The 224,132-nt window shown below is 64.4% G+C and carries 229 protein-coding genes and 1 pseudogene (2 of these 230 only partly in view); 128 read left to right on the top strand and 102 right to left on the bottom strand.

Annotated elements, in window-relative coordinates; genetic code table 11:
• Together AB0H22_RS16285 and AB0H22_RS16280 are read left to right on the top strand one after the other, a co-directional pair.
• A protein-coding gene (locus AB0H22_RS16285) for a cyclopropane mycolic acid synthase family methyltransferase (protein ID WP_180748020.1) crosses the window boundary here: on the top strand, positions 1-345 show its end. Its footprint begins 549 nt before the window's first position; 345 of the gene's 894 nt are visible here — the last part of the coding sequence; its start codon lies beyond the left edge, outside the window; the stop codon is at positions 343-345.
• A 22-nt stretch (positions 346-367) separates the two neighbouring features.
• Positions 368-1,000, top strand: a complete 633-nt coding sequence (locus AB0H22_RS16280; protein WP_358147243.1) for a heme-binding protein — start codon at positions 368-370, stop codon at positions 998-1,000.
• A 93-nt stretch (positions 1,001-1,093) separates the two neighbouring features.
• Here AB0H22_RS16280 and AB0H22_RS16275 read toward each other — a convergent pair whose 3' ends face one another.
• Complete coding sequence (locus AB0H22_RS16275) at positions 1,094-1,870, bottom strand: energy-coupling factor transporter transmembrane protein EcfT (protein WP_358147241.1); 777 nt, start codon at positions 1,868-1,870, stop codon at positions 1,094-1,096.
• Positions 1,867-3,831, bottom strand: coding sequence for an ATP-binding cassette domain-containing protein (locus AB0H22_RS16270; RefSeq protein WP_358147239.1), 1,965 nt, complete (start codon positions 3,829-3,831; stop codon positions 1,867-1,869). Before AB0H22_RS16270 ends, AB0H22_RS16275 begins: the two co-directional genes overlap by 4 nt.
• 74 nt (positions 3,832-3,905) lie before the next feature.
• Between AB0H22_RS16270 and cobA the strand changes: the two genes are divergently transcribed.
• Positions 3,906-5,108: a uroporphyrinogen-III C-methyltransferase gene (cobA, locus tag AB0H22_RS16265; protein WP_180748016.1), complete on the top strand. Its 1,203-nt coding sequence runs from the start codon at positions 3,906-3,908 to the stop codon at positions 5,106-5,108.
• Positions 5,109-5,145: 37 nt separating this feature from the next.
• Complete coding sequence (locus AB0H22_RS16260; RefSeq protein WP_180748015.1) at positions 5,146-6,663, top strand: MFS transporter; 1,518 nt, start codon at positions 5,146-5,148, stop codon at positions 6,661-6,663.
• Here the strand turns inward: AB0H22_RS16260 and AB0H22_RS16255 are convergent.
• A complete protein-coding gene (locus tag AB0H22_RS16255) occupies positions 6,660-7,019 on the bottom strand; it encodes a hypothetical protein (protein WP_180748014.1) in 360 nt (119 codons plus the stop codon). The genes AB0H22_RS16260 and AB0H22_RS16255 overlap by 4 nt on opposite strands.
• 52 nt (positions 7,020-7,071) lie before the next feature.
• Between AB0H22_RS16255 and AB0H22_RS16250 the strand changes: the two genes are divergently transcribed.
• On the top strand, positions 7,072-8,814 hold the full coding sequence (locus AB0H22_RS16250) for a proline--tRNA ligase (RefSeq protein ID WP_358147237.1): 1,743 nt from the start codon (positions 7,072-7,074) through the stop codon (positions 8,812-8,814).
• A 12-nt stretch (positions 8,815-8,826) separates the two neighbouring features.
• Complete coding sequence (locus AB0H22_RS16245) at positions 8,827-9,315, top strand: SRPBCC family protein (RefSeq protein ID WP_358147498.1); 489 nt, start codon at positions 8,827-8,829, stop codon at positions 9,313-9,315.
• Here AB0H22_RS16245 and AB0H22_RS16240 read toward each other — a convergent pair.
• Both AB0H22_RS16240 and AB0H22_RS16235 read right to left on the bottom strand, forming a co-directional pair.
• On the bottom strand, positions 9,312-9,782 hold the full coding sequence (locus AB0H22_RS16240) for a ferritin-like domain-containing protein (protein ID WP_180748012.1): 471 nt from the start codon (positions 9,780-9,782) through the stop codon (positions 9,312-9,314). The two genes, AB0H22_RS16245 and AB0H22_RS16240, sit on opposite strands and share 4 nt — an antisense overlap.
• Positions 9,779-10,249 (bottom strand): hypothetical protein, encoded by a 471-nt coding sequence (locus tag AB0H22_RS16235; RefSeq protein ID WP_180748011.1) that lies wholly within the window; start codon positions 10,247-10,249, stop codon positions 9,779-9,781. Before AB0H22_RS16235 ends, AB0H22_RS16240 begins: the two co-directional genes overlap by 4 nt.
• Before the next feature lie 140 nt (positions 10,250-10,389).
• On the opposite strand from AB0H22_RS16235, the gene rimP reads away from it, so the two are divergent.
• The 10 genes from rimP to AB0H22_RS16185 all read left to right on the top strand — a co-directional run bounded on the left by rimP (position 10,390) and on the right by AB0H22_RS16185 (position 20,062).
• Positions 10,390-10,917, top strand: a complete 528-nt coding sequence (gene rimP, locus AB0H22_RS16230) for a ribosome maturation factor RimP (protein ID WP_180748010.1) — start codon at positions 10,390-10,392, stop codon at positions 10,915-10,917.
• Positions 10,914-11,909 carry a transcription termination factor NusA gene (gene nusA / locus AB0H22_RS16225; RefSeq protein ID WP_180748009.1) on the top strand — a complete coding sequence of 332 codons (996 nt, stop codon included), beginning with the start codon at positions 10,914-10,916 and terminating at the stop codon, positions 11,907-11,909. Before rimP ends, nusA begins: the two co-directional genes overlap by 4 nt.
• A gap of 80 nt (positions 11,910-11,989) precedes the next feature.
• Entirely contained in the window at positions 11,990-12,418 is a 429-nt protein-coding gene (locus AB0H22_RS16220; protein WP_358147233.1) for an Rrf2 family transcriptional regulator, read from the top strand.
• A complete protein-coding gene (locus AB0H22_RS16215) occupies positions 12,419-13,609 on the top strand; it encodes a globin domain-containing protein (RefSeq protein WP_180748007.1) in 1,191 nt (396 codons plus the stop codon).
• Positions 13,610-13,653: 44 nt separating this feature from the next.
• On the top strand, positions 13,654-14,034 hold the full coding sequence (locus tag AB0H22_RS16210) for a hypothetical protein (RefSeq protein ID WP_180749626.1): 381 nt from the start codon (positions 13,654-13,656) through the stop codon (positions 14,032-14,034).
• A gap of 98 nt (positions 14,035-14,132) precedes the next feature.
• Positions 14,133-14,438, top strand: coding sequence for a YlxR family protein (locus AB0H22_RS16205; RefSeq protein WP_180749625.1), 306 nt, complete (start codon positions 14,133-14,135; stop codon positions 14,436-14,438).
• 88 nt (positions 14,439-14,526) lie between these two features.
• A complete protein-coding gene (gene infB, locus AB0H22_RS16200; protein WP_180748006.1) occupies positions 14,527-17,280 on the top strand; it encodes a translation initiation factor IF-2 in 2,754 nt (917 codons plus the stop codon).
• Positions 17,281-17,282: 2 nt separating this feature from the next.
• On the top strand, positions 17,283-17,759 hold the full coding sequence (rbfA, locus tag AB0H22_RS16195; RefSeq protein ID WP_180748005.1) for a 30S ribosome-binding factor RbfA: 477 nt from the start codon (positions 17,283-17,285) through the stop codon (positions 17,757-17,759).
• Entirely contained in the window at positions 17,740-18,735 is a 996-nt protein-coding gene (locus AB0H22_RS16190; protein ID WP_180748004.1) for a bifunctional oligoribonuclease/PAP phosphatase NrnA, read from the top strand. Before rbfA ends, AB0H22_RS16190 begins: the two co-directional genes overlap by 20 nt.
• The gene (locus AB0H22_RS16185) at positions 18,728-20,062 is read left to right on the top strand and encodes an MATE family efflux transporter (protein ID WP_358147230.1); all 1,335 of its coding nucleotides are present in this window, start codon (positions 18,728-18,730) and stop codon (positions 20,060-20,062) included. The genes AB0H22_RS16190 and AB0H22_RS16185 overlap by 8 nt, the downstream gene beginning before the upstream one ends.
• Here the strand turns inward: AB0H22_RS16185 and AB0H22_RS16180 are convergent, their stop codons facing one another.
• Positions 20,063-20,440, bottom strand: coding sequence for a hypothetical protein (locus AB0H22_RS16180; RefSeq protein WP_358147228.1), 378 nt, complete (start codon positions 20,438-20,440; stop codon positions 20,063-20,065). It lies immediately after the preceding gene.
• A 121-nt stretch (positions 20,441-20,561) separates the two neighbouring features.
• Here AB0H22_RS16180 and AB0H22_RS16175 point away from each other — a divergent pair, with 121 nt between their 5' ends.
• A complete protein-coding gene (locus AB0H22_RS16175) occupies positions 20,562-20,783 on the top strand; it encodes a hypothetical protein (protein ID WP_358147227.1) in 222 nt (73 codons plus the stop codon).
• 84 nt (positions 20,784-20,867) lie between these two features.
• Complete coding sequence (locus AB0H22_RS16170; RefSeq protein ID WP_180748001.1) at positions 20,868-21,476, top strand: GNAT family N-acetyltransferase; 609 nt, start codon at positions 20,868-20,870, stop codon at positions 21,474-21,476.
• A gap of 12 nt (positions 21,477-21,488) precedes the next feature.
• Here the strand turns inward: AB0H22_RS16170 and AB0H22_RS16165 are convergent, their stop codons facing one another.
• The 3 genes from AB0H22_RS16165 to AB0H22_RS16155 are packed head-to-tail and all read right to left on the bottom strand — an operon-like array spanning position 21,489 to position 24,594.
• Positions 21,489-22,247 (bottom strand): enoyl-CoA hydratase, encoded by a 759-nt coding sequence (locus tag AB0H22_RS16165; RefSeq protein WP_180748000.1) that lies wholly within the window; start codon positions 22,245-22,247, stop codon positions 21,489-21,491.
• Positions 22,244-23,356, bottom strand: coding sequence for an acyl-CoA dehydrogenase family protein (locus AB0H22_RS16160; RefSeq protein ID WP_358147224.1), 1,113 nt, complete (start codon positions 23,354-23,356; stop codon positions 22,244-22,246). The genes AB0H22_RS16165 and AB0H22_RS16160 overlap by 4 nt, the downstream gene beginning before the upstream one ends.
• Positions 23,353-24,594, bottom strand: coding sequence for an acyl-CoA dehydrogenase family protein (locus AB0H22_RS16155; protein WP_180747998.1), 1,242 nt, complete (start codon positions 24,592-24,594; stop codon positions 23,353-23,355). Before AB0H22_RS16155 ends, AB0H22_RS16160 begins: the two co-directional genes overlap by 4 nt.
• An 81-nt stretch (positions 24,595-24,675) precedes the next feature.
• On the opposite strand from AB0H22_RS16155, the gene AB0H22_RS16150 reads away from it, so the two are divergent.
• Positions 24,676-24,951, top strand: coding sequence for a DUF2277 domain-containing protein (locus AB0H22_RS16150; RefSeq protein ID WP_180747997.1), 276 nt, complete (start codon positions 24,676-24,678; stop codon positions 24,949-24,951).
• Here AB0H22_RS16150 and AB0H22_RS16145 read toward each other — a convergent pair.
• Positions 24,948-25,556 (bottom strand): DUF3558 family protein, encoded by a 609-nt coding sequence (locus AB0H22_RS16145; RefSeq protein ID WP_358147222.1) that lies wholly within the window; start codon positions 25,554-25,556, stop codon positions 24,948-24,950. The two genes, AB0H22_RS16150 and AB0H22_RS16145, sit on opposite strands and share 4 nt — an antisense overlap.
• A gap of 119 nt (positions 25,557-25,675) precedes the next feature.
• On the opposite strand from AB0H22_RS16145, the gene AB0H22_RS16140 reads away from it, so the two are divergent.
• The 4 genes from AB0H22_RS16140 to truB are packed head-to-tail and all read left to right on the top strand — an operon-like array spanning position 25,676 to position 28,691.
• Positions 25,676-26,152 carry a carboxymuconolactone decarboxylase family protein gene (locus tag AB0H22_RS16140; protein WP_358147220.1) on the top strand — a complete coding sequence of 159 codons (477 nt, stop codon included), beginning with the start codon at positions 25,676-25,678 and terminating at the stop codon, positions 26,150-26,152.
• 13 nt (positions 26,153-26,165) lie between these two features.
• On the top strand, positions 26,166-27,119 hold the full coding sequence (locus AB0H22_RS16135; protein WP_180747994.1) for a metallophosphoesterase: 954 nt from the start codon (positions 26,166-26,168) through the stop codon (positions 27,117-27,119).
• A 37-nt stretch (positions 27,120-27,156) separates the two neighbouring features.
• Positions 27,157-27,798, top strand: coding sequence for a 4'-phosphopantetheinyl transferase (locus AB0H22_RS16130; RefSeq protein ID WP_358147495.1), 642 nt, complete (start codon positions 27,157-27,159; stop codon positions 27,796-27,798).
• Entirely contained in the window at positions 27,795-28,691 is an 897-nt protein-coding gene (gene truB / locus AB0H22_RS16125; protein WP_358147219.1) for a tRNA pseudouridine(55) synthase TruB, read from the top strand. Before AB0H22_RS16130 ends, truB begins: the two co-directional genes overlap by 4 nt.
• Positions 28,692-28,694: 3 nt before the next feature.
• Here the strand turns inward: truB and AB0H22_RS16120 are convergent, their stop codons facing one another.
• The 6 genes from AB0H22_RS16120 to AB0H22_RS16095 all read right to left on the bottom strand — a co-directional run bounded on the left by AB0H22_RS16120 (position 28,695) and on the right by AB0H22_RS16095 (position 32,773).
• A complete protein-coding gene (locus AB0H22_RS16120; RefSeq protein WP_358147218.1) occupies positions 28,695-29,429 on the bottom strand; it encodes a hypothetical protein in 735 nt (244 codons plus the stop codon).
• Positions 29,426-30,739 carry a polymorphic toxin type 37 domain-containing protein gene (locus AB0H22_RS16115; protein ID WP_358147217.1) on the bottom strand — a complete coding sequence of 438 codons (1,314 nt, stop codon included), beginning with the start codon at positions 30,737-30,739 and terminating at the stop codon, positions 29,426-29,428. The genes AB0H22_RS16120 and AB0H22_RS16115 overlap by 4 nt, the downstream gene beginning before the upstream one ends.
• Position 30,740: 1 nt before the next feature.
• Positions 30,741-31,052 carry a WXG100 family type VII secretion target gene (locus tag AB0H22_RS16110; RefSeq protein ID WP_180747991.1) on the bottom strand — a complete coding sequence of 104 codons (312 nt, stop codon included), beginning with the start codon at positions 31,050-31,052 and terminating at the stop codon, positions 30,741-30,743.
• A 3-nt stretch (positions 31,053-31,055) separates the two neighbouring features.
• Entirely contained in the window at positions 31,056-31,373 is a 318-nt protein-coding gene (locus AB0H22_RS16105) for a WXG100 family type VII secretion target (RefSeq protein WP_180747990.1), read from the bottom strand.
• A gap of 109 nt (positions 31,374-31,482) precedes the next feature.
• A complete protein-coding gene (locus tag AB0H22_RS16100) occupies positions 31,483-32,049 on the bottom strand; it encodes a DUF4262 domain-containing protein (RefSeq protein WP_180747989.1) in 567 nt (188 codons plus the stop codon).
• Between the two features lies 1 nt (position 32,050).
• Positions 32,051-32,773 carry a metal-dependent transcriptional regulator gene (locus AB0H22_RS16095; protein ID WP_358147216.1) on the bottom strand — a complete coding sequence of 241 codons (723 nt, stop codon included), beginning with the start codon at positions 32,771-32,773 and terminating at the stop codon, positions 32,051-32,053.
• A 93-nt stretch (positions 32,774-32,866) separates the two neighbouring features.
• Here AB0H22_RS16095 and AB0H22_RS16090 point away from each other — a divergent pair, with 93 nt between their 5' ends.
• From AB0H22_RS16090 to AB0H22_RS16050, 9 genes are all read left to right on the top strand, one after another.
• The gene (locus AB0H22_RS16090) at positions 32,867-33,829 is read left to right on the top strand and encodes a bifunctional riboflavin kinase/FAD synthetase (RefSeq protein WP_180747987.1); all 963 of its coding nucleotides are present in this window, start codon (positions 32,867-32,869) and stop codon (positions 33,827-33,829) included.
• Positions 33,830-33,922: 93 nt separating this feature from the next.
• Positions 33,923-34,192, top strand: a complete 270-nt coding sequence (gene rpsO, locus AB0H22_RS16085) for a 30S ribosomal protein S15 (RefSeq protein ID WP_078287840.1) — start codon at positions 33,923-33,925, stop codon at positions 34,190-34,192.
• A 68-nt stretch (positions 34,193-34,260) separates the two neighbouring features.
• Entirely contained in the window at positions 34,261-34,719 is a 459-nt protein-coding gene (locus AB0H22_RS16080; protein WP_180747986.1) for a hypothetical protein, read from the top strand.
• A gap of 296 nt (positions 34,720-35,015) precedes the next feature.
• The gene (locus AB0H22_RS16075) at positions 35,016-37,283 is read left to right on the top strand and encodes a polyribonucleotide nucleotidyltransferase (protein ID WP_180747985.1); all 2,268 of its coding nucleotides are present in this window, start codon (positions 35,016-35,018) and stop codon (positions 37,281-37,283) included.
• Positions 37,267-38,580, top strand: a complete 1,314-nt coding sequence (locus tag AB0H22_RS16070; RefSeq protein ID WP_180747984.1) for a pitrilysin family protein — start codon at positions 37,267-37,269, stop codon at positions 38,578-38,580. The genes AB0H22_RS16075 and AB0H22_RS16070 overlap by 17 nt, the downstream gene beginning before the upstream one ends.
• 31 nt (positions 38,581-38,611) lie before the next feature.
• Positions 38,612-39,406 (top strand): DUF2182 domain-containing protein, encoded by a 795-nt coding sequence (locus AB0H22_RS16065; RefSeq protein ID WP_358147215.1) that lies wholly within the window; start codon positions 38,612-38,614, stop codon positions 39,404-39,406.
• A gap of 21 nt (positions 39,407-39,427) precedes the next feature.
• Positions 39,428-40,240: an SDR family oxidoreductase gene (locus tag AB0H22_RS16060; protein ID WP_358147214.1), complete on the top strand. Its 813-nt coding sequence runs from the start codon at positions 39,428-39,430 to the stop codon at positions 40,238-40,240.
• A gap of 130 nt (positions 40,241-40,370) precedes the next feature.
• On the top strand, positions 40,371-41,891 hold the full coding sequence (locus AB0H22_RS16055) for an NAD(P)/FAD-dependent oxidoreductase (RefSeq protein WP_358147213.1): 1,521 nt from the start codon (positions 40,371-40,373) through the stop codon (positions 41,889-41,891).
• A complete protein-coding gene (locus tag AB0H22_RS16050) occupies positions 41,888-42,913 on the top strand; it encodes a hypothetical protein (RefSeq protein WP_358147212.1) in 1,026 nt (341 codons plus the stop codon). Before AB0H22_RS16055 ends, AB0H22_RS16050 begins: the two co-directional genes overlap by 4 nt.
• 19 nt (positions 42,914-42,932) lie before the next feature.
• Here AB0H22_RS16050 and ald read toward each other — a convergent pair whose 3' ends face one another.
• Positions 42,933-44,048, bottom strand: coding sequence for an alanine dehydrogenase (gene ald / locus AB0H22_RS16045; RefSeq protein WP_358147211.1), 1,116 nt, complete (start codon positions 44,046-44,048; stop codon positions 42,933-42,935).
• Between the two features lie 103 nt (positions 44,049-44,151).
• Between ald and AB0H22_RS16040 the strand changes: the two genes are divergently transcribed.
• Entirely contained in the window at positions 44,152-44,667 is a 516-nt protein-coding gene (locus AB0H22_RS16040) for an Lrp/AsnC family transcriptional regulator (protein ID WP_180747978.1), read from the top strand.
• Positions 44,668-44,677: 10 nt separating this feature from the next.
• Here AB0H22_RS16040 and AB0H22_RS16035 read toward each other — a convergent pair whose 3' ends face one another.
• Positions 44,678-46,927, bottom strand: a complete 2,250-nt coding sequence (locus AB0H22_RS16035; protein WP_180747977.1) for a bifunctional SulP family inorganic anion transporter/carbonic anhydrase — start codon at positions 46,925-46,927, stop codon at positions 44,678-44,680.
• A gap of 122 nt (positions 46,928-47,049) precedes the next feature.
• On the bottom strand, positions 47,050-47,331 hold the full coding sequence (locus tag AB0H22_RS16030) for a hypothetical protein (protein ID WP_180749622.1): 282 nt from the start codon (positions 47,329-47,331) through the stop codon (positions 47,050-47,052).
• Between the two features lie 488 nt (positions 47,332-47,819).
• Here AB0H22_RS16030 and dapB point away from each other — a divergent pair, with 488 nt between their 5' ends.
• The 9 genes from dapB (at position 47,820) to AB0H22_RS15985 (ending at position 54,781) form a co-directional block, all read left to right on the top strand.
• Positions 47,820-48,548, top strand: coding sequence for a 4-hydroxy-tetrahydrodipicolinate reductase (gene dapB / locus AB0H22_RS16025; RefSeq protein WP_358147492.1), 729 nt, complete (start codon positions 47,820-47,822; stop codon positions 48,546-48,548).
• Positions 48,548-49,012, top strand: a complete 465-nt coding sequence (locus AB0H22_RS16020; protein WP_358147210.1) for a hypothetical protein — start codon at positions 48,548-48,550, stop codon at positions 49,010-49,012. Before dapB ends, AB0H22_RS16020 begins: the two co-directional genes overlap by 1 nt.
• Complete coding sequence (locus tag AB0H22_RS16015) at positions 49,009-49,461, top strand: flavodoxin (protein ID WP_358147209.1); 453 nt, start codon at positions 49,009-49,011, stop codon at positions 49,459-49,461. Before AB0H22_RS16020 ends, AB0H22_RS16015 begins: the two co-directional genes overlap by 4 nt.
• A 10-nt stretch (positions 49,462-49,471) precedes the next feature.
• The gene (locus AB0H22_RS16010; protein ID WP_180747974.1) at positions 49,472-49,933 is read left to right on the top strand and encodes a hypothetical protein; all 462 of its coding nucleotides are present in this window, start codon (positions 49,472-49,474) and stop codon (positions 49,931-49,933) included.
• A gap of 232 nt (positions 49,934-50,165) precedes the next feature.
• The gene (locus AB0H22_RS16005; protein WP_358147208.1) at positions 50,166-51,461 is read left to right on the top strand and encodes an acyltransferase; all 1,296 of its coding nucleotides are present in this window, start codon (positions 50,166-50,168) and stop codon (positions 51,459-51,461) included.
• A gap of 113 nt (positions 51,462-51,574) precedes the next feature.
• The gene (locus AB0H22_RS16000; protein WP_358147207.1) at positions 51,575-52,375 is read left to right on the top strand and encodes a thymidylate synthase; all 801 of its coding nucleotides are present in this window, start codon (positions 51,575-51,577) and stop codon (positions 52,373-52,375) included.
• Complete coding sequence (locus AB0H22_RS15995; RefSeq protein ID WP_180747972.1) at positions 52,372-52,863, top strand: dihydrofolate reductase; 492 nt, start codon at positions 52,372-52,374, stop codon at positions 52,861-52,863. Before AB0H22_RS16000 ends, AB0H22_RS15995 begins: the two co-directional genes overlap by 4 nt.
• A 53-nt stretch (positions 52,864-52,916) precedes the next feature.
• Positions 52,917-53,561 carry a DsbA family protein gene (locus AB0H22_RS15990; RefSeq protein ID WP_358147490.1) on the top strand — a complete coding sequence of 215 codons (645 nt, stop codon included), beginning with the start codon at positions 52,917-52,919 and terminating at the stop codon, positions 53,559-53,561.
• The gene (locus AB0H22_RS15985; protein ID WP_358147206.1) at positions 53,558-54,781 is read left to right on the top strand and encodes a crosslink repair DNA glycosylase YcaQ family protein; all 1,224 of its coding nucleotides are present in this window, start codon (positions 53,558-53,560) and stop codon (positions 54,779-54,781) included. The genes AB0H22_RS15990 and AB0H22_RS15985 overlap by 4 nt, the downstream gene beginning before the upstream one ends.
• Here the strand turns inward: AB0H22_RS15985 and AB0H22_RS15980 are convergent.
• The gene (locus tag AB0H22_RS15980) at positions 54,744-55,286 is read right to left on the bottom strand and encodes a YceI family protein (RefSeq protein ID WP_358147205.1); all 543 of its coding nucleotides are present in this window, start codon (positions 55,284-55,286) and stop codon (positions 54,744-54,746) included. The genes AB0H22_RS15985 and AB0H22_RS15980 overlap by 38 nt on opposite strands.
• A 123-nt stretch (positions 55,287-55,409) precedes the next feature.
• Between AB0H22_RS15980 and thyX the strand changes: the two genes are divergently transcribed.
• The 3 genes from thyX to AB0H22_RS15965 all read left to right on the top strand — a co-directional run bounded on the left by thyX (position 55,410) and on the right by AB0H22_RS15965 (position 58,799).
• Positions 55,410-56,162 (top strand): FAD-dependent thymidylate synthase, encoded by a 753-nt coding sequence (gene thyX / locus AB0H22_RS15975; protein ID WP_358147204.1) that lies wholly within the window; start codon positions 55,410-55,412, stop codon positions 56,160-56,162.
• 69 nt (positions 56,163-56,231) lie between these two features.
• The gene (dapA, locus tag AB0H22_RS15970) at positions 56,232-57,107 is read left to right on the top strand and encodes a 4-hydroxy-tetrahydrodipicolinate synthase (protein ID WP_358147488.1); all 876 of its coding nucleotides are present in this window, start codon (positions 56,232-56,234) and stop codon (positions 57,105-57,107) included.
• Positions 57,108-58,799 (top strand): ribonuclease J, encoded by a 1,692-nt coding sequence (locus AB0H22_RS15965; RefSeq protein WP_358147203.1) that lies wholly within the window; start codon positions 57,108-57,110, stop codon positions 58,797-58,799.
• A 10-nt stretch (positions 58,800-58,809) separates the two neighbouring features.
• On the opposite strand, the gene AB0H22_RS15960 is transcribed toward AB0H22_RS15965, so the two are convergent.
• From AB0H22_RS15960 to AB0H22_RS15950, 3 genes are read right to left on the bottom strand one after another with little or no spacing between them, the layout of a single operon-like run.
• On the bottom strand, positions 58,810-59,685 hold the full coding sequence (locus AB0H22_RS15960) for an SAM-dependent methyltransferase (RefSeq protein ID WP_358147202.1): 876 nt from the start codon (positions 59,683-59,685) through the stop codon (positions 58,810-58,812).
• Between the two features lie 2 nt (positions 59,686-59,687).
• Positions 59,688-60,506 carry a mycofactocin-coupled SDR family oxidoreductase gene (locus tag AB0H22_RS15955; RefSeq protein ID WP_358147201.1) on the bottom strand — a complete coding sequence of 273 codons (819 nt, stop codon included), beginning with the start codon at positions 60,504-60,506 and terminating at the stop codon, positions 59,688-59,690.
• Position 60,507: 1 nt separating this feature from the next.
• Entirely contained in the window at positions 60,508-60,819 is a 312-nt protein-coding gene (locus AB0H22_RS15950; RefSeq protein ID WP_180747966.1) for a putative quinol monooxygenase, read from the bottom strand.
• A 115-nt stretch (positions 60,820-60,934) separates the two neighbouring features.
• On the opposite strand from AB0H22_RS15950, the gene AB0H22_RS15945 reads away from it, so the two are divergent.
• Positions 60,935-61,516: a hypothetical protein gene (locus AB0H22_RS15945; RefSeq protein ID WP_180747965.1), complete on the top strand. Its 582-nt coding sequence runs from the start codon at positions 60,935-60,937 to the stop codon at positions 61,514-61,516.
• Here the strand turns inward: AB0H22_RS15945 and AB0H22_RS15940 are convergent.
• Together AB0H22_RS15940 and AB0H22_RS15935 are read right to left on the bottom strand one after the other, a co-directional pair.
• Positions 61,476-62,042 (bottom strand): TetR/AcrR family transcriptional regulator, encoded by a 567-nt coding sequence (locus AB0H22_RS15940; RefSeq protein WP_358147200.1) that lies wholly within the window; start codon positions 62,040-62,042, stop codon positions 61,476-61,478. The genes AB0H22_RS15945 and AB0H22_RS15940 overlap by 41 nt on opposite strands.
• Before the next feature lie 52 nt (positions 62,043-62,094).
• Positions 62,095-63,468, bottom strand: a complete 1,374-nt coding sequence (locus AB0H22_RS15935; RefSeq protein ID WP_358147199.1) for an oxygenase MpaB family protein — start codon at positions 63,466-63,468, stop codon at positions 62,095-62,097.
• A 147-nt stretch (positions 63,469-63,615) separates the two neighbouring features.
• Between AB0H22_RS15935 and AB0H22_RS15930 the strand changes: the two genes are divergently transcribed.
• The 8 genes from AB0H22_RS15930 to folE all read left to right on the top strand — a co-directional run bounded on the left by AB0H22_RS15930 (position 63,616) and on the right by folE (position 73,649).
• A complete protein-coding gene (locus tag AB0H22_RS15930) occupies positions 63,616-64,158 on the top strand; it encodes a hypothetical protein (protein ID WP_180747962.1) in 543 nt (180 codons plus the stop codon).
• 128 nt (positions 64,159-64,286) lie between these two features.
• Positions 64,287-66,788 (top strand): DNA translocase FtsK, encoded by a 2,502-nt coding sequence (locus AB0H22_RS15925; protein WP_180747961.1) that lies wholly within the window; start codon positions 64,287-64,289, stop codon positions 66,786-66,788.
• 573 nt (positions 66,789-67,361) lie between these two features.
• A complete protein-coding gene (locus AB0H22_RS15920; RefSeq protein ID WP_358147198.1) occupies positions 67,362-68,801 on the top strand; it encodes a cytochrome P450 in 1,440 nt (479 codons plus the stop codon).
• Positions 68,791-69,801 (top strand): polyprenyl synthetase family protein, encoded by a 1,011-nt coding sequence (locus AB0H22_RS15915; protein WP_358147197.1) that lies wholly within the window; start codon positions 68,791-68,793, stop codon positions 69,799-69,801. The genes AB0H22_RS15920 and AB0H22_RS15915 overlap by 11 nt, the downstream gene beginning before the upstream one ends.
• Before the next feature lie 37 nt (positions 69,802-69,838).
• A complete protein-coding gene (locus AB0H22_RS15910; RefSeq protein ID WP_358147196.1) occupies positions 69,839-70,792 on the top strand; it encodes a prenyltransferase in 954 nt (317 codons plus the stop codon).
• A 17-nt stretch (positions 70,793-70,809) separates the two neighbouring features.
• Entirely contained in the window at positions 70,810-72,024 is a 1,215-nt protein-coding gene (locus tag AB0H22_RS15905; protein ID WP_358147195.1) for a cytochrome P450, read from the top strand.
• Positions 72,017-73,054: an isopentenyl-diphosphate Delta-isomerase gene (gene idi / locus AB0H22_RS15900; protein WP_358147194.1), complete on the top strand. Its 1,038-nt coding sequence runs from the start codon at positions 72,017-72,019 to the stop codon at positions 73,052-73,054. Before AB0H22_RS15905 ends, idi begins: the two co-directional genes overlap by 8 nt.
• A 22-nt stretch (positions 73,055-73,076) precedes the next feature.
• Entirely contained in the window at positions 73,077-73,649 is a 573-nt protein-coding gene (gene folE / locus AB0H22_RS15895; protein WP_180747957.1) for a GTP cyclohydrolase I, read from the top strand.
• A gap of 4 nt (positions 73,650-73,653) precedes the next feature.
• Here the strand turns inward: folE and AB0H22_RS15890 are convergent, their stop codons facing one another.
• Complete coding sequence (locus AB0H22_RS15890) at positions 73,654-74,304, bottom strand: carboxymuconolactone decarboxylase family protein (RefSeq protein WP_358147193.1); 651 nt, start codon at positions 74,302-74,304, stop codon at positions 73,654-73,656.
• 40 nt (positions 74,305-74,344) lie between these two features.
• Entirely contained in the window at positions 74,345-74,890 is a 546-nt protein-coding gene (locus tag AB0H22_RS15885; protein WP_358147192.1) for an amino-acid N-acetyltransferase, read from the bottom strand.
• 42 nt (positions 74,891-74,932) lie between these two features.
• On the opposite strand from AB0H22_RS15885, the gene pgsA reads away from it, so the two are divergent.
• Positions 74,933-75,532: a CDP-diacylglycerol--glycerol-3-phosphate 3-phosphatidyltransferase gene (gene pgsA / locus AB0H22_RS15880; protein WP_358147191.1), complete on the top strand. Its 600-nt coding sequence runs from the start codon at positions 74,933-74,935 to the stop codon at positions 75,530-75,532.
• 800 nt (positions 75,533-76,332) lie between these two features.
• Here the strand turns inward: pgsA and AB0H22_RS15875 are convergent.
• Complete coding sequence (locus AB0H22_RS15875; protein WP_358147190.1) at positions 76,333-76,755, bottom strand: hypothetical protein; 423 nt, start codon at positions 76,753-76,755, stop codon at positions 76,333-76,335.
• Between the two features lie 946 nt (positions 76,756-77,701).
• Here AB0H22_RS15875 and AB0H22_RS15870 point away from each other — a divergent pair.
• The 4 genes from AB0H22_RS15870 to AB0H22_RS15855 all read left to right on the top strand — a co-directional run bounded on the left by AB0H22_RS15870 (position 77,702) and on the right by AB0H22_RS15855 (position 80,188).
• Complete coding sequence (locus AB0H22_RS15870) at positions 77,702-78,052, top strand: helix-turn-helix transcriptional regulator (RefSeq protein WP_180747950.1); 351 nt, start codon at positions 77,702-77,704, stop codon at positions 78,050-78,052.
• A 123-nt stretch (positions 78,053-78,175) separates the two neighbouring features.
• Positions 78,176-78,982 (top strand): phage shock protein PspA, encoded by an 807-nt coding sequence (gene pspA, locus AB0H22_RS15865; protein WP_180747949.1) that lies wholly within the window; start codon positions 78,176-78,178, stop codon positions 78,980-78,982.
• A 108-nt stretch (positions 78,983-79,090) separates the two neighbouring features.
• Positions 79,091-79,918, top strand: coding sequence for a hypothetical protein (locus AB0H22_RS15860; protein ID WP_180747948.1), 828 nt, complete (start codon positions 79,091-79,093; stop codon positions 79,916-79,918).
• Between the two features lie 102 nt (positions 79,919-80,020).
• Positions 80,021-80,188, top strand: coding sequence for a hypothetical protein (locus tag AB0H22_RS15855; protein WP_180747718.1), 168 nt, complete (start codon positions 80,021-80,023; stop codon positions 80,186-80,188).
• A gap of 3 nt (positions 80,189-80,191) precedes the next feature.
• On the opposite strand, the gene AB0H22_RS15850 is transcribed toward AB0H22_RS15855, so the two are convergent.
• Both AB0H22_RS15850 and AB0H22_RS15845 read right to left on the bottom strand, forming a co-directional pair.
• Positions 80,192-80,626, bottom strand: coding sequence for a limonene-1,2-epoxide hydrolase family protein (locus AB0H22_RS15850; RefSeq protein ID WP_180747947.1), 435 nt, complete (start codon positions 80,624-80,626; stop codon positions 80,192-80,194).
• Between the two features lies 1 nt (position 80,627).
• Positions 80,628-81,071 (bottom strand): limonene-1,2-epoxide hydrolase family protein, encoded by a 444-nt coding sequence (locus AB0H22_RS15845; protein ID WP_180747946.1) that lies wholly within the window; start codon positions 81,069-81,071, stop codon positions 80,628-80,630.
• 41 nt (positions 81,072-81,112) lie between these two features.
• Between AB0H22_RS15845 and AB0H22_RS15840 the strand changes: the two genes are divergently transcribed.
• Positions 81,113-82,270, top strand: coding sequence for a nucleotide disphospho-sugar-binding domain-containing protein (locus tag AB0H22_RS15840; RefSeq protein ID WP_180747945.1), 1,158 nt, complete (start codon positions 81,113-81,115; stop codon positions 82,268-82,270).
• 4 nt (positions 82,271-82,274) lie between these two features.
• Positions 82,275-82,469 (top strand): DUF3046 domain-containing protein, encoded by a 195-nt coding sequence (locus tag AB0H22_RS15835; protein WP_180747944.1) that lies wholly within the window; start codon positions 82,275-82,277, stop codon positions 82,467-82,469.
• Positions 82,470-82,471: 2 nt separating this feature from the next.
• Here the strand turns inward: AB0H22_RS15835 and AB0H22_RS15830 are convergent, their stop codons facing one another.
• A complete protein-coding gene (locus tag AB0H22_RS15830) occupies positions 82,472-82,870 on the bottom strand; it encodes a hypothetical protein (protein WP_358147189.1) in 399 nt (132 codons plus the stop codon).
• 316 nt (positions 82,871-83,186) lie between these two features.
• Between AB0H22_RS15830 and recA the strand changes: the two genes are divergently transcribed.
• Together recA and recX are read left to right on the top strand one after the other, a co-directional pair.
• Positions 83,187-84,227: a recombinase RecA gene (recA, locus tag AB0H22_RS15825; RefSeq protein ID WP_180747942.1), complete on the top strand. Its 1,041-nt coding sequence runs from the start codon at positions 83,187-83,189 to the stop codon at positions 84,225-84,227.
• Entirely contained in the window at positions 84,193-84,807 is a 615-nt protein-coding gene (recX, locus tag AB0H22_RS15820; protein WP_180747941.1) for a recombination regulator RecX, read from the top strand. Before recA ends, recX begins: the two co-directional genes overlap by 35 nt.
• A 12-nt stretch (positions 84,808-84,819) precedes the next feature.
• Here the strand turns inward: recX and AB0H22_RS15815 are convergent, their stop codons facing one another.
• Both AB0H22_RS15815 and AB0H22_RS15810 read right to left on the bottom strand, forming a co-directional pair.
• The gene (locus tag AB0H22_RS15815) at positions 84,820-85,203 is read right to left on the bottom strand and encodes a hypothetical protein (RefSeq protein WP_180747940.1); all 384 of its coding nucleotides are present in this window, start codon (positions 85,201-85,203) and stop codon (positions 84,820-84,822) included.
• A 94-nt stretch (positions 85,204-85,297) separates the two neighbouring features.
• Complete coding sequence (locus AB0H22_RS15810) at positions 85,298-85,816, bottom strand: CGNR zinc finger domain-containing protein (RefSeq protein WP_358147188.1); 519 nt, start codon at positions 85,814-85,816, stop codon at positions 85,298-85,300.
• A 145-nt stretch (positions 85,817-85,961) separates the two neighbouring features.
• On the opposite strand from AB0H22_RS15810, the gene AB0H22_RS15805 reads away from it, so the two are divergent.
• The 3 genes from AB0H22_RS15805 to AB0H22_RS15795 are packed head-to-tail and all read left to right on the top strand — an operon-like array spanning position 85,962 to position 87,789.
• Positions 85,962-86,423, top strand: a complete 462-nt coding sequence (locus tag AB0H22_RS15805; protein ID WP_358147187.1) for a VOC family protein — start codon at positions 85,962-85,964, stop codon at positions 86,421-86,423.
• A gap of 1 nt (position 86,424) precedes the next feature.
• Entirely contained in the window at positions 86,425-87,312 is an 888-nt protein-coding gene (locus tag AB0H22_RS15800; RefSeq protein ID WP_358147484.1) for a pyridoxamine 5'-phosphate oxidase family protein, read from the top strand.
• 27 nt (positions 87,313-87,339) lie between these two features.
• The gene (locus AB0H22_RS15795; protein WP_180747937.1) at positions 87,340-87,789 is read left to right on the top strand and encodes a nuclear transport factor 2 family protein; all 450 of its coding nucleotides are present in this window, start codon (positions 87,340-87,342) and stop codon (positions 87,787-87,789) included.
• Here the strand turns inward: AB0H22_RS15795 and AB0H22_RS15790 are convergent, their stop codons facing one another.
• Genes AB0H22_RS15790 through AB0H22_RS15775 form a run of 4 tightly spaced genes read right to left on the bottom strand, consistent with a single transcriptional unit; the run spans position 87,790 to position 91,122 of the window.
• On the bottom strand, positions 87,790-88,731 hold the full coding sequence (locus AB0H22_RS15790) for an amino acid ABC transporter permease (RefSeq protein ID WP_358147186.1): 942 nt from the start codon (positions 88,729-88,731) through the stop codon (positions 87,790-87,792).
• Positions 88,728-89,411 carry an amino acid ABC transporter permease gene (locus AB0H22_RS15785; protein ID WP_180747936.1) on the bottom strand — a complete coding sequence of 228 codons (684 nt, stop codon included), beginning with the start codon at positions 89,409-89,411 and terminating at the stop codon, positions 88,728-88,730. The genes AB0H22_RS15790 and AB0H22_RS15785 overlap by 4 nt, the downstream gene beginning before the upstream one ends.
• Positions 89,408-90,394, bottom strand: coding sequence for a glutamate ABC transporter substrate-binding protein (locus tag AB0H22_RS15780; RefSeq protein ID WP_180747935.1), 987 nt, complete (start codon positions 90,392-90,394; stop codon positions 89,408-89,410). The genes AB0H22_RS15785 and AB0H22_RS15780 overlap by 4 nt, the downstream gene beginning before the upstream one ends.
• Positions 90,394-91,122, bottom strand: a complete 729-nt coding sequence (locus tag AB0H22_RS15775) for an amino acid ABC transporter ATP-binding protein (RefSeq protein ID WP_358147185.1) — start codon at positions 91,120-91,122, stop codon at positions 90,394-90,396. The genes AB0H22_RS15780 and AB0H22_RS15775 overlap by 1 nt, the downstream gene beginning before the upstream one ends.
• Before the next feature lie 182 nt (positions 91,123-91,304).
• Here AB0H22_RS15775 and AB0H22_RS15770 point away from each other — a divergent pair, with 182 nt between their 5' ends.
• From AB0H22_RS15770 to AB0H22_RS15760, 3 genes are all read left to right on the top strand, one after another.
• A complete protein-coding gene (locus AB0H22_RS15770) occupies positions 91,305-91,775 on the top strand; it encodes a hypothetical protein (protein WP_358147184.1) in 471 nt (156 codons plus the stop codon).
• A 121-nt stretch (positions 91,776-91,896) separates the two neighbouring features.
• Entirely contained in the window at positions 91,897-93,426 is a 1,530-nt protein-coding gene (miaB, locus tag AB0H22_RS15765) for a tRNA (N6-isopentenyl adenosine(37)-C2)-methylthiotransferase MiaB (protein ID WP_358147183.1), read from the top strand.
• Positions 93,414-94,034 (top strand): hypothetical protein, encoded by a 621-nt coding sequence (locus AB0H22_RS15760; RefSeq protein WP_180747930.1) that lies wholly within the window; start codon positions 93,414-93,416, stop codon positions 94,032-94,034. Before miaB ends, AB0H22_RS15760 begins: the two co-directional genes overlap by 13 nt.
• Here AB0H22_RS15760 and AB0H22_RS15755 read toward each other — a convergent pair.
• The gene (locus tag AB0H22_RS15755) at positions 94,031-95,293 is read right to left on the bottom strand and encodes a DUF349 domain-containing protein (RefSeq protein ID WP_358147182.1); all 1,263 of its coding nucleotides are present in this window, start codon (positions 95,291-95,293) and stop codon (positions 94,031-94,033) included. The two genes, AB0H22_RS15760 and AB0H22_RS15755, sit on opposite strands and share 4 nt — an antisense overlap.
• 218 nt (positions 95,294-95,511) lie before the next feature.
• Between AB0H22_RS15755 and AB0H22_RS15750 the strand changes: the two genes are divergently transcribed.
• Genes AB0H22_RS15750 through hflX form a run of 5 tightly spaced genes read left to right on the top strand, consistent with a single transcriptional unit; the run spans position 95,512 to position 99,621 of the window.
• Positions 95,512-95,649 carry a hypothetical protein gene (locus AB0H22_RS15750; RefSeq protein WP_358147181.1) on the top strand — a complete coding sequence of 46 codons (138 nt, stop codon included), beginning with the start codon at positions 95,512-95,514 and terminating at the stop codon, positions 95,647-95,649.
• A 4-nt stretch (positions 95,650-95,653) separates the two neighbouring features.
• Positions 95,654-96,340, top strand: coding sequence for a hypothetical protein (locus AB0H22_RS15745; protein ID WP_180747927.1), 687 nt, complete (start codon positions 95,654-95,656; stop codon positions 96,338-96,340).
• A complete protein-coding gene (miaA, locus tag AB0H22_RS15740; protein WP_358147180.1) occupies positions 96,337-97,269 on the top strand; it encodes a tRNA (adenosine(37)-N6)-dimethylallyltransferase MiaA in 933 nt (310 codons plus the stop codon). Before AB0H22_RS15745 ends, miaA begins: the two co-directional genes overlap by 4 nt.
• Complete coding sequence (gene dapF / locus AB0H22_RS15735) at positions 97,266-98,162, top strand: diaminopimelate epimerase (protein WP_180747925.1); 897 nt, start codon at positions 97,266-97,268, stop codon at positions 98,160-98,162. The genes miaA and dapF overlap by 4 nt, the downstream gene beginning before the upstream one ends.
• A gap of 46 nt (positions 98,163-98,208) precedes the next feature.
• Positions 98,209-99,621: a GTPase HflX gene (gene hflX, locus AB0H22_RS15730; protein WP_180747924.1), complete on the top strand. Its 1,413-nt coding sequence runs from the start codon at positions 98,209-98,211 to the stop codon at positions 99,619-99,621.
• On the opposite strand, the gene AB0H22_RS15725 is transcribed toward hflX, so the two are convergent.
• Positions 99,618-101,975: a molybdopterin guanine dinucleotide-containing S/N-oxide reductase gene (locus tag AB0H22_RS15725; protein ID WP_358147179.1), complete on the bottom strand. Its 2,358-nt coding sequence runs from the start codon at positions 101,973-101,975 to the stop codon at positions 99,618-99,620. The two genes, hflX and AB0H22_RS15725, sit on opposite strands and share 4 nt — an antisense overlap.
• A gap of 110 nt (positions 101,976-102,085) precedes the next feature.
• Between AB0H22_RS15725 and AB0H22_RS15720 the strand changes: the two genes are divergently transcribed.
• The gene (locus tag AB0H22_RS15720; protein WP_180747922.1) at positions 102,086-103,240 is read left to right on the top strand and encodes an acyl-CoA dehydrogenase family protein; all 1,155 of its coding nucleotides are present in this window, start codon (positions 102,086-102,088) and stop codon (positions 103,238-103,240) included.
• 6 nt (positions 103,241-103,246) lie between these two features.
• Positions 103,247-103,795, top strand: a complete 549-nt coding sequence (locus AB0H22_RS15715; RefSeq protein WP_358147178.1) for an N-acetyltransferase family protein — start codon at positions 103,247-103,249, stop codon at positions 103,793-103,795.
• On the opposite strand, the gene lexA is transcribed toward AB0H22_RS15715, so the two are convergent.
• On the bottom strand, positions 103,792-104,466 hold the full coding sequence (gene lexA / locus AB0H22_RS15710) for a transcriptional repressor LexA (RefSeq protein ID WP_180747920.1): 675 nt from the start codon (positions 104,464-104,466) through the stop codon (positions 103,792-103,794). The two genes, AB0H22_RS15715 and lexA, sit on opposite strands and share 4 nt — an antisense overlap.
• Before the next feature lie 229 nt (positions 104,467-104,695).
• On the opposite strand from lexA, the gene AB0H22_RS15705 reads away from it, so the two are divergent.
• Both AB0H22_RS15705 and nrdR read left to right on the top strand, forming a co-directional pair.
• Positions 104,696-105,184, top strand: a complete 489-nt coding sequence (locus AB0H22_RS15705) for a LysM peptidoglycan-binding domain-containing protein (RefSeq protein ID WP_358147177.1) — start codon at positions 104,696-104,698, stop codon at positions 105,182-105,184.
• Positions 105,185-105,314: 130 nt separating this feature from the next.
• A complete protein-coding gene (gene nrdR / locus AB0H22_RS15700) occupies positions 105,315-105,779 on the top strand; it encodes a transcriptional regulator NrdR (protein WP_180747918.1) in 465 nt (154 codons plus the stop codon).
• A 26-nt stretch (positions 105,780-105,805) separates the two neighbouring features.
• Here nrdR and AB0H22_RS15695 read toward each other — a convergent pair whose 3' ends face one another.
• The 4 genes from AB0H22_RS15695 to sthA form a co-directional block, all read right to left on the bottom strand.
• The gene (locus tag AB0H22_RS15695) at positions 105,806-106,489 is read right to left on the bottom strand and encodes a PhzF family phenazine biosynthesis isomerase (protein ID WP_180747917.1); all 684 of its coding nucleotides are present in this window, start codon (positions 106,487-106,489) and stop codon (positions 105,806-105,808) included.
• Between the two features lie 86 nt (positions 106,490-106,575).
• Positions 106,576-107,649, bottom strand: a complete 1,074-nt coding sequence (locus tag AB0H22_RS15690) for an alpha/beta hydrolase (RefSeq protein WP_180747916.1) — start codon at positions 107,647-107,649, stop codon at positions 106,576-106,578.
• 54 nt (positions 107,650-107,703) lie between these two features.
• Positions 107,704-108,729: a PAC2 family protein gene (locus tag AB0H22_RS15685; RefSeq protein ID WP_180747915.1), complete on the bottom strand. Its 1,026-nt coding sequence runs from the start codon at positions 108,727-108,729 to the stop codon at positions 107,704-107,706.
• 139 nt (positions 108,730-108,868) lie between these two features.
• A complete protein-coding gene (gene sthA, locus AB0H22_RS15680; RefSeq protein WP_180747914.1) occupies positions 108,869-110,287 on the bottom strand; it encodes a Si-specific NAD(P)(+) transhydrogenase in 1,419 nt (472 codons plus the stop codon).
• A 122-nt stretch (positions 110,288-110,409) separates the two neighbouring features.
• Between sthA and AB0H22_RS15675 the strand changes: the two genes are divergently transcribed.
• Positions 110,410-111,153 (top strand): hypothetical protein, encoded by a 744-nt coding sequence (locus AB0H22_RS15675; RefSeq protein WP_180747913.1) that lies wholly within the window; start codon positions 110,410-110,412, stop codon positions 111,151-111,153.
• Between the two features lie 86 nt (positions 111,154-111,239).
• Here the strand turns inward: AB0H22_RS15675 and AB0H22_RS15670 are convergent, their stop codons facing one another.
• Positions 111,240-112,349: an alanine/ornithine racemase family PLP-dependent enzyme gene (locus tag AB0H22_RS15670; protein WP_180747912.1), complete on the bottom strand. Its 1,110-nt coding sequence runs from the start codon at positions 112,347-112,349 to the stop codon at positions 111,240-111,242.
• A complete protein-coding gene (locus AB0H22_RS15665; RefSeq protein ID WP_180747911.1) occupies positions 112,346-113,521 on the bottom strand; it encodes a DUF1611 domain-containing protein in 1,176 nt (391 codons plus the stop codon). The genes AB0H22_RS15670 and AB0H22_RS15665 overlap by 4 nt, the downstream gene beginning before the upstream one ends.
• 373 nt (positions 113,522-113,894) lie before the next feature.
• Here AB0H22_RS15665 and AB0H22_RS15660 point away from each other — a divergent pair, with 373 nt between their 5' ends.
• Positions 113,895-114,932 (top strand): DUF4192 domain-containing protein, encoded by a 1,038-nt coding sequence (locus tag AB0H22_RS15660; protein WP_358147176.1) that lies wholly within the window; start codon positions 113,895-113,897, stop codon positions 114,930-114,932.
• A 16-nt stretch (positions 114,933-114,948) separates the two neighbouring features.
• Here AB0H22_RS15660 and AB0H22_RS15655 read toward each other — a convergent pair whose 3' ends face one another.
• The 3 genes from AB0H22_RS15655 to AB0H22_RS15645 form a co-directional block, all read right to left on the bottom strand.
• Positions 114,949-115,635: a metal-dependent transcriptional regulator gene (locus tag AB0H22_RS15655; RefSeq protein WP_180747909.1), complete on the bottom strand. Its 687-nt coding sequence runs from the start codon at positions 115,633-115,635 to the stop codon at positions 114,949-114,951.
• Positions 115,636-115,769: 134 nt separating this feature from the next.
• Positions 115,770-116,741 (bottom strand): sigma-70 family RNA polymerase sigma factor, encoded by a 972-nt coding sequence (locus tag AB0H22_RS15650; RefSeq protein WP_180747908.1) that lies wholly within the window; start codon positions 116,739-116,741, stop codon positions 115,770-115,772.
• 147 nt (positions 116,742-116,888) lie between these two features.
• On the bottom strand, positions 116,889-117,281 hold the full coding sequence (locus tag AB0H22_RS15645) for a DUF3099 domain-containing protein (protein WP_358147175.1): 393 nt from the start codon (positions 117,279-117,281) through the stop codon (positions 116,889-116,891).
• 25 nt (positions 117,282-117,306) lie between these two features.
• Here AB0H22_RS15645 and AB0H22_RS15640 point away from each other — a divergent pair, with 25 nt between their 5' ends.
• The gene (locus tag AB0H22_RS15640; protein ID WP_180747906.1) at positions 117,307-117,543 is read left to right on the top strand and encodes a DUF3039 domain-containing protein; all 237 of its coding nucleotides are present in this window, start codon (positions 117,307-117,309) and stop codon (positions 117,541-117,543) included.
• Here AB0H22_RS15640 and AB0H22_RS15635 read toward each other — a convergent pair.
• Entirely contained in the window at positions 117,540-118,502 is a 963-nt protein-coding gene (locus tag AB0H22_RS15635; RefSeq protein WP_180747905.1) for a YihY/virulence factor BrkB family protein, read from the bottom strand. The two genes, AB0H22_RS15640 and AB0H22_RS15635, sit on opposite strands and share 4 nt — an antisense overlap.
• Before the next feature lie 62 nt (positions 118,503-118,564).
• Positions 118,565-118,759: a hypothetical protein gene (locus tag AB0H22_RS15630; RefSeq protein ID WP_180747904.1), complete on the bottom strand. Its 195-nt coding sequence runs from the start codon at positions 118,757-118,759 to the stop codon at positions 118,565-118,567.
• 162 nt (positions 118,760-118,921) lie between these two features.
• Between AB0H22_RS15630 and AB0H22_RS15625 the strand changes: the two genes are divergently transcribed.
• The 4 genes from AB0H22_RS15625 to AB0H22_RS15610 all read left to right on the top strand — a co-directional run bounded on the left by AB0H22_RS15625 (position 118,922) and on the right by AB0H22_RS15610 (position 120,921).
• Positions 118,922-119,299 carry a DUF952 domain-containing protein gene (locus AB0H22_RS15625; RefSeq protein WP_180747903.1) on the top strand — a complete coding sequence of 126 codons (378 nt, stop codon included), beginning with the start codon at positions 118,922-118,924 and terminating at the stop codon, positions 119,297-119,299.
• Between the two features lie 62 nt (positions 119,300-119,361).
• Positions 119,362-120,258, top strand: coding sequence for a DUF692 family multinuclear iron-containing protein (locus AB0H22_RS15620; RefSeq protein WP_180747902.1), 897 nt, complete (start codon positions 119,362-119,364; stop codon positions 120,256-120,258).
• Positions 120,251-120,679, top strand: coding sequence for a hypothetical protein (locus tag AB0H22_RS15615; protein ID WP_180747901.1), 429 nt, complete (start codon positions 120,251-120,253; stop codon positions 120,677-120,679). The genes AB0H22_RS15620 and AB0H22_RS15615 overlap by 8 nt, the downstream gene beginning before the upstream one ends.
• Positions 120,676-120,921, top strand: a complete 246-nt coding sequence (locus tag AB0H22_RS15610) for a hypothetical protein (RefSeq protein ID WP_180747900.1) — start codon at positions 120,676-120,678, stop codon at positions 120,919-120,921. Before AB0H22_RS15615 ends, AB0H22_RS15610 begins: the two co-directional genes overlap by 4 nt.
• Here AB0H22_RS15610 and AB0H22_RS15605 read toward each other — a convergent pair.
• The 3 genes from AB0H22_RS15605 to AB0H22_RS15595 are packed head-to-tail and all read right to left on the bottom strand — an operon-like array spanning position 120,918 to position 122,772.
• Positions 120,918-121,610: a sterol desaturase family protein gene (locus AB0H22_RS15605; RefSeq protein ID WP_180747899.1), complete on the bottom strand. Its 693-nt coding sequence runs from the start codon at positions 121,608-121,610 to the stop codon at positions 120,918-120,920. The genes AB0H22_RS15610 and AB0H22_RS15605 overlap by 4 nt on opposite strands.
• Positions 121,607-122,335: a GntR family transcriptional regulator gene (locus AB0H22_RS15600; RefSeq protein WP_358147174.1), complete on the bottom strand. Its 729-nt coding sequence runs from the start codon at positions 122,333-122,335 to the stop codon at positions 121,607-121,609. Before AB0H22_RS15600 ends, AB0H22_RS15605 begins: the two co-directional genes overlap by 4 nt.
• Before the next feature lie 50 nt (positions 122,336-122,385).
• A complete protein-coding gene (locus tag AB0H22_RS15595; protein ID WP_358147173.1) occupies positions 122,386-122,772 on the bottom strand; it encodes a RidA family protein in 387 nt (128 codons plus the stop codon).
• A gap of 55 nt (positions 122,773-122,827) precedes the next feature.
• On the opposite strand from AB0H22_RS15595, the gene AB0H22_RS15590 reads away from it, so the two are divergent.
• Positions 122,828-123,658 carry an LLM class F420-dependent oxidoreductase gene (locus AB0H22_RS15590; protein ID WP_358147172.1) on the top strand — a complete coding sequence of 277 codons (831 nt, stop codon included), beginning with the start codon at positions 122,828-122,830 and terminating at the stop codon, positions 123,656-123,658.
• Here the strand turns inward: AB0H22_RS15590 and AB0H22_RS15585 are convergent.
• From AB0H22_RS15585 to ppgK, 9 genes are all read right to left on the bottom strand, one after another.
• A complete protein-coding gene (locus AB0H22_RS15585) occupies positions 123,647-124,303 on the bottom strand; it encodes a hypothetical protein (protein ID WP_358147482.1) in 657 nt (218 codons plus the stop codon). The two genes, AB0H22_RS15590 and AB0H22_RS15585, sit on opposite strands and share 12 nt — an antisense overlap.
• A 48-nt stretch (positions 124,304-124,351) precedes the next feature.
• Positions 124,352-125,728, bottom strand: a complete 1,377-nt coding sequence (locus AB0H22_RS15580; RefSeq protein WP_358147171.1) for an FAD-containing oxidoreductase — start codon at positions 125,726-125,728, stop codon at positions 124,352-124,354.
• Positions 125,725-126,207: a DUF4126 domain-containing protein gene (locus AB0H22_RS15575; protein WP_180747894.1), complete on the bottom strand. Its 483-nt coding sequence runs from the start codon at positions 126,205-126,207 to the stop codon at positions 125,725-125,727. Before AB0H22_RS15575 ends, AB0H22_RS15580 begins: the two co-directional genes overlap by 4 nt.
• Positions 126,208-126,271: 64 nt before the next feature.
• Positions 126,272-126,826: a methylated-DNA--[protein]-cysteine S-methyltransferase gene (locus AB0H22_RS15570; protein WP_358147170.1), complete on the bottom strand. Its 555-nt coding sequence runs from the start codon at positions 126,824-126,826 to the stop codon at positions 126,272-126,274.
• Between the two features lie 48 nt (positions 126,827-126,874).
• Positions 126,875-127,084 (bottom strand): hypothetical protein, encoded by a 210-nt coding sequence (locus AB0H22_RS15565; RefSeq protein ID WP_180747892.1) that lies wholly within the window; start codon positions 127,082-127,084, stop codon positions 126,875-126,877.
• A gap of 20 nt (positions 127,085-127,104) precedes the next feature.
• Positions 127,105-128,043, bottom strand: coding sequence for a hypothetical protein (locus tag AB0H22_RS15560; RefSeq protein WP_180747891.1), 939 nt, complete (start codon positions 128,041-128,043; stop codon positions 127,105-127,107).
• A 133-nt stretch (positions 128,044-128,176) separates the two neighbouring features.
• Entirely contained in the window at positions 128,177-129,142 is a 966-nt protein-coding gene (locus AB0H22_RS15555; protein ID WP_180747890.1) for a sulfite exporter TauE/SafE family protein, read from the bottom strand.
• A 199-nt stretch (positions 129,143-129,341) separates the two neighbouring features.
• Positions 129,342-130,823: an RNA polymerase sigma factor gene (locus tag AB0H22_RS15550; protein ID WP_255485550.1), complete on the bottom strand. Its 1,482-nt coding sequence runs from the start codon at positions 130,821-130,823 to the stop codon at positions 129,342-129,344.
• 52 nt (positions 130,824-130,875) lie between these two features.
• Positions 130,876-131,679 carry a polyphosphate--glucose phosphotransferase gene (gene ppgK / locus AB0H22_RS15545; RefSeq protein ID WP_358147169.1) on the bottom strand — a complete coding sequence of 268 codons (804 nt, stop codon included), beginning with the start codon at positions 131,677-131,679 and terminating at the stop codon, positions 130,876-130,878.
• A 125-nt stretch (positions 131,680-131,804) separates the two neighbouring features.
• Between ppgK and AB0H22_RS15540 the strand changes: the two genes are divergently transcribed.
• Entirely contained in the window at positions 131,805-132,644 is an 840-nt protein-coding gene (locus AB0H22_RS15540) for an inositol monophosphatase family protein (RefSeq protein ID WP_358147168.1), read from the top strand.
• Here AB0H22_RS15540 and cei read toward each other — a convergent pair.
• The gene (gene cei / locus AB0H22_RS15535; protein WP_358147167.1) at positions 132,641-133,288 is read right to left on the bottom strand and encodes an envelope integrity protein Cei; all 648 of its coding nucleotides are present in this window, start codon (positions 133,286-133,288) and stop codon (positions 132,641-132,643) included. The genes AB0H22_RS15540 and cei overlap by 4 nt on opposite strands.
• Before the next feature lie 202 nt (positions 133,289-133,490).
• Between cei and AB0H22_RS15530 the strand changes: the two genes are divergently transcribed.
• A complete protein-coding gene (locus AB0H22_RS15530) occupies positions 133,491-133,793 on the top strand; it encodes a DUF4193 domain-containing protein (protein ID WP_043077966.1) in 303 nt (100 codons plus the stop codon).
• 34 nt (positions 133,794-133,827) lie between these two features.
• Here AB0H22_RS15530 and AB0H22_RS15525 read toward each other — a convergent pair whose 3' ends face one another.
• A complete protein-coding gene (locus AB0H22_RS15525; protein WP_180747885.1) occupies positions 133,828-134,340 on the bottom strand; it encodes a DUF3093 domain-containing protein in 513 nt (170 codons plus the stop codon).
• Between AB0H22_RS15525 and dut the strand changes: the two genes are divergently transcribed.
• Positions 134,333-134,803, top strand: coding sequence for a dUTP diphosphatase (gene dut / locus AB0H22_RS15520; RefSeq protein ID WP_180747884.1), 471 nt, complete (start codon positions 134,333-134,335; stop codon positions 134,801-134,803). The two genes, AB0H22_RS15525 and dut, sit on opposite strands and share 8 nt — an antisense overlap.
• The gene (locus AB0H22_RS15515) at positions 134,803-135,549 is read left to right on the top strand and encodes a DUF3710 domain-containing protein (RefSeq protein WP_180747883.1); all 747 of its coding nucleotides are present in this window, start codon (positions 134,803-134,805) and stop codon (positions 135,547-135,549) included. The genes dut and AB0H22_RS15515 overlap by 1 nt, the downstream gene beginning before the upstream one ends.
• 35 nt (positions 135,550-135,584) lie before the next feature.
• Here the strand turns inward: AB0H22_RS15515 and AB0H22_RS15510 are convergent, their stop codons facing one another.
• A complete protein-coding gene (locus AB0H22_RS15510; RefSeq protein ID WP_180749611.1) occupies positions 135,585-135,989 on the bottom strand; it encodes a nitroreductase family deazaflavin-dependent oxidoreductase in 405 nt (134 codons plus the stop codon).
• A gap of 74 nt (positions 135,990-136,063) precedes the next feature.
• Entirely contained in the window at positions 136,064-136,909 is an 846-nt protein-coding gene (locus AB0H22_RS15505) for an NAD(P)H-binding protein (RefSeq protein ID WP_358147166.1), read from the bottom strand.
• Between the two features lie 135 nt (positions 136,910-137,044).
• On the opposite strand from AB0H22_RS15505, the gene sigI reads away from it, so the two are divergent.
• Complete coding sequence (gene sigI / locus AB0H22_RS15500) at positions 137,045-137,926, top strand: RNA polymerase sigma factor SigI (protein WP_358147165.1); 882 nt, start codon at positions 137,045-137,047, stop codon at positions 137,924-137,926.
• A gap of 1 nt (position 137,927) precedes the next feature.
• Here the strand turns inward: sigI and AB0H22_RS15495 are convergent, their stop codons facing one another.
• Positions 137,928-138,590 carry an alpha/beta hydrolase gene (locus AB0H22_RS15495; protein WP_180749610.1) on the bottom strand — a complete coding sequence of 221 codons (663 nt, stop codon included), beginning with the start codon at positions 138,588-138,590 and terminating at the stop codon, positions 137,928-137,930.
• A gap of 189 nt (positions 138,591-138,779) precedes the next feature.
• Between AB0H22_RS15495 and AB0H22_RS15490 the strand changes: the two genes are divergently transcribed.
• Both AB0H22_RS15490 and AB0H22_RS15485 read left to right on the top strand, forming a co-directional pair.
• Positions 138,780-139,151, top strand: a complete 372-nt coding sequence (locus AB0H22_RS15490) for an OB-fold nucleic acid binding domain-containing protein (RefSeq protein ID WP_180747880.1) — start codon at positions 138,780-138,782, stop codon at positions 139,149-139,151.
• Positions 139,152-139,925, top strand: a complete 774-nt coding sequence (locus tag AB0H22_RS15485; protein ID WP_358147164.1) for a DUF3159 domain-containing protein — start codon at positions 139,152-139,154, stop codon at positions 139,923-139,925.
• Here AB0H22_RS15485 and AB0H22_RS15480 read toward each other — a convergent pair.
• Positions 139,914-140,573 carry a TrkA family potassium uptake protein gene (locus AB0H22_RS15480; RefSeq protein WP_180747879.1) on the bottom strand — a complete coding sequence of 220 codons (660 nt, stop codon included), beginning with the start codon at positions 140,571-140,573 and terminating at the stop codon, positions 139,914-139,916. The genes AB0H22_RS15485 and AB0H22_RS15480 overlap by 12 nt on opposite strands.
• Complete coding sequence (locus tag AB0H22_RS15475) at positions 140,570-141,259, bottom strand: TrkA family potassium uptake protein (RefSeq protein ID WP_180747878.1); 690 nt, start codon at positions 141,257-141,259, stop codon at positions 140,570-140,572. Before AB0H22_RS15475 ends, AB0H22_RS15480 begins: the two co-directional genes overlap by 4 nt.
• Positions 141,260-141,391: 132 nt before the next feature.
• Between AB0H22_RS15475 and AB0H22_RS15470 the strand changes: the two genes are divergently transcribed.
• The 4 genes from AB0H22_RS15470 to dxs all read left to right on the top strand — a co-directional run bounded on the left by AB0H22_RS15470 (position 141,392) and on the right by dxs (position 147,921).
• Positions 141,392-143,386 (top strand): APC family permease, encoded by a 1,995-nt coding sequence (locus AB0H22_RS15470; RefSeq protein WP_180747877.1) that lies wholly within the window; start codon positions 141,392-141,394, stop codon positions 143,384-143,386.
• An 11-nt stretch (positions 143,387-143,397) separates the two neighbouring features.
• Positions 143,398-144,564, top strand: a complete 1,167-nt coding sequence (locus AB0H22_RS15465; RefSeq protein ID WP_180747876.1) for a TRAM domain-containing protein — start codon at positions 143,398-143,400, stop codon at positions 144,562-144,564.
• 120 nt (positions 144,565-144,684) lie between these two features.
• Positions 144,685-145,983 (top strand): Na+/H+ antiporter NhaA, encoded by a 1,299-nt coding sequence (gene nhaA / locus AB0H22_RS15460; protein WP_180747875.1) that lies wholly within the window; start codon positions 144,685-144,687, stop codon positions 145,981-145,983.
• Positions 145,984-146,004: 21 nt separating this feature from the next.
• Positions 146,005-147,921: a 1-deoxy-D-xylulose-5-phosphate synthase gene (gene dxs, locus AB0H22_RS15455; RefSeq protein ID WP_180747874.1), complete on the top strand. Its 1,917-nt coding sequence runs from the start codon at positions 146,005-146,007 to the stop codon at positions 147,919-147,921.
• Here the strand turns inward: dxs and AB0H22_RS15450 are convergent.
• The 3 genes from AB0H22_RS15450 to AB0H22_RS15440 all read right to left on the bottom strand — a co-directional run bounded on the left by AB0H22_RS15450 (position 147,918) and on the right by AB0H22_RS15440 (position 150,484).
• Positions 147,918-148,577, bottom strand: a complete 660-nt coding sequence (locus AB0H22_RS15450) for a CatA-like O-acetyltransferase (protein ID WP_180747873.1) — start codon at positions 148,575-148,577, stop codon at positions 147,918-147,920. The two genes, dxs and AB0H22_RS15450, sit on opposite strands and share 4 nt — an antisense overlap.
• A gap of 68 nt (positions 148,578-148,645) precedes the next feature.
• The gene (locus AB0H22_RS15445; RefSeq protein ID WP_180749609.1) at positions 148,646-149,848 is read right to left on the bottom strand and encodes a ribonuclease D; all 1,203 of its coding nucleotides are present in this window, start codon (positions 149,846-149,848) and stop codon (positions 148,646-148,648) included.
• Between the two features lie 54 nt (positions 149,849-149,902).
• Positions 149,903-150,484: a DUF3000 domain-containing protein gene (locus tag AB0H22_RS15440; RefSeq protein WP_180747872.1), complete on the bottom strand. Its 582-nt coding sequence runs from the start codon at positions 150,482-150,484 to the stop codon at positions 149,903-149,905.
• A 79-nt stretch (positions 150,485-150,563) separates the two neighbouring features.
• On the opposite strand from AB0H22_RS15440, the gene hemE reads away from it, so the two are divergent.
• From hemE to hemQ, 3 genes are read left to right on the top strand one after another with little or no spacing between them, the layout of a single operon-like run.
• Positions 150,564-151,658 carry a uroporphyrinogen decarboxylase gene (gene hemE / locus AB0H22_RS15435; protein ID WP_358147163.1) on the top strand — a complete coding sequence of 365 codons (1,095 nt, stop codon included), beginning with the start codon at positions 150,564-150,566 and terminating at the stop codon, positions 151,656-151,658.
• Between the two features lie 7 nt (positions 151,659-151,665).
• Positions 151,666-153,054 (top strand): protoporphyrinogen oxidase, encoded by a 1,389-nt coding sequence (locus AB0H22_RS15430; protein WP_358147162.1) that lies wholly within the window; start codon positions 151,666-151,668, stop codon positions 153,052-153,054.
• Positions 153,047-153,742 (top strand): hydrogen peroxide-dependent heme synthase, encoded by a 696-nt coding sequence (gene hemQ, locus AB0H22_RS15425; protein WP_180747869.1) that lies wholly within the window; start codon positions 153,047-153,049, stop codon positions 153,740-153,742. The genes AB0H22_RS15430 and hemQ overlap by 8 nt, the downstream gene beginning before the upstream one ends.
• Positions 153,743-153,810: 68 nt before the next feature.
• On the opposite strand, the gene msrB is transcribed toward hemQ, so the two are convergent.
• The 4 genes from msrB to AB0H22_RS15405 all read right to left on the bottom strand — a co-directional run bounded on the left by msrB (position 153,811) and on the right by AB0H22_RS15405 (position 158,005).
• Complete coding sequence (gene msrB, locus AB0H22_RS15420; protein ID WP_219602511.1) at positions 153,811-154,224, bottom strand: peptide-methionine (R)-S-oxide reductase MsrB; 414 nt, start codon at positions 154,222-154,224, stop codon at positions 153,811-153,813.
• Positions 154,157-155,533, bottom strand: a complete 1,377-nt coding sequence (locus AB0H22_RS15415; RefSeq protein WP_180747868.1) for a glycosyltransferase family 87 protein — start codon at positions 155,531-155,533, stop codon at positions 154,157-154,159. The genes msrB and AB0H22_RS15415 overlap by 68 nt, the downstream gene beginning before the upstream one ends.
• 46 nt (positions 155,534-155,579) lie before the next feature.
• Entirely contained in the window at positions 155,580-157,121 is a 1,542-nt protein-coding gene (locus AB0H22_RS15410; protein ID WP_358147161.1) for an alpha/beta fold hydrolase, read from the bottom strand.
• 92 nt (positions 157,122-157,213) lie between these two features.
• Complete coding sequence (locus AB0H22_RS15405; RefSeq protein WP_358147160.1) at positions 157,214-158,005, bottom strand: pyrimidine reductase family protein; 792 nt, start codon at positions 158,003-158,005, stop codon at positions 157,214-157,216.
• Positions 158,006-158,011: 6 nt separating this feature from the next.
• Here AB0H22_RS15405 and zapE point away from each other — a divergent pair, with 6 nt between their 5' ends.
• Positions 158,012-159,085: a cell division protein ZapE gene (zapE, locus tag AB0H22_RS15400; protein WP_358147478.1), complete on the top strand. Its 1,074-nt coding sequence runs from the start codon at positions 158,012-158,014 to the stop codon at positions 159,083-159,085.
• Here zapE and AB0H22_RS15395 read toward each other — a convergent pair.
• On the bottom strand, positions 159,078-159,605 hold the full coding sequence (locus tag AB0H22_RS15395; protein ID WP_358147159.1) for a GNAT family N-acetyltransferase: 528 nt from the start codon (positions 159,603-159,605) through the stop codon (positions 159,078-159,080). The genes zapE and AB0H22_RS15395 overlap by 8 nt on opposite strands.
• Positions 159,606-159,679: 74 nt before the next feature.
• Between AB0H22_RS15395 and AB0H22_RS15390 the strand changes: the two genes are divergently transcribed.
• The gene (locus AB0H22_RS15390; RefSeq protein ID WP_358147158.1) at positions 159,680-160,435 is read left to right on the top strand and encodes an FkbM family methyltransferase; all 756 of its coding nucleotides are present in this window, start codon (positions 159,680-159,682) and stop codon (positions 160,433-160,435) included.
• Between the two features lie 28 nt (positions 160,436-160,463).
• On the opposite strand, the gene AB0H22_RS15385 is transcribed toward AB0H22_RS15390, so the two are convergent.
• On the bottom strand, positions 160,464-160,964 hold the full coding sequence (locus AB0H22_RS15385; RefSeq protein WP_358147476.1) for a DUF1942 domain-containing protein: 501 nt from the start codon (positions 160,962-160,964) through the stop codon (positions 160,464-160,466).
• A 131-nt stretch (positions 160,965-161,095) separates the two neighbouring features.
• On the opposite strand from AB0H22_RS15385, the gene AB0H22_RS15380 reads away from it, so the two are divergent.
• Together AB0H22_RS15380 and AB0H22_RS15375 are read left to right on the top strand one after the other, a co-directional pair.
• A complete protein-coding gene (locus tag AB0H22_RS15380) occupies positions 161,096-162,118 on the top strand; it encodes an SDR family NAD(P)-dependent oxidoreductase (RefSeq protein WP_358147157.1) in 1,023 nt (340 codons plus the stop codon).
• A complete protein-coding gene (locus tag AB0H22_RS15375; RefSeq protein WP_358147156.1) occupies positions 162,100-162,534 on the top strand; it encodes an SRPBCC family protein in 435 nt (144 codons plus the stop codon). Before AB0H22_RS15380 ends, AB0H22_RS15375 begins: the two co-directional genes overlap by 19 nt.
• Here AB0H22_RS15375 and AB0H22_RS15370 read toward each other — a convergent pair.
• Positions 162,531-163,904, bottom strand: coding sequence for an AarF/UbiB family protein (locus tag AB0H22_RS15370; RefSeq protein ID WP_180747860.1), 1,374 nt, complete (start codon positions 163,902-163,904; stop codon positions 162,531-162,533). The genes AB0H22_RS15375 and AB0H22_RS15370 overlap by 4 nt on opposite strands.
• 12 nt (positions 163,905-163,916) lie before the next feature.
• On the bottom strand, positions 163,917-164,636 hold the full coding sequence (locus tag AB0H22_RS15365) for a TetR/AcrR family transcriptional regulator (protein WP_180749606.1): 720 nt from the start codon (positions 164,634-164,636) through the stop codon (positions 163,917-163,919).
• Between the two features lie 181 nt (positions 164,637-164,817).
• On the opposite strand from AB0H22_RS15365, the gene AB0H22_RS15360 reads away from it, so the two are divergent.
• Positions 164,818-165,729 (top strand): metal-dependent hydrolase, encoded by a 912-nt coding sequence (locus AB0H22_RS15360; RefSeq protein ID WP_180747859.1) that lies wholly within the window; start codon positions 164,818-164,820, stop codon positions 165,727-165,729.
• Complete coding sequence (locus AB0H22_RS15355; protein ID WP_180747858.1) at positions 165,726-166,046, top strand: 2Fe-2S iron-sulfur cluster binding domain-containing protein; 321 nt, start codon at positions 165,726-165,728, stop codon at positions 166,044-166,046. The genes AB0H22_RS15360 and AB0H22_RS15355 overlap by 4 nt, the downstream gene beginning before the upstream one ends.
• Here the strand turns inward: AB0H22_RS15355 and AB0H22_RS15350 are convergent.
• Positions 165,985-166,773, bottom strand: a complete 789-nt coding sequence (locus AB0H22_RS15350; protein WP_358147155.1) for a ferritin-like domain-containing protein — start codon at positions 166,771-166,773, stop codon at positions 165,985-165,987. The genes AB0H22_RS15355 and AB0H22_RS15350 overlap by 62 nt on opposite strands.
• Positions 166,774-166,877: 104 nt before the next feature.
• Here AB0H22_RS15350 and AB0H22_RS15345 point away from each other — a divergent pair, with 104 nt between their 5' ends.
• On the top strand, positions 166,878-168,620 hold the full coding sequence (locus AB0H22_RS15345) for an amidohydrolase family protein (protein ID WP_180747856.1): 1,743 nt from the start codon (positions 166,878-166,880) through the stop codon (positions 168,618-168,620).
• Here AB0H22_RS15345 and AB0H22_RS15340 read toward each other — a convergent pair.
• The 7 genes from AB0H22_RS15340 to AB0H22_RS15310 form a co-directional block, all read right to left on the bottom strand.
• Positions 168,617-169,117, bottom strand: a complete 501-nt coding sequence (locus AB0H22_RS15340; protein WP_180747855.1) for a nuclear transport factor 2 family protein — start codon at positions 169,115-169,117, stop codon at positions 168,617-168,619. The two genes, AB0H22_RS15345 and AB0H22_RS15340, sit on opposite strands and share 4 nt — an antisense overlap.
• Positions 169,118-169,207: 90 nt before the next feature.
• Entirely contained in the window at positions 169,208-172,753 is a 3,546-nt protein-coding gene (car, locus tag AB0H22_RS15335) for a carboxylic acid reductase (protein ID WP_358147154.1), read from the bottom strand.
• A gap of 42 nt (positions 172,754-172,795) precedes the next feature.
• Complete coding sequence (gene car / locus AB0H22_RS15330) at positions 172,796-176,362, bottom strand: carboxylic acid reductase (protein WP_358147153.1); 3,567 nt, start codon at positions 176,360-176,362, stop codon at positions 172,796-172,798.
• A gap of 405 nt (positions 176,363-176,767) precedes the next feature.
• A complete protein-coding gene (locus AB0H22_RS15325) occupies positions 176,768-177,358 on the bottom strand; it encodes a methyltransferase domain-containing protein (protein WP_180749605.1) in 591 nt (196 codons plus the stop codon).
• Positions 177,359-177,414: 56 nt separating this feature from the next.
• Entirely contained in the window at positions 177,415-179,475 is a 2,061-nt protein-coding gene (locus AB0H22_RS15320) for a hypothetical protein (protein ID WP_358147152.1), read from the bottom strand.
• 130 nt (positions 179,476-179,605) lie between these two features.
• The gene (locus AB0H22_RS15315) at positions 179,606-180,175 is read right to left on the bottom strand and encodes a GNAT family N-acetyltransferase (RefSeq protein WP_358147151.1); all 570 of its coding nucleotides are present in this window, start codon (positions 180,173-180,175) and stop codon (positions 179,606-179,608) included.
• 56 nt (positions 180,176-180,231) lie between these two features.
• Positions 180,232-181,737, bottom strand: a complete 1,506-nt coding sequence (locus tag AB0H22_RS15310; RefSeq protein WP_358147150.1) for an MFS transporter — start codon at positions 181,735-181,737, stop codon at positions 180,232-180,234.
• A 104-nt stretch (positions 181,738-181,841) separates the two neighbouring features.
• Here AB0H22_RS15310 and AB0H22_RS15305 point away from each other — a divergent pair, with 104 nt between their 5' ends.
• Positions 181,842-182,510 (top strand): TetR/AcrR family transcriptional regulator, encoded by a 669-nt coding sequence (locus AB0H22_RS15305; protein WP_180747849.1) that lies wholly within the window; start codon positions 181,842-181,844, stop codon positions 182,508-182,510.
• Here the strand turns inward: AB0H22_RS15305 and AB0H22_RS15300 are convergent.
• The 5 genes and pseudogenes from AB0H22_RS15300 to AB0H22_RS15280 form a co-directional block, all read right to left on the bottom strand.
• Positions 182,505-182,859, bottom strand: a pseudogene (locus tag AB0H22_RS15300) (hypothetical protein). The gene AB0H22_RS15305 and the pseudogene AB0H22_RS15300 overlap by 6 nt on opposite strands.
• Before the next feature lie 55 nt (positions 182,860-182,914).
• Positions 182,915-183,307, bottom strand: coding sequence for a hypothetical protein (locus tag AB0H22_RS15295; protein ID WP_358147149.1), 393 nt, complete (start codon positions 183,305-183,307; stop codon positions 182,915-182,917).
• Between the two features lie 14 nt (positions 183,308-183,321).
• Complete coding sequence (locus AB0H22_RS15290; protein WP_358147148.1) at positions 183,322-184,419, bottom strand: M48 family metallopeptidase; 1,098 nt, start codon at positions 184,417-184,419, stop codon at positions 183,322-183,324.
• Between the two features lie 173 nt (positions 184,420-184,592).
• Complete coding sequence (locus AB0H22_RS15285) at positions 184,593-185,102, bottom strand: SMI1/KNR4 family protein (protein ID WP_358147147.1); 510 nt, start codon at positions 185,100-185,102, stop codon at positions 184,593-184,595.
• Between the two features lie 191 nt (positions 185,103-185,293).
• Entirely contained in the window at positions 185,294-185,923 is a 630-nt protein-coding gene (locus AB0H22_RS15280) for a TetR/AcrR family transcriptional regulator (RefSeq protein WP_180747844.1), read from the bottom strand.
• Positions 185,924-186,178: 255 nt separating this feature from the next.
• Between AB0H22_RS15280 and AB0H22_RS15275 the strand changes: the two genes are divergently transcribed.
• The 10 genes from AB0H22_RS15275 (at position 186,179) to AB0H22_RS15230 (ending at position 206,498) form a co-directional block, all read left to right on the top strand.
• On the top strand, positions 186,179-186,994 hold the full coding sequence (locus tag AB0H22_RS15275) for a class II aldolase/adducin family protein (protein WP_180747843.1): 816 nt from the start codon (positions 186,179-186,181) through the stop codon (positions 186,992-186,994).
• A complete protein-coding gene (locus AB0H22_RS15270) occupies positions 186,991-187,989 on the top strand; it encodes a membrane dipeptidase (protein WP_358147146.1) in 999 nt (332 codons plus the stop codon). Before AB0H22_RS15275 ends, AB0H22_RS15270 begins: the two co-directional genes overlap by 4 nt.
• A 37-nt stretch (positions 187,990-188,026) precedes the next feature.
• Positions 188,027-188,416, top strand: coding sequence for a Rid family detoxifying hydrolase (locus tag AB0H22_RS15265; protein ID WP_358147145.1), 390 nt, complete (start codon positions 188,027-188,029; stop codon positions 188,414-188,416).
• A 2-nt stretch (positions 188,417-188,418) separates the two neighbouring features.
• Positions 188,419-189,291 (top strand): MBL fold metallo-hydrolase, encoded by an 873-nt coding sequence (locus AB0H22_RS15260; RefSeq protein WP_358147144.1) that lies wholly within the window; start codon positions 188,419-188,421, stop codon positions 189,289-189,291.
• On the top strand, positions 189,288-190,316 hold the full coding sequence (locus AB0H22_RS15255; protein ID WP_180747839.1) for a 2-dehydropantoate 2-reductase: 1,029 nt from the start codon (positions 189,288-189,290) through the stop codon (positions 190,314-190,316). Before AB0H22_RS15260 ends, AB0H22_RS15255 begins: the two co-directional genes overlap by 4 nt.
• A 124-nt stretch (positions 190,317-190,440) precedes the next feature.
• Positions 190,441-191,343, top strand: coding sequence for an SDR family NAD(P)-dependent oxidoreductase (locus AB0H22_RS15250; protein ID WP_180747838.1), 903 nt, complete (start codon positions 190,441-190,443; stop codon positions 191,341-191,343).
• A gap of 40 nt (positions 191,344-191,383) precedes the next feature.
• The gene (locus AB0H22_RS15245; RefSeq protein ID WP_358147143.1) at positions 191,384-192,916 is read left to right on the top strand and encodes a DHA2 family efflux MFS transporter permease subunit; all 1,533 of its coding nucleotides are present in this window, start codon (positions 191,384-191,386) and stop codon (positions 192,914-192,916) included.
• A gap of 174 nt (positions 192,917-193,090) precedes the next feature.
• Positions 193,091-194,029 carry a methionyl-tRNA formyltransferase gene (locus AB0H22_RS15240; protein WP_180747836.1) on the top strand — a complete coding sequence of 313 codons (939 nt, stop codon included), beginning with the start codon at positions 193,091-193,093 and terminating at the stop codon, positions 194,027-194,029.
• Positions 194,030-194,108: 79 nt separating this feature from the next.
• Positions 194,109-194,318, top strand: coding sequence for an MbtH family protein (locus AB0H22_RS15235; RefSeq protein WP_180747835.1), 210 nt, complete (start codon positions 194,109-194,111; stop codon positions 194,316-194,318).
• Between the two features lie 102 nt (positions 194,319-194,420).
• Positions 194,421-206,498 carry an amino acid adenylation domain-containing protein gene (locus AB0H22_RS15230; RefSeq protein ID WP_358147142.1) on the top strand — a complete coding sequence of 4,026 codons (12,078 nt, stop codon included), beginning with the start codon at positions 194,421-194,423 and terminating at the stop codon, positions 206,496-206,498.
• Here AB0H22_RS15230 and AB0H22_RS15225 read toward each other — a convergent pair.
• From AB0H22_RS15225 to dctA, 5 genes are read right to left on the bottom strand one after another with little or no spacing between them, the layout of a single operon-like run.
• Positions 206,495-207,448: an alpha/beta fold hydrolase gene (locus tag AB0H22_RS15225; protein WP_180747833.1), complete on the bottom strand. Its 954-nt coding sequence runs from the start codon at positions 207,446-207,448 to the stop codon at positions 206,495-206,497. The two genes, AB0H22_RS15230 and AB0H22_RS15225, sit on opposite strands and share 4 nt — an antisense overlap.
• A gap of 20 nt (positions 207,449-207,468) precedes the next feature.
• Positions 207,469-207,819 (bottom strand): barstar family protein, encoded by a 351-nt coding sequence (locus tag AB0H22_RS15220; RefSeq protein ID WP_358147141.1) that lies wholly within the window; start codon positions 207,817-207,819, stop codon positions 207,469-207,471.
• Positions 207,816-208,832 (bottom strand): allantoicase, encoded by a 1,017-nt coding sequence (gene alc, locus AB0H22_RS15215; protein ID WP_180747832.1) that lies wholly within the window; start codon positions 208,830-208,832, stop codon positions 207,816-207,818. Before alc ends, AB0H22_RS15220 begins: the two co-directional genes overlap by 4 nt.
• Entirely contained in the window at positions 208,829-210,118 is a 1,290-nt protein-coding gene (locus AB0H22_RS15210) for an aldolase/citrate lyase family protein (RefSeq protein WP_358147140.1), read from the bottom strand. The genes alc and AB0H22_RS15210 overlap by 4 nt, the downstream gene beginning before the upstream one ends.
• A 25-nt stretch (positions 210,119-210,143) precedes the next feature.
• Positions 210,144-211,505, bottom strand: coding sequence for a C4-dicarboxylate transporter DctA (gene dctA / locus AB0H22_RS15205; protein ID WP_358147139.1), 1,362 nt, complete (start codon positions 211,503-211,505; stop codon positions 210,144-210,146).
• A gap of 93 nt (positions 211,506-211,598) precedes the next feature.
• Between dctA and AB0H22_RS15200 the strand changes: the two genes are divergently transcribed.
• Positions 211,599-212,174, top strand: a complete 576-nt coding sequence (locus AB0H22_RS15200) for an NTP transferase domain-containing protein (protein ID WP_180747829.1) — start codon at positions 211,599-211,601, stop codon at positions 212,172-212,174.
• Here AB0H22_RS15200 and AB0H22_RS15195 read toward each other — a convergent pair.
• A complete protein-coding gene (locus AB0H22_RS15195; RefSeq protein WP_358147138.1) occupies positions 212,162-213,682 on the bottom strand; it encodes an NCS1 family nucleobase:cation symporter-1 in 1,521 nt (506 codons plus the stop codon). The genes AB0H22_RS15200 and AB0H22_RS15195 overlap by 13 nt on opposite strands.
• Before the next feature lie 186 nt (positions 213,683-213,868).
• Here AB0H22_RS15195 and puuE point away from each other — a divergent pair, with 186 nt between their 5' ends.
• Complete coding sequence (gene puuE / locus AB0H22_RS15190; RefSeq protein WP_180749603.1) at positions 213,869-214,795, top strand: allantoinase PuuE; 927 nt, start codon at positions 213,869-213,871, stop codon at positions 214,793-214,795.
• Here puuE and AB0H22_RS15185 read toward each other — a convergent pair.
• Entirely contained in the window at positions 214,750-215,490 is a 741-nt protein-coding gene (locus tag AB0H22_RS15185) for an aspartate/glutamate racemase family protein (RefSeq protein ID WP_358147137.1), read from the bottom strand. The two genes, puuE and AB0H22_RS15185, sit on opposite strands and share 46 nt — an antisense overlap.
• 156 nt (positions 215,491-215,646) lie before the next feature.
• Here AB0H22_RS15185 and AB0H22_RS15180 point away from each other — a divergent pair, with 156 nt between their 5' ends.
• The 5 genes from AB0H22_RS15180 (at position 215,647) to pucL (ending at position 220,204) form a co-directional block, all read left to right on the top strand.
• Positions 215,647-216,366, top strand: coding sequence for a GntR family transcriptional regulator (locus tag AB0H22_RS15180; protein WP_180747826.1), 720 nt, complete (start codon positions 215,647-215,649; stop codon positions 216,364-216,366).
• Positions 216,367-216,479: 113 nt separating this feature from the next.
• A complete protein-coding gene (locus AB0H22_RS15175) occupies positions 216,480-218,432 on the top strand; it encodes a solute carrier family 23 protein (RefSeq protein ID WP_358147136.1) in 1,953 nt (650 codons plus the stop codon).
• On the top strand, positions 218,419-218,961 hold the full coding sequence (gene uraD, locus AB0H22_RS15170) for a 2-oxo-4-hydroxy-4-carboxy-5-ureidoimidazoline decarboxylase (protein WP_358147135.1): 543 nt from the start codon (positions 218,419-218,421) through the stop codon (positions 218,959-218,961). The genes AB0H22_RS15175 and uraD overlap by 14 nt, the downstream gene beginning before the upstream one ends.
• Positions 218,958-219,281, top strand: coding sequence for a hydroxyisourate hydrolase (gene uraH / locus AB0H22_RS15165; protein ID WP_180747823.1), 324 nt, complete (start codon positions 218,958-218,960; stop codon positions 219,279-219,281). Before uraD ends, uraH begins: the two co-directional genes overlap by 4 nt.
• A gap of 14 nt (positions 219,282-219,295) precedes the next feature.
• Positions 219,296-220,204: a factor-independent urate hydroxylase gene (pucL, locus tag AB0H22_RS15160; protein WP_358147134.1), complete on the top strand. Its 909-nt coding sequence runs from the start codon at positions 219,296-219,298 to the stop codon at positions 220,202-220,204.
• Here the strand turns inward: pucL and AB0H22_RS15155 are convergent.
• Entirely contained in the window at positions 220,201-221,610 is a 1,410-nt protein-coding gene (locus AB0H22_RS15155; RefSeq protein ID WP_358147133.1) for an amidohydrolase family protein, read from the bottom strand. The two genes, pucL and AB0H22_RS15155, sit on opposite strands and share 4 nt — an antisense overlap.
• 62 nt (positions 221,611-221,672) lie before the next feature.
• Here AB0H22_RS15155 and AB0H22_RS15150 point away from each other — a divergent pair, with 62 nt between their 5' ends.
• The 3 genes in view from AB0H22_RS15150 to AB0H22_RS15140 are tightly spaced (each overlapping or abutting the next) and all read left to right on the top strand, a layout consistent with a single transcriptional unit that may run on beyond the window.
• Entirely contained in the window at positions 221,673-223,043 is a 1,371-nt protein-coding gene (locus AB0H22_RS15150; RefSeq protein ID WP_358147132.1) for an 8-oxoguanine deaminase, read from the top strand.
• The gene (locus AB0H22_RS15145; protein ID WP_358147131.1) at positions 223,043-223,855 is read left to right on the top strand and encodes an FAD binding domain-containing protein; all 813 of its coding nucleotides are present in this window, start codon (positions 223,043-223,045) and stop codon (positions 223,853-223,855) included. Before AB0H22_RS15150 ends, AB0H22_RS15145 begins: the two co-directional genes overlap by 1 nt.
• Positions 223,852-224,132, top strand: the beginning of a protein-coding gene (locus AB0H22_RS15140; protein ID WP_358147130.1) for a molybdopterin cofactor-binding domain-containing protein. 2,428 nt of this gene lie beyond the right edge of the window; the window shows 281 of its 2,709 coding nt (coding positions 1-281); the start codon lies at positions 223,852-223,854; its stop codon lies off the right edge, out of view. The genes AB0H22_RS15145 and AB0H22_RS15140 overlap by 4 nt, the downstream gene beginning before the upstream one ends.

The following is a 224,132-nucleotide window of genomic DNA, read 5'->3' as shown; positions in this document are numbered from 1 at the left end:
CTGCCGCTGACCTTCGAGCTGGCACGCTTCATCAAGTTCATGCTCACCGACATCTTTCCCGGCGGCCGATTGCCATCCATCCAAATGGTCCGCGAACACGCCGAACAAGCCCACTTCACCTGCACCCGAGTCCAACAACTGCAGCTCCACTACGCCAAAACCCTCGACATCTGGGCAGCCGCACTCGAGGAACACAAAGACCAAGCCATCGCCATCCAGGACAACGAGGTGTACGAGCGCTACATGAAATACCTCACCGGATGCGCAAACTACTTCCGCATCGGCTACATCGACGTCGCACAATTCACCCTCGAGAAGCTGCACCTTCCCTACTTCAAGAAGTAACGGACACCGGAATGAGGAGAAAATGAGTGTCTTCACGACGGTGCCCGCCCTGGGTGCCGAACTGCTCAAGGCGGCAGGAAACACTATCGGGATTCGCGCGGGCACTGAAGAGCCCCAGTACGAGACGCAGCCGCTGACCACTGCGGTGCAGATCAGAAAGTATGGCCGCCGAATCGCAGCAGAGACAGAGGTCCGGGCTAATAACAACCAAGCCCGCAGCGAAGGCTTTCGCCGCCTGGCCGGCTACATATTCGGTAAGAACCACCGGCAGGCCAAAATTGCCATGACCGCGCCAGTAGAGCAACAAAATCAGACCATCGCGATGACGGCCCCTGTTGCCCAATTATCAAGCGCTACAGGTAGTTCAGTGATCCGGTTCTACATGCCGTCAAACTGGTCGATGGCGAGTCTGCCCACCCCCAGCGATAACCGCATCCGGCTCAGTGAGGTGCCCGCCGAAACACTCGCCGTACTGCGATTCAGTGGGGACCGATCAGCCACAACGATCGACAGACGTATCCATGAACTGCTGAATATATTGCGCAACAAAGAGATACAGACCGTGGGGGATCCTCAAGCCTGGTTCTATGACCCGCCGTGGACATTTCCATGTGCTCGACGCAACGAAGTCGCAGTCCCGATCCATACGACGTGAGCCATGGGCGCATTCACGGCGATCGGCACTACTGCGGAGGCGTCAGGCTGAGGAGGACTGCGTGGCGTGAAATAAGCTAATTCGAGTCCTATTTCAGCGCAGCACAAGCGTGAGCGTGAAGACCGCGGCGAGCACTGTCACCGCAAGGATGTCGCGCCATCCAGGCCGCGACGGGTGCGCGGAGATACGACCGGCGCCGCCGCGAGCGGTGATCGCATCACCCATCTCGGTGGCGCGGCGCAGTGAGACGACCATCGCTGCGGTGCACAGATCGACGACTTCGGCACGGCGCGAGAGCTTCTCGGGCTGCGGTGGCTGGAGACGGCGGGCGGCGGCCAGCAGGCGGAATTCGTCGGACAGCATCGGGAACATTCGGAACGCCAGGGATATGGTGACCGCCCAGTCGTCGACGGGTAGCCGCAGGATGCGCAGCGGTCGGCACAGGAGCGCCACCGCGGGCGCGATATCGGCGACTTGGGTGGTCCATGAGACCACCGCGCCGAGGCCGATCAGGACCAGTCCCAGCGAGGTGACGCGCAGAAAATCCAGGAAGCCGCCCACCCCAAGGGTGACTGGTCCGAGCGCAAGTTCCGGGGCGCCGCCGTTGACGATCGTGAACAGGCTGCCCGCTACGACGAGTGCCCAAACCCAGCGCGGCACGGAAGGGACACACCTGGGGGAGATCCCGGCGAGCGCCGCGGTGACCAGGATGAGCAGGGCGATGAGCCCGATCGCGGTCCACGACGGGGTGATGGTCAGCAGCACCGATATGGCCAGCACGGCAATGAGTTTCGTACCGGCCCAGAGCGCATGGACGGGTGACGGACCGGGGACGGGTCGCATCAGCATCAAAGGACGACGTTGACTCATTCGGTAACCACCAGCGTGCCCCGCTCCAGTCGTATGGTGCGGGGGCAGAGCGGGGACAGGCTGTCGGTGTCGTGAGATATCACGACGACGCTCTGGCCGCGGGTGCGGATGCCGGCCAGGAGCTCGATCAAATCGGACTGCGCATCGGCATCCAGGCCCGCGAGGGGTTCGTCGAGAATCAGCAGTCGCGGAGAGCGAGCGAGCAGCCCGGCCAGGGCAACTCGCCGCAGTTGTCCTCCGCTGAGCCGGTCGATCAGCACGCCGGAGATCTCAGGGTCCAGGCTGACCGAGGCAAGTGCCCGGTGGACGCTGGCGATATCGGTAACCGAGAATCCCGCCAACGCGGCCACCGCCGCACCGGCATGGCCACGCAGCAGCTGCAATCGCGCCGCCTGGAAGCACAATGCGACCGCACCTACCTGCGCAGCGGTGGGCTTTCCGTCGAGTAGGCATTGGCCGGCCGAGGGGTCCAGCAGGCCGGCCATGATCCAGGCGAGCGTGGACTTGCCGGAACCGTTGCCGCCGCAGAGCAGCACGCCGTCACCGGAGTTGATGCGCAATGAGACATCCCGCAGTACAGGTGTGGACCAGGGGGTGCCCGCGGCATAGTCAAAGGACACGTTCTGTACATCGAGAATCGTTCCGCCGCCAGATGATTCGGCAGGGGAGACATCCGGCCAGGGCCCGCGCAAGGCGGCGGCGCCCCCGCCAAGGGCCACCACGCGGTCGGCGGCGGCCGCTTCTTCCGGATAGTGCGTGATGTGCACGAGCCCCAGGCGGTGGTGTGCGGTAAGCCCGTCGAGGACGCTGATCAGGGTCTGGCGACCATCTTGGTCGACCATGGTGGTTACCTCATCGGCGACCAGCAGTGCGGGCTCGCGGGCGAGCGCCGAGGCCACCGCAAGCCGCTGCAGCTCCCCGCCCGAGAGCCCCGCTGTATCGCGATCGCCCATGCCGCCCAAACCAACTTCGTCGAGCAGGCTTTCGGTATCGATCTGCCGGTCATGCGGCAATCCCCAGACGATGTCGTCGGCGATGCGCAGTCCCAGCACCTGACTTTCTGGATGCTGCAGCACGAGGGCCGTACCACCCACGCGGCCCAGTCCGACTCCCGTCGCGCGCTCGACGGTGCCCGTGGTGGGCGCGACACCCGCCAGGATGCGCATCAGGGTCGACTTGCCGGAGCCGTTGGCGCCGGTCACCGCGATGTGCTCACCGACGTCGACCCGCATGGTCACCGGAGCCAGCGCGTCACGGTCGGCTCCCGGGTATCGATAGGCGGCCTGGGTCAGGACCACAGGCAACGGACCAGGGGGAGCGTCATCGTGCGCTGCGGGCAGTATCCCGACCGACGACAGATCGGTAACCTCCTCGAGCCGCCGCAGGACCGGAGTAAGCACTCGCCATCCGAATGAGGTGCCGAAGATCACGATGAGCCACACCGAGACGCCAAAGAACCACGGCCAGTGCACGAGCCAGCCCTGCACGGCGCGGTTCAGCCCCGCCGCGCCGTCGCCGAGCACCGGCACTCCTTGCAGCAGCGTCGCGAACCCGCCGACATTGGCTGCGACGGCGCCCAGAACCACCTCGCGCAGCGCGGCGAGGGCCGCGAAGATACCGACACAGAAGGTGGAGACCACCACGCCCCACACCGCCGCGACCGCGAACATCGTTGCCGCGCCACGACTCCGGCGTTTCACCTGGCCGGCAATCGCGCCCATATACACGCAGGTCAAGGCCGATACCAGGCCGCCGAAGCCCGCGATCAGAAAGCTGATGAGGCCGGCGGCGACGGAGGCCGCCAATGCCACGCGTAGCCGGTGTCGGTAGCAGAGCACTCCCATCGGCACCGAGCCCAGCCAGGCGAAGACCACCGCGCCGGGCAGCACGATGGACACCACGGCGATCGCACCCATCAGGGCAGCGGTCATCGCGGCCTGGGCCAACTCCGCTGGTTGCATGCGATTCGGTTGCACTGGGCCGATTAGAGCACGGCTGCAGTGCCTGTCGATTGATCCCCACGTAAACTCGCGCGGTGACTCATGACGCCTACCTCGTCGGCCTCCGTCTTGCGGGACGCAAGGTCGTAGTTGTCGGCGCCGGATCCGTCGCGCAGCGGCGTCTCGGCTTGCTGGTGGCCAGCGGTGCCGATGTCCACGTGATCGCTCCCAGTGCGACCCCGGCGGTCGAAGGCATGGCCTCGATCACCCTCAATCTCAGGCCATACGAGGACGGCGACCTCGACGGGGCCTGGTACGCCATCGCTTGCACCGATGACCCGGCCGTCAACGCCGCGGTGGTGTCGGAATCCGAGCGACGCCGTATCTTCTGCGTCCGGGCCGATTCCGCCCGGGAGGGCACCGCCGTCACTCCTGCCTCCTTTAACCACGACGGCATCGCGGTCGGTGTCTTGACCGGTGGTCAGCACAAACGGTCGGCGGCGCTACGTTCGGCCATCCACGAGGCACTGCAACGCGGGCTTATCGCTGAGGATGTGACCACCGAGAAACCTGCCGGTGTGGCACTCGTCGGTGGAGGGCCGGGTGATCCTGACCTCATTACGGTGCGTGGGCGCCGGCTGCTCGCGCAGGCCGATGTGGTTGTCGCCGACCGGCTCGCCCCCGCCGAGTTGCTTGCTGATCTCGGCCCCCATGTCGAGGTCATCGACGCCGCGAAGATCCCGTACGGCCGCGCGATGGCCCAGCAGGAAATCAACCGGGTGCTGATTGAGCGGGCGCAGGCCGGAAAGTTTGTCGTTCGTCTCAAGGGCGGTGACCCCTTCGTCTTCGCGCGCGGTTACGAGGAGGTGCTGGCCTGCATCGACGCTGGCGTCGCGGTAACCGTTGTACCCGGTGTTACCAGTGCAATCGCCGTTCCTGCGGCGGCAGGGGTGCCCGTCACCCACCGCGCCGTGAACCACGAGTTCGTGGTCGTCAGCGGTCATGTCGCACCGGGGCATCCGGAATCGTTAGTCAATTGGGATGCGCTTGCTGCTCTCAAGGGAACCATCGTGTTGCTGATGGCCGTTGAGCGCATCGAGCAGTTCGCGAAGGTGCTCATTGAGGGTGGCCGACCTGCGGATACTCCGGTACTGGTGGTGCAACACGGCACCACCGACGAGCAACGCGTGTTACGCGCGGACCTTGCCAGTGCGCCAGAGCGTATTCGCTCTCAGGGCATTAGGCCGCCGGCAATAATCGTCATCGGCCCCGTTGCTGCTTACGGCGCCTCTTTGTGACCTAAGCGCACGTTAAGAGGACGGTAAGGTGTCCTCCATGCCTGCCCTCAGCGTCGAGCAGCTCACTCAAAAGGCGCGAGAACTCCTGCCTTCCCGGCACTATCTGTACGCCGTCATCGCGATCGCCGGTATGCAGTTTCTGGCCACCATGGACGGCACCATCGCGGTTGTCACGCTGCCGAAGATTCAGGCCGAGCTGCACCTCAATGACGCCACCCGAAGCTGGGTCATCACGGCGTACATGCTGTCTTTCGGTGGGTTGATGTTGCTCGGCGGACGCCTCGGTGACACCTTCGGCCGTAAGCGCGTGTTCATCGGCGGCATTGCGCTGTTCACCCTCGCCTCCATTGGGGTGGGTATCGCACAAGAGGACATCGGGTTGGCCGTCTTCCGTCTCATCCAGGGTGTGGGCGCCGCCATCGCATCTCCCACAGCGCTGGCATTGGTCGCGACCACCTTCCCCAAGGGGCCGCTGCGCACCGCCGCCGTCGCGGTGTTCGGCGCCATGACGGGGGTGGGCTCCATCGCCGGACTGATCGTCGGCGGCGCGCTGGCGGAGGTGTCCTGGCGTCTGGCCTTCCTTATCAATGTGCCCGCCGGTGCGCTGATGATCTACCTCGCCGTGCGATCACTGACCGAGACCGAACGCGAGCCGATGAAGCTGGACGTCACGGGATCGGTGCTGGCCACCCTCGGCTGTACCGCCGCGGTGTTCGGCTTCACCCAGGGACCCGACCGCGGATGGGATTCGGCCTACACGATCGTGGCGCTGGTCGTCGCGGCTGTGCTCCTGATCGCATTCCTGGTCGTCGAACGCACCGCGGAGAACCCGGTGCTGCCGCTTAGCCTGTTCAAGGACCGCAATCGGGTTGCCACCTTCGCGGCGATCTTCCTGGCCGGCGGCGTGCTCTTCACCCTGACCATCACCATCGGCCTGTACATGCAGGATCTGATGAAATACAGCCCGCTGCGAACCGGAGTCTCCGCCATTCCGTTCGTCGTCGGCATGGGGATCGGCCTGGCCCTGTCTTCACAACTCGTCACGCGAGTGGCGCCTCGGGTGCTGATTTTGTGCGGCGGTGTCGTGGTGTTCGCGGCAATGCTGTACGGCTCGACGGTTGACCGGGCCATCGATTACTTCCCGGATTTTGCGACGCTTATCTTCGTCGGTGGACTCGGTATCGGCACCATCGTGGTGCCGGTGATCCTCTCGGCCATCACCGGAGTGGATGTCGACCGTATCGGGCCGCTGTCTGCCATCGCCCTCATGCTGCAAAATCTGGGTGGCCCAATAGTTCTGGTGATCATCCAGGCGATCATCACCTCGCGGACGCTGTACCTGGGCGGCGTCACGGGGCCGGTGCAGAACATGAACCAAGCGCAGTTGCACGCCCTCGATCACGGCTATACCTACGGCCTGTTGTGGATTGCCGGAACGGCCGTCCTGGTGGGAGTGGCAGCGTTGTTCATCAGCTACAGCGCCGGCGATGTCGCGCATGCACAGAAGGCGCAGACCGCGCACGATCAGGGTCTAGACGAAGAACAACCGGCCTAACAGTCTTGCGGGGTGTCGTCTCCGGCGCGGAACAGTAGTCCGTTGGTGATGGGTACGCCGTCATTCACCGTGATGTGGCACGACATTCGGAACACACTCGGAGCCCCGACCGCGGTCACGCGCAGCACGGGCGGCGTGCCATTCAGCGTGGCAGTGCGCTCCCAGTAGTACCCGGCGAAGGTGTGTCCGGACTCTTCCCGGAGCCGGCCACCATCCTGATATTGGACGGTGAAGTCAGAGTTGCCGATTCCGATTGCCGACAACGAATACTTCACGGTGGCCGGGGAGGCGTCGGCAGGCGCCGCGATTCCCAGGCCGAACATCGCCACCGCCGGAATGATCGCCCACGCACGCATGCGTTCGATGCTAGCCGGAGGCCTCGACGGCGCGCCGATATGCTGTGCAACCGTGATTACCCGACTTTCCGAGCTATTCGTACGCACGCTGCGCGACGACCCGGCCGACGCAGAGGTTCCCAGCCATAAGCTGCTCATCCGCGCGGGCTATGTGCGCCCCATTGCGCCGGGTGTGTACAGCTGGCTACCGCTCGGCCTTCGGGTCCTCCGCAAGATCGAGAACATCGTCCGCGAAGAGATGAATGCCATTGGCGGCCAGGAGATCCTGCTGCCCGCTCTGCTTCCGCGCGCGCCGTATGAGACCACGAACCGATGGACCGAGTACGGCGATTCGCTGTTCCGGCTCAAGGATCGGCGCGGTAACGACATGATGCTCGGCCCCACGCACGAGGAGCTCTTCGCGCTCACCGTGAAGGGGGAGTACAGCTCCTACAAGGATTTCCCGGTCATCCTCTACCAGGTCCAGACGAAGTACCGGGACGAGGCGCGTCCGCGCGCGGGCATTCTGCGTGGCCGCGAATTCGTCATGAAGGACTCGTACTCGTTCGATACCTCCGATGACGGGCTCAAGGCGGCCTATCACGCGCACCGTGAGGCGTACCAACGGATCTTCGGCCGGCTGGGCCTGGACTATGTGATTGTGGCCGCCACCTCGGGAGCCATGGGCGGTAGTGCATCCGAGGAGTTCCTCGCCGAAAGCCCCACTGGCGAAGACACTTTCGTGCGGTGCGTGGAATCTGGATACGCCGCCAACGTCGAGGCGGTCGTCACACCGGCACCGCCGGCTCAGCCCATCGAGGGCCTTCCGGAAGCGGTCGTGCACGAGACCGGCGACACCCCGACCATTGCGACGCTGGTCGACTGGGCCAACTCGGTCGATCTCGGCAGGTCTGTCACCGCCGCCGACACTCTGAAGAACATTCTGCTGAAGGTGCGTCAGCCAGGTGGCGAGTGGGAGTTGCTCGCCGTTGGCGTACCCGGGGATCGTGAGGTTGACGACAAGCGCCTCGGCGCCGCGCTGGAGCCCGCCGAGTACGAGATGCTCGGTGACGCCGACTTCGCCAAGCATCCGTTCCTGGTGCGCGGCTACATCGGACCGAAGGGATTGATCGCCAACGGGGTTCGCTACCTCGTGGATCCGAGGATCGTGGAGGGCACCAGTTGGATCACCGGTGCCGATGAACCCGGCAAGCACGTGGTCAACCTCGTCGCCGGGCGCGACTTCACCCCCGACGGCACCATCGAGGCCGCCGAGGTGCGCGACGGCGACCCATCACCCGATGGCGTCGGCCGGCTGGTGTCGGCACGCGGGATCGAGATAGGCCACATTTTCCAGTTGGGCCGCAAGTACACCGATGCGTTCACCGTCGACGTGCTCGGCGAGAACGGCAAACCGGTGCGGCTCACCCAGGGCTCCTACGGTGTCGGCGTCTCGCGGCTAGTAGCCGTCGTCGCCGAGCAGCAGCACGACGAGCTCGGGCTGCGCTGGCCCGCCGCGGTATCGCCGTTCGATGTGCACGTCGTCATCGCCAACAAGGACGCCGCAGCACGTGCGGGTGCCGAGGAGCTGGCCGCGGACCTGGACCGGTTGGGTCACGAGGTGCTCCTCGACGATCGGACCGCCTCACCGGGGGTCAAGTTCAAGGACGCCGAGCTGCTCGGAGTGCCCTGGATCGTGGTGATCGGCCGCGGTTGGGCCGACGGAACCGTCGAGCTGCGAAATCGGCTCACGGGGGAGGTGCAAGCCATCGCGGCGACCGATGCCGTGGCGTCCATCACACAGGCGATTCGGTAGAGCGATAGGGTAATCGACATGCCGTCTTTTAAGCTCGCCCCGCTAGTTGAAAGCGACTTCAACTCAAGCGATTTCGTGTATACCTTCTCTGCGCCGCTGGCTAAGGATGCGGCGACGGTGTGGGCTGAACTCAATGGTGAAAGTCCGCTGCACTGGTGCAAGGCCATCAAGAAGATCAGCTGGACCTCACCGGAGCCGCGCGGTGTCGGTTCGACCCGGACGGCGCAGCTGGTCGTCCCCGGGACGACGTTGTACGAGCGGTTCATCCTCTGGGAGGAGAGCCCCGAGCGGTACCGCAACGCCTTCACCGTCGAGACGACGACGTTCCCCGGGACCAAGCGGTTCGGCGAGTACTACGAGGTGGTGGGCACCGCGACCGGATCGCTGTTCACCTGGAGCTTCTTCATCGACCCATCGCTCGGTCTCACTCAGTACCTCAGGCCGGTCATCCGGCGTGGGCTGGCCGGATTGATGACCGACACCCAGAAGCACTTCGCCTAGGTTTCTGACCCTCCCGGGAATGGGACACTCGCCGGCGTGATGTCGGCGGTAACCCGCCACCGTGCCGCGCGAATTGCGCTCTCGGTCAGCATCCGCGCCGCGAATCCGCGGTCATCGCCGTTGCTGGCCTGTTCAGCGACGGCCCGCCAGGAGGTCGCGGTGTCGGTCTCGACCTGCAAGGCCAACTTGGTGGCGCCGGCCGGGGTGTTCACCGGGAACGGGATTTTGTAGCCGGCGGCGGCCACGGGTGCAGCGACCGCACGACCGTGCAGCTTGGCGATGCACTCCTCGCGACACTGGCGGTGTTCGATGATGGATTCGGTTACCAGCCAATTGTTATCGGGCAGTGAATGCGCCGAGACCAGGCCGTAGGCGTAGATGGCCGCGTGCTCGTTGGCAAGGGCATTGGCCAGCGCGGTGTCCTCGGCCGACGTGGCCGGCTGCGGAGTGGGTTCGGTCGAAGTCATGGCAGATCAACCTCTGCGGCCGAGGCGCAGGCGGCACTGATCGACGCGAGCAGCCCGGCGCGGTACCCGCTGTATTTGGTTGCCAGGTCCAGCGCGGCGCGCGACGAGTCCTTGAGTTGGGCCTTGAGCTGATCGACCTGTGGCGGCGGGGCCGATGACGTGGTCGTGCTGCTGGAAGCCCTGGTGGTTGTGGTCGCGCCGGGGATGCGGTCGAGTTCCTTGGACAGCGCGGCGCCGTGCGCGCGGCGGATCGCCGCGACGGCCGTCAGTGCGGGCGCGAGCTCAGCGTTAACGGCGGCCGCTGAGGTTGCCGAGGCCGTGTCGCGCTGCGCGAGGTCGATCTGGGTCAGCAGGCCGTCCACCTCGGGTTTGGTATCCGGTGTCTGCTGGCACGCGGCGGCCAGCACGGTGACGCCCAGTGCGGCGCCTCCGATCAACACGTCGCGGCGCGACAGGCTTCTGGGCATCCGCCCATCCTGCCAGTGCACGCGGTTGCGGCATGACAGCCCTCGCCGGGCGTAAGGTGGAGTGCTGGTCAGGATGATCGTCCGACTAATGTGAGCAAGCCGAACGCCCGATAACTCAAGATGAGGAGCCGCAAAACGCCATGGGGCTGCCATCCGATGACCAGGTGATCGAGCTGCTTGCTGCCGAGTTCACCCGGTCCGGCGTCGAGATCGAAAGTGTCTCCGTCGATGAAGAAACCGTTCCCGCCCGCATCACGGTGGTGGTCGACTCGGATTCTCCGGTGGACCTGGACGCCGTCGCCGCACTGAGCCGCACCGCATCGGCATTGTTGGACGAGATGGACACCGGCTCGGAGGTTTACGAGCTGCAGGTCACCACGCCGGGTGTCGACCGACCGCTGACCACTCCTGCCCACTTCCGACGTGCACACACGAGGCTGGCGGAGATTCGCCTTACCGATGGTGAGGATCTGCTGGGGCGCATCGGCGTGACGAACGAGGACGGGGTGCAGGTGGTGCTGCGTAAACCCGTCAAGGGCACCGGCTGGACCGTGCGTGATCTTGCGTTCTCCGATATCGAGAGCGCGGTAGTGCAGGTGGAGTTCAAAACGCCCAACCCGCAAGAACTCAAACTGGCCGGGGCAGCCGAAACTGGAGGTGGCGCATGAACATCGATCCCGCAGCAGTAAGCCTGATGGCCGCCGATAAGGGCATCACGGTCGACGAGGCGATTGACATCATCAAGACGGCGCTGCTGACCGCCTACCGGCATACCGACGGTCATGAGCCCAACGCGCGTATCGAACTCGACCGCAAGACGGGTGTGGTTCGCGTGATGGCCCGTGAGACCGACGAAGACGGCAACCTCATCACCGAGTGGGACGCCACGCCTGAGGGATTCGGCCGTATCGCGGCCACCACCGCGCGGCAGGTGTTCCAGCAAGGTGTGCGCGACGCGGAGAACGAGCACAAGTTCGGCGAATTCTCCACGCGTGAGGGCGAGATCGTCAGTGGCGTGATCCAGCGCGACGCTCGAGCTAACGCCCGTGGGCTTGTCGTGGTTCGGATGGGCAGTGAGACGAAGGGATCCGAAGGGGTCATCCCGTCGGCCGAGCAGGTGCCGGGGGAGGAATATCACCACGGAGACCGGTTGCGCTGCTATGTCGTTGGCGTATCCCGGGGTGCGCGCGAGCCGTTGATCACCCTGTCGCGTACGCACCCGAATCTGGTGCGCAAGCTGTTTTCACTTGAAGTACCGGAGATCAACGACGGCTCGGTAGAGATCATCGCGGTCGCCCGTGAGGCGGGGCACCGATCCAAGATTGCGGTGGCGTCAAAGGTTCCCGGACTCAACGCCAAGGGCGCCTGTATCGGTCCCATGGGTCAGCGCGTGCGCAATGTGATGAGCGAGCTGGCCGCCGAAAAGATCGACATCATCGATTACGACCCAGACCCCTCGCGGTTCGTCGCCAATGCGCTCTCGCCGGCGAAGGTGGTATCGGTATCGGTCATCGATGAGGTGGGCAAGGCCGCCCGCGTCATCGTCCCCGACTTTCAATTGTCCCTGGCGATAGGCAAAGAAGGGCAGAACGCCCGGCTTGCCGCGCGACTCACCGGATGGCGTATCGACATCAGGAGTGACGCAGACCCCGAAAGTTAGCACCGATTAACGCGGGGTAAGCCACAGATACTGACCAAAGTCCCTATCGGCACATAACTTGTATCTCATATACAAGTTATGTGCAGCTGACGCGATTCACCGATCTGGGCTTGCGCATCGTCATGCGCCTGGCCGTCGAGGGGCCGGGCGCTCAGGCACGCACTGATGACCTGGCCACACAGCTGTGTGTGTCGTATGCCCATTCCACCAAAGTCGTTGCCCGACTTGTGGCATTGGGGACCGTCGAGTCCGCACGCGGACGGCACGGGGGAATCTGCATCACACCCGTCGGGCTGCAGCAGCGAGTAGGCGAGCTGGCGCGACAGCTGGAGGGTGGGGGCGAGGTCGTCGACTGCGACGGGGCCAACCCCTGTCCGCTGCGGCAGGGCTGTCGGCTGCGTGCCGCGCTGCGTACGGCGCAGGAATCGTTCTACATGAGCCTGGATCAGTGGACGGTCGCTGAAATCGCCCGTCCGGCAGTGCATCCGAAAATAGAAAGGAACAGTTAAGTGATATCAGCAGAGTCGCTAGCCGTGATTCGTCAAACCCTCCCCGCGGTGGCGGGTGCGATCAACGAGATCACACCCCTCTTCTACTCGAAGATGTTCGCCGCACACCCGGAGCTGCTCCGCGATCTGTTCAACCGTGGAAACCAGGCGGCGGGGGAGCAGCCGAAGGCGCTCGCCGCGTCGATTGCGTCATTCGCCGTTGCGGTGCTGGAAGGCAATGCCGGCCAATATGATTCAGTGCTCGATCGCATCGCCCATAAGCACGTCTCACTGGGGATCGTCGCCGCGCAGTATCCGATTGTGTATGAGCATCTGTTCGCCGCGATTGCGGAGGTGCTGGGGGATGCGGTGACCGAGGAGGTCGCCGTCGCATGGACCGAGTTTTACTGGGCGATGGCCGACCAGTTGATAGCCCGCGAGAAGGCGTTGTACGACGCCGCGGGGGTGGCGCCGGGTGACGTGTGGCTGCAGGCCGCCGTGGTGCGCCGTCGGCTGGAATCGGCAGATGTGGCCACATTCGAATTACGTGGGTTATCGGCCGGATTACCCAGTTTCCTACCCGGACAGTACATATCGATCCAGGTGGCGTTGCCGGATGGAGCGCGGCAGATCCGGCAGTACAGTTTGTCGCGTGGCGCCCACCCGGGTGACTGGCGTATTGCTGTCAAGCGGATCAACGCGGGTGACACCCCGGCCGGTGAGGTGTCGAACTTCATCTACGACAACGTCTTCGAGGGTCAGCAGCTGCGGGTCTCGGTACCGATGGGCGAGTTCACGCTCGACGATTCGACGGACCCGTTGGTTCTGGTGTCGGCGGGTATCGGATGTACGCCGATCATGGGGATGCTGCAAGAGCTGGTCGCTACGCAGTCGTCGCGGGAGGTGGTGGTTCTGCACGCGGATCAGTCGGCGGCGGCGCACGCCTACCGACACGAGCTGGCAGATCTCGTCGGCCGACTGCCCGCCGGGCGGCTGCACACGTGGTACGAACGGGCGCATGTGGATTATCCGGCGGACGGTGTTGGGCGTATGAACTTGGATCGGCTTCCCCTCGACCAGTCCTCCACGGTGTTCGTGTGCGGTCCGCGGCTGTTCATGTCGGCCATCAACGAGGATCTGGTGTCCCTGGGTATCCCGCAGGAGCGCATTAACCACGAGCTGTTCGGACCGTTGGCCGAAGCAGTGGCGTGACACACGCGGGGGCAGCGGTGGCCCTGGCCGCATTCTGGCTGGGCATGGTGGTGGCGATCTCCTTTATGGAGGCGCCGCTGAAGTTCCGTGCGCCGGGAATGACGATTCAGCTGGGGCTCGCGATAGGCCGCCCGGTGTTTCGGGCTTTGAACACGGTCGAGTGTCTGCTCGCGGCGGCGCTGATCGCGCTTCTGGTCATCGGGCGACCCTCGATCGTGTCGGAGGTGGCCGTTGCTGGTGCCTGTGCATGTCTGGCGGTTCAGCTTCTGGTGGTGCGGCCGGTGATCGTCAAGAGGTCTGATGCGATACGGGCGGGCGATGATTATCAGGGCCGCACCCGTGGACATCTGTGGTACGTGGGGCTGGAGTGCCTGAAGGTGTTGGCGTTGATTTGTGTGGTCACGACCATGTTGACCGTGGTCTGAGGGGCTTCTCTGGCCATCCCCGCTGATGTGGTGTGGGGCGATTCTTAAATCAGGTGCTGCGGACGGTAGACTAAACCGTGATCCAGCGCGAGACTTCGGTGTTCGCGCATTCCCGCACCGGTCAGCCGGTGCGGACATGCGTGGGATGCCGGAAGCGAGAGCTGGCCGTAGATCTGCTTCGTGTGGTTGCTGTGTGTGCTTCGGATGGTCGAGACGTTGTCGTCGACATCCAGCGCAGACTGCCCGGCCGCGGTGCGTGGTTGCACCCGTCGGCACAGTGTTATCACCTTGCGGTAAAGCGGCGAGCATTCGTGCGAGCGCTCCGGATCGCCGGAAACCCGGATACGAACGCGGTCTTCGAACATGTTGAGCAATACCAAGAGATTGGCAACGACAAACAATGAGCACACCGTGAAGCGTCGATGATGATCGTCCATCACAGCTAACACGAGGCACGGCGCCTGAAGCCGCTGCCTCGCAGACAGGAGAGCAGTGGCAGGCAAGGCCCGGGTACACGAGTTAGCTAAAGAACTCGGTGTGACCAGTAAAGAAGTTCTCGCCCGACTGAGTGATCAGGGCGAATTCGTTAAGTCCGCATCCTCGACGGTGGAAGCCCCCGTCGCGCGGCGTCTTCGTGAGGCATTCGGTGGTGGCGATAAGCCCGCCGCCGCCGGATCCAATGGTGCGGCCGCAGAGACTGCGGCACCCGCCAAGACGTCCACTCCCAAGCCCGCGGCCCCCAAGCCCGCGCCGAAGAAGGTTGCTGAGCCCGTTGTTGAGGCTCCCGCGCCGGAGACACCCCCGGCGCCTCCGGCTGCCCCAAGCCCCAAGCCGGAAGTCCCATCCCGGCCCGAAGCAGAAGCCGAAGCCCCCGCTCCGGCCGCCCCGCGGCCCGGCGGCGCGACGCCCGGGCCCAAGCCTGGCGCTCCGCGGGTGCCGCGCGTCGGCAACAACCCGTTCTCCTCGGTACAGCCGACCGAGCGGCCGATCCCACGTCCACAGGCACCCCGCCCGGGCGCCCCGCGTCCCGGTGGCGCGTCCCCGAGCAACATGCCGCCCCGTCCGTCTCCCGGATCGATGGGCCCGCGCCCGCCGCGTCCCGCTGGTCCGGGTGGCGGTCGTCCCGGTGGTCCCGGAGGTGGTCGTCCCGGTGGTCCGGGTGGCGGTCGTCCCGGTGGTCCCGGTGGTGGCGGCGGTAACTACCGCGGCGGTGGTGCCAGTACCGGCGCACCGGCCGGTGGTCCTCCGGGTGCCGCAGGTGCCGGTGGCTTCCGCGGTCGCCCCGGTGGCGGCGGTGGCGGCGGTGGCCGTCCCGGTCAGCGCGGTGGTGCGGCAGGTGCGTTCGGTCGTCCCGGCGGTGCCCCGAAGCGGGGTCGTAAGTCGAAGCGGGCGAAACGCGCCGAGTACGAGAACATGCAGGCGCCGGTTGTCGGTGGCGTTCGGTTGCCGCACGGCAACGGTGAGACCATCCGGCTTGCCCGCGGTGCCTCGCTGAGCGATTTCGCCGAGAAGATCGACGCCAACCCGGCATCGCTGGTGCAGGCCCTGTTCAACCTCGGCGAGATGGTGACCGCCACCCAGTCTGTGGGTGACGAGACCCTGGAGCTGCTGGGCGGCGAGATGAACTACGTCGTGCAGGTCGTTTCGCCTGAGGACGAGGATCGCGAGCTGCTGGAATCCTTCGACCTCACCTACGGCGAGGACGAAGGCGGCGAAGAGGATCTGCAGACCAGGCCGCCGGTGGTGACCGTCATGGGTCACGTCGACCACGGTAAGACCCGCCTGCTGGACACCATCCGTAAGGCCAACGTCCGCGAGGGCGAGGCAGGTGGCATCACCCAGCACATCGGTGCCTACCAGGTGACCGTCGAGCACGACGGCAACGAGCGTCCCATCACCTTCATCGACACCCCCGGCCACGAGGCGTTCACCGCCATGCGTGCCCGCGGTGCCAAGGCCACCGATATCGCGATCGTGGTGGTGGCTGCCGATGACGGTGTGATGCCGCAGACGGTCGAGGCCATCAACCATGCCCAGGCGGCCGATGTGCCGATTGTGGTGGCGGTCAACAAGATCGATAAGGAAGGCGCCGATCCGACGAAGGTCCGCAGCCAGCTCACCGAATACGGACTGGTGGCAGAGGACTTCGGTGGCGAGACGATGTTCGTCGACATCTCGGCCCGAGCCGGCACCAATATCGAGCAGCTGCTCGAGGCCGTGCTGCTGACCGCCGATGCCGCCTTGGATCTGCGGGCCAACCCGAATATGGAAGCCCAGGGTGTGGCGATCGAAGCCCATCTGGACCGTGGTCGTGGCCCAGTGGCCACCGTCCTGATCACCCGCGGCACGCTGCGGGTTGGTGACTCGGTGGTTGCCGGCGATGCGTACGGTCGCGTGCGGCGCATGGTCGACGAGCATGGCGACGATGTCGAAGAGGCGCTGCCCTCGCGTCCTGTCCAGGTCATCGGTTTCACCTCGGTGCCCGGCGCAGGCGACAACCTGCTCGTTGTTGATGAGGACCGCATCGCCCGGCAGATCGCGGATCGGCGCAGCGCGCGCAAGCGCAACGCACTGGCCGCACGCAGCCGCAAGCGGATCAGCCTGGACGATCTGGACGCCGCGCTGAAGGAAACCAGTCAGCTGAACCTGATCCTCAAGGGCGACAACGCCGGTACGGTCGAGGCTCTGGAAGAGGCACTGCTCGGTATTGCCATCGACGACGAGGTGCAGCTGCGCGTCATCGACCGCGGTGTCGGTGGTGTCACCGAGACCAACGTCAACCTGGCCTCGGCCTCGGATGCCATCATCATCGGCTTCAATGTGCGGGCCGAGGGCAAGGCGACCGAGCTGGCCAACCGCGAGGGTGTGGACATCCGCTACTACTCGGTGATCTACCAGGCCATCGACGAGATCGAGAGCGCGCTCAAGGGCATGCTCAAGCCGGTCTACGAAGAGGTGGAGCTCGGCCGTGCCGAGATCCGTGCCATCTTCCGCTCGTCGAAGGTCGGCAATATCGCCGGTTGCCTCGTGCAGTCGGGCATCCTCCGGCGTAACGCCAAGGCTCGGCTGTTGCGTGACAACGTCGTGGTGGCCGAGACAGTCACCATCTCTTCGCTCAAGCGTGAGAAGGATGACGTCACCGAGGTTCGTGACGGTTACGAGTGCGGTCTCACCTTGACGTACAACGACATCAAGGAAGGCGACGTCATCGAGGCGTACGAGCTCCGTGAAAAGGAACGCGTCTAGATATGGCTGATCCCGCCCGCGCACGCAGGCTGGCCAAGCGGATTGGGGCCATCGTCGCCTCGGCGATCGAGTACGAGATCAAAGACCCGAGGCTGACGATGGTCACGGTCACCGATACCCGGGTGACCAACGATCTGCACGATGCGACCGTGTACTACACCGTGATCGGGCAGACTCTCTCCGACGAGCCGGATTATCCCGGCGCGGCGGCGGCGCTAGAGAAAGCGAAGGGTGTGCTCCGAACGAAGGTTGGTGCCGGTACGGGGGTGCGCTTCACGCCCACCCTGGCATTCGTCCTCGACACGTTGACGGATTCGGCCCGGCATATGGAGGAGCTGTTGGAGCGCGCGCGTGTGGCTGACGCCGCACTCGCCGAGGTCCGGCAGGGAGCTCTACATGCCGGTGATGCCGATCCTTACAAGGCATCCTCGGACGAGGACCCCGCATCTGACGAGGACGATGAGCGCCGTCCCGATTGAGACGGGTGCGGTGGGGGCACGCGTAGACGCAGAGGGCGCGGTGGCGCTCCTGATTAAGGCCAAGACGGTCGTGATCATCTGCCATGTGCACCCCGACGCCGACACGGTGGGCAGCGGGCTGGCACTCGGACAGGTGCTGGTGGCCAAGGGGGTTGACGTCCAGGTGAGTTTCGGGGCACCGGCGGCCCCTCCGGAGTCACTCGGCACCCTGCCGGGCGCAGAACTTTTGGTGCCCCCGCATGAGTTGTGCACGGATCCAGATCTGGTGGTCACGGTCGACTGCCCGAGCGTGCGGCGGCTGGGACGACTGGGCGAGCTGGTCGACGGGACCGCACCGGTGCTGGTTATCGACCACCACGCGTCCAATGAGCTCTTCGGTACGGCGAATTATCTTGATATCAAGGCCGATTCGACGACGATGATGGTGGCCCGGCTGCTCGACGCCTGGGGGGTGGGCATCACCCCCGAGATTGCGCATTGCCTGTACGCCGGTCTGGTCACCGACAGCGGGTCTTTCCGCTGGGCCACCGCGGAAGGCCACCGGCTGGCGGCCCGGCTGCTGGACTTGGGTGCCGACGGCGTGAACATCACCCGCACGCTCATGGATTCGCATCCGTTCGTGTGGCTGCCTATCTTGTCGCGTGTGCTGGGCACCGCCCAGCTGATTCCTGAGGCTGTTCGGGGTGCGGGACTGGTCTATGCCGTTGTCACCCATGACGTCTGGTCCTCCGCGCGGGCCGAGGAGGTCGAGTCGATCGTCGACATCGTGCGCGCCACCACCGAGGCCGAGGTGGCGGTGGTGTTCAAGGAGATCGAGCCCGAGCATTGGTCGGTGTCGATGCGTGCCAAGTCCGCGGTGGATCTGTCGGCAGTAGCGGCAACCTTCGGCGGCGGCGGACACCGGCTGGCCGCCGGGTTCTCGGCCACCGGTCCCATCGACGAGTTAGTGGCGGCGCTGGTTCGCGCCCTTGACTGATGTGGGCGATGCTGCCGCGCCGTCTGGGCTAAGGCGCCGAATCGTTGCTTTGGCGTTGCCCGCGCTGGGAGTTTTGGCGGCCGAACCGCTGTACTTACTTTTCGATATCGCCATGGTGGGCCGCCTGGGTGCGGTGCCCTTGGCGGGTTTGGTCGTTGGGGGACTGGTGCTTTCGCTGGTCGGCACGCAGCTGACCTTCCTTTCGTACGGCACCACGGCCCGTGCGGCACGACTGTTCGGCTCCGGTGATCGTGCCGGGGCGGTGCATGAGGGCGTGCAGGCAACCTGGCTGGCGCTGCTGATCGGAGCCGCCCTGACGCTCATCGTGAACGCGGTGGCCGCACCGGTGGTGCGGGCCATCGCCGCGGCACCCGATGTGGCTGCTCAAGGACTGACGTGGTTGCGTATCGCCATCTTTGCGGCACCGGCCATCCTGGTGTCACTGGCCGGGAACGGCTGGATGCGCGGTGTGCAGAACACGGTCCGGCCGTTGCGGTACGTGATTGTCGGCTTTGCGGTTTCGGCCGTGCTGTGTCCGGTGCTGGTTTATGGGTTACTCGGGATGCCTCGCATGGAATTGGCGGGGTCGGCGGTGGCCAACCTGGTGGGGCAGTGGCTGGCCGCGATCCTCTTCCTACGTGCCCTGTACTCCGAACGCGTTCGGCTGCGCATGGACCCGCCCGTGCTGCGCGCGCAGCTGGTGCTGGCCCGCGATCTGTTGGTGCGCAGTCTGGCCTTTCAGGCCTGCTTCATCAGCGCCGCGGCGGTGGCCGCACGATTTGGTGCGGCGGCGCTGGCGGCGCATCAGGTGGTCCTGCAGGTGTGGAGTCTCCTTGCGCTGGTACTCGATTCACTCGCCATCGCGGCGCAGACTCTCGTCGGCTCCGCGCTGGGAGCGGGCCGGGTAGCGGAGGCCAAGTCGGTGGCTTGGCGGGTGACGGCCTTCTCGCTGGGGTTCGCGGTGGTGTTGGCAGCACTTTTTGCTGTCGGTGCGCCTGTACTTCCGGGTCTGTTCACTTCCGATGTGACGGTGCTGCACGAGATGTACGTGCCGTGGTGGTTCCTGGTGTGCCAGTTGCCGATTTCCGGTCTCGTTTTCGCTCTCGACGGTGTGCTGTTGGGGGCCGCAGACGCCCGGTTCATGCGCAACGCCACCATGGTCAGCGCCTTGTGCGGATTCTTGCCACTGGTGTGGTTGTCGCTCGTCTTCGGGTGGGGTCTTACCGGAATTTGGTCCGGGCTCACCCTTTTCCTGATACTGCGGCTGGTGTTGGTCGGCTGGCGCGCGCTGTCGGGCCGCTGGGCCGTTCTGGGGCCCGGCCACTGATCAGTGCGCCGCCGGCGGGTACTGGGGATGCTGCGGCTGCGGGTAGGGATATCCAGCGGTTGACGGCGGGTATCCCGCTGGCGGGTAGCCCTGGTAGGCCGGGGGTTGCGCGGCCAAGCGACGAATCTGCTTGATCTGCCCCATGTTTCCGAATATCGCGATCCAGTTCATGACGAGGATGGACAGAAAGCTCCACCACCCGGCCGCCAGATTGTGGATCTGCGCGTCGCTGTATGCGGTCTCGCATTGCTCCAGCGTCCCGGTGATCGTGTAGGACCGGGTACTGAACATGATCAGCATCCCGGTGTGCTTGGTCAGCCGGACCTGAAAGTACCTGGGTGGCGGCGCCGCGGCAGGGTACTGCTGTGGATAAGACATGATTCCTCCCCTGATCGTGTGACGCCATCCGATGATATCGGGGTTTGCTCAACAGTCGGCTATGTGATCCAGGTCACGTGCGGAGTACTCTGGGAAACGCTGGATGAGGAGGTGTTTCGAAATGAACCTTGATCGATTTGCCGTGTGGACCGGCTACTTCCTTGGGCTGATGTCGGTCACGATCACCGCGTTGGGGCTGGCGGCATTGGCGGCCGGACGTCACGGATGGGGAATGGCCGCGGCGATCGCCTTACTGGTCACCGCGGGCCTCGGATTCGCAGTGGTAGGCGGCACAGTGCATCACGACCACAAGATCCATAAGGAGACGCCGCACTTGATGTAGGGGTAGGGCTGCTGTCTCAGAAACGCTTCGTAGAATACGGCTTGCCTAAGTTGGGCCTATTGATCGAACGGAGCCTCTTGGCAGATGAACACCCCTACCGGTTACCGCATCGCTAGAGAGAACACCGATGTGGCAGTCGAGGTCATCGAGGCCGGGGCGCCACCGCTGCCGTCGTTCGACGGCACCCGGTATGCGATGCGTGTGGTCGACCCCGCAGGATCAGACCCGGACATGCTCAGCGAGTGGTTCGCGCGCCCGCATCTGTTGGAAACCTGGGAGCAACGATGGTCGGCTGCACGCTGGCATGAGGACGCTTCTTATCGACTGGCCGGCCATTACTCCTTGCCCTGCATCCTGTCGGTTGACGGGGCCGAGATCGGCTACGTCGAGATGTACCGCGCCGCGCGCGACGAGATCTCCCGGATCTACCCGTCGCATCCGCACGACACCGGCTTCCACATAGCCACGGCGGCCGCCGAGTATCTGGGCCGCGGCGTCATCTCCGAGTGGATCCGATTGCTGCCGTTCGCCGTGTTCGCCGCCGATCCCGATTGCCGACGGATGATGGCCGAACCGGCGGCCGGTAATCCGCCGATCCACAAGGTGCTCGCCCGCCTTGAGTGGACTGCCTTGGGCGAGTTCGATATCCGGCCGGACCGTCGGATCGCGTTGTACCGCTTCGACCGTCCTTAGGTCTGCCAGGGTCTAAGCGTTTTGGCTGCGCCCGCGTTCCATGATGGCGGCGCGTCGCGCCTCCACACCCTCGGCGATGGAGTTCTGGGCGATCCACCGGTGGGCGTCATCGAGGGCCACCTGCAGGCCGTTGCCGATGACCTCGGACTCGATGCGACGGTAAGAGGCTAGGAGCTCGCGTACCGCGGACTGGTTGTTCCCGGCGATCGTCGCGGCGAGCCTCTTAGCGGCAGGCAGCAGCTCCTCGTGCGCAACCACCTCGGTGACCAGACCGGCGCGCAGCGCATCCTCGGCCGACAGGTAGTCGCCGGTAAGGCTCATGCGCCGTGCCAGCCCGCGCCCCACCGAGAGCGGCAGCAGTGTGGTCAGCCCCCAGGTGGGCAGGATACCCACGCGCGCATGGGTATCGGCAAAACGTGCCTTCTCCGAGGCGATCAGGATGTCGCAGGCCAACGCCAGCTCCAGGCCGCCGGTGACGGCGGCGCCGTTGATGGCGCCAATGACGGGCTTGGACAGCTCGGGCCACCACGGGTCCAAGGTGTCGGCACGGTCACCGCTGCCCAGCTCCTTGAGGTCGACGCCCGCGCAGAACACCGGGTCGGCGGCGGTCAGGATCATCACGTCGACATCGTCGTCGACATCGGCGGCGGTGACGGCTTTTACGATCTCCTCGCCCAGTGCCTTGCTGAGCGCGTTGCGGGCCTGTGGGCGGTTCAGCGTGATGGTGCAGATCCGGTCTTCGGTCTGCGTCAACAGAATTTGTTCGGTCATGCGTCGATAACCTCCTTGGCGATACGTTCGGCGTGGACGGCACGGCCCCCGAAGAGTGCCGAATTGCTGACGGCCCGTTTGTAATACAGGTGGGCTGGATGCTCCCAGGTGAATCCGATGCCACCGTGGCTCTGGATGGCCTTCGCGGTCACCTCGACGGTACCCGCGGACGCTACCTGCTGAGCGATGCTGGTGGCCAGCGCGGGATCGTCAAGGCTCGGGTCGTCATGTGACCAGGCCGCGTGGTAGGCGGCGCCGCGCACGTTCCCGGCCGCCGCGGCCATGTCGGCAAGGCGGTGCTTGACGGCTTGGAACGACCCGATGGTTCTCCCGAACTGGATACGAGACTTGGCGTATTCGGTTGTCACATCCAGCATGTAGGCGGCGATACCGGCCTGTTCGGCCGCCAGTACGGTGGCTGCGACGTCGAGTGCCTTACCGACTGTGTCAGCGCCCTGGCCCTGTTCGCCGATCAAGCGCGCGGGAGCGGAGTCGAAGTGGATATTGGCCTGACGACGGGTCAGGTCCAGGGTGGCCAGTGCATGCCGGTCGACACCCAATGCGTTCCCGTCGACCGCGAAAAGGCTTGGACCGGAGTCGGTATCGGCCAGCACCAGGATCACGTCGGCAGTGGCGCCATCCGGCACATGCTCGGTGTCGCCCGTGAGCTTCCACCCGTCCGCATCGGATTCCGCGGATACCGTGATCGCGTCGGCCAACCGCGTGCGGCCACCCGCGAGAGTGATCGTCTTGTCGCCGGAAGCCAGCGCGGGCACCAACTCGACGAGGGCGTTGTCGTCGCCGCTGGCCGCCAACGCGGTGGCGCCCAGGGCCGCGCTGGATATCCACGGCAAGCAGGCCAGTGCGCGTCCCAGTTCCTCTGCCACGATGGATAATTCGATAACGCCCAGACCGCCCCCGCCGTATTCTTCGGGCAGGCTCAGGCCGACCACACCCAGCTCGGAGCCCAGCGCACGCCAGGCGTCCAGGTCGACGGTGCCGGCATCGACGATCTCGCGTACGTGCTCGGGTGTCCAGACACGTTCGCACCAGCTGCGAACCAGTCCGCGTAGATCGCCATGTTCTTCGGTGAACTCGAATTCATTCATCCTCGAGGCACGTCCTTCCAGGCCTTGTCGGTATCGACCCGGATATCGCCGGGCAATCCGAGGACGCGCTCTCCGATGATGTTGCGCATCACGTCGGAGGTGCCGCCCTCGATGGTGTTGGCCTTGGACCGCAGGAAGGCCCACATGGTGTCGGCACGGCGGTCGTCTTCGACGACGCGTCGCATGTCGTACGAGGCGTAGAGAGTCGCCTCAATGCCCAGCAGTTCGACGCAGAAGTCGTAGATCTGCTGATTGAGCTCTGCGCCCATCAGCTTGCCGATCGATCCCTCCGGACCCATGGGCCTGTCGCCCTGGGCGGCGATGCGCATCTGGGTGCCGTAGCGGTTTCCCTCCGAGCGCACGAACAGATTCGTCAGCTTGGCCCGCAGCTCGGGGGTGTGCAGGTCGGGGCGCTGCTTCCACAGATTCAGGGCGTTGCCGATCGATCCGCCGCCGCGGCCGTGGTCGAATGCGCCGCCCAGCGCGCTGCGCTCGTTCATGAGGGTCGTCATCGATACCCGCCAGCCGTCGCCCTCATTGCCCAGGCGGTGTGCGTCCGGGATCCGGACATCGGTGAGGTACACCTCGTTGAACTCGGCGTCACCGGTCATCTGGCGCAGCGGACGGACCTCGACGCCGGGATCGGTCATATCGACCACGAAATAGGTCAGGCCGCGGTGCTTGGGCACCTCGGGATTACTTCGGGCCACCAGGAGTGCCCAGCGTGCCTGGTGGGCACCCGAGGTCCATACCTTCTGGCCGTTGATGACCCAGTCGTCGCCGTCGCGCACCGCGCGGGTGGCCAGGCCCGCCAGATCGGAACCGGCGCCCGGCTCGCTGAACAGCTGACACCACAGCTCTTCACCGGTGAACAGCGGGCGCAGAATCCGTTGGGTCAGTTCGGGCTGTCCGTGTGCGAGCACCGTGGGTGCCGCCATGCCGTAACCAATTACGTTGATGAACAGGGGGTCTGGCATGCCTGCCGCGCGCAGGATGGTGTCGGAGACGGCCTGGAGGGAGGGTGGGGCGTCGAGTCCGCCCAGGCCGACCGGGAACTGGACCCAGGCCAGGCCCGCGTCATAGACGGCGCCCAGCAGTTCGGTGACCGATGTGGAGGCAGGGGGATGTTTGGCGAGAACCTCGTGCGCGGCGGCGGCGATCCGGTCGCGTTGCGATGAACTGCTTGCGTGAAGAGCGTTGGATCCCGCGCTAGACGGCTCCGATGACGTCACTGGCATGAATTACGTATACACGCGTAGGTGAACTAACCGGTGGGTGGGGCACAGTCGGATCGGCATCGTCAGGCCTATCGTCGAAGCATGTGCAGGAACATCACCGAACTACGCGGGCTGGAACCTGCGGCGACCGACCAGGAGATCGAGGCGGCGGCGCGGCAATACATCCGCAAGATCAGCGGTATTCAGAAGACCTCCGATGTCAACCGGGAAGCGTTCGAGCATGCGGTGGCGGAGGTGACGGCCACGACGATGCGACTGTTGGGCCTATTGCCTGCGCGCCGTCAGCCACCTAGGACGGTGCCCCCGCTGCGGCGTCCCGAGGTGCTGGCGCGGTTGGCGGAGCGCGGCCAGAGCTAGAACTTGTAAGAGGGCGCGAGAATGTTGGCGACCCGGCGGTTTTCCACGAGGCAGCCGGGGCCGTCGGGGGAGTACTTCGCTGATGCGTAGTACAGAGACTGCTGGACCACGCCATAACTCGTCTTGAAGGTGATCATGCAAGACACCCACCACTGGTTGTTCCAGTCGGTCGGCTTCATGATGTTGTACTCCGCCGCGCGGTGACCCTGAATCGTCGTCTCCACGGCGTCCGCGGGCAGCGAGTCGTCATACGTGCGCCACACGATCGCCTCTACGGCAATTTGGTAGTTGTTGCGCGAGTCGTACCGGCAGCGCAGCCCCTCTTCGGGGGAGGGCGGTGTCTGGTCCAGCGCGGCCGCAGCGATGACCGAGCCGGGGATCTCGTAGCAGGGGTCAAAGGGGCGCGGGTCGGTGGTGGCGACAACTGGCCATTTGATCGTCGTCGTGGCGCCGTTCGTCATGGGCGCGGTGGAGAACCGCAGCTGAACCGGTGCGCTGGTGGCGTGTTCCGCCGGTTCGGTGTGCCACACGACGAGGCCGCTCAGTAGCAGCGCCATGATGGCGGTGCCCAATCCAACTCGGGTCAGGCCTACCCGTAGGGCCATGCGAAGTCACCTCAATCTGGTCGGCCGCGGTGGCCGAAGTCTAGCCGTGCCCGTCGTCACCTCATTACGGAACTTTCAAAACACTAGAACACGTTCTAGTCCGGGAGTATCGTGACGCTATGGCACGAATTGGGAATTATGCGGACGATGATGTCGCCGGCTGGCTGATGGCTTCACCCGAAATGACGCCCGGCTTCGCAGGGTTTTCGGATGCCGTCTACAACCGCAGCCGGCTTCCCATCGGGGTTCGAGAGCTCGCACGCATGGCGGTGGCCTTCGCGAACGAATGCACGGTTTGTCAGAACACTCGCTTCGTCCAGAGCGGGGAGCTGGACGCCGACTTCTACGCGGACGCCGACCAGTGGCGCACCTCGCCGCGGTATAGCGAGGCCGAACGGCTGGCCGCCGAGTTCGCACATCGCTTCGCCACCGATCACACCGGGCTGCGCGAGGACGACGAGTTCTGGGAGCGGGCACGTCAACACTTCGATGACGGGCTGCTGACCGACCTTGCGCTGTCCTGTGCGTTCTGGCTTGGAAGCGGGCGCGCGCTGCGGGTTCTCGATGTTGGTCAGAGTTGCACGCTAACCCTGTAGGTACATTGGCCGGATGACGCAGGAACGGGAGCCCACTTTGTGGGCGATCAGCGACCTGCATGTCGGGCAGTCGGCCAACAAGTCCGTTCTCGAAGAACTGCATCCGGCCTCACCGGAGGACTGGTTGATCGTCGCCGGGGATGTGGCAGAGAAGACTGACGACATCCGCGCGGCGTTGGATCTGTTGCGCCGCCGGTTCGCCAAGGTCATCTGGGTGCCGGGGAACCACGAGCTGTGGACCACGGCGCGCGACCCGATGCAGATCTTCGGGCAATCCCGCTACGACTACCTGGTCAACATGTGCGACGAGATGGGCATCGTCACACCCGAGCATCCGTATCCGGTGTGGGTAGAGCAGGGTGGACCGGCGACTATCGTGCCGATGTTCGTGTTGTACGACTACACATTTCTGCCGGAGGGGGCCAATTCCAAGGCCGAGGGTCTGAAGATAGCCCGGGACCGCAATGTGGTGGCCACCGACGAGTTCCTGCTCTCCAGTGAGCCTTTCGCGACGCGTGATGCCTGGTGCCGGGATCGGTTGCGGTACACAAGGAAGCGGCTGGAAGATCTGGACTGGATGACTCCGACCGTCCTGGTGAATCACTTTCCGCTGGTGCGTGAACCCTGCGACGCATTGTTCTATCCGGAATTCTCGCTGTGGTGCGGGTCCACCGCGACCGCCGACTGGCACACCCGCTACAACGCGGTGTGTTCGGTGTACGGACATCTACACATTCCGCGGACCACCTGGTACGACGAGGTGCGGTTCGAGGAGGTGTCGGTTGGTTACCCACGGGAATGGGCGCAGCGCAAACCGTATTCGTGGTTACGGCAGATCCTGCCCGATCCGCACTATCCGCCCGGCTACCTCAACGAATTCGGGGGCCATTTCGAGATCACCGAGCAGATGAGAGTGACGGCCAAGCGATTCCGTGAACGGCTTGCCAAGGAGCGTGCCAGTGACTGATGAGCGTCTTGCGCGAAGAGACAGCAGTACTGATCAGTTGATTGCGTCGGTGGTTCCCGATGTGCTGTCCTCGGCGGAGCTGTACGACGACCCACCCGGTTTGGTGCCGCTGCCCGAAGAGGAGCCGCTGATCGCCAAATCGGTGGCCAAGCGTCGCAACGAGTTCATCACCGTGCGGTACTGCGCGCGGCAGGCCCTGGCCGTCTTGGGGGTCCCCGAAGCTCCGATTCTCAAGGGTGACAAGGGGCAACCGCTCTGGCCCAGTGGGGTCGTGGGCAGCATGACGCACACCGAGGGATTCCGCGGTGCCGTGGTGGGACGCGTGGGGGAGGTGCGGTCGGTGGGTATCGACGCCGAACCGCACGATGTGCTTCCGAAAGGGGTGCTCAAGTCAATCGCCCTGCCGGTCGAGCGTGACGAGCTCGCCGCGTTGCCCGATGGCACGCACTGGGACCGGTTGTTGTTCTGCGCCAAGGAAACCACGTACAAGGCCTGGTTCCCGCTGACCGCACGCTGGCTTGGCTTCGAAGACGCGCACATTACGCTGGACCCGGATGGGACCTTCACATCGCGAATCCTGGTGGACGGCACGGCCAACGACGGCAGCGTGCTGTCGACGTTCGATGGGCGATGGATCATCGACAAGGGCCTGATTTTGACCGCGATCGTGGTGCCGTGACGGATCCGTTGAGCCGCGCGGGGCTGGTGATCGTGGATAAGCCCGCCGGGATGACGAGCCATGACGTGGTATCGCGCTGCCGCAGGCTGTTTTCCACTCGCAAGGTGGGGCATGCAGGCACCCTCGATCCGATGGCGACGGGGGTGCTGGTGATCGGCATCGAACGTGCCACCAAGATCATGGGACTGCTGACGTTGACCACCAAGTCGTATGCGGCAACGATTCGGTTCGGGCAGAACACCAGCACCGATGATGCCGAAGGTGAGGTGTTGCAGACTATTTCGGCCTCACAGGTGACCGATGCGGATATCGAGACGGCAGTGGCGGCGTTGCGTGGGGACATCGAGCAGGTGCCATCCTCGGTGAGTGCAATCAAGGTCGACGGACAGCGCGCGTACAAGTTGGCGCGGGAAGGGCAGACCGTCGAGTTGGCGGCGCGGCCCGTGCGTGTCTCGCGGTTCGACGTGTTGGCGGCGCGGAGACCGGGGGATGGGTTTGTCGATGTGGACGTGGCGGTGGACTGCTCCTCCGGGACATATATTCGAGCGTTGGCTCGCGATGCGGGGGCCACGCTGGGCGTGGGCGGGCATCTGACGGCGTTGCGGCGCACTAGAGTTGGTGATTTCAGGCTGGATCGGGCGCGCACACTCGACGAGTTGGCCGAGGGCGCGACGTTGACGCTGGATCTCGATAGCGCCTGTCTTGAGGGGTTCCCCCGACGCGATCTGGATGCGGCAGAGGTCGATTCGGTGCGCAATGGGCGGCCGTTGTCGGCCGCCGGTATCGGAGGCACCTACGCTGCGGTGGATTCCGAAAATCGGGTCATTGCGTTATTGGCGGACAAGGGTTCTCGCACGACATCGGTTGTGGTGCTGCGCCCGGCCAATCTGTAGCGACTACCCGAAGATCTCGTTGTGCCAGTAACGTTTGGGGTCGCTATACCAGGGGTCGAGGCGACTCGTGAAAAGAACTCGTAGCTCTTTTATGTCGATGTTGTATCTGCGATATAGGGCAACGAATTCGGCGGGGTCCCATTCCTCGCCTATGTCCGGGTTAACGGCGATGCGCAGTGTGGAACCCTGCCCTCGATAGGACTCAACACCAGGTATTCTGTTGAGCCACTGAAAGAATGCCTCTTCGTCGCCGTGGGAGTAGAAAGTGACGTCTCGTGCGGCGAGGTCTACCTTGCTATCGCTGGAACCGTCAGTGTTAGGCCAGACGTTTGTATGACTGTCGTAGGCTTCTCGAGCATCCCACTTGTGACTTTTGTCTTCCCAGGGGTCGATTTCTGCGCTTGACTGCAACTCATTGTCTGTCGGCCTCTGGCCGAAAACTTCGTTGTACCACCACCGATCTGGGTCACTGAACCAAGCTCCGAACCGCCCAGTGTTCAAGACCCGTAGTTCCCTCGGCTCAATGTCGTACCGACGAAAGAGCGCGACGAACTCACGTAAGTCGTCCTCATCGATGGAGTCAAGGCTTACGGTGATCACTTCCGTCCGCCCATGGCCTCCGGCGTACGACTGGACAGCGGCGATGCTGTCTAATCGGCCGAAGAATACAGCTTCGTCATTTTGGGAGCCGTAGCTAATGCCTGTCGCCTCGAGGGCTACCGTTTGTCCGTCGGTCATGGTTTTCCTCCGCTAGCTTCTGGCTCTGGTAGTGGCGGCCGAACATTGTCGTACGTGCCATCGGGATGTTGTACGTCCCAGTGCGGCCCACCGTGAGCGAGTCCTGGGCGCGGGCCGGTGGGAACCCAGACGTTTCCGTTGGCATCCTCCCAGCCGAAACCTTTGCCTCTAGGGTTCGGATTCGGTACCCACTTGGGGCCATCTTTCGGTGGTACGAAATCCCGTGGCAATGATCCCGCCGGATAGTCACCCGGATAGCCCGGCGCCTTGGCTCCGTTCTTGTCAAATGCGTCGTTGGGCGGCTTGCGGTTCGAGTAGACCGTCGTTTCGCCAGTAATCGTTGCGATCGATAATCCTATGATCGCGCCCAGACCCGCAGCGGTGATTGATCCCGCGCCAAAGGTGATGCCGCCCAATGTCGTAAGGAATGGGCGGATGCATGCCGCGAGCGCTGATGCACAGGCGTCTACCGCTGTGGCCGCGATCTCCGCGCCTCCTGCGGTAGCACGCCCGCGAGTGATGACGGCGATGGCGGCGATGGCGGCTATTCCAACACCGAGAGTGCTGGCGATTGCGAACTGCATATCTGATCGCAGCTGATTGAGCGCCGCGTAGTGGGCGGTCGTCGAGGTCGCGAGATCGCTTGCGGCCAGCTTGATTCTGCCCGCACTTGTGGAGAGCGTCGTGAGATGCTCGCTGAGGTTCGGGATATCTGGGGCATGAAAATTGCTCAATGCGTTAGCCGAGAGCCTGAGGTCGGATTCGCCCCTTGAGATCACGTCATTGTCGGCAAACGTCTTCCACGCCTTGGCCGCACGATCGAGCTTGTCTGTATCGCCGTCCGGGATCTCGCCGCCCGCTACCTGAGCAACGACCTTCTTATACAGGTCGGGCACATCCGACTCAAGACCTGGGCCATTGTGTTTTGACGATGCCACACCGACGACAACATCTGCCCCATAAGGTAATTCCGACGGGATTGTCCGAGGGCAGGCCGGGCCCGTTCCCTTGTTGGGATCGCGATTCGCTCGCCAGTCGGCGATTGCCCAGTTGTAGCCAGCCGCAATGAGAATGTCTCCCAAGCGTTGTAGCGCCCTGGCGTAATCAGTAGTCACCATCACGAGAGCGCCCGCACGTTCGTCGTAGCCGCTCGACCAAGCCATGACGGCCTGATAGCCGCCCGCCATTCCGCTGGTTTCCAGAGTCAGGACACGGGAAAGCGGCTTGAACGCGGCCTGGACGTCGGTCGAGAGCCTGTAGCAGGTTTCCGCGGCGGCGTAGTACGCGGCTGATTCAACAACGACGGCCACGTCATCCCCTCGTCATCCGAAGATTGGCTTCCTGGGCCTCCGAGTAGGCGCCGTGTGCTGTTCTAGCGGCCTCTTCCATCTGGTTCAGTCCTTCGACGAGCTCGCGTGCCGCATCTATCCACTGCTGATGCGCTTCCGTGTACGCAGCGGCGGCGGCGCCTGTCCACTGCCCGCTCTGCACCAGCTTCTGGACACGTGCTTCTAGCTGATCGAGATTCTCGGTGACGAACTCCTTGAATCCGCGAGCGCGCACGGTGACCTGATCAATGTGATCCAGATCGAACGAGAACTCTGACTCGATGTGAGCGGGCACAGCTCAGCCCCTCTGTGTTGAGTCGATCGACGATGCCGTCGAGACTTCCTGGGCCTGGAATGCCGCCGCGTTAGAGTCCAACGTAGAGGCGATATCAGCGAGTGCGTCCCACACTTTCGTTGCACCGTCTTGCATTTCGTCCCATCCGGACCGGTAGGAGTCGGCTGCGGTGCCCTTCCAGACACCGAACAACGCCTGAACCTCGCGATCCAGCGAAGTTGAACCCGATCTCATTTGGTCTGCAAGGCCGGCGGCGAACTTGCTGAGTGCACTGACTTCGTCGATTACCACCTGCAGCGGCGCGTCACCGGCTGATGTCATTACCTCGCCCCTCCCGGGATTCGACGTGATCTTTTGTAGATCTGACGCGGCTAGTCGTGATTCGGTTCCATCTTTTTGAAGATTGTTCAAACCCGCCCGAAACCGCAGCTCAGTCGCGGACCCACCGGCTCGGAGGATGAAGCTCTCTGGGCATCCACATCAGCGGCTGTCGGTCCGCAAAGTGCGGATCGAGTTCGGGATTCCCGGGGAAGCGCCCATCACCGTCGGGCCACAGAATCTGCAGATATCGCACATGGTTGGTCCGGTTGAACCACAGCCCGAACCCGAATTCGTTGTGATACCAACTCGGATCGACGGGGGACAGCTTCACCTGGTAGTCGTCGACGGCCGGCAGTGCGAGCACGTCACCAAACGTTTCGCCCACCTGCAGCCGGCGTCCGTCCTGTACCTGTTCGGCAACCGCATTCAAAGCGCGCTGCATCATCGCAACGTCGTTGACTCCGTAGATCGCCAGCTCGGGCGATCGCATGGTGTGCCACATCCCGACGGTGTATGCGAACGGTGGGCTCTCCTCCGACGAGGTCGGACCGATTCCCAGCGCGCTCCAGCCGTATTCGGTGACGCTGCCGATGATGCCGCGGTCGCTCTCGTTGTAATCACCGCGATCGCCGTAGTCGACGCACAGCAGGCACTCACACGTCGCGTTGCCGGCCATTTCAGTCGAGTACAACCCAAATTGATTGCGCTGCAGGGTTTCCCAACTCAAGCTTCTTTTCCCCGCGGCCACTGCCGTCGCCCTTGATCGATACCGAGATGGTTCCGGCGAAGTCACGCCGCTCGTCCACCGTCACCCGAGCGTCCAGTGCCACGCCTACAGTGTCGAAGTAGCGCAGCATCTCCGGATCGGCATCAGAGATTCGCGCCACCACACCGGCATCGCCGTTAGCGCAGTCAGACAGCTGGCGCGCCGGGGGGGTGGGCACCTGCCCGTCCGGCCCGGGAATGGGGTCGCCGTGCGGATCGCGTTGCGGATGACCAAGCTTCGCGTCAATCTTGGCCAGCAGAAGGTCGGAGACCGCATGCTCAAGCACCTCGGCCTCGTCGTGCACCTCGTCCCACCCGTATCCGAGTTCGTTGACCAGATACGTCTCCAGTAGTCGGTGCCGACGCACCATGAGCACGGCCGCTTTGCGGCCCTGGTTCGTCAACGTCACCGCGCCGTACTTTTCGTGATCAACCAGACCTTGATCGGCCAGCTTGCGGATCGACTCGGAGGCGGTGCTCGCCGACACGCCCATCGCCTCGGCCAACATTTTGGTGCTCACCTTTTCGCGTGACCACTCCTGCGCGGTCCAGATCACCTTGAGGTAGTCCTGGGCAACCGTCGTCAGGTCGGCATCGGAGGATCCGGCGGGCCGGTCGGATCGAGAGGGGCTCACGAAGCTCAGCCTAGTCAGCCTTGGATGAGCCGCCGGCGCGAAGACCGAAAGCCTGATCGGCCCTCTCATATCTTCCGAAGTAGGCTTCATGTCGTGCAACGCTGGCGCGGGCAAGACGAAATCCCGTCCGACTGGGGTCGGTGCGTGTTGACGATCGGCGTATTCGACGGTGTGCACCGAGGTCACGCCGAACTCATCGGGCGCGCGGTGAAGGCCGCACGCGAGCTCAACCTCAAGAGCGTCCTCATGACGTTCGACCCCCACCCCATGGAAGTGGTGCTTCCCGGCACCCATCCGGCACAGCTCACGACCCTTACCCGGCGCGCGGAGCTGGCCGAGGAATTGGGCGTTGACGTCTTCCTCGTGGTGCCCTTCACCCCCGAATTCATGAAGCTCTCACCCGATCGCTACGTGCATGAACTGCTGGTCGAGCGACTGCACGTTGCCGAGGTCGTGGTCGGGGACAACTTCACCTTCGGCAAGAAGGCGACCGGGAACGTCGCCATGCTCAAAAAGGCGGGGGATCGGTTCGGCTTCGCTGTCGACGCTGTGAAACTGCTCAGTGAACACGCCGTCACCTTCTCCTCGACGTACATCAGGTCCTGCGTCGACGCCGGTGACATGGTCGCTGCCACCGAGGCACTCGGACGTCCACACAGGGTCGAGGGTGTCGTGGTCCGTGGTGACGGCCGCGGCCGGGAACTGGGCTTTCCGACCGCCAACGTGGCGCCGCCGATGTTCGCCGCCATCCCGGCGGACGGGGTGTACGCGGCCTGGTTCACGCTGCTCGGACACGGTCCCACCATGGGCACCGTCGTTCCCGGTGAGCGGTATCAGGCAGCCGTCTCGGTGGGCAGCAACCCGACGTTCTCCGGCAAGGCACGTACCGTCGAGGCGTTCATCATGGACACCGCCGCGGACCTGTACGGCCAGCATGTGGCGGTCGATTTCGTGGCGCGGGTTCGCAGCATGGAGAAGTTCAACTCGGTGGATGAACTCGTGGACGAAATGGGCCGCGATGCCGAGAAGGCACGCACGATTTTGGCCCGGGGCTAGCCCGCCGGTACACTTCAACATCGGTGTGAGCTGCAGTTCGCGGTGGCCCGCCAGAAACATTCGACGCGAACCCCAGTGATGGAGAAGCTTGCCGTGGCATTGACTACCGAGCAGAAGAAAGAAATTCTCACCCAGTACGGGGTGCACGAGACCGACACCGGTTCTCCCGAGGCCCAGGTTGCGATGCTGACCAAGCGCATCGTCGATCTGACTGAACACCTCAAGACTCACAAGCACGACCACCACAGCCGTCGTGGTCTGCTGCTGCTGGTCGGCCGCCGTCGCCGCCTGCTCAAGTACATCGCGAAGGTCGATGTCGCGCGCTACCGCTCGCTGATCGAGCGCCTGGGTCTGCGCCGCTGACTTTGGTTTCTCCTCGACGATGCGGCAGCCCCGGATTCACGGCTGCCGCATCCATCGTTCTGGTTGTCGTGGGTGTTGGGCTGGTGTCGGCGTGTTCGGCAGCAGCCGCCACCGACGACCTGGTTGTCGGTGACTGTGTCAACCTCAGTGGTACTGACCAGCAGGCCAAGATCGTCAAAAAACCGTGCGGCAGTCCCCAGTCCAATTTTAAGGTCTTCGCCAAGACCGCAACGGATACGGACTGTCCCCGGGACGCCGACTCGTCCTATTACGCCAAGCGCGGATTCGGTCGTAAGAGTCAAGCCCTATGCCTGGACATCGACTGGGTGGTCGGCAGCTGTATGAACGTCCCCGACAAATGGGACGGCGATCCCGTACGCGTCGACTGCAACGACCGCAACGCGCAGAACAAGAAGCGTGCCACCCAGGTCCTGCAGGGAGTCTCGACGGCGGATGATTGCATGACCGCGCTCGGCTACCCGTACATCGACCGCAATTTCACCGTGTGTGTGGAGGAACTGCCCTGATCACGCTGCATGGCCGCAAACGCCGCAGGTGATAGGGTGTCGGGGTTGTCATGCTGGTCCCACCGGGTAACGGGCGGTCTTCGGTAGTGGCAGCCGGAACTCTGCGTTTCGCGGCTCGCGCTCCTCGCGCAAGCGGCTCCTCGCCAGCCCCGGCCGCTTCGATCGAATGGCCGTGGCCGATCACCTTCCGGGTCCACCTCGCGCTGGTACGTCCGCGCGCTGACCGCGTGATGGCACATATGCCCAATGCAGCACTTGCTGCTAACTGAGAACGTATGAGAGGTATTCCAGAACCCATGTCTGTTACAGAAATTGATGAAGGCGTCTTCGAGTCCACCGCGACCATCGACAACGGGAGCTTCGGCACCCGCACCATCCGGTTCGAGACCGGACGCCTAGCCCAGCAGGCCGCCGGCGCCGTCGTCGCCTACCTGGACGACGAGACCATGCTCCTGTCGGCGACGACTGCCAGCAAGAGCCCCAAGGACCACTTCGACTTCTTCCCACTGACGATTGACGTCGAGGAGCGGATGTACGCCGCGGGCCGCATCCCCGGCTCGTTCTTCCGCCGTGAGGGACGTCCCTCCACCGACGCCATCCTGACCTGTCGTCTGATCGACCGGCCGCTGCGTCCGACCTTCATCAGCGGGCTGCGCAACGAGATCCAGGTGGTGGTGACGGTGCTGAGCCTGAACCCCGCCGACCTGTATGACGTGCTGGCCATCAACGCCGCATCGGCATCCACCCAGATCTCCGGGCTGCCGTTCTCCGGCCCCGTCGGTGGCGTCCGGGTCGCCCTCATCGACGGCCAGTGGGTCGCGTTCCCCACCGTCGAGCAGCTGGAGACGGCCGTGTTCGACATGGTGGTCGCGGGCCGGAAGGCGGGCGACGATGTCGCCATCATGATGGTCGAGGCCGAGGCCGCCGATAACGTCATCGCTCTTATCGAGGGTGGCGCCGGTGCACCGACCGAAAGCGTTGTCGCCGAGGGCCTTGAGGCCGCCAAGCCGTTCATCGCCGCGCTGTGCACCGCACAGCAGGAGCTGGCCGAGAAGGCCGCCAAGCCCGTCGCCGAGTACCCCCTGTTCCCGGACTACCAGGACGACGTTTTCGCTGCCGTCGCCGCGGTGGCCACCGAGCCACTGTCACAGGCACTGTCCATCGCGGGCAAGGCTGAGCGCGACGAGAAGACCGACGAGATCAAGGTCGAGGTTCTCGGCCGTCTGCAGGAGGGCTTCGACGGCCGCGAGAAGGAGATCGGCGCGGCGTTCCGTTCGCTGACCAAGAAGCTGGTCCGCCAGCGCATCCTGACCGACCACTTCCGCATCGACGGCCGCGGTCTCACCGATATCCGCGCCCTGTCAGCCGAGGTCGCCGTGATCCCGCGGGCCCACGGCAGCGCACTGTTCGAGCGCGGCGAGACCCAGATCATGGGCGTCACCACCCTCGATATGGTCAAGATGGCTCAGCAGATCGACTCGCTGGGGCCGGAGAAGTCCAAGCGCTACATGCACCACTACAACTTTCCGCCGTTCTCCACCGGTGAGACCGGGCGCGTCGGCTCGCCGAAGCGCCGCGAGATCGGGCACGGTGCGCTCGCCGAGCGTGCGTTGATGCCGGTGCTGCCGAGCGTCGAGGAGTTCCCGTACGCCATCCGCCAGGTATCGGAGGCGCTGAGCTCCAACGGATCGACCTCGATGGGGTCTGTCTGCGCATCGACGCTGTCGCTGCTGAACGCCGGTGTGCCGCTGAAGGCCCCGGTCGCCGGCATCGCGATGGGTCTGGTGTCCGATGACATCGAGCTCGCCGACGGCACCACCGAGCGTCGCTTCGTCGCGCTCACCGACATCCTGGGCGCCGAGGATGCCTTCGGCGATATGGACTTCAAGGTCGCCGGTACCAAGGACTTCGTCACCGCGCTGCAGCTCGACACCAAGCTTGACGGCATCCCGTCGAAGGTGCTGGCGGCCGCACTGGCGCAGGCCAAGGACGCGCGAAGCACGATCCTCGAGGTGATGGCCGAGGCCATCGACGCGCCCGACGAGATGAGCCCGTACGCACCGCGTGTCACCGCCATCAAGGTGCCGGTCGACAAGATCGGTGAGGTGATCGGGCCCAAGGGCAAGATGATCAACTCGATCACCGAGCAGACCGGTGCCAGCATCTCCATCGAGGATGACGGCACGGTGTTCGTCGGCGCCACCGACGGCCCGTCGGCGCAGGCCGCGATCGACATGATCAACGCGATCGCCAACCCGCAGCTGCCCAAGATCGGCGAGCGGTTCCTCGGAACCGTCGTCAAGACAACCGATTTCGGCGCGTTCGTGTCGCTGTTGCCGGGCCGCGACGGACTGGTGCACATCAGCAAGCTCGGCAGGGGCAAGCGGATCGCCAAGGTCGAGGACGTGGTCAAGGTCGGCGACAAGATCCAGGTCGAGATCGCCGATATCGACAACCGCGGCAAGATCTCGCTGGTCCCGGTCGGCGAAGACGAAGCTCCTGCAGCCGAGGCTTCCGCGCCCGCTCCGGCGGAGGCCGTTCCGGCTGATGCCGTCACCCAGTAAGTTCCCCAGCGCGGTACGCCGCACGGTTCTTCCCGGCGGTCTCCGAGTCGTCACCGAGGCAATGCCCTCGGTGCGCTCGGCGTCCGTGGGGGTGTGGGTCGATGTCGGGTCCCGTGACGAGGGGCGCAGCGTTGCCGGTGCGGCACACTTTCTCGAACACCTGCTGTTCAAGTCGACGCCGACCCGGTCCGCGGTCGATATCGCGCAGTCGATCGATGCCGTAGGGGGCGAGCTCAACGCGTTCACCGCGCGTGAACAGACCTGCTACTACGCACATGTGCTGGACTCCGATCTGGAACTGGCCATCGATCTGGTGGCCGATGTGGTGCTGCGTGGACGCTGTGCGAGCGAAGATGTCGAGGTCGAGCGCGATGTCGTGCTCGAGGAAATCGCGATGCGCGACGATGACCCCGAGGACCTGCTGGGGGAGGCGTTCCTCGGAGCGCTGTTCGGCGATCATCCGGTCGGCCGCAGCGTGCTGGGGAGTTCGGACTCGATATCGGCGATGACGCGGGCACAGTTGCGTTCGTTCCATGTGCGGCGGTATCGGCCCGAACGCATGGTGCTGGCCGTGGCCGGGAACATCGACCACGATCGCGTGGTGCGGTTGGCGCGCAAGTACTTCAAGTCGCATCTGAACCCATCGGTCGCGACGGTGGCGCCACGAACAGGGAACGGTCGGGTCGTGGCCAAGCCGGGGCTCGTCTTGGTGCCCCGCGACGGTGAGCAGGTGCATCTGTCGCTAGGCGTGCGCACGCCGGGACGTGGCTGGAAGCACCGCTGGGCGCTGTCTGTGCTCAACAGTGCACTTGGTGGCGGTCTCAGTTCCCGTCTGTTCCAAGAGATTCGCGAGCAACGCGGGCTGGTTTACGCGGTCTACTCGTCGGTGGATACCTTCTCCGATACCGGTGCATTGTCGGTGTATGCTGGCTGCTCGCCGGAGCGTCTCGACGAGGTGGCCAAGGTGACCTCACAGGTGTTGAAGTCGGTGGTCGAGGGTGGATTCACCGCAGCGGAGATCGACCGGGCCAAGGGCGCGTTATCCGGTGGACTTGTTCTGGGGCTTGAGGATTCGGCATCGCGCATGAATCGGATGGGCCGCAGTGAGCTCAACAACGGCAAGCACCGCACGATTTCGGCGACCCTGGACAAGATCGACGCGGTGACCGCCGACGAGGTCAATGTCATCGCACGTCAGCTGCTCGGCAGTCCTGCCGGGGCGGCCGTCGTCGGACCGTATCGATCCAAGCGGACGCTGCCGCGGGCGCTACGGGCGATGATTGAATCCGCACGCTAGGCGTGCCGGGTGTCGGTATCATCTCCAGCTGATGGTTGCCAAGGCGATCCAGCGGGTTAGGGCACTAACAGCTGGCCGATACGCACAGCTTGCAACTGCGGTAATTCTGTTGTCGTGGTTGGGTTTTACCTTCCTGCCTCAGCACGGTTCCCAAGCTCATACCGCACCGCCCGTTGCAGGCCACATGCACGGTATGAACCACGAGACCATGGCACCGATGGCTCCTATGGCTCCTATGCCCGCCGCCCACCATCCCGCGCTGTGGGCAGCCTTCGCCGCTTGGATAGTCATGACGATCGCGATGATGGGGCCGGCCACCCTGCCTGCCGTGCAGTTCGTGGAGCAGCATGCCCCGCGCGGCCGTCGCGGTGGGGCAGTAGCGCTTTATGCGGCGGTCTGGCTTGCCGTGTGGGCTGCGGTCGGCATCGTCATCACCCTCGCTCAATCCGCGGCGACCGGCGCCGCGCCCTGGTGGCTGTTTGCAGGCGCACTGTTGGCGACTGCGCTCTGGCAGCTCACCCCGCTGAAGTGTCAGGCTCTCGGCGACTGCCATAGGTCAAGCCCGCTGCCGCCCTCCGGTTGGCCAGCGGCCAAGGGGGTCATGAGGTTCGGAGGGTTGAGTGGCTGGGCCTGCGCCAGGTCGTGCTGGGCCGTGATGCTGGCGACGGCCGTGGCCCCCGCAGCACATGTTTTGTTGATGGTGCCGCTGACGGCCGCCGTCACCTGGGAGCGGTTCACCGGTCATCCCCGCCGGACCACACGCATTCTCGCGGTCCTCTTCGCCGCGGCGGCCGCTGCTGCTGCCGCGTTCGCAGCGCTCCAATAACGCCGCGCTAGGGTCCCGGGTATGGATATCAACGGCAGCGTCGCCATCGTCACCGGAGCCGGCTCGGGTATTGGGCAAGCACTGGCCTGGGCGCTCGCCGATGCCGGGGCACGGGTTGTCGCCTCCGATATCGACGCGGACGCCGCCGCGGGCACCGCGTCGGCGCGGGCGGGCCAGATCATTGGCCGGCGCGCTGATGCCAGCTCCATCGCCGATATCGAAAACCTCATCGCCGTGGCGGAGAAGGAATTCGGCTCGGTCGATCTCTACATCGCCAACGCCGGCATCGGCGGTGGCCTCGGGCTGGAAATTGGCGAAGCGGCATGGGATCTCACGATCGATGTGAACCTGCGGGCACATATCCGGGCGGCCACTCTGCTGGTGCCGAAGTGGGTGGAACGGGGCCGCGGATACTTCCTCGCGGTCGCATCGGCGGCCGGGTTGCTCACCCAGATCGGCTCGCCGGCCTATTCGGTGACCAAACACGCCGCCGTCGGGTTCGCCGAATGGCTCGCGATTACTTATGGCGACAAGGGAATCGGCGTGAGTTGTCTGTGCCCGATGGGAGTTAAGACCGCTCTGCTGGACGGCCTCACCGAATCCGAGGACCCCGCCACGAAGGTCGCCGGTACCTCGATCACCGCCGCCGGCGAGGTACTGGAGCCGGCTGCCGTCGCGGCGATAACCCTGGACGCCATCCGGGAAGGGAATTTCCTGGTTCTGCCGCACCCGCAAGTGCTCGATATGTACCGGCAGAAGGGCGCCGACTACGACCGGTGGATCGCCGGTATGCGTAGGTATCAGGGAATTCTGGAAGCTCAGATTCTGAGCTGAGAATGTGATGTAAATCACATATCCATAACCCATGTGACTAAAGCTCCTCTTGTCGTATCGCCACTCCTTCCTGCTAGCGTTGACGTAACCGAGTAATTCGTCAACAAGCACAAAGGGTGGTACCGCGCAGATGGCAGCTGATGGTCCTGTTGACGTCGTGGTCGTGGGAGCAGGCACGGCCGGTCTGGGTATAGCCGCCAAACTGCGCCAGACCGGGGTGGAGAACCTGCTGATTCTTGAGCAGGCGCAGGAGATCGGCGGCTACTGGCAGGCCGGCAGCTACGCGGCCACCATCGGCGATGAGTTAGCAGTGCAGCAGTCCTACTCGTTCTCGCCAAGTTCCTCTTCGCGCGCGGTCTGGGCGACACGTAAGGGCGTTCTCCAGTACCACCGGGATCTGGTCGCACGGCATGATTTAGAACCCGTGCTGAGGTTGCGGCACCGGGTGACTGGTCTTACCTTCGAGCCGGCCAGCGCCACGTGGCGGATCACCGTGGCGGGGAAAAAGTCCGTTGTCGCACGAAAGGTGGTCCTGGCGGTTGGCGCCGGAAAGACGCCGTTGCCACCAGAACTCGATGGAATCGATCAGTTCGACGGGCCGGTGCTGAGCACCGCGGACTGGGATGCGAGCTTCGACTTCTCGGGCCGCAACGTGGCGGTGATTGCGGCAGGTGCCAGCACCGTGCACGTGGTACCGGAACTGGTCAAGCAGGCCGCGCGGGTGCGGGTTTTCCAGCGCACGCCCGACTGGGTGTTACCGCGCTGGGGCGGTGAATCCCCGAGCCTCGCCGGGCGGCTGTTGTCCCACGCCTCGGGAACTATCGCGGGCCGGGTGACGGCCCGCTACCAGGAGATCTTGAGCCGGGGTCTGGTGCGGCGCGGTGTGGGTACTCGCCTCGTCGAGGCGGTGGCGGAGGGTCATCTCAACCGCAACGTGAAAGATGCCTGGTTGCGCCGCAACCTCCTTCCGGCCTACCGCGCGGGCAGTCGCCGCATCCTGTTCTCGGACGAGTTCTATCCGGCACTGCAACAGGACAATTGCAAGCTCGTGCCATGGCCTGTCACCGGGGTGAGCGCCATCGGCGTTCGATCGGCGGATGCCATGACGCACAGGGCGGACTGTCTGGTTTTCGCCCTCGATGCTCCCGAGGTGATGCTTGAGCCGCCGTTCCCCATCCGCGGTGCGGGTGGCCGCACGCTAGACGCGCACTGGGGTGCTGAACCGTCCGCATATCACGGGGTGAATGTTCCTGGCTTCCCCAACCTTTTTCTACTCGCCGGTCCTGGTTCGGGCTCCAACGCACTTGCGGGCCTGTCGCATACCGAGGCTCAAATCGACTATGTAGCAGCATCGTTGGCGCTGGTTGATTCACTGGCCTTCGTCTCGGTGGAGGTGCGTCCGGAGGCTCTGGAACGCGAGCGGGCGTGGTCGGCCCAGCGATTCGGCAAGAGCCCCTGGCGCGACGGTGCATTCCGCTGGTACCGCCAGATCGAGACGACGGCCAGTGAGCTGTTCCCTGGCACGGCAAGCGAATTCCGGCGGCGGCTCGAAGACTTCGACACCGCCGATTACCGGATTCTCACCCAGCAGGAACTCAGTGGCATCTCTAGCTCGACTGCTCACTCAACGAAGATAGGGGTAGCTCAATGACGACCGTACTGGCGGACGACCCGACCCGGGAGAACACCAAGAACATCACAAAGAACGACGAGTTCTTCGTGAACGTTCTCGGCAAGGTCAAGGCCAGGCAATGGACCCTGGCCGATTTCGACTGGGACAAGCCAGGTGCGGACACGATCAACCCCGAGCAGTTCGACGATCTGAAGCGGTTTATGTCCGATCTGGTGTGGATAGAGCATATCGGCGGCCGGATGATGGGCACGTTGGGTGTGACGGCGCCGAACGACACCTTGCGTGAGATCTATAGCTACTTTCATGCCGAGGAGCAGCGGCATGCCAATGCCGAAATAGCGTTGATGCACCGGTGGGGCATGCTGGAAGAGGGCGAGATCCCTCCGCAGTCAGCAGATATCAAGGCCCTGCTGCAAGCAATGCACGGGTTTGACGCTATCGGTGACCGGCGTCTGCCCTTCATGTACATGGCGACGGCCATCCCGTTCTTCGAGGTGGGGCTGGACGGTGCGGTGCTCAAGTTCCTCTCCGGCGAGATCGAGGACCCGCTGTTTCACGAGGTTTTCGCCAAGATCAACTCCGACGAATCACGCCATTTGGCAGTGGGTTTCGCGGTCATCGACATGTTGGGCACCCGCAAATTCTCCAAAATGCTGGTCGAGGATGTGGCGCCGCTACTCAAGCCGGTCACCATCGTCCGCGCTATCGGGCTGGCCAACCCTCACATCATCCGGTTCGCGGGCTTTCTGACCCGAGTGGGTGACGCCATGCGGAACATGGGCATCGACACGATACTTATCCAGCGTGCGTTCGACCGCTATGCGGAATCCGGCGGCAGGAACAGCAGTAGCGCCCGCCGGTTGCCGGCCTTCCGGTTGCTGCGTTCACCCATCGTCAACAGCACCTACTTCAGCGATTTCGACCATCCGCTGCACAAGGTCGGCCGGGCGGTGAACAAGTTCAACGACAAAGTGCCTTATCGGAAGAACGTCAAGATGCCCACGTGGACACAAGATCTCACACCCGATACCGAGGTGTAGCCGGTACAGGACTGCCGCGTTACGTGAGCAGGCCCGCGGGATCGGTGAAGGGCAGCTCGAGATCCTCGGCGACGTGCGCGTTCAGCAGCGCACCTTCATGTGTCGAGAGCCCCTTGGCCAGTGCGGTGTCTTCGCGGCAAGCCCGGCGCCAGCCCTTGTCCGCCAGTGCCAACACATACGGCATGGTGGCGTTGGTCAAGGCGAAGGTGGACGTGCGCGGCACCGCACCCGGCATATTGGCCACGCAGTAGAAGACGCTGTCATGCACGGTATAGGTCGGCTCGTCGTGCGTGGTCGGGCGGGAGTCGGTGAAGCAGCCACCCTGGTCGATCGCGATATCCACCAGCACTGAGCCCGGCTTCATCTGGGCTACAAGCGAATTCGATATCAACTTGGGGGCCTTGGCCCCGGGGATGAGCACCGCGCCGATCACCAGGTCGGCCCGCTTGACGGCCCCCTCCAGCTCCAGGGAGGAGGAGTAGCGGGTCCGGACGCGTCCGCCGAATTCCGCGTCAAGCTCGCGCAGCTTGTTGAGATTTACGTCGAAAACCGTGACATGAGCGCCCATTCCGGCGGCGACACGGGCGGCGTTGTATCCGGCAACCCCACCGCCGATCACCACGACGTCGGCCGGGCCGACGCCGGGAACGCCGCCCATCACCAGACCGCGCCCGCCTGCTGGAGTCATCAGGTGGTAGGCGCCAACCTGTGCAGAAAGCCGCCCGGCCACCTCGCTCATCGGTGCGAGCAAGGGGAGTGCGCCGTCGGATGTCTGCACCGTCTCGTAGGCGATCGACGTGGTTCCCGACTTCAGCAGCGCCTCCGAGCAGGGCAGCGAGGCGGCCAGGTGCAGGTACGTGAAGAGGGTCTGCCCGCGGCGCATGTGGGCATACTCGGGCTCGATCGGTTCCTTGACCTTGAGCAGGAGATCTGCCTCGGCCCACACCTTTTCGGCGCCGTTGATGACCTGGGCGCCGGCCGCCTTGAAGTCGATATCGGATATCGAGGAGCCTTCGCCGGCCCCCGACTGGATGATCACCTCATGTCCGCGGCGGGTCAGCTCGGCAACTCCGGCCGGGGTGGTGGCCACGCGGTACTCGTTGTTCTTGATCTCGGTAGGGATGCCTACGCGCATGATGATGTCTCCTGTTCGGGGATCGCCCCATTTCTCACCTCAAGTGTGAAGAAGCGTCGAGAAACATGCAATATTCCTGACGAAGATTCGGTACATTGCAAATATGGTCGCAAAATCACCGGAATCGCAGCTTGACACGGTCCCCACACCGAATGATGTTCGGCGCGTGGAGCTCGATGACGTCGACCGCCGCATCCTGCTGGAACTGCATGACGACGCACGTATACCCAACAGCGCGTTAGCCGAGGCGGTGGGGATTGCGGCGTCCACGTGTCATGGACGGGTTCGACGTCTCCAGGAAACCGGGGTGATCCGTGGATTCTTCACCGACGTCGATCCGGCGGCCATTGGTCGGCCGCTGCAGGCGATGATCTCGGTCAGCCTGCAAGCCAACGCCCGGGGCAGGATCCGTACGTTCATCCGGGACATCCGTCAGCTGCCGCAGGTCATCGACGTGTACTTCCTGGCCGGCGCCGACGACTACATCTTGCACGTGGCGGCCCGCGACACCGAGGACCTGAGGTCCTTCGTCGTTGAGAAACTCAACGCACAGCCCGATGTCGCGGGCACGCAGACGTCGTTGATCTTCGAGCATCTACGTGGGGGAGCGCCCCTGTAGATGCCGGGGATCAGCTCGTGGCCGGCGCTGGGTCCTCCACAACGTCGTTCGTGGCGCCGTCCTGGCCCACGATCCCGTTCTCGTCGACCTCGTACACGTGTGCTTCCGCGATGTTGAAGAACGTGCCGACTACACGTACCCGGCCCGCCACGACGGCTCCGGCCAGAATCGGGTGGTGGACAAGCCTTTCCACCTGAATTGCCACGTTCACGATGCCGAGCTGGTCGACCTCGTTGAACCCGCATGCCTCAGCGCTGGCCCGGGCCGGATGGTGTTCCTGGTAGGCGATGAGGCTGTCCCGGCCGTAATCGAGCCACCGGCCCACCGGGGTGGTGGGCGCGTCTGTGGACTCCGACAGCAGCGCCTTCATGGCCCCGCATGACGAATGTCCGCACACCACAATTGAGCTCACGCCCAGCTGGTTGATCGCGAAATCGAGCGAGGCATCTACCGAACCGTCGGCGGGATCGGTGGGCACCAGGTTTCCGACATTGCGCACCGTGAACAGGTCGCCCGGACCGCTGGCGGTGATGACATTCGGCAGGATGCGCGAGTCTGCGCAGGTGAGGAACAGCGCGTCCGGATTCTGGCTGTCGACGAGCTCGGCGACGTGCGGACGCAACGCGTTCGAGCCTCGCGCGTTGTACTCGTTGATGCCATCGATGATCGACGCACCCGCTCCGTCGTTATCGCTGCGGCGCCACGACCGCCACGGCACCAAACCGACAGCGCGAGAAACGAAATGGCGCTGCGGCCGAGTGGTATGCGCGTGGTGCAGCTTGGCGTGTGAGGACTCGACGATCATCACGGTGCCGCCACCCGCCTCGTGGGCGCGCTTCCAGTCGGAGATGGCCTCCGAGATGGCGTGATCGACATAATCGGCGTTGATGGCCAGCGTGACATGGGCACCCGGCGGGACGGTGCTGAGTGTCTTGGTCAGTCGCGGCATCGACAGGAAGCTCAGGGTTCCGTCCAGCTCGACGTGCCACTGGCGTGAGCCCTCGGTGCCGAACGGCCTGGCCTCCATATGCGCCCGCATGACCCGGGCCACCAGGATGCCGATGGCCACCAGCAGGCCGATGCCCACGCCCTCCAACAGGTTGAGGAAGACGACACAGACCATGGTGATGGCGTACACCGCCAAATCGCCTGTGCGCCAGGCGAGCTTCATGTGTGCCAACTTGACCAGCTGGATACCGATGACGATCAGCAGACCCGCCAAAGCGGCCTTGGGGATGAGCTGCACCAGATTGCTGAACAGTGAGGCGAACAGCAAGACCCAGACGCCGTGCATGATCGCCGATGTCCGAGTCTTTGCACCCGCGGCCACGTTGGTGGAGCTGCGGACGATCACACCGGTGATGGGCAGACCGCCGAGAAAGCCGGACGCCACGTTCGCACTGCCCTGACCGATCATCTCGCGATCGAAGTTGGTGCGGGGACCGGTGTGCAGTTTGTCGACGGCGACCGCGGACAGCAGCGACTCGACGCTCGCGATCAGGGCGATGGTCACCACGCCCAGGATCACCGCACCCCATTCGCCGTTGGCCGGTCCGACCAGCGTGGGCAGGCTCAGCGCGTCAAAGAAGTTACCTGACAAGCTGATTCGCTCGGCTGGCGAGTTGGTGACGTATGCGAGCGCGGTGGCACCGACGATCGCCACCAGCGCACCGGGGATCATCCGGATCTTGGGCGGCAGTTTGGGCCACAGCAGCAAGATGGCGATAACCATCACGCCAATGATCACGTCGGGCAGGTGATGGTTGAGGACGCCCTGTGGCAGCGCCTTGAGGTTCAGCCACGCGGAGCTCTGCGATGTGCCGCCCATCAGAACGTGGATCTGCTGCAGTGCGATCGTGACGCCGATACCGGCGAGCATCGCGTGCACCACCACCGGCGCGATGGCAAGGGCGGCCCGGGCCATCTTGCTCAACCCGAACAGGATCTGGAGAACTCCCGCAGCCATGGTGATGAGGCAGGTCATCTGCCAGCCGAATTCATTGATGAGCTCGGCCACCACCACGGTGAGGCCGGCGGCGGGGCCGCTGACCTGAAGGGGTGATCCGCCGATGGCGCCGGCGACGATGCCACCGACCACGGCCGCGATGAGGCCCGCCATGAGCGGGGCACCGGAGGCGATCGCGATACCGAGGGAAAGCGGTAGCGCGACGAGGAATACGACGAGGGAGGCCGGGAGGTCGTGCCGCAGGTTCTGCAGGAACGACGCTTTCGAGGCCTGCTCGGTGGCAGGAGTCGCCATGTTAGTAAGCCCTATCGGGATTAAGGGTCGCAGCAGCCGCAGCTCTATGCGCGTGCGCGACTAGTGGATAGATATGGATGATGAGACGCGTATGACGGCGTCTTTGCCGTCACGGTGACGGCTCAGCGTCGATCTATCCCGAGGGTGATAAGGCGTTGTCGTCCTAAGTTGTCGGGCGCACGAGAAAACAGTGAGCCTCGCGCGGCCAGTAGTGCCAGCAGAGCGGCACCCAAAAGGGCGGACATGTAAAGGGCCACGGGCAATCGCAGCGACAACGCGCTGGGCTGCTGCCGGATTCGTGTGGCGGCCGCGCTCACCGAGCTCTTGGCGTGCTCGTGAATCTCCTCGGGCGACAGGCTCGACGCTGGCGAAGCACCAACAACGGCCGCTCGCCACCCGAACATCTGCCCGTGCGTGGCCGGTCCGAGGAAGCACAGGGCCGCTAGGAGGACGATTGCAACGCCCCCCATACGCGTCAATCGCTTGCGGCCCGACATGGGTTTTAGAGTACCAGTGGATGCGTGATCTTGATCGTATCGCAGCTAGAGATACGTTTCTGAGAGGAACCTGAGAGCATCGCGTAATGCCGGCAAATGGTTGCCAGAATCGTGAGAGCGGTCACAGCCGATTGCTCGACGGGGCGTTGTCACACGCGCTGGTGCACTCAGAAATAGCCTCAACCAGGAGTTGATGCAATCTACTGGCAAATTGAGCGTATGACAGGAATTTCGTAGCTCACGTGATCGCCGGGGGATCTGTCCGGTGAACATCCTGTGTGCCCGGCGGCGAGCGACGCGCACGATTGCGTCTGCGAGGTGTCGCTCGTAGTCGGGCACCACGGAGGGCGTCTGCTGAGTGTGTCCGCCGACGATAAGGTGACCGCGTGACCACCATCGCGACCGGAGTGCTCGGAGCCCAGGGAAAGGTCGGCCAGGCCATGTGTCAGGCCGTCGATGCCGCCGTCGATCTTGACCTGGTGGCCGCTGTTGACAAGGACGACTCGCTGGAAGCGCTCACGGCGGCCGGCGTCGTCATCGACTTCACCCATCCCGATGTCGTCATGAACAATCTGAAGTTCTTGATAGGCAACGGTATCCACGCTGTCGTCGGCACCACCGGCTTTACCGACGAGCGTCTGGACCAGGTGCGGGTCTGGCTTGCCGAAAGCCCGGGAACGGGTGTGTTGATCGCCCCGAACTTCGCGATCGGTGCCGTGCTGTCGATGAAGTTCGCCCAGCAGGCCGCCCGATTCTTCGAATCGGTCGAGGTCATCGAGCTGCACCACCCCAACAAGGCGGACGCCCCATCGGGAACAGCGACCCGCACCGCGCGTTTGATCGCCGAGGCGCGTAAGGGATTGCCGCCGAGCCCCGACGCCACCAGCACCGGGATCGAGGGAGCGCGCGGTGCCGATGTCGACGGAGTGCGGGTGCACGCGGTCCGTGTCGCAGGACTTGTCGCGCACCAGGAAGTGCTGTTCGGGACGACCGGCGAGACGTTGACCATCCGGCACGACAGCATCGACCGGTCGTCCTTCGCGCCGGGTGTGCTGCTGGCCGTGCGCAACATCGCGGCACGGCCGGGCCTGACGATTGGCATCGAGCCCCTGCTGGAGCTGTAATGTCCGCCGCCGCCCGGGTCAAGATCCTCATCGCGTTCATGTGCGCGGCGATGGTGGCGTACTTCCTGATCCTGGGCCGGATGGGTGTCGCCCTCGTCGAAACCGGGAAGCCTGCGGCGATCGGCATGGGGATCGGGGTGCTGATCCTTCCGTTCATCGGGTTGTGGGCCATGGTCGCCACTTTGCGTGCGGGCTTCGCCCATCAGCGACTCGCGGGGCTGGCAGCAGAGCGGGGCCGCGAACTGGATGTCAGCGCATTGCGCAGGACACCGTCCGGACGCGTCAACCGGGAGGACGCCGACGCACTCTTCGCGACCGTGAAGGCCGAGGTCGAGGCCGAACCCGACGACTGGGTGGGGTGGTATCGGCTGGCCCGCGCCTATGACTATGCCGGGGATCGCGGTCGCGCCCGCGAGACGATGCACACCGCCGTGCTGATGCAGCAGGAGGCGGCAACCCCATGAGCCGCCTGCTGGTGGTGCACCACACTCCGTCACCGGCCACCCGTGAACTGCTGGAAGCGGTGCTGGCAGGGGCCAAGGACCCCGATATCTCGGGGGTCGAGGTGGTGGCCCGTCCCGCTCTGGCCGCGACGATCCCCGACATGCTCGAGGCCGACGGGTACCTATTCGGAACTACCGCGAATTTCGGATACATGTCCGGCGCGCTCAAACACTTCTTCGACACCGTCTACTACCCGAGCCTGGATCACGTCGCCGCACGTCCCTATGGCCTGTGGGTGCACGGCAACAATGACACGGTGGGCGCGGCGTCCGCGGTGGACAAGATCGTGACCGGGCTGGCGCTGGAGAAGGCGGCAGACGTGCTTGAGGTTGTCGGGCCGATCGATGCATCCGTGCGCGAGCGGGCCTATAACCTTGGCGGCACGCTCGCCGCGATCTTGATGCAATAAGGAGACTGGCATGCCCGGACTTGCCGAACTTGCCCTGGGGGCAGCACCTATCGCCGGTGGCGCACTGCTGGGAGCTGTAGCAGGCAATCTCAAACCCCCGGACTTCCGCGCGATGATCGCCAAGGACTTCGACTTGTTGGACCGCATCCCCGCGGAACAGACCGAACGTCGCGCGGCATTCCAGCGCAGCATCGACCAACGCATCGATGATCTGATCGCCACTAGCGACCGAAGCCGCTCGCTACGGGAGGCGGCGCTGTCGTATGGCGGGGGCTGGCGGGACATCCTGGTGTTCGTCGGAGCCGTTCTGTTCACCGTGATCTGGTGGAACGTCGAGCACACGCGGACGAACTGGCTGGTCATGTTCCTGGTGATGCTGGCCTTGGCGCTGGTCGCCGGGTTCTACGCGACGCGCACGATGCTGCGCAGTATGCAAAGCCTTGCGGGCCGGGCGCGGCGCCATACCGAATAGCGGTGGGGTGCCGAAATGGCGGAGTTCATATGACTCGCTCCGCCATTGTGCAGGTAATTAGGAACTTCGCAATAAATAAATTCGAATCGGTCATGTGCACCGTAGTCTGTCATATTCGACTTACGTTATTACGTATTTTTAATCATGGGTCGACCCGGGGCGACTCGTCACCTATCTATATTGTAGAAAAGGTGATGAGTTAGCTATTCAGCTCTGGGAGGGGAATTCCGATATGGCGGAATCTGCAGGTAACGCCACGCTAGGCGCGACCGAAACAGTCGGTATTCAGCGGATGCTCTCGGCGGCCGAATCGGAATTGAACCATCTGCGGAGGTACACCACCATTTGGTATGTCGCGTGGCTGCAGGGTGACCTGGACATCGCAGCATTGAGCGCGGCCGCGACGCTCTTGCAGCAGAAGCACCCCTACCTTGCGGCACGGGTCGAACCCGTCGGCCGCCGTTTCCGGGTCACCACCGAACCGGTGCGCGACACCGTCGTGTCGCTGCGGACGGAGCCCCTCGAAGATATCGCGACGCTGCCGGTGCTCTCGCTCGACGACGGGACCTTTGCGATCCTGGTCCACCCGCAGGAAGCCGGCAGTGCTGTCGCAGTCGGTGTGGACCACTCGGTCGCGGATGCGCGCCTCAGTTATGTCTACTTCTACGAACTGTGGGAGCTCTACACCTGGATCGTGAGCACAGGAGAGATTCCTCAGCCGCAGTCTCAGCGTTTTCCCGTGGCTCCGGAGACCGCGATGGCGAGCCGGGGTCTTCAACAGACTCCTCTCCCCGAGAAGCCGTGGTTCGCGCCGACCTACTGGGGTGGCAAGCAGCAGCACGAGATATCCACCTCCCCAGGAACGGTCTTGGGGTGGAAGCAACGCTTTGACCCCGAAGTGTCCGCCAGATTGCGGGCGGCGGCCCGGCAACGGCACGCCACCGTGAATAGCCTGGTCACGGGTGTTATCGCGCTGGCAGAACGTGCTTTGATCCCCGTCGACTCCGGCGAGCCGGTGAACCTGGGATTCGAGTCGCTTGTGGACTATCGCCAGCACCTGACACCGCCTGCCGAACTCGGAGAGATCGCCAACGGAATCATGATCGCCCGGAGCCAGGTAATGGTCCGTGCACATGATGACCCCGTGCAGGTCGGCTCCGAGGTGACACGTCAGATCATCGAGGACATCAGCAGCGGGTTTCTCCTGCAATGCGTTCACCACATCGCTGACACGTTCCTGACCGGTCGTTTCGGACCGTTTATCCGGATCACCAACCCTGGAATTCTGCCCACCCCGCCCCTGCCTGCAGGCCTGATCATGGAGGACTTCGACGTCCAACTGGCAACACCCCCGGTCGCGATCGCGGCAGGCTCGCCCTTGCCGCACGCCACCCGATACGAGGTCTATTCCATCGGCGACGAATTCACCATCGTCTGCAAATTCCCCGCCGCATCCCTGACCGCCGAACAGGCTGGTGCATTGCGCGCGGACATTGTCGCCGGGATCGAAGCGCTCGCGAATCCGTAGAACGGCACGGCGTCATCCCACGGTGAATATCGCGGCAAGGGATGGCGTAAGAGAGCGGCACGCGCCGGATTGCTATCGACGTGATCGTCGTAGGGGCCACGTAAGCTGACCGAGTGTCCATACCCACCCCTTACGAGGATCTGCTGCGCCTCGTGCTCGATCAGGGCACACCGAAGTCGGATCGCACCGGCACCGGCACCCGCAGCATCTTCGGCCACCAGCTGCGTTACCGCCTGGAGGACGGCTTCCCGTTGATCACCACCAAGAAGGTGCACCTGAAGTCGGTGATCTATGAGCTGTTGTGGTTCCTGCGTGGCGACTCCAATGTCCGCTGGCTGCAAGAGCACGGAGTCACCATCTGGGACGAGTGGGCATCGGAGACCGGGGAGCTGGGTCCGGTGTACGGGGTGCAGTGGCGCTCCTGGCCCACCCCGTCGGGTGAGCACATCGACCAGATCAGCTCCGCGCTGGAAGTGTTGCGCACCAACCCCGATTCGCGACGCAACATCGTCTCGGCCTGGAACGTCGGCGAGATCCCGCAGATGGCGCTGCCGCCATGCCACGCCTTCTTCCAGTTCTACGTCGCCGACGGCAAGCTGAGCTGCCAGCTGTATCAACGCAGCGCCGACCTGTTCCTCGGAGTTCCGTTCAATATCGCCAGCTACGCGCTGCTCACGCACATGATGGCCGCGCAGGCCGGGCTCGGAGTGGGCGACTTCGTGTGGACGGGTGGTGACTGTCATATCTATGACAACCATGTCGAGCAGGTCACCGAACAGCTCCGCCGCGATCCCTATCCGTACCCCAGATTGGTTTTGGCGCAGCGTAATTCGATATTCGATTACGAGTACGACGACATTTCCGTCGAGGACTACCAGCATCACCCGGCCATCAAGGCGCCTGTCGCGGTATGACCGGAACCATCGGACTGATCTGGGCGCAGTCGCGCGACGGCATCATCGGTGCGGACGGTGCTATACCGTGGCGGCTACCGGAAGATCAGGCGCATTTCAAGCGAATCACCATGGGGCACACCGTCATCATGGGGCGCAAGACGTGGGAGTCGTTGCCGGCGAGCGTTCGGCCATTGCCGGGTAGGCCCAATATCGTGCTGACCAGGGATGCGTTGTTCGAACCGGACGATGCTTTGGCAGTGGGATGTGTGGACGCCGCGATGGCCGCTTCCGATGAGGCGCCTTGGGTCATCGGTGGCGGGGAGATCTATCGGCTGTTCCTGCCTCTCGCGCAGCGATGCGAGGTGACGGTGGTGGACGTCGACGTATCGGGCGATGCTCTCGCGCCGGAGCTCGATGAGAGCTGGGTTGTTGAGGAAAACGACTGGAAAACAAGCGAATCCGGGGTCCGGTATCAGTTCCTGAGCTACCGGAAGGTCGACGTGTGAGTCCCCCGCGAGCGGGAGGGGCCCCCAGTGTGCTGCTCCCGCTGGCCATCCTGATGGCCACCGCGGTGCTGGCTCTCGCCGGTTGCACCCGCACTGTTGATGGAGCCGCGTCGGCGCCCGCCGAAGCCGCAGGCTGGGGGAGCAGCCAGGGTGCCGCCGTGACGGTGGGTGGCGCCGGTGATGTCGCCGCCGGTATCACCGTGTTCGTCGATTTCCAATGTCCGTTCTGCCAGCGATTCGAGGCCGAATACGGCGAGGACATCACGAAATACGTGACCGAAGGTCGGTTGCGGGTGACCTACCGGCCGGTGAGCTTCCTGGATCCGATCTCGGCCAGCGGCGACTACTCGTCACGCGCTGCGGCTTCGCTATTCCTGATCGACAAGTCGGGTGCCTCCGATGCGGTGATCCTGGGCTTCATCGGTGAGATGTTTCGTAGGCAGCCGGCCGAAGGCATTGGGAACCTCACTAATCTGCAGATCAGTGAGATAGCCGCCGGGGCCGGGGTGACGGGCGATGTGCTGCGCGAGATTTCGTCTCTTCAGATCGCCGATGCCGATCACCGACGGACTGCCGGCAACGAGCAGCAGCTGACCGACCAGGGGCTGGGAGGTGTCCCCGGCGTCGTCGATGGCTCGGGGGAGATCGTCGACCCGTCCGATCCAGACTGGTTGGCGCGTCTTGTGGGAGCCCGGTGAGCCGGTCGACGTTGAACGTCGGGCAGGCGCGGCGCATTGCAATTGCGGCCCAGGGCTTCACCGACACACCAGCGACATCGATCACGCGCGCGCATCTACGCAGGCTCATCGCCAGAATTCAGGTTCTGCAACTGGATTCGGTATCGGTTGCGGTGCGCGCACACTATGCGCCGGTGTTCAGCAGGCTCGGACCCTACGACCGCGCGCTTCTGGACGACGCTGCCTGGAGTCACAGCGCCCGAACGCCGCGGCTGCTCATCGAGTACTGGGCGCACGAGGCAGCACTGATGTCCATCCAGGACTGGCCGCTGATGCGGTGGCGGATGCGCGAATACCGGCACGGGCGGTGGGCGCGAAAGTTCGTCGAGGAAAATCCACAGCTCGTCGACGATGTGCTCGCAGCCGTCGCCGAACTCGGGCCATGTACCGCCGGACAGATCGAGGCATACCTGGAGAGGGAAGCGCCGGGCCGCAAAGGCCCGTGGTGGGATCGCAGCGAGACCAAGTGGATCGCCGAAGCCCTGTTTTCCTCCGGCGAGCTGACCACCGACAAGCGGGTCGGCTTCTCGCGGCATTACCAGCTGGCGCACAAGGTGATTCCCGCCGAGATCTACCAACGTGAGGTCTCCGATGAGGAGGCGGTGCTGGAGTTGGCGCGCCGCGCGGCGCGCGCGCTGGGCATCGCTACCGAGGCCGATATCCGCGACTACTTCCGGCTGTCGGCCGGGCAGATCAAACCAGCGCTGGCCGCGCTCGCCGACGCGGGGGAAGTCGAGAAGGTGGCGGTCGACGGGTGGAGTGCCCCGGCGTATCTGGCTGCTGGGCAGACGATTCCGCGTGTCGACCGTGGTACCGCGTTGCTGTGCCCCTTCGATCCGCTGATCTTCTTTCGTCCCAGGGTCGAGCGGCTCTTCGACTTCCACTATCGCATCGAGATCTATACGCCGGCGCCCAAGCGGCAGTACGGGTACTACGTCTGGCCGTTTCTGCTCGACGGGCATCTCGTCGGCAGGGTCGACCTCAAGGCCGATCGCACAACCGGGACGCTCAATGTAGTGGGAGCGTTCGCCGAGGCGGGGCAGGATCCGTCACGCATCGCCGCGCCCCTGGCCGAGCAGCTGGGCGCGATGGCCTCCTGGCTGGACCTCGACGCTGTCGCGGTGGGGAAGCGCGGCGATCTGATCAAGCCCCTTGGTGGCGTCCTTCGAACGACACGGTGACCAGGTCGGCGACCTTCAGCGATCCCATCGCCATCGAAAACGGCTTGACCTGATACGCCCGCTGAGACACTTCCGTCGTGAGGCTCAGGTGCTGGTCGTCACCGCTATCGACGACAACAAGATCGAGATCGACAATCTGCGTCACTCCGTGAATTGTCAGGGGACCATGCAGTCGGTAGCCCGCGTCGCTCTGCGTGATCCTCTCGGCATGGAACTCGATGGTGGGAAATCGCTTGGCGTTCAGCGTCTTCAACGCATTGGATCGCACGATGATTTTCTCGGGTGCAGTGAGCGGTGTCAGTCCGCCCTCGCCGCTTGCGACCCGCAGTGACTCCACATCGACCACGAGACTGGCGGATGATGGCAGGTCGTCGGAGTCGTCGATCGAGACGGTCCAGGACTCCATGACGATCGTCAGCCGGTGGCCCATGCGGGCGGCCCGCCCGGTGACACCGGTCTGCAGGGTCAGCGTGCCGTTCTGGGGTCCAAGCGTCCAGGAGCTCACGGGTCGATCGTATGTGTGACCGCTTGTGCCGCCGACACGCCGCGTGGCGGTTGGTTCGTATCGCACGTTGCCGCCGCAAGACGGCGTGTCGGCGAGGACTCACGCGGAAAGTAGGGTGTGCGCGTGGCTGAGATCGTGCCGCTGCGTGTGCAGCTGATAGCGAAGACCGACTTCATCGCACCTCCAGACATCGACTGGAGCACCGATGCCGACGGTGGATCCGCGCTGGTCGAATTCGCCGGCCGGGCCTGCTACCAGAGCTGGGCCAAGCCCAACCCACGCACGGCCACTAACGAGAGCTACCTGCGTCACGTCATCGAAGTGGGACACCTGTCGGTGCTCGAACACGCCTCGGTCACCTTCTACATCACGGGCATTTCACGCTCCTGCACACACGAGCTGATTCGACACCGCCACTTCTCGTACTCGCAGCTCTCGCAGCGGTTCGTCCCCGAGGCCGACTCCAACGTGGTGCTGCCGCCTGCCGTCGAAGAGGACCCGGAGCTGGTGGAGCTGCTGCGCAAGGCCACCGATGCCAGCCGCAGTGCTTACGTCGAGCTGCTGGAGAAGCTGGAATCCAAGCTCGCCGACGTCCCCAATGCCGTCCTGCGGCGCAAGCAGGCGCGGCAGGCGGCCCGATCGGTACTGCCCAATGCCACCGAGACCCGGATTGTCGTCACCGGGAACTACCGGGCCTGGCGGCATTTCATCGCGATGCGGGCCAGCGAGCATGCCGACGTGGAGATTCGGCGCCTGGCGATCGCCTGTCTGCGCCAGCTCGCCGACCTGGCGCCGTCCATATTCGGTGACTTCGATATCGCAACACTGGCCGACGGCACAGAGGTCGCGATCTCCCCGCTGGTCTACGAGGGATAAGACACAGAGGGCACGGCATATTCGCTTGGTCGGGGCGGGTATTCTCATGCCGTGACAGCAGGTGAAACAGTGGCGCGGCTCGGCACCGTGCTCACCGCGATGGTGACCCCGTTCGATGCCGATGGCGCCCTAGACGTCGATACCGCGGTCCGGTTGGCCGCGCACCTAGTCGACGCCGGATGCGATGGCCTCGTGCTCTCCGGCACCACCGGGGAGTCGCCCGTTACCTCCGATGCCGAGAAGCTGACCCTGTTGCGCGAGGTAGTGGCCGCTGTCGGCGACCGTGCCCGCGTCATTGCCGGGTCGGGGACGTACGACACCGCGCACACCATCAAGCTGTCCCGGGAGTGCGAGGCTGCCGGAGCGGACGGCCTGCTGGTTGTCACCCCGTATTACTCGCGGCCCTCACAGGCAGGGCTGCTGGCGCATTTCACCGCCGTTGCCGATGCGGTGAACGTGCCCGTCATCCTGTACGACATCCCGCCGCGTTCGGTCATCCCGATCGATTTCGGCACCATCCGCGAACTGGCGGCCCACCCGAACATCGTGGCCGTCAAGGATGCCAAGGGTGACCTGCACGGTGGCGCCCAGATCATCGCCGGCACCGACGTTGTCTACTACTCGGGCGACGACCCGCTGAACTTGCCGTGGCTGTCGGTGGGGGCGGTCGGATTCGTCAGCGTTATCTCGCACTTTGTGGCCGGGCCGCTGCGGGAGATGCTGGCGGCGTACAACGCCGGGGATGTGGAGACTGCCCGCAAGCTCAATGCCCAGGTGGCGCCCCTGACCGAGGCATGTAGACGACTGGGTGCCGTGGGGGCCGTGAAGGCCGGACTTCGGTTGCAGGGCATCGAGGTTGGCGATCCCCGCCTACCGAACGTGCCACCGAGCGCGGAACAGATCGAAGGATTGGCAGCGGATATGCGCGCTGCCGGGGTGCTGTAAGTGCCGTTAACCCCATCCGAGGATCTGCGCGCGCCCAAACCGCTCGCCGATGGCGCGTTGCGTGTGACGGCACTCGGCGGTATCAGCGAAATCGGCCGCAACATGACGGTTTTCGAGCTGCGCGGACGTCTACTCATCATCGACTGCGGAGTGCTTTTTCCGGGCCATGACGAGCCCGGCGTCGACCTCATCCTGCCCGATATTCGCCTTATTGAAGATCGACTCGACGATGTCGAGGCGCTGGTCCTGACGCACGCGCACGAGGATCACATCGGTGCGATCCCGTTCCTGCTCAAGATGCGCCCCGATATCCCAGTGGTGGGTTCGGCGTTCACGTTGGCGCTGGTGGAGGCCAAGTGCCGGGAGCACCGCATCACCCCACGGTTCGTGAAGGTCGCCGAGGGGGAAAGGTCCACCCACGGCGCTTTTGAATGCGAGTACTTCGCGGTCAATCACTCCATTCCCGACGCCCTCGCCATCGCCGTGCACACGGAAGCCGGGACGATCCTGCACACCGGTGACATCAAGCTCGATCCGCTGCCGCCGGACCGCCGTCCGACCGACTTGCCCGGACTGTCCGGGCTGGGGGATCGGGGCGTCGATCTGTTCCTCGTCGACTCCACCAACTCCGAGATTCCGGGGGTGGGCCCGTCGGAGAGCGAGATCGCCCCGACGCTCAACCGGCTCATCGAGACCGCCCGTGGCCGAGTGATCATTGCGTGTTTTGCCAGCAATGTGGCGCGGGTGCAACAGATCGTCGATGCCTCGGTGGCGCACGGCCGCCGTGTCGCACTTGTGGGCCGATCGATGGTGCGCAATATGGGCATCGCACGCGATCTGGGCTTCCTCGATATCGACGATCGCAATCTCATCAACGTAGAGGTTGCGAACGAGCTTGCACCGCAACGAGTCGTGATGGTCACCACCGGTACGCAGGGCGAACCGATGGCAGCGCTGTCGCGTATGGCGCGTGGCGACCACCGTCAGATCACACTGACCACCGACGATTTGGTCATCCTGTCCTCCTCGTTGGTGCCTGGCAACGAGGAGGCGGTTTACGGCGTCATCGACTCCCTCGCGAAGGTGGGCACTCGGGTGGTGACGAATACCCATGCACGGGTCCATGTTTCGGGCCACGCCTACGCCGGTGAGCTGCTCTACCTATACAACGCGGTGCGGCCGCGCAATGTCATGCCGGTGCACGGCACCTGGCGGCACCTGCGCGCCAATGCGGCGCTCGCAGTCAAGACCGGTGTCGACGATGACCGGATCGTTTTGGCGGAGAACGGCGTGAGCGTGGACCTGCACAACGAGCGCGCTCGTATTTCGGGGCGGGTTCCGGTGGGCAAGATGTTTGTCCAGGGCCTCGTTGACGGCGATGTCTCCGATGTGACCGTGGGTGAGCGTCTGGTCCTGGGTGGAGGAGGTTTCATCGCGGTCACCGTCGCGGTGCGCAGCGACGGACGCACCGTTGGTCGGCCACAGCTGTTCTCGCGCGGCTTCTCCGATGACGCCAAGGCGCTTGACCCGGTGACTGAACTGGTCATCGCGGAATTGAATTCTCTTGCTGGGCAAGCTGTCACCGATACCGGCCGCATCGCGCAGGCCGTGCGGCGAGTGGTGGGCAAGTGGGTTGGTGAGGTCTATCGGCGTCAGCCGATGATCGTGCCGACCGTGCTCACCGTGGACTGATCCCGGCGAGCTAGTTCTTTTCGGCGAGCACGGTCCGTTCGAGTTCGGTGGTCGACAGCCGCCGTCCGGCGGGCGTCAGATAGCGGTCCCGGTATTCGGGGCCGCTGACATCCTCGACCACTCGCCAGCCGTACTCGGCAAGCAGCGGTGCCACCGAAGTGGGTGATAGGCCGAACATCCATACCTGGCTGCGTACCCGAAACCGTTTGTACAGCATCGTGTTTCCATATAAATTCGAACCGTCGATGAAGTCGCGCTGAACGTAGGTAAGCGCGAGGCGGCTGCCGGGCGCTGCCGTGCTCAAGAAGGCGAACGTCGCGCGGACCGCGGGCTCGGAGAGGTACTGCGTCACGCCCTCCCAGATGAAGAAGGTGCGCGCCGTGATGTCATGCCCGGCCCGTTGCAGCGCGTCGGCCAGATCGTCCTGCTGAAAATCGACAGGGATCAGGTGAACCGACGGTGGTACCGCGCCCACCGCCTTCTCGATGGCGCGCCGCTTGACCGCCGTGTTCACCGGCTGGTCAACCTCGAACACCGGGACCGGAGAGGTTCGGGCCAGCCGGCACCCGCGGGTGTCCAACCCAGCGCCTAAATTGACCACCGAATCGAATGTGCCTGCGGAAGAAGCGAGTTGGTCATCGATATAGCGCTTACGGCACACGAAGATCGACCAGGCGCCCTGGCCGCTGCGCTCGGCCAGACGCACCAGAAGATTCCGCAGCGGTGTCCATGCCATGGCACGGACGAACCGCCGGAGCCCGCCGGGCAGGATCGGGGCCGCCAGGTCGTCGTCGAGAATCCGGCCGCCCCGTGGTTCATGCTGCTCGATCGCCGCGATGGCCATCGGACCGAAGGCGGTCTGCGCGGCGGGATTTGATCGTGTCACGCCTAACGCCTGTTGGTGAAGCCGGCGTCGATGGGGAGCGCGACGCCGGTGACGTACCGGGCATCCTCGGAGACCAGCCATGCCACCGCGTTGGCCATATCCTCGGCCTCCATAAGCACCACGGGTAGTGCGTGTCCGGTATCGGACATTCCTTCGGGTGCGCCGTTGGTGAACAGCGCCTCCGTCACCGGGTTCACCAGCATTGGTGTCGCGACACCCCCGGGGTGAATCGTGTTAACCCGAATATTATGTGGCGCAAGCATATTGGCATAGGACCGCATGAGGCCCACTAGTGCGTGCTTGGCGGCCGTATAGGCGAGTCCGCCGGGGGAGTTCATCACCATCCCGGTGAGTCCCGCGACCGAGCTTGTCAACACAATCGAGCCCCCGACGCCGCGCGCCACCAACGATGGCCGGGCCACCTCGATGGTGTGATACACCCCGGTGAGGTTGACGTCGAGAACATCGGTCCAGCCGGCTTCGCCGCTCTCGGGAGTCAGCGTGGCAATGCTGGCATTGGCGACCACAATGTCGACCGGGCCAAGCGCCTCGACGCCGGCGTCATAGGCCGCTTGTAGGGCATCCCTATCGCGGACGTCTGCCCGATGTGCCGTGATGCTACGGCCCAGCGCGTCAACCTCTTTGACCGTCAGATCAAGGTCCTCGGGTGTAGCCATCGCGTACTCCACCGACGCGATCTGCGAGCAGATGTCGACCGCGATGATGCTGGCTCCCTCGGAGGCCAGCTTGATCGCGTGTGCGCGGCCCTGGCCACGTGCCGCGCCGGTGATGAACGCGACCTTGCCGTCGAGTTTTCCCATATCAGTGCGTCAGATCTCCCTTGGCGGGATCGCCCGCTGGAAGAGGTTCGGCGATAACAATTTCCGGTGGCTGGGCCAATAGTGGGCCCACTTTGCCGAACATCGCGGTGACCGCGGGTGCCTTGCCGTGCGCTGCCAGTGCCTCGTTGCTCGCCCAGGATTCGACGAAGACGAACCGATCATGGGCCTCGTGCAGGGTGTACAGATCGCAGCCTGGCTCGTCGTGGACCAAGGGGATCGTTTCGAGGAGCGCGGCGCGAACCTCGTCGCGCTTGTCTGGCTGGGGATACAGGAACGCCACCACAGTGGGCATGGAACACCTCTCGTCGTTGGGAGTGGATCGATTTCCACCGTACCGAAGCTGGCTGGCAGCCACCGCTCGATAGGCTTTCCAATAATCAGCAGTCGCCGGGAGACGCGAGGGAACATTGACCGATCCAGAGCCGTCGCCGGGATTGCCGATCCGGACCGAGGTCGTCGTCACCGAGGAGCGACTGCAGACCCTTGCCAAGGGTGCATTCCGGACGGTCTTGCGGTCTAGGGGCGTATGGATTCTCCTCGTTCTGAGCGTTGTGTACGTCGCCTATTTCTTCGCCTTCGTGGGCACGACCGCAGGTGTCGTCATCTTGGTCGTAGTGGCGGCGGCAGTGGTGCTTGTCGCCGCGGTGCTTCGCTCACGTACCCGGCGGTCGATGCAGGCGATACCGGCCGGTACGGTGCAGCGCGCGGAGTTCAGATCGGCCGATTTCACCTACTGGACGCTGCGTGCGACGACGAATGCGCTGCTTGGGCAATCGTTTCTGACGGCTCGGTTCATGAGCGTGCGCGACTATGCCGAGATTCAGAATGTCGTGGCGAACGACGCTGTCGTGGGGATCATCTTTTCCGCGCGACCGGCTACGCGCGAGATCTTCCCCCGTGCGTTGTTTCCCGATGAGGCCCTCGCCTTGATATCCCGATACGCCAAGGTCACCGGGAAGTGGCAGTCTCCGTCGGCACCGACGAATTGAGCCAGACGGAGTACTCGTCGAGAGCGGCGTTGAGCCGCGTGCGGTCAACCTGGGTGCCGATCTCTTGGGCGCCGACCAGGATGCTGAAACCGATGCGCGCCAGGGTGTCGGCACGGTTCGGGCCAAACCCCGCCGTGATGTAGTGCTTCGTGAGGTGCTTGTGCCGAACCTGGTCGACACGATGCTGTGCCGCCGCGACATACCGGTCGGCCGTGGCCCACACCCGAATGGCCTTCTCAACCTCGTGGTCGGCATCGCGAGCCGCTTGTTCCAGGACTTCCAGGCGTTCCTGTGGATCGGCGACTTCATCCACGCGCTTGCGTTGCGCGGCGGTGACCTCGTTCTCCCAATGGTCGATGACGGCCTTATAGAACTCTGCCCCGCTGCCGAAGTGGTGATACAGCGAGCCGGTTGTCACACCGATCCTTCGGCACACGGCGGTGGTGGTGAGCGCCGGTTTACCGCCCAAGGCCAGCAGTTCGAAGGCGGCCCGGAAATAGTCGTCACGCGAGACCTTCTCGGCCATGCACTAACCATAGGTGAATCTATGGAAGAGATGAAGACCCAGATTGGCGCGCCTAGCCGCTGACATGCGGCGCGTGCGGCACCGGGCATCCTGCCGGTGTCGCCGCTGTCGCGTCATGGTGGGTATAGGACGCGTCGTGCATCCCGCCGAACTTGGCCAGTGCCTGGTTCAGCACGGTGGCAGACCACCAGAGCAGCTCGCCATTGCGTTGCCGGGCACGCTGTTTGGCGCCGGGCAGCTTGTCTAGGACGCGCCGGAACTGCACGTTGGCGTGCACAGCGATACCCGTTAACGCAGTCCACGGCTGTAGTCGGGCGTCACGCAGGGGAGTGGCGCGCACCAGCGCTCGCACCAGGTCCTCGCCGCCGTAGTACGCGGCGATACCGAGAACGGGAGTGAAGACCAGTCGACCGACGCGTCCGGTAAATCCCTTGTCCACGAAGCCGAATGCTGCGTTCATCATGATGTCGGTCCACTCCGAGGGTCCACCGGCGTAGGCGACCATGTAGTCCATGGTTTCCATGCCCTCGGCCACCGACTTCGGAATGAGCTCGTCGGCCACGCCGAAGACATAGGCGATGTAGGCCCAATACATCACGGCTGCCTCGAGATCAGCCGTCGTGCGCGTGCGCCCATGCTGGTGGTCGATGAGCGGCGGAATGAGCCCGAAGGTCATCGCCGCACCCATCATCATCGAATTGGAGATCGGGTTGCCGTGATGAGCGAACTGCTCGTTACCCCAGGACCGCCGCAGTCCGGCGCGCACCTGTGAGTGCATCAAACGCACCCGCACGGTGTCCTTGAAGGGCTCCGAAAAGCGTTCCAGGGCACCGCGATAGGTCATCTTCCGGAACCATGCGGTGGTTTCTAGGTTGCGCCGCAGTGTGTCGTTGACGAATCTTCCTGTCGCACCGGTGGCGTAGGCGACCTCATCGCCCACGAAGGTGCCGAAGGTGTCCCCGAATCCCATGCCGAACTTCGCGGCGAGCGACGAGTCGTTCCACAGTTGGCGCCCCTGCTCCCAGAGATTCGGGTCGTACCAGTCGGGCGGGTTGTCGAGCTGCTCGAACAGCGCCACGAACTCCGCCGGCGGATTCTCGACCGATTCGATGCCATGGTCGAGGGCTTGGTTGAGCATCGCGCGCCCCTGGCGCGCGGGCATCTTGCGGATGCGGTCCACCACGGCGTCCATGAGTTCATCGCCCTGCCACAGGTGATCGACGAGCAGCCGGGTCCGCGGTGTCTCCGGTGGGATCTCGTGGAACTCCATCCACGGTTTCAGGATGTCCTCGCGTGATTGCGTCCACATGGCGTCGTAGCGCAACCGTGGCGGCGCCGGCCGCAGCTTGTTGCCGGGCCGCCAGTAGCAGTCGTAGGGGTGCGTTTCGACAGGTGATGCGGTTGATAGGGCGCCGTTGCCACTCATGGGAGAAGGCTAGCGAGCATCCGGCCATGTTGGCAACAGTCATTGTCAAGTGTCTCGTCGGATTTCCTTCGGCGAGCCAAAAGGTCTGGTTACAATCAGTCTCGCTATTTTGCTGACTCGGTAACCACAAATATGGGGAGGGTTGGAGTGCGGTTTCTAACTCGATTGGCCGGCGTCGCCACGCTGACACTGGGAATGGTCCTGGGGTCGCTGGCCTCCGCGGCTGCGGATCCAGATATCTCCGGGGATCCGAATCCGTATCCCGACGTCAACAACATCACCAAGTTCAAACAGGCCGACTTCGAGCCATTTCTGCGCGATGACACCGATGGCGCCTGGTTCTCGACGCCACGAGGGTTGACCTGTGCGATCTGGATCGACGGCAGCTTTGGCTGCAATGGTTCGTTCCCCGGGGCACCTCCCGGTGCGAACCAGGTGGCCTGGTTTCCTGGCGATTGGCGCGCGCATTTCGACACCACCAACGAACCACTGTTCGCCCCAGGGACGCGTCCGCCGGTGCTTACACCGGGCAACTACCTCAACTATCGTGCCGTGAAATGCGCGGTGACCAAGGACGCCGGCGTCTACTGCTTCCGGGGCCATTCGGCCAGCAGTTACAACGGCGACCAGTTCTACATCGCGGCGAATCAGTCCTGGCTGGGTGAGACGAAGCCGCGTCCCGACCGCTAAGCCGCGTTTCGAAGGTCACGAGACCGTCTCAGGGCGGCCTCGCGTAGGTGACAAAACATTTGCCTACATGCGCTTTTATCCGTGTTGTAGATGGTGCAGATGTGGCTATTGCGACTAGGCTGTCGGCCATGGCGAGTAAGACTGTCAGCCGTTCACGTGGCCGGAACACCAAATCGGGAACCCGGTCGCGTAACACTGCGCCCACCCGTCGTCCGGCCCCGCGCCGCCGTAACCAGCGTCGTAACCAGCACTGGTCGGCGCCGCTGGTGGCAGTGGGTCGTGGCGCCCGCGCAGGCTGGCACGCCTGCGCGCAAGGAGTGGGAACCCTTTTTCGGTCGGTAGGCCGGGCTCGCGACATCGAGCACGGCCATCGGCGCGACGGTGTTGCGTTGGCATTGCTGGGTCTGGCGTTCGTGGTGGGTGCCAGCTCGTGGTTCCACGCGGCCAAACCAGTTGGCGGCTGGATCGACAGTGTCTTCCGTGCCGTCGTCGGTTCCGGTGTGGTGTTGGTTCCGGTGATCACTCTCGTCATCGCCGTGTTCTTGATGCGCACCGAGCCGAATCCCGAGGAGCGTCCGCGTCTGCTCCTGGGCTTCGCGATGGTCGCCTTGCCGATCCTCGGCCTGTGGCATCTGTTCGCCGGTTCACCCGATGGCCCCGAGGGACGTTCGATCGCGGGCGGTTTCGTCGGCTTTGTGATCGGTGGACCGCTTGCACAAGGCCTCACCGCATGGATCGCCGCACCGCTACTCCTGATGGCGATCGTCTTCGGGGTGCTGCTCCTGACCGGCACCACCATTCGCGATATCCCCGACACGCTGCGGAACATGTTCTCGCCCCGGGAGTATGACGAATGGGACGAGGACTGGGACGAGGACGACGAGAACGCGGACGACGCCGTGGAGCCGGAAGACGATTACGAGGCGACACGTGAATTCACGCGCGGGGCAACGCCGATGGAGAACTACCCCCTCCAGGAAGACAGCGTGGACGTTGCCGCGGCGCCCGCATCCGTTCCGTCCGCACCCAAGCCCGTGCCGGTGGTCAAATCGACCAAGAAGACCAAGCCGAAACCGCAGATGCCCGTTGTTGATCGGGTGATCGAGGGTCCCTACATGCTGCCCTCGCTGGATCTGCTCATCGCAGGAGACCCGCCGAAGGAGAGCAGCGCGGCCAATGACGACATGATCGCCGCGATCACCGGGGTGCTGGAGCAGTTCAAGGTCGACGCCGCGGTCACCGGTTTCAACCGCGGTCCTACCGTCACCCGTTACGAGGTCGAGCTCGGCCCCGGCGTCAAGGTGGAGAAAATCACCGCGCTGCAACGCAATATCGCCTACGCGGTGGCCACCGACAGCGTGCGCCTGCTGGCCCCGATCCCTGGTAAATCCGCGGTGGGTATCGAGGTGCCGAATACCGACCGCGAGATGGTGCGCCTGGCCGACGTGCTGACCGCGCCCGAGACCCGCCGGGATCACCATCCGCTGTTGATCGGTCTGGGCAAGGACATTGAGGGCGACTTCATTTCGGCCAACCTGGCCAAGATGCCGCACTTGCTGGTCGCCGGTTCCACCGGTTCGGGTAAATCCAGTTTCGTCAACTCGATGCTCGTCTCTCTGCTGGCACGCGCCACCCCGGAGGAGGTCAGGATGATCCTGATCGACCCGAAGATGGTGGAATTGACGCCCTACGAAGGCATTCCGCACCTGATCACGCCGATCATCACCTCGCCTAAGAAGGCGGCGGCCGCCCTGACGTGGCTGGTGGAGGAGATGGAACAGCGCTACCAGGATATGCAGGCCAGCAAGGTCCGGCACATCAACGACTTCAACGCGAAGGTGCGCTCCGGCGAGATCACCACACCGTTGGGCAGCCAGCGTGAGTACCGTCCGTACCCATTCATTCTCGCCGTCGTAGACGAGCTCGCCGACCTGATGATGACCGCCCCCCGCGATGTCGAGGAAGCCATCGTGCGCATCACGCAGAAGGCGCGCGCGGCCGGTATCCACCTGGTGCTGGCCACTCAGCGTCCGTCGGTGGATGTCGTCACCGGCCTCATCAAGACGAATGTGCCGTCACGCCTTGCCTTTGCGACGTCATCGCTCACCGACAGCCGCGTCATCCTGGACCAGCCCGGCGCCGAAAAGCTCATCGGTATGGGCGACGCGCTGTTCCTGCCGATGGGGGCGGGGCGGCCCATCCGCATGCAGGGTGCGTTCATCACCGACGAAGAGATCAGCGCGGTGGTGTCCGCCGCCAAGGAGCAGGCCGAACCCGACTACAACGAGGGCGTCACCAAGGCCAAGGTCGGTGGCGGACCAGGCAAAGAGGACGTCGACCCCGATATCGGCGACGATATGGATGCCTTGCTGCAGGCCGTCGAGCTGGTTGTATCGAGCCAGTTCGGCTCCACCTCGATGCTGCAGCGCAAGCTGCGCGTGGGCTTCGCCAAGGCCGGCCGTCTCATCGATCTAATGGAAAACCGCGGAATCGTGGGCCCCAGCGAGGGATCCAAGGCCCGCGAGGTGCTCGCAAAACCCGACGAACTCGCGGCGGTGCTCGCCTCCATTCGAGGCGGCGGGGGATCCGACGAGGACGAAGACGACGGCGGCGTCCCCGAAGACTTCTGAGCCACTGGGTGTATTTCCTGGTGTCGATTATGCGAGCCGGGGTCCGTCGACGATGATCTCCTTCGTTGCTGTAGCAACGAAGGAGATCTTGGTGAGTACTTCCCTGAGCGTGCGCAGTGGGCTCCTGTGGAACGGGAAGCCCGTTGGGGTTTCATTACTCAGGACTGGATACGGGCGTTAGCCAGATTTACTTCGGCCGACTCGCTCGCAGTAACTATTTCGCTGGGCTGTCGACAATTTCTGGCCAATGAGCCACCCCGGTCACTCGAAGGGAAACGGAACTAATCGGCCGGCGACTCCGTGATGGGAAGTCTGCCATTTGTGCAGGTAAATAGGCATGAGTAAAGATTTGTACTATTGCGCTGCCGAGTTAATGAGACGATCACTGCGCTTGTAGTCTTGATGAATACTCTTGTCAAGACTAAGGCGAAGTGACGATTGACACAGCGTTCAGCAAATAACCTTCCCTTGGATATCCGCCGGTGTTGTGACAGTGTTCCTCCCCAAGCGGCGTGTGACTTAGGTCGCACGGATGTACAGATGTGGTTCTCGCCATAGTGGAAGGCTGCTTGCATGAGGCTCTCGAGATCGCGTACGGATAAACCTTCAGCTAATGCTGCCGATGGCGGATCGTCGGGTAGTTCTCTCGCGCCGCTGGCTCCCGGAACCCCATTGTTGGGGAGCATCCTTGCGTTCCGTCGGGACATTCTCGAAGCGACCCGGATCGGGTGGGAACGCCATGGAGGAGTGGTCCGCTACCGTCTGGGCCCCTTGCAGGTCTATTGCGTCTCGGACTACCAACTTGCCGCCGAAGCGCTTGCCAACACGGCCGTGTACGGCAAGCTCGGCAACACCAGCCCATTGCGTCTGGTGCTCGGGCAGGGGTTGCTGACGACCGCCGACCATGATCACTGGAAACGCAATCGACGGATGATGCAGCCCCTTTACTCGCGGCCCAGTATCGCGGGGATGTACTCGACGATGGTTGAGTGCGCGGAGGCCATGCTTGCCGATCTGGCGGAGGTCTCCCGGAGCGGCGCTGTCGTGGACATCCATCCGGTCATCATCCGGGCGACCCTGGATATTGTGTCGCGCTGCATGTTTGGCATGAAGGCGGCCGATGCGGAAATCGTCGTCACACCGGAATCGGTCGAGGAGATCCTGACGTACGCATTCAACCGGCAGCAGAATCCTTTCAGTCCCCCGTTGGTTGTGCCCACTCCGGCCAACCGGCGGTTTCGGGCGCTTATGGGTTCTTTCGACGATTTCGTGTACGGGCTGATTCGGTCGCGGCGGGAATGCCCTGGCACTGGAGGGGACCTACTTGACATGCTCCTCAGTGCGCAGGATGCGGAAACCGGTGAGGGGCTCAGCGACACCGAAATCCGGGACGAGGTGATCACGACCTTCGCCGCGGGCCACGAAACGATGGCACAAACCCTCACCTGGGCGCTATACCTGCTCTCGCAGAACGACAGTGCGCGCGAAGTGCTGGAGGCGGAAGTGGATAGCGTGCTGGGTGGCCGTCTACCCACGCTGGATGACCTGGCGCACCTGCCCTACGCACAGCAGGTAGTGAGCGAGGCGTTGCGGCTCTATCCTTCTGCGCCAATCCTGCCGAGGTTGGTCAGTGAAGACACCGTGCTCGGGGGCTATCGGATACCTAAGGGTGCGCGGCTGCTTATCAGCGTCTTCAACATCGGGCGTGATCCCGAGCAGTGGCGCGACCCTGGGCAGTTCGACCCTGCTCGTTTCATTGGAGACAAACCGGCTGGGGTTCATCACCGTGCGTACGCGCCGTTTGGCGGTGGCCCGCATGTCTGTATTGGCAAGCATTTCGCATTGATGGAAGGCCAGCTGGTGCTGGCTGCGCTGATTCAGAACTACCGATTCGAGCATGACCCCGGGCACCGAGTGGAGATGTTATCGAAGATAACGCTCCGCCCCAAACATGGTATGCGCCTGGCGATATCCCCGAGAAGGTCGTTGAAGGGGGTCATCCGTGTCGGTTAGCGGCGGCGTCTTGGTGGGCGGGATTGATCTGGGTGATCCGGTGCTTACGCAGATTGCGCGGCAAGGGCTCCAGGATGTTGAGCAGCGGTTCGCCATTGAGCTAGCCGATTACGACGAGCGCGTCCTGGACGCGGTGTCGCATCTCTCGCGGGCCGGCGGGAAGCGTTTCCGCTCGCTGTTCACGCTATTGGCGGCGCAGTTCGGGCCCCGTGCCGACGATCCTCAGGTGGTGCTCGCGGCGGCGATGATCGAGATCGCTCATTTGGCAACGCTCTATCACGATGATGTGATGGATGGTGCGCTGGTGCGCCGCGGGGTGCGTTCCGCGAATGTGATGTGGGACAACAAAATCGCCGTTCTCGCGGGCGACTATCTGATTGGCCGTGTACTGCGGATCGCGGCCGCATTGGGGGAGCAGGCGATGGACATCATCGGTGTGACCTTCACGGAGCTGGTGGCCGGGCAGATGCAGGAGACGATGGGGGCTTCTGCGGAGACCGATCCAGAGGCTCATTACTGGATCACCATTCGGCGCAAGACAAGCGTGCTCATTGCGGCGGCAGGTCAGTTGGGGGCGCAGCTTGCAGGTGCTCGTAAGGAACATGTCGACTGTCTGTACCGATTTGGCGATCTGCTCGGAACGATGTTTCAGATCTCCGACGACATCATCGACGTCTCTTCTGATTTCGAGCAGTCAGGGAAAGCCATCGGTACTGACTTACGGGAGGGGATTGTCACCCTGCCCATGCTCTATGCCATGCGCGATGACGGCCCTGCCGGCCGCCGGCTGCGTGAGTTACTCCACGGGCCGATCGACGACCCGCGTCTCGTCGACGAGGCACTGTCTCTTATCAACGAGGCGCAAGGAGTGAAACTCGCTGCACAAAAGCTTGTTGAACTGGGCGGCCAGGCGCAGAGCGACCTGTTGCAGCTTCCGGAAAATCCTGCACGCCAGGCATTTTCGAATCTCATTCAGCATATGGCGACTCGTGTTGCATAGCCGTACCGGATGCCCACCCCAGGAAAGTGATCGCATAATGGTTCAACTCGTCCACGAAGAGACGCCAACATCATGGCGGATACGTATGCGGTACTCCGTGCACATCCGTCGTCCAGAGTTCCTCTCCAGCACCGTGGCAACCATTCTGGTTGCCGGGTTTCTCAGCGCACATTCGTGGACGGACCTAGTGTCCCTGCCATTCTTGGCCGCTGCGGTGCTGGTCATTCAGGGCGAACAGATATGCAATATGGTGAACTGCCTGGCCGACCGTGAGCAAGATCTCGCGCACAAGTCGCGGCAGGCCACTGCGGTGTTCGGTTTAGGTGAAACGCGCGTACGGCGTGAGATCAACGCCACCATTGTGCTCTGCGTGGTGCTCGGGATGTACCTGATGTTCACCACCCGGCACTGGGATCTGGTTGGTATTGGCCTGGTGGCATTGTTCTTTGGAACCCAGTACTCGTTGCCGCCACTACGGCTGAAAGGCCGGGGGATCTGGCAGATTCCCGTGCTGAACATCACTCTCACGATCGTGCCTGGGCTGATCGTCATTCGCTCATTGCCGTATCCGATTGAATGGTTCACGCTCGTGGCGATTTTCGGAATGGGTCTGACTCTCAACGGCGTGATGGTGGCCAAAACAGCCGAGGACATCCCCGAGGACGAGCAGTTTGGTGTGCTCACTTCGGTTCGCGCTCTTGGTCTTACACGTGCGTTCGTGCTGGGAACCGTTCTGGTGGGGCTTGGCGCCGGACTGGTCACGTGGGCAGTGCTCGAGCTTGGCGGATTCTCGTGGGCGCTGCTGCCGTATGGACTCGGTGTTGGTATCGCATTGGCGGTCAACGCCAGCATCTTGCGCCGCGTGATCGGCAAGCCCGTCGCCGACGGTGTCGACGTGGTGCGCTCATACACGAAGTATCTGCCTTACTACGCGCCAATCCTGGCCTGGTCGACCGTGGTACCCGCCGTCTACGTCCTCATCAGCAGATAGTTACGCAGGAGAACGCCATGCTTTCAGCACCTTCGGTGCCTTTTCTCGATCTCTTGAGTCGGGACTTCGATCTCGCCTCGGATGAGGTTGATCGGGCCCGCGAGCAGTATTGGTTCGCGCAGAGTCCACAGGGCCCGGTCGTTCTGCGCTATGAAGAGTGCGCGGAGCTTCTCAAAGATCCCCGCCTGGGTCTAGACGGTCGCCGGTTCCTGCGTATGAACGGGGTCACGTCAGGTCCGATGTACGACTGGTGGATCACTACGGTGCGCAACACCCCACAGGAAGACCACCTGCGCCTACGGTCCGTGGCCGCTCCGGGCCTGAGCCCCAAGCGAGTTGAGGCGCTGCGCCTAGCGTTGCGGACATTGGCACAGAACCTGGCTCAAGATATGCCGGCCGACGAAATCGTCGAGTTCGCGGAGCGATTCGGATCCCCCTATGCAAGCGGGGCAATCGCGCGCTTGCTGGGTGTTCCGGATGGCGATCATGAGATGTTCCGATTGGTGTCGAAGGACGCCGGTCTGGTGTTCGTATGGAGTGACCTGCCTGCGGTGTTGCCGATCATTGATCAGGGTATCGAGCAGCTCAAGAAGTACGTCCACGGTCTCTTTGAGTTTCGGCTGCGAGAGCCTGGCGAGGATTTCGTATCTTTCCTTGCCGCAGAGGTTTCCGGAACGGCCCTGCTGAGCAGGGCAGAAGCAGAGGGGCTTGTCCTGGATATCGCTTGGGCCAGTCAGGAATCGGTGGCTCGTCAGCTGGGCCGGGCGCTGATCGCATTTCACCGCCACCCGCGGCAGTGGGAGTTGGTTCATCGAAACCCGGAGCTGATAGGCCAGGCGGTCGACGAGGTATTGCGTTTCGCGCCGCAGATCCGTGCGATCTTCCGCTTCGCCACCGAGCGGATCGACTACCGTGACCTCACCCTCGAGCCGGGCCAGTTCGTGATGTTCTGCCCGCCGAGCGCAACCCGAGATCCGAGAGCGTATGACGGTGCGGGCACTTTCGACATTCTCGCCAAACACCAGAAGCGCCAACTGATTTTCGGCGGGGGGATCTTCCGCTGCCTCGGTTCTGGCTTGGCCCGAATCGAATTGGAAGAAGCATTGCTGGCATTGATACAACGATTCACCTGCCCAGTTCTGCCCGACCCGGCCACGTGGCGTGCGGCTCTGCCGATGGTCAACGTGCGCGACGCATTGCCGATTCGATGGGAACGGCGCAGCCATGACTGACGACGTGGTTCTCCTGGATGAGACCGGGCGCGTGTGCGGCATCGCACCCAAGGCCACCGTGCATGACGACAACACTCCACTGCACCTTGCCTTTTCCTGCTACCTGTTCGATCCGTCATATCGGTTCGTGCTCCTTACTCAGCGTGCCTGGAGTAAGCCGACCTGGCCGGGTATCTGGTCGAATAGCTGCTGCGGACATCCACCTCCGGGCGCGGATGTTTCCGAAGCGATCATCGAACGCGTGCATTACGAGCTTGGTGTCCAGATGTCACCACCGCAACTGGTGCTGCCAGACTTTCGTTATCGGGCGGCCATGGAGAACGGTGTCGTTGAGAACGAAGTCTGCCCGGTCTATGTGGGAACGATCGCTGAGGTCCCGATTCCGAACCCGGACGAGGTGGCGGGTTACCGGTGGCTACCGTGGACGCAGTTGTGCGATGAAGTGCTCACCGATACCCGTTCGGTGTCGCCATGGTGCAAGTTGCAGGTCGCGAAGCTTGTGCAGATGCGCGAATTGCATTCGAGTTCAAGGGAGTTCGGGTTGTTCCCGACCAGCGGCCGGACAGCGACACGGACAGTGACGGTGAGACACAATTTCGAGACCGCGCATCGGCTGCCCATCCTTGGTGGAAAGTGCGTCAACCTGCACGGGCATTCATGGTGGACCGAGATCACGGTGGCCGGGGCATTGAACGAGCAAGGGATCCTCGTCGACTTCGGGATACTCAAGGCACGGCTGCGAGACTGGATCGACGCCAATCTCGATCACGGCGCGATGCTCGGACACGCGGATTCGCTTGTGCCGGCTCTAGAGGCAGAGCGATCGAAGCTTTTCCGATTCGGCCTCGATGCACCTTCCCACGGTTTGGAGTGGCCCACGGTGGAGAACGTTTCCGAACTGCTGGCCCGGGTCACCGCCGGATTCATTGCCGAGGCCGGTTGGCCCAATGTCACAGTGCACCGCGTCAAGGTGACCGAAACGCATGTCAATGCAGCGGAATTGACCGAATGGCCGTCGTTGAGCGCATGAATAGAGGAAGGAGCACACTTCGATGATCGATGTGGAGAAGGTGAAATCCGCTGTTACCGATCTACTGCTGGCAACCGGAGTCGGTGACGACGAGCACACGGAGGACACTCCGGGGCGCGTGGCCAGGGCGTGGGCGGAATCGCTTGCCGGATACGACGAGGACCCCGCCGTCCACCTGCGCCGGCGCTTTCCGGCGCCGAGCGATCCCGGTCTGGTGATCGTGGCTGGGATACGGCTCGTGTCCACGTGCGCACATCATCTGCTGCCCATCACCGGGGTTGCGACGGTTGCCTACCGGCCCGGTACAGGTAGCGAGGTTGTCGGCCTCTCGAAGCTGGCCCGGGTGGTGCACGGTTATGCGCGGCGCCTACAGGTGCAGGAGCGTATCGGATACCAGGTGACAACCGCGGTGCAAGAAGAACTTTCACCGGTGGGTGCCGCCTGTTTCATCACCGCAGCCCATGGCTGCATGGAGGTTCGAGGAGTCAAGGAGGCAGGCAGCGTGACAACAACGCACGCGATGGCGGGCCAGTGGGTGCCCGGCCATCCGGACGTTGCGGCAGTGCTCGCAGAGCACGCACAGATAAGGCGCTGAGCTACTACTCGTCCCGTCGTAGCGCGATGGCGTCGCCGACGTCGAACGACGTGAATCCCTCGGGCGCGGCGATCTCCACTATCGGTTCGTCGCGGTCATCCCACTCCAAACGCAACGCGGTGCTCATCACCGCATGCATCTCGTACATGGCGGTGATGTAGGTGAGCTCCAGGATCTCCTCATCAGAGAGATGGGCCTGCAGCGCGGCGAACACCCCGTCGGGTACGCGGCCGCCGTCCAGCACCAGGCAGTCGGTGTAGGCAAGGACGGCCCGCTGTACCGGTGTGAAACAGTCGGCCGTGCCCCAGGACGGGATGGCGGCGATCATCTCCTCGGTCATGCCAACGATGCGGCACGACTTGCAGTGCTGGGAGAAGACGAACTGGCTGCGGCGAGCCCAACCGGCCCGAGTCTGGCCGAGTTCACGCAGTACCGGGTCCAGTGTGCGATCGGGACTGCGGTAGAACGCGAAACCCTGGACCGCGTGTTTCAGAGCATCGGGCACGAGAGCGAAAACCGACCACCAGTCACCCGGTGTGCCCGTGGTTGTTCCCGGTTCGGTGACGGGGTCGCGGTCGCCGAAGATCTGGTCATACATGCGATGTACGAGTTGATCGTTGGTGTCGGCACGGGAAACTTGGCGCAGTCTTGGCATGCCTCGATCATGGACGACACCTGCCCTCTTGTGAGGGGAATCAAAGGTGGACGAGCATCCGGGTGTTACCCAGGGTGTTCGGCTTCACGTAGCTCAGGTCGAGGAACTCGGCCACGCCGGTGTCGTAGGAGCGGCACATTTCCTCGTACACCTCGGCTGTCACCGGGGTGCCGTCGATCTCGCTGAACCCGTGCTTGGTGAAGAAGTCGACCTCGAATGTCAGCACGAACACCCTTTGGAGTTCGAGCTCCCTGGCCACCTCGAGCAGGCGGCTGACAAGCACATGCCCGACACCGGCCCCCTTGAGCCGGGGGTGCACCGCGATGGTGCGTACCTCGCCGAGGTCGGACCACAGCACGTGCAAGGCGCCACAGCCCACGATCTCCTCGTCGACCTCGGCAACCCAGAACTCCTGGACGGCCTCGTAGAGCGTCACCAGGTTCTTCTCCAGCAGGATGCGCCCGGCGTAGACGTCGACGAGCGCCTTGACGGCGGGTACATCGGAGGTACGGGCACGACGAACGGTCACCGCAGGGGCGGTGTGCCCCGGATTCCCTGAGATGCCGGATGTACCTTCAGCGCTCATGCGTGAACAGTAGCCAGCTCTAGAACAGATAGGGTGATTGACGTGCCGATGCCACCGGAAACCCAGCCTGATTCCGAGGCATCTGCTGCGCCCGTGCCGCTGCTGAACATTGCCAACATCCTGACGATGCTGCGCATCGTGCTGGTGCCGGTGTTCATCGTCGTCCTTTTCACCGCGGGAGGACACCAAACTTCCTGGCGCATTGCCGCTTTCGGGGTGTTCGCGGTGGCCATCGCCACGGACCGATATGACGGAGTGCTGGCCCGCCGCTACGGCCTGGTTACCCCATTCGGCCAGCTTGCAGACCCGATCGCCGATAAGGCGCTCATCGGTGCGGCGCTGGTGGGCCTGAGCGTGCTCGGAGATCTCGCGTGGTGGGTTACCGCGGTCATCCTGGTGCGCGAGGTCGGGATCACGGTGCTGCGCTTCTCGGTGCTGCGCCACGGCGTAATCCCCGCAAACCGCGGCGGCAAGCTCAAGACGATGGTGCAGTCGTTGGCGATTGCCGGCTATCTGTTGCCGTTGACCGGGTACTGGCATACCGCCGCCGTGGTGCTGATGGGTCTGGCGGTGGCGCTCACCCTCATCACCGGCATGGACTATTTGGTGCAAGCGCTGCGTCCGCGGGTGAAACCCGCCTGAGCTCAGCGGTATGCGCCGATGTCGTGCTCCTTGAGGCGTGCGGTCTTGCTGCGACGGGTCAGGAGCGTGAGCAGCGTTCGGGTCAAAGGCGTCTGGGTCAGCCGCGCCAGTACGCGACGCATGACCAATTCCGTGCGGTTCTCGGGTGTGAAGAAAGAAACGTTGCTTGAGTCCAAAGCGTTGGTAGGCGTCGATGAATGGCCGCAGGGTGCGTTCCCACTCGACAAACGCCGTGTTCAGGTCGGTGGGGTAGCGGTCAAGCATGGTTCCCAGCAGGTCCGGTCCGGCCAGCGCCGATGACACCCCGAGCCCGGAATACATCGTTTCGCACCAAGCCTCGTCACCGACAAGCACCACGCGATCGTTGTGCCAGCGGTCCATGTGGACCTGCTGCACGGAGTCGAAGAGGTACTGATCGGCGGCGTCAAATGCATCAAGCACTTCCGTGAGTAACCGGCCGTAGGGGCGCGATCCGAACACCTTGCGCAGCCGTACTGCCGGAGGTTCGGTGAACTCCGCATCGACGTCATCGGTCAGATACGAGAGCTGCGCTGTCGGCATGCGGTCGCGCATGGGATAGACGATGAGCGAGCGCCCCGATTCGACCAACCACGCGCCATCATCGGTCGCCAAATCGGTGAGCTTCTGCGGCATCTCGAATGTCGCGACAATGTGGTTGAGGGGCCGGAGATACTTCCGCCCACGGCATCGACGAGATCCAACGGATCGTCATCGACAGCAGCAGCTGCTATCGAGTCAACGACTTCGCGTCTTCGGCGTGAGAATCAGCGGGCGCTTTGTCACGCGCCGGCCGAGGTGTGCACGTTGAGTGGGACACCGGTTTCCCGCTCGGACACCTCCCAGAGCTTGGCGATGGCCCGCGACATCTCGAACCGGCGCAGGATCGGCTTGCTGATCGGTGCTCCGTTGTTCGCAAACAGCGGACCGTAGAACTGGCCGCCTTTGGCCGTCGGGTCGGTGGCGGCGCGCAGCTGTGACAGCGCCCCATTGTCCGGCGACATGCCGGTATGCCGAGCCAGAGCGAGGAAGAACCGCTGGGAGGCGCCGCCCCGGTTCTCGATGGATGCCACCACGTGCTCGACGTCGTCGAGCATCCGGGCACCGGCGTCTGTCAGCGCGACGATGTGCCGGCGACGGTCGGTGGCTGAGCGTCGGCGCTCGACATAGGGGGCGTCTCGTCTGCTGCGCTGGGCTGACCGCATTGCATCCGCCAGCAGTGCTGCTCGAGATCGGATGGGTCCAGGCCGATTTCCAGAGCGGTTGTCGTAAAGCCCAGGCGCGCCAACGGGTTTGTGGTTTACCCAGCCTGAGTGCCGGCGAGCAGAACGTGTGCGGGGTTCGGAAATGTTGTGCGGCAGCCATAAGGCTTGGATCGGGACCATCGGCGGGTCGGTCAGTGTCCGGACCGCGACGCGGCCGCGAAGGGCCGGACCCGCCGGTGCGGGGACTAGCGCGACGTAGTCGTTTCCGGCGACCGCGGTTACTGGCGGGGTGCCCTGTATTTGGTTCACAGTCAGGGTTGGCCGATACCCACTCTGCGACGAGCTGCTATGACGAAGCCAGCGAGCACCCCGAGGCGCGTCGACTCCCGCTTCTCAGACCTAGACTGAGCCTGCTCAGTGAACATGTTCAGAACACTATTGCCGGCGACTAGCTCGGGGAAACTGGCTTCCAAACGCGCGCGGTCCTGGAGCGGAATCCAATCTGGCGTCACCCCACACGATCAGTGTCGGCAGGAAGCTGAAGCAGCATCTGCCACATGGCGCTGCACGTACAGCGTCGTCCTTCCGTGAAGCTAAAACGGCTGTGTCGAAATCCAAGCGATAGCGTCGTCGAAATCGGCAAGCCACAGCCGGTCCAGCTCAAGCCTGCTTTCATACGACAGGGCGCAGCTATCTGGTTGCTGACCAGAACCCACCCGTGTAGTGCTTCTTACCCGCTGCTGTATGAACGCGCCGCACCGGCCCGCCCCGGATCACCCTCACGACGTCCCCCGATCGAATATCGGTATCGATCACCTCCCCGTGACCTTCATGACTATCGGCATCGGGAACCTCCGGCTGCGGGACAGCGTTGAGTAGGTCAGACTCAACTACTACGCAGTACGGACGCGGACGGTCCAGGACGCTGCCGGAAAAGGAGACAGACATGGCGCTGTTGCTTCGAGACGCCATCGGCGACACCCTGCGGCGTGCTCGCTCCGGGCAGGGCAAGACGTTGCGTGAAGTGTCCGACACGGCACGCGTCAGCTTGGGATACCTGTCCGAGGTGGAACGCGGCCGCAAGGAAGCCTCCAGCGAGCTGCTGGCCGCGATCTGCGGTGCGCTCGAGCTCCCGCTTTCGGAGGTGTTATCCGAGGTCAGCGTCAGACTGGCGCGTCGTGAGGCCCCCGATGCAGCTCCGCAGGCCGCGTCGGCGTCAACGGCCGGCTCACTCAGCGGGATCGATGTCGTAACCAAGGTCGTCATCCCGCAGGTTCGCGCAATGGCGGCCGCCTAACTACTGTGGCGATCGCGTTGTTTTGCGCCCGGTAGGGGGTGTGGGGATCGACGTGCAACAGATAAGTTGGACCCCACGCACCACCTAGACATCGACGATTGCGACAGAAGGCGGATCGATCCCATGGCTAACCCGTTCGTCAAGGCGTGGAAGTACCTGATGGCGCTGTTCAACGCGAAGATCGACGAGAACGCAGACCCGAAGGTGCAGATTCAGCAGGCCATCGAGGAGGCCCAGCGGAATCATCAAGCGCTCTCACAGCAGGCCGCCTCGGTCATCGGGAATCAGCGTCAGCTGGAGATGCGACTCAACCGTCAGCTCGCCGATGTTGAGAAGCTCCAGGTCAACGTTCGTCAGGCCCTCAACCTCGCCGATCAAGCCACCGGTGGGGGTGATGGCACGAAGGCCACCGAATACAACAACGCCGCCGAGGCTTTCGCCGCCCAGCTGGTCACCGCCGAGCAGAGCGTCGAGGACCTCAAGTCGCTGCACGACCAGGCGCTCGCCGCCGCAGCCCAGGCCAAGAAGGCTGTCGAGCAGAACGCGATGATGCTGCAGCAGCGCATCGCCGAGCGCACCAAGCTGCTGAGCCAGCTGGAGCAGGCGAAGATGCAGGAGCAGGTGTCCGCCTCGCTGCGCTCGATGAGCGAGCTGGCCGCCCCCGGTAACACCCCGAGCCTGGACGAGGTACGCGAGAAAATCGAGCGCCGTTATGCCAATGCTCTGGGCTCGGCGGAGCTGGCGCAGGGCTCGGTACAGGGCCGCATGATCGAGGTGCAGCAGGCCAGTGTGCAGATGGCCGGGCATTCGCGTCTGGAGCAGATCCGCGCTTCCATGAAGGGTGAGGCGCTGCCCACCGGCGACTCGGCCATCTCGGCGCCCGCGGCGGCCGAGACGGCCAAACCGGCCAATCCGCTGGGCCAGCAGTAACTTCCTGTCTTCCCAAATCCGCCGAGTGAGCGCCCGCGCCCACTCGGCGGATTTGTTGTGCTGACATGCACACTCGGCGGCGGCGAAATTTTCGGGCACAATGTGAACATGACGCCCCAGCCACCCCTCCGCGCCGCGGTGCAAGGAAGCTGGGAGCAGCTGATGCGCCGGGTGTTGAACAATGTCAACGATCTCGGTGAGGAGCTTGCCGCCCGCTTGCGGGCGATGTCCGATAAGCGCGAGAAGCTGTTGCGAAAGCGGCTGCGAGCCAAGCGCTGGAGTATCCGCTGGGCGCTGGCCTGCGCGGCCCTGGTACTCGTCACCACAGTGCTTGCGACCACTGGCGCGCCGTTCTGGATGCTGATCATTCCGGGTCTGCTTGCCGCCGGCTGCGCGATTCCGGCGACCTATTTGTTTGTGCGGTACCGCTTCCTCAAGGCCGAGCCGCTGCCACCGCCCCGTCCCGGTGTGGAGCGGCGACTGCCGCCGCCCGGATCGGCGGCGCGTCCGCCCATGGCCGCGTTGGATGCTGCCGAACGCGGGCTGTTCTCCCTCCTCGGAGTAGTGGAGCGCGGCAACATGATTCCGGACAGTGAAGGACGTCAGGTTCTTTCGGCCGCCAATGAGGCAGCCTTCGTGATGGCCGCGACCGCCAAGGAAGTCGTGTCCATGGAGCGAGCCGCCGTCGAGGCCCCGCATACCCGGGAGTTCCTGCAGCCCACCATCAACGCGTTCACCGCGCAGCTCGATACCGGTGTGCGGCAATACAACGAGTTGGTTACCGCGGCAGCGCAGTTGGTATCGGCCGGCAACGGTGGTGCGGTGGTGGCATCGCCGATGTCACGTGGCCCGCTCTTCGATGACCTGGTATCGGCCACCGACCGTCTCACCGGCTGGGCGGGTGCACTCGACGAGCTCGGCCAGCTGTCAGGGTAATCCCCGATCTTTCCCTGATCTTCGGGTTCCGGGGTTCCTCAGGCGCTGATCCCCCTGCCAGGCTTGCTCTATCGCAGCAAGTCGAGAGAACGGTGGGTACCTGTGTTGTGGAAGATCATTGGCGTGCTGCTGGTCGTGTGGCTGGCATTCCTCGTGGTGGGCGCCATCTTCAAACTCTTGGTCCCGATGCTGGTGGTCGGCGTGCTGATCCTTGGCGGTGTGATGCTGTACCGCGCGGTGATGGATACCGACAAAACTCCGCTGCCGTGATAGTCAGAGCTTCGGGCGCAGCGCAGGGATCGCGATCCCGAGGATGCCCCGCACCAGACCCTTGGTGATGTTCAGGACGTCGCCGTAGTCACGCCACAGGACGATCCTGCCGTCGTCGGAGACCTCGAAGACCCCGCAGACCCAGAACCCGATATGCAGCGGGCCCGCGATGATCACATCGGTCCGTTCCGTCATCACGGTGTTGCCCTCGGCGGCGATTCGATGGATCTTCACGTCGAACCCGGCCCACGGGCTGTTCATCAGCCCCATGAACCGCATGACCGCACGTCGTCCACGCACCGCGGGCAGCCCGACGTTCTCCCAGCTCACGTTCTCGTCGAGGGATTCGTCGATGGCAGCCAGATCACCCAACCGCAGGGCATCCCATAAGCCTTCGACGACGGTGGTGGCGTCGCGTATCGCGAGTGTTTCCGTCATCTCAGAACCTCGGTCGCAGTGCGGGGAACGGGATGGCGATCAGACCTCGCACCGTCGCCTTAAACATGTCGAACATGTCGAAGTAGTCGCGCCACAGCGTGATGGTGCCCTCATCGGAGACCTCGAAGACCCCACACACCCAGAACTGCAGGCGCAGCGGGCCGATGACGATGGCGTCATGGCGCTCGTTCATCACGGTGTTCCCGTTGGTGGTGGTGCGGTGTATCTGCACCTCGAACCCGAACCCCGGGCGTTTGAGCGGCTCGAAGATCTTCAGCGCTGCGCGGCTACCGTGGATTGTCGGCAGGCCAACATTCTGGTAGACGAGGCGTTCGTCCAGGACTTTCTCGGCGAACTCGGTGTCGCCGTTCTGGGCGGCCTCCAGGAAGCGGGTGACGGTTTCGGCCGGGGTCAGGGTGAGGCGCTCCAGCGTGGTGTCGGTCATGCGTTTCAACGTAGCCCGAATCGCTGTGGCAGGGTAGGGCCGTGCGTGTCGCCGTGGTCGCCGGTCCCGATCCCGGGCATGCCTTTCCTGCTATCGCGTTATGCCTGAAATTCGCCGCCGCCGGGGACGATCCGGTGCTGTTGACGGGGACGCGCTGGCTCGATCAAGCCCGTGCCGTTGGGCTGGAGTCGGTGGAACTTCTGGGGCTGCAGCCTCGGGTTGCCGATGACGACGGAGACGCGGGCGCCAAGATTCATCAGCGTGCAGCCCATATGGCGCAGGCCAATCTCGATCAGTTGAGGGAACTGGCGCCGGATCTGATTGTTTCCGATGTCATCACCGCCTGTGGCGGCATGGCCGCCGAGTTGCTCGGTGTGCCGTGGGTGGAGCTGAATCCGCACCCGCTGTATTTGCCGTCAAAAGGATTGCCGCCATTGGGAAGTGGACTGGCTCCCGGTGTTGGGCTACGCGGCAGGCTGCGCGATGGGCTGATGCGCCGGCTGACACAGAGGTCTATCGACCAGGGACTGCGACAGCGCTCGCAGGTTCGGGTGGAGATCGGATTGCCGGCCCATGACCCCGGGCCCGTTCGACGGTTGATCGCGACTGTGCCCGCACTTGAGGTGTCGCGTCCCGACTGGCCGGGTGAGGCGGTGCTAGTGGGGCCGCTGCACTGGGAGCCCACGGACGTTGTGCTGCAACCGCCTGCGGGTTCGGGTCCGGTGGTTGTGATCGCGCCGTCGACGGCCTTCACCGGCGCCGAGGGGATGACCGAGCTGGCATTGCGGGCCTTGGAATCGGCAGGTGCACGAGTGGTCGTCTCTGCGCTGGATCCATCTTCATCGGGGTTGCCGTCGTGGGCGGTTGCGGGGCTGGCACGTCAGGACCTGCTGCTGTCCGGGGCCGATCTGGCCATTTGCGGTGGGGGACATGGTTTTCTGAGCAAGGCGCTGCTGGCTGGGGTGCCGGTGGTGGTGGTTCCCGGTGGTGGCGACCAGTGGGAATTGGCGAATCGTGTTGTGCGGCAAGGAAGCGCCGAGCTGGTGCGGCCGCTGAACCGGGATTCTTTGGCTGCGGCCGTCGGTCGCGTATTGGGGGAGCGGCGGTACACCGAAGCTGCCCGCCGGGCTGCCGCAGGCGCCGTCGATGTCGAAGATCCGGTACGGGTGTGCCAGGACGTAGTGGCGGCCCTAAGGTGACGGTGTGCGTCTGACGGAGTTTCATGAGCTGGTCACTGGGCGTTTCGGTGCGATCTACGGCTCATCCGTGCTGGTTGACCATGTGTTGACCGCGATGGGCGGGCGCACCGCGGCACAGGCTGTCGAAGCCGGGATGGAGCCGCGGGATATATGGCGGGCTTTGTGCGCAGATTTCGACGTCCCTCGAGATCAATGGTGAAGCTACGCGCAAGCAGCACGCGCAGCTTGTAGCGACTGGCGCGCTCCAGAGAGCGTGCCGGAGATCCACGTACCTGATCGTTGCTCGTCGGGGTCCTGTGCGTCATTCTTGCCAAGTTCGGACGCAAGCCGGAACGCCCAGTTGCGCATGTCGAATGCCGCAGGGCTGGCCAACGACATCAACGGCATTGCGGCGGTTTGGATCTGGTTCTCTATACCGAACGGTGTGTATCCGTACGGCTGGACTTGGTTATAGGCCACTTCGAGCTGATTGGCTGCCGTGACGATCGTGCCGCAGTCCGGGTTTGGTGCGGCAGCGGCAAGTGCAATGGTCAGACAGGCCAGGCAGGTAACGATGGCCGTGATCGCGAGCGGAAGACCCCACGAAATTCGTTGCCGCATGATTCTCACTGTATTGAGCTGGGGAAGCTGGGTTGCTGAAATCAAGAATTAACCACTACAAGTGCCGTGAAAGAAGTAGCGAACCAGCTGCTATTCGGGTCGCTGCGACCTCCGTGTTTCCGTGTTAAGGCGCGACACGCCGGTCCGGCGCGCCTCCTTGAATCGAACAGGTGTTCGGCTTACGGTAGTCATGTTCGAGCACGACGGTTACGGGTCTCCCGAGCAGGTCAGGTGACTTGTCAGACCTGTGTCCTAGCGTCTGCCTCAACTGATCGGAACGCCGATCTTCGAACACCGATACGAAACGGAGAACACCATGGCGCAGGCACCGGATCGCGAGAAGGCTCTCGAGCTCGCGCTCGCACAGATCGAGAAGAGTCACGGCAAGGGTTCGGTGATGCGCCTCGGCGACGAGGTACGCGTCCCCATCTCCGTCATCCCGACCGGGTCCATCGCCCTAGACGTGGCGCTGGGTATCGGCGGCCTGCCGCGCGGTCGTGTCATCGAGATCTACGGACCGGAATCTTCGGGTAAGACCACCGTGGCGCTGCATGCGGTGGCCAACGCGCAAGCCGCCGGCGGTGTTGCGGCGTTTATCGATGCCGAGCATGCGCTCGACCCGGATTACGCCAAGAAGCTGGGTGTCGATACCGACTCGCTGCTGGTATCCCAGCCCGATACCGGTGAGCAGGCACTGGAGATCGCCGACATGCTGATCCGCTCGGGTGCCATCGACATCATCGTCATCGACTCGGTGGCCGCCCTGGTGCCACGCGCCGAGATCGAGGGCGAGATGGGTGACAGCCACGTCGGTCTGCAGGCCCGCCTGATGAGCCAGGCGCTGCGCAAGATCACCGGTGCGCTGAGCAACTCGGGCACCACCGCCATCTTCATCAACCAGCTGCGTGAGAAGATCGGCGTAATGTTCGGCTCACCCGAAACCACTACGGGTGGTAAGGCTTTGAAGTTCTATTCCTCGATCCGTCTGGACGTACGCCGGATCGAGACGCTCAAGGACGGTACTGATGCAGTGGGTAACCGGACTCGCTGCAAGGTTGTCAAGAACAAGATGGCGCCGCCGTTCAAGCAGGCTGAGTTCGACATCCTCTACGGCAAGGGCATCTCCAAGGAGGGGTCGATCATCGATATGGGCGTGGAGCATGGCTTCGTCCGTAAGTCCGGCTCCTGGTTCACCTATGAGGGTGAGCAGTTGGGCCAGGGCAAGGAAAACGCCCGCAACTTCCTGTTGGAGAACGCCGATGTCGCCAACGAGATCGAGAAGAAGGTCAAGGAGAAGCTCGGTATCGGAGCGGTGCTGACCGATGACGAAGTCGTCCCGGCCCCAGTCGATTTCTGATTCGGCTTCCGCATCGGGTTCTCAGGAATCCCTAGACGAACTGCGAGCCCGGGTCGCGTCGGTACCCGAAGCCCCGACGCATGAACCGGTTGACTCGCGGGACGAGCAGGCGTGGTCATATTGTCTTCGCCTGTTGACAAGTCGGGCGCGTGCCCGCGCCGAGCTGACCGAAAGGCTGGCCCGGCGCGGGTACCCCGATGACATATCCGAGCGGGTCATGGATCGGCTGGCCACCGCCGGGCTCATCAACGACGCCGATTTTGCAACACAGTGGGTGCAGTCTCGGCATACCTACGCCGGAAAAGGCAAGCGCGCCTTAGCGGCAGAGCTTCGTACCAAGGGCGTATCGGCCGAGAATGCGGCCGCCGCGCTCGCGCACATCGACGGAGACGCCGAACGCTCGCGCGCAGCGCAGCTTGTCGCCAAGAAACTCCGATCCGAGAGTCTCGACGACGGTGGGATCAAGGCTGCGCGGCGATTGGTTGCCATGCTTGCGCGTCGCGGATACGGCCAGTCCATGGCCTATGACGTCGTGAAGAACGCCCTTGCCACCGAGCAGGACCGTCGCGACGTCGGGTGACCGCCGCTCGCCCTAGAGACCGAACGGGCGTGCCGGGGGGTTGGGCGGCGGCGCGTCCTCGTCCGTGGCATTGGACCGCATCATCATCGAGGCTTCGGCAGATGGTGACTGAACGCCCGGCAGGCACGGCACCTGACGCGAGATCGTTTTGAACGGCCCGATCTCGGTGTCCTCATTGAGCATGGGGAGCGGACCGCAATTACCCTTGAAGTGTGCGTCCATGGTGAAGGGCGTCGGATTCACGCAGGTCAGGTTCATTCCCACGGGTGTCGCAACCTGCAGACAATCGAAGCTCAACGGCGCTCCGTAGGCCACCGGTGCACCCGTGAGTGCTGCCCCCGCGCACGCCGCTCCGAAAACGGCCGACACGCCGATGGTCAATACGATGTTTCGCATGGGAACAATGGTAACGGAGTGGTACCTGTTACATAATACTTCGATTGTGATAGTTGAGTAAGAATCTAACGTGTGATGCAGCTGTGAAGGATGATCATGCGTTCTTGGCGTAGTGCCGGGCGGCCTTTGCCCTGTTTCCGCAAGTCGCCATGGAATGCCAGCGTCGAGCCCCGTTCTTGGATGTGTCATAGAAGAACAGCACGCATTGCGGGTGGGCGCACTGTTTGATCCGATCGGGAGACTCGGCGAGCAGGATCAGCAGGTCATCGACGGCCAGCCAAGCGGGTAGCCAGTGTGGCTCGGGAACCTCGGCCGTGTCGACCGGCCCGCCGACGGTCAGCGAGCGACGGATCGCGCCCCGGGACAGCACGGCATTGATGTCGTCGATCTGGGAATCCTTCACCGCCCGGTAGATGGCGTCACGCGCAGTGAGCAGGGCTTCTCGGGTCGTCTCGTTGGCGGTGCAGCGATCGTGAAGATTATTGGTATGCAACCAGATTCGTAAGCCGTCGAGATCGGTGAGCAGATCCTGCGCTCCATCGCCGCTCATCCACCGGGTGTTCAGTAGATCCAGTGCGAGCGGTTCGCCGAGATGGGGACGTGGATCGGACATGGCCTGAGGTTAGCCGCCTCCTCTTGGGGAGAGTGTGTGCCACAAAGTCTAACTGATAAAACCAGATAGACGGTTGACAATGCTTCCGGCTGACGATTACCTTCTAACTGGTAATAATAATTTGTCAGTTAGGAAGGGTTTGTTCATGAGCACTGCCATCGCACCCCGGGTGGTCACCGGTCACATCGGGTTGAACGTCAGCGACCTGGAGAGGTCCGTCGCGTTCTATCGTCAGGCATTCGGATTCGACCAGCTCGTTCTGCGTGCAGACGGCACACAGCGATTCGCGTTCCTCGGATCCGACGGCATCCCGGTGCTGACGCTTTGGGAACAGAGCCGTGGGGAATTCTCGGCGGCCACGCCAGGCTTGCACCATTTGTCGTTCCAGGTGGATTCGGTGCAGCAGGTGCAGGAGGTGGAGGCGGTGCTGAAGGAACTATCGACGGTGTTCATCCACGACGGTGTCGTCGCCCATCAGGAAGGTGCATCCTCTGGGGGGATCTTCTTCACCGACCCCGATGGGATTCGCCTTGAGGTGTTCGCGGCCGCGAGTATCGAGCAGCATGCGGCGCCGTCCGGCGAAGCACCGACATGTGGCTTCTTCTGAGATGACCTATCACGCCGGCGAGCTCGCCGTTCAACGGCGAATGGGGCAGTCCGACAGTGCTATTCGAGTCGGCCGGATCATCTCGACGGAAATACCGGAGGTTGCGGCGGCCTTTCTGGCCGCCCAACCGATGGTGTTCGTGTCGGCACGGGATGGCGACGACCGGATGTGGGCGAGTCAGATCGTCGGGCCACCCGGCTTCGCGCACGCCACCGATACCCGGACCATCGCAATCGACAGCGTGCCGGTTTTCGGTGATCCACTGGCCGAGGCGCTGCGGTCGGAGCGAAAGATCGGCATGATCGCGTTGCAGCCGCAGCGTCGGCGCCGGATGCGCGTCAACGGTACGGCGCGGCCAGCGGGCGCGGGGCTCATTGTCACCACCGATCAGGTGTATTCGAACTGCCCCAAGTACATCGCGCGTCGTGACATCTCAGGCATCGGCCCCGGACTGCCCGGGGAACCGCGCCGCGCAACCTCCCTGAACGATGAACAACAGCGCACCATCTCGACAGCGGACACCTTCATCATCGGCACCGCCGATGGAGAAGGCAACGCCGACGCATCCCACCGCGGCGGCAACCCCGGTTTCCTGCAGGTGCTCTCGCCGAACGAGTTACGTTGGCCCGATTACCTGGGGAACTCGATGTTCATGACGCTCGGGAACCTGCACGTCGATCCGCGGTGTGGGCTGCTGATCCCGAACTGGCACACCGGATCGGCAGTGCAGCTCACCGGAACTGCGCGCTTGAACTGGGACGAGGGCACCTTCGCTCCCGGCGCGCAATGCTCCGTCGACTTCACCATCGACGAGGTTGTCGAGACGATCAATGCCAGCCCCCTACGGTGGGGGGAGGCTGAACCATCGCCCGCCAATCCGCCGCTCTGACAACGAAATATGACAAGGAGATATGGCATGCGCCCACCACTTCCGCCCTTCGATATCGATTCCGCCCGCGAGAAGGTCCGCGCCGCCGAGAATGCCTGGAACACACGCGACGCCGAGCATGTCGCCGCCGCCTACACCGAGGATTCGTTGTGGCGCAACCGCGATGAGTTCATCACCGGGCGCGTCGAGATCGTCGCCTTCCTGACCCGCAAATGGTCCAAGGAGAACGGGTACGCGTTACGTAAGGAGCTGTGGGGATTCCGAGAGAATCGGATGGCCGTGCGCTTCCAGTACGAGTGGCACGACGAGGCCGGGCAGTGGTGGCGCAGTTATGGCAATGAGTTGTGGGAGTTCACCCCCGAAGGGTTGATGTCACGCCGTGAGGCCAGCATCAACGACACTCCGATCGCCGAAGCAGAACGTCGCATCTTCGGTCCGCGTCCGGCAGGTGACGAATCACCGTTGCCGATCCAGTGACTACTCGCCGTAGTCCTGACGTAGATCTTTGTGCGCGAGATCCACGCCGCGGGTCTCCAGTAGATCCTTGGTGACCAACCCCGGTTCGGGCTGTGCGTGCGGAACCTCCAAGAGACTCTTCTTCTTTCGCCCCTCGCGCAGCTGACGCTCGATATTGGTGGCCAGCGAGGACAATGCGAAGTTGATGACGATCATGATGACCGCGACCACCACCAGCGCGGGCAGATAGTTCCCATAGTAGGACGCCGAGCGGATGCCCGAACGCACCACCTCGATGTAGCCGAAGGCATATCCCAGCGCGGAGTCCTTCAACGCGATGACCATCTGCGAGATGAGCGCGGGCAGCATGGCGGCGATGGACTGGGGGAGCAGGATGAGCCGCATCATCTGTGACTTGCGCAGGCCCAGCGCGACCGCAGCCTCGGACTGCCCACTCGGTAGTGACTGGATGCCCGAGCGCAGGATTTCGGCGATGACCGAGCCGTTGTACAACGTCAGGCCCGTCACCACCGCCGTAAACGCCAGGTACTCGGAGGGGAAGACGGCCTGCTGCCCGTACAGGTAGTAGGAGAAAATCATCAGGATCAGCACCGGGATAGCGCGGAAGAACTCCACCAACGCACCCGAAACCCAGCGCACCACACGGTGATCAGATAGGCGTCCGATACCGAGCACCGCACCGAGCACCAAGGCGAAGACAATGGACAGCGCGGCGGCGGAGACCGTCCCGAGCAGCCCCGGCAGGATGTACGTCGTCCACGTATCCAGATGCAGGAAGGGCGACCACTTTTCGGCGGTCAACTGCTCGTTGGCGTTAAGGGTCCAGATCACCCATGCCGCAATCGCTATCACCAGCGCGGTGAAGACCACGGTGATGACACGGTTGAGAGCCCGGGCCTTGGGGCCGGGCGCGTCGTACATGACGGTGGCGCTGTCGCTCATCGCTTCACCGCCAGTCGCTGTGCAAAGTATCCGAAGGTCAGCCCGATCGTCAGCGTGATCACCATGTACCCGGCGGCGATGATGAGAAAGATCCAGACGATCTGATCGGCGAATAGCTCGATCTCCGATCGCATCAGCAGGGCCGCCTCGGCGACACCGATCGCGGAGGCGATCGAGGTGTTCTTCACCAACGCGATCAGCACGCTACCCATGGGCGCCAGCACCGACCGTATTGCTTGCGGTAGCACGATCAGCCCGAGCACCTTGATGAACGACAGTCCCAGCGACCGGGCGGCCTCGGCTTGACCCAGCGGGACGGTGTTGAAACCAGAGCGCAGCGTTTCGCAGACGAAAGTCGCTGTGTACAGGACGAACCCGAGGACCGACAGCCAGAAATTGTTGTTCTTGATGAAGGTCGAATTCTCTGGGGCCAATGCGATGCCGAGATTCTGGTAGAGGCCCACCGAGCAGAAGATGATGATGAGCGTCAGCGGGGTATTGCGGATGATGTTGACGTACCAGGTTCCGAAGCTTCGCATGATCGGCACCGGCGATACCCGGAGCCCCGCCAGGACGGTGCCCCAGATGAGCGCGCCGACGGCGGAGAAGAACGACAATTTTATGGTGGTCCAGAACGCAGGCCACAGCTGCGACCCCATGTTGGCCCACAGCGCGTTCATGCGGCCTCACAAGCCTTGTCGGCGGCGGGCTTGACACCGGTGATCTTCTCGATCGCGGCCGGGGAGGGATCGGGCCGCAGACCGTAAGTGCCGCTCTCGGCGCGCTTCTCCCAATCATCGATCGTGCTGTCGCCGAGTGCGTCCCGTAGATCGGCGTCCCAGGCTCCGCTGGCGATCATCTTGTCGAGCGCCCGGTCGATGGCCTCGATGGCGGCAGTATCGCCCTTGGCGAGACCGATCCCGTAGACCTCTCTGGAGAACGGGTCGCCGTTCTTCTTCTGCTTCTTGGGTTTCCCGATACATAACGGCTGGCTCAGCTCGTAGTTCATCTGAATCAGCTTGAACTCGCCCTCGTAGCGTTTGGCGTAGCCGGCCAGGATGGTCTCGTCGGTGGTGAGGGCGTCGACCTTGCCTCGTCGCAGTGCCTCCACGCAGGAGGAGTACGAGTCGAACTCCTGCAGCTGGGTGCCCGCCAGCAGGTTCTTGACGTTCTGCGCGGGCGTTGAGCCGGATACCGAACAGAGCTTCTTGCCCCGGTTCAGATCATCCAGTTTGGTCAGCGAGTCATCCTCCTTGCGTACCAGGAGCCCTTGGTAGGTAATGAGATACGGGCCGGCGAACGACACCTTCTGGGCTCGGCTGTAGTTGACCGAGTAGCTCCCGGCGATCATGTCTACAGTGCCGTTGTCGATGAGCTGTTCGCGCTGTGCCGAGGGCGTCTCGTACCAGCGGATGGTTGGGTGTTTGACACCGAACTCGTCGGCGATGGCGTTGACGACGTACTCGGAAACCTTGACGTCGAATCCGCTCATCTTCTTGTCGGGGTGTTGCAGGCCTACCCCGGGCTGATCGAATTTGGTGCCGAGGATGACGGTGCCGCCGCGGATCGATTCGAGCAGCTGCCGGGGCTCATTGCTGCCGCAGGAGCTGATCAGGGTGGCAACCAAGGCCACAGCCGCCACCAGTGCGGTGTGCCGCCGCATCAGTGTCCGAGGATCTTGCTGAGGAAGTCCTTGGCGCGGTCGGACTGCGGATTGGTGAAGAAGCTCTCCGGGTCCGAGTCCTCGACGATGGCGCCGTCGGCCATGAAGATGATGCGATCCGCGGCCTTGCGGGCGAAGCCCATCTCATGGGTGACCACCAGCATCGTCATACCCTCTTTGGCCAGCGCCACCATGACATCGAGAACCTCGTTGACCATCTCAGGGTCCAGCGCCGAGGTGGGCTCGTCGAAGAGCATGACCTTCGGGCCCATCGCCAGGGACCGGGCGATGGCCACGCGCTGCTGCTGCCCACCGGACAGTTGCGCCGGGTACTTATCCTTCTGGCTCGCGATGCCGACGCGCTCAAGTAGTTCCATCGCGTGCTTGCGGGCGGATTCCTTGTTCTTTTTGCGCACCTTTAGCGGCGCAAGCGTCACGTTGTCGAGAATTGTCTTGTGCGAGAAAAGGTTGAACGACTGGAACACCATGCCGACCTCTGCTCGCAGGTTGGCGAGCGCACGTCCCTCCTCGGGAAGCACATCGCCGTCGATCCGGATGGTGCCGGTGTCGATGGGTTCGAGACGGTTGATAGTCCGGCACAGCGTCGACTTACCCGAACCGGATGGCCCGAGAATGACGACGACCTGACCGCGTGGGATTTCGAGGGTGATGTTCTTGAGGACGTGCAGCTCGCCGAAATGCTTGTCGACATGCTCAAGAGAGATCATTGGGGCACTTGTTGCGGAGGCGTTTTCCCCGCTCGTTGATGTGTCGGTGCTCACCGGCATGGTCAGACCATACGGGTTCCTCACAGTTTTGCAGGGTGGAACGAATGGGTAGGCGAATTCGACGGCGGGCGACCCGGTGCACCGTGTGATCGGCCTCAGCAAACATCTGCGATACTGAGTCCATGTGGACGCGACGACGGCCTTCCTTTGAAGGCCCGCGAATCAGGGCGTTCGCAACGGTCCTGGCATCCGTTCTGTTCATCGCTTCTTTTCCAGTCGCGGTGGTAGATGGGGCAACTTCCTGGGGCTGGATTATGGCGAGTCTTGGGCTGGTTTTCGGGTTGTGCTTGCTGCCCAGCTCGCTAATGCGCTTAGTCACGCCATCGGGGCAGGTGACTGTCGATGGGGGGCGGCATCTCAGAGGCAGCGAGATCCTCGATCGGCCGCGGCCCAGGCGAGATATCTCGTTCGCGATCGTTATCGGGCTGATCGGGGTCATCGTCGTCGTGACTGTTCGCGGAGCATTCGCGGAGCCCGAGCTCCCAGAGTCGTGGGTGTTGGCCGGCTGGTGGATATGGATGGGTGTGAACGCCGTCTGCAGCATCGACGATTGGTGGCAGGGCTGGCATGTGCCAGAGCGCACCGCGCGATGAAGGCACGGTGGCGCGTTTTGTCTCTACGGGATCCAGCAGTACCCCTGCGACGCTGATGGTGGTCGAGACGTCACCAATCGGCGACGGAATCCATCTGACGGCGGGCACGTACCATAAGCCGGTGACCAGTACTGCGACTTCCGAGCGCTCGGCGGTCCGGACGTACCAGGTCCGCACCTACGGCTGCCAGATGAATGTGCACGACTCCGAGCGGGTGTCGGGTCTGCTGGATGCGGCCGGATACGCGAAAGCCCCCGAGGGCACCGACGCCGATATCGTCATCTTCAACACCTGCGCCGTGCGCGAGAACGCGGACAACAAGCTGTACGGAAACATCAGTCACCTCGCGCCGCGCAAGGCCGCCAACCCGAACATGCAGATCGCCGTTGGCGGATGCCTCGCGCAAAAGGACCGCGAGGGCATGCTGAAAAAGGCGCCGTGGGTCGACGTCGTCTTCGGCACCCATAACATCGGGTCGTTGCCGACCCTGCTGGAGCGTGCGCGCCACAACAAAGAGGCCCAGGTCGAGATCGTCGAGGCCCTCGAACATTTTCCGTCGGCACTGCCCGCGACCCGCGAGTCGGCCTATGCCGCCTGGGTGTCGATATCGGTGGGCTGCAACAACACCTGCACCTTCTGCATCGTTCCGTCTTTGCGCGGCAAGGAGATCGACCGCCGTCCCGGCGATATCCTCGCCGAGGTGCAGACGCTGGTGGACCAGGGTGTGCTGGAAGTGACGCTGCTCGGCCAAAACGTCAACGCATATGGCATCAATTTCGCCGATCCTGAAATTCCCCGCGACCGTGGAGCTTTCGCCGACCTGCTGCGCGCCTGCGGTCGCATCGAGGGTCTCGAGCGGGTGCGGTTCACCTCGCCACACCCGGCCGAATTCACCAACGACGTCATCGAGGCGATGGCGCAGACCCCGAACGTGTGCCCACAGCTGCACATGCCGCTGCAATCGGGTTCGGACCGCATCCTCAAGGCGATGCGCCGTTCCTATCGGTCGGAGCGCTTCCTGTCGATCATCGACACCGTGCGGGCGGCGATGCCGGACGCCGCCATCACCACCGACATCATCGTCGGCTTCCCGGGCGAAACCGAAGAGGATTTCGAGCAGACACTTGAGGTCGTGCGTCGCGCCCGGTTCTCCAGCGCCTTCACATTTCAGTACTCGATCCGCCCGGGCACCCCGGCGGCCGAATTCCCCGATCAGCTGCCGAAAGCCGTTGTGCAGGAACGGTACGAGCGGCTCATCGAGCTGCAAGAGTCCATCACCCTGGAAGAGAATCAACGGCAGATCGGCCGCGAGGTCGAACTGCTGATCGCCACCGGTGAGGGCCGCAAGAATGGTGCGACCGCCCGGATGAGTGGTCGCGCCCGCGACGGTCGTCTGGTGCACTTCCGGCCGCAGGGGCAGCTCAACGGCGACCTGCGTCCCGGAGATATCGTCACCGTCGAGGTCACCGGGGCGGCGCCGCATCACCTGATCGCCGATGGGGGACTGCTGAGCCACCGGCGCACCCAGGCGGGCGATGCGCACGAATCCGGAAAGAAGCCGGGCACACCAGGAACCGGCGGAGAGACGAGCTTGGGGATGCCGGCAATCGGTGCGCCACCAAAGATTGAGGTTGCAGGGTGCGGGCTGTGAACGACGGTGCTGAACGTAATGAGTCCGGACCCGATAAAGACGACGCCGAATTCGAGGAGTTCCGCCAGGAGATCGACGCGGCGGAGCGGAAAGTCGCGGGCGAGATCGATCCGGGTGCTCGCGCGCTGGTGGTGGCCGTCCTGGTCTTTGTGCTGCTGCTGACCTTCGTGCTGCCGCATACCGGTCACGCCAGGGGATTCGACGTCCTCGTCAACGGCGCGATCGCCGATCAGGAATCCGTGCGGGTGCCATCCCGGATCTTCGTGTGGCTCGCGATGGTCTTCGGCGTCGGCTTTTCGATGCTGGCGTTGTTGACCCGCCGATGGGTGCTGTCCTGGATTGCACTGGCGGGCTCATTCGTTGCCAGCGTGATTGGCATGCTGGCGATTTGGACGCGTCAGACCGCCGGGGCCGGACATCCGGGTCCGGGTATCGGTTTGGTGGTCGCGTGGATTTCGGTCATCCTGTTGACCTTCCACTGGGCGCGTGTGGTGTGGTCACGCACCGCGGTGCAGCTGGCAGCCGAGCAGCAGCGGCGCGAGGCCGCGCAGCGCGATAAGCGCACCTTCCTCGACGACGCCTTCGGGGACGACGAGGAACCGAACTAGCGCGACCGGCTCTTGACGGCGGCAACGGCCGCGTCGGCCCATTCCTGCCACTGCTTGGCGCTGGCCCGAGCCTTTTCGGCATCCTTGGTCTTACCGGCGGCCTCCGCCTTGGTGGCCTGCTCCTCGAACTGCCGTGCGCGGTCCCGGAACTGCTCGGCGCGCGCCTCCGCCTCGGGATCGCCCCAGCCGGTTTCGCCGGCCTCGCGCACCTTCTTCTCCACCGCGCGCATCCGTCTTTCCAGATCGGTCTGCTGCTCGCGCGGCACCTTTCCGATGGCATCCCACTTATCGCCGATGGTGCGCAACGCCGTCCGAGCGGCGTCCACATCGGCGTCCACATCGATCTTCTCCGCCGCCACCAGCAGTGCACGCTTGGCGTCCGCGTTGGCCACGAATTCGGCATCGCGGGAAGCGGATTCGGCGTTGCGGGCCGAGAAGAATTTGTCCTGGGCGGCTTTGAAGCGGTGCCACAGGGTGTCGTCGGTCTCCCTAGGCGCCCGTCCGGCGGCCTTCCAGTCATTGAGCAGACTCCGGAATGTCGCCGCGGTGGCACCCCAGTCGGTGGAGTCCGAGAGTGCTTCGGCTCGCTTGCAGAGCTCTTCCTTCTTCTCCCGAGCCCCGGCACGGTCGCGGTCCATTTCGGCGAAGTGCCCGCCGCGCCTGCGGTTGAACGTCTCGCGTGCCGCCGAGTACCGCTTCCACAGTGCATCGTCGGTCTTGCGGTCGACGCCGTGGATGGATTTCCACTCGTCGAGAATGGCTCGAATCCGATCGCCGGCCGTCTTCCACTGCGTGGAGTTGTTGGCGAGCTCCTCGGCTTCGGCGGCGAGCTCCTCCTTGCGGGAAACGCTCGCCGAGCGGGCCTCATCGCGTTGCGCGCGCATCGCTGCGGCCTGCGTGTCCGCGGACTCGAGGAGTGCTGACAGCCGCGCCGAGAGCGCGTCCACATCGCCTAGGACGGCGGCGGTCGGCAGCGTCGCCGCGAGGTGCTCGGCAGCGGTCTTGATTTTGCGTGCATCGCCCGAACCGGAGCCGAGCCGCAGCTCCAGCAGCTGGATCTCCGTCTCCAGGTCTTCGAATCGACGGCCGAAATGCGTATATGCGGCGTCGGCGTCTCCGGCCTGCCACGATCCGATCTGACGCTCGCCGGCGCTCGTGATCAGCCAGACGGAGCCGTCGTCATCCACGCGGCCGAACTTGTGCGGATCAACATGGTGGGCTGCTGGAGCGGGCGCCGATGCCGCGGGACGCCGCGGCATCGGATGAGGTTTCGGCCCGGGCCGGGGGACGGGTGCAGCTCCGGGCTGGGGGGCGGGAGCAACACTGTCGTGCTGTGATGACTGATCCGGCATCGAAACCTCTTCCTACAATTGTTGCCGCGCAACACGGCGCCCGTAAGCTCACTACACCGTTCATTCAAACAGGTGTCATCGCCACACGGCGAACATATGCCAGATGATTCCGCGAGGAGGTCGCGATGTCCGAGGCGGATATCGCGTCGGCCTTCGCCGTTGGAGCCGCGGCCTGTGTCGCATTCGGCGATGTCGTTCACCAGCGCACCGCGCATGCCGTCCCCACGGGAAATGGCGTAGCCCCGATCCCGAAGGCCACGTAGCGTCGTGAATCTGTCGATAGCGATCTGCCCGTCAACCCCGCTGCTCGTGCCCGAGCTCGGCGGGGAGGCCGCCGAGGAAACAGCCGACCTGCGTGCGGCGGCAATCGCGGCAGCACGAAGCTTGCCCACCCAATGGATCGCCATCGGGGTGGGGGACGGCCGGTACGGCGGCGATATGTCGGGCACATTCGCCGGATACGGGGTTGACGTGCGCGTTTCACTCACGGCCCCGGTCATTGGGCTGGCCGCGAGGCCCGCCGAACTGCCGCTACCGGTGCTGGTCGCGGGATGGCTGCGCGAACGCGTCGCGGCTGTCGAGGTCGAGGTGCGACTTGTCGGTGTCTCTGACGGGGACGGCATCGCTTTCGGTCGGGCATTGCGTACCGAGATCGAGACTTTCGAGGCCAAGGCGCTCGGCGTTCTGATCATCGCCGACGGTGCCAACACCCTCACAGACAAGGCGCCCGGGGGCTACCGGCCCGAGGCCGAAGGGGCGCAGCGGGCCCTTGCCGATGCACTCGCGCACGGGGACGCGGCCGCGTTGACCTGCCTGCCGGACGTCATCACCGGGGGCGCCGCATACCAGGTGCTTGCCGGGTTGGTGGGCTCAGATCTCGTCCAGGCCCAGTGCCTGTACCGAGGCTCTCCGTACGGGGTCGGGTACTTCGCGGGCACGTGGCGGGTGTCGTGACGCGACCCATCGCCGTCATCGGCCCCACCGCCACCGGCAAGTCGGCGCTCGCATTGGATCTTGCCGAGCGCCTGGGCGGGGAGATAGTCAACGCCGACGCGATGCAGCTGTATCGGGGTATGGATATCGGTACGGCCAAGGTGCCGACCGCGGAACGCGGGGGCATTCCACACCACATGCTCGATGTGCTCGAGGTGACCGAGACCGCCACGGTCGCGACCTACCAGCAGCAGGCTTCCGCCGTCGTCGAGGACATCCAGGCGCGAGGTCATGTGCCGGTGATAGTCGGTGGATCGATGATGTACATCCAAGCACTGCTTGATGATTGGACGTTCCCCGCGACGGATCCGCAGGTGCGGATGCGCTGGGAGCAGCGGCTGGCGGAGATTGGAGTGGCCGCGCTGCACGCCGAACTCGCCGTGCGTGACCCGGCGGCCGCCGCCATCATCTTGCCGACCGACGGACGTCGCACGGTGCGTGCGCTGGAGGTCATCGAGCTCACCGGCCAGCCGTTCGCGGCGTCTGCGCCGACCATCGGCACCCCACGGTGGGACACCGTGATCGTCGGATTGGATTGGAAGACCGAGGAACTCGATGAACGGATTGCGCTACGGACGGATCTGATGTTCGAGCAAGGGTTTGTCGCGGAGGTCGAGCATCTGCTGGGTGTCGGGCTGCGTGACGGCGTGACCGCATCACGGGCCATCGGGTATGCCCAGGTGATTGCCGCGCTGGATGCCGGGGGAGCGCCCGATGACCTGGCGCAGGCGCGTGAGCTGACGTTCATCGGCACCCGACGCTATGTACGCCGGCAGCGATCATGGTTTGGTCGCGATCATCGCATCATGTGGCTGACCGGTGGCTTGGCAGACGCGGCAGGACTCTGCGGCGAAATCGAGTCGCGCTGGCGCCTATCCTCGAATACGTGAAGTTCACCAAGGGGCACGGCACCCAGAACGACTTCGTGGTGTTGCCGGACGTGCACATCAAGCGGGATCTGTCGGTGCCCGCGGTCCAGGCGTTGTGCGATCGGCAACGAGGTCTCGGGGCCGATGGCGTGCTGCGGGTGACCACGGTGGGCGCTGCCATCGAGGGTGCGGTTCTTACGGAGAAACCCCCAGGTGTGAGCAGCGAAGACTGGTTCATGGACTACCGCAACGCGGACGGTTCGATCGCCGAGATGTGCGGTAACGGCGTCCGGGTGTTCGCGCATTACCTGCGGTCGATGGGACTGGAACACCGCGACGAGTTCGTGGTCGCATCGCTGGCCGGACCGCGGCCGGTGCGGATCAATTCCTGGAGCCAGCTCGCGGCCGACATCACCGTCGATATGGGGCCGGTGAAGGAGTTTGGCGCGGGCGAGGCGACCGTCGGCGGCCGGCGGTTCTCCGGTCTGGCCATCGATGTGGGTAACCCGCACCTGGCCTGCGTAGACGCGGATCTGACCGCCGAAGCGCTACGCATGCTCGATGTGGGTGCTCCGGTCACGTTTGACGAAGCGCTGTTCCCCGACGGGGTCAATGTCGAAGTGCTGACGGCCCCCGTGAACGGCCCAGGCGCCCCCGCAGGCGCGGTGCAGATGCGGGTTCATGAACGCGGTGTCGGCGAGACGCGTTCCTGCGGAACGGGAACTGTGGCGGCCGCTTATGCGGCGCTGCGCAATCTGGGGCACGAGACCGGCGAGATCGTCGTCAACATCCCCGGTGGACAGGTTCAGGTGACGATCACGGGGGAGTCGAGTTTTCTGCGCGGGCCCTCGATGTTGCTCGCCGATGGTGAGATTTCCGACGAGTGGTGGGGTGGCATTGGTTCCTGCGGATAATTCGGATGCGATAGCGGGCCGGCGAGTGGAATCATCGGGACCTGCTATGTCATCGAGAACATTTCAGACGCCCACCGACGGTGAACTCGCTCTTGAAGAACGAGCCGCGCTCAAACGTGTGGCGGGGCTCTCGACCGAACTCGTCGACGTCACCGAGGTCGAGTATCGGCAGCTGCGGCTGGAACGGGTTGTGCTCGTTGGCGTCTGGACCGACGGGACCTCCCACGAGGCCGAGGTCAGCATGGCCGAACTCGCCGCGCTCGCCGAAACGGCCGGATCCGAGGTGCTCGAAGGGTTGATTCAGCGTCGTCAAAAACCCGATCCGGCAACGTATATCGGTTCCGGCAAGGCGATCGAATTGCGTGAGATCGTGCTCGCCACCGGCGCTGACACCGTGATCTGTGACGGCGAGCTGAGCCCGGCGCAGCTGGTGGCGCTGGAAAAGGCGGTGAAGGTCAAGGTCATCGACCGCACCGCCTTGATCCTGGACATCTTCGCCCAGCACGCCACCAGCCGAGAGGGCAAGGCACAGGTGGCCCTGGCTCAGATGGAGTACATGATGCCGCGGCTGCGCGGCTGGGGTGAATCCATGTCTCGCCAGGCCGGTGGGCGTGCCGGCGGTGCCGGAGGCGGTGTGGGTACCCGTGGCCCCGGTGAGACGAAGATCGAAACCGATCGACGCCGTATCCGCGAACGCATGTCCAAGCTGCGGCGCGAAATCCGCGAGATGAAGACCGTCCGCGACACCAAACGCAGCCGCCGGCTCGAAAGCGATGCCCCGTCGGTCGCGATCGTCGGATACACGAACGCCGGTAAGTCGAGTCTGTTGAACGTGATCACCGGGGCCGGAGTGCTGGTCCAAGACGCGCTGTTCGCGACGCTGGAGCCAACGACGCGGCGCGGGACCTTCGATGACGGACGCGAATTCGTCATCACCGACACCGTGGGTTTCGTCCGGCACCTGCCCACCCAATTGGTAGAGGCGTTCCGGTCCACCCTGGAAGAGGTGGCCGACGCGGACCTGCTGGTGCATGTGGTGGATGGCTCCGACCTGGCGCCGCTGGCGCAGGTCGAGGCGGTACGCGCGGTGATTAGCGAAGTGGTCGCCGGTCACTTGGGCGATACCGGATCGGCGTCCCCGGAACTCATGGTGATCAACAAGATCGACGCGGCGGGCGATCTGGCCTTGGCGCAGCTGCGCCGGGCGTTACCCAACGCGTTGTTCGTATCGGCGCATACGGGCGACGGCATTGCGAAGCTGCGTGCGGCTATCGCCGAAGCGGTGCCACGCGGAGATGTGCCCGTCGACGTGGTCATCCCTTACGACCGTGGCGATCTGGTGTCCCGGATCCATGCCGACGGTCAGGTGCAATCCACCGAACATCTGGCCGATGGCACGCGTGTGATCGCCCGGGTGCCGCACGCCCTGGCCGCTGTCCTTGCCGAACTGGGAGGCTAGTCGCTCACCGGTGCGATAGTCGGGCCGGTTGAGTCGCGTGAGACGAACGTCGGCGGCTGGTGGGCCCGGACCGGAGGCGGCGTTCCCTCGAATCGCTCGATCTGCACCAGCACATGCTGACCGGTACATCCCTGCGCCAAGGACGAGGTTCCCGAGTCGTCGGTGAGGACATTCGGATTGCCGTGCGCGCAGGGCGAATCCGGGTCGGACGGATCCACGGGGTCGAACCATGCCCCGGTCGACAACTGAACCACCTGACGTCGCAGCCCCTCGTCGAGAACCGCTCCGGCCAGGCAGGCGCCACGGTCGTTGAACACCCGCACCACCTCGCCGCTGGCGATACCGCGTTCGGCGGCGTCATCGGGGTGAATGCGGATGGGTTCGCGACCCTGGACCTTCGACCCCTGGCTGGTGCCGCCGAAGTCGAGCTGGCTGTGTAGCCGGGTACGTGGCTGGTTGGCGATCAGGTGCAGCGGAAAGCGTTCGGCGCGTTTCCCGTTCAGCCACTCGGTGGGTTCGTACCACTGGGGGTATCCGCCGCAGTCGGCGTACCCGAACCCATCGATGGTTTCCGAGAAGATTTCGATGCGTCCACTCGGTGTGTGTAGTGGGTGTACGTCGGGGCTCTCCCGGAAGTCCGATAGCAGCGTCAGCCCCTCATCGGTGGGTAACTGCAGGTATCCCTGCGCCCAGAAGTCATCGAAGGACGGCACCGAGAAGTTCAGGGTGCCGGCCCATTCGGCGTAGAGGTGGCGCAGCCATTCGTCGGCTGTCCGGCCCTCGGTGAACTCCTCGGCAAACCCAAGGCGGTCGGCGAGCTCCGAAAAGGTGGTGTAGTCGTCGCGCGAGTTTGCATATGGCGGCGCAACGGCTTTCATCGCCACTAGCAGCGGGTCATTGCGGCTTCCCGAGAAGTCATCGCGTTCCAGGGCCGTCGTGGACGGCACCACGATATCGGCATGCTTGGCCATCGCCGTCCACACCGGATCGTGCACCACGACGGTGTCGACACGGGCCAGCGCGCGGCGCAGCCGCGGCAGGTTCTGGTGATGGTGGAACGGGTTTCCGCCCGCCCAGTAGACGCATTTGATATCCGGCAGGGTGAGCGTCTGGCCGTTGTAGGCCAGCGTCTGGCCGGGGCGCAGCAGCAGCTCGCTGATCGCCGCGACGGGGATGAACGTCGAGACGGGGTTGGGCCCCTGTGGGAGGGTCGGCAGGCCGCAGCTGAGCGGAGCCAGGCCAGACTCGTTCATCGAGCCGTAGCCGTGGCCGAAACCGCCGCCGGGAATCCCGATCTGGCCGAGCATCGCGGCCAGGGTGACACCCATCCACGGAGCCTGCTCGCCGTGCCGTACCCGTTGCAGCGACCAGCTGACCGTCACCAGGGTGCGCCCCGCCGCCATCCGGCGCGCCAGGATCCGCAGCTCGTCGGCATCGAGCCCGCTGATGGGCGCCGCCCATTCCGGGCTCTTCTGCACGCCATCGTCGGTGCCCAGTAGATAGCGTTCGAATCGCTCGTAACCGGTGCAGTAGGTGCTCAGGAACGCCCGATCGGCCAGATTCTCGGTAGCCAACACGTGGGCCAGGGCGAGCATGACCGCGACGTCCGTCCCGGGAATCGGTGCATGCCATGCGCATTCGCCGTCGATATCGTCGCGCAACGGACTGAACGAGACGATGTGCCCACCGCGGGCGCGGAACCTGTTGAGCGCATCGCGCGCCGGGTGGGCGGTGGTGCCGCCATGATTGACGCTCGTGTTCTTGAGGGCGATTCCGCCGAATGACACCAGCAGATCGGTGTTCTCGACGATGACGTCCCATGACGTCGACCTCTTGAACAGCCCGTCGTGGGTGCCGATGACGTGCGGCATGATGACGCCAGTTGCCCCCAGACTGTACGAATGGCGCGAAAAGGTGTACCCGCCAAGTAGTTTCAGGAAGCGATGCACCTGGCTCTGCGCATGGTGGAAGCGTCCGGCGCTGGCCCAGCCGTAAGAGCCGCCGTAGATGGCCTCATTGCCGTGGGTATCGACAATGCGCCGCAGTTCATCGGCCAGCAGTTCGGTGAGCTCCCCCCAGGACACTTCCACGTACTCGTCAGAGCCGCGGGCCGCGCTGGGGCCGGGCCCGTCCCGTAGCCAGCCGCGGCGCACGGACGGCGCGGTTACTCGGGCCTGATGTCGGATCGAACCGGGAATGTTCTGCAGCAGCGGTGACGGATCCAGGTCGGTGGCGATGGGAACAACACCGACGACCTCTCCATCGCGGACCTGAGGTGTGAAAGCACCCCAGTGCGTGTGTGAAAGTTGCGATGAGCCGCTTGCGTGAAGAGCCGAAAACGCACCAACGGTCATCTGAATAACCCTAGGCTTTCTCTCTGCCAAAGCAGAGTAGGCGAGTACCGACCGACCAGTGGGTTGGTATACATTCTGCCGAGTACGTAAACCCAAACCGGAAGGTGATCATGGCCGGCGCCGTTAAGTTCACACGCACCATCTTCGAACCCGAGCACGAACTGTTCCGCGAGTCGTTCAAGACCTTCCTTGCTCGGCACGCCGAGCCCTACAGGGAGGAGTGGGAGGAGAACAAGATTGTCGACCGCTCCCTCTGGGTTGAGGCTGGCAAACAGGGCTTTCTGGGCACCGACATGCCCGAGGAGTACGGCGGCGGCGGCCTCATCGATTTCCGCTACAACGCCATCATCGGCGAAGAGGTCACCAAGGCCCGGCAGTCGGGTATCGGTTTCACTTTGCACAACGATGTCTCGGGCCCGTACTTCCGTGACCTGGCCAATGACGAGCAGAAGGCGCGCTGGTTCCCCGGATTCTGTTCCGGTGAGCTGATCTCGGCGATCGCCATGACCGAGCCGGGCACCGGTAGTGACCTGCAGGGCATCAAGACCCGGGCCGTCAAGGACGGCGATCATTACATTCTCAATGGCTCCAAGACCTTCATCACCAACGGCATCAATGCCGACCTGGTGATCGTGGTGGCGCAGACCGATCCCGAGAAGGGTGCATTGGGCTTCAGCCTCATCGTCGTGGAGCGCGGTATGGAGGGTTTCGAGCGCGGCCGCAAGCTCGACAAGATGGGCTTGGATGCGCAGGACACCGCCGAGCTGTCCTTCACCGATGTTCGGGTGCCCGCCGCCAACCTGCTGGGTGAAGAAGGCCAGGGCTTCGTGTACCTGATGCAGAACCTGCCGCAGGAGCGCATGTCGATCGCCGTCGTGGCCGCCGCTGCCATGGAAACCATGCTTGAGGCGACCATCCAGTACACGTCCGAGCGTAAGGCGTTCGGTAAGCCGATCAAGAGCTTCCAGAACAGCCGCTTCCTGCTGGCCGAGCTCGCCACCGATGCCACGATGATCCGGATCATGGTCGATGAGTTCATCACCCTGCTCAACAAGAAGGAACTGAGTGTCGAGCAGGCCGCGATGGCCAAGTGGTACAGCACCGAGAAGCAGGTTCACCTGATCGACCGCTGCCTTCAGCTGCACGGTGGCTACGGCTTCATGCGTGAATACCCGGTCGCCCGCGCCTTCATGGACTCACGCGTCCAGACCATCTACGGCGGAACCACCGAGATCATGAAGGAGATCATCGGGCGTTCGCTCTAGCGCCCAATGATCATTCGTGACGCGGCTGCGGACGACGCGGCCGCCTGTGCGGCGATCTATGCGCCGTATGTGACCGATACGGCCATCTCGTTCGAGGAGGTGCCGCCGTCGGATGTCGTTCTTGCCGAACGCATCCGGTCGGCGGCCCACCGGCACGCCTGGCTAGTGGCCGAGGATGGCGGCGAGATCCTTGGTTATGCCTATGCGGTGCCATGGAAATCGCGCACCGCCTACCAATGGGCGTGTGAAGTTAGCGTGTACGTGGACGGCACTCGGCACCAGCGGGGGACGGGGCGCCGGCTCTATTCCGCGCTACTCGATCGGCTCCGCGATCTGGGTTACCGCACGGTGCTGGCCGTAGTGGTGGTGCCCAACGCGGCAAGTGAAAAGCTGCACCGAGCAATGGGATTCGAGCAGGTTGGGCTCTACCGGAAGATCGGGCACAAGCTAGGCGCCTGGCACGATGTCGCGCATTTCCAGATGTTCCTGCCGTCTCCGGACGGCAGGAACACAGAGGATGGCTGTGCCCCCGGGGCGCCGCCGGGCGCAGCCTAGATCTTGCGGAGGACGGTGACGACCTTGCCGAGGATGGCGGCGTCATTACCGGGGATCGGCTCGAACAGTGGGTTGTGCGGCATCAGCCAGACTTGACCCGCTGTCCGCTTGAATGTCTTGACAGTCGCCTCACCGTCGATCATCGCGGCCACGATATCGCCGTTGTCGGCGACGTTCTGTTGGCGGACCACGACCCAGTCGCCATCGCATATCGCGGCGTCGATCATTGATTCGCCGACCACCTTGAGCAGGAACAGTGATCCCTCGCCGACCAGCTCGCGGGGGAGCGGGAACACGTCCTCCACGGCCTCCTCGGCCAGGATGGGCCCACCGGCGGCGATACGCCCCAGGACCGGCACGAATGTCGGCTCGGGCAGATCGCCGGAACCGGCCACGTCAGTGGTGGCCGATGTCCTCTGTAGATCGCCAATCCCTCGCACATCAACGGCACGTGGGCGATTGGGATCGCGTCGCAGGAAGCCCTTCTGTTCGAGCGTGCGTAGCTGATGGGCGACCGAAGAAGTGGATGTGAGGCCGACGGCGTCACCAATTTCGCGGATGCTCGGGGGGTAGCCCCGCTCATTCACCGATGCGCGGATGACCTCCAGAATGGTCCGCTGGCGCTCTGTCAGTGAACCGGTGGCGGATCCCTTGCTGGGTGTATCGCTCATGGGCCCGAATCTAGACCTGTCGACCTCTTTTATCAAACATGTGTTCGATGCGTGTCGCATTTTACGTCTCCGTGGCCGGCTGGCGTGGTGATTAGCGCTGGTCAGGAGCACTTGTCGGTGGTGGATGCTACAAATCGATCACATGTTCGGACATCGAACACATGATCGAGTACATTCGAACATAAGAGCGAACGGACCTCCCGATCGACAGGACAGGAAGGGCATACAGATGAGCACAAACGTTCTCACCACACGCCGTGAATACACGCCACGCGAGTGCGCCCCGCAGGCACGTGCGTACAGCGCGCAATACCCGCTGACGCAACGTCGTGCGCTGCCTGTGCGCACTGTCGCATACCGGAGGCCCGCCGGCCGGCCGGTTGCGTACCGAGGCACCGGGGTTCGAGTCTCGACCGCAGTGCATCATCGCCGACCGGTGAGCCTGAAGGCCACCGTCGTCGTTGCGGTGGGCGCTGCGGTGGCGACGATGTGGCTGCTGATGCTCGGACAGATCAGCGCCGCCGGAATCGGAGGATCCGGCCTGCCGGATCGTGTGGCGGTAGTCCAGGTCGCTCCAGGAGAGACCCTGGCTGACGTGGCCTCGCGTGTCGCACCGGATGCGCCGCGCGCGGCGGTGGTGTCCAAGATTCGTGAACTGAATGAACTCGATTCAGCGACAGTGCAAGCGGGTCAGACGTTGGTTTCCCCGGTCGGCTGATCGGCGCACGGACGTGACCTTCGAACGAGCCGGAGCACGGGTATCCTCGACACCGGTCTGGGCGCGCTGCACTGTGCGTCAGCCCATCCAGACCAACGACTTGGAGTCTAGAACCGGCGAAGGAGCAGTAATGCACTGTCCGTTCTGCCGTCATCCCGACTCACGCGTTGTCGATTCCCGCGAAGCGGATGAAGGTCAGGCGATCCGTCGACGGCGCTCATGCCCTGAGTGCGGCCGTCGTTTCACCACCGTCGAGACCGCTGTGCTGGCCGTCGTGAAGCGCAGCGGCGTCACCGAGCCGTTCAGTCGCGACAAGGTGATCAAGGGGGTGCGTCGGGCCTGCCAGGGGCGTGATGTCGATGACGACGCACTGAATCTCCTCGCCCAGAAGGTTGAGGATGCCGTCCGGGCTGCCGGATCCCCGGAAATTCCCAGCAATGAAGTAGGTCTGGCCATTCTCGGCCCGCTCCGCGATCTTGATGAGGTCGCCTACCTGCGCTTCGCTTCGGTATATCGCGGATTCAGCTCAGCCGAAGACTTCGAGCGCGAGATCGCCGCACTGCGGGCCCACCGGGACGCACCGACGGCATCCTGACCTTTTGGTCGTGCGCTCTGGCCGCTCTAGTCCAACGTCAACGATTGATCGGCGACGACGTGGCCGCCGATCGTCACCCAGCCCTCCGGGCTCCACTGCGTGAGAATCTGCGATCCCTTGCCCTGATTGATGATCAGGTCGCGGCTCAACAAGTCGGTCAACCGCGCTGCCACCGCCCCGGTCGCTTCGTCCTCGGCGAGACCCAGGTCGGAGGCGAACACACGTGATCGCACCAGGCTGGCGTTGCGGTCCTGCCAGGCCCATACGCAATGCAGCAATTCATCCGCGTAGTCGGCGGGATCGGCGGCTTCCACATCGGCGGGGGAGTCTGACTCGTGGAAGTCGGTCTCCGGGGCCCACTCGGACCGTGCCCGTATCCACGTGCGATCGTCGTAGTTCACCTGGAGGACCCCCGCGGGGACCTGCAGGGTATTGACCGGCGTCCCGCGTTCGCGCAGCCACCACGCCAATCCCACGGTCGGATGTCCGGCGAAGGGGAGTTCGGATGCCGGAGTGAAGATCCTCAGATGTGCGGTGTTGGATCCTTCAGCAGGAAGATCGACGAAAACTGTTTCGCTGAAACCAAGCCGGGTGGCGACCTCCTGGCGTTCCGTCGCGGCCACGTCGGCTGCGTTGACGATCCCCAGGGGATTGCCGAACTTGCCTGTCTCGTCGGTGAATACGCGAACAACCGCAACAGCAACGCTCATTCTTCGACTCTACGTCTCCCGAGCGCTCCGTACTCGGGTACCCGTGAACTGCGGAAACCTCTAACAGCGCTTGGTCTCTCGTGCGATTAGGTAGCGCTGCGTTCGTCGGTGCCCATGGCGTCGAGTACTGCCATGCGTGTGCGAGCGGCCCCGCTGATCGCATGTTCGGTGACGCCGGTGCGCAACATGCGGCGTAACTCGGCCTCGTCGTACTCGGCGGGTTCGGTGGAAGCGATGAACTGGCGAACGATGCGGATGAACCGCTCAGGGTCGTCATGGAACGGAAAATGTCCCGACCGGTCAAAGATCTCCAGGGTGGAGCCGGGCATCGCGGCGTGTGCGAAATGGCCATGGCTGACGGGAATGACCAAATCGTCGCTACCCCAAATCAGCTGCACGGGAACCGATTCAGTCAAATAACATCGGTCCAGCATGGTCACCACCTGGCCTCGCCAATCCACCACGGCACGCAGTGTTCGGGTGAATGCGGCCGAGGCCCGGGGTTCGGGGAGATCGGAGAGAACCCGCAGCACATCGGGGATATCGCGTGCCATTCCCGCGCGGCCCAGCGTCGCTCGCGCCAAGGCGCCCGTGAGCCGAACGATCGGCATGGCCAGCGGCAGTCTCAACAGCCCGAGCGCATCGCCGACGAAGGGCAATGATGCGCAACGCAATACGATGTTGACGTCCTTGGTGACCCCGCCGGGCGAGACCAGGATGAGCCGCTCGACGAGATGGGGGAACTGGTAGGTGAACTGCATCGCGACGCCGCCACCGAGCGAATGTCCGACTACCGTGACCTTCTCGATGTCCAGTACGGCCAGCAGGTCCCGCATGCCGTTGGCGTACGCCGCCACCGAATAGTCGGCGCGTGGCTTGTCCGACTGGCCGTGCCCCAGGAGGTCCGGAGCGATTACGGTGAAATGCTCGGCGAGCTGCGTGTGGACACTGTCCCAGGTTGCCGAGTTGTCGCCGATCCCGTGGATCAGCAACACCACAGGTCCCGATCCCGCGATCCTGAAGGCGCGACGGTAACCGTGGATTGTGCGGAACGCCAGCCGCGGCCGCAATGCCGCATCGACGGCAGGTTCCGCCTTGTCGCCAGTATCGGCGTGCCCGGCATCCGGCACCGGACGCAATAGGCGCGGTGGTGGATTCATGTGGAGTATTTTCACCCGTCGCCGCAAATTTGGCGCGGTGAGCGCATAACTCGGCTAGAGAATCGGTCCGTCCGCCGTCGGATTGGTCGGGTCTTCACCGAACTTGGCCTGCTCGGCGAGGAACTTCTCGAACTCTCCGGCCAATTCGTCGCCGCTGGGCAGTTCCTCGTCCCGCGCCAGCAGGGAGCGGTTCTCCTGTGCCGACACAAAGGCGTCGTATTGGCGTTCCAGCGCGTGGACCACCTGGGCTACCTCGTCGCTACCGTCCACCTGATCGTTGATCTGGTTGCGCACCTTGGCGGCCGCCTCGGTGAGCTCCTGCAGCGGCAGATCCAGATCGCCGGTCCTGGCCACTTCCTCCAGTAGGCGTTGCGAGGCCTCCGGGTAGTCGGTCTGCGCCAGGTAGTGCGGGACGTGGACGGCGAAGCCGACGACGTCATGGCCGTGCTGAGCGAGTCGGAATTCCAACAGATTGGAGGCGCTGCCCGGCACCGTCACCTCGTCGATCCAGCCGGGATGCTCCTCCAGCGTCTTGCGGTCGTTACCGTGCGCGGTCAGGGTGATGGGGCGAGTGTGCGGAACTGCCATCGGAATCGCGCCCAGCCCAATGGTTTTACGGACGCCGAGCTGCTCGGCCAGCAGCCGGATGGCGTTGACGAACCGTTCCCACTTCAGGTCTGGCTCCAGGCCCGCGAGCAGCAGGAACGGCGTGCCCTTGGTGTCCTTGAGCGCGTACAGATTGAGCTCGGGGGTGGCGTACTCGGTGAAGTGATCGCTCTTGAACGTCATCAGGGGTCGACGCGACCGGTAGTCGAGCAGATCGTCGATGGCGAACGACGCCACCAGCTCACTCTCAAGGGTGCTGCGCAGATGGGTGGCCGCCAGTCGGACAGCGTGGCCGGAGTCGGAGAAGCCCTGCAACGCGTGCACCAGCACCGGGCCGCGGCCGTCGGGGGACGATAGTTGTGGACCGGGAAACTCCAGCTCGTACATGCTGGATGAGCCGCTTGCGCGCAGACCGTCCGAACCCGTCTGATCGGGTCGATACGGTCGCTGCTCTCCGTCGTCAGTGCCTGACATCGCTTTCGCCTCCCTTCGCGTCCTTGTCCTACCAGTGTCCCTTACCGGCAGACAAACGGCGAATGTACCTGCGGGTGTCAACGGCCCAGACGGGATGCTAATTCCGGGAACAGGGAGTATTCGCCGAGCGCGAAATCCCTCAGATCTTGAACTGGTTGAGCGCGCGGATCTTGTTCATCACGTCGAGCGCGGCCACCTTGTATGCCTCGGAGAAGGTTGGGTAGTTGAACACAGCATCGACCAGGTACTCAACAGTGCCGCCGCAACCCATCACCGCCTGGCCGATGTGGACCAGGTCGGTCGCATCGGAGCCGAAGATGTGTACCCCGAGTAGTTTCAGATCCTCGGTGGACACCAACAGTTTGAGCATGCCGTAGGAATCTCCGGCGATCTGCCCGCGCGCCAGTTCGCGGTACCGCGAGATACCCACCTCGTAGGGGACCGAATTCTTGGTGAGTTCAACCTCGGTGGCGCCCACATAGGACACTTCGGGGATCGAGTAGATGCCGATGGGCTGCAGATCGGTCATGCCCTTCGACGGCTCGCCGAACGCGTGGTAGGCCGCCAGGCGGCCCTGGTCCATCGAGGTGGCCGCCAGCGCGGGGAACCCGATCACATCGCCTACCGCGTAGATGTGGTCGACCTTGGTCTGAAAGTTCGCGTCCACCCAGATCCGGCCGCGGTTGTCGGCCTCCAGGCCCGCATGGGCCAGGTCTAGCTGATCGGTCTGGCCTTGTCGCCCTGCCGAATACATCACGGTATCGGCCGGGATCTGCTTACCGCTGGCCAGTGTCGTCAGGGTGCCGGAGTCGTTGACGTCGACGGTGGTCACCTCCTCGCCGAAGCGGAATGTCACCGCCAGGTCCCGTAGGTGAAAGCGAAGGGCCTCAACGACTTCGGGGTCGCAGAAGTCGAGCATCGTGTCGCGTTTCTCCACCACGGTCACCTTGGTGCCCAGGGCGGCGAACATCGACGCGTATTCGATGCCGATGACGCCCGCACCGACCACCACCATCGAACCGGGGATGAAGCGCAAATCCAAAATGCCGTCCGAATCGAGAACGCGCCGCTCGTCGAAGGCCACGCCATCGGGCCGGGCGGGTTTGGTGCCGGTGGCAATCACGACGTAGTCGGCATGGAGTGTCGTGCGCTCGCCGCGAGAGGGTTCCTCCACCACGACGGTGTGTTCGTCGACGAAGTGGCCGATCCCGGTGATCAGGTCGATGCGGTTGCGCAGCAGCTGGGACCGCACCACCTCGACTTCCTTGCGGATGACGTGTTCGGTGCGGGCCAGCAGATCGTCGGGGGTGATGTTGGCCTTGACTCGGTAGCTCGCGCCGTACAGCTCGCGCTGGTTCATCCCGGTCAGATACAGCACGGCCTCGCGCAGCGTCTTGGACGGGATGGTTCCGGTGTTGGTGCAGACGCCGCCGAGCATCTTGTCGCGTTCGACCACTGCCACCGTCTTACCCAGCTTGGCCGCGGCAATGGCGGCCTTCTGGCCACCGGGGCCGGAGCCGATGACGACGAGATCGTAAGTGGGGGTGTCTGCAGCCATGGGAGTACTCATACGCCGGTTCGCCGAATCGCGCATGCCGTCCGCGTCACGACCACGTGAACAGTTGTCCCCACCAATCTCGCGCGCGCCTCCTCAGACCCGGGGTATGCCGATGGCAGCATGTGAGCGTGAAGGCATCGCGGCTGGTAGCGACGATAGTTGTGGCTGGGTGCTGCGCTGCTGTGTGCTTGTCGGCGCCCGCGTGTACGCGGGCGATCGATGGTTCCCCCGTTGAGGGTGCGGGTGGCGCGCCTGGCCCACTGACAACTGCCACCACGACGCTGCGGGCACCGGCGGGCCCGGTGGGACCGCTGCTACTGGCGCCTACGGACTTCCCGCACCAGTATCCAGCCACCACGTTGGACCCCGATGCCGCAGGTTTGGCGCTTCGCGATATCCGGGGTGTGCCCGATGCCGCGACGGTCGCGCCGGCTGCCTGCGCGCCCGCGCCCGTTCCCGCCGTGCCGCATGATGCGGCGGTGGTTGTGGGGACCAACGACTCCGACAGCTCGAGCATCACGGTGGCGGTGTTGCGCGTGCCAGAGCCGCTCGCCACGTACAAAACCCAGGTGGAGCGTTGTACCTCGTTCACCTTCACCGGTACGGATCAGATCCAGAGCACGGTGACGGCATCTCAGGCGGTGGCGCCGCCCATCAATGCCGACGATTCGGTGGCGGTCAACCAGACGGTGTCCCCGGCGGGGGTCGGTAGCGGCAGCCGGACCACGCTGTCATTGATAGCGCAGATCGCCGATATCCGAATCCAGGCCACGTACATGACTTTTCAGGGAACCGAGCCCGACGCGGTGCTCCTGGATCAGGCCTTCACCGCCGCCGTACTCAAGGTGCACGACACCTTCCGCTGACCGGCAGCCGTGAAGGCGGCCGTAGGCACTGAAGGTGGGGAAGGCGGGTCGGCACCGGCATCAGCGGCCGGTACCGAGCGGGCGATCTAAACCTGGATCGGCGTCGGCACCCGGGTCGCCTCGGGTGCGACGGAACGGCCAAGGTGCTCGATCTTGGTGACGAAGGGCGATGTCATCGCCCGCACGAGCGCGCCGTAGCCGACACCGAAGCCGATCTCGTCGCCGACCGCGGCGGGGTGATCGCCGAGGTCGACGATCAGGTGGTCGCTGCTCATCCCGAGGATTGTGATGCCAGCGGGCGGTTGCAGCCCGTCCACGTCCACGTCCTGGCGACCGAGGGCCAGTATTGCTTGGTGCACGGTCTTGCAGCCGGTGCGGGCAGGCGCTTCGCCAAAGGCCGCCTGAGCGCGATCGCCCCAGGGCTGAGCAGGTTTCATGGCGACCTCGATGATCTCGGCGGTCAAGGTGAAGGCGTCCGTGTGAAGGCCGGGGATCGGTGTCCGATACAGCGGGTCGACACCGAGAAGGATGGCTTCGCCGAGTCGGAGCTCGTCGATCCGGCCGACGTCATGGGTGTGCAGAGCCCAGTTCAGGTTCGCCGAGTTGCCGCCAGAGATGACGTCGAGCGTGATCCCGTGCAGTGACTCGATGTCGTTTGCGAGCCCGGTGAGGATGCCCATGTTGCGGTCGTCGGGCACGACACCGTTCTGACAAGCTAGGTTGGCGCCGATCCCGACGAGCCGCAGCGAGGAGTGACCGAGGACGGCCCGCACGGCCTCGGGGGCGTCGTCGAGTGCAATGCCCTCACGCAGGTCACCTAACTCGACCATGAGTAAGACGGCGTGCATCCTCTTCTGCTGGGATGCGGCCTGATCGAGCGCCGCCAGCACGACGGCTTCGGTATTCAGACTGATGTCGGCGACGTCAACGATCCGTGCCACTTGGCTGAGCATGGGTGAGCGGATCAACGTGCGTAGCGGTAATCGGTCGAGCCTGGCCAGCCGAGCGAGGTTCGGCACCCGGGAATCACCGAGGCCACAGACGCCGCCGCGCAGCATCGCCGCGCCGACTCCCGGCGAGCCCAACACGGCCTTGGTGATCCCGGTGACCCGGATGCCCGTCAAGGCGAGCCGGTCAACCAGGATCCGCGTGTTCTGCTCGAGCTTGTCGAGATCGGTCTCGAGCCGAAGCGTCACACGGGGGTGGCGGTGTCGGCCACCACCGCGAGCGCGGGGAAGGCCGCCAGCACCATGTCGACCAGATCCGAGGAGGGGCGCGTCAGGGGGTCGGTTACCGGGAGGCCGAGCCGCGAATGATGCTCGGAGATCGCGGTGCTCAGTTCTTCGTCGGTCATCTCTTCGTGGTTGATCGTGACTCCGATGACGCGGGTGTCGGCGAACGCCTCGATCAGCGCGATCTCGCTGGCCGCAGTCGGCATCGGCACCATCGGGAAGTCGCCGAGCACCTTGCGCTTCGGCGCGTGCTGCACGATCACGCCGGCTGGTTGGCTGCCGCGCAGGATGTGAGCCGACGTGATGTACGCGGGGTGACTGAGCGCGCCTTGGCCCTCGACCACGATCACGTCGGGGTCTTCACCCTCGAACGCGGCGACGACCTGGTGCTCGACCTCGCCCGAGCAGAACTGGGGGACCAGCGCATCCAGCGCGACGCCGTACTTCCCGCCCTGGATCAAGGTGGTCTGACCGGTGCCGACCATGACCGCTTTGATACCGCGCGCGTTGAGCGCCTGGACCAGCAAGGTGGCGGTGGTGCGCTTCCCGATCGCCCCATCCGTACCCAGGATCGCGATCCTGGGGCAGGTGACATCGAAGATCCGGCCGGAGAACAGGTGCAGGTCGCGCTTAGCCTTGGGCCGGCGCACATCGGTGATGGTGACGCTGGCGATCACGGCTGCCGCAGCGAACTCGGCGTCGTCGTTGAGGAACTCGTGTAGGCCGTTGATGATGTGCATCCCGCGGGCAATGCCATCGAGCAGCACGACACGCTGCTCGTTCGACAGCAGGCCGTCGGCAGGCGCCACCCCACAGATCAGGTAGTCGGGTACGTGGCCGGCGTGAGCTATGGACTCGGCAAGTGACGCCAGCACTGGGATGCCGTTGGCGGTGCCGTCGAGGAAGTTCCCGGCATCCACTCCGGCGCGGAGGCTGTCGATGACGCTGAGGATTTCGTACTTCTCCGAGTGCCGGACCAGGCCGTTGGCGGTTTTACCGTCCTGCTCGCCGAACTGGCCCTCGCAGTAGACGATCGCGGTGGAACCGGCAGGCAGCGCGAAGGGATTTGCGGGAAGGATCGACTCGCTGTGTTCGGACGCGTTGAGAGACGAGGTACCGCTGGTGAGCGAAGACATAAGATCCTCTGAGAAGTCTCAGAGAAGGCGACGGGATCGAGGCGGGGCGGTGAGCCCAACGTCCAGCGAGTGGTCTGCCCTGAGGGTCGGCAAGATTACCGACATGTTAATGATACCCGATCTGCGCTGGCTGTCCTGTTTTCGTCGACCCTGAGCCATGCGGTGCGTCCGCACGCCCTGACCGGGAGCAAGACGATATGCGGGCAGCCTGACCATCACCGCCGTACTCAGGGTGCACGACAACTTCTGCTTAACGACGGCTGTTTCGGGCGTCCCGTCCACAATTCCCGCGATATCCACAGATCGTCGGACGCGCCCCATAATGCGAGGTCGTCTTCGGGGCGGTGACGGCCGTCGCTGTGACCCTGCGGTCATGACATCGCTCATTCCCGGGCTCCCCGGTCGCCCCGACTTTCGACTGAACCGGCCCTCCGCCCTGATCGCCGCATTGCCGGCGATGCTGGGATTCGCCCCCGAAGACTCCCTCGTGGTCGTCACGCTCGTCGATGGGCTGGTCGAGGCGATATTGCGCAGGGACCTCTGCGATCTTCATGACCCGGATGGCGAGGCCTTCGCGGCACTGGCCAAGATGGTGGGTTTGGGTCCGACCGATGCGGTAATCGTGGTCGTTATCAGTGCGGATCTTGACGATCTGGAGGCCGGCGACATCATTCGTCGGCTGGCCAAACACATGGAACCTCACGGCATCTCGTTACTCGCGGGCCACACGGTGGACCGGGTCGCCCCGGACGGGTGGTGGCGGTGCTACGACGGGTGCGGTGCCGGCGGGCCCGTCGACGACCCGGGGTGTTCACCACTCACCGCGGCCGCGGTGCTGGCGGGCAGGACCGTGCATCGCCGCCGCGAGGATCTCGTGGCGATGATCGCGCCCACCGACGGTCGCCGCACCGCCGTCCTGGCTGACTCACTACGACGGTCATTCCGGAGGCAGGGTGACGAAGGGGTGCAGGACCGGCGCGCGGTGAATCGCATCATGCGGGCGGCCTGTCGGACGGCAGAAGGCAACCCGCTGACGAACCGCGAGGTCCTTGCCATTGCGCGTTCCCTGACCGTCCTCCGCGTTCGAGACACGGTGTGCGCATTGGCTGTCGGTGTGTTGGCGGTCGATGTGGAGCGGCTGTGGATGGTGCTGAGTCGGCTGCTTCCGGCGCCATGGCGGGCGGAAGTGTTGGTGTTACTGGGCTTCAGTGCCTATGCGCGCGGCGACGGTCCGCTGGCGGGTGTTGTGCTGGATACCGCTCTCGCGCTCGATTCGGGTCACAGGCTGGGGCAGCTGCTGATGTCCGCGCTGCATTCCGGCATGCGTCCCGATGAGATTCGCACCCTGGCCGATACCGGTTTCCGGCTTGCCCACGAAATGGGAATCAGCCTGCCCCCCAGGGAGATCTAGAAATTCGGCGCGCAGGTCAGACCTTCTCGACCATGACGGCATGTGCCATTTCGTGCGGCAGTTCAACGCTTTCATGACCGGGAATGACGATGATGACGCCGTCGGGAGAGGACTCCACGGTGACGCGGGCGTTGGGCACGATACCGGCGTCCTTGAGACGGGACAGCAGCCCGGTATCGGCCTGCACGTGCTCTGCCAGCCTGCGTACCACTACGGCAACCTGCGACCCCGCCTGGATCTCGGTGAGTCGCACCGCGCTGGCATGCTCGGACCGGTCGCCGGTGACACCGAGCTCGGACAGGCCCGGAATGGGGTTACCGAACGGTGAGGTGGTCGGGTTGTTGAGCACCGTAAGCAGGCGTCGCTCGACATCCTCGCTCATGACGTGCTCCCAGCGGCACGCCTCGGCGTGTACGTCCTCCCAGGGCAATCCGATGACATCGACCAGCAGGCACTCGGCCAGCCGGTGCTTACGCATCACCGAGACCGCGAGCGCGCGGCCCTTGTCGGTGAGTTCGAGGTGGCGGTCGCCGGCGACGTTCAGCAGGCCGTCGCGCTCCATCCGCGCCACCGTCTGGCTGACCGTCGGGCCGCTCTGCTCCAGCCTCTCGGCGATGCGGGCACGCAGCGGCACCACGCCCTCTTCCTCGAGGTCGTAGATCGTCCGCAGATACATTTCTGTCGTATCGACAAGATCGTTCACCACTCGCCCCTTACGGTCGTGCTCAGTCTACCGATGTACAACGCAAATCGGGGCGCTGCGCTTCCGATGAGCCGCTTACGCGAAGAGCATCGGGCTAAATAACGCAGCGCCCCGAGGGCAGGGTAGTGGGTGAACTAGCTTGCGTACGAACGCAGGCGCTCGGCGCGGTCGCCGTGGCGCAGTTTGTTCATGACCTCGCGCTCGATCTGGCGCACGCGCTCGCGGGACAGTCCGAACAGCTTGCCGATCTGATCCAGCGTGCGTGCCTGTCCATCATCGAGCCCGTACCGGAGCCGGATGACCTGCTGTTCGCGTTCGTCGAGGGTGGACAGCACGCTGCGCACATCGGAGTGCAGTAGCTCGGCGATGACGGCGTTCTCCGCCGACATGGCCTCTGTGTCCTCGATGAAGTCGCCGAGCGGCGCTTCCTCGTCGGCTCCGACCGGCATGTCCAGGCTCACCGGATCCCGGCTGTGGTCCAGCAGATCCCCGATCTTCTCCACGGGAATGCCGGACTCCTCGGCCAGTTCCTCATCGCTGGCCTCGCGACCGAGCCGCTGGTGCAGTTCGCGTTTGATGCGGGCCAGCTTGTTGACCTGCTCGACGAGGTGAACCGGCAGGCGGATGGTGCGGCTCTGATCGGCCATACCGCGGGTGATGGCCTGACGAATCCACCACGTCGCGTACGTCGAGAACTTGAACCCCTTGGCGTAGTCGAACTTCTCCATCGCCCGGATCAAACCCAGGTTGCCCTCCTGGATGAGGTCGAGCAGCGGCATGCCGCGGCCGGTGTAGCGCTTGGCGAGCGACACGACCAGACGTAGGTTCGCCTCCAGCAGGTGGCTGCGCGCGGCACTGCCCTCGCGCACGATGACTGCCAGGTCGCGTTTACGTGCTTCGCCGAGTCGTTTCTTGGTGTCCAAAAGGTGCCGGGCGTACAGCCCCGCCTCGATCCGTTTGGCCAGCTCGACTTCGTCCTCCGCCGTGAGTAGCGCGGTCTTGCCGATGCCGTTCAAATACACTCGCACGAGGTCGGCGGCTGGACTTTGAGCGTCCAGATCCTCGGACTCGGTGGTGCGGGCCGGACGGGTGGTGGCGTTTGCCATCGCTGCCTCCTAATTGATCCGTAGCTCTCATGTGGTGCAACGCTCGGTCGGCCCAGAAAGTTCCTGAGGTTCCCAAACAGCGGTGTCACTGACCTGCGGATTCATCGTCGACAGCTGAGAATGTCCTGAGAATTGACATAGCTGTACCTAAGACGAGCCGGCGGAGTCCTCCGGCGGGGTGTGCGGTTGCGGCGGGGAAGCGGGATCAATCGCTCTGCGCTCTGCGGTGGGGAACAGCGGGTGGTGCTGCGTCTGGGGCCCGTAACGGCGCGGCTCCTCGGACTTCCGGGGAGGCCGGTCGTTGGCGATCAGCACGGCCATCCATGGCAGTGGGATCGATGCCGCCAGGATGGCCAGCGAGATCCACCCGTTGTGCCATGCGCTGTAGGCCCATGCGGCGCCGATCAGGGCCGGAATCCGGAACGCCATGAGCGACAAATAGCGGCGTACTCGGGCGCGATGTTGGTCCTCGACCGAGACCGCGGCCGCAGTGATGAGTACTGGTCGGCCGTCGTCATCGAACGACAGCTCTTTTCTCATGCCTCCACTGTTGCACAATGAACACATGGACACGCAGACGATCGAGCGTCCGGACACCACCGTCGACGAAAGCACTGATAGCGATACGCCCAAGGTCTTCCATTACGTCAAGAAAGACAAGATCGTGGAGAGCGCGGTCATGGGGAACTTCGTCGTGGCCCTCTGCGGTGAGGTTTTCCCTGTCACCCGGTCGGCTAAGCCCGGCTCCCCGGTGTGCCCCGACTGCAAGCGCATCTACGAAATGATGAAGCGGGAGGACTAGCAGCCCTCAGGGGAGTCCTTTGGCGTCACCTCTGCTGGGCTGTTCTGGCCATTTTGGGGGCTCAGCCACTCGCGCAGCTGCCGCGCGTGGGTCGCCCCGGCCGGCCAGCGCTCCTCGATGGCGGCGTTGAGCTCCGCACCCAGCACGATCGCGAATCCGAGCATGAAAGCGAATAGCAGGAACGCGATCGGAGTGGCCAATGCGCCGTAGGTGTAGCCCGTCCGGGTGATCCAGTTCAGGTAAAACCGCAGCCCCAGGCTGGCGATCACAAAGAATGTGACCGCCAGCAGCGCGCCGATCAAAAGGCGGTGCGAAGGAAGCGGTTTGGGTAGGGATACCCGGTATAGCAGCGCCACCAGGGCCACCAGCGCGATGCCCAGGAGAGGGGCGTAGCCGTACCGCAGCAGCCCGTTCCATGAGTCGGGCACGATCTCGGCGATCCGCTTCGGTCCCAGTGCGATGACCGGCAAGGTCACTACCGCCATCGCCAGCGCGGCGACGTACAGCCCCAGCGCAAAGAACCGCTGACGAACGGGGTGGCGCAGGGGTGTCTGGTCGTGCGCCTCGACGACGGAGTCCACGAAGCTCGATATCGCCGACGATCCGGCCCACAGCGAGATGACGAACCCGATCGACACCACCTCACCGCGCCCATCACGCATGATGTCGGTGACCGTCGGCTCGATGATCTCCGCGACCACGCTCTTGCTGAACACGCTGTTGGCCACCCGCAGCAGTCGCTCTTGGATCTCGGGCAGCGTGTCCGGACCGAACAGCGGTCCGACGAACGTCAAGCTGCCGAGGATGCCGAGCAGCAGTGGCGGTAGCGATAACACCTGCCAGAAAGCAGCCTGGGCCGACTGCGCGAAAATCGAGTCGTCCCAACTCTTTACGGCGGTGCGGCGCATAACGTGGAGGACGTCCCGACCTATCGAGACATGGCGCGGCTTCTCACTCATGGCCACACCAGCATTCCTGATGGGGCGGTCAGAGGTGACTACCGGGGGTGAAACCGCGGTGACTAATCCTCGACAGCGCTGCTGATGTACAGAACCGCCGACATGGCGGTCAGCCTGTCGGAGTGCTCATTTGCATGATGCCGGCAAAAAAGCAGCTCGGCTCCGGAGGGGAGCGTGGCGCGAACCCGGGCAGCCGCTCCGCAACGATCGCAGCGGTCAGCCTTCGTGAGTTCTGGACTGGTCAGAGTTGCGTTCATGGCTCCTCCGTAATCTCTCCTCCGCTTTGCGGTCCGGTGAACCGCTCGGCGCCTATGTATGTACTTTGTCAGACGTTTGGGGGGTTTCGGTTGTTCCCCATGTGTCTCCGGTGTGTCGCGGCTCACGTCCGTTGTGTTACTGGGCTGAGGCAGGCTGGTGTGATGTATTCGACGTCGCCGAGCGAACCCGAACTCGTTCACATGTGTTCGGTCGAGGAGTGGGCACTGGCGCGCGAACGGGGAGAGCATCGGCCCACGTCACTGGCTGAAACCGGATTTATTCACCTTTCCGCGCCATACCAGGTTCACCTTCCGGCCAACCGCTTGTATCGCGGAAGGTGTGATCTGGTCGTATTGTCTGTCGCCCTGAATCTGCTCGACTCTCCGGTACGTTGGGAACCGGGTGTGCCCAGCGACCCTGAATCGATGTTGTTTCCTCACCTGTACGGCCCACTGCCGATCGCCGCAGTTACTTCTGTGGCTACATTCCGGCCGGGATCGGACGGCTTTTTCAAGCCGCTGGCACCTAGCACTTCCTAAGCTACCAACGTGGTAGCTAGACTGACCTAGTTCGTTGGTCTTTAGATAAGGGGGTAACCGCGGTGGCCTCTTCAAATCACCCGCTTACGACCGTGCTGGCCGATGAGCCCGCGGTCGGTGCCTCGTGGCGTCCCGAGCTTGCTGGAATGTTTAACCAGGGTGCCGTCACGGATGACGCCCTCAACCTCGCTTTCACCGAGATCGTCGCCGAGAACTTTCGCCCCGGACAGCTACCCGTCGAACTGATGCGCCTTCGTGAGGCCGGCACCGTTGTCGTGCCACATGGTGTGTCATTGGGTCTTGCCGGGGCCGACCTGCCGGATCCCAAGCGCGTGAAGCACCTGGCCGCTCTCGCCGCCGAGCTGAAAGCTCCTCTGGTCAGCGAGCACGTGGCCTTTGTGCGGGCAGGCTTTGAGAGCGACCGGCGCAGCGGTGCGCTGGAGGCGGGCCACCTGGTGGCTCCGCCGCGCACCACATTGGCCCTAAATGTGCTGGTGGACAACGTGTCCCGGGTCCAAGACGACCTCGGCGTGCCGCTGGCGCTCGAGAATGTGGCCACCACGCTGCAGTGGCCCGAGAACGAGCTCAGCGAGCCCGATTATCTGCGCGAACTGTCCCGGCGCACCGGCTGCTGGCTGGTGCTCGATGTTGCCAACCTCTACGCGACTGCGGTGGCCTCGGGTACCGATCCCGTCGCTATGCTGCGCCGATTCCCCATCGAGCGTGTCGCGTACGTGCACATCGCGGGCGGCCGATTTGAGGGCGACCTGTACTGGGATACCCATGCCGACACCATCATCGATCCGGTTGCCGATTTGCTCACCGAGCTCGTGGTGCTCACTTCGGGACGCAGCTTGGGCGTACTGATCGAGCGCGACGGGTCGATCGACGAAGCGAGCGTCAGCGCGGACCTTTCCGTGGTCCGGCAGGCGATCAAGGCTGGTGTCGTTCATGCTTGACAACCGAGAGATGCTGCGGCGCCGTCAATTCTCGGTGCTGTCGGATTTGCTCGCCGGGAATGCCCCGTCGGGATTCGATGAGTACACGGCGTTGACCGCGGGTGCGCAGCTGCGTATTAAGCGTCGCTTCGACACCGCCAAGGCGCTGCCCTGGCTCGCTGAACTGCCCAACTGGGAACACGAATTCGAGCAGTACGCGCGGTTGCACGCGATGCAGTGCTGTGTGCTGTGTGATGCCAAGGAATTCCGCCAGTACACCTACGAGTTGCCGCATCTGCGCAACTGGATGATGGACCGCGAGGTCGCCGAGGGTCTTCGTCGTATTGCCCTGGTGCGCCGCGGTGGCCGTCGGGAACTTCAGATCGCGTTTGGAAAGAAGTTGCGCTACTTCGCATTACGGCCGGAGCGGGTCGACGCGTGATCGTCGCGATCATCGTCATTGCGACGGTGATTCTCCTGCTGATCATCGCGGGGGCCGTTGTCGTGTCGTCCAATTCCGGAAGCCGGCCGCGCAGCGGGGACGGTTCCTCAGGTAACGGGTACACCGGTTACTCGGGTAGCGGCTGCGGTGGTGGCAACAGCGACTCCGGCAGCGGTCACAGCGGCTGCGGTAGCGGATCAAGCGGTTGCGGCGGCGGCAGCAGCTGTGGCGGCGGAAGCTAGCCGATTATGCTGGGCGCGTGCAGATTCCGCACCGTTGGTGATGACTGGACTTGCTGCGGATCGGGGTAGGTTCCCAGTAGGCGGTCGGCCGTTCCCGAGCTGGTGACGGTGAACCAGTAGTTTTCGTTCTTGAAATGGTGGTACCGGTGGTTTCGCCATACCGCGCGATAGATCGCGTGACGCGGTTTGTAGTCGGTGTGGACGAGGTAGTGGATCCACTCGTAGAACACCAGGAACAGTGCCACAGTGAGCGCGAATGTGAGTCCAAGTCCAGTGCGCGGGAACGCAAATAGTGCGATTGCGGTCAATCCGGCGATCACCACGACCAGGCTGGGCCATGGGATGAACACCAGGGGGATGTCCCGGGGATCCTGGTGATGAAGACGGTGGTCACGGGCAAGCCGGGAATCGACGGTCACCGGTCCGACTGAACGCGGACGCCAGTGCAGGATGCCGACGTGGATCAGCCACTCGGCGACAGGCGAGATGGCCACGAGCAGGATGGGTGTGATGGCATCGATGATTGTCCAGCCGCCCACAGTGATTCGCGCGCCAAGCAACGCCGCGGACCACGCCACCAGCATCCATGGGGTGGGGTGTTTGGCGAACTCGACAAAGGCATCGCGCAGGGTCATGCCCTTGCGAATCGCGGTGTTCGACCTTCTCGGAGTAGGTGATTCAGAAGTCATTTCTGGTTCTCCATCTCGAGTAGGAGATTGTCAAAGGCTTTGGTGCCCAGGGCGAGCATCGCCGCGGCGGCCTCCTGTGCGGCATCGGGATCTTCGTCGGCGATCGCATCGGCGAGCGCTCGGTAGTGGCCGATATCGCCGACCTCGGCGGCCATGATGTTCACGAGCACATCCAGCGCCCTCACATACGAGTCGCGCATGGTGTTGAACACCAGCCGGAAGGCAATCGAATCTGCGGTGTCGATAACCAGCTCCCAGAACGCGAGCGCCTGCCACATTCGTTGCAGTGGATCACTTTCCGATTCCAGATCGGTGGTCATGGCACGCAGGCGATCGGCGACGCCGGGATTTTGGCGAGATCGTTGCGCGGCCAGTCGCGCCACTTGGGGGCCGATGATGGCCCTGGCCTCGATGACGCTGGCAAGCGTGCGGCGGTCCACATCGCCGCCATAGGCGAGCAATAGTGGCAGCACGTCGAAACCGGCCTCGCTGCGGTAATCCCGGATCACCGTCGACCCGCCCTGGCGGATGTGAATCAGGCCCGAGCGCTCCAGGCGGCCCAATGCTTCGCGGACCGCGGTGCGGGACACCCCGAGGGCCTCGGCAAGGGCTCGTTCACTGGGCAGGGTGTCGCCGGGGGTGCGGTCACCGGTGAGAACCTGCGCCGCGAGCTGACTGAATATCTCGTCGGGTATCGACTGACGGGCGATCGGCTGCAGTGCCATGTCGTCACGGTAGCACCGCGATTGGTAGGAGGTCTAGTGGTCCGACCAGTTTAATTCATGATGGCGTCGACCTCAATCTCCACCAGCAGCGCCGGATCGATAAGTGCTGATACCTCGACCATCGTGGCGGCCGGGCGGATATCGCCAAAAAACTCGCCGTGCGCCAAACCGACCTCGCGCCACCGCCCGATATCTGTGACGAAGATGCGGGTCCGTATGACATCGCCCAGTGACGCGCCTGCCTGGCCGAGCGCTGATTCGATACGACGGAGCGCTTCGCGGGTCTGTTCGGCGACGTCGTCGCCACCGACCGGGGATTCTCCCTGCCGCGCCGCAGTGGTGCCGGCCACGGCGATATGACTGCCGACGCGTACCGCGCGTGAATATCCGACCGTCCCTTCCCCCTCGCCGTCCGAGGAAATCGTCATGCGGTCCATGGCCGCAGCGTAAGTGGCGGGAATACCGGCGGCCATCGAATAATTGGACTTCCATGTGACGAGACCCATTCGTATCGGTATCCAGCTTCGGCCCGCCCAGGCGCAGAGCTACAAGCAATGGCGAGACGCGGTGCTCCGCGCCGAGGACAAGGGAGTGGACGTCGTCTTCGGATACGACCACTTCCATTGGCCCGCCGGCACCATCGGTAGTGACGGAGTGGTGCTCGATCCGGTACAGCCCGATGTCAACAACTTCGAGGGCTGGACGGCACTGGGGTCGTGGGCCGAGATCACCTCGCGGGTGGAGATCGGACTGCTGGTCACCGGCGTGGGTTATCGCAATCCTGACCTGCTTGCCGATATGGCTCGCACCGTCGATCACATCAGCGACGGGCGGGTGATTCTCGGCGTCGGTGCCGGCTGGTACGAAAAGGACTACACCACATACGGATACGAGTTCGGTACGACGGGTTCGCGATTCGATCTGTTCGAGGACAGCCTGGTTCGGATTGAGAACCGGTTGGATCAGCTGTTGCCGCCGCCGGTGCGTCCGATCCCGATCCTCATCGGCGGTGGGGGAGAGAAGCGCACCATTCCGCTGGTGGCCCGACATGCCCATATCTGGCATGTCTTCGCCGATATCGACACCTATCGCCGCAAGAACGAAATCCTGATCGCCCAGGCCGAGCGAATCGGCCGCGACCACAACGAGATCGAACGGTCGACCAGTTGGGGGCTGGATCCTGATCGGGGTTTGACCCCCGCGGAAGCCGACGCCTACGCGGACGCCGGAGCAACGCTGTTCACGGTGGGGATCAATCCAGACCCGGACTATGACTTGTCGGTGCTGGACGCGCCCTTGGCCTGGCGTGATTCACGCTCCTAGCGGCCGAATCACGTAAAACTCGCCGATCTCCAGTGCGGTGGCTACATCGGCCGTCACCACGGTGGGCGCGGCAGGTGGTGGGATCCGATTTTCCGGGCGCCACGTGGCGTCGGAGGGCACCAGGATGAAAAGGCCGTCGTGATCGCCCACCGGACCGAAGCCGGGGCTCGGCTCCCCGAAAGGCGGCAGTCCGAGCTTGTCGTGCATGAGCCTCTGAGTCTCAAGCACATCGGATACCCCGAAACCGACCTCGCTGAGATGGCGGATGTCGTCGACGCCGAAGGGGTGGTCGATGCGGTTGTCGAGCGTGTTGCGTTCGATGAGCTCGAGGACGGCATTGTCAGGACCGGTGAAGTAGATGCTGCGGGCCTGCCAATTGGGCGCGCAGTCGAATTCGTCATGCCATTGACCATCGGTCTGCAGCGTGACGCGCTGCGACAGCCACTCCTTGGCCGCAGCCAGGCTGCCCGCGGGAATGGTGAAGGCGATGTGATGCGCACCGTGATACGCGTGGCCCGGCAGCATCGTGAGCGTGCTGTCCCCGATATGAACCGACGCCCGGTCTCCGTCGAGTTCTACCGGCAATTCCAGGGTTTCGGAGTAGAAGTGAGCAGCTCCGGGCACGTCGGTAGCGGTGATCTGCACATCGTGAATCTTCACGCCAGGACGCTATAACCTCAAGCGCCCTTGAGGTCAAACGAGTGGCTGAAGCTCACCCAAGACGGTTGGCAAGAACTCCGCCACAGTGGGATGAATGTGTACGGTGCGCTGAAGTTGTCGCGCGGGCACGCCGTACTGCATGGTGTCGAGCAGGCAGTGCACCACTTCATCGCCGCCCACCCCGAGGATGGTCGCGCCGAGGATGAGATCGGTATCGGCATCAACCAAAACCTGCATGTAGCCGTCGGTTTCGCCCTTCTCGATGGCGCGGCCCACCTGACTCATGGGCTTGCGGCCGACGAGCACGGTGCGACCTGAGGCGCGCGCCTGCGTCTCCGTCATACCGACCCGACCCAGCGGAGGATCGGTATACAGGGCATAGCAGGGCAGCCGGTCGCTGACCCGTCGAGGATCGTTATCGAGCATGTTCGCGGCGACGATCTCGAAATCGTTGTACGAGGTATGGGTGAATGCCCCGCGCCCATTGCAGTCTCCCAGCGCCCAGATGCCTGGAACGTTGGTGCGCAGCTGATCGTCAACCGTGACGTACCCGCGATCGTCGGTGGCGACCCCGGCATTCTCCAGGCCCAAGTCGTCGGTGTTGGGTCGGCGGCCCACCGCGACGAGCACGTGAGACCCGGCCACCTCGGGTGCGCCCCGGGTGCAGTCGACGCCGACGGCGACCCCGTCGTCTCGCCGGGACAGGCTGATACAGGAGGCGTTGAGGCGGAAGGCTATTCCCTCGCGCTCCAGCACCTCCTGGATGATCGCCGAGGCGTCGGGATCCTCGCGTTCGACGAGCCGTGGTCCGCGGTGCACGACGGTGACCTTGCTACCGAACCGTCGGTAGATCTGCGCGAATTCCAGCCCGACATAGCTGCCGCCGATGACGATGAGATGCGCTGGGATCCCGTCGTATTCGATGAGTGAGCTATTGGTGAACAGCGGAATGTCGCCGACACCCGGCCAGTCCGGAACCACTGCCCGGCCGCCGACGTTCAGGAAAACCCTTTCGGCAGAGATGATCTCGTCGCCCACGGCGAGTTCGGTGGGGGAGATAAAGCGGGCATGCTCGTGGTAGATCGTGCAGCCAAGGTCTTTAAGCCATGTCTCACCACCATTGCGCGAGGGCAGGATCACCGAATCTTTGCGCTCCCTCACCCGGGCCATGTCCATGCTCACCGAGCCGGCGACAACGACACCCCAGCGCGCGGCGTCGCGGGCGGTGTGTGCGGTATGTGCGCTGGCCACCAGCGCCTTGGTGGGGCGGCAGCCGGTGTTGACACAGGTACCGCCGAACAGATGTCGCTCGACGATCGCCACCGTCATCCCCGCGCCACGTAACCGGGCCGCCAGAGAGGGGCCGGCCTGTCCGGCGCCGACGACGATGGCGTCGAAGTGGGTGCTCATCCGGCGAGCGTGAAGGTGATGGCAAGTGCCGCAGCGACCGTTATCGCATCCTCGGTCAGTGCCGCGGGCAGATCCTTACCGAAGGCGTCGGCCAGCTTGCCGCGGGCCCACGCCCCGCCGAGCGTGCCGATCACCGCGCCTGCGGCGCCGAGCAGCAGCCCGATTATGAGTCCGGGGGAGGTGCCGTCGGCCAGGGTGCCGAACACGGCCCCGTAGAAGCCGCCGAGTACCACGCGCGCCGCGAAAGCAGGCGGTGCCTTGCGGCTCGGAGTCTTGGGCAGTTTGTCATTGACGATCTCGGCGACGGCCAGCACCGTGGCGACGATGGCCACGATCAGGCTTGCCAAGAACGATGCCCAGGTGCCCTCTACTAGAAGGCATTTGGCGAATGCGGCCCAGCTCAACACGGCGAGGGGAGTCATCGCACGCAGGCCGGCGACGATTCCGATGAGAAGGGCAGCTAGGTACAAACCGGTCATGAGTTCTCCCGATGCGTAGGCCTGTGATCTTGCTAGAGCGTAGACCCGCAGTACGGCTTTCGCGTCAGAACAGCGTGGGGTCGTCGAAACCGGGAGCGTGCTCGAGTCTGAGCAGTTCACGCTTGGTCACGACACCGCCGTAGGCGGAGAAGCCGTGCAGGCTGTGATCAGCTGCCAGCACCCGGTGACACGGGACGAGTAGCGGAATCGGATTGCGGCCCAACGACTGTCCCACGGCCTGCGCGGCGCCCGGTGCCCCGACGGCGGCCGCCACCTCACCGTAGCTGCGGACCCGGCCGGGTCCGATTGCTCTGGTTACGGCGTACACATCGCGATCGAACTCGGTGATCGCGTCGAGATCCAACCGGACCCACTGCAGATCGTCGTCCTCGCCCGCGAGGACCCGTCGGATGCCGTCTATCGCCTCGGACACCAACGGAGGCGGGTCGAGTTCGCCGGCGCCCCGTCGGATGCGCGCACGGGTCGTGGCGTCATCGCCCTCGGGCAGCTGCAATGCGACGATGCCCTCGGCGCTCCACGCGACGGCGCAATTGCCGATGGCGGTGTCGAACAGGCAGTAACCGACTACTGGCATAGCGCCCAGTATTGACGCACCCACCGACAACCAATGGCTATGGGTGGGTGCGTCCCGGCGTCATCGTGGCCATCACTCGAGTGCACGTCTCAGTTCTTCGATTGCGGCCGCTTTCTCCTCGGCAGTGAGATCTGGATCGCTCTTCACGATCTCGATCTTGTGCTCGATAAACGCGCGGTCATCCGACCCCTCCCGGTGCCGGCGGCTGAGTTCTTCGAACTGCTGCCGCCGGTCGGCGATGGGGCCGGTACCGGGAGGGGGAGGTGATCCGTCATCACTCATGAACGGCTGCTCCTGCTCGGTCAACTCTTGACCACGAATGAGTAGTTCGGGTCCAGGAACAGTGGTGAGAATCCATGTCCGTCATTGCGTATGGTCGAGTCGGCCGCGCGCAACAGCGCCCATTGTCCCCAGTTGCCGGCCGCGTCGCGGCCGACCAGCATCGTGTTGAGGAATCCGAGCCAGCGGGTGTTCGTGTAGCTGTTCTGGAATGTCTCGACGATCGGTCCCCAGCTGCCGACCCAGCCGGATGTCTGTTCGGCGGTAGAGGACTGATAGTCGAAGCGGTACACGAGATCCCAACGGTTGGCCGCCCGGTTGTGCAGCAGCACCTCGTTGCGCCACCGGTTTGGTGCGATTTCAAACGACTGATTCCACACGAGCAGCGTCTGCAGACCCCAGCCGTGCGATGAGGTACTACGCAGATACGACGTCAGATTCGCGAACGGGATGTCGGTCTGCCAATGATCCGAGCGTGCCCAGTCGAATACCTTGAATCGGGCGATGTCCTGAGCGTGGTACGAGACGAACGCCTCGACACCTTTTTGTGCTCGGTTGGTGGCGGTCAGGTACAGGTAGTCGCTCACGTTCCCGCCGGGCTGGTGCGGGCAGACGATCTCGTAATAGAACGAGGTACCGCGCGCGAAGCGTGTGCGAAAGCTGTTCGTGTAGAACATGCCGTAGCCGACACCGCCGGGTGGCGGGGTTATCGCCGCGGCGAGTTCGGCGCTGTCGGCCACTCCCGCGGCTTCGGCCAGCGTTGCCTCGGCCTCCTGGCGGGTAGCCGCCGAGAGCTTCGGATGTGATTGCAGTACAGCCAGTTTCGATGCAAGGAACGCACGCTCTGCGTAGGGGTCCCTGACGGTTTCGGCGGTCAGCTTGCGAAACTTACTTCGGCGGTCGGCCACCTCGCCGTCGAAGGGCGGCGGCGCGGTCACTTCCGTGTCGAGTGTTGCGGTCATGGTGGGTCCTCATCTTCCAGCCCTGGTGACGGTCACCGGGGTGGCACCATGCTGCTGGAACGGGGATCCACTCGACATGCGTATCGGGCTACTCCATTCGCGCTTTGATCGCCGCGGGTCTTGTTATTGGCTGCTACTTCGGTGCGGCAGCGACATCGTCGTCGGGCGTGTCTGCCAGCGCCCCTACGGGTTCCACGCCCTCTGCAATCTCGCTGAGGTCTCCCGCGGCTTCGGCGGCCGTGAGCTTGGCCTTGCGCCACGTGTACGCGACCAGTGCCACCCAGGCGATGACAATCACCAGGTAAATAGGCGTACGCACCGAGTCAGGAGTGTCGAAGTACCGCAGCAGTGTGCGGGTGTTGGTCAGCACCAAGATTCCGCCTACTGCGGTACCGAGCACCACCGAGTTGACGCGCGAGACGAGCCAGGCGGCGATCGGCGCGGCGATCACGCCGCCCAAGGCCAGCCCGGCGATCACGATCAAGTTGTTGAAGAACTCCGAGCCGAGTCCGAACAGGAAGCCGATACTCGCCGAGACGGCGACGATGAACTCCGACGCACTCACTGAGCCGATCACTGTGCGGGGTGCAGCCGTTCCACGAGTGAGCAACGTACTTGTCGTCACGGGCCCCCAACCGCCGCCACCGGAGGCGTCGATGAATCCACCGAACAGGCCTAACGGGGCCAGGAACTTCGCCGAGAATGGCGTCGATGGCGCGTAGTTCCCGCGGGGCGGGTTGGTGCTGAAGCGGTACACCAGGTAGACGCCGATGGCGAGCAAGATTCCCGCCGTGATCGGGGCCGCGGCTTCGGTGGACAGTCGCGACAACACGGTGGCACCCAAGAATGCGCCGATGCCGCCGGGTATGCCCAGCCGCAGCAGGACACGTTTGTCGACGTTCCCGAACCGCCAATGCGAGACACCCGACGCCAGTGTGGTGGCGACCTCCGCGAAATGCACCGCGGCGCTCGCGTGGGCGGCACCGACACCGGTGAGCACCAGCAGGGTCGTGGCCGTGACGCCGAACGCCATGCCAAGCGTTCCGTCGACGATCTGGGCACCGAGACCCACGAGGGTGAAGATGAGAAGTTTGATCACAGAGGGTTCGCTCCTGGCGGGACTTGCGCGGTTAGCGGAAGTCCCGACATTAGCCGTGAACGTGTTCTGGGCAGCGAGTTGTGGTTGACGTGATCCAAACTCGGACCGACGGCTGCCCGCGCCGACCGCCGACACTCCGGTTTAGGAAGCGTTACGCGAGTAGCGCGCGCAGAACAGGGCGTGTCGGCGCGAAGGGGGATTAGTCGAGGTAGTCGCGCAGCACCTGTGAGCGACTGGGGTGGCGCAGCTTCGACATGGTCTTGGACTCGATCTGCCGGATGCGTTCACGGGTCACCCCGTACACCTGACCGATCTCGTCGAGCGTGCGCGGCTGGCCGTCGGTCAGACCGAACCGCAGACGCACGACGCCGGCCTCACGCTCGGACAGCGTTTCCAGCACCGACTGCAGTTGATCCTGCAACAGCGTGAAGCTCACCGCGTCCACCGCGACAACGGCCTCACTGTCTTCGATGAAGTCGCCGAGTTGGCTATCGCCTTCGTCACCGATGGTCTGGTCCAGCGAGATGGGTTCACGCGCGTACTGCTGGATCTCCAGCACCTTCTCCGGCGTGATGTCCATTTCCTTGGCCAGCTCTTCGGGCGTGGGCTCGCGGCCCAGGTCCTGGAGCAGCTCGCGCTGAATGCGGCCGAGCTTGTTGATGACCTCGACCATGTGCACCGGGATACGGATGGTGCGGGCCTGGTCGGCCATCGCGCGGGTGATGGCCTGACGGATCCACCAGGTGGCGTACGTCGAGAACTTGTAACCCTTTGTGTAGTCGAACTTCTCGACTGCGCGGATCAGGCCCAGGTTGCCTTCCTGGATGAGGTCCAGGAACGCCATGCCGCGGCCCGTGTAGCGCTTGGCCAGCGACACCACCAGACGCAGGTTGGCCTCCAGCAGGTGGTTCTTGGCGCGGTCACCGTCACGGCAGATCCACGACATATCGCGGCGCTGTGCGGCCGGAAGCTTCTCGCCCTTTTCGGTCAGCTCGGTGACGATCTGGGTTGCGTACAGACCGGCCTCGATCCGCTTGGCCAGCTCAACTTCCTCTTCGGCGTTGAGCAGGGCCACCTTGCCGATCTGCTTGAGGTACGCGCGCACCGAGTCTGCCGACGCGGTGAGCTCGGCGTCTTTGCGGGCCTGCCGCAGCGCCTCGGATTCCTCTTCGTCCCAGACGAAATCCCCTGAAGCCTTGTCTTTATCGGAGGGCTCGTCGCTTTCGGCTTCTGCCTCGGGCTCGGCGACAACCTCGACGAGGTCGACCTCGATCTCGGCGTCATCACCGAGCTCGGCTTCGAGATCTTCGCCGGGCTCGACCTCGGTGTCCTCGGCGCTGCCCTGCGGTTCGAGAGCGGGATCGGTGCCCTTGGCGGCGGCCTTCTTGGCGGGTGCCTTCTTGGCCGCGGCTTTCTTGGCGGGTGCCTTGGCCGGGGCGGCCTTCTTGGCGGCGGCCTTCGCGGGCGCCTTCTTGGCCGGTGCCTTCGCGGGGACTGCCTTGGTGGCGGTGGTCTTCGAAGGTGTTGCGGCGGTGGCCTGCTTTACCGGAGCTGCTTTCGTGGCTGCCACGTACGCCCTTTCCTGGCTACTTCTTCGACGCGCATGGGCATGCAAAATCGAGAAAATTGGCTGTCTGCTTGATGTTCGTCGCTGCCTCGGAGCACCTGCGTGGCCCTGCATGCGGCTGTCTGACTGCCATTGTAACGATAAGAGTGGGGAACCTGTGAAAAAGCTAAGGTGAAACGCCAGCGTGTGCGGCCATCGCGGCACCCACGATCCCCGCGCTGTTCTGCAGTGCAGCAGCCACCACCGTGGTGCGGTTCGTTAGCAGCGGCACCCATTTTTCGGCCTTGCGACTGATGCCTCCGCCTACGATGAACAGGTCGGGCCAGACCGCGTTCTCCACCGCCACCAAGACCTTGGTGACCTCGGGTGCCCACTGCTTGTAGCTCCATTCGTTCTTTTCCTTGATCGACGACGCTGCGCGGTGTTCGGCCTCCATGCCGTCGACCTCGATGTGTCCGAACTCGGTGTTGGGCAACAAAATCCCGTTATGCAGGACGGCGGATCCGATTCCGGTTCCGAAGGTCAAGAGGACGATCACGCCCGACTGGTCCTTGCCCGCGCCATACCGGTCCTCGGCCAGTCCGGCGGCGTCGGCGTCGTTGAGCACGGTGACGGTCTGGCCGTGCAATTCGGCGCTGACGATGTCGTGGACGTTGACGCCTAGCCACGATTTGTCGACGTTCGCCGCAGTGCGTGCCTCGCCGTGCACGATCACGCCCGGGTATGTCACGCCGACGGGCCCCGTCCACGAGAAATCGCGGACGACTGTGGCGATGGTCTCCGCGACGGCCTCGGGCGTGGCGGGCTGTGGAGTCGGATATTTGACCCGTTCGCCGATCAGCTCGCCGGTCGTCAGATCCACGATCGCGCCCTTGATACCGCTTCCGCCGACGTCGATGCCGAACCCTCGCTGCTCGGCGTCACCTGCTCCCGTTGCGGGTGCGGAGGGTCCGGATTCGGTGGTGGTCATCGGCGCTCCTTGGTCCTGGATATACGTGGCTGGCGAACACAGCCGGAACACACTGAATGCGAGTGACACCTTAATGCCCTCCGGGACGATGCGCGTGACCCTGACTGGTGTGCTGCGATAGAGGCATGGGAATCGAACCGGGAGCGCTGCGTTCGGTCGCGGTGCGGCTGGCGTCTGAGGCCGCGGAATTCGTGCGGCATCGTCGAAGTGCCGTCGATTGGGCGGCGTCCGTGCGCACCAAGACAACCGAGACAGATCCCGTGACGCTTGTCGACACCGAATGCGAGCGGCTGCTGCGCCGCCGGTTGGCTTCGTTGCGACCCGATGACGCGATCCTGGGCGAGGAGGACGGGGAGACCGGCGACGCCGGCCAGTCCCAGGTGCGTTGGGTGATCGATCCAATCGACGGCACGGTCAACTTCGTCTACGGCATCCCCGCCTACGCGGTTTCGGTGGCCGCACAGGTCGAAGGTGTATCCGTGGCGGCAGCGGTCGCCGACGTCGCGGCCGACCGCGTCTTCTCGGCGGCGTCCGGCAGCGGCGCGACAGTCCGTGAGGCCAATGGTCTGCAGCGGCCGCTGGGATGCAATCCGGTCAGCGAGGTACGGCTCGCGCTGGTGGCCACGGGTTTCGCGTACTCGACGGCGCGACGGGAACGTCAGGCCAGGTTGGTGGCGCAGTTGTTGCCTCGGGTGCGGGACGTGCGACGGATCGGCTCGGCGGCGCTGGATCTGTGCGCGGTGGCCGAGGGGCGTGTCGATGCCCAATACGAGCATGGGCTGGGGCCTTGGGACTGGGCTGCGGGCGCCCTCATCGCGCGTGAGGCCGGTGCGGTGCTGGTGTTGCCGGGCGCCGATGCCCCCAGCTCGGATGGCGAACTCATCGCGGCGATGGCACCCGGAATCGCCCGGGAGTTCGGGCAGCTCCTGACGGACATCGACGCCAGGTCACCGATTCCCGGCTAGCAGGTGCTCTGTCGCGCCCGGGCGATGAAATCGGAGTTGGCCTGGTTACCGGATTTGAGGCTGCTCAGTGCCGAGGTGACCGCATTACCCGAGGCGAGTTCGGTGAACTCGCTGCCGAGTGCCAGATCCACCGAATCGTCGGATCGCTCGTCCTCGACGAACTCGACACACGGTGCCACCAGCGAGAGCGTTACGGCGGTGGCGTACCCGGATTCCCCGAAACGTATCTGGCCGACACAGTTCAGGCGGGAACCGACGGGGTAGAACGGGTCGTTATCGGCGGTTGGTGAGGGGAACCCCACATCGCGCAGCGAGGTGGATACCTCTCCGGCCTGACCGGCCTGGCCGTTGGCGTTCAGGACACGCACCTTGACGTCGCTAAGAGTGGCCGGGCTGGTGCCTGCCAGCGAGGAGCGAGATATCGGGTTGCCGATGCCGGCGCCACCCGGCTCGGTCTGCTGAGCGGGCGAGTTGCATGCCGTCGCCTCCTTGACCGGCGCCTCCCGGGTGAGCGCCGAAGCCCAGACAAACACGGTGACGGTCAGGAGTGCCAACCCGACACATAGGGCTGGCAAATAGTTCCGGCGTCGAAAAGGGCGCCCAAGCTTGTCTACCGAGGTGCCCTCGGTGATGTCTGCGACCACGGATGGCACTCTAGGCCAGCGGACTTCTTCGCGACAGACGGCGAAATAGACCGGGTGTCCACTGCTGTGTGATGCAAATCACACTAAGAACCGGCGGAATCCGGGCACTAATAGTTTGTGATGTCCGTTTCAGCCTGGTACAAAGCCTTGCTGCGCCTATTGCAGAAGCTAGATGACGAGATGTTGATAAGGGGATGGACGCATGGCTACCGACTACGACGCTCCGAGGCGAACTGACGCCGACGATGTGTCAGAGGACTCGTTAGAGGAGCTCAAGGCTCGTCGCAACGAAGCACAGTCGGCGGTGGTAGATGTCGATGAGGCGGAAACCGCCGAATCGTTCGAGCTACCGGGCGCCGACCTATCAGGCGAGGAACTATCGGTACGGGTGATCCCGAAGCAGGCCGATGAGTTCACCTGTTCGAGCTGCTTCCTGGTGCATCACCGCAGCCGTTTGGCGAGTGAGAAGAACGGCCAGCTGATCTGCACTGACTGCGCGGCGTGACGAGCTAGCTCTGGAGCCGCAACGTCGGCGACATTCAGCTCCGCAGGGCCGCCAGCACCCGATCGGGGTGGCGGCTGCTCACCAGCCAGTACGGCGTCGGATCATCCGGGTCGTCGAGCACCACCAGCACCATCGGACCGATCCACGCCCGATGTACGACGAAGGCTGCCGGATCGAGTTGGCGGCCGAGTGCTGCGCTTTTCGCGGTGTCCGGAATCGCCGCGGACTTGGCGATCACACTGACCGGCAGGTGCGCGGATCCCGCCCGCAGCTCGGCGATCCCGCCCGGTCCGGTCGCAACCTCCACGCGGATCCTGCTGAACCACAACAGGACTCCCGTGACTATCGCGAACAGGATCGGGTAGGGCACCCAGCTGGGAAGCTGACGCATGCCCTGATTGATTTCCAGCCCGAGCAGCGTTGCCGCACCAAAGCCGGGCAGCGTCCACCACCAGGGAACCCACAGCCGCTCGATATAGCGGGTATCGGTCGTGTTGCTGGGGGATGCCGTCACGCGGCCAAGGGTAGTCTGGGCGATCGTGCCCACACCTACGAGATTGGCGATCGTTCGCCTCGATCGAGAGCTTCCCCTGCCCTCCCGTGCGCATGCCGATGATGCGGGAGTCGATCTCTACAGCGCCGAAGATGTCGTGATCGAACCCGGACGCCGGGTGCTGGTGGGCACCGGTATCGCTGTGGCCGTCCCGAGCGGGATGGTCGGGTTGGTGCATCCGCGTTCGGGCCTGGCTGCGCGCGTGGGCCTTTCGATCGTCAACAGCCCTGGCACGATCGATGCCGGGTATCGTGGCGAGGTGAAGCTCAGCCTGATCAACCTGGATCCGGAGACCCCGATCGTCATCACCCGAGGCGACCGGATTGCGCAGCTACTGGTTCAGCAGGTCGAGTTGCCGGAGCTGGTTGAAGTGGATTCCTTTGACGAGGCCGGTCTGGCCGTGACCACCCGCGGTGTGGGTGGACACGGGTCCAGCGGCGGACATGCGAGTTTGTGATGGCTTTACACCGTAGTGGCGGTCTCAACGACCTAGATGACACAGTCGATGTGTCGTCCGGCGCGGCATCGGGCGAAACATTTGACGGCCCATACGAAATCGAAGACTTTGACAGTCCGGAGGACGCCGGAACCGGACGCCTGGACTTGGGCTCGGTGCTCATTCCCGTGCCTGAAACCGGGCAGATTCAGGTTGAGTTGACCGCCTCCGGCGAGCCCGGGGCCGTCTTCGTGCTGACGCCCAACGGGCGTTATTCGGTCGCCGCGTACGCCGCACCCAAGTCGACCGGGCTCTGGCGCGAGATCGCCGCCGAGCTGGCCGACTCCCTGCGCAAGGAATCGGCCGAGGTGTCGATCGTCGATGGTCTCTGGGGGCGTGAGGTCGCCGGTGTCACCGCCGGAGGCTCGGTGCGCTTCATCGGCGTCGACGGCTACCGATGGATGATCCGCTGCGTGCTGACGGGCCCGCCGGAAACCATCGAGGCGCTGACTAAGGAGGCGCGCGAGGCGGTGGCCGACACCGTCGTCCGCCGTGACGATCACCCGTACCCGGTACGGACCCCGCTGCCGGTGGCACTGCCCGAACCGATGCTGGAACAGCTACAGGCGGCCCAGGCACAAGCGCAGGCGCAGGCGGAAGCCGCTGTCGAGGATCCGGCCCCACAGGATGATCCGACGCCGGTCGCTCGCCGCAGTGTCTCGGGCTCTGCCATGCAGCAGCTCCGGTCCACGATCACCGGCGGCTAGGTCCGGCGGGCGGAAGCCAAAGCGACCTTGGGGATCTAGTCCGGATCAAACCGGAACACCGCCAGTGTTCCGGCCAGTGCTTCGAACTCGTCTGGAGTTCCATGCCGAACGAGTCCAGCGTTTTTGGCGAACCGCACGCCCACCGGAACCTTCATGGCGAATTCCCGCAGCGCCCGTCGCGCCGTCTCGGGCGGTACAGCGACGATCCTGACGTGCTGGACACGGTTTCGTCTGGTGAGGGTTCCAGAACCGGCTGCGGCGGCATTGCGGGGCCAATCTGAGCCCGGATAGCCGCCGACGGCGAAGAGCTGGCCGTCCATTTCGAATGGTGTGATCGGTGTGGGTCGAGGTTGTCCCGTCTTCCTCCCGGGGACGGTCAGAACCATGGCCGGACCGGTGGGGATGCCGAGGCGGTGGAATGCCCGCACCATCTTGTTCATCGGTTTGAGCCACCGCGGTGGGTGGTTGGATGAGCCGCTGGCGCGAAGGCCGTCAGGCACGTTGGACATGGCGATCAGCCTTTCTGGGGTGTGAATTCGGCCCGAAACCTGTTGGCCCAGGCCGCGAACGTCTCTGCAGGGCGCCCGAGTATCCGATCCACCTCGTGCGTGACAACCGCCGGCGTGGAGACCGTGGACGCCTGCATCGCCAGGTACGCGTCAGCGAATCCGTCCGGAAACCCCAGGCCGGTGAAGCGCTGGCGCACAAGATCGTCGGGGACCTGGTGGTACTGAAGCGGGCGGTGCAGAACGTCTCCGAGAATCGCGACCAGCTCGGCGTTCGTGCAGGCCTGCGGGCCGGTCAACGGGATGCGTCGGCCGACGAGATCGTCCGTCAGCAGCGCGTGGGCCGCGATCTCGGAGATGTCCCGGTCGGCGATCGGGGCGGTCGAGGCGGATGCGTGCGGTCCGCGGACCACATCGCCCGCGCTGAGCTGGCCGGACCACATTCCGCGGAAGTTGGATGCGAAGACGGTCGGACGCAGGCTCACCCACTCCACTCCGGACTCGACGGCGTACTGCTCCACCTCCTTGTTCCGATCTCCGCGGAACCGTGACGGCTGTCGGGAGAAGTCGTCGTCACAGTTGATGGCCGACAGTGCGACGAGTCGCGAAACCCCTTCGTGCACGGCCTGGTTCACAAAGCCGGCGAGATCGTCGCCCAACGCCCGTGAATTGAGAAAGACTGCCGTGGCGCCGCTGAGCCCGGTTCGGGCCGACTCGATGGTTTTCACTTCCGGTGAGAAATCCGCGTGCTCGGGCTGCCGGGTGACCGCGCGTACGTCGGCTCCGGCCTTGGCGAGCAACTCGACAAGTGGACGCCCCACATTGCCTGTTGCGCCGGTGACGAGAATTGTCATATCGGGTTCTCCATTTCGGGAGGTTCGAGATGGCCGGATGGCCACATGACTACGACGAGGCGGGGACATAGAAAGTTACGCAAGTTACTCGGGCTGGACCGGTAACTTTTTTGGGCGCGGAATCGTCGTAGTGACATGAGTGGTTCCTCATCTATCCACGACGCACTGGTGGCGGCCGCCTGGCGCGACCATTACCCCTATCTGGTCAACCTGGCCTATCAGATGCTCGGAGATATCGGGGACGCCGAGGACGCCGCTCAGGAGGCCTTCGTGCGGCTGGCGCGGGCCGAGGAGTCGGAGATCGACGAGCCGCGCGCCTGGCTATCGGTAGTGACCGGTCGGTTGTGCCTGGATCAGCTGCGTTCGGCGCGGATGCGTCGCGAGCGGACGGGGGAGGAGTTGATCGTGGAATCCGGCGCACCGCTGCATGTTTCGGGAAGTACTGATCCCGCCGAGAGAGCCACCCTGGACGATGAGGTGCGCAGCGCTCTGCTGGAGGTGTTGCGAACGCTTAGCCCTGGTGAGCGGGTGGCCTTCGTCTTGCATGACGTGTTCGGGGTCCCCTTCGAGGAGATCGCGTCTACCGTGGGCCGTCCGGTAGGCACCTGCCGTCAGCTGGCCCGACGGGCGCGGAGCCGCTTCCAGCAGTCCGCCTCGCGAACCGGTGATGTCACGGGTGTCGAACACCAGCAGCTGATCGAAAAGTTCGTCACCGCATGCGCCAACGGCGACCTGACCGGGCTGATGGCGGTGCTGGACCCAAGCGTGTGGGGAGTGGGCACCATCATCGGAGATCCCGCGCCCCCGCCGCAGGTCAACCACGGACGCACCGATGTCGCCACCAACCTGCTCGTCTATCTCGGCCACGGTGCCACCTTGGTCGGTGGGCCGTTTGGGCAGCCGGTACTGCTGGCGTTCGCCCAGCGCAGGCTGTTTGCGGTCGTCACCCTCACGACACGGGACGGTCTGGTGCTGAAGATCGAGGCCACTGCCGACCCGTCGGCTCGCGGACTCTGAATCAGATATCGCTCAGCGCGCCGATACAGGCCGCACCCAGGCAGGACGGATCGGCGCCCAGCTGATCGAGGGTGAATGTGCGCAGCGCCGCGCGCGGCGCCCAGGATGCCCAGTCTCGGCCGACCGCGAGCGGATGTATCGGGTCATCGGTGGCCGCTGCCACCGCCAAGGGCACGGTCAATCCGCGGAGATCGTCGGCGGACGGGTTCACAAACGCCGACACCTCCTCCATGGCATCGGGCAGGCCCGGCCACTGGACGGCCCATGAGCGCGTGAGCTCGGCGGCGAGCCAGCCGGGGCTGCTGGCCCGCATCGCGGCGGTCACCGCCTGCAACCCGTCGGCACGCAGCGATTCGGCGGTGATCCGGGCGGACACCGAGGCAGGAGAGTTCTCCGGCGCGCCTGTCCACGCGGGCATAGCTGCCAGCACAGCCACCGTCGCATCGGGGTTCTGCAATGCCCACGTCAAGGCCACGGCGGTGCCGATGGACATCCCGCCGACGATGATCGGGCCATTCTGAGCGGCCCGATCGAGCGCCCGCCAATAGCCGTTGACCAGGTCATTCGGCTCAGGGCGCACCGCGAGCAGGGTGGCCCCCGCGGCGGTAAGAGCGGGGCCGAACGCCCGTGTGATGTAGTCGTCGTCGGAGCCGGTACCGGGCATGAGAACAGCCGTGTGGCCATCGATTTCTATGGATGAGCCGCTTGCGCGAAGACCGTTGATGGGCGTCACACACGTGATACTGCCCGGTGGGCGGGACACCCTGAGAGTCGCCTGGCATCGCGCGGCGCAAAGGTCTACCGTGGCGGATGCACCGATCAAATTGCGCATGCTGAGAGGCCAGGACTGGAAGTGGCTACCACCGGCGGTTATCTGCGTCGACTGACTCGTCGACTGACAGAGGACCTGGAGCAAGTGGACGCCGAGAAAATCTGTGACGCCGCCACCGCCACCGGTGCTCAGCGTGTCATCGATTGTCAACGCGGCCAAGAAGTCACCATGGTCGGGACGTTACGCACCGTCGAAACCAACTCCAAGGGCTGTGTGGCCGGCGTGAAGGCCGAGCTGTTCGACGGCACCGATACCGTGATGCTCGTGTGGCTGGGCCAGCGCCGCATCCCCGGTATCGAATCGGGATGCACCCTGCTGGTGCGCGGTCGCCTCGGCAAGCTTGAGAACGGCGGCAAGGTGATTCACAACCCGTACTACGAGATTCAGCGGTAAGTGCCAGAAACCCCACTGCACGAGCCCGACCGCGGCTCGGGCGACCCCGACGCGCATAACGGGCCACAGCTGAAGATCAGTGTGCCCGGGACAAAGCCCGAGGAGCCGGGCAGCTCGCCGCTGCACGAGATGTGGCATCAGGCCGGGGGATGGCAGGGAATCGTCTATTCGTCGATCCCCGTGATCGTGTTCGTCATCGCGGTCAGCGTGTCCTCACTGACGCCTGCGATCGTCTCGGCGCTGTCCGCCGCGACCCTGATCCTGCTCTGGCGCTTGGTAAGGCGCGAATCACTGCAACCGGCAGTCTCGGGGTTCATCAGCGTCGGCATCAGCGCGCTGATCGCCTACCTGCTCGGAGAGGCCAAGGGCTACTTCCTCATTGGGATCTGGGCCAACTTCTTCTGGGGCATCGTGTTTTTGGCCTCGGTCGTCATCCGCAGACCGATCGTCGGCTATGCCTACAGCTGGGCCACCGGGGGTGATATGTCGTGGCGCAACAACCGGCGCATCGTGCTGGCCTTCGATATCGCCACGGTGTCATGGATCGTGTTGTTCGCCACCAGGTTTGTGGTGCAGCAGTGGCTCTACCTCGCCGGTAATACGGCCTGGCTCGGTGGTACGAAGATTGCGATGGGCTGGCCCTTGACGGCGGTCGGCGCACTCATCACCCTGCTGGTGATCCGCTACGTGCGGCGCCACACCGAACCAGTGGCCGAGGAACCGGCCGAAACCCGGGGCGATAGCGCTTACCCGCCCGAGGGTTTACTCGGGTAGCACGGCCCGGTGTAGCTCGTCCTCGATATCCGCGGTGGCCACCAGGATCAGCTCGTCGCCGCCCTCGAGGGGCTCGTCGGATTGCGCCGCGATCACCCGTGATCCGCGCAGAATCGCCACCAGCACCGCATCGCGGGGGAGCTCCAGTTTCCGTACCGGCTTACCGGCCCACGGGGTGTCGTCCGGAAGCGTGATCTCCACCAGATTGGCCTGCCCGCGGCGGAATTCCATGAGCCGCACCACGTCACCAACGGCCACGGCCTCTTCGACGAGAGAGGCCAGCATCCGCGGTGTCGAGACCGCGACATCGACACCCCACGCGTCGTCGAACAGCCACTCGTTGCGTGGATCGTTCACACGGGCAACTACGCGCGGGACCGCGAATTCGGTCTTGGCCAGCAGGCTCAGCACCAGATTGGCCTTGTCATCACCGGTGGCCGCGATCACCACGTCAAAGGTATGTAGCTGCTCGCCTTCCAACAGGCTGATTTCGCAGGCATCACCGAGCCGCCACTTCGCCTCGGGCACGGACTCCGGATCGATGTGCTCGGGGTTGCGTTCGAACAGGGTGACTTCGTGCCGGCTCTCGATGAGCTCGCGGGCGATGGACCGACCGACGGCGCCGGCACCTCCGATGGCGACCTTCATCGGGAACCTCCGTGGTCGTCATCGGCATCTTCGCCCGGTGGCTGCGCCGCGATCGCCATCGCCTCGGCGGCCCGGCCCGATACGGCCGATACGTAGACCTCGTCACTGTCTTGGATCACAGTCTTGGCGTCGGGAAGCAGACCGGTGCCGAACCGAATGATGAAGGCCGCTCGGGCGCCGGTTGCGGTTTCCAATGCCGTGATGCGCTTGCCGATCCACTCTTCGTGCAGGGCCAGCTCGGTGACCACGACAGAACCGGACGGGTCACGCCATTTGGTGGTGTCGCTCTCACGGGTAAGCGCGTGCAGCAGGCGATCGGTGGTCCACGGCACGGTGGCTACGGTCGGGATGCCGAGGCGCTCGTACACGGCGGCGCGTTTGGCGTCGTAGATACGGGCGACCACTCGGTCCACGCCGAAGGTCTCACGGGCCGCCCGGGCCGAGATGATGTTGGAGTTGTCACCGGAGGAGACCGCGGCGAAGGCCTGTGCCCGCTCGATTCCGGCCCGCAGCAGGACATCGCGGTCGAAACCCATGCCGACGATGCGTTCGCCGGTGAACTCGGCGCTGAGCCTGTTGAACGCCGACGCTTCCTTGTCGATGATCGCCACCTCGTGGCCGATTCTGGCTAGGCCGCCGGCCAGCGCTGCGCCTACGCGCCCGCAGCCCATCACCACTACTCGCACCAGTAGACCTTTCCGGATAAAGCATTCGGCTTAGTGCTTGTCGCACTACTTAACGCCGCGTCGCGGCATCAGACACAGCGATGTCAAGTGAGACCGTACCGCGATTGCTCGCGTGGCCTACTGTTGGCGTTCGTGTCTACGCTTTCCAAGCTGTCGACGGCGGCTCGGCGCCTGCTAATCGGCCGGCCGTTCCGTAGTGACAGCCTTGGCCATACCCTGCTGCCGAAGCGGATCGCGCTCCCGGTTTTCGCCTCCGACGCGTTGTCCTCGGTGGCATATGCGCCCGAGGAAATCTTCCTCGTGCTCTCCGTCGCGGGGATGTCCGCCTATGCCTTGACGCCATGGATCGGGCTGGCGGTGGCCGCGGTGATGATGGTGGTGGTGGCAAGCTACCGGCAGAATGTGCACGCCTACCCCTCCGGCGGTGGTGATTACGAGGTGGTGACCACCAACCTCGGGCCCACTGCGGGCCTGACGGTCGGCAGCGCGCTGCTGGTGGATTACGTGTTGACCGTTGCCGTTTCGATGTCCTCGGCGATGTCGAATATCGGCTCGGCCATTCCTGTCGTCGCTCAGCACAAGGTCGCATTCGCCGTAGTGGCCATCGTGGTCCTGATGTCGATGAACTTGAGAGGTGTCCGCGAATCGGGTGCCATGTTTGCGATTCCCACGTACACCTTCATGATCGGCATGTATCTCATGCTGGGCTGGGGTCTGTTCCAGATCTACGTGCTCAATACCCCGCTGAGGGCCGAATCGGCGTCTTTCGAGATGCACGGCGAGGGCAGCGGCATCATGGGATTCGCGCTGGTGTTCCTCGTCGCCCGCGCGTTCTCGTCTGGTTGTGCCGCGTTGACGGGTGTGGAAGCGATCAGCAACGGCGTGCCGGCATTCCGGAAACCCAAGTCACGCAACGCGGCCACCACGTTGCTGCTCCTCGGCGGCATCGCCATCACGCTTTTCATGGGCATCATCCTGTTGGCCGAGCGCACCGGTGCGAAAATCGCGGAGGATCCGGCCCAGCAGCTGGTGGGCGCCCCCGCGGACTATCACCAAAAGACTCTGGTTGCCCAGTTGGCGGAGGCGGTGTTCGGGGACTTCCGGATTGGATTCCTTTTCATCACCGTGGTGACCGCGCTGATCCTGGTGTTGGCCGCCAATACCGCCTTCAACGGCTTCCCGGTGCTTGGATCGATTCTGGCGCAAGACCGTTACCTGCCGCGGCAGCTACACACCCGCGGTGACCGGCTGGCGTTCTCCAACGGCATCATCTTCCTGTCGGCCGTCGCGGTCCTGTTCGTGGTGGCATTCAAGGCCGAGGTGACGGCTCTCATCCAGCTGTACATCGTCGGTGTCTTCGTGTCTTTCACGCTCAGTCAGATCGGCATGGTGCGGCACTGGACCCGGCTGCTCAAGACCGAGACCGACCCGGCGGTGCGCCGCAAGATGTTCCGCTCGCGCGTCATCAACACCGTCGGTTTTCTGATGACCGGCGCGGTGCTGCTGGTCGTTCTGGTCACCAAATTCCTTGCCGGAGCGTGGATCGCGATCCTGGCGATGGGCCTGCTGTTCGTGCTCATGAAGATGATTCACAAGCACTACAACACCGTGGCCCGTGAGCTGGACAACCATGAGGGAGAAGTGGTGCTGCCCAGCCGCACCCACGCGGTAGTACTGGTCTCCAAGGTGCACCAGCCCACCCTCCGCGCACTCGCCTACGCCCGGGTCACCCGCCCCGACGTGCTGGAAGCGGTGACCGTCAGCGTTGACGATCGGGACACTCGCGAACTTGTCCGGGAATGGGAGATAAGCGATATCAGCACCCCGCTCAAGGTGATCGCCTCCCCATATCGCGAAATCACCCGGCCGATCCTTGATTACGTCAAACGCATCAGTAACGAAGCGCCGCGCACTGTCGTCAGCATCTTCATCCCCGAGTATGTGGTGGGTCATTGGTGGGAACAGGTGCTGCACAACCAGAGTGCGCTGCGGCTCAAGGGGCGTCTGCTGTTCGTCCCCAACGTCATGGTTACATCCGTTCCGTGGCAGCTCGACTCGTCCGAACGTCGCCGAGAGCTCGACGAGCAGCCCGCACCCGGTGACTCACGCCGCGGTTTCGATTCGTAGAGGCTGAATAGATGGCTATAGGCGACATCCTGGAGGTCGAGACCGGCGGGCCGGCCAACGGAGGCAGCGTGGTGACCCGACATGACGGGCGGGTCATCTTCGTCAGATACGCGTTACCGGGAGAACGGGTACGCGTTCAGATCACCGACGACCGGCAAGCCAGCTTCTGGCACGGCGCAGCGATCGAGGTCCTCGATCCATCACCGCACCGAATTGAACCGCTGTGTCCGATCGCGCACGGTAGCGGTGAATCCGGTTGTTGTGACTTGTCTTTCGCTGATCCCGCGTATCTTCGTGAGCTCAAGGGCGACGTGGTGAGCCAGCAGCTGGCCCGGCTCGGCAAGTACGACTGGCAGGGTGTGGCCGAGGAGGTGGGGACCGGCGGCCCCACCGCTTGGCGGACTCGGGTGCGTCTGGATGTGAATGCCTTGGGGCAACCTGGTTTTCACCGCTATCACAGTGACGAGCTGGTGACCGATCTGCGGTGTGCCCAAGTGGTACCTGGGCTGCTTGACGGGCTGGATGAACCGCATCTCGGTTCCGAGGGGCCGTTACATGCCGTGATGGACGATCAGGGCCGCAGACATGTGCTGCGCGGACGCACGGTCGCCGAGGGCGAGGACGTGACTGTGCAGAAGGTGGGGGACCGGCATTGGTTGGTGCCGGTGACGGCCTTCTGGCAGGCACATCGCGACGCGGCGAGCACTTACAGTCGGCTGGTCTCGGAATGGGCCGAGCTGGAACCGGGGATGAGTGCCTGGGACTTATACGGCGGCGTCGGGGTTTTTGCCTCGGTGCTGGGGGAGGCGGTGGGTCCCACGGGACGCGTCGTGAGCGTCGACACCTCGCGCCCGGCGTTCCGCAGCGCCAAGGGTGCGCTTGCAGATCTGCGCCAGGTCACGATGATCTGCGGGTCGGTACGCCATGCCGTGCGGGACCTGGGTGAGGCCGATGTCGCGGTGCTGGACCCGCCGCGAGCGGGGGCGGGACGCGAGGTCATCGGACGAATCGCCGAGGCAAACGTGCCGAGGGTGATTCATATCGGCTGTGAGGCAGCGGCATTCGCGCGGGATGTGGGCCTGTACCTGGAGCAGGGATATCAGGTGCGTGAGCTGCGAATGTTCGATGCGTTCCCGCTGACTCATCACATCGAGAGCTTTGCGCTCCTCACCCGGTGATCGGGCGCCGAGCGTCAAGATCTTATAAAGTAGCCAGCAGGTGTGCCGGGAAGTCTGGTCGGCGTTTGTACAGCTCTGCAGAAAAGCTGACGTAACTCACGAGGACGGACACCTAAACTCATGCGCCTGCGCCAACGCGTCTTCACCCGCGGATCGTGGGCGGAGTCGTCTCGTGTCGCAGAGATCCTGCGCAAGGAAACCGTCGGCGGCGTGCTGCTGGTCCTGGCGGCACTGGCGGCACTCCTGTGGGCCAACTCGCCCTGGAGCGCCCACTACTACCGCCTGGCGGGATTCGTGGTCGGGCCGGAGCGGTTGCACCTGAACCTCACGCTGGCGGGATGGGCCACCGATGGGCTGCTCGCGATCTTCTTCTTCGTCGTCGGCGTCGAACTCAAACGGGAATTCGTCGCGGGGGATCTGCGGGACCCGGGTCGCGCCGCGCTGCCGATCGTTGCTGCCATGGGCGGCATGCTTGTTCCGGCCGCCATTTATCTCGCCGTGAATGCATCCGGTGGCGTCGAGGCGATGCGAGGCTGGGCGATCCCCACGGCCACCGATATCGCCTTCGCGCTTGCGGTACTCGCGGTGATTTCCACGCATCTGCCCTCGGCGCTGCGCACATTCCTGCTCACCCTGGCGGTGGTGGACGATCTGCTGGCCGTCATTGTGATCGCGGTCTTCTACACCGATGAACTGCACTGGGGACCGTTGGGCCTGGCGATCATCCCGCTGGCGCTGTTCGCGCTGGCGGTGCAGCGTCGTCGCCGGGAATGGTGGCTGCTGGTGCCGCTGGCGGTAACGACCTGGGCGTTGGTGCATGCCTCGGGTGTGCACGCGACGGTGGCGGGCGTGCTGCTGGGCTTTATGGTGCCGGTTCTCAGGCGGGACGGACGCACGGACGTGCACGGAATGGCCGAGCGGTTCGAGCATCGGCTACGACCACTGTCGGCGGGTGTCGCGGTACCGGTATTCGCGTTCTTCGCTGCGGGGGTGACCCTGGGCGGCTTCACCGGATTGGGCCAGGCGCTGTTGGATCCAGTGGCTCTCGGCGTGGTCCTCGGCCTGCTGGTGGGCAAACCGATAGGGATCTTCGTCACCACGTATCTGTTGGCGCGATTCACCCGAGCCAGTTTGGACGACGATCTGAGTTGGCTGGATATCGCTGGTGTGACGCTGCTTGCCGGGATCGGGTTCACCGTGTCGCTGCTGATCGGGGAGCTGGCATTCGGGACCGGGCCGGCTGCCGAACACGTCAAGGTCGGTGTCCTTGCCGGATCGCTTACCTCGGCGGCCGTGGCGGCGGTGGTGCTGAGGCTGCGGAACCGGGCATATCAGCGGATTGAGGCCAAGGAGACACTTGATGCCGACCACGATGGAGTGCCCGATGTTTTTGGCTCCGCTCCAAGCGACCAGATCTGAATCGCTGCGTAGACTGACCAGATGCTTGACGACATCAGGGGACCGGGTGACCTGCAGGGTCTCTCCAAGCGAGAGCTGGACTTGCTCGCTGACGAGATCCGCGAGTTCCTGATCCATAAGGTGGCTGCCACCGGCGGCCACCTTGGACCCAACCTGGGTGTCGTCGAGCTGACTCTCGCGCTGCATCGCGTCTTCGAGTCACCGTATGACCCGATCATCTTCGACACTGGCCATCAGGCGTACGTGCACAAGATCCTGACTGGACGTTGCGGAGACTTCGACACGCTACGCCAGAAGGACGGACTATCGGGGTACCCGTCGCGCGCCGAGAGTGAACATGACTGGGTGGAATCCAGCCATGCGTCCACTGCACTGTCCTACGCCGATGGGCTTGCCAAGGCCTTCGAACTGACCGGGCAACGACGTCGTCATGTCGTCGCCGTGGTCGGTGATGGCGCGCTTACCGGCGGCATGTGCTGGGAGGCGCTGAACAACATTGCCGCCGGCGAGCATCGGCGCATCATCATCGTCGTCAACGACAACGGGCGCAGTTATGCGCCGACCATCGGCGGGCTCGCCTCGCATCTGGCGGGGCTGCGGCTCACGCCCACCTACGAGAAGGTGCTCGACGAGAGCAGGAAGCTGCTGCGCGGTATGCCGGTGGTGGGGCCGTTGGCTTACGCGTTGATGCACAGCCTCAAGGTTGGGGTCAAGGATGCGGTCTCGCCGCAGCTGATGTTCACCGATCTGGGAGTGAAATACGTTGGGCCCGTTGATGGACACGATGAACACGCGGTGGAGGACGCGCTGCGCCGCGCCCGTGGTTATGGCGGCCCGGTCATCGTGCACGTGATCACCCGCAAGGGCATGGGATACGGCCCGGCCGAGGACGACGAGGCCGACCAGATGCATTCTACGGGCATCATCGACCCGAAAACCGGCCGCTCCATCAGTGTTTCAGCTCCGGGCTGGACATCGGTGTTCTCCGAGTCGCTCATCGATGTGGCCAGCGAGCACCGCAATATCGTGGCGATCACCGCGGCCATGCCCGGGCCGACCGGTCTGAGCGCGTTCGGTGAGCGTTTCCCTGATCGACTGTTCGATGTGGGTATCGCCGAGCAGCATGCCGTCACCTCCGCCGCCGGGCTTGCGATGGGTGGCATGCACCCCGTGGTGGCGATCTATTCCACGTTCCTTAACCGCGCATTCGATCAGGTGATGATGGACGTTGCGTTGCACCGGCTTCCGGTCACGTTTGTGCTCGATCGGGCGGGCATCACCGGCAGTGACGGTGCCAGCCACAACGGTATGTGGGACCTGTCGATCCTGAACGTGGTGCCCGGAATGCGCGTCGCGGCCCCGCGGGATGCCGCACGGCTGCGCGAAGAGCTGACCGAGGCCCTGGCCATCGAAGATGGGCCGACAGCGCTGCGTTTCCCGAAAGGTGAAGTCGGCAAGGATATCCCGGCGGTCGAGCGGCGTGACGGAGTCGACGTACTCGCCCGGCCGGCGAGCGGTTTACATGCCGATGTGCTGTTGGTGGCGGTCGGTCCGTTCGCATCGACGGCACTGGCGGCGGCCGAGAGGTTGGGAAAGCAGGGGATCGGGGTCACCGTGGTCGACCCGCGTTGGGTGCTGCCGGTGCCCGAGTACGTGGTAGAGCTGACCCGCCAGCATCGGCTGGTGGTAACTCTCGAGGACAGTGGCGTGCACGGCGGTGCGGGCACCGCGGTGACGAGGGCGATGCAGGATGCCGATATCGATGTGCCGAGCCGGGATATCGGTGTGCCACAGCAGTTCCTGGAGCACGCCTCGCGCGGGCAGATCCTTGAAGCGCTCGGCCTGACCGATCAGCATATTGCCCGAAAGATCACCGGCTGGGTGGCCGCGATGAGCCGGGAAAGCACCGACAGCCCGGTTTCCGAACAGGTCGACTAACCCCGTACCCAGTCCGGAGTGGCGAGGATTTCGCGCAGTTCCTCCACGAGGCGTGCGCTGTGGTACCCGTCGGCCGCGGCATGGTGAATCTGCAGGGCCAGCGGCATGATGGTTCGGCCGTCCCGCTCGTGGAACTTGCCGATGGTGAAGATAGGGGCCAGGTGTTCCCAGCCGGGAGCGATGGTGAGCGTGAAGCCGGAAAAGCTCGCCCACGGAATGCTAGAGATGTCGAACACGTTCCGGGGCCGGGGCAATCCTTGCGGGAAAAGGGTTGAGGAGTAACGATATTCGGCCATAAGGTCGATGACTTCGGTGTGGAAGGCGTCGAAGTCGCTGGTGTAGTTGGCGCTGATCCCCGCGAAGGTCTCGCGGTCGGGATTGAACACCGTGAATGCAGGGTCCACGACATCCCAGATTCCTGGATTTCCCTGATCGTCGAGGGCCATGCGGAACTCCGGATGACGGTTCACGACGGACGCCAATGCCCAGATCTGAGTCGGATATGTCTTGCGGCCGGATGCGCGAATCGCCCCGAGGAGATCGGTGACATCCAGCTCCACCGTCATCGAGTAGTAGGTGGGACAACGGTCGAGATAGTGCGCGAACCATTCACCTCGTGGCCACTGCTGCACGTCGACGGGTTGAAGTGTCGCCATGGGGACCAGCACAGCGTGTTCCGCGCGACCGTGCAACTTAGTTTTCGCCGGCGGTGAGATCGCCCGAGTTAGTCGGCCAACGCCTCGGTAAGGATCGCGGCCGTCAGCTCGCGCTGCCACGGGCGCGCGCCGTGACCGGCCAGTAGCTCCTCGACGTCTGCGTTTCCGTCCCAGTCCCAGCAGATCCGCCGCACGATCTCGGGGGTGACGATGTTCTCCACGGGCACCGAGATCTGCTCGGAGAGCGCAGTCAGGCCCGTCCGCACCGCTTCGAGGCGCGCGTACGCCTCGGGTTTGCGCCGCGACCACCGCGATACCGGCGGTGGCCCCGTAGTTGGTTCGTTGACCGGTGGAGGAGTCGCGCCGCTGCGCGCCTTTGCCAGTGCGGCGAGCCACCGGTTGGCCTGCTGTTTCTGTCGCGGGCCGCCGAACACCGGCAGCGCGATCAGCTCGTCGCGTGTCTTCGGATCGGCCAGCGCCGCTTCGACGATCGCCGAATCCGGCAAGATCCGTCCGGGGGCGATATCCCGTGTACGCGCTAATTCGTCACGGCTGAGCCATAATTCGCGTACAGCGGCGAGCTGTGCGGGCTTGCGTACCTTGTGCAGGCCCGAGGTGCGGCGCCAGTTGTCCCGCCGGGTCGCCGAGGCCGGGGTATGCACCAGATGCTCGAACTCCTGCCGGGCCCATTCGGTTTTGTCTTGTTCGGCAAGCACTTCGGCGATCTTCTCGCGGAGCTCAATGAGCACCTCGACATCGAGTGCGGCGTAGTTGAGCCATTCATCCGGTAATGGGCGTTTGGACCAGTCCGCGGCCCCGTGTCCCTTGGCCAGGCCCAGGCCTAGCAGCCGGTGCACCATCGCGGCCAGGTTCACCTTCTCGAATCCTGCAAGACGCCCGGCCAATTCGGTGTCGTATAGCGACGGCGGTCTCATATCCAATTCGGCCAGGCACGGCAGATCCTGGTCGGCGGCATGCAAGATCCATTCGTCGCTGCCCAGTACCTCGACAATCGGTTCCAGGGCTTCCGGAACATTCGTCGGATCCAGCAGGACCGTTCCCGCGCCGCGTCGGCGAATCTGGATCAGGTAGGCACGGTTGGAATAACGGAACCCCGAGGCCCGCTCGGCATCGACGGCAAAGGCGCCGGTGCCGGATGCCAAATATTTTGCGGCCGATCGGATTTCATCCGTAGAGGCGGTGATCGGCGGTACCCCGTCGGCGGGGAGCCGTAGTGGTGTCGGTTCCGGGAGCTCGGCGTCGGCGTCCATATCGTCGGCGTCCATATCGTCGGTTTTCATATATCTGAGTCAGCAGCGCGAGTGCTAGGCGCGATGACGCGTCCCCAGATCCGTCACACCCACCGGCGGCAGGCCTGCCGCATGCTCAAGCACCTCGCAGAACGCCTCGACGTGGGTTTCGATATCGGTGCCGGTGGCGGTCCAGGATGCCCGCAGCTCCAGCTGGTGGGCACGTCCCGGACCGGCGATATCGCCGTAGCGGACCGAGGTGGTTGCGGTCACGGTTCCGCCCAGCGCCGTCACGTCACTGGAGCGGGTCGACAACGCATCCACAAGCCAGCTCCACGCAACCTCGGGCAGCAACGGGTCGACGGCCTCGGAAGCATCGAGATCGGCCTGGATGTAGGCGACTAGCCGCATGGTGCCGTTCCATGCCTCGTCGCCCTCGGGGTCGTGCAACAGAATTAGCCTGCCGAACGCGTCGCCCTCGGATTGTTCGGGCACGTTATCGGTATCGCGGTGCTTGACCTCTGCGCCGAGTGCGTAGCTGAACGGGGCCAGCCGTTGCGGGGGACGAATGGTGCCCAGCTCGATCTCCGGACGCGCGGTCACGGAGTTCATCGCGTCGACCGCCGCGCGGAACGGGGCTGGTTCGGCAGACGTCACAGCAATGAACGGTAATGCGCCGGGCCGACATGCTCCCGGAGGCGCGCCGTGCGAGGTCGCCATGGCAGCATGGGGCGTGATGACCGGATTGAACGAAGATCGCGCGACGGGGCCGCGAACCCCTTCGAAAATACGACGTGACCTGCCATTTTCTCCCTACCTGGCGGCTGCCTCGGGGAAGGCCCCCAGCCACCCTCCGGTGTGGTTCATGCGGCAGGCCGGACGTTCGCTGCCCGAGTATCGCGCGATACGGGCCGATCACGCGATGCTGGACGCCTGTTTCAATCCTGAGTTGGTTTGCGAGATCACCCTGCAGCCGATCCGTCGGCACCATGTAGATGCCGCCATTCTCTTCTCCGACATCGTGGTTCCGCTCAAGGCCGCCGGGATCGACTTGGACATCGTTCCCGATGTCGGACCCGTGATCGCCAACCCGGTGCGCACCACCGCCGACGTGGCGGCGCTGCCTCGCCTGGAACCCGGTCAGGTCGATGCCGTCGGCGATGCGGTGCGACTGCTGGTCGCCGAGCTGGGCGCGACCCCGCTGATCGGTTTCGCGGGCGCCCCCTTCACGCTGGCCTCCTACCTCGTCGAGGGCGGTCCGAGTCGCAACCATCAGCGCACCAAGGCTCTGCTGCAGGGCGATCCGCAGACCTGGCACGCGCTGATGACGGCGCTGACCGATATCACCATCGCTTTCCTGCGCGCCCAGCTCGACGCCGGCGTGGATGCACTGCAGTTATTCGACTCCTGGGCGGGCGCACTGTCCCTGGCCGACTACCGCTCCGCTGTATTGCCGCATAGCACAAGAATTTTCGATGAATTTGCGGGCGTTGGCGTGCCCATGACGCACTTCGGGGTGGGTACCGCCGAGCTGCTGGGTGCGATGGGCGAGGCCGGGGCCACGGTGGTCGGCGTGGATTGGCGTACCCCGCTGGATGTCGCCGCGCGTCGGATCGGCTCCGGAAAAGCCTTGCAGGGCAACCTCGATCCGGCCGTGCTGTTCGCAGGCTGGCCGGTGGTGGAGAGTGAGGTGCGCCGAATCGTGGCCGAGGGGCGTCAGGCCGTGGCTGCCGGCGCGGCCGGGCATATCTTCAATCTGGGTCATGGGGTGCTGCCGGATACCGATCCGGCTGTGCTCACCGATGCGGTGGCGTTGGTGCACTCCTTGTGACGCCGAGGTGACACCGCCGCCGTCTGCCGGACCACGCTCCATTGCCATTGTGGGGGGCGGTATTTCGGGGCTGACGGCGGCGTATCGGGTGCGGTGTGCGGTCGGTGACGATGCCCGGGTCGTCGTGTACGACCCGGCCGAACAGCTCGGTGGAATCCTGCGCACCATCACCCTGGGCGAGCATCGGGTCGATATCGGTGCCGAGGCCTTCATCACCCGGCGCCCCGAGGTGGTGGATCTACTGAGCGAGCTCGGGCTGGCGGACCGCACACTCGAGACCACGGGGGCGCGCCCGCTGGTGTACGCGGGGGGCCGCCTGCGCCCGTTGCCCACGCGGACGGTCAACGGAATCCCTGCCTCGGGGTCCTCAGTAGTCGGGTTGGTCGACGACGACACCGTGGCGCGCATCGACAGCGAGCCCCAGCGCGGTATGCAGTGGACCGTCGGTGCCGAACCAACCGTCGCCGACCTGGTGTCACTTCGGTTCGGTCCGCAGGTGGTGGCTCGGCTGGTCGATCCGCTGCTCGGAGGCGTGTACGCGGGTTCGGCGGCAACGACGGGTCTGCGCACGGCGGCACCCGGTATCGCCCGCGCACTCGACGAGGGGGCGGGCAGTCTGCTCGTCGCGGCCCGCCAGGCGTTGCCTCCGATCTCGGCCACCGGCATCTTCGGTGCCATCGACGGTGGCTATACGGTGCTGCTGGAGGAGCTCTGGCGCCGCGCCCGTGCCGATCACCGGCAGCTCGCGGTCACCGGTATCGCAGGTGAGGGCGACGGATGGGTGCTCACCGGCGAGAATCAAGCGGACATCACGGCCGATCACTTTGATGCCGTCATCGTCGCTGTCCCCGCACCCCGCGCGGCGCGCATTCTCGACGCGGTGGCACCGGAATCAGCGGTGGCGGCGCGACGCATCCCGGTGGCCTCCTCGGTGGTGGTGGCCATGACCTTGCCCGACGACGCCCCGATTCCCGCCAATTCCGGTGTGCTCGTTGCATCGGGAGAAGCGTTGCATACCAAGGCCATAACGTTCTCGACCAGCAAGTGGGGATTGCGTGGACGGGGCACCCAGGTGGTGCGGTTGTCCTATGGACGCTTCGGCGACACCGTGGCTCGGGCCACCAGCGACGAGCAGCTGCGGCACTGGGCCGTCGCCGACCTGGAAACGGTGCTCGGTGCCACGGTCGTTCCCATCGATTTGGCGCTGGCCCGCTGGATCGACGCCATGCCGCAGTACGGGCCCGGCCACGCCGATGTGGTGGATGCCATCCGTGCCGGGCTGCCTCCGGGAATCGCGGTGGCGGGCTCCTACCTGGACGGCATCGGGGTGCCGGCCTGTGTGGCCTCCGCCTCTCAAGCGGCACAGGTGATCGTGGCACGATGGGGACATGCCTAGCCTCGATTTCGACACCCTCAACTCCACCGTCCGTTACCTGATGTTCTCGGTGTTCCAGGTGCGCGACGGGGGACTGGGCGAGGACCGCGACGGTGTCGCCGATGAGGTGGCCACCCTGATCAAGCGGCACGAGGACGACGGTGTCGTGGTTCGCGGCATCTACGACGTCGCCGGTCTGCGTGCCGACGCCGACTTCATGATCTGGTCGCACGCCGCATCCATCGAGCAGCTGCAGGCGCTGTACCGCGACTTCCGGCGCACCACCGCACTGGGCCGGGCCAGCACTCCTGTATGGAGCAACGCCGCCCTGCACCGGCCCGCCGAATTCAACAAGAGCCACATCCCGGCGTTCCTTGCGGGTGAGGATCCGGGCGCCTACATCTGTGTGTATCCCTTTGTGCGGTCCTACGATTGGTATCTGCTGCCCGATGAGGAGCGGCGCAAGATGCTCGCCGATCACGGGATCGCCGCACGCGCATACAAGGACGTGCGCGCCAACACCGTGCCCGCGTTCGCGCTCGGCGACTACGAGTGGCTGCTGGCCTTCGAAGCCCCCGAGCTGCACCGCATCGTCGACCTGATGCGCGACCTACGTGCGACCGAGGCGCGGTTGCATGTGCGCGAGGAGACGCCGTTCTTCACCGGCCCGCGGGTATCGGTCGAGGACCTCGTCGCCAACCTGCCGTAGCCGCCGACACGCCGTCTCGTGGCGGAAACGTGCGATACGAATCCGCCGTAATGCGGCGTGTCGCGGAATTAGGACGGCTGCAGCCGCAGCGAGATCGAGTTGATGCAGTACCGCTGATCGGTGGGCGTGGGATATCCCTCGCCCTCGAAGACGTGCCCCAGGTGGCTGTGGCAGTTGGCGCACACCACCTCGACGCGGCGCATGCCCAGCGACTTATCGGGCTTGAGGATCACCGCATCGGAATCGGCCGGGTCGAAGAATGACGGCCAGCCGCAATGGGATTCGAACTTCTCGGTGCTGCGGAACAGCTCGGCGCCGCATGCCCGGCAGGCGTACACGCCCTCGGTCTTGGTATCGGTGTACTCGCCGACGAACGGTCGCTCGGTGCCCGCGCGGCGCAGCACCGAGAACTCCTCAGGAGTCAGTCGCTCCCGCCACTGCTCGTCGCTCAGATTCACTGTCGGGTCGCTCGGTGTCGTCATCGGCTGGTGTCTCCTTGGTCTTTGCCTTCTCGCGCATCCACACGGGATCAAGCCCTTGGTCCAGTGTGCCAGCGGCCTTGGCATCCCGGTAGCGCAGCAGCAGCACCATCATCACGACGATCAGCAGCAGGCACCAGCCGTAGGTGATCTTCAGGTATTCCAGGGCGCGTCCGGTCGTCAGCCAGTGGTTGAGCAGCCAGCGGTCCATGGAGAAGAACCCGTAAATCGCAAGCCAGGCCGGCCAGTTCCGCAGCACCGAGTTGGGCAGCACGATCGTCATGACGAACGGGAACAGCGCCATCGAGTAGTAACCCTGGCCCAGACCCAGTAGCAGGAACGAAGCCGTCAGCACCACGCCACCGGTGGTCAGAGCCCAGAACCTGGGGTCTCGCTGCCGGTAGTACTTGTACAACAGCCACACGCTCACCAAGGCGATCACTAGGAACGCGATGCGCAGGAAGGCGATCAGCGGCTCGGGCAATCCGTAGTACAGGCCATTGCCGGAGATGGAGCTGTTGAAGTAGTCGCGGGTTTCCGCCAGATACTTCAGGGTGCGCCGCAGATAGTCCCAACCGTCCACGATCCTGACCTTGTGCGGGCCGAACATCGCCACCGCGTTGAAGAAGGCGGGGATACCGAAGGCGGCCGCGAAAACCCGCCACTGCCGGTTCAGCAGCGGCAGCAACAGCAGGGGAGCCAGGAGCGGTTTGATCACCAGTGTTAGGCCGATCGCGACACCCGCCCACCACTGCGCACCCTTGCGTCCGTCCAGCAGCCAGCGGAAGAACAGCACCTCCAGCAGCAGCATGACGCCGTTGATATTGGTGAAAACCAGTGTATTAGTGACGCTTTCGGTGCAGAACATGGCCAGCAGGAGTGCGGGCGCGGCCACCGAGGCCAGCGTGAAGTCGAACAGCCGCAGTAAGAAGTACGCCGCGATGACGATCGCGATCGTGTTGATGGTGATGAACCAGTAACGCGATGCGTCCACCGGCAGGTATGCGAAGGGGGCGAGCAGCAGGGTCCCGCCAGGCGGGTAGATGTAATGCGGGTCGACGTACGCGAAGTTCTCGCCGTACACCGGCAGGTGCCGCTTGAAGGCGATAACGGCCCGGTACACGGGCCCGAAGTCGTCGGTGATGTAGCCGTTGGTGCCCAGCACATAGCTGCGGTGGATCAACGCCATGATGGCGAGTGGCCACAGTGCCGAGCGCACGATGGTCGTTACCGACGGTGCCGCCGTGGGAGGTTTCAAAGAGTTCTTGAAGCCGGCTACTAGGCCGGAAAACAACGCATCGACTGACACCACGCAGGCACCGTACCCTGAGCGCCCCGCAGGGCTCTGGCAAGTGCGATTAGGCCGGGCAGAACGTGTCGGTCTCCGGGAGCTTGCCGCTGTCGAGATATCCGAGGGCCGGCGGCTGCGCGCATGCGGTGTAGACGATGGCGCCGTGGCCGATGCCCTGCCACATGACGCGCTTGCTGGCCGCCTTGGCGTTGATGATGACCGCGGCGGTGGCCGAGACGCCCTCGCTGCCGGCGATCGGATCGTGTTGCACGCCGAGGATCAGCACGTTGATCTTCAAGTCCTGCGGCGGATTCGACTTCGATCCGCTGGGCCACTGCAGGCAGTTCACGAGTTCGAGGGCGGAGGTGCGCCCAAAGAGGGGGTATTGCTTGCCCCAGGCGACCACCAGCTCGCGTACCCGGTCGGGGGTGGGGCGGCTGAGCGCGTCGCTGCACGAGTTGACGAACTGTCCATCGGCATCGCGCAGCGCGTTGGCCCGCTCCACCAGCGGGGTGAGTGCCTCGCGGTCAGGACCGCGCGCAGCGTTGAGTGCGTTCGCGAGGTTCTGCACGACGGCGTTGCCGTCGCCGACCGGATACGCCAATGCCGTGGTGATCGCCCTGACGACGGTCGCCCGTGACCAGGGCAGCCCGCCGTTTTGGGCGCGATTCAGTAGATCGCCGACGGCGCCTACCGGATCGGGTCCCAGCGAGCAGTTGTTGGCGACGCATTGCGCCGCGAACGCATCGAAGGCAGATTGCTCGCCCTTGAGCCGCTGTTCGGCGGCGGCCTCGGCGGCGATATCGGCGGCCACAGGTGAGTCGAGCATCAGCCGAGCAACCTTGTTGGGATGAGATCCCGTGTACGCCAGGGCCACTCGGGCGCCGCTGCCAACGCCAAGGAGTGCCAGGTTGGGCACGTCCCATTGGGCGCGCAACGCCTCCAGGTCCTCGGCGGCATGCGCGTCGTTGTAGGCCGAGTCACCGGGGGAGATGGTGTCGGTGCAGTTGGTGGTGGCCGTCTCGATGATCTTGCCGAGGCTCGCGACCTGGTCGTCACCGCCACGATTCTGGGCCTGGTCCCGCATGTCCCGCAGATCCCAGGTGTCGCGGCAGGTGATGGGATCGGATCGCCCGATGCCGCGGCGGTCGACCGCCACCACCGGGCGTTGTTTGAGCACTTGGGCGCCGGGACCGTTGAGCCAGGTCGCCAGCTGTACCGAGGACGGGATATCCGAGCCGGTGGTGAAGACCAACGGCCCCGCATCGGCAGGTGTCTGCGAGGTCTTGGCGCGCACTGCGCCCAGCGTCACGCTGCCCGGTGCGCCATTGATGGGATCCAGCGGGGCCTTGTACTCGGCACATTCGAGTGTGAACGTCGGCGATGTGGTCACGCCGGCACTGGCGAGCACCTCTCGGGTGCAGTCCTGCCAGGACAGGTCGACCTTGGGTTTGTCGATGGATGGGGGTCCGCTCACCGGCGGCGCCGAGGGTGGGCCGATATTTCCTCGCCCCTCGTCCATCGCGAAATTCGGTCCCGCGGAAGGGCCGGGGGCGCACCCGGCCAGGAGCATGGCAACCGCCATCGCCCCCGCCAGCCGTGCACCCATGCGGACCAGAGTATCGGGTGTGCATGGGTTGCGATGAGCCGCTTGCGTGAAAAGCGTTAGCTGCGATGAGCCGCTTGCGTGAAGAGCGTTAGCTAGGTCCGGACGTGCCGCGCGAACAGGTACCCGTCCGCGTCGCCGAGTAACAACACCCGTCGCCACGACGTATGTGCTTCGGCGGGGCTCGACGCGATCCGGATTGCGACACCCGCGACCGTGGTCGGCGCAATGGTCAGGCACAGCTCATCGACGAGACGTGCGGAAAGAAGGGTGCCGAGCAGAGCGGGACCGCCTTCGCACAGCACCCGGGTCAGACCGCGACCGCGCAGCTCGGCCAACGCCGCGGGCAGGTCGACCTGCCCGGCGCGCAGGTGGTGCTCGGCGACAACTACCTGCGCACCGGATACGCGGGAAGCGACGTTCGCCGCCCCGGATGCCGAGGTCACCACGATGGGTGCGATCTCCGACTCGTTGAACAGGGGAGTGCTGGGGTCGATCGCCCCGGAGGCGGTGACGACGGCGATCACCGGCACCTCGCTCTGTCCGCGGGCTTGGCGGCGCTGGCGCTGACTGACCGGTAGATGCGCTCCGTGATAGCGCTCGGTCCGCACGGTGCCGGCCCCGACGAGAATCACATCGGCATTGGCGCGCATCGCGGCGAACACCGCGCGGTCGCCGTCGCCGCCGAGCCCACCGGACGATCCGGTCACCGTCGCTGCACCGTCCAAGCTGCCAATCATGTTGGCGCGCAGATAGAGTCCGGCGTCGTCGGGGTAATCGTAGAGATCGACCAGCTGGCCTGGGTCGACCGATGCACCCGTCGTCAGCTGTGTGAGCTGCGTCCCAGTAGAGCCCGGAATTGCCTGTTCACCGTCGTTGTCGGCCACAAGGAGATCTCAACACGCCGCTACGCTGCCCGTGTGACTGATCCGCAATCCGGTGCCGTAATAAACCTCCAGCACCTTGCCGACCGGCACCCCACCGTCTCCAATGACCGGCTGATCGCGCAGTTGGTACCGCCGCCGACGTTCACTTCGGTGAGCTTCGACTCGTACCGGCCGGATCCGAACGAACCGACTCAGGCCGCGGCCGTGGAGACCTGTCGGGCGTTCTGCCAGGACGCGGTCACCCGCCGCGCGGGCAAGAAGAAACTGTTCGGCAAGCGTGAGGTGCTGCCCGGCGTCGGCATCTATCTCGACGGCGGATTCGGTGTCGGCAAGACTCACCTGCTGGCGTCCATCTACCACACCGTGCCGGGCCCCAAGGCCTTCGCGACCTTCGGCGAATTGACACAGGTGGCCGGGGTTTTCGGGTTCCTGGAGTGCATCGAGCTGCTGTCGGACTACACGGTGGTCTGCATCGATGAGTTCGAGCTTGACGACCCGGGAAACACGACGCTGGTGTCGCGGCTGCTCTCGGAACTGGTGGCCCGTGGAGTATCCATTGCCGCCACCTCCAACACGCTGCCCGAGCAGCTCGGTGAGGGCCGGTTCGCGGCGCAGGACTTCCTGCGCGAGATCAACACCCTCGCGGCGATCTTCAACACGGTGCGGGTGGAGGGTCCCGACTACCGCCACCGTGATCTGCCTCCTGCACCCGAGCCGCACACCAGCGAAGAACTCCGCGAGCTGGCGGCCTCCATTGACGGTGCCACCTTCGACGAGTTCGACGATCTGTGCCGCCACCTGGCGAGCATGCATCCCTCGCGGTATCTGACCTTGATCGAAGGTGTGACGGCGGTATTCATCGCGGGCGTGCAGCAGATACATGACCAGGCGGTGGCGCTACGGATCGTGGCGCTGACGGACCGGCTCTACGACGCGGGCATCCCGGTGGTGGCGTCGGGGGTGAAGCTGGACACGATCTTCGACGACGAGATGGTCGGAGGCGGCTTCCGCAAGAAGTACCTGCGCGCCACCTCGCGGCTGTTGGCGCTCAGCGCGGCGCCGTTGCCGAGCGCTAGATGACCCGCTGCATCACATAGTCGTTCTCCAGTCGCTCGCCGACTCGGAACGTCTTGGTGCCGCTGCGGCTGAAGCCGTGTTTGGTGTAGAAGCGTTGTGCGCGTTCGTTTTCCTGGTTGACGCCCAGCCATACGCCGGTGGCCCCGCGCCCGGCAGCCGCGGTGAGGGCGGCGCTCATCAGTGCGCCCGCCACCCCGGCTTGGTGGAACTCCGGCAGCACGTACATCTTGGAGAGCTGTACCGCGGGCCGTAGCGTGACGGCGCGCTGGACTTCGGGATCGTCGACGACACCGTCGACCAGCATCGCGTACCCCACGATCGTCGTGCCGTCAGCACGCGCCACCAGCACGCGGTTATCGCGGACGTGTTCGGCGAACCTGTCCGCGTTGAGGTTGGCCGCGATGAAGGCTGCGATATTGTCCGGCGTCGACGACGGTGGGCAGGCCAGAGGAAAGGTTCGGGCGGCGACGTCGGCCAGCTCGGTGCAGTCGGCCGCTGTGGCGGTGCCGACCTGAATCGTCATGACCGGCACGCTACCTATACTTGGCCCGGTTTCAGACTCTGCGACCCATTCACCCCATTCAGGAGGAGCATCACATGACCCGGCGCGTGACGGCCTTCGGCGAGATTCGTGACGCGGTGGTGGGGCAGGGCCTGCGCACACTGGCCCGCACCACACCGTGGGTGGAAAGCGAGTTGGTGGGTATCGCGCAGGTGGTCAGGCCGGGGGATGTGTGCCTCGACGTGGGTGCGGCCGCCGGTTTCTACACCGCGGAGCTGGCACGGCTGGTGGGCGCCGAGGGCCTGGTGTACAGCCTGGAGCCGCTGCGGTTCGCCCATGCCACCTCGTCGGCGGCCCTGGGCCTGCGCAGCGCACAGAACGTGCGCCGTCACGCTGTCGCGCTCGGCACCAATGCCGGTGAGCAAGTGATGAGCGTTCCGCTGCGCAACGGCAAGCCGATCACCGGCCGGTCCTTTGTCGACGCGGGAGCCGACGGGCTCGGCTCGAATGCCGAGTTCGACGAGCACATTCGGGTGGTCGTGGATACCGAGACATTCGACGGGTTCTGTGAACGTCTGGGCATCGCGCGGATCGATTTCGTGAAGATCGATGTCGAGGGCGCCGAACTCGATGTCCTGGTCAGCGGTGAGAAGACGATTGAGCGGACTCGACCGGCGATGATGCTGGAGGTGGAGGACCGGCACATGGAGCGTTTCGGACGCACCGCCGGGGACATCGTGGCCTGGTTCACCGCGCGCGATTACCGGATGTCGGTGTGGAGCGCCGATTCTTGGCGGCCCGCGGACAAGGTCACCGATACCTTCCGGAACTACCTGTTCCAGCCCCGCTGATCTCCAGGGCTCGCGCGGGAGAAGTGCGCTAGAGGTCCCACTGGGCCAGGTGGACCTGGGTCTGTGCCGAACGCAGCACGATATGGCGCACCGGTCCGCGGTAGACGTCCCAGTACACAGCGCCGCTTACGGTCGATCCCTGCGGCGCGTTGCGCAGCGCATAGTTCAGATCGTCGGGCTCGTCGGTGCGCTGCGGCTCGTACGCATCCCCGGTTTCCGGTGAGATGCCGCCGAGCTTGAGCGCCATCAGCATCGCGTACGCATTGGGCACCTTGGTCGGCCGGATGGTGACGTATGCCTTCCAGATGACACCGCGAGGGGGAGCCATTCCCGCGGGGACGCCGGTGGGTTCGATGTTGTGCACGGTGACGTCCGCGCCGATGGTGCCGTAGTCGAAATGCAGCGTCTCACCGATGTGTCCGATGGGCGTTACCCGCTCGGGTTGCGCATTCGCGGTCGGAGCCAGGGCCATGGCGATGGCGATGGCGGTGAGCATGGCGATGAGCTGGAGGGCAGGGCGTAGACGCACCCAGCGATCTTGGCACACGTCGCGGCGGGGTCGGTGGCGCATGGCTCTTCGGTATTCGCCCGGTATAGAAGCCCTGACGACCTACGATGTCCTGATTGGCGCGGGCCGCCGAACCGGATGGGACGTGAAGCATGCGCGTATTGGTTACTGGCGGTACCGGATTCGTGGGTGGGTGGACGGCGAAAGCGATCGCAGACGCCGGGCATCAGGTCCGTTTTCTGGTGCGTAAGCAAGCGCGACTGCACACCACGGTGGCGACGCTGGGTGTCGACGTATCCGACTACGCGGTCGGCGATATCACTGACCGGGAGTCGGTCGAGGCCGCACTCGACGGATGCGATGCGGTGGTGCATAGCGCGGCGATGGTCAGTACGGATCCCAAAGAAGCCGACCGGATGATGGCCATAAACCTCGAGGGCACCCAAAACGTCCTCGGGGCGGCGGTTGACCGTGGCCTCGATCCGATCGTGCACGTCTCGAGCATCACCGCGTTGTTTCGGCCGGGCCTGGACACGTTCGCCGCCGACCTGCCCGCGGCGGGCGGTAGCGACGGATACGGGCAGTCGAAGGCGCGGGTGGAGCTCTACGTGCGCAAATTACAGGAGTCTGGCGCACCGGTGACCATCACCTACCCCGGCATGGTGCTGGGACCACCCGTCGGCGATCAATTCGGGGAGGCCGCCGAGGGGGTGCGTTGGGTCCTGCTGCTGAGGTCGGTCCCCGGCCGTAGTGCGGCGTGGCTGGTGGTGGATGTCCGTGACCTCGCCGCCTTGCACACCGCATTGTTGGAACCCGGACGCGGCCCCCGCCGCTACACCGCGGGTGGCCATCGGCTGGAGGTCGACGAGCTGGTGGATCTGCTGACCGAAGCAGCGGGCAGTACCGTACTTGCGGTTCCGGTACCCGACTCGGTGCTGCGCGCAGCGGGGACGGTGCTGGACCAGGTCGGCCGCTACGTGCCGCACGGCACTCCGGTCACCGAGGCGGGTATGCAGTACTACACGCAGATGCCCGCCTCGGATGACTCACCCAGCGAGCGTGAGCTAGGAGTCACCTACCGGGATCCGCGGGAGACTCTGGAGGACACCATCGTCGCCTTGCGCGGTAAGAAGGCCACCTCGAATCTGTTCGGCTCATGGCCCTTCTTCTCATAGAGCGAGCCAGTGTGCTGCCCGCCGCGATCGCCTTCGCGAGGGTCACCGACTGGCCGCGGCATAGCGAGCACATCCCGTTTACGACGGTCGTCGTCACCAGCGACCCTCCCGCAGGCGTCGGTACCACCTTCGTGGGGCGAACCGGGTTGGGGCGCATAGGTTTCGATGATCCGATGACGGTCGCCGGATGGGAACCGCCGCAGGGCGGGCAGCCTGGGAGGTGTCGGCTGGAGAAGACGGGTTCGTTGATACTGGGCTGGGCCGAGATCGAGGTCCATCCCGCAGACGGCGGTTCTCGGGTGGTCTGGCGTGAGGAAGTACGCATTCGCGGTTTACCGAGATTCTTCGACACGCTGGCCAGATCCGGCGGCCAGTGGATGTTCGGCCGAGCCCTCGACGGACTGCTGCGCCGCTAATTCCGGGAGCTGCGCCATTCCTGGATGGCGCAGCCAATCTCGGTAGTCGGCGGTTCACCATAGATCCATTCGCGAGCGATCCGATGCCAGTTGTTGGTGACGTTGAGCTGGCCGAGGACGCCGAAGGTGTAGAAGTCCGCGCGTCGCGAGAAGATGTGTTCGGGCGGCAGGTTTTGGCGCCTCATGCCGGCGAACTCGCCGGAGCGTGGGTCTACGGCGAGAATCATTGCACTGGAAGCGATCTCGGGAGTAATGGTCATTTCTTCATCGACGAGGTTCCATCCGGACGCCGCATAGCAGTACTCCAAACAGTCCTGGGGGCTTACCGCGGCGTCCGGGTCGACCACCCCGCGCCGCACCATGGCGTCGTATAGATCGTCGGCGCGGCCCTCAGATGCTGCGCTCATGGTCTGACGCTCGAAGTCCACATGTTCGGGATCCATTCGCTTGTACAGCCCGAAGTCCACGAATCCGACGGTGCCATCGGCGGCGAGCAGGATATTGCCCGGATGGGGATCGCCGCAGAACTCGTTGTCCTGGAACAGCGAGCCGACGTAGAAGCGGAAGATGAGTTCACCGATTCGGTTACGTTCGGTGTCGGGCAGTCCTTGCATGTACGGAAAGGCTTCGCCCGCTACAAAATCCGTGACGAGTACCTGCGGTGTGCACAGTTCCGGTACACAGTCGGGAATGACGATGAAGGGATGCCCGCGATAGTGCTCGGCAACATGTCGCTGGGTGCGTGCTTCGCGGAGGTAGTCGAGCTCGCCTTCCAGGCTCAGTGAGATCTCGTCCATGAACGCCGAATTAGCAAGGGTTGGTATCGCTTTGCGCCAGAACTTGGTGAAGAGCGCGAGATTCTGCATATCCGCGCGCACCGCTTCGTCGACGCCTGGGTACTTGACCTTGACCGCGACATCGCGGCCATCTCGCAGGGTGGCGCGATAGACCTGCCCGATTGATGCGGCCGCGACAGGTGTTTCGTCGAAATCGCGGAATGTCTTACTGAGGCTTCCCAGATTTCTTTCGATGATCGGTCGCATCACCGAGAACGGTTCGCGTGGGGCCTGGTCGCGCAGCCGGGCCAGCTTTTGCCGGAAGCGTTCTCGGTGCGCCTCCGGCACCAGATCGACTTCGAGCATCGAGAGCAGCTGACCGAGCTTCATTGCCGAGCCCTTCAGGCTGCCCAGCACGGTGACGAGCTGTTCGGCGGCTTGGAGCGAGGATCGTTCTGCCAGCACTTCACGGGCCCGTTCTGACCGGCCGATCATGGATATCCGGCTTCCGGCGGTGCGGATGGCCTGCCCGGCAGCGAGCTTGCCCAAAATCTGGCCACGGCTTATGCGGCTCAAGGGGATTGGATCAGTCATCGAGTTTTGTCTCTAGCCGCGGGTACCGGTGAAGGCCAAGTGCAGCGGCAGCTCGGGGTCGAGAATCAGCCCGTTGAATGCGGCGATCGATTCGGCGATACCAAACAAGATGGTGGCCAGGTATTGAGTGAACCGCTCGATCGGCATGGGATTGTCGCGTGACTGGTTGGCGCTCAAGAACCAGTCGGTGGCGGTGCCGACTGCCCCAGCCACCGAGCTGACTGCCAGATCGGCGTCATCGGCGCTCACTGTTTCGTCATCGATGGCGTTCGACAGCATTTCCGCGAGGTCGCGCGTCATCTGGTGTGCCGCCTCGAGGAGCCGCTCGGTGCCGTCCGCCGAATTCACGAAATGGCCGTGCACGATGAACCGCAGCACATTCGGGTGCTCGGTGACCATGCGTGTGTACTCGTTGGCGCCGAGCTCGACCAGCTGGCGTGCTGAATCGGTCATGAGATTCATGCGGCCGGTGGCGGCCGACCACACCATGTCCTGGACGCGTGCAAGTACCGCCGTGTGCAGGTCGCCCTTGTCTTCGAAGTATCGGTACAGCTTGGGCTTGGCGATCCCGGCTTCGCGAGCGATATCGTCCATGCTCACGGCCGGGCCGAGGCTGTTGATGGCGCGAAAGGCGGCGTCCACCAATTCTTCTCGTGCAATCTTGCGTCGGTCGCCGCGCCGGGCAGCGGCCGTGCCTGCCTTCGGTGCGATGGCTGTGCTCACGTTCTCCACGGCTCCCATCACCACTGATGATATGTGTGTGCCGTCATCGGTTTGTTGATTCGGGCGACACGATCCTGCTGCCTATTGTGCTTACGCCATGCCGTATGGATACTAGCAGTAGTACTCGGAGTACCAGTATAAAAAGCCAGGTCAGACGTCAACGCGGACGTCGGAGGTAAGGAGTTCCGTCATGGCAGTTGTAGAACAGCGGAGTCGAAAGTCGGTCACGCGCGCGCTTCCGAAGGTGCGCCGGATGAACTTCCGGTTCGGTGAGCCGGCTCCGATGAAGAAGCACTACGTCGAGGGCGATATCGTCTTCAGTCACCTGGTGTCACTACTGTCGGGTGTTTTCCCGCCCGGTGAGGAGTCCTTCATTCGGTCGGTGCGCAACTACTCCGACCAGATCACCGATCCGGTGTTGAAGAAGCGTGTTGCGGCCTTCATCGGCCAAGAGGCCATGCACGGTCGCGAGCACCGCAAGCTCAACGATCAGATCGTGAACATGGGATACCCGCTGGTCAGGCTTATGAACTTCGAAGAGGGCAGCCGGCGCGAGAAGTTTGTCCTGGCCTTGGAGAAGCGCATACCCAAGATCGCGCACCTGGCGGGGACGGCGGCCGCAGAGCATTACACCGCGGTGCTCGCCGAGCGGGTGCTGTCCAGCTCTGAGCTGCAAGAGATTCCGATGTCCGATGAGGTTCATCACCTGTTGAACTGGCATGCGATGGAGGAGATGGAACACAAGTCAGTGGCCTTCGATGTCTACCGCGCGGTGGGCGGACCGGAATCGGTGCGCATCGGTGTGATGTCGGCGATCTGGTTGGGCACACTGCCCGTCATGACTCTCGCGGTGCTGGGGTCGATCCTCACCGATCGCAGTGGCTGGAAGCCCGTATCCGTGCTGCGTCAGACCATCGACCTGTACCGCGGACCACTCGTCAAGGGACTGATGCGCGATATCGCGGTGTACCTGCGCCCGGGATTCCATCCGGACGACGTCGACACCAACGCGCTGCTGGATGAGTGGCAGAAGATCCTGTTCGGCGCCGAGGGCGAACTCAACGATCGACTACCCACTCGCGCCACTGCGGCGGGCCAGTGACGGCCGAAGCAATTCGGATCACCAGCAGCGGAATCACCGGGAACACAGTCCTGGAGGTCGAAATCTATGGGAGCACACACGTTCTCGACTGGCCGGCGGGCAAGAAGCTGCTCGACGTGCTCCTGGACGCGGGGATAGACGCCCCCTACGTGTGCCGCGAATCCGCCTGTGCCACCTGTATGTGTTCGGTGATATCGGGTCAGACGCGGATGCTGATGAACGAATCGCTCATCGACAGCGAGGTGGCCGAGGGGTTCACCTTGGCATGCCAGACACTGCCGGAATCGGATCGGGTGCAGATCGTTTTCGACGGCTAAGCAGGGCATCTCGCGACACTCGCCGGAAATCGCGGCCGGCCGCGCGGGCGAAACGTGCGCGGGTCCAGCCGCACACCCGCAGCGCACCGCCGTGATCCAGCAGGACCACGGCGGTGGTACCTGCTGCCAGGATCATCCATATCCCGCGCACCAGCATCCGCATGCCGATCGGCATGCGCGTGAATCCCCTTTGCAGGGAGTCGATCTGGAAGGCCACGTGCTGGTGCTCGTCATCGACGATTCGCCGCGACATGGCCTCCACCGCAGGGTCGCCGCACTGCGACAAGGCGCCGTAGTAGCTCAGTGCGATCACCTCGGCCACCGTCAGCACCATCACCTCCCATCGCAGCGTGAACATCCTGCGAGCGGTCACGAACACCGAGTTCGACCAATGCGTTGAGAGGGGCGGCACACCCAGGTGCTCCAGGCTTCGGCCCAGCAGATGGGCGTGTTGCTGTTCCTCGGCGACGAACAGTTCGAGCGCCTTCGCGTATTCGGGATCGCCTGCGCGTGCCTTGCGTAACAGCACCTCACCGTCGCCGCGTTCGCCGATCTCGAAACGTTGCAGGGAACGCCCCACTGCCAGTGCGGTTTCCGATGGTAGCGCGGTGTCGGCACGCCAGTTGATGGCGGCGTCGATCTCGCGGTTGAGCCGGCGGTTCCGCTCGAAATGTGCAACCCAGGCTGCCGGTCCAATGATGGGCGTGCGTGGCAGGTTGTCGTTCATGCCGCACGGTAGCAATCGATTGTGAAGCATCTGTGAAGATGTGAATCGGATTGCGGGATAGGCTGGGTATCTGCTGATCGAACGGGGTATTGACCATGGAGCCTATGGCGACATTTGACCTGCTGGTGCGCGGCGGCTTGGTATTCGACGGGACGGGTGCGCCCGGCCAAGCCTTGGATATCGGGGTCCGCGGCGGCAAAGTGGTGGCCATGGCCCACGATCTGTCGGGCGCCGATGCCGATGAGGTCATCGAGGCCGACGGCAAATGGGTCATCCCCGGCATGATCGACGTGCACACCCACTACGACGCCGAGGTGCTTGTCAGTCCTGGGCTCGGCGAATCTGTGCGCCACGGCGTCACCTCCGTCGTTTACGGCAACTGCTCGATGTCCGCGGTGTACGCCGAACCGGAGGATGTCGCCGACCTGTTCGCCCGGGTGGAGGCTCTGCCCTGGGATGCGGTGCACTCGGCCCTCAAGGAGCACAAGGATTGGGACGGGCCACGCGGATACCGCGAGGCCATCGAGTCACTTCCGCTGGGCGCCAACGTCGCGACACTCATCGGACATTCCGATATCCGTGCGGCGGTGATGGGTCTCGCGCGTGCCACCGATTATGAGGAGCGGCCCACATCCGAGGAGCTGGCTCGGATGCGCGCCATGGTGGCCGATGCGCTCGACGCCGGATTCGCCGGGTTGTCCACCGACCGGCTGCGCTTCTCCAAGCTGGAAGGCACGCGGTTCGCGGGCCGACAGTTGCCGTCCACATATGCGACCTGGCGCGAGTACGGGGCTCTCTATGACGTGGTCCGGCGGCGCGGCGCCGTCGTGCAGTCGAATCTCGATGTGGAGAAGCGGCCCGAGACGGTCATGCATTTCCTGCTCAGCGGTGCCCGTCCCTGGCGCCGCGCGCTCAAGACCACGCTGCTGGCCGCCTTCGATCTGAAGAGCAACCGGTCGGTGATAACACTCCTCAAGGCGGCGACCGGTGCCCTCAACCCGCTGCTGCGCTCCCAGGTCAATTTTCAGCTGCTGGCGGTACCTTTCCATCTGTACTCCGACGGTATGGATCTGGTGATCTTCGAGGAGTTCGCCTCGGGCACGGCGGCGTTGGATATCCGCGATCAGCTCCAGCGGGTCGACCTATTCAAGGATGAGGGGTACCGGCGGCGGTTCCGCAAGGAGATGGCCCAGAAGTACGGGGTGGTGGCCTGGAACCGCGATATGTACGACACCGAGATCGTCGGCTGCCCCGATGAATCGGTGGTGGGCAAGTCCTTCGGCCAGGTGGCCGACGCCCGCGGTGTACAGCCGGTGGACGCCTTCCTCGACCTGGTTGCCGAGCACCCCGGGAAGGTGCGCTGGCATACCACCATTGCCAACGACCGTACCGACGTTCTCAACGAAGCCATCAAGTATCGGCATTTCCAGTTGGGCAACAACGACTCCGGTGCACACCTGCGCAACATGTCCTTCTACAACGCCGGGCTTCGGTTGCTTAAGCGCGTCAAGGAGGCCTGCGAGGCGGGCAAGCCGTTCATGCCATTGGAAGCCGCGGTGCACCGGCTGACCGGTGAGCTCGGTGAGTGGTACGGCCTGGATGCCGGGCGGCTCCGCATTGGCGATACCGCCGATATCACCGTGATCGACCCTGTGGGCCTTGATGATTCACTTGAGGGGTACCACGAGGAGTACATGACGGAATTCGGGGTATCTCGGCAGGTATGCCGCAACGACGGGGCGATCGCTGCCACGGTCGTCGGTGGGCAGCGGCTCTACTCCTACGGCACCTTTGTCGATGGCTTTGGCAGTACGGTGAAGGCCGGGCGGTTCCTCGCCGCGCGTTAGCCGAGCCACCCCATGTTTTTCCCGAACGTCTCTGCCGAAGAGGACAGCGAGCCCAGCTCACTGCTGCGCTGCACGTAGCCCTGGATGGCCACCATGAACTGCATCGGGTTGTAGACGTCTTCCTCGTTGGCCCAGTGATTGTCGCCGGCGTAACGGAAGATGCTGATATTCGTTGCTTCCCAGACGCTTCCGTCGCCGGGGTCCTTCATCCGGTTGACCAGCTCGCAGATGACCCAGCCGTGCTCCTCGTCGACCACGTGCCAGTTGGAGAAGTAGTGGGGCATCTCCACCCCTGGGAATTCGGACATGGTCTTGACCATCGACTCACGGATGGCTGCACGGCCCTCGAAGGTGCCGTAAGTCGGTTCGATATAGGTGGCGTCCTCGGCGAACAGATCGGCGTACTTGGCCCAGTCGCCCTTCGGGCCTATCTCCTCGACCACCCGCAGGTGATGGTCGAACATGCTCTGCAGTTCGTCCCGTGACCACTGTCCCATGGCGGGGACAGTAACACCGGGAGCGTTTTCAAATCCGGGCTTTCGCCGGTGTCACCCGGAATTGAAAGCGGGACACAGAAATTCGCGCGACTACAGCAGCCCGAGCTGCTTCAGGTCCGTCGCGTACTTGACGACGAGCTCCCGGGTGAGGTGGGGGATATCGGTGTTCTGGGCGGATTGCACGCCCTCACGGAATCTGACCGCGGGCAGGAAGGCCCCGTTATGCGCGTGCTGTGAATACCGGTACGCGTGTAGCAGTGGGAGTAGCGAGTGCTGCTTCTGCTTTTCGGGCAGGCCGCGGATGGCGGTGTCGAAGCGGTCGAACCATTCGCTGTACTTGGCGATGCGCTGGATGGGGTATCCGGCGTCGATGAGCCAGTCGACGAAGCTGTCCAATGAGACTCCGTCGGCGTGTGGGTTCACCGAATCGTAGGTGTGGAAGCCCTCGATGGCGCGGAGTGCGGTGATGGCCGAAGCCGTGAAATCTGCTGGCAGGCCGTCGTAGTGGGCGAGTGGGCGTTCTCCCGTGGCCTGTGCCTGATAGAAAGAGCCGGGGGCGATACCGGTGGCGATGAGGCTGAGGATCAGTCGGGTGAACTGGTCGGGGACGTTGAGCTGGCCGGTGTAGCGGCTGTGGGCCAGGATCATGTCGGAGCGGAAGACGGCCACGGGCAGGCCGCACAGATCGTGTGCCTCGCGTAGCAGCACTTCACCGGCCCATTTGGCGTTGCCGTAGCCATTCGCGTACCCGTCGTCGATCGGGCGGATCGCGCTGATGGTGCGGATATCGGCGTCCTCGTCGAACACCTTGGGGTCCACCGAGATTGCCACGGCGACGGTGGACAAGTAGGTGACGGGCTTGATTTTGGTGGTCAATGCGAGCTTGATGATCTCGGCGGTGCCAACGACATTGGGGCCGAATAGCTGTTTGTAGGGGAGTACATGGTTGACGAGTGCGGCGGGGTGGATGATGAGGTCGACGGTGTCGGCCAGGTGCTGCCAGGTGTCGGAATCAAGGCCCAGGTCCGGGTCGCCGATATCGCCGGGGAGCACTTCGAGGTGCTTGTCGGCCAGTGACCGGAAGTGCTTGAGCAGTTCGGCGTCGCCGCTGTCGAAGGCATCTTCGAGTCGCTCATATGCGGCCTGGGTGTCCTTGCCGCGGACGATGGCGATCAGCTTGCCGTCCGTCTTGTCTAGGCGCTCAAGCCATTCCAGCGCGAGAAATCGGCCGAGGTAGCCGTTGGACCCGGTGAGTAGCACGGTCTGTGGTGCGCCGGTCGATTTGGGGAGCGACGGGGCAGCCTGCAGCGTGGCCTCGTCGATGAATTTGTCGAGGGTCAGATCGGCCGCACGGATCTCGGTGTGCCCGACACCGTGCACCGACTCGGCGGTGGGACGCACAGAACCGGAGTCACGTTGTGTCTCCACAATGCGCGCGATGGCGGTCAGATCGTTGGCGGCGCTGACGATATCGCCAACCGGAATTTCCACGGCGAAGATGTCGCGGAGCAGATCAGAGAACGCCAGGGCGGATAGCGAATCACCGCCAAGGTCGATGAAGTGAGCGTCCGGACTGACGTCCCCGGTGGCCAGACCCAGGAGCGCCGTTGCCGCGCGCTGCACGGTGTCCAGGACAGGCTTGCCCTCGTGTCCCGCCGAGTGCAGGGCCTGCAATTCCAGCGCCTGCGCGATTGCGATATCGGAGTACAGCTGTTCCAGGCGGGCACCGTACTTCTCATGCAGCTTCGGTCGCGCCAGCTTCGCGATACCGGTCAGCAGGCCGTTGGCGGCCGTGAACGGTTCACCCTCCACCAGGAAGTCGCGTGGCACCTCGTAGGGCTGCAGCTCGGCATCTCGAGCGATCTGCTGTAGCGACTCGGCGAGCAGGCGCTTAAGTGACTGGTCATCACCCTGGCTCAGTTCGAGTGCCTCGGGTGTCGGCACCACGACTGCCAGCAGATAGGACCGCTCGCTGCTGCCGTAGACGCAGATCTGTTGCACCAGTGGGCTGTTGGCGTACTCGGCTTCGAGATTGGCGATCGCGACGAACTCGCCCTGAGAGAGCTTGATGACGTTGTTGCGGCGGTCGACGATCTGGATCTTGTCGGGCTGCAGCTCGGCGACGATGTCCCCGGTCTTGTAGTAGCCGTCGGGATCGAACACGTCGGCGGTGACATCCGGGCGCTTGAAATACCCGCCGAATACCGATTCGGCCTTCACCAGCAGCTCGCCGCGTGGGTGTGGTTTGTCGGTGGAGAAGTAGCCCAGCTCGGGCACGTCGGTGAGTTTGTAGTCGATGACGGGTGGACGCTGGATCCAGCCGTTGCGCACGATGACACCTGCCTCCGTTGACCCGTAACCGTCGGTGATGCGGGCATCCAGGCAGGACTCGATGAACGCGGCCAGCTCCTCCGAGAGCGGGGCCGAGCCGCACACGATCGTCAAAACGCGTCCGCCGAACAGATTTTCACGGATGTCGGCCTTGACCTCGGCGTCGAGGGCAGCCGGATCGGCCGCGGAATCCATACCGGCGCGGCGTTCCACTTCGTTGCGGTAGCGCTGAAAGAGCATGTCGCACACGCGGGGAACAAGGGTCACCACGGTCGGGCGGGTCAGGGTGATGTCCTCGAACAGGGTGGACATATCGCTGGATGCAGCGAAGTAGGCGAGGCCACCGCAGGCCAGTGCGGTAACCAGGCTGCCCCGTCCCATCACATGGCTCATCGGCATGAAATTCAGGTTGATCAACGGAATTTCGGCCTTGGAGCTCAGGGTGTCGGCCCGCAGCCATGGTTTGGCGACCATCTTCTCGGTGTAGGTCGCGCCCTTGGGGGTACCGGTACTTCCCGAGGTGTAGATCACCAGGGCCAGCGGATCGGTATCGTCTTCGGCGGTGAACAGTGGGGCCTGCGGAAGAGCCCGCCCGTGCCCTATCACCGCAGACATGGGCTCGACGGCAATGGGCAGCCCGGCCTCGGAGATCCTGCGCTGCGCCGTCTCGATACTCTCTCGCTGCGCGTCGACACCAGCGTGATAGTCGAAGACCGTGATATGTCGTAGCGATGGCGTGGCGAGCACCGATTCCATTGCCACATCCAATAATTCGGCGCTCACGGCCAGCACCGAGGGCTCGGATTCGGCCAGTATCGCGGTCCAGCTCGATGCGGGCGCGCTCGTCTGCAACGGAACCGCTACCGCGCCCAGATGGATACACGCGAGATCAGCCGCGGTGTAGTCGACGCTGGTGAAGCCGAGCATCGCGACGAAGTCTCCGGCGCGTACCGGATGGACGGGATCGTGGTACCAGGTGGAGGCCAGCGCGCGCGCCATACCCCACAGCTCTCCGTAGGTGACGGTCTCGAACTCGGGCAGTGCACGTAGCGTCGACCGTCCGGTCTCGTCGGTGACGAGTTCTTGGGCCCGGTGTCCGAGGGCCGGCCGGTCGGCATACCCGTCCATGATCGCGGTGACCACTTCGGCCAGGCGCATGCCCGGTACCGCAACGGCAGCGTCCACCCCGGGATCGGGTTTGGCGGCCAGGAATTGCGGATCTTCGGTGAACAGCCGCCTGACGCGGTCGCCCAATCGCTGACGACGTGCTTCCTTAGTGTTGTCAGCGGCGGCGTCGATGGTCATATCGGGGAGCTTACGAAACCTCGAATTCTGTAAGCGCGCGGGTTAGAGCAGACCGAGTTGTTCCAGGTCCTTGGCGTACTTCACGATCAGCTCCTCGGACAGGTGTGGAATGTCGGTACCGCCGTCCTGATCGGCCGGACCGATTCCAGCGGCCTGCACCGCGTGCTGGAAGCGCTTGGCCGGAACGACGCCGTGGTCCTCGGCACCCTGGGGCCGCTCGAACGCGTGGAGCAGGGGCAGCAGGGAATGCTGCTTCTGTTTTTCGGGCAGGCCGCGGATGGCGCTGTCGAAGCGGTCGAACCACTCGCCGTAGTTGGCGATGCGCTGGATGGGGTATCCGGCGTCGATGAGCCAGTCGACGAAGTTGTCCAATGAGAGTCCGTCGGCATGCGGGTTCACGCAGTCGTAGGTTTCGTATCCATCGGTCACCTGCGTGCCCAACGTGGTGATCGCCTCGGCAGTGAAGTCACCCGGCAGGCCGTCGTAGTGCGCACGCGGACGCTCACCGGTCGCCTGTGCCTGATAGAAGGAGCCGGGGGCGATACCGGTGGCGATGAGGCTGAGGATCAGTCGGGTGAACTGGTCGGGGACGTTGAGCTGGCCGGTGTAGCGGCTGTGGGCCAGGATCATGTCGGAGCGGAAGACGGCCACGGGCAGGCCGCACAGATCGTGTGCCTCGCGTAGCAGCACTTCACCGGCCCACTTGCTGTTGCCGTAGCCATTCGCGTACAGCTCGTCGACGGGGCGCGCGGCGCTGATGAGACGGATATCGGACTCTTCGTCGAATGTTGTCGGATCGACATACGCCGCGACCGCTACCGTCGACAAGTAGGTGACGGGCTTGATTTTGGTGGTCAATGCGAGCTTGATGATCTCGGCGGTGCCAACGACATTGGGGCCGAATAGCTGTTTGTAAGGGAGTACATGGTTGACGAGTGCGGCGGGGTGGATGATGAGGTCGACGGTGTCGGCCAGCCGCTGCCAGGTATCGGAATCAAGGCCCAGATCCGGGTCGCCGATATCGCCGGCCAACACCTCAAGGTGCTTGTCCGCAAGCGAGCGGAAGTGCTCGAGTAGTTCGGTGTCGCCGGTGTCGAAGGCACCTTCTAGACGCCGGTAGGCGGCGTCGGCATCCTTGCCGCGGACGATAACGATCAGCTTGCCATCTGTCTTGTCCAGACGCTCAAGCCATTCAAGAGCCAGATAGTGGCCGAGGTAGCCGTTGGACCCGGTGAGTAGCACGGTCTGTGGTGCGCCGGTCGATTTGGGGAGCGACGGGGCCGCTTGCAGTGTGGCCTCGTCGATGAATTTGTCGAGGGTCAGATCGGCCGCACGGATCTCGGTGTGCCCGGCTCCGTGCACCGACTCGGCGGTCGGCCGGGTGCCTCCCGAATGACGTTGGTCGTCAATGAACTTCGCGATATCGCTGAGGTCGTTGGCGGCGCTGACGATGACGCCGACGGGTACCTCGATGCCGAAGATGTCGCGCAGCAGATCCGAGAAGGACAACGCGGACAGCGAATCGCCGCCCAGATCGGTGAAGTGTGCGTGCCCAGACAGCTCGGCCGACGAGACACCGAGTAGGGCTTGCGCGGCCTTGAGTACCGTCTCCAGCGCGGGCTTGTCCGGGTCCACGCCGTGCAGCGCACGCAGCTCCGCGGCCTGCTGCTCGGCGATATCGGTATACAGCTGCTCCAGCCGATCGCCATAGTGCGCCTTGAGGTTCGGGCGTGCCAACTTGGCGATCCCGGTCAGTAGACCGTTGCCCTGAGTGAACGGCTGCGGCTCGACTATGAAGTCGCGCGGGACCTCGTAGGACTGCAGCTGGATTTCCTTGGCGATGTCCTGCAGCGAGTCCGCGATGGTTGCCTTAAGGGCCGCCCCGTCGCCCCGAGCGGTGGCGACAGCCTCAGGTGTCGGCACCACGACCGCCAGCAGATAGGATCGCTCGCTGCTGCCGTACACGTAGATCTGGTGCACCACAGGGCTGTTGGCGTACTCGGCTTCCAGATTGGCGATCGCGACGAACTCGCCCTGGGAGAGCTTAAGGACGTTGTTGCGACGGTCGATGATCTGGATGTTGTCGTGCGCGAGTTCGGCGACGATATCGCCGGTCATGTAGAAGCCGTCCTGGTCGAAGACGCCGGCTGTCACCTCGGGGCGCTTGTAGTAGCCGAGGAACATTCCGTCGGTCTTCAGCAGCAGTTCACCGCGTGGATGCGGCTGGTCGGTGGAGAAGTAGCCCAGCTCGGGCACGTCGACGAGCTTGTACTCGATCACCGGCGGGCGCTGCACAATGCTGTCGCGGAACACCATGCCTGCCTCGGTGGATCCGTAGCCGTCGGTCAGATGCAGCTCGAAGCAGGACTCGATGAATTCGCCTAGCTCCTCGGACAGCGGCGCCGAGCCCACCATGACGGCCAGCACCCGGCCCCCAAAGAGGTTGTCGCGGATCTCGGCCTTGACCTCGGCGGACACCGAGTCCGCATCGGCGGCGTTACCACCGGCGAGACGGCGATCCACCTCGGTCTGGTACCGCTGGAAGACCATGTCGCAGACCCGGGGAACCAGCGCGAGCGCGGTGGGTCGGATCAGCTCCATATCTTCGAAAAGCGTTGACATGTCGCTGGATGCGGCGAAGTACCCCAGGCCACCGGTTGACAGGGTGGAGGTGAGGGTGCCGCGGCCCATGATGTGACTCATCGGCATGAAATTGAGGCCGATCATGGGCAGATTTTCGGTACCGGCCATGACGTCTTCGCGAATCCACCAGCGGCGCACGATATTTTCACTGTGCATGGCGCCCTTGGGGGCTCCGGTGCTGCCGGAGGTGTAGATGAGTAGCGCCAACGGATCGTCGTCGGCGACCGGCGCGTACAGCGGTGCACCGGGAAGCTCCGTGCCGCGGGCGATCACGGAATCTAGGGTCTCGATCGCGATACCGGTTCCCGCGAGCCGTGCGCGGGCGGCGTCAAAGGCCTGGCGTTGCTCGTCGACCTCGGGGGTGTAATCGAAGACCACGATCTGCTTGATCGACGGCGTGGCGAGTACGGATTCCAGTGCAGTGCTGAGCAATTCGACGCTGACGGCGAGAGTATTCGGTTCGGCCTCGGCGAGAATGGTGGTCCACTGCGAGGTGGGTGCACTCGTCTGCAGAGGTACCGCGACGCCGCCGAGGATCATGATCGCGAGATCCAGCACGGTGTAGTCGATGCTGGTGAATCCGAGGGTCGCGACAAGGTCGCCGCCCTTGACGGGATGGGACGGATCATGGTGCCAGGAGGCGGCGACAGATGTTGTGCGGGACCACAATTCACCGTAGGTGACGGTGTCAAAGCGGGGGAGGAGACGCAGGGTGGTACGTCCCTCGGCGTCGACGACGAGTTCGCGCGCACGCTCGCCGAGGGCAGGGCGCTCGGCGTAACCGGTCATCAGGGTCGCGATGGCTTCGGAGAGATGTAGGCCTGGCTGCAGGACCGCTTTGGCGACTGCCGGGTCGCGCCGCGTGGCGCGGAACTGGGGATCGCTCTCGCGCAGGTTCTCGATACGACGGGTCAGCTGCTCCAGCTGCGGGTCGGTCGTGACGGTCTCGGTGTTTGTCGCAGTCATGGACAGCCTCTAATCGACAGGGTGCTCTTTGGGACTCTGAAAGTACATTACCTAAACTAACGATATATCCCGATATGGTATTCCTCACAATCGGCGCCCTTTGCCGGTGGCGTCAAGTAGTTGCGTGGAAATCTCGCACAATCCAGGATTGGCCAGCGTCGCGAGCCATGAAGGGAGGCGTCATGACACAGGCAAAGGTTGCTACACAGAATCCCCTCGGCGCCGAGCGCTCGGGGTGTGGGTGAAGAACTGGGCATCGATGATCGAACCCGGAACCCTGCGGGCGGCCGGGCAAGCGGCCGGTATGAGCAGCTTGCCGAGCCGGCTGCACGTCACTCGGCGGCGGTGTGGCTGGCCGACATGACATCTACGCAGGCTTCTACTCGACATCTACCCGCGTAGATGTCATCTCGGCGGCGGGGAGCTGAACTCGACAATGTCGCGCCACCGGCTTCCGGTTGCCGACTTGAACGCGAAGCTCTCCGATTCGGCGAGGGCGCGTAGCTCGGCAATGCCCAGGCGATCGGGATCGAGGAAGATCTCTTGGAAGACCAGCCGCCCACCGGGTTTGAGTACCTGTGCCAATGACCGGATGCAGGCGGGCTTGTCGGGGACCTCGCCGATCACGCTGGAAAGGAAAGCGACGTCAAAGGTGTTGTCCGGGAAGGGAAGTCCGTTGCCGGCGTCGCCGGAGTGAAATCCGGTGTTCCGGTATCCGGCTCCGTCGAGCTTGCGCTTGGCCTTGTCGAGCATCTGAGGCTGCACGTCGAATAGGTCGAGACGTCCGGAGGTGAGTCGGGGGGCGATCTGGATGCTGAACATTCCTGGTCCAGGGCCGATCTCCAGCACGCGTTCGTCACCGCGCAGTGCCAGCTGCTCGATCACCCCGGCGGGATTCACGAACTTTCGGTGTATCGGATTGTCGAGCAAGAAGGCCGCCTGGTGGGGAAAGGGGAACTCGCCAACCCGACGCACCTGGTGTATCACGGTGTCTATCCATGTTGTAGGCATGAACTAAGGGTACCCTAATTAATGCCTCGAATGGGGTCTCGCTAGTGGTGGCCGCCGCCCGCGCTGGGTGCCTGCGCGGGTGTGCTGTAGGTCGGCGCCTCCCGCGTTGGTGCCTCCCGTGTTGGCGCGGCGGGTTCCGGCGCCGACGCGCGTGACTGGGGCGCCTCACGCTCCACGGGTGCTTGCTTCGCCGGGGCCTCGACGGGTACCTGCTGTGGGGCCGGTTCCACCGTGGCGCGCGGCTCGGGTGTCGGAGCTTCCTGCGATGGCGTGCTCCGTTGCCTGGTGGGTTCCGGTGCGGTGGACGGTTCGGCGGTTGGCACAGGGGGTGCGGTGACTGTTTGACGTGGGGCGGGTGTCACCGGCGACGCGGGTGTCTCTGGCGTTACGGGAGTCGGGGCCGCAGGGGTGGTCACCGGTGCCGATGTCTCGTCCTTCGGCGTGGGGGCCGGCGCTACCGAGGTCGGTGCGGGGGCCGGCGCACTCGTGGTGGCCTTGGCCGGGGCGGAAGGCTCGGACGTCGGCGTCGGTGATTGTGACGGTTCCGTCGATGGGGCCGGACTTGTGGTGCCGGACGTCGCACGCGGTTCTGTGGAGGGAGTGCGCGTCACCGGCGTCACCGCCGGAACCGCGGGGAGCGACGGGGGAGTGAAATCCTCGGGTACTTGCTTCGGTGGAGCCACAGGTGCCGTCACCGTCAATGCCGGTGGAGTAGAAGACTTTTCGTCGGTAGGAGACGCCGGTTTCGGCGACTGCTCGGGAGCGGAGGCGGGGGCCGCCAGCTCCTTGCTGAAGTTGCGGACCGACTTCGTCGACAGGTCCTTGACGAGGTCCGCCGACGGGCGGGCCGACTTGTCATCGGCCAGGAACTGCGCGAGCGACGCATCCAGGCTCACAACTGGTTCTGCGGCGGCTGGGCGATCGGCGACGCGGGCGGTGCTGGTCACGGGGGACCAATCGCGCTCTAACGGGTTATCCCAGTTGCGATTGAGGTTCCAGTCCCGGTACTGGGTGGGGTCGATTCCATGTGACTGGTCCCAGAGATTGCGGCTGAACACCGGGTTGGTGTTCTGGAACTTCCACTCGTAGTACTGCCGGAAGGGGTGATACCTGTCATACCAACCCTGGTCGCGCGGATCGTTGTCGTTGCGCTGACCCCACTCATTGCGGCCATCCCGGTCGCGGCCGTCGTGGTTGTATCCGGACCAGTTGTAGCCGTCCCAGTTGTAACCCCAGCGGTCGTATCCCCACCTGTCGTAACCCCAGCGGTCATAACCCCACCGATCGAAGCCCGTGAAGTCGTATCCGTACCGATTGAACCCGGACAGTCCCCAGTTGAACCAGTCCACGACGTTGTATCCGTAGAGCAACATCCACGACGGGTCGTAGCCGCCCAGATCGCCCAGGTTGGGCGTCAGCGGTGGCGTGACGGGCGCCGGCCAGTCGGCCACCGGATCGACCGGGATGCCAGGAGGCAGGGGAGCCGAATAGGCCTGGGGTGCAGGGGAGGGGGCGCTGGCCGCTGCGGCGTAACCCCAGCTCGGCGGCGGCGTCGAAGGTCCTACGGGCGACGCGTTGGCGGCCAGATTCGCGTCGGCGTTTACGCCCGGGGCCGCGGGCAGCGCAGGGAGCTGCTGCGCCTGCTCCGGTGTGTACTGGCGCAGCTGCTGGGTCAGCTGCAGATAGAGATTTTGCAATGAGGTGCGTTCGTCGGAGGCGGATACGAACTCCAGTCCCCGCTTGGCTTCGTTGAGTGAGGTGCGGGCGGTGGTGAGCTGGTCGGGCGACGGTTGCTTGCCGGTGCCGAGGATGTCCTGAGCGTTCTTGAGCTGGGAGACCACCGCGCGCACCGCCACGTCCTGCGAATGGGCGGGGAAAACGGTCCTGTCCAGCGCCCACAGCGAGCCGCCGGGCTGTGCGCCATAGGCCGCGCCCATAACCACAGCGAACAGTAGGCCGACCAGTGTTCCGAAGGCCGCCGCCCGTAACTGGGACTCACCGGGCGTGAACTGGCTCCACCGCGGGGGCGGTTCGGGAGCGTCCTCTGGGAACTCCCAAATCCGCATCGCCGTGTCCTCGACGGGAGGCGGAACAATCGTCATCTCAACCCTCTGCACTACCGATCAGCACTAATACACACCGAACTCTAGGTATTCCATCGCCACGACAATCGCGGTCGTTACCGATTCTCAGCAATCTCGCAGGTCTCCTATCAGCGATGTTGGGGCGCAATCAGTCCCGGTACATCGCCCAGAGGGTGGGGCCGCCGGACGTTGGCTTGATCTCCTGGACCACCTTGAAGCCGAAGCGTTCGTACAGCGGGTTGTTGCGGATATTGGAACTCTCCAGATATGCGGGCCCCTCGATCTGATCGATCTGATGTTTGATCAGCTCGGAGCCGATGCCCTTACCGGGAATGGTGGCGCCGATGGTCGCCAGATACCAGTGCGGGTGCTTGGGGCGGACAGCCGCGGCGGCACGTGCGACTGCCGCACCGCGGATGACCCCGAGTCGGAGTGCGCCGAGTAGCAGCGGGATGGCACGCATTTTCTGCGCGCTCGGCGGCTCCCAGCTCGGGGGATCCCAATGCGCGGCGCCAACCGCCACGCCGTCCTCGTATAGCAGGTATTCGCCCTGGCCGGACCCGTGTAATGCCAGCGAGATTCCGCGGAAAATCGCCTCATCACGCCGGGGGTCGGAATTGACCCAACGGACCACGGGATCCTCGGCGAATGCCGTGGCGATCACTCGGTGGGCGACGGCCTCGTTGGTGGAGTCGATGTCTCGGATCTTGCGGGTCATACGTGTTCTACGAGTCCGGAGCGCCGAAGGTTCCCGGTGAGGCCGGGTTAGTCCGGTTAGTCCTGGGTGCGGCGCATCGCGAGGGCGGCCGCGATCGCGGTGGCCACCAGGATCAGCGTCGACAACCCCGCCACGGCATGGATGCCATCTGTCCATCCCGTCCTGGCGAGCTCGGCTGCGGCGGCGCCGGTGTCACCACCGAGGTCTTTGGCGCGAGCCATGGCCTGCCCGAGTGTTTCGTGCACTTGGGTACGTGCCGCGAAGACCGCCGAGGCCAGGGCGCCGAAGACCGCCAGGCCGAAAGCCTGCCCGAGTTCGAAGCTCATCTCCGAAATGCCCGTAGCCTGACCGGCCCGTTCAGGTGGAGCGGCACCGAGTGCGACCGCTGACACGAAGGTGAACATGACACCGGTACCGATGCCGGCGATCACCGTCCCGGCGATGTAGACGCCGACCGGCCCGTGCGGACCCAGCCCGAGCAGCACCGCATTGCCGGCGGCCATTGTCAGCAGGGAGGTCACGAACGTCCAGCGCTGTCCGAGCAGGTGTTCGATCCGTGGTGCCGCCATCGAGAAGTAGGCGATGGTTACCGCCATGGGCAGCCCCAAGAATGCGGCGGCGAGCACGTCGAATCCGAGTACAGACTGCACATAGAGTCCGGTGAGGTACATGGTGGCGCCGAAGGTGGCCATGGCGCCGACGGTGCCGATGATGGTCACGGTGAATATTCGGTTACTGAACAGGTCGATTGCCAGCAGCGGGTGCGGGTTACGCATCTGCTGACGAATGAACACCCCGAGCGTGACCACACCGATCACGCCGGTGATCGCGACAGAGGGCGAGAAGCCGTGTGTGGCGAAGGCTTTCACCGCGTAGACGAGCGTCATGATCCCGACCATGGACAACGCGACGCCGGCAAGGTCGAAGGGCGACGGGACCGGGTTGCGATACTCGGGGATGAGTATGGGGGCGGTGAGTAGCAGCACGACCAACACCGGTGCGTTGATGAGGAACACCGAACCCCACCAGAAGTGGTGCAGCAGGATGCCGCCGATGACGGGCCCGACGGCCGCGCCGAAGGAGAAGGCCGCGGTCCAGATTCCGATCGCCAGCGCCTTCTGGCGGGCGTTGGGGAACATGACACCGATGAGCGCCAGGCTCGCGGGCAGCAGCGTGGCCCCGCCCACACCCATCAGGGCGCGCGCGGCGATCAAGGCCAGCGGGGTGGGTGCGAACGCGGCGAGTACCGAGGCGATTCCGAAAAGTGTTGCACCCCAGAGCATCAGGCGTCGTCGTCCCCACCGGTCGCCTAGGTTGCCCATGGTGATAAGCAGACCGGCGAGCAGGAATCCGTATACATCCAGGATCCAGAGCTGTTCGGCCGCTGATGGATTGAGCGACTCGGACAGTCGCGGCATCGCCAGGAACAGCACCGAGACGTCCATGGACACCAGGAACACGGGCAGCAGCAGTGTCGCCAGCCCGAACCACGTACGGCGTCCAGCGCGCGCACCCTCGGGGGTGGTCGCGTTTTCGGGCGCAGGGGTCTTGCAGGTGCTCATCGGTATCGCTCCGGTATATTTTTGCGCGTACGGCGTACGCAGCAGACTGGGTACACTGTACGCAAATTGGTTCAGTGGGTCAATCGAGTTGTGAAGGGAGCATCGTGACGGAACCGCGCCTGACGCTGGAATCGATTGTCACTAAGGCGATCGCGATAGCGGATTCGGACGGTCTGTCCGGAGTTTCGATGCGCAAGATTGCCGACGCTCTCGGGGTGGGAGCCATGTCGCTGTACCGTCACGTCGCCGATAAGGACGCGCTCCTGCTTGAGATGACGGCAGAGGTGACGAGACGGTTCGCCTATCCCGATGAGATGCTCGGAGACCCGGATTGGCGGGCCCGGGTGCGCGTCGCCGTCGAGTACGACTTCAATCTCTACAGCACTCACCCCTGGGTGCTGCTGGCGTATGCCGTGCCGCGCAATGGGATGCAGCCGGACACGCTCGGCTGCTTTGACTGGATGCTGGAGGCGTTCGGACACCTAGGGGTGTCGGTGCCTGACGCGGCTGAATTGGTGTTCCAGGTGTGGTGCTATTCGCAGGGGGTGGGCCTGGGCGCTGTCGGCGGTCAGCTCGTCTCACCCGGCGCGCGCACGGACTTCTCGGGATTGTCGGAGCTGATCGCGGGCAACGTCGACGTGCCGGAGTCCCCGCGGCTGGCCGCGCTCGTGGGATTGGGCGACCTGCCGCAGGTGACCAATCCGCGAGAGGTGATTGACCGGGGTGTCGAGATCTTGTGCGACGGCATCGCGCGGCGCTACAAGAAGCTATAGGTACGTGGCGAGAACCTCGGCCTCAGCGCGCAGCTTTACGGCGGCCTGCGCCTGCCCCAGCGCGTCGTAGCCATTGGCCTCGGTGGCACGGTCGTCGATCTGGGCCTGCAAGATGGCGCGGACATCGGCAGGGGAGAGCGCTCGGCGGGCCGCTTCGGCCGCACCGAGACCCGTTGCAGCACCGGCGATATGCGCATTGCTCGTCGTGGTTTTTGCTATCTGGTCCACCGACTCGGCATTGTCGATCGCAGCGATTGCGGTCCGCAGGGCGCTGACGGCCTGGCTGCGCGGCAGCGAGATCGGCGCGCATCGCGGCGCGCAATGCGTGTGGGTCGTGGGTCGATGTCATGGGGTATCGAGGGTATCGACGCGGATAGGTGGTGGCCACCGAATAACCGATGGCGTCAATCAGATCCGGACAGGCCGACGCCGTCGTCGTATTCCACGACGTCCACCGTTGAGATTGTGTCGTCGGGGGTCGCGAGGATCCACCGTTCACCCGAATCGGCGGTTGGGTCCTCGATGTCGAAGAGCACGCGCTGGCCTAGCTCGAGGGCAATGGCCCGCGCCACGGCCTCCTGCGACCGGGTCACCGGCGATGCAGGTGACCAGATGATGCACAGCCCCATCTCGAATCCGTACATGTACTCGGTGATCTGGACGTAGCCGTCCGCGTCGTCGACGGCGTGGTTATCGGACTCCAGTGGAACGCCACAGGCCCGGGTGCAGGCGGCCGCCACCGACGCTTCGGATGCGGGCCGCTCCACGAAGAAGTTCATGTAGTTCGGGTCGTCCATGTTTGTGCGCGCAATCAGGCGTCGTCGTCGCGCGATTCGTCATCGCGTGCTTGGTCTTCCGGTCCGGGATTGCGCCACTCCGAGAATCGGCGACGCACATCTGAGGCGACGTCGGTGACGCCCTGCCCGACGACGTTCACGACGCCGTCCAGGGTGGATCCGAAGTTGCGCAGTGCTGCGATCAGCGGATCGGTGGAGGAATCGAAATTGTCCTTGTATGACTTTGCCGCGGAACGGAAATCGGCGCCGAGGTCGGTCTGCGCGTCGTCTTCGCGCAGCGGATAGTTTCCGCCGAGGATGGCGCCGTACTCTCCGCGGTCGATCCACTTGCTGAGCTCGGCGGCCCGCAGTACGGAGAAAGGGTGAGATTGCAGTTCGAGATTGAGCAGCTTGAGCACGCCGTCGCGCATATCGCCGGTGCGCTCGTACTCGGCCGCCTGGGCCAGGAAGTGCTGGGTGTCCATCTCATCGAGGCGGGAACCTCCGGCCAGCTTCATCTCCACTCGGATGGCGGTGTCCACGTCCTGCCCGCAGAGCATGCCGGCGCGGTCACCGGAGAGCTCGGACTTGCGCTGCCACTCCATGAGTGCGGCGACAACGGCGCGCAGCGCCCACCCGCCGATCGGCATCCAGCCGAGGTTTCCGGCCAGTCGCATCAGGTGCAGCAGCATGGTCCGGTACACCGCGTGCCCGGAGAGGGCATGCCCGAGCTCGTGGCCGACGATGAAGCGCAGCTCCTGCTCGTTCATCAGGTCCAACAGGGCCGAGGTGAGCACGATGAACGGGCGGTCCATCCCAATGGTGTACGCGTTGGCGTATGGCCCCTGGATGACGTACAGCTCTGGGGTTTCGGGGGCGTCGAGGACGCGGGCACAGTCGTTGAGGGTGTCGTTCAGCGTGCTGAACTGCCGGTCGTCGACGCGGATTGCGGTGGCCAGATACATCAGCCGGTGCTGCCGTTCACGCAACAGTGCCGCCAACGCCTTGAGGATGGTGTCGAATCCCTTTAGGCCGCGCAGCGTTGCCAAGGCGGCGCGGTCGGCGGGGTGCTCCCAGGCGCGGGTGCTTATCTCGGGAAACTCTACGTAGGTGCGAGTGGGCAGATCAGACATAACATTCAACCTATCTGGTTACCGTGAAAACGCTCGTGACAGGCGAGGTTATCGACGGCGACAGTCAATAGCGGGTGCGGTGCGCGCAGCGCGTATGTCGATGTCATGGATCCCCCCGGTGTTGCTTCTTGCTAGATCAGACGATTGCGCGTTCGTTTTGGTTCCCGGCCCCGCTACGCGTTCACGTTCGCAAGCTCCTGCTGGTACCGCTGCGCCTTGCTTATCACCGCGTCCATCAGCGTCGGGTATTGGCCGATCCCGGTTGGTCCGTCACCCGCAAGCTCGAAGACGACACCTGGCTCGTCGGTGAAATACGAATGGGAAACGGCGATGGTCATGCCGTAGTAATCGTCGGAGCCGATGACGGGAATCAGTTGATCGAAGGAATGGGCGCCGAAGTACTCGGGTGGCAGCGACGCACCCTCGATGTACGCCTTCATCCGTTTCCAGTTCTTGGAGCCGGGTGCCGAGTCGGCGAGTGAAAACAGGTGCTCGAAACCGCAGAAGGCGCGTAGGCCGTCGGAAATCTGCAGTAGATCGCGGTGGTCGGCATCGAGGTAGCGACCCCACTGCCGTTCCTTCGCACGGATGTCGTCGCGTGTCGCCGGCTTGGGTGTGCCGGGTAGGTCGTAGCGGGGGTCCTTCTCGTGTAAAGCCTTCTGCTGTTCCGAGAGCATCGACACGATTGAGGACCATTCGCTGTGCCGGGCCGAGCTACTAGGTGAGACGCAGCCGCATAGCAGTGTGGCAATCAGGAAGATCGTCGTGCTGAACCGCATCCGCCCGCCTAACTCGCACCTACTGGGAAGAATAGCTCTGGGTACCGGCGCGATTTGGCGAGAATCGATCACTTCGAGAGGGTTTCGTCCCGTCGTTAGTCGTTGCCTGCCGGCCGGTGAACGGGTTGGGAGAAGGTCCGCAGCATGGCGGGGAAGGCGAGCCGCTCGAGCATGCGTGCCTCGGCCACCTCGGGCTCGACATATACCTGTGCCGCGGCACCCTCGCGCAAGGCGGTGGCCAATCGGGCGATGAGCTCGGTGTCGATGATCAACTCCCGATTGGCGATGGACATCAGCTCGCTGATGACACCTGCCGCCTCGCGGCGCAACCGCGCGTCATGCTCCGCCAAGATGGCGGCAGCGCTTGGCTCGCGGATTGCGTAGAGGGTGAACTCGGTGCTGATCAGGTACCAGCGGCGCTGTTCCGGGCCCTTGTCATCGATCATGGAAATGAAGGTGCCCAGGGGATCCGGGCTGTCTCGGCACTGTTCGAGCGCCGCCCGCAGCTGTGCGATCAGCTGGTCGCTGCTGGCGTCGAAGAGGGCGAAGAAGAGCTCGTCCTTGCCCGAGAAGTTCGAATAAAACGCGCCGCGGGTGAATCCTGCTCTCTCGCAGATATTTTCGATGCTCGCACCGTGGAAGCCGCGCTCGGCGAAGGCGTCGAGCGCTGCGTCTAGCAGGCGCGCACGCGTGCGTTCGCGCCGATGAGTCCAACCTTTCGGCATGGGCTTCCCTTCGTGGTGCAGAGGTGAACCATAGCTTTAATACAGATATGTATCCAATATTGTCGAACCGAAGCGCGGAAGTTGTGCATGAACACGCCAGCCTGCTGTCGGTGCGGTGCATCGGAACATCGCTTTAATAATGACTATTTGCCGTCTCGGCAGGCGGTTCTTCGTTCAGGATCCCCTTGACGGGCTTCCGGGTGCGGCAGTAGCTTGTGGAGAACCGATACAGGTATGTATCGAAAGGAGATGCAGATGGTGGCCGGAGGCATTGCAGTGGGTGAGGAGATGTCGGCATACGCGGTCGGTTCCGCGGGCACCGAGTGGTTGAAACAGCCGTCGCCCGCGACGGTCGGGGAGGAACGTGACCTCCGGCTGCGCGAGCTGGCCGCCGCCTTCCGCATCTTCGGCGCATTCGGTTTCTCCGAGGGCGTGGCCGGGCACATCACTGTTCGTGACCCCGAATTCCCGGAAACGTTCTGGGTGAACCCATTTGGGATGAACTTCCGGCATATCACGGTGTCGGACCTTGTCCAGGTTGACCATGAGGGAAACGTGCTCACTGGGGACCGCCCGGTGAACCGGGCGGCATTCTGTATCCACTCAGAGGTGCACAAGGCGAGGCCGGACGTGGTCGCCGCAGCACACGCTCACTCGATACACGGAAAGGCGTTCTCGTCGTTGGGGCAGCCGTTACTGCCCATCACGCAGGACGCGTGCGCGTTCTACCAAGACCATGCGGTGTACACCGACTACCAAGGCGTGGTCACCGATCTGGAGGAAGGGCGCGCCATCGGCGCGGCCCTCGGCCCGAGCAAGGCGGTGATCCTGCAGAACCACGGACTGCTCACAGTGGGCCATTCGGTGGCCGAAGCGGCATGGTGGTTCATCTCGATGGAACGGTCGTGCCAGGCGCAGCTGCTCGCGATGGCTGCAGGGCAACCTCGAGAGATTGCCCATGACACGGCGGTCTCGGTCTACCAGCAGACGGGCACCCCGCTTGCCGGATGGTTCCAGTTCCGGCCGCTCTGGGACGAGATCGTGCGGACCGCTCCGGAGGCCTTCTGTTGAACGGCGGGGAGACGCTGACCGTCGACCTGCACACGCACGGGCTGAGTATCGTCCCTAAATGGCTACGGGCGTTGGGCGAGAAGGCAATAGACATGCGGTCCGAGCCGCTTTCTTCACTGCCGAAGGGCAGGCTGGCGGTGGTGACCGCGGTGGGAGATGCGCTGCTCGGCACCGCATGGCGCCTTCGATCGCCCTGGAGTGGCGTCAAGGCGCAGCTCGCCCTTGCCCGCGCCGAGGCGGCCGCAGCGGGTATCCCGGTGGTGGACAGCCTTGGGCAGGCCGAGGGCACCGAGAACTCCGCAGTGATACTCGGTATCGAGGGCGCCGATGTGGTGGCGGCACAACCGGATCGGTTGGTAGAGCTGCATCGCCTCGGGGTGCGGGTCCTGGGTCTGGTCCACTATGCGGACAACGGTCTCGGAACGATCAGTACCTCGCTGACCGGAAACCGGGGCAGCCGAGCGGTGCGCTCGGGGCGTCACGGCGCGGGGTTGACGGCACTGGGCAAAGAGGTTGTTGCGGAAGCCAACCGGCTGGGGATGCTGGTGGACCTGGCGCACGCCGATGCGCCCACCACGTTGGCGGTGTGTGAGAACGCCCGGGCCCCGGTGATCAGCTCCCACACCGGCGCGGCAGCGGTGCAGGAGTTCCCCCGGTACATCAGCGATGTCGAGGTGCGTGCCATCGCCGACACGGGCGGGCTGGTCGGATTGTGGCCCATGGGCTTTCGCGGCCTCGGTATGCGAGACCTGGACGACTTCGCGCGCCACGCCTCGCATCTGGCAGAGCTCGTCGGCGCCGGCCATCTGTGTGTTGGAACCGATATGAACGGAGTGCCCGGGTACGCCGCGGGATTCGATGGGCCTGGCGGGTTCCCCGCGCTGAGCGAGGCGTTGCGGCGCACCGGGTTCAGTGCGCCCGAAGTTTCGGGGATTCTCGGAGGTAATGCCCAGCGTGTCCTGGGGGAGGTCCTGGTTGGCCCAGGAGCTCCGTAGCGGCTCAGTCCAGTGCGTGCAGAAAGGAATTCGGATAGTGAAGACCCAGATCGAGACAGCGCTGGCACCGCGTCCTATCGGTGCCTACTCTCAGGGCGTTCGTATCGGCAACACCATTCAAGTATCGGGCCAGGTGGGGCTCCACCCTGCGACCAGCTCGTTAGCCGGCGAGACGACCTACGGCCAGGCAGTCCAGACATTGCGTAACGTTCGGGCGATCTTGCAGGAGGCCGATGCGGATTTCGATGACGTGTTGATGCTGCGGGTCTACCTGCAGTCACCCGGGGCGTTCGCCGAACTCAACCGGGCGTTCGAGGAGACTCTCAGTGAGCCCTACCCGGCGCGCACCACCCTTTACGGTGGGCTCCCGTCTGGTGTGCTGGTCGAGATCGACGCACTGGCAGTCGTTTCGGGGACAGGGGAGTAGCGATGCGCATCCATCACCTGAACTGCGGCACGATGGCTCCCCTGGGTAAGCGACTCATCGAGGGTAAGGGCGCGCCGTGGCAGCGCGGCCGTCTGGTCTGTCATTGCCTGCTCATCGACACGGGCAAAAGGCTGGTGCTCGTCGATACCGGCTTTGGCCTGCGGGATATCGCGGACCCAGTCGGAAGGATCGGTCGACCGCTCCAGCTCCTCCTCAACCCCGAGTTCGCAGAGTCGGAGACCGCTGTGCGCCAGGTGCATGCACTGGGATACGACCCGGAGGATGTCACCGACGTTGTGCTGACCCATCACGATCACGATCACGTCGGCGGAGTCGACGACTTTCCGAACGCGCGTCTGCATGTGCACGCGATCGAGGCCGAGTCCATCCGGTCGCTGCTCACGCTCCATGACCGGGTCAGGTACACCGGGCAGCTTGACCTTATGAGTTGTAAACGGGGGCAAGACCGATGGGTCGAGTACTCGATCGGTGGCGATTGGTGGTTCGGCTTCGAGGCTGTACGCCAGCTCTCCGGCCTGCCGGAAGAGATTGCCATCATTCCGCTGGCCGGGCACAGCCGCGGTCATGTGGGCGTGGTGATCGACACGGGCGGTATCGACCGCCCGCGCTGGCTTGTCCATGCGGGAGACGCCTTTATGCATCCCGACGAGATGCGGCCAGACCCGCGTTGCCCGATGGTGTTCAGGGTGTTCCAGAACATCGTGCAGGCGGATGCGACGTCGCGGCTGTACAACGCGCAACGGCTGCGTGAGTTGGCTGCGCGAGATGATGTGCAGATCATCAATGCGCACCATCCCTACTACCTGGACCGTGCCGTGGTGGCAGGGGAGCCCACGCGGGTGCCCGCTCGATGAGGGTCGCCGTGGCCGGGGCCGGAAGCATCGGCTGCTATCTGGGCGGCAGGCTACAGACGGCCGGGCACGACATCGTGTACATCGGTCGGATGGGGCTAGGCCGAGCCATCGCCGAGCATGGCCTGACCGTCTCGGATTACCTGGGATCGTCAGCCACAATTCCCGGCGACGACTGTGCTTTCACCGAAGATATCGAGGCGGTGCGTGAGGCCGACGCCGTGCTTGTGACGGTGAAATCTGCAGCCACCGCAGGGATCGCGGAGTCACTGGCGGGGCGGTTGCGGCCAGGTGCGCTGGTGGTCAGCTTGCAGAATGGGATACGGAACCCGGCCGTGATTGCGCAACATGTGAAGCAGCACAGCGTGATTGCCGGAATGGTGGGGTTCAACGTCGCGCAGGTCGGCCCGGGGCATTTTCATCAGGGCACCTGGGGGAAACTCGCCCTTGCTACCGGCGCGGAGACTGTCGCGCAGGCGTTGACCGACAGCGGGCTGCCCACCGACACGCATGGCGATATGCCAGCGGTGCAGTGGGGAAAGCTATTGGTGAACCTCAACAATGCCGTCAACGCGCTGTCCGGCCTGCCGCTGAAGGCAGAACTGGAGGACAGGGATTTCCGGCGCGTGCTGGCGGCCGCGCAGCATGAAGCGCTCGGGCTGTTGCGTCGTGCGGGCCAGCCCGTGGTGAGCCCGCTCGCCGCCCCGATCTCGCTGATGCCCTGGGTGCTGCGGACCCCCAACCCGGTGTTCACCAGGTTGGCTCGCCAGATGATCACCATTGATCCGCAGGCGCGCTCGTCCATGTTTGACGACATCACCGCGGGGCGGCCCACCGAAATTGACTACATCAACGGAGAAGTCGTGGGGCTGGCCAGGGGACTCGGGCGGAACGCGCCGGTCAATGCCACGCTTGTCGACCTCGTCCGCGAGATCACTGCAGGAGGTCGGGGAAGCTGGCTGGGCCCGGAGCTGCTCCGCGAGGTCAGTGATCGTGCCGACCGGTGCAGGGGCAACTGCCGGGCCTGAGATACGGCCTGATGCCATCTTGACAACGGGCGGTGTCAACATAATCATTGCCCGGAGTTGACATGTGTCAGCTCGGTCGGTGTCACGCGAAACAACCGGCAGCACACGAGCAATGGGAGACCGGATGCGGGCCGTCAGGCGCATGATCAACGTTCTTACGAAGCCGATCCGGGTCAGCTATCCATGGACCCCCACGCTCGCCGAACGTGTGAGCGGCCGGACCGTACTGATCACGGGTGCGTCGAGTGGGATCGGGCGCCGGCTGGCAGAGCGCATCGCGGAGGCGGGGGCGATCGTGCTTGTCACCGCCCGCCGTGCCGATGAACTCGACGAGGTCGTGCGCGGGATCAGGGTGCGCGGCGGTATCGCGCATGCAGTGCCCGGTGATCTGTCGACGGGCGATGGTGCCGATGCGGTGGCCAACGAGGTCATCGAACGCTATGGGGCACCGGATATTTTGGTGCTGAACGCGGGCCGATCCATCATGCGGTCTCTCGCGGACTCAGAACATCGGCTGCACGATTTCGAGCGGACGATCGCGATCAACTACCTCGGCGGTGTCGGGCTGCTGGTGCGGCTACTGCCGGGAATGCGTGTCCGACGGTCGGGGCATATCGTGCACAGCTCGTCGATTGGAGTGCTGGGCAACCTGCCCGACTTCTCGGCCTATGTCGGGTCGAAGGCGGCCATGGATGCGGTGCTGCGCATCGCGGCCATCGAGAGCCGCGCCGACGGGGTGCGTGTCACCAATGTCCACCTCCCGTTGGTGTCGACGGATATGACAGCGCCGACCGACTGGAGCCAATACGCATCGCTGTCTTTGGATGAGGGCGTCGACATGGTCCTCGACGCGATCCGTCGGCGGCATCGTGAGGTGAACAACCCGCTGGGGATCCTGTACCGGGATTCGTATCGGGTTGTGCCCGGCATCGTCAGTCGGGTGCAGAACGATTACTACCGTTGGTATTCGAACCGCAGCCGGAGTCCGGAAGCCTCGGCAGAAGCGGTGACCGCCCCGTCGAGGTAGACCCCAACTGGGCCGTTTACGTGGATATACTCGCCGACCTATGGACAGCGTGCCTACCGCCCTCCCGGCGCCGAGCGGGCCCGCCGATCAGCTGGGTGTGGAGAGGCCAGGTCACCCGGACAAGCTGGACGCCGCGCTGCTCCGGATCGCCGGCATATGCGGTTTGGCGAGTGTCATGGCCTTCCTGGACAGCACGGCGGTCGCTGTCGCCCAACGCACCTTTGTCGCCGAGTTCGGTTCCAATCAGGCCGTCGTCTCTTGGACCATAGCCGGCTACATGCTCGCCTTCGCGACCGTGATCCCGATGAGCGGATGGGCGGCCGACCGATTCGGCACCAAACGGTTGTTCCTGGGTGCGGTCCTGGTGTTCACGGTCGGTTCGCTGCTGTGCGCGGTGGCGCCAAATATTCTGCTGCTCATCATCTTCCGTGTGGTACAGGGCATCGGCGGCGGTATGTTGATGCCGCTGAGCTTCATGATCTTGACCCGCGAGGCGGGACCAAAGCGGCTTGGCCGCGTGGTGGCGATAGGGGCGATTCCCTTCTTACTCGGCCCTATCGGTGGGCCGATCCTGGGTGGGTGGCTGATCGGCAGTTATGGCTGGGAATGGATATTCCTGATCAACCTGCCGATCGGGCTGAGTGCCTTTGTGCTCGCCGCACGCATGTTCCCGGCGGATCGCCCGGCGTCGTCAGAGAAACTCGACATCGTTGGTGCGCTGCTGCTGTCACCCGGCGTGGCGACGTTACTTGCCGGGGTGTCGGCCATCCCCGGGCGCGACAGTGTGGCCGACCGCCATGTCCTGCTGCCCGTAATTATCGGCGTGACATTGATTTTCGCCTTCGTAGTGCACACCAGGAACCGGGCGGCCCACCCGCTTATTGACCTGCGGCTATTCGAGAACCGTGTGGTCAAGTGGGCCAACATCACGCAGTTCGCTTTTGCCGCCACCTTCGTCGGCGCAGGCTTGCTCATCCCGAGCTATTTCCAGGTGGCACTGCACCAGACGCCGATGCAGTCTGGGATGTCCATGGTGGCGATGGGAATCGGTCTCGTACTGACCGTGCCTCTCGCGGGGGTGTTCATGGATAGGCATGGGCCCGGCGCGATCGTGTTGATCGGCCTTCCGGGGATTGCGATGGGCCTGGGGATCTTCACGTACGGAGTTGCGCGGCAAGCAGATTTTTCGCCGATACTGCTGGCCGGATTGCTGATTATGGGCATGGGTGTTGGCTGCACGTCGACGCCGCTCTCGGCGGCGTGCGTGCAGTCGCTGGCGCCGTCCCAGGTGGCGCGGGGTACCACGCTGCTCAGTGTCAACGACCAGGTGGGCGGATCGGTTGGGGCCTCGCTGGTGGCAGTGCTGCTGACCAATCAGTTCAATCGCGCCGGAGGTGGAATCGAGGCGGATGGCCCGTCGGTGCTCGTGAGTTCAGAATTTGCGGGGAACGCTTCCCAGTGGCTTTCGCACTCGTACACGATGGTGTTCTTGGTGACCGTCGCATTAGCGATAGTCACCATAATTCCCGCGGTTTTCCTGCCGAGGAAATTGGTGGTACAGGTCGACGCCTGAGAATCGTTGCAGTGTCTCGCCATCTGGGCGGCCGGTGGCCTAGTGCTAAGGTCCACTGCAGCTTAGGGAAGGCTTGCATAACCTGAGAAAATCCTTAAGCTGATCTGCCAGTGGGCCGTGTTCATCGGTGCGCACAAGCCCCTGAACAGCATTGAAGAGCTAAAGGGGTCGTGTATGCGCATTGTGTCGTTCGGATATCAGGTCTGGGGCTACCGAACCCTGCAGGCAATGATCGATCTGGGCCACGAGGTCGTGCTCGCCGTCACCCACCCGTCCAGCGACGAAGCGTACAAGGCGATTTGGTCAGCACCGGTCGAGGAACTCGCGCGCGAGCACGGTATCCCGGTGCATATCACGAAGCGGGTCGATGCTGAAACCATCGGTTTGGTCAAGGGTGCCGAGCCCGATGTCATCGTCGTCAATAGTTGGTACAACCGGATGCCGGTCGAACTCTACGACTTTCCGCCGCATGGCACGCTGAACTTTCATGATTCCTTGCTGCCTAAATTCACCGGTTTTTCCCCTGTCTTATGGTCATTGATCAGCGGTGAATCCGAATTCGGATTGACCGTGCATCGAATGGACAGTGGGCTGGATACCGGAGACATTCTGGTGCAGCGTTCGCTTCCCATCGGCTCCGCCGATACCGGCACCGAGTTGGTATTGCGAGGCATGGACCTGATTCCGGGTGTGCTGGCCGAAGCGCTCGGTGCGCTCGAGTCCGGCGCCGCCGTCTGGCGACCGCAGAACAAGGCCGAACGGACCTACTGTCACAAGCGTTCAGAGCGTGACAGCGCGATCGACTGGACATGGCCCGCCGAGGATCTCGAACGGTTCGTACGCGCGCTGTCCGACCCGTATCCGCGCGCCTTCACCTTCTACGACGGAGAGCGGATCGAGGTTCTGGAGGCGCGCATTTCCGAGGCCCGCTACGGCGGGACGCCGGGCCGGGTCATCGTCCAGGAGGAAGGCGGGGTGGTGGTCTGCGGGTCATCTGCCTATCGCGTCGGTAACCGCGGACTGGTGATCACCCGTATTCGTTGCGCTGACGGGGTCGAGCGCAGTGGCGAAGAGTACTTCCGGCGCGGGGGATATCTCAACAGCCACCCATGATCTCGGGACGGCAGAACGGGTGCTGTCGGGCAGGACGCGCGGCGCCGTCGCTCTCAGATCGTGATGATGAGGAAATTCGATGCAAACCAATCCCTTTGACGATGACAGTGGCAGTTTCATGGTTCTGGTCAACGACCAGGAGCAACACAGCTTGTGGCCGTCCTTCGCTGATGCCCCGGCGGGCTGGCGTGTGGTCTACGGCCGCGCGGGCCGTGCGGCGTGTCTGGAGTACATCGATGAGCAGTGGACCGACATACGGCCGAAAGACCTACGCCAAAGACTCGCGTAGAGACCATGTTCGCAGGTGATGTTCGCCAAGCGCGACAAGGCATCTCAACGATGACATTTCAGAAGCCAGTATGCAGGCCCAAGTAGGGAGTTCGTCGTCCTCATGCTCAACTACGGAACGCATCCAGAAGTTCTTGGACCCCTGACAGCCGCTCAGCGGTCGATATGGGCCGCCCAGCAATTGCGCCCCGAGGTGCCCTACAACTTCGCGGGATTCCTCACGATCGATCACGACGTGGACGCCGAACGGCTCATGGTCGCGTGCGAATCGATGGCCGCACGGTTCGGTACGCCATGTGCGCGGCTGTCCGTCGAGGACGGCGAACCGATTTTCGTCATCGACCGCTCGTTTCCGGAGACCATGCACTGCATCGATCTGCGCGCCGAGCGTGACGCGGTAGCCGCTGCTCGCCGCTGGATGGACGAGGAATACCGCCGGCCCATCGACTTGCTCGGCGATCGGCTCACCCACTTCGCGCTATTGCGGATTGCGGACGATGTGTCGTACTTCTACATGCGCACACACCACGTGCTGCTGGATGGATACGCCACCAACAATCTGCTGAGGCATATCGCGGATGTCTACTCAGGGTCGGTAGCCGCTGAGACGGAGGTCGACTTCTCCGAGTTCTCGGTGATCCGCGAGGCCGACCTGAAGTATCGGCAGTCCTCGCGTAGCGCAGCGGATTTCGAGTATTGGAAGACCGTCATGCATGGGCCCGTCGAGGTCGCCGACCTCGCGGGAATGGAGCGTTCCGTGACGCCTCGCCACCCACTGGTGCGTGAGCTGGTCTGTGATGAGCTGCTGTCACAGAACGGGCTTGGTCAGTTCGAGGTGGCCAGAGTCGTCGCGACATTGGCGACATTCATCGCGAAAACAACTGGACGTCAGCGGGTTTCATTATCATTGCCAGTGTCGGGGCGTACCACGGCGGCACTGAAAAGATGCGGTGGCATGGTGTCGAACCTGGTGCCGTTGTTCGTCACCATCGACGACGCGGATACCATTGGTGCACTCGATGATCAGGTCGCCAAGGCCGTGATTGGTGCGTTGCGGCATCAGCAGTTCCGGCGCTGGCCGGAGCTGGTTGCCGATGCGGGCCGCCGCGATACAAACATTGAATTCGGCCAAGTAATCAACGTATTCGACTTCGCGGATGCGTTCTTCTTCGGGCCGTCGGAGGCCGTGGTCAACGTGTTGACCACATTCCCCATTCAGGACATCGCAGTCAATATCTATCCGCGGCCGGGCGGTGGTACCTCGCGTATTCAGTTCGCGTGGAATCCCGACAGGTACACCACCGACGAGATCGACAGGCACATAACCCGTTTGGAATCGCTCCTGGGTCGGCTCTTGGCGGCCGACGCCTCGCTGGTGGTGGGTGAGGTCCCATTGTTGGACCGGCGTGAGCGTCATCAGGTGCTGGAGGAGTGGTCCGGTACCGATGTCCAGGCCCCGGTAGGGGTGGCACCGGAATTGTTGGCTGCAGCGGCGGCCGCCGATCCGGAAGCGGTGGCGGTGGTGGACGGCGCCCGCGAGCTGTCGTATCGCGAGCTCGATGAGTGGTCGACGCGATTGGCGCGGGTGCTGATCGAGGCCGGGGTGGGCCCTGAGCGCGCAGTGGGCGTGGCGTTGGACCGTAGTGCCGAGTTGGTGGTGGCGTGGTGGGCCGTGGTCAAGGCTGGCGGAATCTATGTGCCGGTGGACAGTGCCCATCCGGTCGATCGGATCGCCTCGGTCTTGGATTCCGTTGCGGCTGTGTGCGTGTTGACCTGTGGCGCGGGGGAGGTGGCCGGGGCGGGTGCGCGCCCGGTGCTGCGCGTCGACGGTCTCGGTGTGTCCGGGCAGTCGGAGTGGTCTCAGGAACCAGTCACGTTGCTGGCTGAGAACACCGCGTATGTGATCTTCACATCGGGCTCCACCGGTACCCCCAAGGGTGTGGCGGTCCGTCACGCTGGCCTGCCGGGAGTGGTCGCAGCGCAACGCGATCTGCTCAAACTGGGCGTCGATGAGCGGCTGCTGATGGTGGCCTCGCCGACATTCGATGCGTCGGTCTTTGAGATCTTGTGGGCGGTGGGGGCGGGAGCCACGCTGGTGGTGGCACCGCGAGATGTGTACGCCGCCGACGCATTGACGGAGTTCTTGCAGACCCAGCGGGTCACCGCGGCGGTGCTGACCCCGACGGTGTTGTCGTCACTGGACCGCGCGCGGCTCGATGCGATGCGCACGTTGGTCACCGCGGGGGAGGACTGCCCGCGGGAGCTGGTGGACGCCTGGGCGCCGGGCAGGCGGCTGGTCAACGCCTACGGCCCCAGCGAGGCCACCATCTGGGCGACCTCTGCGCCGGTGGTGGCCGGGCAGCCGGTCGACATCGGTGCCCCGATCCCGGGGGTGCGCGCGCTGGTGCTCGACGCGGGGCTGAACCCGACACCCATCGGGGTGGTGGGCGAGTTGTATCTGGCCGGGGCCGCGCTGGCATCCGGCTATGTGGGCCGCGCGGAGCTGACAACCGAACGGTTCGTGGCCAACCCGTACGGGCAGGGTGGGGCGCGGATGTACCGCACCGGAGACCTGGTGCGCTGGAACATGAATGGCGCGTTGCAGTACATGGGTCGCGCCGATGAGCAGGTCAAGGTCCGCGGTAACCGCATCGAACTCGGCGAAGTTCAGGCCGTGCTGGCCGGTGGCCCCGGGGTGGAGCAGGCCGTGGTAATCGTCCGCGAGGACCGTCCCGGTGACAAGCGCCTAGTGGGTTACGTCACCGGTGCCGGCACCAGCGCCATAGACTCCGCTGCGATTCGTGCCGCGCTCGGTGATCGGTTGCCGGCCTACATGATTCCGTCCGCGATTATCGTCCTGGACGCACTGCCGCTGACGACCAATGGCAAGCTCGATATCCGGGCGTTACCGATACCCGAGATCGCAGCCGGTGAGTACCGAGCGCCATCCGATGCGGTCGAGCAGACCCTGGCCGCCGTCTATGCGCAAGTCCTCGGGCTCGAGCGGGTTGGTGTGGACGATTCGTTCTTCGATCTCGGTGGGGACAGCATCATGTCGATGCAGGTGGTGTCCCGGGCACGCACGGCCGGGGTGCTGTGCCGACCACGCGATATTTTCGTCGAGCAGACCGTGGCGCGGTTGGCGCAAGTGGCCACGATGGTCACCGGCGATACCGACGAGGGCGATGACGGCTTGGGTGAGGTGATCGCGACACCGATCGTGCGGTGGCTGCAGGATGCGCAGGGCGAGATCGGCCAGTTCAACCAGACGATAGTTGTGACGGTGCCCTCGGCCGTGACCGAAGCTGATGTGGTGGTGGTGCTCCAAGGGCTGCTGGACCGCCATGCCATGCTGCGACTCCGCGCCGAAGACAACAGTGTGGGTGCATGGTCGTTGACCGTGCCCGAGCCGGGGAGCGTGGACGCGCGCGGCTGCCTGCAATCGGTGGATGTGCTGTCCGATGAGGCGCTGGTCCAGGCCCGGGCGCGGTTGAACCCGGCCACCGGAACCATGCTGAGCGCACTGTGGGCCGGTTCCACCGCCCAGCTGGCACTGGTCATCCACCATCTTGCGGTCGACGGGGTCTCCTGGCGAATTCTGTTGGAAGACATCAACATCGGCTGGACTCAGCATCACGCCGGGCAGCCGGTGGCCTTGCCGCCCGGCGGCACATCCTTCGCTCGGTGGTCGGCATTGATCGACGAGCATGCGCGCACCGCCGAGGTGCTCGAACATGCCGAGGCGTGGAAGCGGGTGGCGGCGACCCCGGCATTGCTGCCGGCCGTGCGTCCCGAGCTGGACACGTATGCCACCGCCCACACGTTGTCGGTGCCACTGGATGTCGAAACCACCCGCATCTTGTTGGGCGAGGCGGCTGCGGCGTTCCATGCGGGGGTGGGCGAGATCTTGTTGATCGCCTTCGGCTTGGCGGTCGCTGAGCTGTCGGGTAACAGCGGTGCGCCGGTCGGTATCGACGTGGAAGGCCATGGGCGCCAAGAGGAATTGGGCGTCAGTACGAATTCTCCGGTGGACCTGTCGCGCACGGTGGGCTGGTTCACCAGCAAGTACCCGGTGGCATTGAGTGTCGGCAGGTTGGACTGGGCACAGGTGAGCGCCGGTGATCCTGCGTTGGGCGCAGTGATCAAGGACGCCAAGGAGCAGCTCCGCGCCCTGCCCGATGGCATAACCTACGGCTTGCTGCGGTATGCGAATCCCGAGGTGGATCTCGGTGGGGCAGAACCGGTTATCGGGTTCAACTACCTGGGACGGCTGGGCGGCGGTGTCGGGCCGGCCGATCAGATGTGGCTTCCGAGCCCCGATGCCCTGTCGGCGGCCGCGGTGACCGCCGCGGTGCCAGTGTCGTTGGCTCATACCGTGACACTGAATGCGGGCATCCTCGATACAGAGGCCGGACCGCATCTGGAGGCCAACTGGACTTGGGCGCCCTCGATGGACGATGCCCAGGTCGGCCGGCTGAGCCAGCTGTGGATCGAGGCATTGACGGGTATCTGCGCGCATGTGTGTGGTGGCGGAGGGGGATTGACCCCGTCGGATATCGCCCCCGCACACCTCACCCAGCAGCAGATCGGCGAACTCGAGCAGCATCACCGAGTCGCCGATGTGCTGCCGCTGACCCCGCTGCAGCAGGGACTGCTCTTCCTCGCCACCGCCCACGTGAACGGTGACGATGTGTATGCGGTGCAACTGAATCTGACCCTCGCCGGCCTGCTCGATGCGCACCGGCTGCGCGATGCGGTGCACGCGGTGGTCACCCGTCACCCCAACTTGGCGGCACACTTCTACCCTCAGTTCGACCCGCCGGTACAGGTCATCCCAGCTGATCCGGTCGTCCCCTGGCAGTACGCCGAACTTGACGGCGGTATCGATGCCGAGGCGCCGTTTGAGCAGCTGTGCGCCGCTGAACGCGCAGCGGTATGCGATCTGAGCAGACCGCCGCTGTTCCGGGTGGCTTTGATCCGCACCGGTCACGACCAACACCGCTTGGTGCTCACCAGCCACCACACGGTGCTCGACGGTTGGTCGTTGCCGATCCTGCTGCAGGAGATCTTCGCGAGTTACGGCGGACACAGCCTGCCTCCGGCGGTGCCGTATCGCAGGTTCGTGACGTGGCTGGCCGATAGGGATCTCGATGCCGCGCTAACGGCCTGGCAGGACGTGCTGTCCGGGTTCGAGACACCCACATTGGTGGGCCCCCTGCACAAGCTGGGATCGGGGCGGCGCGGCACACAATCGCGGCGTCTGTCCGCGCGGGCAACACAGGCACTGACCGAACTTGCCCGCGCGCACCACACCACCGTCAACACCGTCTTGCAGGCGGGCTGGGCGCAGCTGTTGGTCTGGTTGACCGGTCAGCACGATGTGGCCTTCGGTGCAGCGGTCTCGGGCCGCCCCACCGAGGTGGCAGGCGCGGAATCCATGGTGGGCCTGTTGATCAATACAGTGCCGGTGCGCGCGCGTATCACCGCGACGACTACTGCCGCCGAGCTGTTGGAGCAGCTACACAGTGTCTCGAACCGCACGCTGGACCACCAGCACGTGGCGCTTCCCGAGATTCATCGTGTGACAGGGCAGGACCAGCTCTTCGACACCCTGTTCGTCTACGAGAACTACCCCATCGACCCGGCGGCATTCGGGACGGTCATGGGCACAGGCGAATTGGCTATCGCGGGGTTCTCCAGTCGCGAAGCCACCCACTACCCGCTGGCCCTGCAGGTCACGCCCGGCCATGAACTGGTGCTGAGCATCGAACACGACACCGATGTTTTCGATGTCGAGAGTGTCGAGGTGTTGGTTGGCAGGTTGGAGCTCGTGCTTGCGGCCATGGTGGCGGACCCGTTGCGGCGGTTGTCCTCGGTGGATGTCTTGGGTGCCGACGAACGTGAGCGTTTGGACGTGATGGGCAACCGGGCGCTGCTGGGCCGTCCGGTGGCAGGGGTGTCGATTCCGGAGTTGTTCGCGGGCCAGGTGGCGAGGACCGCCGATGCGGTTGCGCTGAGTTGCCGGGACCGGTCGTGGACCTACGCTGCGGTTGACCGTGATTCGAACCGTTTGGCGCACTTCCTGATTGGCTTGGGTGCCGGTCCGGGCCGCTGTGTGGCGGTGATGTTCGGGCGATCCGCCGAGGGGATCATCGCGATCTTGGCGGTGCTCAAGACCGGGGCGGCATACGTGCCGATTGACCCGGCGGTGCCCGACGCGCGGATCGATTTCGTGGTCGGTGACGCGAAACCGGTGGCGGTGGTCACGACCGCGACGTTGGCCGGCCGGTTCGGGGCGCATGATGTGGTGGTTGTCGACATCGACGACCCGGCCATCGACGCGCAGACCGGCGCATCGCTGCCGCTACCCGCCTCTGACGATGTCGCGCACATCATCTATACCTCGGGCACCACCGGTATTCCCAAGGGAGTGGCGACAACTCACCACAACGTGACGCAGTTGTTGGAGTCGTTGCATGTCGGTTTGCCCTCGGGGCCCGGACAGGTGTGGTCGCAGTGGTATTCGTTTGCCTTTGACGCCTCGGTGGAAGAGATCTGGGGTGCGCTGTTCCACGGTTCGCGGCTACTCGTTATCCCGGAGTCGATCGGTCCGGATGAGTTCCAGGCCTTGCTGATTGACGAACATGTCACCGTGTTGCACCAGACTCCGTCGGCCGTATCGGCGCTGTCCGTGGAGGCGCTGGAGTCGGTGGCGCTGGTGGTGGCCGCCGAGGCATGCTCGGCGGAGCTGGTGGACCGCTGGGCCCCGGGTCGGGTGATGACGAACGCCTATGGGCCTACCGAGACCACAATGTGCGTGACGGTCAGTAAGCCGTTGGCCGCGGGTTCGGGGACGCCGACGATCGGCGGGCCGGTACCGGGGGCCGCGCTGTTCGTGCTCGATGCCTGGCTGCGGCCGGTGCCGGTCGGTGTGGTCGGTGAGCTGTATGTGGCCGGGCTCGGGCTGGGGCTCGGATATGTGAGCCGGTCCTCGTTGACCGCGTCGCGGTTTGTGGCGTGCCCGTTCGGTGCCCCAGGCGAGCGTATGTATCGCACAGGGGATTTGGTGCGCTGGCGTGCGGACGGGAACTTGCAGTACCTGGGCCGCGCCGATGAGCAGGTCAAGATCCGCGGGTATCGCATCGAGCTCGGTGAGATCCAGGCTGCCCTTGCCGACGTGGTTGGGGTCGAGCAGGCGGTGGTGATCGTGCGCGAGGACCGACCGGGCGATAAGCGTCTGGTCGGTTATGTCACGCAGTCGCCTGAAGCGGAGCTGGCTGGCGGAGTCGATACCGCCGGGGCGCGCGTGGCGCTGGGCGAGCGGCTGCCGCCCTATATGGTGCCGGCCGCGGTCGTCGCGGTGGACGCCTTGCCGTTGACGGTCAACGGCAAGCTCGACACCCGTGCCTTGCCGGAGCCGCGGTACCAGGAAACGCAATACCGTGCTCCGTCCAATCCGGCCGAGGAAATCCTGGCCGATATCTACGCGCGCGTGCTTGGGCTCGAACGCGTCGGCGTCGACGACTCGTTCTTCGATCTGGGCGGTGACTCCCTGTCGGCCATGCGCTTGATCGCGGCCATCAACAAGTCGATGAACACACATCTGACCGTGCGCGCCCTCTTCGACACCGCCACGATCGCCAAGTTGGCCCCGGGCCTGCGGACGGATACGGGCGGGCGCGCACCGTTGGTACCCACCTCACGGCCCGCGGTGATTCCGCTGTCGTTCTCGCAGCGGCGGTTGTGGTTCCTGGACCAATTGCACGGTGCCTCACCGGTGTACAACATGGCGGTCGCGCTGCGGCTGAGCGGGCAGCTCGACCTGGATGCTCTGGGTGCGGCGCTGTTCGATGTGGTGAGCCGTCATGAGTCGCTGCGCACTGTATTCCGCGATGAGGAAGGTGTGCCGTACCAACAGGTGCTGGCACCCGAAAGTGCGGAATTCTGCTGGGAGGTGGTCGATGCCACCGCATGGCCGCCCGCGCAGCTGGACGAAGCGATCGGCGCCGCCGCGCGCCACACGTTCGACTTGTCGGTCGAGATCCCCATAAACGCAAAGCTCTTCACGGTGCCCGGGGACGAGCACGTACTTGTCGCCACGGTTCATCACATCGCCGCCGACGGCTGGTCGGTGGCCCCGCTCATGCGTGACCTGACGGTGGCGTATGCCAGCCGGTGCGGGGGACACGCACCCCGTTGGGCACCGCTGCCTGTGCAGTACGCCGATTACACACTGTGGCAACGTGATCAGCTCGGCGACCTCGAAGACAGCGAGAGCGCCATCGCCACCCAGGTTGCCTATTGGCAGGATGCGTTGGCCGGGATGCCCGAACATCTCTCGCTGCCCACAGACCGGCCCTACCCGGCGGTCGCCGACTATCGCGGTGCCAGTCTGGATCTGGAATGGCCCGAGCAGCTGCAACACGCGGTGCGTTCGCTGGCTCGTGAACACGGAGCCACCAGCTTCATGGTGATTCAGGCGGCCCTGGCCGTACTGCTGTCGAAGATCAGCGCCAGTTCCGATGTGGCGGTGGGTGTCGCGGTCGCCGGCCGCGATGAGCCCGCGCTTGATGAGCTGGTGGGATTCTTCGTCAATACCTTGGTGCTGCGCGTCGATATCGACGGCGATCCCACGTTCGCGGACCTGCTCGGGCAGGTCCGGACCCGCAGTCTCGGAGCGCTCGAACACCAGGACGTGCCCTTCGAAGTGCTGGTGGAGCGGCTGAACCCGATCCGGTCGCGGAGCAGTCATCCGCTGGTTCAGGTCGGATTGACTTGGCAGAACCTCCCCGGGCAGGATGCCGCCGGACTAGGGCTGGGCGATCTGCGGATCACTCAGATACCGGTGCACACCAACACCGCCCGCATGGACCTGACGTTCTCTCTGGGTGAGCGCTTCACCGAGGCCGGTGAGCCTGCCGGGATCGGCGGTGCGGTCGAGTTCCGCACCGATGTATTCGATCTCCAGAGTGTCGAGTCATTGATCGCGCGCCTGCATCGGGTTTTGTCGGCCGTGACTGCTAATCCCTTGGCTCGGTTGTCATCGGTGGATCTACTTGATGACGACGAGCGCGCCCGACTGGATGAGTTGGGCAATCGGGCCGCGTTGTCTGCGCCGGTAACGCCGGTGTCGATACCGGAACTTTTTGCGGCGCAGGTGGTTCGCACTCCGGAGGCGGTGGCGATCAGCTGCGGGCCGCGCTCGTGGACCTATCGTGAACTGGACGAAGAATCGAATCGTTTGGCGCACTTACTGATTGGCCATGGCGCCGGTCCGGGACAGTGTGTGGCGTTGTTATCGGAGCGTCGCGGTGAGGCCATCATCGCGATTCTTGCGGTACTCAAAAGCGGTGCTGCGTATCTGCCGATCGCCCCGGCGGTTCCCGATGCGCGCATCGAATTCATGATCTCCGATGCCAGTCCGGTCACCGCGATCGCGAGTGCGATATTGCGTTCGCGCCTCGATGGGTACGGGTTGCCGGTCATCGATATCAGCGGTCCTGCAGTGGGTGCGCAGCCCAGCACCGCGTTGGCGGGGCCGGCTGCCGACGATATTGCGCATATCGTGTACACCTCCGGTACCACCGGTATTCCCAAGGGCGTTGCGACAACTCACCACAACGTGACGCAAGTGCTGGGATATGAGCACCTGGGTATTCCGTCGGGGCCGGGGCAGGTGTGGTCTCAGTGGTACTCGTATGCCTTTGATGCCTCGGTGGAAGAAATTTGGGGTCCGCTGCTGCACGGTGGCAGCCTCGTGGTGGTCCCCGAATCGTTGGTCCCGGAAGATTTTCAGGAATTCCTGGTCTCCGAGCGAGTCACCGTCTTGCACCAGACACCCTCTGCCGCAGCCGCGCTGTCTCCGGAAGCTCTGGAAGGCATGGCGTTGGTGGTGGCTGCCGAGGCCTGCTCGGCCGAGATGGTGGACCGGTGGGCGCCGGGGCGGCTGATGGTCAACGCCTACGGCCCTACCGAGAGCACGCTGTGTGTGACGGTCAGTCCGCCGCTGGCGGCGGGTTCGGGGACGCCGGCGATCGGTGTTCCGGTGGCAGGGGCTGCGCTGTTCGTGCTGGACACCTGGACGCGGCGGGTTCCGGCGGGCGTGGTCGGCGAGCTGTACATCGCGGGCCACGGGCTCGGGGCCGGTTATCTGCACCGGTCAGGGCTGACGGCATCGCGGTTTGTGGCGTGCCCGTTCGGAGAGCCTGGGCAACCGGGACTGCGTATGTATCGCACCGGCGATTTGGTCCGTTGGGGTACCGACGGGCAGTTGCACTATATGGGGCGTGCCGATGATCAGGTCAAGATCCGCGGCTACCGCATCGAGCTCGGCGAGATCCAAACTGCGCTAGCCGATCTCGATGGCGTCGAGCAGGCGGTGGTGATTGTGCGTGAGGATCGTCCGGGCGATAAGCGCCTGGTCGGATACGTCACCGGGGTTATCGAGCCGGCCAAGGCGCGCGCGGCGCTGGCCGAGCGGATACCGGCCTACATGGTGCCCGCGGCCGTGGTGGTCATCGACGCTTTGCCGTTGACGGTCAACGGGAAGCTTGATACCCGTGCGCTGCCGGAGCCGCAGTATCAGGAAACCCAGTACCGTGCCCCGTCGAACCCGGTCGAGGAGACCCTGGCCGGTCTCTACGCGGAGGTGCTCGGCCTGCCGCGCGTCGGTGTCGACGACTCGTTCTTCGATCTGGGTGGTGACTCCCTGTCTGCGATGCGTCTTATCGCCGCCATCAACAAATCGATGAACACGCACCTGACCGTCCGTGCTCTCTTCGACACCCCCACGGTGAGCAGGCTGAGCGGGCAGCTGGACAGGCATGCCAGCGACCCGCGCTATGTGGCCGTGCACGGTTCCGAGGGCGCAGAGGTGCGGGCCGCCGACCTGACGCTGGACAAGTTCATCGACGCGAAAACCCTCAGCGTGGCAACGACACTGCCGAAGCCCAGCAGGGAAGCACGCACCGTACTGCTGACCGGGGCGACCGGCTTCCTCGGGCGGTACCTGGTGCTGCAATGGCTCGAAAAGCTGGAACTGCTCGACGGCAAGCTGATCTGTTTGGTACGGGCCTCATCTGACGAGGAGGCCCGTCGCCGGCTGGAGCAGATTTTCGACAGCGGCGACCCGGAACTGTTGCGGCACTTCCATGAACTGGCCGAAGACCATTTGGAGGTCGTCGCCGGTGACAAGGGCGAAGCAGGCCTCGGTTTGACCGAGGAAACCTGGCAGCGGCTGGCCGATACCGTTGACGTGATCGTCGATTCGGCGGCCGTTGTCAGCGGCGCGCTGTCCTATGGCGAGTTGTTCGGACCGAATGTGGCGGGCACCGCAGAGCTGATCCGGTTGGCGTTCACCACGAAGCTGAAGATGTTCACCTTCGTGTCGACGGCCAATGTCGGTGACCCGATCAAACGGGTGGCCTTCACCGAGGACGCCGATATCCGCGATATCTGTGCCACGCGTGCCATTAAGGACTCGTACGCCAATGGCTACGGCAGTAGCAAGTGGGCGGGAGAGGTGCTGCTGCGTGAAGCCCATGACCTGTGCGGGTTGCCGATCGGGGTCTTCCGCTGCGACATGATCCTGGCCGATACCACCTATGCAGGTCAGCTGAACGTATCGGATGTGTTCAGCAAGATGATTCTGAGCATCGTGACCACCGGCTTGGCACCCAAGTCGTTCTACCGCCTTGATGCCGACGGCAATCGGAGGCGTGCGCACTTCGATGGGCTGCCAGTGGAATTTGTCGCCGAGGCGATCACCACCTTGGGTGTTCAAGTGGTTGACGGGTTCCAGACCTATCACGTGATGAACCCGCACGATGACGGCATCGGTCTCGACGAGTACGTCGATTGGTTGATCGAGGCCGGGTACCCGATCGAGCGCATCGACGACTTCCAGAATTGGTTGCAGCGGTTCGGGACCGCCCTACAGGCGCTTCCCGATAAGCATCGGCGAAATTCGGTGCAGCAGATGTATCTGACGCTGGTGCAGGACCCCGAGAGAGTGAGTCCCGTTGTGCCGACTGTCGGTTCATTCGCGCCGGCCGATCGTTTCCGTGCGGCGGTGCAGGAAGCCAAGATTGGGCCTGATAGCGATAATCCAGACATCCCTCAGGTCTCGGCGGCGAACATCGTCAAGTACGTCACCGATATGGAGCTACTCGGGCTGCTTTAGGCGTCAGCGTGCTGCTCGGAGGCAGGACCGATGAATTCGAGACCGGCGTTGATCGCGGGGCGGTGCCGCAGGATTCGGAAGTGCGCCAGGCGCCCGAGTCCCTTGGTCGCCATCAAACGGGCTCCAGGCCATGAATCCGCTAGGCGCTCGCTGCACTCATAGGGGGTGTCCGGGTCGTCGGGGTCGTGAATCAGCAGCAGCGGGGGATGCCCGGCGGTCGCAGCGACGCGGACCAACTCGGTTTCGGGCAGCGTCATCTCGATGCGGCGCTCCAGCTGACGCTGCAGTCCGGCGCGTATCCGCTTGCCGAAGCCGTGCCGCGCGGCGAACAGATCGAGGTACAGGGGGAAATCACCCATCGGCGCCAGGTACACCAAACGGCCCACGGATGCGCCGTAGGAAGCGGCGAACGTGGTCGCGTTGGACCCCAGGGAGTGGGCCACCACCGCGTGGGCGGGCCCGTGCTCCTTGATGACGGCCGCGACCGCGTGCGCGCACTCGATGAGCGTGGTTCGCCCCGGTGCGAGCGCGCCCGGGGCGGACTCGTTGTGGCTGGGCAGGTCGAAGGCGATGACGCGGTAACCGGCCTGCAGGAGAGGCTTGATGAAGATCCCCAGGTGTGTGCGCTGCCCGCCCCAGCCGTGGACCAGATAGACCGTCGGCCCTTCGCCCCACGACTCACCCGCAATACGGTGCCCGTCCCAGTGGGCCTCCAGCGGCTCGCCGGGGGGCACGCCGGGCGGCATGCGCAGACTCGACTCGATGACCGGCGGGGTGCACCACAGTTCGACGGCCCACCGCGATCCGATGGCGGGCGCGAAGCGCTCCAACCACCAGAAAGCCCGGCGTATCCGGTCGGAGACCGGAGGTTGAACTCCGGAGCCGTTCACGTCAAGGACGGGCTCCGCGCCCTGAGTTGGTGCGGACTCCGTCTTCTCTTGTGCAGTCACGTCAAGGAGTCTATTGACCGTCAGAGACGAGGCCGCTGGCGAGACTCGCTGAGAACCAGATCGATGACCGGTTTCTGGGCGTTCCACAGTGCGCGCTGGTTGACGAACTCCACCGCGGAGATCAGCAGGCGAATCACGTCCTCCGGGCGGGAAGCCAGATTGGTGACATGCAGGTGTAGGCAATCGGCGGGTGAGTCGAGGGTAAAGGCGCTCATCCCGTCGTCGGGATATCGCAGGCTTGACCAGCAGTCGATCAGGGCAGCGAAATTGCGGCCATAGAAATCGGGAAACCCGAAGGTCTCTTTCAAGAGTTCGTGCAGTTGACCGGTGGTTCGGGTGTCCGTCAGGTCAATGGATATCTGCTTGTTCAACGGTTTTCGGCCGAGGCTCGCCCTGCTGCGGTCAGTGCGCCGAAGAGGCGCAAGCGTGACAATCCGCCGTCCGGGTAGATGTCCAGGCGCACGTCGGTGACGGGTTCGCCGCCCCCCAACAGGAAACGGTGCCGGGTGTCGGGTTGCAGCGGGGTATGTGGCAAGAGCGGAACCCAGTTGCCCTGGGCGGTCAGGCCCTGCAGCCCCGCCGCACCGGGGCTGTTACCCACGAAATACGAGGTATCGATCTCGGCCAGGTGGAGCACCCCCTCACCGGCGAGCCGCACCTGCACCCAGTCGTTGGCGCCATCGCGGCGGCGGGCGGTCTCCCATCCGTCGCCCATCACCCGGGCGACGCCGGGAAACAGCAGGTTCTGCGGTGAGCTGTAGAACCTGTTGGAGCAGTCGGTGACCAGGCCACCGTTCTCGATAGCGGCCAGGTCGAACGGCCCGGCATCGAGCAAGCGCAGGTCGGGACGGCCGTGGCCGTGTACACGCAATCGTGCGACACCGCCGTCGGGGTACATCGTCAGCCGTACGTGTGTCCACCGCTGCGGCGATTGGACATCGAACACGTTGCGGGTGTCGCCGTAGGCCTTCGTGCGCTCGACGACGCTGTGCCAGGTGGTGTCGCGGGCGATATCGGCCGCAGCCGGGTATCCGTCGATCTCCGCCGCGTCGACCGAGATTTCCGGAGGGTAGTTGCCCTTGAACCATGCGGTATCGACGACGACACCCGCGATCACACCGGGCACGCCCAGCCTCACGATCGCGGAGTCATGGCCGGGGGCACCGTCCGGGTCGCGCCGGCGCCGCGTCTCCCATCCGTCGTACACCTGCCCCTTGTGCCCGAATGTCGCGGGCCGATAGTCGGCAGGCCCGGGCTTGATCAGGTTCTCCTTCTCGGCGAACAGGTCGTCGTTGGCCCAGATCACCGCGCCGCCCAGGGGTCGCAGCGCCAAGTCGGGCAGCATCGTGAAATCGGGCAGCCCTGCAGATGTGTTGCCGGTCATCGCTGGTCGGTTCCTCCTGTGACGCTGTCTGTCGAGGTGCGCTGCACGAGTTGGTCCAGTACCGCCCGGTCGCATCCCGGGACCACCGCCGTCACTTCATCCTCGGAGTAGGCGCCGCAGTCCAGACCACGCAGTATTCCGGCTGCCAGTGCCTGCGCCGTCGCGGGCTCGTCGACTACGGCGCCCCCTTGCCGCCGGAGGTAGGCGTCGATGCGCGGCCCGGCCACTGCCAGAGCCCGCTGGTGGAATCCGTACGTGGCCAGCCAGCGCGTGATCAAATGCCCCGGATGCATGTCCCAGCCTTGCCAGTAACCGCGCTCGAGGGCGCGGGTGACCAGCCGGTGGTGCCTGGCGATTGCGGCGGCCTGCTGTTCTTCGGAACCCTCGGGCATCACCTGGGTTGAGCCGTCACAGACCCATACGCCGGTCTGTGCGGCGGCCGCCAGCATGACGGCCTTGGCGTGGTCGGCCACCGGATGTTCCAGCGATTGGTGTTCGGCCGCGATCCCGCAAGCCGCGCTGTAGTCGTAGGTTCCGTAATGCAGCGCCACCAGGCGCCCTTGCGCCATGTGGATGGCCTTGGCCAGGGTCGCTGCACCATCGGCACCCAACACTGCCTGTGGGCTTTCGATCTGCAGCTCGAAACGCACTGAGCCGCAGGGCAGTCCATGCACTCGCTCCAGCTCGTCGAACAGCCGCAGGGCGGCCTCGGCCTGAGCCAGCGCCCGGAATTTGGGAACCGTCGTCACGAATCCCGGCGGCACCCCCGATGCACCGTCCAGGACCAGCTCCAGGGTGCGCACGCTTCGCCGCAGGTGCAGCGAGGTGAGCCCCTTGATCCGGATTCCCAACGCCCGGGGCGGGTTCGCCCCCGCCGACAGCGCCCGCAAGGTCCGGCCCGCCTTACGGGCGTCGGCGTCTTCGGTGCTGTCCTCGCGCCAGCCGTAGCCGTCCTCGAAATCCAGCCGCAGGTCTTGTACGGGAGCGGTGCCCAGCCGTTCTCTGACGCGGGGGAGGACGCCCTGCGGGTCCAGTTCCGCGAGTGTTTCCGCGTGAAGCTCGGCGAGTTCCAGCGCGGAGGCTCCCCACTGGGCGGGCGTTCGGCTATCGGCCAGTGCCGCACTGGCATAGACGGTGTGGATGGGCTGTGGTTCGCTGCGGACATCCGGATAGCGGGACGCCAGATCCGCATCGGCGGCCGCCAGGAGCGCGGCGATCGGCGCGAGCCAGCCGGGACCACCGGCATCGGATGGGCGCGATGGGGATGCCGATGACACGAGTCCCATGCTTGCAGACTTGTGACGGCAGTGCTTAGTGGTGCGGGGCAGCAGGGTCCTCTTGGGGCTCGGCGACCACCTCGTCACCGGCGAGGACCTTGCGCATGCGCTCCTTGTCGAGCTGGCCTTCCCAATTGGCCACCACCAGCGTCGCCACGCAATTGCCCAGCAGGTTCACCGAGACCCGCATCGAGTCCATGATCCGGTCGGCCCCCAGCAGCAAGGCCACCGCGGCCACCGGGATGGCGCCGTGACCTATCGCCGCCACGGTCGCCGAGAGCGCCAGGAACGACGAACCCGGCACGCCCGCCATGCCTTTGGAGGTCAGCATCAGCACCAGCACGGCGGTGATCTGTTCGCCGATACTGAGGTTGACTCCCAGCGCCTGTGCGAGGAACAGCACACAGATGGACAGGTACAGGGTGGCCCCATCGAGGTTGAACGAATACCCGGTGGGGATTACCAGTCCCGTCGTCGTCTTGGAGCACCCGGCGTGATTCAGCTTGGTCATGATGCGCGGCAGCACCACTTCGGTGGATGCGGTGCCGAGAGCCAGGAACAACTCGTCCTTGATGTAGAGGATGAACTTCCAGAGGTTCACCCCCGCGAAAATCCTGGCGACCGCCGCCAGGACGCCGATGAACAGCAGCGCGGCCAGGTAGCAGGCCGCGATGAGCTTGCCGTAGCTGCTCAGTGCGCCGATCCCATACTGGCCCACGATGTAGGCCATCGCCCCGAAGGCGCCCAGCGGTGCCAGCCGCATGATCCATCCGATGATGGTGAAGAAGAGGTGGCTGAGATGGTCGATGAACTCCAGTACCACCGGGGGGCCCGATTCCCCGAACTTGGCCAGCGCCAGCCCGAACAGCACTGCGAAGAACAGCACCTGCAGCAGTGCGTTCTCGGCGAAGGCCGAGACGATGGAGGACGGGATGATGCCGAGTAGGAACTCGACGGTGTGTGGTAGCTCCCCGTTGTTGGTCTTCTTCGCAATGGCATCGGCCCCGGACGCCATGGTGCCCGCATCAATGTGGAAACCCGCCCCCGGCTTGGTCAGGTTCCCCACGAGCAGGCCGAACAGCAGCGCGAAGGTGGTGACCGCCTCGAAGTAGACGAGGGCCTTGATACCGATCCGGCCGACGGACTTGAGATCTCCGACGTGGGCGATGCCGAGCACCACCGTGCAGAAGATGATCGGGGCGATCAACATTTTGATCAGCTTGATGAAGCCATCGGCCAGCGGGCGTAGGTCGGCCCCGAACTCCGGCCATTGCCAGCCGATCACGACGCCCGCGACGATCGCGACGAGGAGCTGGAAGAACAACGACCGGTACCAGGGTGGTTTGTTCGCCAAGCGCACCATCTCGCTGGCGGGTATCTCGATCGCGGCTGACATGTGCGAGACCGTAACGACGGTCTGTTTATCGCATGTGAACGCAGGATTCAGCCCGTATTACGCCGGGCGTGGTCATGGGGTTCGATAGGGACCATGGCTGCCGCAGAACCCGACCTCGCGACCGATATCGTCGTCGGCGTGGTGCTGGCGGCAGGTGCCGGGAGCCGCTACGGAACACCTAAGATCCTCGCCGAACAGGGGCGCTGGCTGGAGCTGGCGGTGACGGCACTTGACGGCGGTGGCTGCGGCGAGATCTACGTGACGCAGGGTGCGGCGCACACCGAGATACCCTTTCCAGCAAGGGGAATCGACGTCCTCCGCTGGCAGGACGGCATATCGGAATCGGTGCGTTCGGTGTTGGGCCGGCTGCAGCCGAGAACGGATGTGGCGGGAGTTCTCGTCCACTTGGTGGACCTGCCGACCGTGGGGCCAGAGGCAGTGCGGATGGTGTTGCAGGCCGCCGGACGGCGGCGCTCGGTATTGGCCCGCGCCACGTTCGCGGGCCGACCCGGGCATCCGGTGTATATCGGCTATGAACATTTCGAGCCCGTGCTGGCGGCGCTCGACGGTGACCGGGGAGCCGGGCCATACCTGGCGGGCCGCACCGATGTCATTGCGGTGCCGTGCGATGACCTCTGTGACGGCGTCGACCGGGACTATCGGCCGTAGATCAGGTTCGCCGGTAGGTGCCGCATGCCGAGCAGGTAGACCCCGAACCCAATCCCGGCGCCGATGAACCAGGTGAAGCTCGCCAGGTAGGCGCTGCCCCAAACCACTGTCGCGATGGCGGTAAGCGCCCCGGCGACGGTCGCGGCCACCGCGACCGGGTTGATGCCGCCGCGGTAGTAGTACGCGCCCGACGGAGAGAGGGTGAATAGGTCGTCGACCTCGATGGTGCGGTTACGCACGAGATAGAAGTCGGCGATGAGGACTCCGAAGAGAGGGCCGATTACCGCGCCGAGCGTGTCGAGTGTGTAGTGGATCGTGTCCGGGTTGTTGTAGAGATTCCAGGGCGTGATGAGGATCGAGCCGACCGCCGCGATCATCCCGCCGGCTCGCCAGCTGATCCGGGTCGGGGACAGGTTGGAGAAATCGAAAGCGGGCGAGACGAAATTCGCCACGATGTTGATCCCGATGGTGGCGATCGCGAAGGTGAGAACACCCAGTACGGCCGCAGTGGTGTTGTCGATCTTGTCCACGATCAGCACCGGGTCGGTGATGATGGCGCCGTCCTCGCCGCGGCCGATGACCGTTGCCCCTGCCGACACCGTGCACACCGCCAACACCGCGAAGAACAGGAAGTTCACCGGCAATCCCAGGAAGTTGCCGCGCTTGACCTCCTCGAAGCTGCGCCCATACCGCGAGAAATCGCCGAAGTTGAGCATGGGCCCCGAGAAGTAGGAGACCACCAGTGCTATCGCACTCAGCACTGTCGCCACGGCGGCGAACCCGGTTTTCGGCGGACCCGACGCCAGGCCGAAATGCACGTTCTGCCAGCCGGCCGCGACGACGAGATAGAGCGCAAGTGCCACCATCACCGCGTACACCGCGGGCCCACAGAAGTCGATGAACTTACGAATCGCCTCCATGCCGTTCCAGAAGACGGCGGCCTGCAGCACCCACATCAGCAGGAAGCCACCCCAGCCGAGTAACGATAGACCGAGAAAGCCGTACTCGTCGGCATCGCCATAGCGTCCCAGGGCGGGCTGGAACTTCACCGCCAAGAGTACGAATGCCGTTGAAGCCAAATAGGTTTGGATGCCGTACCAGGCGACGGCGATGAGGCCCCGGATCAGAGCGGGAAGATTGGCACCCCGCACACCGAAGGCAATCCGTGCGGTCACCGGGTACGGCACGCCGGCCTGCTGGGAAGGTCGTGACACCAGATTGCACAGCCAGTACACCGCCACAATGCCGATCGTCAGTGCCGACAGCACCTGCCATGCCGAAATACCCAGCGCAAAAAGGCTTCCCGCGAAGACGTAACCGCCCACGCTGTGCACATCGGACATCCAGAACGCGAAGAAGTTGTAGCTGGTCCAGTCCTGCTTGCGTAACGGGGCCAAGTCGCCATTGGTCAGTGCGGGGTCGTACCCGGGCTTGATCACACTGTCGCCGGCGGCGCTGTGCCCGGTGACAGCAGGTGCGATGGCATCGGCCGCGAGTACACCGGTCACGAGAACCTCCAGGAATAGCGGCAAGGAGTAATGACGCCGGTGATAAACGAAGCTAAGCGGCCGGTGTTGCCGTCGTGTTGCGCGAAGACAATATTTTCGGCGTGCGTCTGCGGCGAAGACGGTGCTGCGGCTTATGATCGCGTCACGATGGCTCAGAACGAGGCTGAACCGGCGGCACCCCGCGACATGGTGGGCTACGGGCGCACGCCGCCGCATCCCCGCTGGCCCGACGACTCGCGGATCGCGGTGCAGTTCGTGCTTAATTACGAAGAGGGCGCAGAGAACAACATCCTCGACGGGTCGGCCGCCTCGGAGACATTTCTGTCGGAGATCGTCCCGGCAGAGCCGTTCCCCAACCGGCACATGAGCATGGAGTCTCTGTACGAGTACGGTTCGCGTGCCGGGTTGTGGCGCGTGTTGCGGGTATTCGAGCGCCGCGGACTGCCGCTGACCGTCTTCGCAGTGGCGCGGGCATTGCAGCGCAACCCGGAGGCGGTAGCGGCCTTCGGTGAGCTCGGGCACGAGATCGCTTGCCATGGGCTGCGATGGCAGTCCTACCAGCTGGTCTCCCCGGATGTCGAGCGTGCGCATATGGCGCAGGCCGTTGAGATCCTGCGCGGCCTCACGGGTGTGGCTCCCGTGGGCTGGTACACCGGCCGTGATTCCCCGCAGACCCGACAGCTGGTGGCGGAGCATGGGGGATTCGCCTACGACTCCGACTCCTACGCCGACGACCTGCCGTACTGGGTCAGGGTGCCTGTCAGTGGGAATGTGGTCGACCATTTGGTGGTGCCATACGCCCTGGACACCAACGACATGCGGTTCGCCTCGCCGGCCGGATTCCCCAGTGGGGAACAGTTTTTCACCCACCTTCGTGATGCATTCGACTGCCTGTACGCCGAGGGCGAGGCGGGCAGCCCGAAGATGCTGTCAGTGGGCCTGCACTGCCGGCTGGTAGGCCGTCCGGCCCGGACGGTCGCTCTCGAACGGTTCCTGGATCATGTGCAATCCCACGAGCGGGTGTGGATTGCCAAGCGCATCGACATCGCCGAGCATTGGCGTCGGGTTTACCCCGCAGGTACCGATCCGAACGAATCCAGCAGCCCGGCATAGGGTTTGATCGGCGGTGTGGCGAACTCGCCCCGCCCCGATTTACTCAGGCCCATCGATACCAATGACTGCACCAGGTTCACCGCGGCGGCCACACCATCGATCACCGGCAGTCCGATCTCGGCCGAAATGTCTTGGCACAGACCTGCCATTCCCGCGCAGCCGAGCACGATGACATCGCTGCCGTCCTGCTGCGCGGCGCGGCGGCAGTGCTCGATCAGGATGTCCTTCGTGCTGGGGTTTTGCTCCAGGTCCAGTACCGCGATCTCGCAGGCGTGCACCCCGCGGCAGAAACGCGACATCCCATACCGTTCGGCTAAGTCCCAGGCGCGCCCGGCCGTCCGTGCCAGCGTGGTCACCACGCTGAACCCTCTGCCGAGATGGCTTGCCATGTGCATAGCGGCCTCGGCGATACCGAGCACTGGGCCGGTGGCCAGCTCTCTGGCGGCGTCGAGGCCGGGGTCGCCGAAGCAGGCGAGCACATACCCGTCGGTGCCTTCGGATTCCGCGCGGCGGATCTCGGCCAGCACACCGGGCACGCTCAATGCCTCGTCGTAGTGGCTCTCGATGGATACCGGTCCCATCCCCGGATTGACGGCCGTCACGCTGGTTCCCGGCCAGGCCGCCGATTCCGCCACCGTCCCGATGGCCTTCGTCATGGCCTCGGTGGTGTTGGGGTTGATCACGCGTATCCGCATGGCCGACAGGGTACGTCGGCGTGGGGTGCTGGGCATCGTGTTGTCCGCGCAACGCGCTGCCATGAAACGTTCGCGTTAACTATGTGTCTCCATCGATGGCGGCGGGGCACGACCACTGACAGGATCGGGGTTTCGGCAGACGGTTATGGAGGGTGAATGCCACGCACATTCCGGTACCGCAGGCTGATCAACGAGCTGCGCACCAACAGGTCCGGGCACGACCAGCTGAGTGTGCTCGACGGGTTGCGGCGCGCGATCCTCGACGGTGCGGCTCCGCCGGGTTCGATGATCCCCATCAGCGAAGTGGCTGACACTTACCAGATCAGCCCCATACCGGTACGGGAAGCGCTCAAGACCCTTGTCGCCGAAGGGCTTGTCGGCCACCGGGCCAACGGGGGCTACCGCGTAGCTCAACTCACTCTGCCGGAGCTGCGTGAGATCTATTTCACCCGAGGTGTTCTGGAGCGTGCCGCGCTCACCCAGGCGGTAGCGCTGGCGACCACCGAAGATCTGGACCGTGCCCTGGCCGAACATGAGCTGCTACAGCGGGCAACCGTCGAGGGTGATGCGCGTGCATTTCATCTGCATTCCCGGCATTTTCATCGTGCATTGGTGACTCCCTGCGGTATGCACCGCCTGTTGCACATGTTCGAGGCCACGTGGAACTTGACCGAGCCATTCCAGGTAATGCGGACGGTGTCCGAGTCGGCGCAACTGCAACTGCATGCCGATCATGAGGCGATGATCACAGCGGTGGCAAGGCGCGATGTCGGGGCCCTGTTGGCTGTCGCGGCCACTCACCACGACCGTTTGGAATCGGTAATCGTCGCTGCCGCAGGGCAATTGGATGTGATCGCCGAAACGCAGCCAGGTTGACCCGTCGAGCAAAATATAGACACTCGGCAACCTGGCCGCAACACGCCCGATCTAGCGTCGCTTCGGCGGCCGGCGGATATGCACGGGTGCACTGAGACCAGGGAGGTTCCGCGATGAGGAGAGTCCATCCCGTCGACGAGGTGCCCTCCGCGGGCAAGCTCGTCACGCTGGGCGTGCAACATGTGATCGCGTTCTACGCCGGTGCGGTACTGGTGCCGCTGCTCATTGCGCGCGCCATCGACCTGGACGCCGAGGCGCTGACCATGTTGATTACCGCCGACCTGTTCACCTGCGGTATCGCCTCGATCCTGCAGTCGGTGGGCTTCTGGAAGATCGGTGTGCGGCTGCCGCTGCTGCAGGGGGTCACCTTCGCCACCCTCGCCCCGGTGATCAAGATTGCCAACGACCACGGCGGTGGCAGGGTGGGGCTGCTGACCGTCTACGGCGCGGTCATTGCCGCGGGTGCGTTCACCTTTCTCATCGCGCCATTCTTCGCTCGCCTGATCCGTTTTTTCCCGCCGATCGTGACGGGTTCGGTGATCACCATCATCGGGGTATCGCTGCTGCCGGTGGGTATTGGCGACGCCGTCCGCAACCCGCACAGCTCGGTGTCCGCGCACGATCCCGGCAACGGGCGCTGGCTCATGTACGCGGTGGGCACCATCGTGCTGATCGTGTTGATGCAGAGATTCTTCCGAGGTTTCTGGGGCACCATCGCCGTCCTGCTCGGGCTGGTCACCGGTACCGCCATCGCCTGGCTGGCCGGGGACACCGATTTTGCCCGCGTCGGCGAGGCGGGCTGGATCGGGTTCACCTCGCCGTTCGCGTTCGGGGCCCCGCGCTTCGATGTCATCGCCGTGGTGTCCCTGATCGTGGTGCTGATGGTGACCGCCGTCGAATCCACCGGCGCGGTCTTCGCCACCGCCGAGATCGTCGGGAAGCGGGTGCGCGGGGCGGATATCGCCGCCACGGTGCGGGCCGACGGCATCGCCACCATGATCGGCGGCACCTTCAACTCCTTCCCGTATACAGCGTTCTCGGAGAATGTCGGGCTGGTGCGTCTCACCGGGGTCAAGAGCCGCTGGGTGGTGGCGGCCGCCGGATTGATCATGATGGTGCTGGGCGTGCTGCCCAAGACCGCCAAGGTGGTGGAGGCCATCCCGGCGCCGGTACTGGGTGGGGCCGCGATGACGTTGTTCGCGACGGTGGCCGTGGTGGGCATCCAGACACTGGGCAAGGTCGACTTCAACGACCATCGCAATCTGATCATCGCCAGCACATCCCTGGCCATGGGGATGTACGTGCAGTTCTCCCAGTCCTCGGGTCCGTCGACCGTTCTGGACCACGGACGCGGTATCGCGGTCCCGGCGCTCCCGGGGATCGACCAGGCCGTACCGGGGCTGCTGCAGATCCCCTTCAGCACCGGCATCACGATGGGGGCCATCACCGCGATCGTCCTGAACCTGCTGTTCTTCCACACCGGCAGCCGCGGTGTGGCGGTGGCCGGAGGAGGCTCGATCCGGCTTACGCAGGTCAATGAGATGACGCTCGAGGAGTTCCGCGAGACCTTCGGCGGGCTGGTCCAGGACGTGCACTGGGTCGCCGACCGCGCTTACCGGCAGCGGCCGTTCGCCGACGCACACGATCTGCGCAGTGCCTTCCAGGAGGCGATGCTGACCGGCAGCGACGAGGAGCAGCTCGAACTCATCAGATCGTTCCCCGATCTGGGCGCCGAGGACGAAGCTGGAGAGATGGCGGCCGTGGACCACACCATCCTGCAGACCCTTGACGAGGGCGAGCTGAACAACGTGGTGAGCCTGGCCACCGCCTACCGCGAGCATTTCGGCTTTCCGCTGGTGGTCTGTGCGCGCGAGACCGAACGCTACGAGCGGCTGCTGCGCAACGGCTGGAGCCGCATGGAGAATTCCGCGACCAGTGAACGGTCCTTTGCCCTTATCGAGATCGCGAAGATCGCGAACTACCGTTTCGACGACCTGGTGGCCGACGCCAACCCCATCACGGCGGCCCGTTTCGGGCGTTACGAGGATTTCCATGCGACGCGTTGACTGGCGGGGAATCGAGAGCTTCAACGAGCTCAGCGATAACCAGGCGATCCATTGGCTTTACGAATGCTGCACGTCGCGGATATGGGCTATCCGGGTGGCTGCGGGGCGGCCCTTCCGAGATGAGCAGGCGCTGTACAGCCGGGCAGACCTGATACTCGCCGAGCTCACCGAGACCGACCTGGACGAGGCGCTCGACGGGCATCCGAGGATCGGGGAGCGGTCCGATAGTGCGGCATCCCGCCGTGAACAGTCCGGTGTGGCCGGCGCAGATGCCGCGGTGCTGGCCCGGCTCAAGGAGGGTAATGCCGAATACGAGAAGCGCTTCGGCTATGTGTACCTGGTGTTCGCCAATGGCCGGCCCGCCGGGGAGCTACTGGCGATCCTGGAGGAACGGCTCAAGAACGATCCGCAGAACGAGCGCCGCGTCATGAGAATGGAGCTGGGCAAGATCAACCGCAGCCGCTTGGAACGGATGCTGGGTCCTGCCGGTCAGCATGGCGACGATTTCGAGACGGAAGGCGATTCATGACCGGATTGAGTACCCACGTGCTGGACGCGGTGTCCGGGCGCCCGGCCCGGGGTGTGCAGGTGACGCTGCTGGACGCCGTGGATGCGCAACTGGCCAGCGGTGCAACCGATTCAGACGGCAGGATCAGCGATCTTGCCGAGGCGATCCTGCCCGCCGGGCGCTACCGGCTGGTCTTCGACACCGGAACGTGGTTCAGCGACCACGAGATCGACGCGTTCTACCCAGAGGTGGTCATCAGTTTCGAGGCAGACGGGCAGGGTCACCTGCACGTACCGCTGCTGCTAAGTCCCTACGCCTACTCGACCTACCGCGGCAGCTGAGAAAGGAAGCATCAATGGGAATCGTCCTCGGAGGCAACCAGTACGGCAAGGCCGAGAACCGGGTGGTCCGGATCTACCGCGACACCCCCCGCCACGAGATCAAGGATCTGAACGTCGGCAGCGCACTGCGCGGGGATTTTGCCGCTGCCTACACCGATGGCGACCAGCGCAAGGTGCTGCCGACCGACAGCCAGAAGCAGACCATCTACGCGTATGCCAAGGAGAAGGGCATCACCACCATCGAACAGTACGGCCTGGACCTGGCCTACCACTTCGTGGACGAGTACGAGCCGGTAACCGGTGCGCGCATCGAGATCGACGAATATGCCTGGGAGAGGGTCGTTATCGACGGGCGCGAGCACGACCACAGCTGGGTCCGCAAGGGCCAGGAGGTGCGCACCGCGGAGATCACCGTCGACGGTGTGGGAGCGCAGCAGAGGACCTGGGTGATCGGCGGCCTGAAGGACCTCATCGTGCTGAAGTCGACGGGATCGGAGTTCCGCGATTTCCTGAAGGACAAGTACACGGTGCTGCAGCCGACCACCGACCGGGTGATGGCCACCTCACTGGTCGCCAAGTGGCGTTTCGTCGGGACTGAGATCGACTGGGATCAGACCTATCTCGGGGTAAAGGCGATCATTCTGGAACGGTTCGCCACCGTGCACTCGCTGGCACTGCAGCAGACGCTGTACGAGATCGGCAAGGCGATCCTGCAGGCCTACCCGACGATCGCCGAGATCCGGCTCTCGGCGCCCAACAAGCACCACTTCCTCTACGACCTGTCACCGTTCGGGTTGGACAATCCCAATGAGGTATTCCATGCCGATGACCGCCCGTACGGACTGATCCAGGCCACCGTCGCCCGTGACGATGCTCCCGATGCCGGGCCGGCCTGGACCCCCCACCTGGCCTGGCTGGGCTAGCGGTTGCCGTCGAGGTACCCGGTGATATCCCGTCCACGTACCAGCACGGAACTGATGGCCGGTTCGCGCAGCCCCATCAGCAGGCCGAACAGTGTCTGCTCGGTGGCCAAGTGTTCATCATCGGACCGGATGGCATGGGAGAGGTTGTCGGCCAAGGGCTCCCACCGCGCCGGGTCGATCACCAGGAAGTCGGCGTCCTTGCCTGCGTCCAGGTTGCCGAACGTGCCCTCCCGGTCCAGTGCCCGAGCCCCGGCGAGGGTGGCGGTGAACAGCAGCTCGGCCGGGTGCAGCGATACCGCGGCCGGGTCTGGTTCGGACATGTGGACCTTGAAGCAGTCGTTCAGCACGCGGGCCAACAACCATTCGTCACCGCCACCCACATCGGAGCCGAGCGCGACGTTGACCCCGCTGGCGATGGTCCGGCGCCACGGCATGGTGCCGGAGCCCAGGAACAACTGGGAGGTGGGGCAGTGCGCGATGGAGCTGCCCGTCTCGGCCATCCGGGCCAGCTCCTTGTCCTGGCAGTGGACGGCGTGTGCCAGGATGCTCCTGCGCCCCAACAAGGTTGAGCCGCCCCGGCGGGAGCCGGGCAGGAAATGACCGTCATAGGTATCCAGATAGTTCCTGACGCCGTAGGCGGCCAGGGTGGCATCGACCTCTCCGGTACCCGGGCGGGCGTTCTCGTTGAGGTGGGAATGGAAGTAGACGCCGTCGGCGCGCACCCCGTCGTAGAGCTCACCGAGTGCCGCAAGGGTGTCGGTGTTCACCGACAGCGAGAACCTCGGCACCAACGCGACATCGGTGAGCCAGTGGCCGTGCCAGCTCTCGATTTCTCTGGCGCACAGTTCGATTGCGCTTTCTGTCGAGGTGAGCAGCGGTGCGGCACTGTCCGGGCCCACAGTCTGCACGCCGCGCCCGCTGACCATCCGCAGGCCCGCGGCGCGGGTGGCCGCGAACAACGCGTCCTGGGCCTCCGGGAACGCCGAACCCATCACCATCGCTGCGGTGGTGCCGGCGGCGATGCGGCGTCGACAGAACGCGGCGGCCGCGCGCTGCGCCAGTGCGGGGTCGGCCAATCGCACCTCGGCCGGGAAGATGCAGTGTTCGAGCCATTCCAGCAGCTGGCCGCCGCCATACGAATCGGTGCAATACGTCTGCGGGAAGTGCATATGCGTGTCCACGAAACCGGGCAGCAGGAAACCGGAGCGGTGGTCGCGTACGGGCCACCCGGTATATGTCTGGGGCAGTTGCGTATAGGGGCCGCAGTACGCGATCACTCCGTCGGCCCCGACCGCCAGCGCGCCATCGGGGACCGACTGCAGATGCGCGACCGCATCCGCCACGTCAGGGGAGCCCGTGATGTGGAAGATGTGCCCGCGGTAGACGGCAGCGGCAATCGGGTGCATCGCACCATAGTGCACACCGCATGTCACCGCCGCAGCACTAGGTGCGGCGGCGAGGCCCTGCAATGAGCCCAATCACATTGATCGAGAACGTATTCGCGGCGACCGTCGATCTTGAGCGCCGGGAGATCGACAGTGCGACCGTAGTCATCGACGGCAGCCGGATCGCTGCGGTGCTACTCGCCGGGGAACAGAACCCATGGCGGACACTGCCCGATGTCGAACGTGTGGACGGCCGTGGCTGCCTGCTCACGCCGGGCCTGGTCAACACCCACCATCATCTGTACCAGTGGATCACCCGCGGGCTGGCTGCCGATCACACTCTCTTTGAGTGGCTCACCGCCCTGTACCCGGTGTGGGAGGGTATCGACGCCGACAGCGTGCACGTGGCGGCGCAGGGCGCGCTGAGCTGGCTGGCCCTGTCGGGATGCACCACGACTACCGATCACCACTACGTATTCCCCTCGCGGGCAGGGGATCTGCTGGAGGCAGGGATCGAGGCGGCGCGGGAGGTGGGGCTGCGGTTCGACCCGACTCGGGGCTCGATGGACCTCGGGCAGTCGGCAGGCGGGCTGCCTCCCGACAGCCTGGTGGAGTCGATTGACACCGCGCTGGAAGCCACCGTCGCGGCCATCGCACGCTGGCATGACCCCGCGCCCGGGTCTATGTTGCGCATCGGTGTGGCGCCGTGCTCACCCTTCTCGGTGACCGCGGAGCTGCTGCGCCAGTCGGCGCTGCTGGCCCGTGAGCACGGTGTGCGGCTACACACGCACCTGGCCGAGACCGTGGACGAAACCGATTACTGTGCTGCGCACTTTGGTTGCAGCCCCCTCGAATACATGGAAGAGCTGGGCTGGCTTGGAGCCGACGTGTGGTTCGCGCACGGTATTCACTTCGATGATGCGGCCATCGCTCGGCTGGCGTCGACGGGCACCGGTATCGCGCACTGCCCGACCTCCAACGGGCGCCTGGGCGCCGGTATCGCGCGGACCCGCGAGCTGGTTGCGGCCGGGGTGCCGGTGGGTCTGGGGGTGGATGGTGCGGCCTCCAATGAGTCGGGGCGGCTGCTGGAGGAGGCGCACCAGGCGTTGCTGCTGGCCCGTGCGACCGGCGGTCCCATGGCATTGAGCACCCGCACCGCACTCGAGCTGGCGACGTTGGGGGGAGCACGACTGCTGGGCCGGGACGGTGAGATTGGCTCGATAGAGGTTGGTAAGTGCGCGGACCTGGTGCTGTGGAACATGAGCACGCTGGGGCACAGCGGGATCGAGGACCCGGTGGCCGCTCTGGTGCTGGGTGAGGTGCCGCCCGTCAAATGTTCGTGGGTGGGCGGCAGACGGGTCGTCAGTGACGGGGAGATGTCGACGGTCGACACCGACCGGATCGCGGCCGCCGTGCAGGCGGCGCATCATGGATTGATGAGCAGGGTGCGCTGATGGATCTGCACACCATCGACTCGGTGATGGTTCCCCAGGACCGTTCTGACCTGCGTGGCCTCGGGGAGCAGGACGGCCTGCTGGCCGGTGGTACCTGGCTGATGAGCCAGCCGCAGCCCGGGTTGCGGCGCTTAGTGGACCTCGCCGGAATGCGGTGGCCGGATCTCGTGGTCGATTCGGCCGGCTTGCAGGTGGCTGCGACCTGCAGTATCGAACGGCTCATTAACGCTTCGTATCCGCCTGACTGGCGTGCCACCGACCTTTTCGGGCAGTGTGCGCGTGCGCTGTTGGCCTCATTCAAGATCTGGCGTGCCGCGACGGTCGGCGGCAATATCTGCCTGGGCCTGCCCGCGGGGGCGATGATCTCCCTGTGCGCGGCTCTAGATGCCGAACTGCTGATCTGGCGCCGCGACGGATCCGACGAGCGTTGCACCGTAACGGAATTCGTGACCGGTATCAACAAGACAGTGCTTGATTCCGGTGATGTGCTGCGCGCGATATTTTTTCCCGCCGCCGCGCTTGTACAGCCGACCGCACTGCGCAAGATCGCCTACTCCGCGCTGGGCCGCTCCGGCGCCCTGGTCACCGGTCGCCTCGACGGACACGACATCGTGCTCGGGGTCTCCGCCGGGACACGCAGGCCGATTGTGCTGAGGCTCCCCGCCAAACCAGAACGTGTGTTCCAGGCTACGGCGGCCATTCCAGGCCAGGAGTTCCACACCGATGCGCACGGCACTGCCGACTGGCGCCGCGCGGTGACCGCGCAGCTGGCGCGGGAGGTCGCGGAGGAGCTGACGGGAGGACGCCCGTGAAAGTCAACGGCCAGATCATCGACGCCAGCCCGCGGCCCGGGCAGTGCCTGCGCACCTTCCTGCGTGAGCACGGGCACACCGAGGTCAAGAAGGGTTGTGACGCCGGGGATTGCGGCGCGTGCACGGTGCTGGTGGACGGAGCCTCCCAGCATTCGTGCATTGTGCCGGCCCACCGCGTCACCGATGCCGAGATCCGCACCGTCCGCGGCATGGGTGACGAGCACGACCTGCATTCCATGCAGCGCTGTTTCATCAGCCATGCCGGGTTTCAATGCGG

This window comes from Mycobacterium sp. NPDC050853, from assembly GCF_040653875.1.
Lineage (GTDB): Bacteria > Actinomycetota > Actinomycetes > Mycobacteriales > Mycobacteriaceae > Mycobacterium.
This window is presented reverse-complemented; position numbering and strand designations above follow the sequence as displayed.

What these genes read in the sequence shown, in the direction of transcription:
- rbfA (WP_180748005.1), top strand. Translation starts at nt 17,283, where the DNA reads ATGGCTGATCCCGCCCGCGCACGCAGGCTGGCCAAGCGGATTGGGGCC.
- AB0H22_RS15235 (WP_180747835.1), top strand. Translation starts at nt 194,109, where the DNA reads ATGCAAACCAATCCCTTTGACGATGACAGTGGCAGTTTCATGGTTCTG.
- AB0H22_RS15155 (WP_358147133.1), bottom strand. Translation starts at nt 221,610, where the DNA reads ATGCACCCGATTGCCGCTGCCGTCTACCGCGGGCACATCTTCCACATC.
- AB0H22_RS15260 (WP_358147144.1), top strand. Translation starts at nt 188,419, where the DNA reads ATGCGCATCCATCACCTGAACTGCGGCACGATGGCTCCCCTGGGTAAG.
- AB0H22_RS15860 (WP_180747948.1), top strand. Translation starts at nt 79,091, where the DNA reads ATGACGCCCCAGCCACCCCTCCGCGCCGCGGTGCAAGGAAGCTGGGAG.
- AB0H22_RS15595 (WP_358147173.1), bottom strand. Translation starts at nt 122,772, where the DNA reads ATGGACCGCATGACGATTTCCTCGGACGGCGAGGGGGAAGGGACGGTC.
- AB0H22_RS16070 (WP_180747984.1), top strand. Translation starts at nt 37,267, where the DNA reads ATGCCGTCACCCAGTAAGTTCCCCAGCGCGGTACGCCGCACGGTTCTT.
- AB0H22_RS16135 (WP_180747994.1), top strand. Translation starts at nt 26,166, where the DNA reads ATGACGCAGGAACGGGAGCCCACTTTGTGGGCGATCAGCGACCTGCAT.
- AB0H22_RS15450 (WP_180747873.1), bottom strand. Translation starts at nt 148,577, where the DNA reads ATGGCGACACTTCAACCCGTCGACGTGCAGCAGTGGCCACGAGGTGAA.
- AB0H22_RS16235 (WP_180748011.1), bottom strand. Translation starts at nt 10,249, where the DNA reads ATGCCCAGAAGCCTGTCGCGCCGCGACGTGTTGATCGGAGGCGCCGCA.
- AB0H22_RS16150 (WP_180747997.1), top strand. Translation starts at nt 24,676, where the DNA reads ATGTGCAGGAACATCACCGAACTACGCGGGCTGGAACCTGCGGCGACC.
- nhaA (WP_180747875.1), top strand. Translation starts at nt 144,685, where the DNA reads ATGCGCCTGCGCCAACGCGTCTTCACCCGCGGATCGTGGGCGGAGTCG.
- AB0H22_RS15695 (WP_180747917.1), bottom strand. Translation starts at nt 106,489, where the DNA reads ATGAGCGTTGCTGTTGCGGTTGTTCGCGTATTCACCGACGAGACAGGC.
- AB0H22_RS15920 (WP_358147198.1), top strand. Translation starts at nt 67,362, where the DNA reads ATGAGGCTCTCGAGATCGCGTACGGATAAACCTTCAGCTAATGCTGCC.
- ppgK (WP_358147169.1), bottom strand. Translation starts at nt 131,679, where the DNA reads ATGACCACCACCGAATCCGGACCCTCCGCACCCGCAACGGGAGCAGGT.
- nusA (WP_180748009.1), top strand. Translation starts at nt 10,914, where the DNA reads ATGAACATCGATCCCGCAGCAGTAAGCCTGATGGCCGCCGATAAGGGC.
- AB0H22_RS15275 (WP_180747843.1), top strand. Translation starts at nt 186,179, where the DNA reads ATGGTGGCCGGAGGCATTGCAGTGGGTGAGGAGATGTCGGCATACGCG.
- AB0H22_RS15240 (WP_180747836.1), top strand. Translation starts at nt 193,091, where the DNA reads ATGCGCATTGTGTCGTTCGGATATCAGGTCTGGGGCTACCGAACCCTG.
- uraD (WP_358147135.1), top strand. Translation starts at nt 218,419, where the DNA reads ATGCGACGCGTTGACTGGCGGGGAATCGAGAGCTTCAACGAGCTCAGC.
- pspA (WP_180747949.1), top strand. Translation starts at nt 78,176, where the DNA reads ATGGCTAACCCGTTCGTCAAGGCGTGGAAGTACCTGATGGCGCTGTTC.
- AB0H22_RS15890 (WP_358147193.1), bottom strand. Translation starts at nt 74,304, where the DNA reads ATGCCAAGACTGCGCCAAGTTTCCCGTGCCGACACCAACGATCAACTC.
- AB0H22_RS15445 (WP_180749609.1), bottom strand. Translation starts at nt 149,848, where the DNA reads ATGGACGCCGACGCCGAGCTCCCGGAACCGACACCACTACGGCTCCCC.
- hemQ (WP_180747869.1), top strand. Translation starts at nt 153,047, where the DNA reads ATGCCTAGCCTCGATTTCGACACCCTCAACTCCACCGTCCGTTACCTG.
- AB0H22_RS16105 (WP_180747990.1), bottom strand. Translation starts at nt 31,373, where the DNA reads ATGACATCAGCCGGTGACGCGCCGCTGCAGGTGGTAATCGACGAAGTC.
- AB0H22_RS15495 (WP_180749610.1), bottom strand. Translation starts at nt 138,590, where the DNA reads ATGCCCGGTACCGGCTCCGACGACGACTACATCACACGGGCGTTCGGC.
- AB0H22_RS15850 (WP_180747947.1), bottom strand. Translation starts at nt 80,626, where the DNA reads ATGACGGAAACACTCGCGATACGCGACGCCACCACCGTCGTCGAAGGC.
- AB0H22_RS15410 (WP_358147161.1), bottom strand. Translation starts at nt 157,121, where the DNA reads ATGGGTGCACGGCTGGCGGGGGCGATGGCGGTTGCCATGCTCCTGGCC.
- AB0H22_RS16280 (WP_358147243.1), top strand. Translation starts at nt 368, where the DNA reads ATGAGTGTCTTCACGACGGTGCCCGCCCTGGGTGCCGAACTGCTCAAG.
- AB0H22_RS15775 (WP_358147185.1), bottom strand. Translation starts at nt 91,122, where the DNA reads ATGATCTCTCTTGAGCATGTCGACAAGCATTTCGGCGAGCTGCACGTC.
- AB0H22_RS15180 (WP_180747826.1), top strand. Translation starts at nt 215,647, where the DNA reads ATGCCACGCACATTCCGGTACCGCAGGCTGATCAACGAGCTGCGCACC.
- AB0H22_RS15665 (WP_180747911.1), bottom strand. Translation starts at nt 113,521, where the DNA reads ATGTCTTCGCTCACCAGCGGTACCTCGTCTCTCAACGCGTCCGAACAC.
- AB0H22_RS15875 (WP_358147190.1), bottom strand. Translation starts at nt 76,755, where the DNA reads ATGCGGTCAGCCCAGCGCAGCAGACGAGACGCCCCCTATGTCGAGCGC.
- AB0H22_RS15870 (WP_180747950.1), top strand. Translation starts at nt 77,702, where the DNA reads ATGGCGCTGTTGCTTCGAGACGCCATCGGCGACACCCTGCGGCGTGCT.
- AB0H22_RS15380 (WP_358147157.1), top strand. Translation starts at nt 161,096, where the DNA reads ATGCGCGTATTGGTTACTGGCGGTACCGGATTCGTGGGTGGGTGGACG.
- AB0H22_RS16260 (WP_180748015.1), top strand. Translation starts at nt 5,146, where the DNA reads ATGCCTGCCCTCAGCGTCGAGCAGCTCACTCAAAAGGCGCGAGAACTC.
- AB0H22_RS15395 (WP_358147159.1), bottom strand. Translation starts at nt 159,605, where the DNA reads ATGACGATTCAGGTCGGCACCGCCACAGCGGCCGACTGCACCGAGCTG.
- AB0H22_RS15290 (WP_358147148.1), bottom strand. Translation starts at nt 184,419, where the DNA reads ATGTCTGATCTGCCCACTCGCACCTACGTAGAGTTTCCCGAGATAAGC.
- AB0H22_RS15360 (WP_180747859.1), top strand. Translation starts at nt 164,818, where the DNA reads ATGGCAGTTGTAGAACAGCGGAGTCGAAAGTCGGTCACGCGCGCGCTT.
- msrB (WP_219602511.1), bottom strand. Translation starts at nt 154,224, where the DNA reads ATGACGACACCGAGCGACCCGACAGTGAATCTGAGCGACGAGCAGTGG.
- ald (WP_358147211.1), bottom strand. Translation starts at nt 44,048, where the DNA reads ATGCGCGTAGGCATCCCTACCGAGATCAAGAACAACGAGTACCGCGTG.
- AB0H22_RS15515 (WP_180747883.1), top strand. Translation starts at nt 134,803, where the DNA reads ATGGCTTTACACCGTAGTGGCGGTCTCAACGACCTAGATGACACAGTC.
- AB0H22_RS16165 (WP_180748000.1), bottom strand. Translation starts at nt 22,247, where the DNA reads ATGACCGAACAAATTCTGTTGACGCAGACCGAAGACCGGATCTGCACC.
- AB0H22_RS15800 (WP_358147484.1), top strand. Translation starts at nt 86,425, where the DNA reads ATGACCTATCACGCCGGCGAGCTCGCCGTTCAACGGCGAATGGGGCAG.
- AB0H22_RS15315 (WP_358147151.1), bottom strand. Translation starts at nt 180,175, where the DNA reads ATGACCCGCAAGATCCGAGACATCGACTCCACCAACGAGGCCGTCGCC.
- AB0H22_RS15480 (WP_180747879.1), bottom strand. Translation starts at nt 140,573, where the DNA reads ATGAAGGTCGCCATCGGAGGTGCCGGCGCCGTCGGTCGGTCCATCGCC.
- AB0H22_RS15725 (WP_358147179.1), bottom strand. Translation starts at nt 101,975, where the DNA reads ATGACCGTTGGTGCGTTTTCGGCTCTTCACGCAAGCGGCTCATCGCAA.
- AB0H22_RS15580 (WP_358147171.1), bottom strand. Translation starts at nt 125,728, where the DNA reads ATGAGCACCCACTTCGACGCCATCGTCGTCGGCGCCGGACAGGCCGGC.
- recX (WP_180747941.1), top strand. Translation starts at nt 84,193, where the DNA reads ATGACGAAGTCGTCCCGGCCCCAGTCGATTTCTGATTCGGCTTCCGCA.
- AB0H22_RS15245 (WP_358147143.1), top strand. Translation starts at nt 191,384, where the DNA reads ATGGACAGCGTGCCTACCGCCCTCCCGGCGCCGAGCGGGCCCGCCGAT.
- dctA (WP_358147139.1), bottom strand. Translation starts at nt 211,505, where the DNA reads ATGTCAGCCGCGATCGAGATACCCGCCAGCGAGATGGTGCGCTTGGCG.
- AB0H22_RS15845 (WP_180747946.1), bottom strand. Translation starts at nt 81,071, where the DNA reads ATGACCGACACCACGCTGGAGCGCCTCACCCTGACCCCGGCCGAAACC.
- AB0H22_RS15605 (WP_180747899.1), bottom strand. Translation starts at nt 121,610, where the DNA reads ATGACTTCTGAATCACCTACTCCGAGAAGGTCGAACACCGCGATTCGC.
- AB0H22_RS15630 (WP_180747904.1), bottom strand. Translation starts at nt 118,759, where the DNA reads ATGAACGCAACTCTGACCAGTCCAGAACTCACGAAGGCTGACCGCTGC.
- AB0H22_RS16100 (WP_180747989.1), bottom strand. Translation starts at nt 32,049, where the DNA reads ATGGCCGGCAACGCGACGTGTGAGTGCCTGCTGTGCGTCGACTACGGC.
- AB0H22_RS15750 (WP_358147181.1), top strand. Translation starts at nt 95,512, where the DNA reads ATGTCCGAGGCGGATATCGCGTCGGCCTTCGCCGTTGGAGCCGCGGCC.
- AB0H22_RS16175 (WP_358147227.1), top strand. Translation starts at nt 20,562, where the DNA reads ATGAACCTTGATCGATTTGCCGTGTGGACCGGCTACTTCCTTGGGCTG.
- AB0H22_RS15635 (WP_180747905.1), bottom strand. Translation starts at nt 118,502, where the DNA reads ATGAGTGAGAAGCCGCGCCATGTCTCGATAGGTCGGGACGTCCTCCAC.
- AB0H22_RS15560 (WP_180747891.1), bottom strand. Translation starts at nt 128,043, where the DNA reads ATGACCGCAACACTCGACACGGAAGTGACCGCGCCGCCGCCCTTCGAC.
- AB0H22_RS15310 (WP_358147150.1), bottom strand. Translation starts at nt 181,737, where the DNA reads ATGAGCACCTGCAAGACCCCTGCGCCCGAAAACGCGACCACCCCCGAG.
- AB0H22_RS15715 (WP_358147178.1), top strand. Translation starts at nt 103,247, where the DNA reads ATGATCATTCGTGACGCGGCTGCGGACGACGCGGCCGCCTGTGCGGCG.
- AB0H22_RS15200 (WP_180747829.1), top strand. Translation starts at nt 211,599, where the DNA reads ATGGCTGCCGCAGAACCCGACCTCGCGACCGATATCGTCGTCGGCGTG.
- AB0H22_RS15955 (WP_358147201.1), bottom strand. Translation starts at nt 60,506, where the DNA reads ATGGGAAAACTCGACGGCAAGGTCGCGTTCATCACCGGCGCGGCACGT.
- AB0H22_RS15905 (WP_358147195.1), top strand. Translation starts at nt 70,810, where the DNA reads ATGCTTTCAGCACCTTCGGTGCCTTTTCTCGATCTCTTGAGTCGGGAC.
- AB0H22_RS16240 (WP_180748012.1), bottom strand. Translation starts at nt 9,782, where the DNA reads ATGACTTCGACCGAACCCACTCCGCAGCCGGCCACGTCGGCCGAGGAC.
- AB0H22_RS15785 (WP_180747936.1), bottom strand. Translation starts at nt 89,411, where the DNA reads ATGAACGCGCTGTGGGCCAACATGGGGTCGCAGCTGTGGCCTGCGTTC.
- AB0H22_RS16060 (WP_358147214.1), top strand. Translation starts at nt 39,428, where the DNA reads ATGGATATCAACGGCAGCGTCGCCATCGTCACCGGAGCCGGCTCGGGT.
- AB0H22_RS15910 (WP_358147196.1), top strand. Translation starts at nt 69,839, where the DNA reads ATGGTTCAACTCGTCCACGAAGAGACGCCAACATCATGGCGGATACGT.
- AB0H22_RS16010 (WP_180747974.1), top strand. Translation starts at nt 49,472, where the DNA reads ATGCCCGGACTTGCCGAACTTGCCCTGGGGGCAGCACCTATCGCCGGT.
- AB0H22_RS15345 (WP_180747856.1), top strand. Translation starts at nt 166,878, where the DNA reads ATGGCGACATTTGACCTGCTGGTGCGCGGCGGCTTGGTATTCGACGGG.
- AB0H22_RS15790 (WP_358147186.1), bottom strand. Translation starts at nt 88,731, where the DNA reads ATGAGCGACAGCGCCACCGTCATGTACGACGCGCCCGGCCCCAAGGCC.
- AB0H22_RS15510 (WP_180749611.1), bottom strand. Translation starts at nt 135,989, where the DNA reads ATGAACAAGATGGTGCGGGCATTCCACCGCCTCGGCATCCCCACCGGT.
- AB0H22_RS15770 (WP_358147184.1), top strand. Translation starts at nt 91,305, where the DNA reads ATGTGGACGCGACGACGGCCTTCCTTTGAAGGCCCGCGAATCAGGGCG.
- AB0H22_RS15540 (WP_358147168.1), top strand. Translation starts at nt 131,805, where the DNA reads ATGGGAATCGAACCGGGAGCGCTGCGTTCGGTCGCGGTGCGGCTGGCG.
- AB0H22_RS15530 (WP_043077966.1), top strand. Translation starts at nt 133,491, where the DNA reads ATGGCTACCGACTACGACGCTCCGAGGCGAACTGACGCCGACGATGTG.
- AB0H22_RS15320 (WP_358147152.1), bottom strand. Translation starts at nt 179,475, where the DNA reads ATGACGATTGTTCCGCCTCCCGTCGAGGACACGGCGATGCGGATTTGG.
- AB0H22_RS16055 (WP_358147213.1), top strand. Translation starts at nt 40,371, where the DNA reads ATGGCAGCTGATGGTCCTGTTGACGTCGTGGTCGTGGGAGCAGGCACG.
- AB0H22_RS15805 (WP_358147187.1), top strand. Translation starts at nt 85,962, where the DNA reads ATGAGCACTGCCATCGCACCCCGGGTGGTCACCGGTCACATCGGGTTG.
- AB0H22_RS15625 (WP_180747903.1), top strand. Translation starts at nt 118,922, where the DNA reads ATGTATTCGACGTCGCCGAGCGAACCCGAACTCGTTCACATGTGTTCG.
- AB0H22_RS15185 (WP_358147137.1), bottom strand. Translation starts at nt 215,490, where the DNA reads ATGCGGATACGCGTGATCAACCCCAACACCACCGAGGCCATGACGAAG.
- AB0H22_RS15145 (WP_358147131.1), top strand. Translation starts at nt 223,043, where the DNA reads ATGGATCTGCACACCATCGACTCGGTGATGGTTCCCCAGGACCGTTCT.
- puuE (WP_180749603.1), top strand. Translation starts at nt 213,869, where the DNA reads ATGGTGGGCTACGGGCGCACGCCGCCGCATCCCCGCTGGCCCGACGAC.
- AB0H22_RS15370 (WP_180747860.1), bottom strand. Translation starts at nt 163,904, where the DNA reads ATGACTGATCCAATCCCCTTGAGCCGCATAAGCCGTGGCCAGATTTTG.
- AB0H22_RS15650 (WP_180747908.1), bottom strand. Translation starts at nt 116,741, where the DNA reads ATGGCAAACGCCACCACCCGTCCGGCCCGCACCACCGAGTCCGAGGAT.
- AB0H22_RS15175 (WP_358147136.1), top strand. Translation starts at nt 216,480, where the DNA reads ATGAGGAGAGTCCATCCCGTCGACGAGGTGCCCTCCGCGGGCAAGCTC.
- AB0H22_RS15660 (WP_358147176.1), top strand. Translation starts at nt 113,895, where the DNA reads ATGACATCGCTCATTCCCGGGCTCCCCGGTCGCCCCGACTTTCGACTG.
- AB0H22_RS16005 (WP_358147208.1), top strand. Translation starts at nt 50,166, where the DNA reads ATGGCGGAATCTGCAGGTAACGCCACGCTAGGCGCGACCGAAACAGTC.
- AB0H22_RS15280 (WP_180747844.1), bottom strand. Translation starts at nt 185,923, where the DNA reads ATGCCGAAAGGTTGGACTCATCGGCGCGAACGCACGCGTGCGCGCCTG.
- AB0H22_RS16035 (WP_180747977.1), bottom strand. Translation starts at nt 46,927, where the DNA reads ATGGCGACTCCTGCCACCGAGCAGGCCTCGAAAGCGTCGTTCCTGCAG.
- AB0H22_RS15340 (WP_180747855.1), bottom strand. Translation starts at nt 169,117, where the DNA reads ATGGGACAGTGGTCACGGGACGAACTGCAGAGCATGTTCGACCATCAC.
- pucL (WP_358147134.1), top strand. Translation starts at nt 219,296, where the DNA reads ATGGGAATCGTCCTCGGAGGCAACCAGTACGGCAAGGCCGAGAACCGG.
- AB0H22_RS16255 (WP_180748014.1), bottom strand. Translation starts at nt 7,019, where the DNA reads ATGCGTGCGTGGGCGATCATTCCGGCGGTGGCGATGTTCGGCCTGGGA.
- AB0H22_RS16145 (WP_358147222.1), bottom strand. Translation starts at nt 25,556, where the DNA reads ATGGCCCTACGGGTAGGCCTGACCCGAGTTGGATTGGGCACCGCCATC.
- AB0H22_RS16275 (WP_358147241.1), bottom strand. Translation starts at nt 1,870, where the DNA reads ATGAGTCAACGTCGTCCTTTGATGCTGATGCGACCCGTCCCCGGTCCG.
- folE (WP_180747957.1), top strand. Translation starts at nt 73,077, where the DNA reads ATGATCGATGTGGAGAAGGTGAAATCCGCTGTTACCGATCTACTGCTG.
- AB0H22_RS15830 (WP_358147189.1), bottom strand. Translation starts at nt 82,870, where the DNA reads ATGCGGCAACGAATTTCGTGGGGTCTTCCGCTCGCGATCACGGCCATC.
- AB0H22_RS16040 (WP_180747978.1), top strand. Translation starts at nt 44,152, where the DNA reads ATGGTCGCAAAATCACCGGAATCGCAGCTTGACACGGTCCCCACACCG.
- hflX (WP_180747924.1), top strand. Translation starts at nt 98,209, where the DNA reads ATGTCATCGAGAACATTTCAGACGCCCACCGACGGTGAACTCGCTCTT.
- rimP (WP_180748010.1), top strand. Translation starts at nt 10,390, where the DNA reads ATGGGGCTGCCATCCGATGACCAGGTGATCGAGCTGCTTGCTGCCGAG.
- AB0H22_RS16075 (WP_180747985.1), top strand. Translation starts at nt 35,016, where the DNA reads ATGTCTGTTACAGAAATTGATGAAGGCGTCTTCGAGTCCACCGCGACC.
- AB0H22_RS16140 (WP_358147220.1), top strand. Translation starts at nt 25,676, where the DNA reads ATGGCACGAATTGGGAATTATGCGGACGATGATGTCGCCGGCTGGCTG.
- AB0H22_RS16155 (WP_180747998.1), bottom strand. Translation starts at nt 24,594, where the DNA reads ATGCCAGTGACGTCATCGGAGCCGTCTAGCGCGGGATCCAACGCTCTT.
- AB0H22_RS15990 (WP_358147490.1), top strand. Translation starts at nt 52,917, where the DNA reads ATGGCCACCGCGGTGCTGGCTCTCGCCGGTTGCACCCGCACTGTTGAT.
- AB0H22_RS15390 (WP_358147158.1), top strand. Translation starts at nt 159,680, where the DNA reads ATGACCCGGCGCGTGACGGCCTTCGGCGAGATTCGTGACGCGGTGGTG.
- sigI (WP_358147165.1), top strand. Translation starts at nt 137,045, where the DNA reads ATGAGTGGTTCCTCATCTATCCACGACGCACTGGTGGCGGCCGCCTGG.
- AB0H22_RS15940 (WP_358147200.1), bottom strand. Translation starts at nt 62,042, where the DNA reads ATGGCCGAGAAGGTCTCGCGTGACGACTATTTCCGGGCCGCCTTCGAA.
- AB0H22_RS15995 (WP_180747972.1), top strand. Translation starts at nt 52,372, where the DNA reads ATGACCGGAACCATCGGACTGATCTGGGCGCAGTCGCGCGACGGCATC.
- uraH (WP_180747823.1), top strand. Translation starts at nt 218,958, where the DNA reads ATGACCGGATTGAGTACCCACGTGCTGGACGCGGTGTCCGGGCGCCCG.
- AB0H22_RS15705 (WP_358147177.1), top strand. Translation starts at nt 104,696, where the DNA reads ATGAGCACAAACGTTCTCACCACACGCCGTGAATACACGCCACGCGAG.
- AB0H22_RS16050 (WP_358147212.1), top strand. Translation starts at nt 41,888, where the DNA reads ATGACGACCGTACTGGCGGACGACCCGACCCGGGAGAACACCAAGAAC.
- AB0H22_RS15645 (WP_358147175.1), bottom strand. Translation starts at nt 117,281, where the DNA reads ATGAGAAAAGAGCTGTCGTTCGATGACGACGGCCGACCAGTACTCATC.
- AB0H22_RS16270 (WP_358147239.1), bottom strand. Translation starts at nt 3,831, where the DNA reads ATGCAACCAGCGGAGTTGGCCCAGGCCGCGATGACCGCTGCCCTGATG.
- AB0H22_RS15815 (WP_180747940.1), bottom strand. Translation starts at nt 85,203, where the DNA reads ATGCGAAACATCGTATTGACCATCGGCGTGTCGGCCGTTTTCGGAGCG.
- AB0H22_RS15810 (WP_358147188.1), bottom strand. Translation starts at nt 85,816, where the DNA reads ATGTCCGATCCACGTCCCCATCTCGGCGAACCGCTCGCACTGGATCTA.
- AB0H22_RS16190 (WP_180748004.1), top strand. Translation starts at nt 17,740, where the DNA reads ATGAGCGCCGTCCCGATTGAGACGGGTGCGGTGGGGGCACGCGTAGAC.
- AB0H22_RS15575 (WP_180747894.1), bottom strand. Translation starts at nt 126,207, where the DNA reads ATGACCGGTTTGTACCTAGCTGCCCTTCTCATCGGAATCGTCGCCGGC.
- AB0H22_RS16020 (WP_358147210.1), top strand. Translation starts at nt 48,548, where the DNA reads ATGTCCGCCGCCGCCCGGGTCAAGATCCTCATCGCGTTCATGTGCGCG.
- AB0H22_RS15685 (WP_180747915.1), bottom strand. Translation starts at nt 108,729, where the DNA reads ATGTCAGGCACTGACGACGGAGAGCAGCGACCGTATCGACCCGATCAG.
- AB0H22_RS15565 (WP_180747892.1), bottom strand. Translation starts at nt 127,084, where the DNA reads ATGAGTGATGACGGATCACCTCCCCCTCCCGGTACCGGCCCCATCGCC.
- AB0H22_RS15795 (WP_180747937.1), top strand. Translation starts at nt 87,340, where the DNA reads ATGCGCCCACCACTTCCGCCCTTCGATATCGATTCCGCCCGCGAGAAG.
- AB0H22_RS15755 (WP_358147182.1), bottom strand. Translation starts at nt 95,293, where the DNA reads ATGCCGCGGCGTCCCGCGGCATCGGCGCCCGCTCCAGCAGCCCACCAT.
- hemE (WP_358147163.1), top strand. Translation starts at nt 150,564, where the DNA reads ATGACCGGATTGAACGAAGATCGCGCGACGGGGCCGCGAACCCCTTCG.
- AB0H22_RS15925 (WP_180747961.1), top strand. Translation starts at nt 64,287, where the DNA reads ATGGCGAGTAAGACTGTCAGCCGTTCACGTGGCCGGAACACCAAATCG.
- AB0H22_RS15295 (WP_358147149.1), bottom strand. Translation starts at nt 183,307, where the DNA reads ATGGACGACCCGAACTACATGAACTTCTTCGTGGAGCGGCCCGCATCC.
- AB0H22_RS15250 (WP_180747838.1), top strand. Translation starts at nt 190,441, where the DNA reads ATGCGGGCCGTCAGGCGCATGATCAACGTTCTTACGAAGCCGATCCGG.
- AB0H22_RS15640 (WP_180747906.1), top strand. Translation starts at nt 117,307, where the DNA reads ATGGACACGCAGACGATCGAGCGTCCGGACACCACCGTCGACGAAAGC.
- AB0H22_RS16180 (WP_358147228.1), bottom strand. Translation starts at nt 20,440, where the DNA reads ATGTCTTATCCACAGCAGTACCCTGCCGCGGCGCCGCCACCCAGGTAC.
- alc (WP_180747832.1), bottom strand. Translation starts at nt 208,832, where the DNA reads ATGACCGGCAACACATCTGCAGGGCTGCCCGATTTCACGATGCTGCCC.
- AB0H22_RS15950 (WP_180747966.1), bottom strand. Translation starts at nt 60,819, where the DNA reads ATGCCCACTGTGGTGGCGTTCCTGTATCCCCAGCCAGACAAGCGCGAC.
- sthA (WP_180747914.1), bottom strand. Translation starts at nt 110,287, where the DNA reads ATGGCTGCAGACACCCCCACTTACGATCTCGTCGTCATCGGCTCCGGC.
- car (WP_358147153.1), bottom strand. Translation starts at nt 176,362, where the DNA reads ATGACTGCGACAAACACCGAGACCGTCACGACCGACCCGCAGCTGGAG.
- AB0H22_RS15255 (WP_180747839.1), top strand. Translation starts at nt 189,288, where the DNA reads ATGAGGGTCGCCGTGGCCGGGGCCGGAAGCATCGGCTGCTATCTGGGC.
- AB0H22_RS15615 (WP_180747901.1), top strand. Translation starts at nt 120,251, where the DNA reads ATGCTTGACAACCGAGAGATGCTGCGGCGCCGTCAATTCTCGGTGCTG.
- AB0H22_RS16065 (WP_358147215.1), top strand. Translation starts at nt 38,612, where the DNA reads ATGGTTGCCAAGGCGATCCAGCGGGTTAGGGCACTAACAGCTGGCCGA.
- AB0H22_RS16210 (WP_180749626.1), top strand. Translation starts at nt 13,654, where the DNA reads ATGGTGGTGGCGATCTCCTTTATGGAGGCGCCGCTGAAGTTCCGTGCG.
- AB0H22_RS15210 (WP_358147140.1), bottom strand. Translation starts at nt 210,118, where the DNA reads ATGGGACTCGTGTCATCGGCATCCCCATCGCGCCCATCCGATGCCGGT.
- AB0H22_RS16170 (WP_180748001.1), top strand. Translation starts at nt 20,868, where the DNA reads ATGAACACCCCTACCGGTTACCGCATCGCTAGAGAGAACACCGATGTG.
- AB0H22_RS15600 (WP_358147174.1), bottom strand. Translation starts at nt 122,335, where the DNA reads ATGGCACTGCAGCCGATCGCCCGTCAGTCGATACCCGACGAGATATTC.
- AB0H22_RS15690 (WP_180747916.1), bottom strand. Translation starts at nt 107,649, where the DNA reads ATGAATCCACCACCGCGCCTATTGCGTCCGGTGCCGGATGCCGGGCAC.
- idi (WP_358147194.1), top strand. Translation starts at nt 72,017, where the DNA reads ATGACTGACGACGTGGTTCTCCTGGATGAGACCGGGCGCGTGTGCGGC.
- AB0H22_RS15150 (WP_358147132.1), top strand. Translation starts at nt 221,673, where the DNA reads ATGAGCCCAATCACATTGATCGAGAACGTATTCGCGGCGACCGTCGAT.
- lexA (WP_180747920.1), bottom strand. Translation starts at nt 104,466, where the DNA reads ATGAGCGATACACCCAGCAAGGGATCCGCCACCGGTTCACTGACAGAG.
- car (WP_358147154.1), bottom strand. Translation starts at nt 172,753, where the DNA reads ATGACCATCGACGCCGCCGCTGACAACACTAAGGAAGCACGTCGTCAG.
- AB0H22_RS16120 (WP_358147218.1), bottom strand. Translation starts at nt 29,429, where the DNA reads ATGACCGACGGACAAACGGTAGCCCTCGAGGCGACAGGCATTAGCTAC.
- AB0H22_RS15230 (WP_358147142.1), top strand. Translation starts at nt 194,421, where the DNA reads ATGCTCAACTACGGAACGCATCCAGAAGTTCTTGGACCCCTGACAGCC.
- AB0H22_RS16030 (WP_180749622.1), bottom strand. Translation starts at nt 47,331, where the DNA reads ATGTTCGGGTGGCGAGCGGCCGTTGTTGGTGCTTCGCCAGCGTCGAGC.
- dxs (WP_180747874.1), top strand. Translation starts at nt 146,005, where the DNA reads ATGCTTGACGACATCAGGGGACCGGGTGACCTGCAGGGTCTCTCCAAG.
- AB0H22_RS16160 (WP_358147224.1), bottom strand. Translation starts at nt 23,356, where the DNA reads ATGAATGAATTCGAGTTCACCGAAGAACATGGCGATCTACGCGGACTG.
- nrdR (WP_180747918.1), top strand. Translation starts at nt 105,315, where the DNA reads ATGCACTGTCCGTTCTGCCGTCATCCCGACTCACGCGTTGTCGATTCC.
- AB0H22_RS15720 (WP_180747922.1), top strand. Translation starts at nt 102,086, where the DNA reads ATGGCCGGCGCCGTTAAGTTCACACGCACCATCTTCGAACCCGAGCAC.
- AB0H22_RS15350 (WP_358147155.1), bottom strand. Translation starts at nt 166,773, where the DNA reads ATGAACGACAACCTGCCACGCACGCCCATCATTGGACCGGCAGCCTGG.
- AB0H22_RS16015 (WP_358147209.1), top strand. Translation starts at nt 49,009, where the DNA reads ATGAGCCGCCTGCTGGTGGTGCACCACACTCCGTCACCGGCCACCCGT.
- AB0H22_RS15885 (WP_358147192.1), bottom strand. Translation starts at nt 74,890, where the DNA reads ATGAGCGCTGAAGGTACATCCGGCATCTCAGGGAATCCGGGGCACACC.
- AB0H22_RS15375 (WP_358147156.1), top strand. Translation starts at nt 162,100, where the DNA reads ATGGCCCTTCTTCTCATAGAGCGAGCCAGTGTGCTGCCCGCCGCGATC.
- AB0H22_RS15505 (WP_358147166.1), bottom strand. Translation starts at nt 136,909, where the DNA reads ATGACAATTCTCGTCACCGGCGCAACAGGCAATGTGGGGCGTCCACTT.
- AB0H22_RS15780 (WP_180747935.1), bottom strand. Translation starts at nt 90,394, where the DNA reads ATGCGGCGGCACACCGCACTGGTGGCGGCTGTGGCCTTGGTTGCCACC.
- recA (WP_180747942.1), top strand. Translation starts at nt 83,187, where the DNA reads ATGGCGCAGGCACCGGATCGCGAGAAGGCTCTCGAGCTCGCGCTCGCA.
- AB0H22_RS15465 (WP_180747876.1), top strand. Translation starts at nt 143,398, where the DNA reads ATGGCTATAGGCGACATCCTGGAGGTCGAGACCGGCGGGCCGGCCAAC.
- AB0H22_RS15935 (WP_358147199.1), bottom strand. Translation starts at nt 63,468, where the DNA reads ATGAGTGGCAACGGCGCCCTATCAACCGCATCACCTGTCGAAACGCAC.
- AB0H22_RS15550 (WP_255485550.1), bottom strand. Translation starts at nt 130,823, where the DNA reads ATGCAGGGCCACGCAGGTGCTCCGAGGCAGCGACGAACATCAAGCAGA.